The sequence below is a fragment of the Bradyrhizobium tropiciagri genome, from assembly GCF_018130505.1.
In the GTDB taxonomy this organism is placed as follows: Bacteria; Pseudomonadota; Alphaproteobacteria; order Rhizobiales; family Xanthobacteraceae; genus Bradyrhizobium; species Bradyrhizobium tropiciagri_B.
Window position 1 is genome coordinate 1 of record NZ_JAFCKH010000003.1, and the last position, 230110, is coordinate 230110.

The 230110-nt window shown below is 65.3% G+C and carries 209 protein-coding genes and 1 tRNA gene; 100 read left to right on the forward strand and 110 right to left on the reverse strand.

The window, feature by feature from the left end; all coding sequences use genetic code 11:
• Positions 1 to 168: 168 nt before the first annotated feature.
• The 4 genes from JQ633_RS07655 to carA form a co-directional block, all read right to left on the reverse strand.
• A complete protein-coding gene (locus JQ633_RS07655) occupies positions 169 to 708 on the reverse strand; it encodes a cupin domain-containing protein (RefSeq protein ID WP_211984211.1) in 540 nt (179 codons plus the stop codon).
• Positions 709 to 852: 144 nt separating this feature from the next.
• Positions 853 to 1956: a mandelate racemase/muconate lactonizing enzyme family protein gene (locus JQ633_RS07660; RefSeq protein WP_211984214.1), complete on the reverse strand. Its 1104-nt coding sequence runs from the start codon at positions 1954 to 1956 to the stop codon at positions 853 to 855.
• Positions 1957 to 2081: 125 nt separating this feature from the next.
• On the reverse strand, positions 2082 to 2576 hold the full coding sequence (locus tag JQ633_RS07665; RefSeq protein WP_211984216.1) for a PaaI family thioesterase: 495 nt from the start codon (positions 2574 to 2576) through the stop codon (positions 2082 to 2084).
• 12 nt (positions 2577 to 2588) lie between these two features.
• Positions 2589 to 3782: a glutamine-hydrolyzing carbamoyl-phosphate synthase small subunit gene (carA, locus tag JQ633_RS07670; RefSeq protein ID WP_211984218.1), complete on the reverse strand. Its 1194-nt coding sequence runs from the start codon at positions 3780 to 3782 to the stop codon at positions 2589 to 2591.
• Between the two features lie 160 nt (positions 3783 to 3942).
• Here carA and JQ633_RS07675 point away from each other — a divergent pair, with 160 nt between their 5' ends.
• The 4 genes from JQ633_RS07675 to JQ633_RS07690 all read left to right on the forward strand — a co-directional run bounded on the left by JQ633_RS07675 (position 3943) and on the right by JQ633_RS07690 (position 7523).
• The gene (locus JQ633_RS07675; protein WP_211984220.1) at positions 3943 to 4644 is read left to right on the forward strand and encodes an alpha/beta fold hydrolase; all 702 of its coding nucleotides are present in this window, start codon (positions 3943 to 3945) and stop codon (positions 4642 to 4644) included.
• A 58-nt stretch (positions 4645 to 4702) separates the two neighbouring features.
• Complete coding sequence (locus JQ633_RS07680; protein WP_211984222.1) at positions 4703 to 5158, forward strand: GatB/YqeY domain-containing protein; 456 nt, start codon at positions 4703 to 4705, stop codon at positions 5156 to 5158.
• Between the two features lie 108 nt (positions 5159 to 5266).
• Positions 5267 to 5734, forward strand: a complete 468-nt coding sequence (locus JQ633_RS07685) for a hypothetical protein (RefSeq protein WP_211984224.1) — start codon at positions 5267 to 5269, stop codon at positions 5732 to 5734.
• A gap of 178 nt (positions 5735 to 5912) precedes the next feature.
• The gene (locus tag JQ633_RS07690) at positions 5913 to 7523 is read left to right on the forward strand and encodes an acyl-CoA synthetase (protein WP_211984226.1); all 1611 of its coding nucleotides are present in this window, start codon (positions 5913 to 5915) and stop codon (positions 7521 to 7523) included.
• A gap of 173 nt (positions 7524 to 7696) precedes the next feature.
• On the opposite strand, the gene JQ633_RS07695 is transcribed toward JQ633_RS07690, so the two are convergent.
• From JQ633_RS07695 to JQ633_RS07710, 4 genes are read right to left on the reverse strand one after another with little or no spacing between them, the layout of a single operon-like run.
• A complete protein-coding gene (locus JQ633_RS07695) occupies positions 7697 to 8212 on the reverse strand; it encodes an SRPBCC family protein (RefSeq protein WP_211984228.1) in 516 nt (171 codons plus the stop codon).
• A 35-nt stretch (positions 8213 to 8247) separates the two neighbouring features.
• Positions 8248 to 8712, reverse strand: a complete 465-nt coding sequence (locus JQ633_RS07700; RefSeq protein WP_211984230.1) for an SRPBCC family protein — start codon at positions 8710 to 8712, stop codon at positions 8248 to 8250.
• 16 nt (positions 8713 to 8728) lie between these two features.
• Positions 8729 to 9169, reverse strand: a complete 441-nt coding sequence (locus JQ633_RS07705) for an SRPBCC family protein (RefSeq protein WP_211984232.1) — start codon at positions 9167 to 9169, stop codon at positions 8729 to 8731.
• Complete coding sequence (locus JQ633_RS07710; RefSeq protein WP_211984234.1) at positions 9162 to 9476, reverse strand: ArsR/SmtB family transcription factor; 315 nt, start codon at positions 9474 to 9476, stop codon at positions 9162 to 9164. The genes JQ633_RS07705 and JQ633_RS07710 overlap by 8 nt, the downstream gene beginning before the upstream one ends.
• Before the next feature lie 121 nt (positions 9477 to 9597).
• On the opposite strand from JQ633_RS07710, the gene JQ633_RS07715 reads away from it, so the two are divergent.
• The 3 genes from JQ633_RS07715 (at position 9598) to JQ633_RS07725 (ending at position 12422) form a co-directional block, all read left to right on the forward strand.
• Positions 9598 to 11040 carry an LVIVD repeat-containing protein gene (locus JQ633_RS07715; RefSeq protein WP_211984237.1) on the forward strand — a complete coding sequence of 481 codons (1443 nt, stop codon included), beginning with the start codon at positions 9598 to 9600 and terminating at the stop codon, positions 11038 to 11040.
• A 7-nt stretch (positions 11041 to 11047) separates the two neighbouring features.
• Positions 11048 to 11590, forward strand: coding sequence for a hypothetical protein (locus JQ633_RS07720; RefSeq protein WP_211984239.1), 543 nt, complete (start codon positions 11048 to 11050; stop codon positions 11588 to 11590).
• 214 nt (positions 11591 to 11804) lie between these two features.
• Entirely contained in the window at positions 11805 to 12422 is a 618-nt protein-coding gene (locus tag JQ633_RS07725; protein WP_211984241.1) for a LysE family translocator, read from the forward strand.
• A gap of 12 nt (positions 12423 to 12434) precedes the next feature.
• On the opposite strand, the gene JQ633_RS07730 is transcribed toward JQ633_RS07725, so the two are convergent.
• From JQ633_RS07730 to JQ633_RS07745, 4 genes are all read right to left on the reverse strand, one after another.
• Complete coding sequence (locus tag JQ633_RS07730; protein ID WP_211984244.1) at positions 12435 to 13358, reverse strand: FAD binding domain-containing protein; 924 nt, start codon at positions 13356 to 13358, stop codon at positions 12435 to 12437.
• Positions 13355 to 16036 carry a molybdopterin-dependent oxidoreductase gene (locus JQ633_RS07735; RefSeq protein ID WP_211984246.1) on the reverse strand — a complete coding sequence of 894 codons (2682 nt, stop codon included), beginning with the start codon at positions 16034 to 16036 and terminating at the stop codon, positions 13355 to 13357. Before JQ633_RS07735 ends, JQ633_RS07730 begins: the two co-directional genes overlap by 4 nt.
• Positions 16033 to 16692, reverse strand: coding sequence for a TetR/AcrR family transcriptional regulator (locus JQ633_RS07740; protein ID WP_211984248.1), 660 nt, complete (start codon positions 16690 to 16692; stop codon positions 16033 to 16035). Before JQ633_RS07740 ends, JQ633_RS07735 begins: the two co-directional genes overlap by 4 nt.
• A 218-nt stretch (positions 16693 to 16910) precedes the next feature.
• A complete protein-coding gene (locus JQ633_RS07745) occupies positions 16911 to 17828 on the reverse strand; it encodes a helix-turn-helix domain-containing protein (protein ID WP_211984250.1) in 918 nt (305 codons plus the stop codon).
• A 350-nt stretch (positions 17829 to 18178) separates the two neighbouring features.
• Between JQ633_RS07745 and JQ633_RS07750 the strand changes: the two genes are divergently transcribed.
• The 8 genes from JQ633_RS07750 (at position 18179) to JQ633_RS07785 (ending at position 25467) form a co-directional block, all read left to right on the forward strand.
• The gene (locus tag JQ633_RS07750; protein ID WP_211984931.1) at positions 18179 to 19117 is read left to right on the forward strand and encodes a helix-turn-helix transcriptional regulator; all 939 of its coding nucleotides are present in this window, start codon (positions 18179 to 18181) and stop codon (positions 19115 to 19117) included.
• Between the two features lie 99 nt (positions 19118 to 19216).
• Positions 19217 to 19537 (forward strand): hypothetical protein, encoded by a 321-nt coding sequence (locus tag JQ633_RS07755; protein ID WP_211984252.1) that lies wholly within the window; start codon positions 19217 to 19219, stop codon positions 19535 to 19537.
• Between the two features lie 114 nt (positions 19538 to 19651).
• Complete coding sequence (locus tag JQ633_RS07760) at positions 19652 to 20869, forward strand: NAD(P)/FAD-dependent oxidoreductase (protein WP_211984254.1); 1218 nt, start codon at positions 19652 to 19654, stop codon at positions 20867 to 20869.
• A 72-nt stretch (positions 20870 to 20941) separates the two neighbouring features.
• Complete coding sequence (locus tag JQ633_RS07765; RefSeq protein ID WP_211984256.1) at positions 20942 to 21742, forward strand: acetoacetate decarboxylase; 801 nt, start codon at positions 20942 to 20944, stop codon at positions 21740 to 21742.
• Between the two features lie 33 nt (positions 21743 to 21775).
• Positions 21776 to 22951 (forward strand): DUF3734 domain-containing protein, encoded by a 1176-nt coding sequence (locus JQ633_RS07770; protein ID WP_211984258.1) that lies wholly within the window; start codon positions 21776 to 21778, stop codon positions 22949 to 22951.
• Positions 22952 to 22991: 40 nt separating this feature from the next.
• On the forward strand, positions 22992 to 23774 hold the full coding sequence (locus JQ633_RS07775; RefSeq protein WP_211984260.1) for a 3-hydroxybutyrate dehydrogenase: 783 nt from the start codon (positions 22992 to 22994) through the stop codon (positions 23772 to 23774).
• Between the two features lie 338 nt (positions 23775 to 24112).
• A complete protein-coding gene (locus JQ633_RS07780) occupies positions 24113 to 25288 on the forward strand; it encodes a PepSY-associated TM helix domain-containing protein (RefSeq protein WP_211984932.1) in 1176 nt (391 codons plus the stop codon).
• Positions 25285 to 25467: a hypothetical protein gene (locus tag JQ633_RS07785; RefSeq protein ID WP_211984262.1), complete on the forward strand. Its 183-nt coding sequence runs from the start codon at positions 25285 to 25287 to the stop codon at positions 25465 to 25467. The genes JQ633_RS07780 and JQ633_RS07785 overlap by 4 nt, the downstream gene beginning before the upstream one ends.
• Positions 25468 to 25486: 19 nt before the next feature.
• Here JQ633_RS07785 and JQ633_RS07790 read toward each other — a convergent pair whose 3' ends face one another.
• Positions 25487 to 26206 (reverse strand): hypothetical protein, encoded by a 720-nt coding sequence (locus JQ633_RS07790; protein WP_211984264.1) that lies wholly within the window; start codon positions 26204 to 26206, stop codon positions 25487 to 25489.
• Between the two features lie 128 nt (positions 26207 to 26334).
• Between JQ633_RS07790 and JQ633_RS07795 the strand changes: the two genes are divergently transcribed.
• The 4 genes from JQ633_RS07795 to JQ633_RS07810 all read left to right on the forward strand — a co-directional run bounded on the left by JQ633_RS07795 (position 26335) and on the right by JQ633_RS07810 (position 29844).
• Positions 26335 to 27282, forward strand: a complete 948-nt coding sequence (locus JQ633_RS07795) for a LysR family transcriptional regulator (RefSeq protein ID WP_211984266.1) — start codon at positions 26335 to 26337, stop codon at positions 27280 to 27282.
• A gap of 136 nt (positions 27283 to 27418) precedes the next feature.
• Positions 27419 to 27652: a DUF6894 family protein gene (locus JQ633_RS07800; protein ID WP_211984268.1), complete on the forward strand. Its 234-nt coding sequence runs from the start codon at positions 27419 to 27421 to the stop codon at positions 27650 to 27652.
• A 132-nt stretch (positions 27653 to 27784) separates the two neighbouring features.
• Complete coding sequence (locus JQ633_RS07805; RefSeq protein WP_211984270.1) at positions 27785 to 28813, forward strand: putative zinc-binding metallopeptidase; 1029 nt, start codon at positions 27785 to 27787, stop codon at positions 28811 to 28813.
• Positions 28810 to 29844 carry a D-alanine--D-alanine ligase family protein gene (locus JQ633_RS07810; protein WP_211984272.1) on the forward strand — a complete coding sequence of 345 codons (1035 nt, stop codon included), beginning with the start codon at positions 28810 to 28812 and terminating at the stop codon, positions 29842 to 29844. The genes JQ633_RS07805 and JQ633_RS07810 overlap by 4 nt, the downstream gene beginning before the upstream one ends.
• Before the next feature lie 88 nt (positions 29845 to 29932).
• Here JQ633_RS07810 and JQ633_RS07815 read toward each other — a convergent pair whose 3' ends face one another.
• Entirely contained in the window at positions 29933 to 30670 is a 738-nt protein-coding gene (locus JQ633_RS07815; RefSeq protein WP_211984274.1) for an outer membrane protein, read from the reverse strand.
• 206 nt (positions 30671 to 30876) lie between these two features.
• Positions 30877 to 31107, reverse strand: coding sequence for a hypothetical protein (locus tag JQ633_RS07820; protein ID WP_211984276.1), 231 nt, complete (start codon positions 31105 to 31107; stop codon positions 30877 to 30879).
• A gap of 238 nt (positions 31108 to 31345) precedes the next feature.
• Here JQ633_RS07820 and JQ633_RS35165 point away from each other — a divergent pair, with 238 nt between their 5' ends.
• The 3 genes from JQ633_RS35165 (at position 31346) to JQ633_RS07830 (ending at position 33854) form a co-directional block, all read left to right on the forward strand.
• On the forward strand, positions 31346 to 31606 hold the full coding sequence (locus tag JQ633_RS35165; protein ID WP_249159017.1) for a hypothetical protein: 261 nt from the start codon (positions 31346 to 31348) through the stop codon (positions 31604 to 31606).
• Positions 31607 to 31954: 348 nt separating this feature from the next.
• Positions 31955 to 32956: an amino acid ABC transporter substrate-binding protein gene (locus JQ633_RS07825; protein WP_211984278.1), complete on the forward strand. Its 1002-nt coding sequence runs from the start codon at positions 31955 to 31957 to the stop codon at positions 32954 to 32956.
• Positions 32957 to 32969: 13 nt separating this feature from the next.
• Positions 32970 to 33854, forward strand: a complete 885-nt coding sequence (locus JQ633_RS07830) for a L,D-transpeptidase (RefSeq protein ID WP_211984281.1) — start codon at positions 32970 to 32972, stop codon at positions 33852 to 33854.
• Positions 33855 to 33901: 47 nt separating this feature from the next.
• Here the strand turns inward: JQ633_RS07830 and JQ633_RS07835 are convergent, their stop codons facing one another.
• Positions 33902 to 34348: a hypothetical protein gene (locus tag JQ633_RS07835; RefSeq protein ID WP_211984283.1), complete on the reverse strand. Its 447-nt coding sequence runs from the start codon at positions 34346 to 34348 to the stop codon at positions 33902 to 33904.
• Between the two features lie 30 nt (positions 34349 to 34378).
• Positions 34379 to 35176, reverse strand: coding sequence for an N-formylglutamate amidohydrolase (locus JQ633_RS07840; protein WP_211984285.1), 798 nt, complete (start codon positions 35174 to 35176; stop codon positions 34379 to 34381).
• A 104-nt stretch (positions 35177 to 35280) separates the two neighbouring features.
• Between JQ633_RS07840 and JQ633_RS07845 the strand changes: the two genes are divergently transcribed.
• The 3 genes from JQ633_RS07845 to JQ633_RS07855 are packed head-to-tail and all read left to right on the forward strand — an operon-like array spanning position 35281 to position 37419.
• The gene (locus JQ633_RS07845) at positions 35281 to 36174 is read left to right on the forward strand and encodes a transglutaminase family protein (RefSeq protein ID WP_211984287.1); all 894 of its coding nucleotides are present in this window, start codon (positions 35281 to 35283) and stop codon (positions 36172 to 36174) included.
• A 2-nt stretch (positions 36175 to 36176) separates the two neighbouring features.
• Positions 36177 to 36986: a transglutaminase-like domain-containing protein gene (locus JQ633_RS07850; protein ID WP_211984289.1), complete on the forward strand. Its 810-nt coding sequence runs from the start codon at positions 36177 to 36179 to the stop codon at positions 36984 to 36986.
• 34 nt (positions 36987 to 37020) lie between these two features.
• Positions 37021 to 37419 (forward strand): gamma-glutamylcyclotransferase family protein, encoded by a 399-nt coding sequence (locus JQ633_RS07855; protein ID WP_211984291.1) that lies wholly within the window; start codon positions 37021 to 37023, stop codon positions 37417 to 37419.
• Between the two features lie 117 nt (positions 37420 to 37536).
• Here the strand turns inward: JQ633_RS07855 and JQ633_RS07860 are convergent, their stop codons facing one another.
• Genes JQ633_RS07860 through JQ633_RS07880 form a run of 5 tightly spaced genes read right to left on the reverse strand, consistent with a single transcriptional unit; the run spans position 37537 to position 42277 of the window.
• Entirely contained in the window at positions 37537 to 38514 is a 978-nt protein-coding gene (locus JQ633_RS07860) for a Bug family tripartite tricarboxylate transporter substrate binding protein (RefSeq protein WP_211984293.1), read from the reverse strand.
• A complete protein-coding gene (locus JQ633_RS07865) occupies positions 38511 to 39536 on the reverse strand; it encodes a 2Fe-2S iron-sulfur cluster-binding protein (RefSeq protein ID WP_211984295.1) in 1026 nt (341 codons plus the stop codon). Before JQ633_RS07865 ends, JQ633_RS07860 begins: the two co-directional genes overlap by 4 nt.
• Positions 39533 to 40543, reverse strand: a complete 1011-nt coding sequence (locus tag JQ633_RS07870) for a PdxA family dehydrogenase (protein ID WP_211984297.1) — start codon at positions 40541 to 40543, stop codon at positions 39533 to 39535. The genes JQ633_RS07865 and JQ633_RS07870 overlap by 4 nt, the downstream gene beginning before the upstream one ends.
• Positions 40540 to 41013, reverse strand: coding sequence for an aromatic-ring-hydroxylating dioxygenase subunit beta (locus JQ633_RS07875; protein WP_211984300.1), 474 nt, complete (start codon positions 41011 to 41013; stop codon positions 40540 to 40542). The genes JQ633_RS07870 and JQ633_RS07875 overlap by 4 nt, the downstream gene beginning before the upstream one ends.
• Positions 41014 to 41020: 7 nt before the next feature.
• On the reverse strand, positions 41021 to 42277 hold the full coding sequence (locus JQ633_RS07880; RefSeq protein ID WP_211984302.1) for an aromatic ring-hydroxylating dioxygenase subunit alpha: 1257 nt from the start codon (positions 42275 to 42277) through the stop codon (positions 41021 to 41023).
• 161 nt (positions 42278 to 42438) lie between these two features.
• Between JQ633_RS07880 and JQ633_RS07885 the strand changes: the two genes are divergently transcribed.
• Positions 42439 to 43173, forward strand: coding sequence for an IclR family transcriptional regulator domain-containing protein (locus JQ633_RS07885; protein ID WP_211984304.1), 735 nt, complete (start codon positions 42439 to 42441; stop codon positions 43171 to 43173).
• Between the two features lie 2 nt (positions 43174 to 43175).
• Here the strand turns inward: JQ633_RS07885 and JQ633_RS07890 are convergent, their stop codons facing one another.
• A complete protein-coding gene (locus tag JQ633_RS07890; RefSeq protein ID WP_211984305.1) occupies positions 43176 to 43730 on the reverse strand; it encodes a chlorite dismutase family protein in 555 nt (184 codons plus the stop codon).
• Positions 43731 to 43949: 219 nt separating this feature from the next.
• Here JQ633_RS07890 and dnaG point away from each other — a divergent pair, with 219 nt between their 5' ends.
• Together dnaG and rpoD are read left to right on the forward strand one after the other, a co-directional pair.
• Positions 43950 to 45959: a DNA primase gene (gene dnaG, locus JQ633_RS07895; protein ID WP_211984307.1), complete on the forward strand. Its 2010-nt coding sequence runs from the start codon at positions 43950 to 43952 to the stop codon at positions 45957 to 45959.
• A gap of 249 nt (positions 45960 to 46208) precedes the next feature.
• On the forward strand, positions 46209 to 48338 hold the full coding sequence (gene rpoD / locus JQ633_RS07900; RefSeq protein ID WP_211984309.1) for an RNA polymerase sigma factor RpoD: 2130 nt from the start codon (positions 46209 to 46211) through the stop codon (positions 48336 to 48338).
• 145 nt (positions 48339 to 48483) lie between these two features.
• On the opposite strand, the gene JQ633_RS07905 is transcribed toward rpoD, so the two are convergent.
• Positions 48484 to 48720, reverse strand: coding sequence for a hypothetical protein (locus JQ633_RS07905; protein ID WP_211984311.1), 237 nt, complete (start codon positions 48718 to 48720; stop codon positions 48484 to 48486).
• A gap of 107 nt (positions 48721 to 48827) precedes the next feature.
• Positions 48828 to 51629, reverse strand: coding sequence for a CHAT domain-containing protein (locus JQ633_RS07910; protein WP_211984313.1), 2802 nt, complete (start codon positions 51627 to 51629; stop codon positions 48828 to 48830).
• A gap of 195 nt (positions 51630 to 51824) precedes the next feature.
• On the opposite strand from JQ633_RS07910, the gene JQ633_RS07915 reads away from it, so the two are divergent.
• The 4 genes from JQ633_RS07915 to JQ633_RS07930 all read left to right on the forward strand — a co-directional run bounded on the left by JQ633_RS07915 (position 51825) and on the right by JQ633_RS07930 (position 54795).
• On the forward strand, positions 51825 to 52205 hold the full coding sequence (locus tag JQ633_RS07915) for a thiol-disulfide oxidoreductase DCC family protein (protein ID WP_211984315.1): 381 nt from the start codon (positions 51825 to 51827) through the stop codon (positions 52203 to 52205).
• Between the two features lie 174 nt (positions 52206 to 52379).
• Positions 52380 to 52790: an ester cyclase gene (locus tag JQ633_RS07920; protein WP_211984317.1), complete on the forward strand. Its 411-nt coding sequence runs from the start codon at positions 52380 to 52382 to the stop codon at positions 52788 to 52790.
• 164 nt (positions 52791 to 52954) lie between these two features.
• The gene (locus JQ633_RS07925) at positions 52955 to 53761 is read left to right on the forward strand and encodes a lytic murein transglycosylase (protein WP_211984320.1); all 807 of its coding nucleotides are present in this window, start codon (positions 52955 to 52957) and stop codon (positions 53759 to 53761) included.
• 185 nt (positions 53762 to 53946) lie between these two features.
• Positions 53947 to 54795 carry an FRG domain-containing protein gene (locus tag JQ633_RS07930; protein WP_211984322.1) on the forward strand — a complete coding sequence of 283 codons (849 nt, stop codon included), beginning with the start codon at positions 53947 to 53949 and terminating at the stop codon, positions 54793 to 54795.
• Positions 54796 to 55177: 382 nt separating this feature from the next.
• Here JQ633_RS07930 and JQ633_RS07935 read toward each other — a convergent pair whose 3' ends face one another.
• Both JQ633_RS07935 and JQ633_RS07940 read right to left on the reverse strand, forming a co-directional pair.
• Positions 55178 to 57193 carry a hypothetical protein gene (locus JQ633_RS07935; RefSeq protein WP_211984324.1) on the reverse strand — a complete coding sequence of 672 codons (2016 nt, stop codon included), beginning with the start codon at positions 57191 to 57193 and terminating at the stop codon, positions 55178 to 55180.
• 592 nt (positions 57194 to 57785) lie between these two features.
• On the reverse strand, positions 57786 to 58649 hold the full coding sequence (locus tag JQ633_RS07940; RefSeq protein WP_211984326.1) for an SDR family NAD(P)-dependent oxidoreductase: 864 nt from the start codon (positions 58647 to 58649) through the stop codon (positions 57786 to 57788).
• A gap of 179 nt (positions 58650 to 58828) precedes the next feature.
• On the opposite strand from JQ633_RS07940, the gene JQ633_RS07945 reads away from it, so the two are divergent.
• The 6 genes from JQ633_RS07945 (at position 58829) to JQ633_RS07970 (ending at position 64633) form a co-directional block, all read left to right on the forward strand.
• Complete coding sequence (locus tag JQ633_RS07945) at positions 58829 to 59236, forward strand: response regulator (RefSeq protein WP_211984328.1); 408 nt, start codon at positions 58829 to 58831, stop codon at positions 59234 to 59236.
• 196 nt (positions 59237 to 59432) lie between these two features.
• Entirely contained in the window at positions 59433 to 60056 is a 624-nt protein-coding gene (locus JQ633_RS07950; protein ID WP_211984330.1) for a LysE family translocator, read from the forward strand.
• 642 nt (positions 60057 to 60698) lie between these two features.
• A complete protein-coding gene (locus tag JQ633_RS07955; RefSeq protein ID WP_211984332.1) occupies positions 60699 to 61919 on the forward strand; it encodes a GGDEF domain-containing protein in 1221 nt (406 codons plus the stop codon).
• Positions 61920 to 62495: 576 nt separating this feature from the next.
• On the forward strand, positions 62496 to 63128 hold the full coding sequence (locus tag JQ633_RS07960; RefSeq protein ID WP_211984933.1) for a peptidoglycan recognition protein family protein: 633 nt from the start codon (positions 62496 to 62498) through the stop codon (positions 63126 to 63128).
• A 218-nt stretch (positions 63129 to 63346) separates the two neighbouring features.
• The gene (locus tag JQ633_RS07965) at positions 63347 to 63850 is read left to right on the forward strand and encodes a hypothetical protein (protein ID WP_249159018.1); all 504 of its coding nucleotides are present in this window, start codon (positions 63347 to 63349) and stop codon (positions 63848 to 63850) included.
• Between the two features lie 285 nt (positions 63851 to 64135).
• Positions 64136 to 64633, forward strand: coding sequence for a septal ring lytic transglycosylase RlpA family protein (locus tag JQ633_RS07970; RefSeq protein WP_211984334.1), 498 nt, complete (start codon positions 64136 to 64138; stop codon positions 64631 to 64633).
• Positions 64634 to 64898: 265 nt separating this feature from the next.
• Here JQ633_RS07970 and rpoH read toward each other — a convergent pair whose 3' ends face one another.
• Positions 64899 to 65795: an RNA polymerase sigma factor RpoH gene (gene rpoH / locus JQ633_RS07975; RefSeq protein WP_211984336.1), complete on the reverse strand. Its 897-nt coding sequence runs from the start codon at positions 65793 to 65795 to the stop codon at positions 64899 to 64901.
• 216 nt (positions 65796 to 66011) lie between these two features.
• Positions 66012 to 66992: an RluA family pseudouridine synthase gene (locus tag JQ633_RS07980; RefSeq protein WP_211984935.1), complete on the reverse strand. Its 981-nt coding sequence runs from the start codon at positions 66990 to 66992 to the stop codon at positions 66012 to 66014.
• A 47-nt stretch (positions 66993 to 67039) separates the two neighbouring features.
• On the opposite strand from JQ633_RS07980, the gene JQ633_RS07985 reads away from it, so the two are divergent.
• From JQ633_RS07985 to JQ633_RS07995, 3 genes are all read left to right on the forward strand, one after another.
• Positions 67040 to 67375: a hypothetical protein gene (locus tag JQ633_RS07985; RefSeq protein WP_211984339.1), complete on the forward strand. Its 336-nt coding sequence runs from the start codon at positions 67040 to 67042 to the stop codon at positions 67373 to 67375.
• A gap of 125 nt (positions 67376 to 67500) precedes the next feature.
• On the forward strand, positions 67501 to 68145 hold the full coding sequence (locus JQ633_RS07990; protein ID WP_211984341.1) for a ubiquinol-cytochrome c reductase iron-sulfur subunit: 645 nt from the start codon (positions 67501 to 67503) through the stop codon (positions 68143 to 68145).
• A 74-nt stretch (positions 68146 to 68219) separates the two neighbouring features.
• Positions 68220 to 69950 carry a methanol/ethanol family PQQ-dependent dehydrogenase gene (locus tag JQ633_RS07995; protein WP_211984343.1) on the forward strand — a complete coding sequence of 577 codons (1731 nt, stop codon included), beginning with the start codon at positions 68220 to 68222 and terminating at the stop codon, positions 69948 to 69950.
• 307 nt (positions 69951 to 70257) lie between these two features.
• Here the strand turns inward: JQ633_RS07995 and JQ633_RS08000 are convergent, their stop codons facing one another.
• From JQ633_RS08000 to JQ633_RS08010, 3 genes are read right to left on the reverse strand one after another with little or no spacing between them, the layout of a single operon-like run.
• Entirely contained in the window at positions 70258 to 70530 is a 273-nt protein-coding gene (locus JQ633_RS08000) for a hypothetical protein (RefSeq protein ID WP_211984345.1), read from the reverse strand.
• Between the two features lie 55 nt (positions 70531 to 70585).
• Positions 70586 to 72901: a xanthine dehydrogenase family protein molybdopterin-binding subunit gene (locus JQ633_RS08005; RefSeq protein ID WP_211984347.1), complete on the reverse strand. Its 2316-nt coding sequence runs from the start codon at positions 72899 to 72901 to the stop codon at positions 70586 to 70588.
• Between the two features lies 1 nt (position 72902).
• Positions 72903 to 73355: a (2Fe-2S)-binding protein gene (locus JQ633_RS08010; RefSeq protein WP_211984349.1), complete on the reverse strand. Its 453-nt coding sequence runs from the start codon at positions 73353 to 73355 to the stop codon at positions 72903 to 72905.
• Positions 73356 to 74007: 652 nt separating this feature from the next.
• Here JQ633_RS08010 and JQ633_RS08015 point away from each other — a divergent pair.
• The 3 genes from JQ633_RS08015 (at position 74008) to JQ633_RS08025 (ending at position 77498) form a co-directional block, all read left to right on the forward strand.
• Positions 74008 to 74082, forward strand: a tRNA-Glu gene (locus JQ633_RS08015).
• 88 nt (positions 74083 to 74170) lie between these two features.
• Positions 74171 to 76012, forward strand: a complete 1842-nt coding sequence (locus JQ633_RS08020; RefSeq protein ID WP_211984351.1) for a site-specific integrase — start codon at positions 74171 to 74173, stop codon at positions 76010 to 76012.
• A gap of 82 nt (positions 76013 to 76094) precedes the next feature.
• Positions 76095 to 77498 (forward strand): hypothetical protein, encoded by a 1404-nt coding sequence (locus JQ633_RS08025; RefSeq protein WP_211984353.1) that lies wholly within the window; start codon positions 76095 to 76097, stop codon positions 77496 to 77498.
• A gap of 331 nt (positions 77499 to 77829) precedes the next feature.
• Here the strand turns inward: JQ633_RS08025 and JQ633_RS08030 are convergent, their stop codons facing one another.
• From JQ633_RS08030 to JQ633_RS08060, 8 genes are all read right to left on the reverse strand, one after another.
• Positions 77830 to 77967: a hypothetical protein gene (locus JQ633_RS08030; protein WP_211984355.1), complete on the reverse strand. Its 138-nt coding sequence runs from the start codon at positions 77965 to 77967 to the stop codon at positions 77830 to 77832.
• Positions 77968 to 78297: 330 nt separating this feature from the next.
• Positions 78298 to 78420, reverse strand: a complete 123-nt coding sequence (locus tag JQ633_RS35415) for a hypothetical protein (protein WP_283812758.1) — start codon at positions 78418 to 78420, stop codon at positions 78298 to 78300.
• A gap of 10 nt (positions 78421 to 78430) precedes the next feature.
• A complete protein-coding gene (locus JQ633_RS08035; RefSeq protein WP_349631535.1) occupies positions 78431 to 79105 on the reverse strand; it encodes a recombinase family protein in 675 nt (224 codons plus the stop codon).
• 120 nt (positions 79106 to 79225) lie between these two features.
• Complete coding sequence (locus JQ633_RS08040) at positions 79226 to 79834, reverse strand: response regulator (RefSeq protein ID WP_211984359.1); 609 nt, start codon at positions 79832 to 79834, stop codon at positions 79226 to 79228.
• Positions 79831 to 80601: a sensor histidine kinase gene (locus JQ633_RS08045; protein ID WP_211984361.1), complete on the reverse strand. Its 771-nt coding sequence runs from the start codon at positions 80599 to 80601 to the stop codon at positions 79831 to 79833. The genes JQ633_RS08040 and JQ633_RS08045 overlap by 4 nt, the downstream gene beginning before the upstream one ends.
• Positions 80567 to 81490, reverse strand: coding sequence for a restriction endonuclease (locus tag JQ633_RS08050; RefSeq protein ID WP_211984363.1), 924 nt, complete (start codon positions 81488 to 81490; stop codon positions 80567 to 80569). The genes JQ633_RS08045 and JQ633_RS08050 overlap by 35 nt, the downstream gene beginning before the upstream one ends.
• A 944-nt stretch (positions 81491 to 82434) precedes the next feature.
• Positions 82435 to 84171 (reverse strand): hypothetical protein, encoded by a 1737-nt coding sequence (locus JQ633_RS08055; RefSeq protein WP_211984365.1) that lies wholly within the window; start codon positions 84169 to 84171, stop codon positions 82435 to 82437.
• A gap of 14 nt (positions 84172 to 84185) precedes the next feature.
• On the reverse strand, positions 84186 to 84833 hold the full coding sequence (locus JQ633_RS08060; RefSeq protein ID WP_211984366.1) for a hypothetical protein: 648 nt from the start codon (positions 84831 to 84833) through the stop codon (positions 84186 to 84188).
• 552 nt (positions 84834 to 85385) lie between these two features.
• On the opposite strand from JQ633_RS08060, the gene JQ633_RS08065 reads away from it, so the two are divergent.
• Positions 85386 to 85745: a hypothetical protein gene (locus JQ633_RS08065; RefSeq protein ID WP_211984369.1), complete on the forward strand. Its 360-nt coding sequence runs from the start codon at positions 85386 to 85388 to the stop codon at positions 85743 to 85745.
• Positions 85746 to 85773: 28 nt separating this feature from the next.
• Here JQ633_RS08065 and JQ633_RS08070 read toward each other — a convergent pair whose 3' ends face one another.
• Positions 85774 to 86265, reverse strand: a complete 492-nt coding sequence (locus JQ633_RS08070) for a MarR family winged helix-turn-helix transcriptional regulator (RefSeq protein WP_211984371.1) — start codon at positions 86263 to 86265, stop codon at positions 85774 to 85776.
• Positions 86266 to 86580: 315 nt separating this feature from the next.
• On the opposite strand from JQ633_RS08070, the gene JQ633_RS08075 reads away from it, so the two are divergent.
• The 3 genes from JQ633_RS08075 (at position 86581) to serA (ending at position 91547) form a co-directional block, all read left to right on the forward strand.
• Positions 86581 to 88161 (forward strand): porin, encoded by a 1581-nt coding sequence (locus tag JQ633_RS08075; RefSeq protein ID WP_211984373.1) that lies wholly within the window; start codon positions 86581 to 86583, stop codon positions 88159 to 88161.
• A gap of 885 nt (positions 88162 to 89046) precedes the next feature.
• Entirely contained in the window at positions 89047 to 90189 is a 1143-nt protein-coding gene (locus tag JQ633_RS08080; RefSeq protein WP_211984375.1) for a dienelactone hydrolase, read from the forward strand.
• 101 nt (positions 90190 to 90290) lie between these two features.
• Positions 90291 to 91547: a phosphoglycerate dehydrogenase gene (gene serA / locus JQ633_RS08085; RefSeq protein ID WP_211984377.1), complete on the forward strand. Its 1257-nt coding sequence runs from the start codon at positions 90291 to 90293 to the stop codon at positions 91545 to 91547.
• Between the two features lie 253 nt (positions 91548 to 91800).
• Here the strand turns inward: serA and JQ633_RS08090 are convergent, their stop codons facing one another.
• Positions 91801 to 92157, reverse strand: coding sequence for a hypothetical protein (locus JQ633_RS08090; protein WP_211984379.1), 357 nt, complete (start codon positions 92155 to 92157; stop codon positions 91801 to 91803).
• Between the two features lie 214 nt (positions 92158 to 92371).
• Between JQ633_RS08090 and JQ633_RS08095 the strand changes: the two genes are divergently transcribed.
• Entirely contained in the window at positions 92372 to 92794 is a 423-nt protein-coding gene (locus JQ633_RS08095) for a VOC family protein (protein ID WP_211984381.1), read from the forward strand.
• 448 nt (positions 92795 to 93242) lie between these two features.
• On the opposite strand, the gene JQ633_RS08100 is transcribed toward JQ633_RS08095, so the two are convergent.
• The 5 genes from JQ633_RS08100 to JQ633_RS08120 form a co-directional block, all read right to left on the reverse strand.
• The gene (locus tag JQ633_RS08100) at positions 93243 to 93512 is read right to left on the reverse strand and encodes a hypothetical protein (protein ID WP_211984383.1); all 270 of its coding nucleotides are present in this window, start codon (positions 93510 to 93512) and stop codon (positions 93243 to 93245) included.
• 146 nt (positions 93513 to 93658) lie between these two features.
• Positions 93659 to 93889: a hypothetical protein gene (locus tag JQ633_RS08105; RefSeq protein ID WP_211984384.1), complete on the reverse strand. Its 231-nt coding sequence runs from the start codon at positions 93887 to 93889 to the stop codon at positions 93659 to 93661.
• A gap of 233 nt (positions 93890 to 94122) precedes the next feature.
• Complete coding sequence (locus JQ633_RS08110; RefSeq protein WP_211984385.1) at positions 94123 to 94863, reverse strand: Fic/DOC family protein; 741 nt, start codon at positions 94861 to 94863, stop codon at positions 94123 to 94125.
• Between the two features lie 1348 nt (positions 94864 to 96211).
• Entirely contained in the window at positions 96212 to 96478 is a 267-nt protein-coding gene (locus JQ633_RS08115) for an HGGxSTG domain-containing protein (RefSeq protein ID WP_349631536.1), read from the reverse strand.
• Complete coding sequence (locus JQ633_RS08120) at positions 96475 to 97134, reverse strand: hypothetical protein (RefSeq protein WP_211984386.1); 660 nt, start codon at positions 97132 to 97134, stop codon at positions 96475 to 96477. Before JQ633_RS08120 ends, JQ633_RS08115 begins: the two co-directional genes overlap by 4 nt.
• Before the next feature lie 400 nt (positions 97135 to 97534).
• On the opposite strand from JQ633_RS08120, the gene JQ633_RS08125 reads away from it, so the two are divergent.
• The 7 genes from JQ633_RS08125 (at position 97535) to JQ633_RS08155 (ending at position 106737) form a co-directional block, all read left to right on the forward strand.
• Positions 97535 to 99856 (forward strand): molybdopterin guanine dinucleotide-containing S/N-oxide reductase, encoded by a 2322-nt coding sequence (locus JQ633_RS08125; protein ID WP_211984387.1) that lies wholly within the window; start codon positions 97535 to 97537, stop codon positions 99854 to 99856.
• A 105-nt stretch (positions 99857 to 99961) separates the two neighbouring features.
• Positions 99962 to 101008, forward strand: a complete 1047-nt coding sequence (locus JQ633_RS08130; protein WP_211984388.1) for an alpha/beta fold hydrolase — start codon at positions 99962 to 99964, stop codon at positions 101006 to 101008.
• 100 nt (positions 101009 to 101108) lie between these two features.
• The gene (locus tag JQ633_RS08135; RefSeq protein WP_211984389.1) at positions 101109 to 102101 is read left to right on the forward strand and encodes a L,D-transpeptidase family protein; all 993 of its coding nucleotides are present in this window, start codon (positions 101109 to 101111) and stop codon (positions 102099 to 102101) included.
• A gap of 57 nt (positions 102102 to 102158) precedes the next feature.
• Complete coding sequence (locus JQ633_RS08140) at positions 102159 to 103031, forward strand: AraC family transcriptional regulator (RefSeq protein WP_211984390.1); 873 nt, start codon at positions 102159 to 102161, stop codon at positions 103029 to 103031.
• Between the two features lie 79 nt (positions 103032 to 103110).
• A complete protein-coding gene (locus tag JQ633_RS08145; RefSeq protein WP_211984391.1) occupies positions 103111 to 104748 on the forward strand; it encodes an ATP-binding cassette domain-containing protein in 1638 nt (545 codons plus the stop codon).
• 39 nt (positions 104749 to 104787) lie between these two features.
• The gene (locus JQ633_RS08150; protein WP_211984392.1) at positions 104788 to 105831 is read left to right on the forward strand and encodes an ABC transporter substrate-binding protein; all 1044 of its coding nucleotides are present in this window, start codon (positions 104788 to 104790) and stop codon (positions 105829 to 105831) included.
• Positions 105832 to 105861: 30 nt separating this feature from the next.
• Positions 105862 to 106737, forward strand: a complete 876-nt coding sequence (locus JQ633_RS08155; RefSeq protein WP_211984393.1) for a PhzF family phenazine biosynthesis protein — start codon at positions 105862 to 105864, stop codon at positions 106735 to 106737.
• A 50-nt stretch (positions 106738 to 106787) separates the two neighbouring features.
• On the opposite strand, the gene JQ633_RS08160 is transcribed toward JQ633_RS08155, so the two are convergent.
• Positions 106788 to 107300 (reverse strand): winged helix-turn-helix transcriptional regulator, encoded by a 513-nt coding sequence (locus tag JQ633_RS08160; RefSeq protein WP_211984394.1) that lies wholly within the window; start codon positions 107298 to 107300, stop codon positions 106788 to 106790.
• Positions 107301 to 107497: 197 nt separating this feature from the next.
• Between JQ633_RS08160 and JQ633_RS08165 the strand changes: the two genes are divergently transcribed.
• The 13 genes from JQ633_RS08165 to JQ633_RS08225 are packed head-to-tail and all read left to right on the forward strand — an operon-like array spanning position 107498 to position 120647.
• Complete coding sequence (locus tag JQ633_RS08165) at positions 107498 to 108136, forward strand: 2-hydroxychromene-2-carboxylate isomerase (protein ID WP_211984395.1); 639 nt, start codon at positions 107498 to 107500, stop codon at positions 108134 to 108136.
• Positions 108137 to 108195: 59 nt separating this feature from the next.
• Positions 108196 to 109746 carry a class I adenylate-forming enzyme family protein gene (locus JQ633_RS08170; protein ID WP_349631537.1) on the forward strand — a complete coding sequence of 517 codons (1551 nt, stop codon included), beginning with the start codon at positions 108196 to 108198 and terminating at the stop codon, positions 109744 to 109746.
• 47 nt (positions 109747 to 109793) lie between these two features.
• Positions 109794 to 110531, forward strand: a complete 738-nt coding sequence (locus JQ633_RS08175) for an SDR family oxidoreductase (RefSeq protein WP_211984398.1) — start codon at positions 109794 to 109796, stop codon at positions 110529 to 110531.
• A gap of 12 nt (positions 110532 to 110543) precedes the next feature.
• On the forward strand, positions 110544 to 111725 hold the full coding sequence (locus JQ633_RS08180) for an acyl-CoA dehydrogenase family protein (RefSeq protein ID WP_211984400.1): 1182 nt from the start codon (positions 110544 to 110546) through the stop codon (positions 111723 to 111725).
• A gap of 25 nt (positions 111726 to 111750) precedes the next feature.
• Positions 111751 to 112881: an acyl-CoA dehydrogenase family protein gene (locus JQ633_RS08185; RefSeq protein ID WP_211984402.1), complete on the forward strand. Its 1131-nt coding sequence runs from the start codon at positions 111751 to 111753 to the stop codon at positions 112879 to 112881.
• A gap of 16 nt (positions 112882 to 112897) precedes the next feature.
• On the forward strand, positions 112898 to 114088 hold the full coding sequence (locus JQ633_RS08190; RefSeq protein WP_211984404.1) for an acetyl-CoA C-acyltransferase: 1191 nt from the start codon (positions 112898 to 112900) through the stop codon (positions 114086 to 114088).
• Between the two features lie 21 nt (positions 114089 to 114109).
• Entirely contained in the window at positions 114110 to 115120 is a 1011-nt protein-coding gene (locus JQ633_RS08195; RefSeq protein WP_211984406.1) for an NAD(P)H-dependent flavin oxidoreductase, read from the forward strand.
• 11 nt (positions 115121 to 115131) lie between these two features.
• Entirely contained in the window at positions 115132 to 115899 is a 768-nt protein-coding gene (locus tag JQ633_RS08200) for an enoyl-CoA hydratase (protein ID WP_211984407.1), read from the forward strand.
• Between the two features lie 47 nt (positions 115900 to 115946).
• Complete coding sequence (locus tag JQ633_RS08205) at positions 115947 to 117107, forward strand: iron-containing alcohol dehydrogenase (protein ID WP_211984408.1); 1161 nt, start codon at positions 115947 to 115949, stop codon at positions 117105 to 117107.
• Between the two features lie 26 nt (positions 117108 to 117133).
• Positions 117134 to 117940, forward strand: a complete 807-nt coding sequence (locus tag JQ633_RS08210) for a glutathione S-transferase (protein ID WP_211984409.1) — start codon at positions 117134 to 117136, stop codon at positions 117938 to 117940.
• A 27-nt stretch (positions 117941 to 117967) separates the two neighbouring features.
• Positions 117968 to 118669, forward strand: a complete 702-nt coding sequence (locus JQ633_RS08215; protein ID WP_211984410.1) for an SDR family NAD(P)-dependent oxidoreductase — start codon at positions 117968 to 117970, stop codon at positions 118667 to 118669.
• Positions 118670 to 118720: 51 nt separating this feature from the next.
• Positions 118721 to 119920, forward strand: a complete 1200-nt coding sequence (locus tag JQ633_RS08220) for an ABC transporter substrate-binding protein (protein WP_433995636.1) — start codon at positions 118721 to 118723, stop codon at positions 119918 to 119920.
• Between the two features lie 7 nt (positions 119921 to 119927).
• On the forward strand, positions 119928 to 120647 hold the full coding sequence (locus JQ633_RS08225) for a hypothetical protein (RefSeq protein WP_211984412.1): 720 nt from the start codon (positions 119928 to 119930) through the stop codon (positions 120645 to 120647).
• A 36-nt stretch (positions 120648 to 120683) separates the two neighbouring features.
• On the opposite strand, the gene JQ633_RS08230 is transcribed toward JQ633_RS08225, so the two are convergent.
• Positions 120684 to 122234: a glucosamine inositolphosphorylceramide transferase family protein gene (locus JQ633_RS08230; protein ID WP_211984413.1), complete on the reverse strand. Its 1551-nt coding sequence runs from the start codon at positions 122232 to 122234 to the stop codon at positions 120684 to 120686.
• 15 nt (positions 122235 to 122249) lie between these two features.
• A complete protein-coding gene (locus JQ633_RS08235) occupies positions 122250 to 123437 on the reverse strand; it encodes a glycosyltransferase family 4 protein (protein ID WP_211984415.1) in 1188 nt (395 codons plus the stop codon).
• Positions 123438 to 123735: 298 nt separating this feature from the next.
• Here JQ633_RS08235 and JQ633_RS08240 point away from each other — a divergent pair, with 298 nt between their 5' ends.
• Positions 123736 to 125895, forward strand: coding sequence for a GumC family protein (locus tag JQ633_RS08240; protein ID WP_211984417.1), 2160 nt, complete (start codon positions 123736 to 123738; stop codon positions 125893 to 125895).
• Here the strand turns inward: JQ633_RS08240 and JQ633_RS08245 are convergent.
• Entirely contained in the window at positions 125862 to 127211 is a 1350-nt protein-coding gene (locus tag JQ633_RS08245) for a lipopolysaccharide biosynthesis protein (RefSeq protein ID WP_211984419.1), read from the reverse strand. The genes JQ633_RS08240 and JQ633_RS08245 overlap by 34 nt on opposite strands.
• Before the next feature lie 471 nt (positions 127212 to 127682).
• Between JQ633_RS08245 and JQ633_RS08250 the strand changes: the two genes are divergently transcribed.
• Positions 127683 to 128903, forward strand: a complete 1221-nt coding sequence (locus JQ633_RS08250; protein WP_211984421.1) for an FAD-dependent oxidoreductase — start codon at positions 127683 to 127685, stop codon at positions 128901 to 128903.
• A 110-nt stretch (positions 128904 to 129013) separates the two neighbouring features.
• Here the strand turns inward: JQ633_RS08250 and JQ633_RS08255 are convergent, their stop codons facing one another.
• A complete protein-coding gene (locus tag JQ633_RS08255; RefSeq protein WP_211984422.1) occupies positions 129014 to 130150 on the reverse strand; it encodes a GNAT family N-acetyltransferase in 1137 nt (378 codons plus the stop codon).
• 489 nt (positions 130151 to 130639) lie between these two features.
• Here JQ633_RS08255 and JQ633_RS08260 point away from each other — a divergent pair, with 489 nt between their 5' ends.
• Positions 130640 to 131455: a WecB/TagA/CpsF family glycosyltransferase gene (locus tag JQ633_RS08260; RefSeq protein ID WP_211984423.1), complete on the forward strand. Its 816-nt coding sequence runs from the start codon at positions 130640 to 130642 to the stop codon at positions 131453 to 131455.
• Between the two features lie 61 nt (positions 131456 to 131516).
• Here the strand turns inward: JQ633_RS08260 and JQ633_RS08265 are convergent, their stop codons facing one another.
• Positions 131517 to 132728, reverse strand: a complete 1212-nt coding sequence (locus JQ633_RS08265; protein WP_211984424.1) for an amidohydrolase family protein — start codon at positions 132726 to 132728, stop codon at positions 131517 to 131519.
• Positions 132729 to 132846: 118 nt separating this feature from the next.
• Here JQ633_RS08265 and JQ633_RS08270 point away from each other — a divergent pair, with 118 nt between their 5' ends.
• Positions 132847 to 134136, forward strand: coding sequence for an MFS transporter (locus tag JQ633_RS08270; protein ID WP_433995629.1), 1290 nt, complete (start codon positions 132847 to 132849; stop codon positions 134134 to 134136).
• Positions 134137 to 134177: 41 nt separating this feature from the next.
• Here the strand turns inward: JQ633_RS08270 and JQ633_RS08275 are convergent, their stop codons facing one another.
• The 4 genes from JQ633_RS08275 to clpB all read right to left on the reverse strand — a co-directional run bounded on the left by JQ633_RS08275 (position 134178) and on the right by clpB (position 139153).
• The gene (locus JQ633_RS08275; protein WP_211984425.1) at positions 134178 to 134372 is read right to left on the reverse strand and encodes a hypothetical protein; all 195 of its coding nucleotides are present in this window, start codon (positions 134370 to 134372) and stop codon (positions 134178 to 134180) included.
• Positions 134373 to 134450: 78 nt separating this feature from the next.
• Positions 134451 to 135266 carry a family 1 encapsulin nanocompartment shell protein gene (locus tag JQ633_RS08280; protein WP_211984426.1) on the reverse strand — a complete coding sequence of 272 codons (816 nt, stop codon included), beginning with the start codon at positions 135264 to 135266 and terminating at the stop codon, positions 134451 to 134453.
• Between the two features lies 1 nt (position 135267).
• Positions 135268 to 136314 carry a Dyp-type peroxidase gene (locus JQ633_RS08285; RefSeq protein ID WP_211984427.1) on the reverse strand — a complete coding sequence of 349 codons (1047 nt, stop codon included), beginning with the start codon at positions 136312 to 136314 and terminating at the stop codon, positions 135268 to 135270.
• A 226-nt stretch (positions 136315 to 136540) separates the two neighbouring features.
• On the reverse strand, positions 136541 to 139153 hold the full coding sequence (gene clpB, locus JQ633_RS08290; protein WP_211984429.1) for an ATP-dependent chaperone ClpB: 2613 nt from the start codon (positions 139151 to 139153) through the stop codon (positions 136541 to 136543).
• Between the two features lie 297 nt (positions 139154 to 139450).
• On the opposite strand from clpB, the gene JQ633_RS08295 reads away from it, so the two are divergent.
• Genes JQ633_RS08295 through JQ633_RS08305 form a run of 3 tightly spaced genes read left to right on the forward strand, consistent with a single transcriptional unit; the run spans position 139451 to position 140900 of the window.
• Positions 139451 to 140353: a DnaJ C-terminal domain-containing protein gene (locus JQ633_RS08295; RefSeq protein WP_211984431.1), complete on the forward strand. Its 903-nt coding sequence runs from the start codon at positions 139451 to 139453 to the stop codon at positions 140351 to 140353.
• Positions 140350 to 140625 carry a chaperone modulator CbpM gene (locus JQ633_RS08300; RefSeq protein WP_211984433.1) on the forward strand — a complete coding sequence of 92 codons (276 nt, stop codon included), beginning with the start codon at positions 140350 to 140352 and terminating at the stop codon, positions 140623 to 140625. The genes JQ633_RS08295 and JQ633_RS08300 overlap by 4 nt, the downstream gene beginning before the upstream one ends.
• 47 nt (positions 140626 to 140672) lie before the next feature.
• The gene (locus JQ633_RS08305) at positions 140673 to 140900 is read left to right on the forward strand and encodes a hypothetical protein (RefSeq protein ID WP_211984434.1); all 228 of its coding nucleotides are present in this window, start codon (positions 140673 to 140675) and stop codon (positions 140898 to 140900) included.
• Between the two features lie 97 nt (positions 140901 to 140997).
• Here JQ633_RS08305 and ybaL read toward each other — a convergent pair whose 3' ends face one another.
• Positions 140998 to 142719, reverse strand: coding sequence for a YbaL family putative K(+) efflux transporter (ybaL, locus tag JQ633_RS08310; RefSeq protein ID WP_211984435.1), 1722 nt, complete (start codon positions 142717 to 142719; stop codon positions 140998 to 141000).
• A 114-nt stretch (positions 142720 to 142833) separates the two neighbouring features.
• Here ybaL and JQ633_RS08315 point away from each other — a divergent pair, with 114 nt between their 5' ends.
• From JQ633_RS08315 to JQ633_RS08390, 16 genes are all read left to right on the forward strand, one after another.
• Positions 142834 to 143499, forward strand: coding sequence for an HAD family hydrolase (locus tag JQ633_RS08315; RefSeq protein WP_211984436.1), 666 nt, complete (start codon positions 142834 to 142836; stop codon positions 143497 to 143499).
• A gap of 9 nt (positions 143500 to 143508) precedes the next feature.
• Complete coding sequence (locus JQ633_RS08320; RefSeq protein WP_211984437.1) at positions 143509 to 144462, forward strand: sugar-binding transcriptional regulator; 954 nt, start codon at positions 143509 to 143511, stop codon at positions 144460 to 144462.
• A gap of 373 nt (positions 144463 to 144835) precedes the next feature.
• The gene (locus JQ633_RS08325) at positions 144836 to 146149 is read left to right on the forward strand and encodes an ABC transporter substrate-binding protein (protein WP_211984438.1); all 1314 of its coding nucleotides are present in this window, start codon (positions 144836 to 144838) and stop codon (positions 146147 to 146149) included.
• Between the two features lie 238 nt (positions 146150 to 146387).
• Complete coding sequence (locus JQ633_RS08330) at positions 146388 to 147260, forward strand: carbohydrate ABC transporter permease (RefSeq protein WP_211984440.1); 873 nt, start codon at positions 146388 to 146390, stop codon at positions 147258 to 147260.
• 4 nt (positions 147261 to 147264) lie between these two features.
• A complete protein-coding gene (locus JQ633_RS08335) occupies positions 147265 to 148095 on the forward strand; it encodes a carbohydrate ABC transporter permease (protein ID WP_211984442.1) in 831 nt (276 codons plus the stop codon).
• A 16-nt stretch (positions 148096 to 148111) separates the two neighbouring features.
• A complete protein-coding gene (locus JQ633_RS08340; RefSeq protein WP_211984444.1) occupies positions 148112 to 149119 on the forward strand; it encodes an ABC transporter ATP-binding protein in 1008 nt (335 codons plus the stop codon).
• Positions 149120 to 149194: 75 nt separating this feature from the next.
• The gene (locus tag JQ633_RS08345; RefSeq protein ID WP_211984446.1) at positions 149195 to 149968 is read left to right on the forward strand and encodes an SDR family NAD(P)-dependent oxidoreductase; all 774 of its coding nucleotides are present in this window, start codon (positions 149195 to 149197) and stop codon (positions 149966 to 149968) included.
• Positions 149969 to 150048: 80 nt separating this feature from the next.
• Positions 150049 to 151704, forward strand: a complete 1656-nt coding sequence (locus tag JQ633_RS08350; RefSeq protein WP_211984448.1) for an FGGY-family carbohydrate kinase — start codon at positions 150049 to 150051, stop codon at positions 151702 to 151704.
• Positions 151705 to 151717: 13 nt separating this feature from the next.
• Positions 151718 to 152656, forward strand: coding sequence for a carbohydrate kinase family protein (locus tag JQ633_RS08355; protein ID WP_211984450.1), 939 nt, complete (start codon positions 151718 to 151720; stop codon positions 152654 to 152656).
• An 85-nt stretch (positions 152657 to 152741) separates the two neighbouring features.
• On the forward strand, positions 152742 to 154163 hold the full coding sequence (locus JQ633_RS08360; protein WP_211984452.1) for an amidase: 1422 nt from the start codon (positions 152742 to 152744) through the stop codon (positions 154161 to 154163).
• Positions 154164 to 154247: 84 nt separating this feature from the next.
• Positions 154248 to 155198, forward strand: a complete 951-nt coding sequence (locus JQ633_RS08365) for an ABC transporter permease (protein ID WP_211984454.1) — start codon at positions 154248 to 154250, stop codon at positions 155196 to 155198.
• Positions 155195 to 156091 (forward strand): ABC transporter permease, encoded by an 897-nt coding sequence (locus tag JQ633_RS08370; protein ID WP_211984456.1) that lies wholly within the window; start codon positions 155195 to 155197, stop codon positions 156089 to 156091. Before JQ633_RS08365 ends, JQ633_RS08370 begins: the two co-directional genes overlap by 4 nt.
• 2 nt (positions 156092 to 156093) lie before the next feature.
• Positions 156094 to 157101: an ABC transporter ATP-binding protein gene (locus JQ633_RS08375; protein WP_211984458.1), complete on the forward strand. Its 1008-nt coding sequence runs from the start codon at positions 156094 to 156096 to the stop codon at positions 157099 to 157101.
• A gap of 14 nt (positions 157102 to 157115) precedes the next feature.
• The gene (locus tag JQ633_RS08380) at positions 157116 to 158123 is read left to right on the forward strand and encodes an ABC transporter ATP-binding protein (RefSeq protein WP_211984938.1); all 1008 of its coding nucleotides are present in this window, start codon (positions 157116 to 157118) and stop codon (positions 158121 to 158123) included.
• A gap of 57 nt (positions 158124 to 158180) precedes the next feature.
• Positions 158181 to 159677, forward strand: a complete 1497-nt coding sequence (locus tag JQ633_RS08385) for an ABC transporter substrate-binding protein (protein WP_211984460.1) — start codon at positions 158181 to 158183, stop codon at positions 159675 to 159677.
• Positions 159678 to 160152: 475 nt separating this feature from the next.
• A complete protein-coding gene (locus tag JQ633_RS08390; protein WP_349631538.1) occupies positions 160153 to 160764 on the forward strand; it encodes a hypothetical protein in 612 nt (203 codons plus the stop codon).
• A 294-nt stretch (positions 160765 to 161058) separates the two neighbouring features.
• Here JQ633_RS08390 and bla read toward each other — a convergent pair whose 3' ends face one another.
• Positions 161059 to 161958: a class A beta-lactamase gene (gene bla, locus JQ633_RS08395; RefSeq protein ID WP_211984462.1), complete on the reverse strand. Its 900-nt coding sequence runs from the start codon at positions 161956 to 161958 to the stop codon at positions 161059 to 161061.
• Between the two features lie 99 nt (positions 161959 to 162057).
• Here bla and JQ633_RS08400 point away from each other — a divergent pair, with 99 nt between their 5' ends.
• Positions 162058 to 163017 (forward strand): LysR substrate-binding domain-containing protein, encoded by a 960-nt coding sequence (locus JQ633_RS08400; protein ID WP_211984464.1) that lies wholly within the window; start codon positions 162058 to 162060, stop codon positions 163015 to 163017.
• Positions 163018 to 163558: 541 nt separating this feature from the next.
• On the opposite strand, the gene JQ633_RS08405 is transcribed toward JQ633_RS08400, so the two are convergent.
• The 34 genes from JQ633_RS08405 to JQ633_RS08570 all read right to left on the reverse strand — a co-directional run bounded on the left by JQ633_RS08405 (position 163559) and on the right by JQ633_RS08570 (position 202397).
• On the reverse strand, positions 163559 to 164527 hold the full coding sequence (locus JQ633_RS08405) for an ABC transporter ATP-binding protein (RefSeq protein ID WP_211984465.1): 969 nt from the start codon (positions 164525 to 164527) through the stop codon (positions 163559 to 163561).
• Positions 164524 to 165504 (reverse strand): ABC transporter ATP-binding protein, encoded by a 981-nt coding sequence (locus JQ633_RS08410; RefSeq protein WP_211984940.1) that lies wholly within the window; start codon positions 165502 to 165504, stop codon positions 164524 to 164526. Before JQ633_RS08410 ends, JQ633_RS08405 begins: the two co-directional genes overlap by 4 nt.
• Positions 165501 to 166421 (reverse strand): ABC transporter permease, encoded by a 921-nt coding sequence (locus JQ633_RS08415; protein WP_211984466.1) that lies wholly within the window; start codon positions 166419 to 166421, stop codon positions 165501 to 165503. The genes JQ633_RS08410 and JQ633_RS08415 overlap by 4 nt, the downstream gene beginning before the upstream one ends.
• The gene (locus JQ633_RS08420) at positions 166387 to 167346 is read right to left on the reverse strand and encodes an ABC transporter permease (protein ID WP_211984467.1); all 960 of its coding nucleotides are present in this window, start codon (positions 167344 to 167346) and stop codon (positions 166387 to 166389) included. The genes JQ633_RS08415 and JQ633_RS08420 overlap by 35 nt, the downstream gene beginning before the upstream one ends.
• 263 nt (positions 167347 to 167609) lie before the next feature.
• Positions 167610 to 169400 carry a peptide ABC transporter substrate-binding protein gene (locus JQ633_RS08425; protein WP_211984468.1) on the reverse strand — a complete coding sequence of 597 codons (1791 nt, stop codon included), beginning with the start codon at positions 169398 to 169400 and terminating at the stop codon, positions 167610 to 167612.
• A 262-nt stretch (positions 169401 to 169662) separates the two neighbouring features.
• On the reverse strand, positions 169663 to 171081 hold the full coding sequence (locus tag JQ633_RS08430; protein ID WP_211984469.1) for a M20 family metallopeptidase: 1419 nt from the start codon (positions 171079 to 171081) through the stop codon (positions 169663 to 169665).
• Positions 171082 to 171220: 139 nt separating this feature from the next.
• Positions 171221 to 172312 (reverse strand): mandelate racemase/muconate lactonizing enzyme family protein, encoded by a 1092-nt coding sequence (locus JQ633_RS08435; protein ID WP_211984470.1) that lies wholly within the window; start codon positions 172310 to 172312, stop codon positions 171221 to 171223.
• A gap of 130 nt (positions 172313 to 172442) precedes the next feature.
• Positions 172443 to 173081, reverse strand: a complete 639-nt coding sequence (locus JQ633_RS08440; protein ID WP_211984471.1) for an HD domain-containing protein — start codon at positions 173079 to 173081, stop codon at positions 172443 to 172445.
• Between the two features lie 183 nt (positions 173082 to 173264).
• Positions 173265 to 173489, reverse strand: a complete 225-nt coding sequence (locus JQ633_RS08445) for a hypothetical protein (RefSeq protein WP_211984473.1) — start codon at positions 173487 to 173489, stop codon at positions 173265 to 173267.
• 384 nt (positions 173490 to 173873) lie between these two features.
• Complete coding sequence (locus JQ633_RS08450; protein WP_211984475.1) at positions 173874 to 174500, reverse strand: FMN-dependent NADH-azoreductase; 627 nt, start codon at positions 174498 to 174500, stop codon at positions 173874 to 173876.
• 13 nt (positions 174501 to 174513) lie between these two features.
• Positions 174514 to 176085, reverse strand: coding sequence for an isochorismatase family protein (locus tag JQ633_RS08455; protein ID WP_211984477.1), 1572 nt, complete (start codon positions 176083 to 176085; stop codon positions 174514 to 174516).
• A gap of 18 nt (positions 176086 to 176103) precedes the next feature.
• Complete coding sequence (locus JQ633_RS08460; RefSeq protein WP_211984479.1) at positions 176104 to 176952, reverse strand: MBL fold metallo-hydrolase; 849 nt, start codon at positions 176950 to 176952, stop codon at positions 176104 to 176106.
• 45 nt (positions 176953 to 176997) lie between these two features.
• Positions 176998 to 177888 carry an amidohydrolase family protein gene (locus JQ633_RS08465; RefSeq protein ID WP_211984481.1) on the reverse strand — a complete coding sequence of 297 codons (891 nt, stop codon included), beginning with the start codon at positions 177886 to 177888 and terminating at the stop codon, positions 176998 to 177000.
• Entirely contained in the window at positions 177885 to 179003 is a 1119-nt protein-coding gene (locus tag JQ633_RS08470) for a VWA domain-containing protein (protein WP_211984484.1), read from the reverse strand. Before JQ633_RS08470 ends, JQ633_RS08465 begins: the two co-directional genes overlap by 4 nt.
• Positions 179000 to 179881: an AAA family ATPase gene (locus JQ633_RS08475; RefSeq protein ID WP_211984485.1), complete on the reverse strand. Its 882-nt coding sequence runs from the start codon at positions 179879 to 179881 to the stop codon at positions 179000 to 179002. The genes JQ633_RS08470 and JQ633_RS08475 overlap by 4 nt, the downstream gene beginning before the upstream one ends.
• 9 nt (positions 179882 to 179890) lie before the next feature.
• The gene (locus tag JQ633_RS08480; RefSeq protein ID WP_211984486.1) at positions 179891 to 180913 is read right to left on the reverse strand and encodes a xanthine dehydrogenase family protein molybdopterin-binding subunit; all 1023 of its coding nucleotides are present in this window, start codon (positions 180911 to 180913) and stop codon (positions 179891 to 179893) included.
• 2 nt (positions 180914 to 180915) lie between these two features.
• Positions 180916 to 182505: a xanthine dehydrogenase family protein molybdopterin-binding subunit gene (locus tag JQ633_RS08485; protein ID WP_211984487.1), complete on the reverse strand. Its 1590-nt coding sequence runs from the start codon at positions 182503 to 182505 to the stop codon at positions 180916 to 180918.
• 12 nt (positions 182506 to 182517) lie between these two features.
• Positions 182518 to 182997, reverse strand: coding sequence for a (2Fe-2S)-binding protein (locus tag JQ633_RS08490; protein WP_139486263.1), 480 nt, complete (start codon positions 182995 to 182997; stop codon positions 182518 to 182520).
• A gap of 6 nt (positions 182998 to 183003) precedes the next feature.
• A complete protein-coding gene (locus JQ633_RS08495) occupies positions 183004 to 183822 on the reverse strand; it encodes an FAD binding domain-containing protein (protein WP_211984488.1) in 819 nt (272 codons plus the stop codon).
• A gap of 12 nt (positions 183823 to 183834) precedes the next feature.
• A complete protein-coding gene (locus JQ633_RS08500; RefSeq protein ID WP_211984489.1) occupies positions 183835 to 184278 on the reverse strand; it encodes an SRPBCC family protein in 444 nt (147 codons plus the stop codon).
• Between the two features lie 4 nt (positions 184279 to 184282).
• Positions 184283 to 184720, reverse strand: a complete 438-nt coding sequence (locus tag JQ633_RS08505) for an SRPBCC family protein (RefSeq protein WP_028338488.1) — start codon at positions 184718 to 184720, stop codon at positions 184283 to 184285.
• A gap of 9 nt (positions 184721 to 184729) precedes the next feature.
• Positions 184730 to 187621 (reverse strand): flotillin family protein, encoded by a 2892-nt coding sequence (locus JQ633_RS08510; RefSeq protein WP_211984490.1) that lies wholly within the window; start codon positions 187619 to 187621, stop codon positions 184730 to 184732.
• 25 nt (positions 187622 to 187646) lie between these two features.
• Positions 187647 to 188480 carry a phosphoenolpyruvate hydrolase family protein gene (locus JQ633_RS08515; protein ID WP_211984492.1) on the reverse strand — a complete coding sequence of 278 codons (834 nt, stop codon included), beginning with the start codon at positions 188478 to 188480 and terminating at the stop codon, positions 187647 to 187649.
• Positions 188481 to 188483: 3 nt separating this feature from the next.
• Positions 188484 to 190694 (reverse strand): ABC transporter permease, encoded by a 2211-nt coding sequence (locus JQ633_RS08520; RefSeq protein WP_211984494.1) that lies wholly within the window; start codon positions 190692 to 190694, stop codon positions 188484 to 188486.
• Positions 190687 to 191469, reverse strand: coding sequence for an ABC transporter ATP-binding protein (locus JQ633_RS08525; protein ID WP_211984496.1), 783 nt, complete (start codon positions 191467 to 191469; stop codon positions 190687 to 190689). The genes JQ633_RS08520 and JQ633_RS08525 overlap by 8 nt, the downstream gene beginning before the upstream one ends.
• Positions 191462 to 192547 carry a branched-chain amino acid ABC transporter permease gene (locus tag JQ633_RS08530; RefSeq protein ID WP_211984499.1) on the reverse strand — a complete coding sequence of 362 codons (1086 nt, stop codon included), beginning with the start codon at positions 192545 to 192547 and terminating at the stop codon, positions 191462 to 191464. The genes JQ633_RS08525 and JQ633_RS08530 overlap by 8 nt, the downstream gene beginning before the upstream one ends.
• A 1-nt stretch (position 192548) precedes the next feature.
• Positions 192549 to 193559, reverse strand: coding sequence for a branched-chain amino acid ABC transporter permease (locus JQ633_RS08535; protein WP_211984501.1), 1011 nt, complete (start codon positions 193557 to 193559; stop codon positions 192549 to 192551).
• A gap of 118 nt (positions 193560 to 193677) precedes the next feature.
• A complete protein-coding gene (locus tag JQ633_RS08540; RefSeq protein ID WP_211984503.1) occupies positions 193678 to 194496 on the reverse strand; it encodes an AraC family transcriptional regulator in 819 nt (272 codons plus the stop codon).
• A gap of 138 nt (positions 194497 to 194634) precedes the next feature.
• Entirely contained in the window at positions 194635 to 195885 is a 1251-nt protein-coding gene (locus JQ633_RS08545) for an ABC transporter substrate-binding protein (RefSeq protein ID WP_211984505.1), read from the reverse strand.
• A gap of 528 nt (positions 195886 to 196413) precedes the next feature.
• Positions 196414 to 197196: a GntR family transcriptional regulator gene (locus JQ633_RS08550; RefSeq protein WP_249159145.1), complete on the reverse strand. Its 783-nt coding sequence runs from the start codon at positions 197194 to 197196 to the stop codon at positions 196414 to 196416.
• Between the two features lie 56 nt (positions 197197 to 197252).
• Positions 197253 to 198977 (reverse strand): FAD-binding protein, encoded by a 1725-nt coding sequence (locus JQ633_RS08555; protein ID WP_211984507.1) that lies wholly within the window; start codon positions 198975 to 198977, stop codon positions 197253 to 197255.
• Positions 198978 to 198998: 21 nt separating this feature from the next.
• Positions 198999 to 200891: a TRAP transporter large permease gene (locus JQ633_RS08560; RefSeq protein ID WP_211984942.1), complete on the reverse strand. Its 1893-nt coding sequence runs from the start codon at positions 200889 to 200891 to the stop codon at positions 198999 to 199001.
• A gap of 5 nt (positions 200892 to 200896) precedes the next feature.
• Positions 200897 to 201907, reverse strand: coding sequence for a TRAP transporter substrate-binding protein (locus JQ633_RS08565; RefSeq protein ID WP_211984509.1), 1011 nt, complete (start codon positions 201905 to 201907; stop codon positions 200897 to 200899).
• A gap of 40 nt (positions 201908 to 201947) precedes the next feature.
• Positions 201948 to 202397, reverse strand: coding sequence for a type II 3-dehydroquinate dehydratase (locus JQ633_RS08570; protein ID WP_211984511.1), 450 nt, complete (start codon positions 202395 to 202397; stop codon positions 201948 to 201950).
• 117 nt (positions 202398 to 202514) lie between these two features.
• On the opposite strand from JQ633_RS08570, the gene JQ633_RS08575 reads away from it, so the two are divergent.
• Together JQ633_RS08575 and JQ633_RS08580 are read left to right on the forward strand one after the other, a co-directional pair.
• On the forward strand, positions 202515 to 203330 hold the full coding sequence (locus JQ633_RS08575) for a sugar phosphate isomerase/epimerase family protein (RefSeq protein WP_211984513.1): 816 nt from the start codon (positions 202515 to 202517) through the stop codon (positions 203328 to 203330).
• A 14-nt stretch (positions 203331 to 203344) separates the two neighbouring features.
• The gene (locus JQ633_RS08580) at positions 203345 to 204031 is read left to right on the forward strand and encodes a hypothetical protein (protein WP_211984515.1); all 687 of its coding nucleotides are present in this window, start codon (positions 203345 to 203347) and stop codon (positions 204029 to 204031) included.
• An 87-nt stretch (positions 204032 to 204118) separates the two neighbouring features.
• Here the strand turns inward: JQ633_RS08580 and JQ633_RS08585 are convergent, their stop codons facing one another.
• The 8 genes from JQ633_RS08585 to JQ633_RS08620 form a co-directional block, all read right to left on the reverse strand.
• A complete protein-coding gene (locus JQ633_RS08585; RefSeq protein ID WP_211984516.1) occupies positions 204119 to 204838 on the reverse strand; it encodes an SDR family NAD(P)-dependent oxidoreductase in 720 nt (239 codons plus the stop codon).
• A 35-nt stretch (positions 204839 to 204873) separates the two neighbouring features.
• A complete protein-coding gene (locus JQ633_RS08590; protein WP_249159024.1) occupies positions 204874 to 206118 on the reverse strand; it encodes an acyl-CoA dehydrogenase family protein in 1245 nt (414 codons plus the stop codon).
• Positions 206119 to 206239: 121 nt separating this feature from the next.
• Entirely contained in the window at positions 206240 to 207175 is a 936-nt protein-coding gene (locus JQ633_RS08595; protein WP_211984517.1) for a helix-turn-helix domain-containing protein, read from the reverse strand.
• A gap of 149 nt (positions 207176 to 207324) precedes the next feature.
• Complete coding sequence (locus tag JQ633_RS08600; RefSeq protein WP_211984518.1) at positions 207325 to 208215, reverse strand: hypothetical protein; 891 nt, start codon at positions 208213 to 208215, stop codon at positions 207325 to 207327.
• Between the two features lie 167 nt (positions 208216 to 208382).
• A complete protein-coding gene (locus JQ633_RS08605) occupies positions 208383 to 208754 on the reverse strand; it encodes a DUF6572 domain-containing protein (RefSeq protein ID WP_211984519.1) in 372 nt (123 codons plus the stop codon).
• Between the two features lie 64 nt (positions 208755 to 208818).
• Positions 208819 to 211095: a TonB-dependent receptor gene (locus JQ633_RS08610; RefSeq protein ID WP_211984520.1), complete on the reverse strand. Its 2277-nt coding sequence runs from the start codon at positions 211093 to 211095 to the stop codon at positions 208819 to 208821.
• A gap of 148 nt (positions 211096 to 211243) precedes the next feature.
• Positions 211244 to 211711 carry a DUF2946 domain-containing protein gene (locus JQ633_RS08615; RefSeq protein WP_211984979.1) on the reverse strand — a complete coding sequence of 156 codons (468 nt, stop codon included), beginning with the start codon at positions 211709 to 211711 and terminating at the stop codon, positions 211244 to 211246.
• 181 nt (positions 211712 to 211892) lie between these two features.
• The gene (locus JQ633_RS08620; RefSeq protein WP_211984522.1) at positions 211893 to 213317 is read right to left on the reverse strand and encodes an aldehyde dehydrogenase family protein; all 1425 of its coding nucleotides are present in this window, start codon (positions 213315 to 213317) and stop codon (positions 211893 to 211895) included.
• A gap of 96 nt (positions 213318 to 213413) precedes the next feature.
• Between JQ633_RS08620 and JQ633_RS08625 the strand changes: the two genes are divergently transcribed.
• On the forward strand, positions 213414 to 214319 hold the full coding sequence (locus JQ633_RS08625) for a LysR family transcriptional regulator (protein WP_211984524.1): 906 nt from the start codon (positions 213414 to 213416) through the stop codon (positions 214317 to 214319).
• Between the two features lie 234 nt (positions 214320 to 214553).
• On the opposite strand, the gene JQ633_RS08630 is transcribed toward JQ633_RS08625, so the two are convergent.
• Together JQ633_RS08630 and tuf are read right to left on the reverse strand one after the other, a co-directional pair.
• On the reverse strand, positions 214554 to 217091 hold the full coding sequence (locus tag JQ633_RS08630) for a TonB-dependent receptor (RefSeq protein WP_283812760.1): 2538 nt from the start codon (positions 217089 to 217091) through the stop codon (positions 214554 to 214556).
• A gap of 217 nt (positions 217092 to 217308) precedes the next feature.
• On the reverse strand, positions 217309 to 218514 hold the full coding sequence (gene tuf / locus JQ633_RS08635; protein WP_211984526.1) for an elongation factor Tu: 1206 nt from the start codon (positions 218512 to 218514) through the stop codon (positions 217309 to 217311).
• Positions 218515 to 218880: 366 nt separating this feature from the next.
• Here tuf and JQ633_RS08640 point away from each other — a divergent pair, with 366 nt between their 5' ends.
• On the forward strand, positions 218881 to 219498 hold the full coding sequence (locus tag JQ633_RS08640; protein ID WP_249159025.1) for an outer membrane beta-barrel protein: 618 nt from the start codon (positions 218881 to 218883) through the stop codon (positions 219496 to 219498).
• Between the two features lie 187 nt (positions 219499 to 219685).
• Positions 219686 to 220459: an SDR family NAD(P)-dependent oxidoreductase gene (locus tag JQ633_RS08645; protein WP_211984528.1), complete on the forward strand. Its 774-nt coding sequence runs from the start codon at positions 219686 to 219688 to the stop codon at positions 220457 to 220459.
• Here JQ633_RS08645 and JQ633_RS08650 read toward each other — a convergent pair.
• The 3 genes from JQ633_RS08650 to JQ633_RS08660 all read right to left on the reverse strand — a co-directional run bounded on the left by JQ633_RS08650 (position 220456) and on the right by JQ633_RS08660 (position 224491).
• Complete coding sequence (locus JQ633_RS08650; protein ID WP_249159026.1) at positions 220456 to 221940, reverse strand: FAD-binding protein; 1485 nt, start codon at positions 221938 to 221940, stop codon at positions 220456 to 220458. The genes JQ633_RS08645 and JQ633_RS08650 overlap by 4 nt on opposite strands.
• A 145-nt stretch (positions 221941 to 222085) precedes the next feature.
• Positions 222086 to 222973, reverse strand: a complete 888-nt coding sequence (locus tag JQ633_RS08655; protein WP_211984530.1) for a LysR family transcriptional regulator — start codon at positions 222971 to 222973, stop codon at positions 222086 to 222088.
• Positions 222974 to 223399: 426 nt separating this feature from the next.
• The gene (locus JQ633_RS08660; RefSeq protein WP_211984532.1) at positions 223400 to 224491 is read right to left on the reverse strand and encodes a TRAP transporter substrate-binding protein; all 1092 of its coding nucleotides are present in this window, start codon (positions 224489 to 224491) and stop codon (positions 223400 to 223402) included.
• Positions 224492 to 224722: 231 nt separating this feature from the next.
• On the opposite strand from JQ633_RS08660, the gene JQ633_RS08665 reads away from it, so the two are divergent.
• Positions 224723 to 225064: a hypothetical protein gene (locus JQ633_RS08665; RefSeq protein ID WP_211984534.1), complete on the forward strand. Its 342-nt coding sequence runs from the start codon at positions 224723 to 224725 to the stop codon at positions 225062 to 225064.
• A 39-nt stretch (positions 225065 to 225103) separates the two neighbouring features.
• On the opposite strand, the gene JQ633_RS08670 is transcribed toward JQ633_RS08665, so the two are convergent.
• Genes JQ633_RS08670 through JQ633_RS08680 form a run of 3 tightly spaced genes read right to left on the reverse strand, consistent with a single transcriptional unit; the run spans position 225104 to position 228191 of the window.
• Positions 225104 to 225778 carry an RraA family protein gene (locus tag JQ633_RS08670; RefSeq protein ID WP_211984536.1) on the reverse strand — a complete coding sequence of 225 codons (675 nt, stop codon included), beginning with the start codon at positions 225776 to 225778 and terminating at the stop codon, positions 225104 to 225106.
• Positions 225779 to 225809: 31 nt separating this feature from the next.
• The gene (locus JQ633_RS08675) at positions 225810 to 226835 is read right to left on the reverse strand and encodes an amidohydrolase family protein (RefSeq protein ID WP_211984538.1); all 1026 of its coding nucleotides are present in this window, start codon (positions 226833 to 226835) and stop codon (positions 225810 to 225812) included.
• A 27-nt stretch (positions 226836 to 226862) separates the two neighbouring features.
• Positions 226863 to 228191, reverse strand: coding sequence for an MFS transporter (locus tag JQ633_RS08680; RefSeq protein ID WP_211984539.1), 1329 nt, complete (start codon positions 228189 to 228191; stop codon positions 226863 to 226865).
• A gap of 239 nt (positions 228192 to 228430) precedes the next feature.
• Between JQ633_RS08680 and JQ633_RS08685 the strand changes: the two genes are divergently transcribed.
• The gene (locus JQ633_RS08685) at positions 228431 to 229366 is read left to right on the forward strand and encodes a LysR substrate-binding domain-containing protein (protein ID WP_211984541.1); all 936 of its coding nucleotides are present in this window, start codon (positions 228431 to 228433) and stop codon (positions 229364 to 229366) included.
• On the opposite strand, the gene JQ633_RS08690 is transcribed toward JQ633_RS08685, so the two are convergent.
• Entirely contained in the window at positions 229363 to 230073 is a 711-nt protein-coding gene (locus JQ633_RS08690; protein ID WP_211984543.1) for a type 1 glutamine amidotransferase, read from the reverse strand. The genes JQ633_RS08685 and JQ633_RS08690 overlap by 4 nt on opposite strands.
• Positions 230074 to 230110 lie beyond the last annotated feature (37 nt).

The following is a 230110-nucleotide window of genomic DNA, read 5'->3' on the forward strand; positions in this document are numbered from 1 at the left end:
CGGCTAACCTGCAAATCACAAACGAAGGCGACAGATCACGAGCTACAAAAACACGACATCTTCACCCGCTACGGACAGCCGCGTCGGATCGCCGGCAGCCGGCGGCTACTTTGCATGGGGTTGTTTTCGGCATTTTGGTCATGGGGCCCCTGCTATCGCCCCGCGTGGTCATGACTCGGGACCATGGACCGGCTTCCACAGCCGCACCAGCGGTCCATCCTTGCCCATTACCGGATCGGTCGCCGGGATCGCGACCAGCGGGATCGTCGTCAGCGCCTTCGCATGGTTCTCCGGCGTCGGCCGCTGCAGATCCATCGGCGGGCCCGGCGGGTAGGCGCCGACCACGGAAAAATCATCGCTGGCCGACAGGCACTGGTGCCCGGTGCCTGCGGGCAGGATCGCGACATCGCCGGCCGCGATCTGAAGCGCACGCCCATGCTCGCCGCCGAACTGCACGCGGGCGCTGCCGCGGGCGACGCCGAGCACCTCATGCACGGTGGCGTGATAGTGCGCAAAGTCGTAGACGCCGTTGCGCCACATCGCGCCCCAGCCATTGCCGCCGAACAGCTGCTCGATGGTGGCTTCAGGGTTTTTGCAGACCGTGATCGCGCCCTTGTAGACCAGGAACGGCATCGGATTGTTCGGGATCAGGCCGTCGTCCTTGAAGACGATGGCCAGCGGCTCGGCTCCGGCCTTGACTGCGGACATCGTGATCCTCCCGCTGCGTAGGGTGGGCAAAGCGCAGCGTGCCCACTATCACGAGCACGTCGAGAATGGTGGGCACGTCGCTCGCGCTCCTTTGCCCACCCTACGATCTTCACAAAAACAACCCGGCTCTCCGAAGCCCGGTTCCTACCCGATCCTGAACTTCAGCACCTCGTCCTTGAATCTGAGCCCGTGACCCGGCCGCTCCGGCGCCGTGATCATGCCGCCCTTGATCGCGGGTGGATCGACCCAGATGTCGTCGAGCAGCGCCATGTTCTCGCACCAGCTGCCGTTCGGGATCGAGGCCAGCAGATGCACGTTCAGCTCGGGAAACAGATGCGGCGCGATCGTGACGCCCCAGGTGTCGGCAAGCGTTGCGATCTTGCGCAAGTCCGTCATGCCGCCGCGCATCGGGTCGGGCTGCAGGATCGGCAGGCAGGGATTGAGGAAGAACGGCCGCAGATCGTAGCGCGTGAAATGGGTCTCGCCGCCGACGACGCGCATGTCGAGCGCATTGGCGATGCGCTGGTAGCCGGCGAAATCGTCGGCCGGTACCGGCTCCTCGAGCCAGTAGATGTCGTACTTCTCGAACTTGCGCCCCATCTCGATCGCGAGATCGGCGCTCCATCCCATGTTGACGTCGATCATGATGTCGATGTCGGGGCCGAGCGCCTCGCGCATACGGCGCACATTGTCGAGGTCTTGCGCCGGCGTGTGGACATGCGCGACCTGCATCTTGATCGCCTTGTAGCCCTGTTTGACGAAATGCAGCGCCTTCTCGATCATGCCGTCGCCGCCGGCGCCGCGGAAGCAGCCGGAGCCGTAGATCGGGATTTCCGAGCGGTAGTGCCCCCACAGCCGGTGCAGCGGCAGGCCGGCGCGTTTTCCCACCGCGTCCCACAGCGCGATGTCGAGCGCCGACATCGCCATCGCGGCGATGCCGCCGCGGCCATAGGTCATCGTCGCTGTCCACAGGTCGCGCCAGATCGCCTCGATCGCGGTGGCGTCCTTGCCCTTGACGCGCGGGATGATGCATTCCTCGAGGCAGGCGGCGATCGACTTCATGCCCGGGCGGAACAGGAACAGGTAGCCCATGCCGGTGACGCCGCCGGCGGTCTCGACATCGCAGATCAGGATGTCGCGGGTATCGCCAAGTTGCGCACCCTTCAGCCAGGGATCGTCGGCCCAGGGCAGGCGCAGCATCGTCACGCGGATGTCGCGGATGGTCATGTCCGGATTTGCTGAAGTCATCGGGCGCTTCCTTGTCACTGCCGGATCATGTTGGCCTGATCTCGGACAGCGAAAGTCAATCACACAACGCCCGCGCTGATCCAGCGCGTGCCGTCATGCCTCCAATGCGCAGGGGCGCGATTGCTTCAGGTTTTCGGCAGCTCGAACACCAGGCAGGTCGTGGTCGCATGCGCGATCAGCTTGCCCTTGTCGTCGGTGATGCGCGCCTCGGCGGTTGCGACGCGGCGGCCGGCGTTCAACACCTTGCCTTCGGTACGGATCGTGCCGGTGTCCTTGCTCATGCCGCGGACGAAGGAGATCTTGAACTCCAGCGTGGTGTAGCCAAAACCCTGCGGCAGCGTGGTCTGCACCGCGAGCCCCATCGCGGAGTCCAGCAGGATCGCAGCGTAGCCGCCATGCACCGAGCCGATCGGGTTGTAGTGGCGCAGGCCGGGCACGCTGTGGATCACGACATGGCCGGTTTCGGCCGTGCAGTCGAACGGCGCGACATTCTCCATGATCGGCGGCTCCGGCAGCGTGCGGGCGAAGATGCCGCGCACGAAGTCGAGCCCCGGCATCGAGGCCATCACCTGCATCGAGGCGACGCCGTATTCGACCTTCGGGGCGGGGCTGTCAGTCATCGGACGAGGGGGCTACGCCGCGCTCTTCTTCCGCCGCATCAGGTCGGCGAAGCGCTGAAACAGATAATGCGAGTCGCGCGGGCCGGGCGAGGCCTCGGGGTGGTACTGCACCGAGAACACCGGCCTGCCGTCGAGGGCGATGCCGCAATTGGAGCCGTCGAACAGCGAGATATGGGTCTGCGTCGCGCCCTTCGGCAGCGTCGCCTGGTCGACCGCGAAACCGTGGTTCATCGAGGTTATCTCGACCTTGCCGGTGGTCTCGTCCTTGACCGGATGATTGGCGCCGTGATGGCCCTGATGCATCTTCATGGTCCTGGCGCCGACGGCGAGGCCCAGCATCTGGTGGCCGAGGCAGATGCCGAAGGTCGGCGTGCCCGAATCGATCACCTTCTGGATCACCGGCACCGCATACTTGCCGGTCGCGGCCGGGTCGCCCGGGCCGTTCGACAGGAATACGCCGTCCGGCTTCATCGCCAGGATGTCCTCGGCCGCCGTCGTCGCCGGCACCACGGTGACCTTGGCGCCGACGCCGGCGAGCAGGCGCAGGATGTTGCGCTTGATGCCGTAGTCGATCGCGACCACGTTGAATTCGGGCGCGGTCTGCTGGCCAAATCCCTTGCCCCAGACCCACGGCGCTTCGTCCCAGGTGAAGCGCTGGCCGGAGGTGACCATCGGCACCAGGTCCATGCCCTCGAGGCCGGGCCATTCGCGCGCCTCTTCCTTCAGCCCGTGCAGGTCGAACTCGCCGTTCCTGGCATGGGCGATCACCGCGTTCGGCATGCCCTTGGAGCGGATCAGTGCGGTCAGCGCGCGGGTGTCGATGCCGGACAGGCCGATGATGCCACGCGCCTTCAGCCACTGGTCGAGATGGCGGGTGGCGCGGTAGTTCGATGGATCCGTGATCGCCGAGCGCAGGATCACGCCGCGCGCCCCGGGCGTCGCCGCCATGTTCACCGTCTCGATGTCTTCCTCGTTGGTACCGACATTGCCGATATGCGGGAAGGTGAAGGTGATCAGCTGGCCGGCATAGGACGGATCGGTGAGGATCTCCTCATAGCCGGTCATCGCAGTGTTGAAGCAGACCTCGCCCACGGCATGGCCCTCCGCGCCGAGGCCGAAGCCTTCCAGCACGGTGCCATCGGCGAGCACAAGAAGCGCGGTCGGTTTGTGGTCCGGCCAGGCGGGAGCGTTTTCGGATGTTGTCATGAGCCCTTTAAATAGACGCCGCACCTTACGGCGTCAAAGCGAAAGGGCACGGATTCACACCGCAGGGCCGTCCGAATTGACAGGCCCAAACGGCCTTTTAATCTAAAGTTCCCTGAAGCGGCCGTTTGCTTGCCGAAAATGACCCGGTCCGGAGCCCCGCATGGACAACTCGATGCCGATCCTGCTCGTCCCGGGCCTCATCTGCTCGCCGCGGATTTTCGCCCCGGTGATCCCGGCGCTGTGGCGGTTCGGGCCGGTGACGGTCGCCAACCATGTCAGGGATGACAATATGGGCGCGATCGCCCGGCGGATCCTGGCCGAGGCGCCGCCGCGCTTTGCGCTCGCCGGTCATTCGATGGGCGGCTACATCGCCTTCGAGATCATGCGGCAGGCGCCCGAGCGGGTGGCCAAGCTGGCGCTGATGAGCACCCAGGCGCGACCCGATACGCCGGAAGCGACCGCACGCCGCCGCGGCATGATCGAGCGCGCCAAAAGCGGCCAGTATCGCGGCGTGGTCGACGAGCTGTTTCCAGGCTTCGTGCATCCGTCGCGGCAGGGTGATGCCAGCCTGCGCCGGATCGTCGACGAGATGAGCGAGGATGTCGGCGCCGAGGCCTTCATCCGGCAGCAGACCGCGGTGATGAGCCGGCCCGATTCGCGGCCAACCATGGCCTGGATCAAATGCCCGACGCTGGTGCTGACATCGGACACCGACAACACCGTGCCGAACGCGCTGTCGGACGAGATGGCCAACGGCATTCCGGGCGCGAAGCTTGTCGTGCTGCCTGATTGCGGTCACTTGCCCCAGCTCGAACTGCCGGGACCTTGCGCGGATGCGCTGGTCGAATGGCTGCGGAACTAGGTTGTTCTGTGCCGGCGAACTGCCTAGATGAAGGGTTTGGTAGCTTTAAGGACATCAAATGCTGCGTGACGACATCAACAATGCGGTCAAGGAGGCGATGAAGGCGAAGGACGAGCGCAAGCTCTCTACGCTGCGGATGGTCAATTCGACCATCAAGAACGCCGACATCGACGCGCGCGGGCAGGGCAAGCCGCCGCTGTCGGATGCCGACCTGCTCGGCTTGTTGCAGAAGATGATCAAGCAGCGCCAGGAATCCGTCGAGCTCTACGACAAGGGCGGCCGCGCCGAGCTCGCCGCCCAGGAGCGCGAGGAGATCGCGGTGATCACGGCCTATCTGCCCAAGCAGATGTCCGACGACGAGGTGAAGGCCGCGATCTCGGCCATCGTCACTGAGACCGGCGCCGCCGGCATCAAGGACATGGGCAAGGTGATCGGCGCGCTGAAGGCGAAATACGCCGGCCAGATGGATTTCGCCAAGGCCAGCGGCCTGGTGAAAGCGGCGCTGTCGGCGTGATGCCTTCGTAGCCCGGATGCAGCGAAGCGAAATCCGGGTAAGTGCGTCCGTCCGGCAAGGTCCCCGGATTACGCTTCGCTGCATCCGGGCTACCTAGGAGGCTTCGCGATGTTTCGCGTCACGGCGGACAGCCTGGAAGCCTACCTCGCCTTCGATCCGGACCGGACCGCGGATCTCGAACAGCTGCACGCGGTGATGCGCAAGGCCGCGCCTTCGTTGAATCGGCACTTTCACGCGGGAACGCCGGCCGGCGAGGCAGGCATGCGCATGAGCATGATCGGCTACGGTCAGTTTCGCTATGCGATCAAGTCCGGCAAGACGGCCGTCTGGCCCGTGATCGGCGTGGCGCTGCAGAAGAATTACATCAGTGTCTATGTCGCGGTGACGCGTGGCGGCAAGCCGCTCGCTCCCCACTATGCCGGCAAGCTCGGCGAATTGCGGATGGGTGGCAATAATTTCAGTTTCGCGGCGTTCGCCGACCTGAATGCGCCGGCCGTCGCAGCGCTGTTTGCCGAGGCCGCCGACATCTTCAAGGCGGACAAGGAAAACCCGGTCCGCTACATGCAATCTTCGTAGCCCGGATGCAGCGAAGCGAAATCCGGGTCTGTCCAGTCGCTCGACGCCCCGGATTTCGCTTCGCCCCATCCGGGCCACGGATTCCGAGCTTGTGCCGGGCATCAACCTCCTTAAAACTGGCGCCAAACCGAAAACGTCATGGCCGGGCGCCGTGACAACGCCAGGGACGATCCGCCGAATGCTCAAGGAAGCCGCCACCTACGACGAGCTGTATCGCAATTTCCGCTGGGACGTGCCGGCGCGATTCAACATGGCGACCGCCTGCTGCGATCGCTACGCCGACGGCGGCCGGCGGCTCGCGCTGGTCTATCTCGACGAGGACGGCCGCAAGTCGCACACATCGTTCGATGAGGTCGCGGACGCCTCGCGCCGCTTCGCCAATGTGCTTGCGGCCGGTGGGCTCGTCCGCGGCGATCGCGTCGCGGTGTTCCTGTCGCAATCGCTCGAACTGCCGGTCGCGCATCTCGCCGCGTTCCGCGCTGGCTTCATCTCGATCCCGCTGTTCGCGCTGTTCGGCGAGGACGCGCTCGAATTCCGCCTGTCGAACTCCGCCGCCAAGGCCATCGTCACCGACGAGGCCGGCTGGGAGAAGCTCGCGAAGATCCGCGATCGCCTTCCCGAGCTGAAGCGTGTCTACATCGTCGGCGCGCGCACGCCGCCGGGCACGGCATCGTTCTGGGGCGCGATCAAGTCGGCCTCGCCGGAATTCGCAACCGTCGACACTTCGGCGGACGATCCCGCGCTGATCATCTACACCTCCGGCACGACGGGAAATCCAAAGGGCGCGCTGCACGCGCATCGCGTCGTGCTCGGCCATCTGCCCAATGTCGAGATGTGCCACAACTTCCTCCCCAGGCCGGGCGATCTGATGTGGACGCCGGCCGACTGGGCCTGGATCGGCGGCCTGATCAACGGCCTGTTCGCGTTCTGGTATCACGGCATTCCGATGGTCGGTCACCGCGCGCGCAAGTTCGAGCCGCAGGCGGCGATGCAGATGATGGCCGAACTCGGCATCCGCAATGTATTCCTGCCGCCGACCGCGCTGAAGCTGATGCGGCAGGCCAATGTGAAGAATCCCGGCGTGCAGCTGCGCAGCATCTTCACCGGCGGCGAGTCGCTCGGCGGCGAATTGCTCGGCTGGGTGCGCAGCACCTTCGGCATCGATGCCCATGAGGTGTTCGGCCAGACCGAATGCAATCTCGTGATCGGCAGCAACTCCAACCTGTTTCCGATCCGCCCCGGCGCGATGGGCCGCGCCACGCCCGGCTTCGACGTCCGCATCGTCAACGACCAGGGCGAGGAGTTGCCGCGCGGACAACGCGGCATCATCGGCGTGCGTCAGCCCTGTCCGTGCACCATGATCGAATACTGGCGCAACCCGGAGGCGACGGCGAAGAAATATGCCGGCGAATTCCTGCTGACCGGCGATCTCGGCGTGCAGGATGAGGACGGTTACTTCTGGTACGTCAGCCGCGAGGATGACGTCATCACCACCGCCGGCTATCGCGTCGGCCCGTCCGAGATCGAGCATACGCTGATGAAGCATCCGGCGGTCGCGATGTCGGCGGTGGTCGGCATTCCCGATCCGATCCGGACGGAATCGATCAAGGCCTGGATCGTGCTGCGACCGGGCCATGCACCGAGCGATGCATTGGCGCGCGAGATCCAGGAGTTCGTCAAGGTGCAGCTCGCGGCCCACGAATATCCGCGCTTCGTGCAATTTGCGGAGAGCCTCCCGATGACGGCTACGGGAAAGGTGCTGCGGCGCGAGCTGCGGGCGTTGGGGTAGCTCTCTCCGCCGTCGTCCCGGGCAAGCGAAGCGCGACCCGGGACCCATAACCACAGGGTGGAGTTTTTTGATGGCTGGGGCCCCAGCCGAACGCTCCAACTGAAAACGGTGGTTATGGGTCCCTGCTTTCGCAGGGAGGACGGCGGTTGTATGGGGCGACTGCGCCGCACGCCTCACGACGGCATCGGGATTCCCAATTCCTTCAGCGCGGCCATCATGCGTGCCGGGGGCTGCATCGGGATCACCATGGCCTTGCCGTTCTCCACAAGGCTCTTCAGGCTGGACAGGATCGCGGGCCAGCCGGTACGACCGCCGGACAGGATGTCGTCGCTGATCTCCCGGTCATGCGACTGTAGCAGTGTCAGCTTGACGCCGTCGCCGGCCGGCTCGATCTCGTAGGTCACGAGCGTCGGGCCGAGCTTCTCGACGAGCTGCGGCCAGTTGACGTTGAAGGTGACGGTGAGCCGCTTCAATGGATCGCATTCGATCACCTCGCCCGAGATGTGCACCGCGCCATCAGGCGTGCGCATGATGAAGCCGCCGCCGACCTTGAGATCGACCTCGACCGCGTTGCCGGAGAAATATTGCCGGCTGTGCTCCGCGTCGGTCAGCGCCTGCCAAACCTTTTGCGGCGTGGCGGCGATGTAGATCGTGTAGACGATCGCTGGTTTGAATTTCTCGATGTTCATGTCCGCGCGTGTCCTTCGATAGATCTTCATGGCGTTCAGTGGCAGTCGACGCCGAGCGCCTCGACCGGAATCTTGAACACCTTTCCGGTTTCGAGCAGGCTCTTGAGTCCGGACAGGATTGCCGGCCAGCCTTGGGCGATTCCCTCAAAGAGCTTGCTGCCGACGCCGAAGCCGTCATGCGTGACCGTCAGCTTGACTACTTTGCCGACCGGCTCGAGTGTAAAGACGACTCTGGTCGGCGGCTCCTTGCCCATCTCGGTATCGAGTTCGTGCTTGAAGCTGTAGGCGAGGCGGCGCGGCCGGTCGATTTCGAGAATCTTGCCGGTGTCGGTGATCGTTCCGCCCATCACGAGCGCGACGGGTGAACTGACCGTCCAGTCCGACTTGAGCTCGGTGTCGAACCAGTATTGCCGCGTGAACTCGCTCTTGGTCAGCGCATCCCACAGCCGCTCCGGCGTGGTCTCGATAAAGGTCACGTAGACGAATTCGGGCTTGGACATTGCTGGCATCCTCAATTCAGCACGTGGGCAGGTCGGCCGGCATCGCGCGACCGGTTTCCAAAAAGCTCTTCAGGCTGGCGATCACCATCGGCCAGCCGCCGGAGACGTTGCGCAGCGTCCTGGGGCCGAGATTGTCGTGCGTCACGGTCAGCTTGACGACACGGCCGCGCGGTTCGATGTCGAAGGTCACGCGCGAGGTGTGTTCGCGCTCGGCGCCGTCCTTCACCACGTCCCAGCTGTAGGCAAGCTGTTTCGGGGGATCCACCGCCAGCACCTCGCCCTCGACGGCGTTGCTGCCGTCTCTGACGAGGCAAAACGCCGAGCCGACGGTCCAGTCGGAGGCGCAGCGATAGCCGAACCAGTAACGTTCGCTGAAGTCGCCTGAGGTCAGCACATCCCAGAGCTTTTCGGGCGTGGTCTCGATGTAGGTGACGTAGACGTAGTCCGGCTTACTCATCACGCTTCTCCAGTTGTCTTTTCAATTCGCTGAGCGCGACAAGTTTCCCGCGCTCGAATTTCCTGATCCACCGCTCACCGATCTGATGGATCGGAACCGGATTGAGATAGTGCAGCTTCTCGCGGCCGTGCTTGATCGTGGTGACGAGGTTGGCCTCCTCGAGAATCACAAGGTGCTTGGTGACGGCCTGACGCGTCATGTCGAGACCGTCGCAGAGCTCGCCGAGCGTCTGCCCGTTCTGGTCATGAAGCCGGTCGAGCAGCGTGCGCCGTGAGGCATCCGCGAGTGCTTTGAAGACTTCATCCATGGTCAGGATAATAGGCAACCGAATGGTTGCATGTCAAGAGCGTGTGTTTGGGCGGTCATTCCGGCGTGCTATGTCACCGGCAGCCAACGCAGATTGGTCAGGGAACACGGGGTGGATGCGCATGGGTGGTCGCGGTACGGCAGCTTGCTGCACGGTTTTTCTTGTTCTGTTCGCAGGTGTCGCGAGCGCCCAGCCGAAGATCGGCGATCCGCCTGAAGCCTCCAACATGAAGCTGGTCGGAACCAGCGACCTGCAGGCGCGCAGCGCCTATCAGCCGACCATTCATCATCAGGGCGACCGCTGGATCGCCTATATCGGCCACCACGGCGGCACCGACGCCATTCCCGATCCGGTCAATCCGATGACCGGCAAGGCCGAGCCGAACGGCACCTCGATCGTCGACGTCACCGATCCCGTGCATCCGAAATATCTGCGGCACATTCCGGGACAGGAAGGCAAATATGAATCCGGCGGCGCACAGATGGTGCGGATCTGCGACGGCAAGGATCTGCCGAAGGGCGATCGCAACGCGGTCTACATGCTGCGCGCCGTCGGCAGCCAGGGGCATGAGATCTGGAATGTCGCCGATCCGGCCAATCCGGTTCTCGTCACCAAAATCGGCGAAGGCCTGAAGGACACCCACAAGAGCTTTTGGGAATGCGACACCGGGGTCGCCTACCTGGTCTCGGGTGCGCCGGACTGGCGCACGCGGCGCATGACGCAGATCTACGATCTCGCTGATCCCGCCCATCCAGTGAAGATCAGGGATTTCGGCCTGCCCGGGCAGGAGCCCGGTGCGACCGGCGCAGTGCCGACCGAACTGCACGGCCCGATATCAACCGGGCCGAAGGGCAACCGCGTCTATTTCGGCTACGGCACCAACAAGGGCGGCTTCCTGCAGATCGTCGACCGCGACAAGCTCTTGAACGGGCCGAAGGAGCCGACGCCGGATAATCTGAAATTCCCGGAGATCGCGCGGATGCCGCTGTCGGCGATGAACGGCGCGCACACGGTGTTTCCGATGCCCGGCATGCCGATCGCGGAATTCGCCCACGACAAGGACGGCAAGACCCGCGACATCGTGATGATCGTCGACGAGGCGATCCAGAACGAGTGCGGCGAGGCGCGCCAGATGGTCTGGTTCGCCGACGTCACCACCGAGGCGCGGCCGATGCTGATCTCGAGCTACACGGTGCCGGAGGCCAGCGGGAACTTCTGCGAGCGTGGCGGCCGGTTCGGCTCGCATTCGTCGAGCGAGAGCATGGCGCCGGTCTACTACAAGAAGCTCGCCTTCATCGCGTTCTTCAATGCCGGCGTCCGCGCGCTCGACATCCGCGATCCCTATCATCCGAAGGAAGTCGGCTACTTCATTCCCTCGATCACGGCGGCGACCGACAAGCGCTGCGTCACCATCGACGGGAAGGAACGCTGCAAGGTCGCGATCCAGACCAACAATGTCGAGACCGACGATCGCGGCTATATCTACGCCGTCGACCGCGCCAACACCGGGCTGCACATTCTCGAACTGACCGGCGAAGCGCGCGCCATCGCCGGACTGCCGTGAGCGCCCGATGACACGCTCATGGCCGGTCATCGCGGCGATGTTCCTGGCGCTCGGCGGCGTCTCGGCGCTGGCGGGCTATGAGATGTCGCCTCCGCGAGCCGGCGCGTGGCACGAGATCGCCTGGCCGTTCCCGCGCGACGGCTGGCCCGCCGGCCGCGCCTTCCGCTGCGGCGAGGCGGATTGCGGTGCGGAGGTCGAGGTTTATCTCCGGCCGAAGCTCGGCTTTTGCAATTGCGATAGCGGCGTTGCCGATGACGACGAGGTCGATCGGGTCGCCGATGTCGACATGATCAGCCCGCGCTTCACGCCGCTGCGGGCGGGCGAGGTGGTCGATGTTGCCGACATGCGGGGGCGGATCAGGGCCTACGATCTCGAGATGCCGGAGGGGAAACGCACCGCGATCGGCATCGCCGTGTCGCATCGCTGCGATCTCATGGCGGTGGCCGCGCAGGGCCGGGGCGATGCGGCGCGGGTGCAGCATGAAGTACTGACGTTCCTGGAGTCGGATGCGTTGAAGCGATGGATGATCGCTGCATTGGAGAACGGCTGAGCGATGCGCTGCTCTTTCACCTCGCCCCGCCTGCGGGGAGAGGTCGCCGCGCACTTGCGCGGCGGGTGAGGGGGTGCAGGTCTACGGCTCGCGCCACCTGGCGGAGAGAGCCCCTCACCCCAACCCTCTCCCCGTGAAGGACGGGGAGAGGGAGCGAACCGCTTCCATGTTCGCCTCTCGCATGCATAATGTCAGGACCAACCGGAAGAGCCCCATGTCCCTGCAAGCCTATCTCGCCTTCGTCGCCGCCTGCATTGCGCTGGCGCTGCTGCCTGGTCCGATCGTCACCATGGTGATCGCCAACGGCCTGCGCTACGGCACGCGTGCGGCGATGATCAACGTGCTCGGCGCGCAGGCGGGGCTGGCGATCGTGATCGGCATCGTCGCGGTCGGCCTGACCTCGCTGATGGCGACCATGGGCTACTGGTTCGACTGGGTGCGCTTCGCCGGCGCCGCCTATCTGGTCTGGCTCGGCTACAAGCTGATCCGCGCCCCGGTCGAGGGCGTCAGCACCGACGAGCCGCTGGCGCCGCCGCGCGGCGGCTTCTTCCTGCAGGGTTTTCTGGTGCTGCTCTCGAACCCGAAGGTGCTGGTGTTCTTCGGCGCCTTCATCCCGCAATTCATGGACATGGACAAGCCGCACATCCCGCAGGTCGCGCTGCTCGGCATCACCTTCATGGCGACCGCGGTGCTGACCGACGGTGCCTACGCACTGGCGGCCGGCCGCGCCCGGAAGTTCTTCTCCAAGGAGCGGACGCGTCTGATGTCGCGCATCTCCGGCGGCTTCATGATCGGCGGCGGCATCTGGCTGGCGCTGACGCGGGCACGCTGAGTCCGCTGCAGTCTACGCCGTAATCCGCTCCACCACGTCGCGCACCAGGCCCTTCAGCAGGTCGAGCTTGTAGCCGGTCATCGGCAGCGGCCTTGCGCCCGACGTCGCGAGCTCGGCAGCCTGCGCGATGGTGGCCGCATCGGCCGGCTTGCCCCGCAGCGCTGCCTCGCATGCCGTCAGCCGCAGCGGCACCGGGGCGATGCCGCCGGCGCAGATATGAATCTGCTGGAAGCTGCCGCCCGACAGCACCGCCCGTACGCAGATCTCGACCAGCGGCCATTCCGCATGTGTCCGGCTGATGGCGCGCTTGTAGAGCGCGCGTTCGCCGGCGAGCGGGGCGGGGAGCTCGATCCGCTCGATCCGCTCACTGGTTCCAAGCAGATTGTCGGCGCTGCCGTTGCTGCCATCGCCGAGCAACTCGGGGATCGACAGCCCGCGGCGGTAGCCCGTGCTCACGCTCGCATCATAGGCCAACAGCGCCATCGCCATCGTCGACGGATGCGGCGCCACGCACGGGCCGAGATCGAACGCGACGTGATAGAGATGATTGCCTGATCGCGCCGGGCAATCGGAGCCGCCCTTCTTCAGGCAGGCGATCTGCGGATTGCGGAAGTACCAGCAGCGCGAGCGCTGGGCGAGATTGCCGCCGAGCGTCGCGAGTTGCCGGATCTGCGGCGTCGCGAGGCCCTGCGCGGCGGCGGCGAGGCCGGGATAGGCCTGCGCGATCCGCCGGTCGGAAGCGATCGCCGCGATCGCGGTCAGCGCGCCGATGCGGGCGGAGCCGTCCGCGGCCCAGTCGATCCCGAGCATGTCGGGACCGGCGTCGAGGTCTATGATCGGCCCGCACGACACGCCGCTGCGGCGGCGTTCGGACAGGTCGGTGCCGGCGGCACGGAATTCGGGCACGGTCGTCGTCACGGCGGTTGCGGCGCTCATGCGGCGGCCCTCCCTTTCAGCGCGGCGAGGATGCGGTCAGGCCGGATCGGAATCTCCGTGAGGCGGACTCCGATCGCGTTGTGGATCGCGTTCGCCACCGCGGGCGAGGTCGGCACCGTCGCCACCTCGCCGATGCCGACGCTGTTGCCGAGCACATGGTCGAAGCCCGCCTCGTCGAAATGCACGTCGATGGCGGGCGTGTCGGCGATCCCGGGGATGCGATAATCCTCCATCCCTCCGGTCAGCACATCGCCACTGCGCGGATCAAGCTCGCGCGCCTCATAGAGCGCGTAGCCGAGGCCCTGGATCACCGAACCGCAAGCCTGGCTGTGCGCCAGCACCGGGGCTGCGACCTTGCCGATGGCAAGGCCGGTGTGCACGTTGAGCACGCGCACATGGCCGAGCCAGGTGTCGACCTCGACCTCGATCACCTGCACCGAGCTCGGCACGCCGGCGCCGATCACGATGTTGGACATGCGGCGCATCATCCAGCCGAAGATGATGCCGATGAAGCCGACCTCGCGCAGCGGCGAGCGGATGCCGGGCGCGGTGTTCTTGCCGTCCTCGCCGCGGGTCTCCGTGATGGCCATGTCGGGGGCGCGCGCGATCAGCTCGCGCCATGGCGCATTGGAGCCGGGCGCGGGTTTTCGCGTCGCCTGTTCGAGGATCGCCGTCTTCAGCTTGCGCACGGCCAGCAGCGTCGGCGGCAGCACCGATGCGGTGACGCGGCTGCCGCCGGAGCCGGGTCCTTCCGGCAGCGATGAATCGCCGATCCGCACCTCGATGTCGCCGGGCTCCAGATCGAACTCGCGCGCGACAGTCTCGGCGATCACGCTACGGGTGCCGGTGCCGATATCCTGCGTCGCCGTGCTCGCGACGATGCGGCCGCCCCTGACCGCGACCTCGACCTTCACCTTGGGCTGCCAGAGATAGAGCCAATAGCCGCTCGCGATCCCGACGCCGCGGCGATAGCGGCCGCTCTGCGCGGCGGGCCGGTTGCGCCAGACGTCGAGCCCGGCGGCCCAGTCATAGAGCCGCTGGCGGTTGGGATCGGGATCCCAGCGCTTGCGCAGCGCGATCGGGTCGACGCCGAGCCGCAGCGCGGCCTCGTCGACCGCCTGCTCGACCGCAAACGCCATCGGCGGCCCGCCGGGGCCGCGGAACGGCGCGCCCGGCGGCAGATTGCTGATGACGTCGAAGTCGGAGAGATCCTTGGCCTCGGCGGGATAGATCAGCCGCGCCAGCCCTGCGATCGTCGAACTGGTCGCCGCGCCGGTGTCGGCATGTGCGATGACGGAGAGCGCCTTCAGCCCGCCTTGCTCGGACGGCAGCAGCGCGACCTTCATCTCGGCGGCCGGCCGATATCCGGCGACCGACAGCTCCTCGTGCCGGTCGTAGGCGACCCTGACTGGCACCTTCGCTGCGCGTGCGAGCTCGACCGCGGCGATCGTCTCCGCGCCCATGCCGCCCTTTGAGCCGAAGCCGCCGCCGACATGGTCGGCGATCACGCGGACCTTGTCGTGATCGAGCTTGAACCGCTTGGCGATCTGCTCCTTGAGATGAAACACCCACTGCGACGAGGCGTGCACGGTCAGCCGGTCGCCGTCGAAACGCGCCACCGCGGCATGCGGTTCGAGGCAGGCGTGCTGCTGCGTGCCGGTGCGAAACGTTGCTTCCACCAACAGCCGGTTGCCGGCCTGGCGCGCCTCGTTGACCCAGCTGCGCGCCTTGCCGGCGCGGTGGGCGAACACCGAGGTCGGTCCGCGAACGTTCTGTTTCCAGGGCGCGGGCCCGCCGGCGCCCTCCGAGATATTGCCCGCGCGCTTGCGGTTCGCCTTGTCGAACACGACAGGCGCATCATCCTTGCGTCCGGCGTCGAGCCCGATCACCGACGGCAGGCGTTCGTAGCTTACCTTGATCGCGGCAAGCGCCGCCAGCGCGGTTCTGCGGTCCTTCGCCGCGACCGCCGCGATCGGCTCGCCGACATAGCGCACGACATTGTCGTCGCTGAGCAACGACACTGCGGCAACGCCGGGCAGTGCGCGCGCCGGCGCCAGATCCAGCGCGCCGATCCGCGCATGCGCCTCGCGCGAGCGCAGGATCACGCCCTCGAGCTGGCCGTCATGGCTGATGTCGACGGTGTATTTCGCGGCGCCGGTCACCTTGTCGCGCGCCTCGAGGCGCGGCGCTGCGACATTGTCGCCGTCGAAGCGGCCGGCGCAGGCATCCGCTACGGCGCGAAAGATCCCGTCATAGGCGCCGCAGCGGCAGAGGTGGCCCGACAGCGCCGCGCCGATCTCCTCGCGGGACGGCACGGCCGTCCCCCGTGACGCGCGCCAGCCGTCGCAGAACGCGGCGGCCTCCACGATGAAGCCCGGCGTGCAGAAGCCGCACTGCAGCGCGTCATGCGCCATGAACGCCTTCTGCACCGGATGCAGGCCGGCAGCGCCGATGCCTTCGACCGTCGTCACCGATCTGCCGGCGGCAGCGCGGGCCGGCATCAGGCAGCTCGCGATCGGCACTCCGTCGACCAGCACCGTGCAGGCGCCGCAGACGCCGGCGCCGCAGACCAGCTTGGTTCCGGTCAGCTTGAGCTGGTCGCGCACCGCATCGATGAGCAATGCATCGGGGTCGTCCGGCAACGGCTCGACGCGGCCGTTGATGGTCATCGTGCTCATGGAGATCCTCCAGCTTTGCTCCGTGACGGCTTCTTCCTCGCCGCTGCCTTACGGGCGGGCGGCCTTCGTTTCGGCACGGCGCCGGCGCAGAGCGCCCGCACCATCAGTGCCATGTCCTTCAGGAACGCATCGGCCGGCTGCATCGCCGGATGCTGCGACTTCGATCCATGTACCGCCATCTCGACCAGCCGCGCGAATTCGGCCGGCGACATGCCCTCCGGCAGCGCAAGCTGCAGCCTGCGCGCGGTCCGCGCGACGGTCGCGACCAGGCCTTCGGCATAAACAGCCGAATATTTCTGGTAGAGGTCGCGCGCCTGCACGAGGTGCTCGGAATACAATTCCTCGATATGCGGCGAGCCGTCGAACGAGGCGATCACCGTTCGCATCCGCGCCGTCATGCCGGCGACGAGGATGTCGGCGAGCGTGCCGCCCTCCTGCTCCGCCTCGTTGATCGCGGACTTTTCGGCGGCGATCGCGCTCTCATGCACGCGCTCGATCACGGCGCGAAACAGCGCTTCCCGCGATTCGAAATGATGATAGAGCGCCTGCCGCGTCAGGCCGGCGGCTTCGGCCACCTGCTCGATCGAGGAGCGGCGAAAGCCGTGCCGGCGAAACACCAGCATCGTCGCGTCGAGAATGCGGGTTTTCGGTCCCATTTGTCGAATTTGACAAATTGGCACAAACTGTCAAATCTCGATTTGGTGAAGGTGCCCTGTCACCGGCGTGCGGCGACGGAGATCGAAACGCCGCCAGCCTGTCGCGCCCGCAAACCGGGCGGACGTCGCTGACGTTGCTCGTCTTTCGGCGGTTGATACGCGACGGTGCGATGCCGCTTGCGCCGATGCGGGCAGGGCGGAAGTTATGTCAGCGTGTCTTACGGAACGCGGTGGGTCTCGCGGCGCCATACCGCCGGGCTGACGCCGACCACGGCGGTAAACACCCGCGTGAAGTGGCTCTGATTGGCGAACCCCGCGGCGATTGCGATCTCGGACAGCGGCACGTCGCGAACCGTCATCAGCTCCTTGGCGACCTTCACGCGTTGGCGCAGCAGCCATTGATGCGGCGGCAGGCCGGTCGAGGCGCGGAAGGCGCGCGAGAAATGGCTGACCGAGAGGTCGAACTCGGCCGCGATCTGCTTGAGCTGCAGCTTGCCGCCGAGGTCGGCCTCGAGCCGCTCGCAGGCCTGCCTCGTCTGCCAATTGGCGAGGCCGCCACGCGGCTGCGCCCTCACGCTCCGCAGTCCGCCATAGCTCTGTGCGACGTGGGCGGTGAGGGCGAGCATCATATGGTCGACGAACAGCTGGTTGGTTTCCTCCGGCCGGCGCAGCGCTTCGCGCAAGGAGGCGCCGAGATGACGCATCACGCCGTCGTCATAGCCGATGCCCGCCTGGTATTCGAGTTCATCGATACGCCGCGCGCCGGCCTGTTTCGCAATGTCGTCGAGGGCCGAGCGCGGCAGGTAGAAGAAGAGCGAATGGATCGGCTTGTCGATCACGTAGCGCGGATCACGCTTCAGGTCGTACAGATAGGTCGCGCCGCTGCGGATATCCGACTTGATGACGCAGCGGCCGTCCTCCCAGCACTCGCAAGCGGCGTAGTCGCGAAACTTGAGGCTGACGAGATAGGCGTCGTCGGCGGGCAGCGAGCCGGAGAGATCGCGCACCGGCGCATCGTTGCGGATCTCGGTGACCGCGAGCTCGGCGCTGCGCAGCGAGCGCGTGATCAGGACCGGTGCATCGGTCAGCTGCAGCGGCTGCCCGAGCCTCCGTCCATAGACGCCCGTCTGTGCCATTTCGAGGATTTCCGTCCGTGAAGTCCAACCCGCCACACCGTTGGCCGGCCGCAGAGGTGATAGCTCATTGTCAGGAATCGGCAAGATGCCGTCGCGCGATGGCAAGACGTTCCGCGCCGCCGATCACGGCAACGCGATTTCGGAGCGATTTCAAGGTGCTTGGCGCGCTCCGAGGCGCAGAATGTCGCAGCCGCGAGCGATAGCAGAAATGGACAAAACGTGGGCGTTTCAGGAAAGACGCCCGCCATGCGCGGCGTCTACTGCTCACGCCGACAGTTCGCGCCTCATGGGTCGAGAGACCGGTCCGCAAGGGGAGTGAGCGCATGAGCCTTCAGACCCGAGCACCCGTCATGACCAAGCCGATCCTGCACGATCCTCTGCAGGATGCGACGACCGATCCGCAGCAGCCCGACGCCGGCCCACGCAGTCCCGCCGATCAGGAGATGGCCCGTGTGCTCAAGACACGGCCGATCCGCATGGCGTCGGATCCGTCGAGCGGCGCGATCGCCTATTGGACCCACGACGCCCTGCACGACGTCGTCAGGCCGATGCTCGATCACGTCGTGATGACCTATCCCGCCGGCTCGCAATTGCTGGAGCGGCGCAGCGGCAGGTCGGTTGCGATCGGAACGGCGCGGCAAGGTGTCGTGACGATCATTCCGGCCGGCTCGACATCGCGGTGGGACATTCACCAGCGCATGCATGTCGTTCAGCTCTACCTTCCGCATGCAACGCTCGAGCGTGTCGCCGGCGAGGCCGCAACTGCCAGGCCCGGCGATCTGCTGGAGCAGACGGCGCATCCCGATTCCGTCACGTCGCAATTGCTGCTGAGCGCGGCGGATGCGCTCGACGGCAGCGCGGCGCTCGATACGCTGTTCAGGCACCAACTGACCGAGCTGGTGACCACCCGCCTGCTGGCCGTTTATACCGGCGCACCTGGCAGGATCGAGCCGACCGTCGGCGGCCTTTCGCCGACGGTGTTGCGCCGGGCCATCGAACGCTTGCGGTCGGACAGCGACGCGGACGTATCCCTGGTCGCGCTGGCCGCGGATGCGCAGCTCTCGCGCTTCCATTTCTGCCGCGCCTTCAAGGAAAGCACCGGGCTTTCGCCGCATGCCTGGCTGCGCCAGCACCGGCTCGAGCAGGCCATGAACTTGCTGCGCGACACCGACGAAACGGTGGTCGCGATCGCGGCCATGCTCGGCTATTCCTCGCAGACCGCCTTCGCCGCGGCGTTCAAGAAGCTGACCGGCGATACCCCGAGCGATTGGCGCCGCCGCATGCGGTAGCCGCAATCGCGATGCAGGTCCGGCAATCGCTCTGGGGCAACCGCACCTGCGATCCGCTAGATCACCATGGCGCCTCACGCCAATCAATGGAGATCAGCGATGGCCTTGAAGGATCTCGGCAGCACTCTCGTGCTCACGCAACGTCGCAGGGTCGTTGCCACCGCAATCGTCTACGGGCTGTCATTGACGGTTCGCTTCACATCGTCCACCGGCGAGGAAACCGCCGCGCAGGCCGCCCAGGGCGGCGATCCCATGACATCGATCATGATCAACGATCGCGCCCAGCGGGATTGGCTGCCCGGCTTCGCGCGGCCGGTCGCCTTCCGGCGCAGCGCCGCGCCTTATTCCAGCGGCTGCAACGCGGCGTGTGAGACTCCCACGCGGATGCCGTTCGCATCGAGCTGCGTCTCGCAACACTAGAGGCAATTCGTTTCATCGCTTCGCGTCAGCGATCGCGACAAGGCCTTGCCGGCACCGGCAAGCGGCGATTGCGGCGCGCGGACGTCCGACTGTCAAACCCACAGGAGACATGACATGCGACTTGTTATCATTGGCGCCGGCTTCGCCGGCATGTACGCCGCCCTTTCCGCCGCCCGCCTCCGCGACATCAAGGGCGTATCGCCCGAAGACCTCGAGATCGCGCTGGTCTCGCCGGAGCCGACTCTTGTGGTCCGCCCGCGGCTCTACGAGCCGAAACCGGAAACCCTGACCGCGCCGCTGCTCGACGTGTTCAACGCGATCGATGTCGTCTATGTGCAGGGCAGCGCCGAGGCGGTCGACACCAAGGCGCGCACCGTGCAGATCGTGACCAACAAGGACGCGCGCAAGACGCTGCCATATGACCGGCTGGTCGTGGCCAGCGGCAGCCGGCTGTTCCGTCCGAACGTTCCTGGTCTGGCCGAGCATGGCTTCAGCGTCGACAGCCTCCAGGACGCGATTGCGCTCGACAAGCATCTGCACGGCCTCGCCAAGCAGCCGCAATCGGCGGCGCGCGACACCGTCGTGGTGGCCGGCGGCGGCTTCACCGGCATCGAGGCGGCGACCGAACTGCCGTCGCGGCTGCGCGAGATCCTCGGCAAGGACGCCAAGCCGCGCGTCATCATCGTCGACCGCAATGCTGCGATCGCGCCAGACATGGGCGAGGGCCCGCGCCCGGTCATCCAGGAGGCGATGCGCAAGCTCGGGGTCGAGGGCCGCTTCGGCGCCGGCGTTTCCGAGGTGAGCAAGTCCGGCGTCACGCTGTCGACCGGCGAGCACATCGAGGCCGCGACCGTGGTCTGGGCCGCCGGCATGCGTGCCGCGCCGCTGACCGCGCAGATCCCCGCCGAGCGCGACAATTTCGGACGCCTGCTGGTCGATCGCGACCTGCGTGTGCCCGGGGTCGCCGATGTGTTCGCGACCGGCGATGCCGCCAGGGCCGCATGCGACGATGCCGGCAACTACGCGCTGATGTCGTGCCAGCACGCGACCCGGATGGGCGCCTTCGCCGGAAACAACGCGGCCGCCGAGCTGCTCGGCGTTCCGACCAGGCCGTACCATCAGAAGGGTTACGTCACCTGCCTCGACCTCGGCGAAGCCGGCGCGCTGTTCACGCGCGGCTGGGAGCGCGAGGTGACGATGGTCGGCGACGTCGCCAAGAAGACCAAGAAGGAGATCAACACGGTCTGGATCTATCCGCCGCAGGCCGAACGCGCCGCCGCGCTGGCCTCGGCCGATCCGGAGCGTGTGACCGACGTGAGCGGCTTCTTCTAGACGCTTCACGTCAAACGGGCCGCGCTTTGCCCTGGGCGCGGCCCGCCCCCCACACAGCTGGAGCCCATCACCGTGAAACACGACGCCGTGCGCGCATCTTCCTTTGCGATGCCGCTGACCAGTCCGGCCTTTCCGCCCGGTCCCTACCGCTTCATCAACCGCGAATATTTCATCATCCAGTACCGCACCGATCCCGAGGCGCTGCGGCGCGTGGTGCCGGAGCCGCTGGAGCTGACCGATCCCGTGGTGAACTACGAGTTCATCCGCATGCCCGACTCCACCGGGTTCGGCGACTACACCGAAAGCGGCCAGGTGATTCCGGTCTCCTACAAGGGCCAGCTCGGCGGCTTCACCCACCAGATGTTCCTCAACGACCATCCGCCGATCGCCGGCGGCCGCGAGCTGTGGGGCTTCCCCAAGAAACTGGCGCAGCCGAAGCTCGCGGTCGAGACCGACACGCTGGTCGGCACGCTGGACTACGGCTCGGTGCGCATCGCCACCGGCACGATGGGCTACAAGCACCGCGCGCTCGACGCCGCGGCGGAGGCCAAAAAGCTCGCCGCGCCGAACTTCCTGCTCAAGATCATCCCGCATGTCGACGGCACGCCGCGCATCTGCGAGCTGGTGCGCTATCACCTCGAGGACATCGCGGTGAAGGGCGCATGGACCGGGCCGGTCGCGCTCGACCTGTTCTCGCATGCGCTGGCCCCGGTCGCCGAACTGCCGGTGCTGCAGATCCTGTCGGCCAAGCACATCGTCGCCGACCTGACGCTCGGGCTCGGCAGCGTGGTGCACGACTATCTCGCCACCGGCCAGGCCGCGCCGCGCCGCGGCGCCGCCTCCGGGACATTGATCGACGCGAATGCCGGCTGACCGGCATCAGCCTCACCATCGGGAGTACTCATCATGCTGAATGTGATGCGCGAGCAGACCGAGCCCGTGCCGCGGCGGGCGCGAGCCCTGCCATACGATGTCGTGGCGCTGGTGCTGCAGGGCGGTGGCGCGCTCGGCGCCTATCAGGCCGGCGTCTACCAGGGCCTGCACGAAGCCGGCATCCGGCCGAACTGGCTCGCCGGCATCTCGATCGGCGCGCTCAACGCCGCGATCATCGCCGGCTCGCCGGAGAACGAGCGCGTGCAGCGGCTGCGCGAGTTCTGGGAGACCATCTGTGCGTTCTCGATCGAGTGGCCGGCCGGCGAAGGGCTGGCCAATGCCATGCCGTTCGCGTTCGACATCAGCTCGATCCGCAATGCGCTGGCGGCGACGCGGGCGCTGATGCAGGGTCAGCCCGGCTTCTTCAAGCCGCGCTTTCCGTCGCCGATCTGGTCGCCGTTCTCGGGTGACGCGGCGACCAGCTTCTACGACACGGCACCGTTGCACCAGACCCTGGAGCGGCTGGTGGATTTCGACCGGCTCAACTCCGGCGACGTGCGCGTCAGCGTCGGCGCCGTCAACGTCCGCACCGGCAATCTGACCTATTTCGACACCGCCGAACGCCGCCTCGGACCGAAGCATTTCATGGCCTCGGGCGCGCTGCCGCCGGGATTCCCCGCCGTCGAGATCGAGGGCGAGCACTACTGGGATGGCGGCGTGGTTTCGAACACACCGCTGTCCCGCGTGCTGTCCGGGGAGCCGTGCGATACGCTGACATTCCAGATCGACCTCTGGTCGGCGAAGGGCCGCGTTCCCTACGACATGATGGAAGTGTCGAGCCGCCAGAAGGACATCCAGTATTCGAGCCGCACCCGCGCCATCACCGACCACGCCAAGCAGATGCAGAAGATGCGTCAGGCGCTGCAGCGGACGCTCGCATTGTTGCCCGACCGCGCGAAGCAGGATCCGGAGATCCGCGCCATCGCCGAGATGGCTCGCCATCGCGCCTGCAACATCATCCACCTGATCTATCAGACCAAGCTCCACGAGGGCCATTCGCGGGACTACGAGTTCGGGCTGAGCGGCATGCGCGCCCACTGGCAGAGCGGGCTGGAGGACATCCGCCGCACCCTGGCCGACCCGCGCCGCCTCGACCTGCCGGCGCCGGAGCTCGGCATGGTCACGCACGACATCCATCGCCGCGACTGAGATCGCGGCAATCACTCGCAAAACATCGAAAGGAATTCTCATGTTCAAGGGCAAGGTAGCGATCGTCACCGGATCGACCAGCGGCATCGGTCTTGGTATCGCCAAGGAGCTCGCAAGGCTGCGCGCCGATATCGTGCTGAATGGCTTTAGCGATGCGGGTGAGATCGAGGCGATCCGTAGCGGCATCGAGCGCGAGCACGGCGTGCGTGTCAGCTACGACGGCGCCGACATGTCGAAGGAAGATGCCGTGCGCGGATTGATCGCCACGACGGCGGCGAAATACGGCCGGCTCGACGTCCTCGTCAACAATGCCGGCATCCAGTTCACCGCGCCGGTCGAGGAATTCCCGGCCGCCAAGTGGAACGCGATCCTTGCGATCAACCTGTCGGCCGCATTCCACGGCATCGCGGCTGCGGTGCCGCTGATGAAGAAGCAGGGTTGGGGCCGCATCATCAACATCGCCTCGGCGCACGGCCTCGTCGCCTCGACCCACAAGGCCGCCTATGTCGCGGCCAAGCACGGGCTGATCGGCCTGACCAAGGTGGTAGGGCTGGAGACCGCCGGCAGCGGCGTGACCTGTAATGCAGTCTGTCCGGGCTGGGTGCGCACGCCTCTGGTCGACAAACAGATCGACGACAACGCCGCGCAGAAGGGCATCAGCAAGGACGACGCGACGCGCGAGCTGCTGGCCGAGAAGCAGCCGTCGCTGCAGTTCGTCTCGCCGGCGCAACTCGGCGGTACCGTCGCCTTCCTGTGCTCGGGCGCGGCGGATCAGATCACCGGAACGGCGATCTCGGTCGATGGCGGCTGGACCGCGCAGTAAGTGAGAGCGTGGGCGGCACGCGCCGCCCAATAAATGAGGGCGTGGGCGGTTTGCACCGCCCACGCGTTCGCGTCAGGTGATCGCGATGGCGAGGGTCGAGAGACTGGAGGCATGAGCCGGATCGGAGTGATCCTTAGAAGCATTCGAAATAACTGGAGCGGATTGTCGCAGCGGTGCGTGTTGTCGTTGCGGGCTCGCAACACCGCCGCGCGATAAACCTGCCCTTGGACGTGTTCTAAACTGCGAAACCGCTGCGTGCGGATTCCATCATGTTAGTGACGACGCTCCAAGCCGGCCACGACGCGGCCGACGACCAGACGATTCAGGCAATTCAGTTGATTGCAACGACGACATCCCTGCGGCGCTGGGGCGCGGTTCACAAATGGACCAGCCTGATCTGTACGCTGTTCATGCTACTGCTCTGCATCACCGGCCTGCCGCTGATCTTCCACGAGCAGATCGACGAGCTGCTGCACGACCAGGTCAAGCCGGCGGAGGTGCCGGCCGGCACGCCGCGCGCCAATCTGGATCAGGTGCTGGCCAATGCGATGGCGCAGCAGCCGGGCAAGGTCCCGCACTTCCTGATCTGGGATCGCGACGATCCCAACGCGATGTTCGTCAGCGTCGGCCCCACCATCGACGCCGATCCGACCAACAACCTCCTGGTCCGGATGGATACCCACACCGGCGCCTATCTCGACGCGCCCGATTTCACCCGCCGCTTCACCTTCATCATGCTGAAGCTGCATACCGACATGTTCGCCGGCCTGCCCGGAAAACTGTTTCTCGGCCTGATGGGGATCCTGTTCTGCGTCGCGATCATCTCGGGGATCGTCGTCTACGCGCCCTCGATGCGGAAGCTGCGCTTCGGCACCTATCGCGGCCACCGCACCCGCGTCGTGCGCTGGCTCGACGTGCACAATCTCGCCGGTATCCTGCTCGTGGCCTGGACGCTGGTGGTCGGCTTCACCGGGGTGATCAACACCTGGGCCGACCTGGTGCTGAAGATGTGGCAGTTCGGCCAGCTCGCCGAGATGACCGCGCAATACCGTGACCGGCTGGTGCCGGCGAAACTGGCCTCGCTCAACGCGGCGGTGGAGGTGGCCTCGCAGGCGATGCCCGGCATGACGCCGAGCTTCGTCGCATTCCCCGGCACCACTTTCAGCAGCAAGAGCCACTACGCCGTGTTCATGCATGGCGATACCCCGCTGACCTCGCGGCTGCTCAAGCCGGCGCTGATCGATGCGGAGACCGGCAAGCTGACCGACAGCCGCGACATGCCCTGGTACGTGCTGACGCTGTTCGTGTCGCAGCCGCTGCATTTCGGCGACTATGGCGGCATGCCGCTGAAGATCGTCTGGGCGCTGCTGGATGTCCTGACCATCTTCGTCCTGGTCACCGGGCTTTATCTGTGGTGGCGCCGGCGCAAGGCCGGTGTCAGCCAGGAACGCGCCATCGCGAATGCCGCGGCCATTGACAACCCGCTCTCCGATCGTCGCGACGCCGCAGAATGATCGCGCATCGCTCATTGGGCCAAATCTTCGCGGCCCCGCTCGTCATCGCGATCCTCAGCACCTTGGGACTGATCAGCGCGCTGGTCGGAGACGGCTGGTGGGACGCTGTCTCCTGGGCGGCGCTCGGCCTGCCCGTGTTGCTGTACATCGCGTTCGTCTGGCGGCGTCGGCCCAACTGACCGGCGCCCGGCCGCCGGATCAGACCGCGAGCGGGCGCGACGCGGTCTGCCGCTCGCGCCACAGCCGGCCGAAAACGAGGATGTGGAGGGCGATGAAGATCGGTACCCCGAACAGCTGCAGGCCGAACTGGCCGGGCATGCCGCGGTGCTCCGCCCACGGTCGCACCACGGTTGCGGCGCCCACCAGCACGTTGACCATATCGACGAAGCCGATCGTGTTCCAGAGCAGCACGGCTCCGCGCACCTCGCTGCCCGACGCGGTTCGTATCGCGAGAACCATCACCATCAGTATCGTCACGGCGATGTCGCCGAGACCGGCGGAGATGGCGAAGTCGGTCGGCAGCCGGCCCACCGCGCCGGCGACCAGCAGCAGTGCGCCGAACACCGCGCGCCAGTAGAAGAAGGTCAGCAAGGATTCGAACGGGATGCCGTCGAAGATACCGCGGTTGCCGGCGGACCAGACCGCGAGAACCGGAGCCGCGATCGCAGCGAGCAGCAGGACGGGCTGAAGTCCCGGCGTCAATCCGACGAACCGACCGACGGCAGGAACATGGGTCGCAAGCAGCGCCAGTCCCGCCCAGGCGGCGAGGATCGCGCCGAGTGTTATCGGCCGGCCGTGCCGGTCAACTCCGCGTGCCGCTTCGATCGCCCGGCGCCAGAGGTCGATGGCGAAGCAGAGGACACAGGCGCTGATCACAGCGGGGATCAGGTCGAAAAGGGAAGTGCTGGGCTCGAACACGATCGCTCTCCTCTTGCCGGCGAAGCCGGGATGCGCGGCCCATTCTCGGCGCGCGGGGCGGTGACGACTACGCCGGCCGTGCTATGATCAGTCCAAACCTCAAGTTTGTAATCGCGGAGTTGTCATCCATGCCGACCGACAGCATGCGCGGAGTGCTGAGCTTCGTGAAGACGGTGTCATCAGGCAGCTTCGTCGCCGCCGCGCGCGAGCTCGGCATCACGCCGGTCGCGGTGAGCAAGAACGTCGTCCGGCTCGAGCAGGAACTCGGTGTCCGGCTGCTGCAGCGGTCGACCCGCAAGCTCGGCGTCACTCAGGAAGGGCGGCTATTCTACGAGCGCTGCGCCGATCCGCTGCGCGAGCTGGAGGACGCGCGCAGCGCGGCGCGCGAACGGGCCAGCGCCATGACCGGCGTGGTGCGCGTCACCGGGGTCGCACCGTTCACCCAGGCCTATGTGCAGCCGCTGATCGCCGCCTTCGCCAGGGTGTATCCCAATGTCGAGGTCGAGCTCGATCTCGACGACAACATCACCGACATGATCGGGCAGGGATACGACGTCGGCTTCCGCGCCGGCCGCGTCGAGCACGCCAGCGTGGTGGCGCGGCGGATCGCCATGCTGCCGTTCGTGGTGTGCGGGTCGCCCGACTATCTGGCGCGGCAGCCGCCGCCTCACGCGCCGTCTGACCTTGAGGCGCATAACTGCCTGCGACTCCGCCGCCGCGCATCCAGCCGCCTGATCGACTGGACGCTGGTCCGCGGCGAGGAACGGATCACGCCGCAGGTGCGCGGCAATTTCGTCTCCAACGACCTCACGGCGCTGATCACCGCGGCCATCCACGGCCAGGGCCTCGTCTACGCACCGTTGCCGCGGGTGCTGCCGCTGCTGCGCAGCGGCGAGCTCAAGGTCGTACTGCCGGACTGGATCTGGCCGGGCTTCGAGGTCTCGCTGCACTATCCGAGCCGCAAGGGCCTGCCGGCGCGGGTCAGGGCCTTCGTCAAATTCATGCTGGAACATCTGCGCCGGCACCCCGACCTGCAAACCGATCCGCATGCTTTGCTGGCGCCGTTTCGCGGTTAGTTGCGGGGTTCCCAGACCGGCGGCTCCACGCGTGCTCACCTTTGTGAGCGGCATCACAGATGGCATCGCTCCATCCGCGTAGGCTTCGGGTTCGTAAAGGGCGAGCCGCTCGCCCGGACGCCGCGAGGACGCGAACATGGCCCAGGTCTATTTCCACTGCTCCAACACCCAAGGTGTGTTGATGGACCGCCGCGGCACCGCCGTCGCCAGCCTCACCGAGGCGTGCGAGGCGGCGACCTGCATGATGCGATCGCTCGTCGCAACGACCAGCCTGGAAGACTGGCGCGACTGGGCCATGCATGTCAGCGACGAGAGCGGCGACGAGATCGTCATCCTGTCCTTTGCGTCCGTCGTCGGCAAGCCGCACTGAGAGAGGCGACGTCGCCGGTGCGGCACAGCCGGCGCAGCCAGCGGCACGCCGCGAAAGCCCGGCGATGGTTGCCATCTGTGACCAACATATGACACCATCCGGAGGTCGCGTTGTCATGGTTCCTGGAGGCGCATGCCGCAGCGGAAATTTGCCTGGGAGAAGCTGTCGGATGCGCAGTTGCTTGAGCAGCGCCTCAGCAGTCTGAGGGTTGCGGTCGAAGGCACCTGGCTCGAGGATTGCCTCGCCACGCTGCATGAAGAGCTCGATGAGCGCGGCATCCGGCTGCGGCCGCACGCGTGGATATCGAGCGAGTGGTTCAGTCCGGCGAATGTGCCCGGCATCGCCATCCCGTTCTATCTCGCCCATCCCCGCCTGATGAAGCTCGAGAAGAAGATGATGCTCGACGTCGAGGGCGGTACCTGGTCGCAATGCATGGCCATTCTCCGTCATGAGGCGGGCCATGCCGTGCAGCACGGCTACCAGTTGCAACGCCGCCGGCGCTGGCAGCAGCTGTTCGGCCCGTCCTCGAAACATTATCCACGCTACTACCGGCCCAATCCGGCCAGCCGGAGCTATGTCCAGCATCTTCGGCTCTGGTACGCGCAGAGCCATCCGGACGAGGATTTCGCCGAGACCTTCGCGGTGTGGCTGCGGCCGCGCTCGAACTGGCGGACGCGCTATGCCGGCTGGCCGGCGCTGAAGAAGCTCGAATATGTCGACGAGCTGATGGGCGAGATCGCAGGCAAGCGGCCGCCGCTGATGAACCGCGACCGCGTCGATCCGCTGCACACCCTCAGCCAGACGATCGGCGAACACTACAAGAAGAAGCAGGCGTTCTACGCCTTCAATCCGCCGAAGACCTACGACCGCGACCTGTCGCGGCTGTTCTCCGCCGATCCCCGGCATCTGCGGTCGCCGTCGGCGGCGGCGTTCATCCGGCGCCACCGTGCACGAATCCGCGAACTGGTCGCGCAGTGGACCGGCGAGAACCAGCTGACGCTCGATGCGGTGCTCGACGACATGATCTCGCGCTGCCGCGAGCTCAATCTGCGCGCCGTCGGCCCCGAGCAGAAGCTCGTCACCAACTTCACCATCCTGCTGACCGCCAAGACCATGCACGCGCTGTTCGGTCCGTCGCGGCGGAAATGGATCGCGCTATGAGGCGGCTTCGCATTCTCGTGCTGATGCACCCCGACTTCGTACCGCCGGATTCGAGCGACGGCTACTCCGCGCAGGAGATCAACTCGTGGAAGACCGAATACGACGTCGTCAGCACCTTGCGCGCGGCCGGCCACGAGGTGCGTCCGCTCGGCGTCCAGGAGGAAATCAAGCCGGTGCGCGAGGCGATCGACGACTTCAAGCCGCACGTGGTGTTCACCCTGCTGGAGGAGTTCCACTACGAGGTGGTGTATGACCAGCACATCGCGAGCTTCCTCGAGCTGATGCGGATTCCCTACACCGGATGCAATCCGCGCGGCCTGATCCTGGCGCGCGGCAAGGATCTGTCCAAGGCGCTGGTGCACCATCGCCGGATCGCGGTGCCGGCCTTCGCGGTGTTTCCGATGCGCCGCAAGGTCAAGCGGCCGGCGCGGCTGGCGCTGCCGCTGATCGTCAAGAGCCTCCATCTCGACGGCTCGTTCGGCATCTCGCAGGCGTCGATCGTCGATAGCGACGAGAAGCTCGCCGAGCGCGTTGCCTTCATCCACGAGCGGATCGGCACCGCCGCGATCGCCGAGCAATATATCGAGGGACGCGAACTCTATGTCGGCGTCCTCGGCAACAACCGGCTGCGCGCGCTGCCGGTCTGGGAATTGCAGTTCGGCAGCATGGGCGGCCAGCGCGCGCGCCGCATCGCCACCGAAAAGGCCAAGCACGATCCGAGTTACCAGGAGCGCGTCGGCATCGTCGATGGGCCCGCGAAGGACCTCGCACCGGAACTCGCCGCGCGGATCCAGCACACCGCAAAGCGCATCTACCGGGCACTGGGTCTGGACGGCTACGCGCGCATCGACTTCCGCCTCACCGCCGACGGCACCGCGTATTTCATCGAGGCCAATCCCAATCCCGAGATCGCGAAGAGCCAGGAGTTCGCGACGGCGGCGCAGCATGACGGGTTCAAATACCCGGATCTGCTGCAGCGGATCGTGGCCCTCGGTATCAGCCGCGCAAAGGCCGGCGTGTCGCTGGGCTGAGACCGCACGAGCCGGGGTTCGCAGGATCGTCGCGCAAAAAAAAGGCCCGGCAAAGCTGCCGGGCCCACGTTACGTAAGTTCTGGAAGGTCAGTATCTCGCGACGACCGGTCCGCCGAAGCGATAGTTCAGGCGTACCGTCACCATATCCACGTCCTGGCTGATGCGGTTCGCCGCGCCGGCCACGATGGGATTGACGACCGAGAATGAGTTGTTTGCATCGCCCATGAAGAGGTGGTCGTACTCGAGCCCGATCGTCCAGTTCGGCGTGAACCCGTAGTCGAAGCCGACGCCCACGGCGCCACCCCAACGGGTCGATGACGCCGACGCCACGCCGACGCCGCCGATCGTGGTAAAGATGTCGTAGCGGTTGCTGGTGACGGCTGCACCGCCCTTGACGTAGAGCAGGAAGGCGTCCCACGCCCAGCCGAGCTGGCCGGTGATCAGGCCGATCCCGTCGGTCTTGGTCGTGGTCGAGAACCGCGGATCGATCAGGCTGAGGCGCGAGCTTTTCAGATCAGCCCAATCGCCCTGGCCTTCGACACCGAACACGAACTGGCCGGTCTGCCAGCGATAGCCGATCTGTCCGCCGGCGACGCCGCCGGAACGTGTGCTGCAGCCGTCGGCCACGACGGCACCGACAACGGGGATGAAGTCCCAGCAGGAGCGGCTCTGAGCCCAGCCGCCATTCGCACCGATATAGAAACCGGTCCAGTTGTAGACTGGCGGAGGAAGCGGTGCAGGTACGGCCTTGACGGCCATGTCGGCTGCCAGCGCAGGCGTCGCGATGCCCAGCATCACGGCAGCGGAAAGCAGAAATTTCTTCATGGAATAATCTCCCCAGTCTCTTCGCATCAGTGGTGAACAGCTACGCATTCCGTTCGCCCAATCGGGGCTACGATCGAAGACTAGATGCAGGTCGCGATAAGCCCCGTGCCAAAATGGCAACACTCAAGGGCAATCGTACGTTGGCCTGCTGCTTCTATGCACTTTGTGCCAGCCAAGGCTGGTGGCGCGTTCCGCCGGGGCCGGCCTCACTGTTCGACCAGCCAATCGGCCATGTGCTGCGACAGGATCAACTGCTTGGGGAGGTGCGGATTGATGGTGCCGGCAAACACCACCAGCCCTTCATCCAGTTTTGTCCGCGCGAATGCCTTGGCTTCCGCTTCGGTTGCAAACGTCCGTGTCTCGCGAGGGCTGCGCGCCCTTCGATTCAGCAGCCCGCGCGGGCGAAGTTCGAACGTGACATACCAGTTGGCCGACACCGCGACACCGGGGCTAACGGACAGCCCAAACGACACAGCATCGGGCCATGAGTCGCGCTTTGATCTCGATCAAGCGGTTTACGGCCGTAGAACTACGGGCCAAGGGCTCGGTGCGCTTGGCAACCGATTGACTCAGGTCAAGGCCGACCCGCCTTGCCGGAGGCTTGATCGACGAGCGGGAAGGCCGAGCCAACGGCTTGTCCGGCATTCCATGACAGTCTGATCCGAGGAGGGAGTCATGCAGAAGCTTCGATGGTCACTGACGTTCGCCGGTGTGGCGCTCAGCACGGCACTTGGATTCGTTGGGGCTACGGTCACCAGCAAGCCCGCCAGTGCCGTAATCTACTGCCAATACGTCGGTTACCCCGTGGGCTGCGTCGCGAGGGCCGGCGTGGTGCTGAGGCCGCGCCCGGTTGCACGTGCGGCCGCGCGCGAAGCGGTCCGGCCGGGAACGCCAATGAACCGCGGCGGGCCGGTCAACCGCGTCGGGCGCCGCTGACGTCATCTCGGATGTCCTGATGTTGCGAGCCTGCGCGCAAGCGGCGATGTCGCAAGCGACTGCGAACTTGATCGATGTTTCCGGATGCCGGGCTGCGACCTTCCGCATTTCCGGCGGGCTTGGCAATCACCGGCGGCCTGTGGTCAAATATCTCCGTGAGACTCAATGGGCGTCGCGGCGATGAACCGTCTTTCGCGTTGATCCGTATCACGGGCGCGTTTTTCGGCGTGGCGGTTTTTCGAGGTCGCAATGGCTCGACACAGTCACCCGCTCCCCCGCACATCATCGATGCGCCGCAACTGACTCCGGGACAACATGCCTCATCACATCAAACGCTCGTTCGCGCTCATGGCGGCATTGCTCGTGGCCGCGTTCGTTGCAGGCGGCCCGATGGCGCGCGCGCAAACGCTCGCTGCGGTCAAGGAACGCGGCGTGCTCAAATGCGGCATCGGCCAGGGCCTGCTGGGCTTTTCCAGTCGCGACGGGCAGAACAACTGGAGCGGATTTGACGTCGATATCTGCAGGGCGGTCGCTGCCGCGATCTTTGGCGATCCCGGCAAGGTGACGTTCATGTCGCTCGATGCCGGCAGCCGCTTCTCGGCGTTGCAATCCGGCGAGATCGATATGCTGTCGCGCAACTCGACCTGGACGATGTCGCGCGAGACCTCGCTCGGTCTGTTGTTCGCCGGCGTCGCCTACTACGACGGCCAGGGGTTCCTGCTGCGCCGCGAGGCCGGAATCGATACGGCACTGCAACTCGGCGGCAAGACGGTCTGCACGCAAAAGGGCACCACGACCGAACTCAATCTGTCGGATTACTTCCGCGCCAACGATATGCCGGTGACCGTCCTTGCGCTCGGCACCGCTGACGAAACCCGCGCGGCCTATGAGCAGCGCAAATGCGATGTGCTGACCAGCGACGTTTCGCAGCTTTATGCCGAGCGGCTCAAGCTTGCTGCGCCCGATGGCCACGTCATCCTGCCGGAGGTCATCTCCAAGGAACCGCTCGGGCCGGTGGTGCGGCAGGGCGACGACCAGTGGTTCAACCTCGTCAAGTGGACGCTCTATGCGCTGATCAACGCCGAAGAGCTCGGCGTCAAATCGACGACGATCGACGACGCGCTGAAATCGTCGAGCCCCGGCATCCGCCGCCTGGTCGGCAGCGAGGACGAGTTCGGCCGGCAACTCGGGCTCGGGCAGGATTGGGCCGCGCGCGCGGTTCGCGCGGTCGGCAATTACGGCGAGATCTTCGAGAGGAACGTTGGAACCCAGAGCCGCCTCAGCATCCCGCGCGGACTGAATGCGCTGTGGACGCGGGGTGGAATCCTGTACGCTCCTCCGGTCAGATAGTCCGAGGTGACCCATGGACGTCGATTATTATGGGCTGTTGACGAGGGCCGTCGCGGGCAAGGATGCCGCGGGGCGCGACAGGATCTACCACGAGGCCTTGGGCCTCATCACAAGATCGACGCACCTCACGCCTGAGGCCGCAGCGTCGCACACCGCCGCGCTCGAAGACGCGGTCCAGCGGATCGAGGATGAACTGGCTGCCGACGAAGCGAAACACGCGGCCGAGATCGACGCGGTGTTGTCGACGAAAGGAAGCCGCCGGCCGGCGATCATCGCCGCCTGCGCGGTCGTTGTCGCCATCGCGGTGTCGGCGGTGGTCTTTTATTGGCAGTTCGCAGGCAAAAGGCCTGTCGCCGGCGGCATGACGGCATCGGCGTCAAAGGCGACGCGGGGCCAGCAGGAAGTCGTCATGGGTGACCTGAAGGCAGGCGTCGATGGCGGCTCCTCCGGCGAAGGCCTGCCGTTCGCGCTGCAGCGGCAGGTGGTGTTCTATCGCACCACGGTCGCGGCAGGCTCCATCGTCGTCGATCGCGAAAGCCGCTTTCTCTATCTGATCGACTCGAACAATTCGGCGCGCCGCTACGGCATCGGCATTGCGGGAGAGTGCCTGAAGGGCGGCAACCTGTCGCGTGTCACGAACAAGCTTGAATGGCCCGACTGGAAGGCGCCCAGTGCAGACATCAAGGACGCTCTGCTGGCATCGGCCGGGCGCCCCGGCAGCCTGCTGGGCGCACGCGCGTTGCTGCTCGACAAGCCGGGCCTGCTGATCCACGGCACGAATTCGCCGAAGACCATCGGCCATCTCGTCGCTACCGGATGCATCCGGCTGGTCAATGACGACGTCGAGGACCTGTATCGGCGAGTGTCGGTGGAGACGCGGGTGGTATTCGTCAGCTAGGTCCAGGCTGACCAGGCTTGGTCGATCGCGCGGAAAATCGTCGGTACTCAGAATGTCGGCGGATAGACGATGACGCGCTCGAATTCGTCGTTCTCAAGGTTGATTCGTTTCCAGCCTCGCAACGGAAACTCATGATGAAAACCGTCGTGGTCGGAGCCGACCACGCTTAACTCGACTTGCTTTGGGCAGTCCCTCGGCGAGTCGACCTCCAGCTCGAACGGCGTCGGGAACGTCATATTGCTATTTTGAATCCTGAACGACTGGAACCTCGTCGTCACCTTGTGGCCGTTCTCCTCGATGATCTCATCGAGCGAGAAGAACAGCAGCTCTTGCGGAACGGCTTGAAAGAGCAGCTTGGGGCTGTCGTTCGGCACAAGCTCTCCCCGCAGCGTCGTCTTGCAAGCCGCAAGTGCGGTCGTCGACATTGACGTCAGGACACATGCTGTCACCAAAGCGAACAGCGTGGTCGAGGTTACGAGAGGCATGTCGTTCACAGCGGAATCCTGCAATCGATCAGCAAGCGGCTAGATCTTCGCCTCCTTGCGCAGCGTGACCTCGATCTCGCCGAGGATACGCGCCAGCCGCTCGGCCCATGCGGTCTCGCCGGCCTGGTCGGAGATCAGGTCCTGGCGGATCTCGATGCCGGAGTTCATCAGGCCGCGCCTCTCGCCGTGCACGGGGATCGTGTAGTCGGTCTCGTCGCTCACGGCATACGGCTCGTTGTCGCCGACCACGAGATCGCCCTCGCGGCGCAGCTGCTGCAGCAGCAGCGGCGGCAGCACCGTGTCGCGGTGATAGAGCGTGCCGATGTGCCAGGGCCGCGCGATGCCGGCGTAGACCGGCGTGAAGCTGTGCATCGACACCAGCACCGTCGGCATGCCTTCGCGCAGCCGTCGCTCGATGATCTCGTCGATGCGGCGGTGATAGGGATCGAAGATCTGCGCGCGGCGCAGCTCGGCGTCCTCGCGCGTCAGGCCTTCATTGCCGGGCACGGTGGTCGCCTCGCTGATCAGCGGGATCGAGCTTGCGACATGCGGCGGACGGTTGCAGTCGATCACCAGCCGCGAATAGCGCTGCGCGACCAGATGAGCATCGAGTCGGTCCGCGAGCATCGTCGCGACGCCGGCGATGCCGATGTCCCAGGCGATGTGGCGGGTGAGCTCGCTCTCGGGCAGGCCGAGGTCGCCGAGCGGCGAGGGGATCAGCCGGCCGTAATGATCGCAGGTGAACAGGAACGGCGAGCGGCCGCCGGAATTATGTTCGAGAACCGGTAACGTATCGGTGTTTGCGAGCAGGACGGATGGACCACCGGCGTAATTCAACGGCCTTTTTCCTCAACTTTGCCTATTCAGGCGGCACGCTGATCTGGAATCGAGCAGAGCCCTCTATAGATTATCTCATCCAGAATCACGATGATTGTTTGACGATGCCGCTGCTGACCATCCATCACAAGACCGTTTACCGCTACACCCACCCGGTGGCGTTTGGCGAGCACCGCGTCATGCTGCGCCCGCGCGACGGCCATGATCTGCGCGTGCTCGCGAGCGAGCTTTTGATCGATCCGCAGCCAATGTCGCTGCGCTGGATCCACGACGTGTTCGGGAACAGTGTGGCGATCGCGACCTTCGACGAGCGCGCCGACACGCTGTCGATCGTGTCGACGGCGACCGTGCAGCACAATCCGGTCGGAAGCTTCGCGCTGACGCCGGATGATCCGGCCTATTTCTATCCGTTCCTCTACGACGACGAGGAATTTCCTGATCTGCAGCAGTTCATCACGCCGCAATACGGCGATCCGAACGGCGAATTGTCGGCCTGGGCGCTGCGCTTCCTCGACGCCGATGCGCCGACGCCGACCTTCAACATCCTGAGCGGCATGACCCACCGTATCCGCGAGAGCTTCCGCTATCGCAAGCGGCACGAGCAGGGTACCCAGCATCCGCTCGAAACGCTGCAGACGAAGTCCGGCACCTGCCGCGACTACGCGCTGTTCATGATCGAGGCGCTGCGCCGGCTCGGCATCGCGGCACGCTTCGTCTCCGGTTATCTGGCGATGCCGTCGGACGGCGCGCAGGGCTATGTCGGCGGCGGCTCGACCCATGCGTGGGTGCAGGTCTATCTGCCGAGCGCGGGCTGGATCGAGTTCGATCCGACCAACGGCATCGTCGGCACGCGCGACCTGATCCGCGTCGCGGTCGCCCGCGATCCGCGCCAGGCGATCCCGCTGCATGGCACTTATCTCGGCCCGGCGGACGCCTTTGTCCGGATGGATGTCGACGTCGACGTGGTTTCGGCCGGCGCTGAACGGGAGACCGCCTGACGATGCAGATCAAGGTCGGCTTCGAGATCACCTACACGGCTGCGCAGCCGACGCCGATGGTGATCATGTTGTCGATCCACCCCTCGCGCTACGCCGACATCGTCGGCACTGAGGAGATCGCGACCGAGCCGAACGTCCCGATCGGCTTCTATCGCGACGGCTTCGGCAATGTGTGCGGCCGGCTGGTCGCGCCCGCCGGCGGCGTCACCTTCCGCGGCAGCGCGCTGGTGCGCGATTCCGGCTTGCCTGACGTCGTCAATCCGGCGGCGCAGCAGGTCGCGATCGAGCAATTGCCCGACGACATGATGCTCTATCTGATGCCGAGCCGCTATTGCGAGACCGACAAGCTGACCGACATTGCCTGGTCGCTGTTCGGCACCACGCCGCCCGGCTGGGCGCGCGTGCAGGCGATCACGGATTTCGTGCACCATCATGTCAGCTTCGGCTATCAGCACGCCCATCACATGAAGTCGGCGCATGACGTCTATGAGAGCCGCACCGGCGTGTGCCGGGATTTCGCGCATCTGGCGCTCACCTTCTGCCGCTGCATGGGCATTCCGGCGCGCTATTGCACAGGCTATCTCGGCGACATCGGCGTGCCGCCGGACCCCGCGCCGATGGATTTCTCCGGCTGGTTCGAAGTCTATCTGTCCGGCCAGTGGTACACGTTCGACGCCCGCCACAACGTTCCCAGGATCGGCCGCATCCTGATGGCGACCGGCCGCGACGCCGCCGACGTCGCCCTCTCCACGAGTTTCGGCCGGATGACGCTGGCGAAGTTCGTGGTGATGACGGATGAGGTGGAGGGCTAGCGCGTTCCGCAATTCTCTGTCATTCCGGGTAACAATGACCTCCGACCTTCTCTTCGTCTACGGCACGTTGATGCGCGGCTTCGACCACCCGATGGCCAAGCTGCTGTCGGCCAATGCCGACTTCGTTGGCGCGGCGCAATGCCGCGGCCGGCTCTTTCTCGTGAAGCACTATCCGGGCCTGGTGCTGTCGGACGATCCCGCCGACATCGTGCACGGCGAGTTGTTCCGGCTTCGCGCCCGCGATGCCATGCTCGGCGAATTCGACATGTATGAGGCCTGCGGCGAGGGCTTCCCGCCGCCGACTGAATATGTCCGCCAGATGATGCAGGTCACGCTTGCCGACGGCAGCGTGCGCGAGGCGTGGACTTATCTCTACAACTGGCCGGTGACCGATTTGCCGCTGATCGCGTCGGGACGGTTTCTCGAGCACTAGCGCCGCCAACGCAGATCGGCGTCGCCTGATCTCGCCGCGAGCTCAGGCAGTGATTGGAATTCGGCATCTCCCTACGCGTCGTCCCGGCGAAAGCCGGGACGACGCCGTGGGTGTTTCTTAGTCTACCGTCACGTGAGCCGAACTGATGATCTCGCCCCATCGCACGCGCTCCGCCGCGATGAACTTCGCGGTTGCCTCGACGTCCATCGGATCGACCTGCACGCCGAGCTTCTCGAACTGGCTGCGGATGTCGTCCTCGCGCAGCAGGTCGGTCACCGTCGCGTTCAGCTTGGCGATGATGTCATCCGGCGTGCCCTTCGGGGCCATCAGCGCGAACCACGTCACCGAGGTGAAGTCGGGCACGGTCTCGCTTACCGTCGGCACGTCGGGTAGCGAAGGCGCGCGCTTCGGGCCGGCAACGCCGAGGATGCGGACCGTGCCGCCCTGGTGAAGGCTCAGCGACGAGCCGAGATTGTCGAAGAACAGGTCGACGTTATTCCCCATGATGTCCTGCAGCGCCGGCGCCGTGCCGCGGTAAGGCACGTGCACCATGGTGGTGCCGGTCAGCTTCTGGAACAGGATGGTGGTGAGATGCGAGGTCGAACCGTTGCCCTGCGAGGCGAAGGTGACCTTGCCGGGATTGGCCTTGGCGTAGTCGATCAGCTCCTTGACGGTCTTGGCTGGAAAGCCGGGCCGCACGTCGAGCACGTTGGGCACCGTGCCGATCAGCGCCACCGGCTTCAGCTCGGACGGATCGTAGCCAAGCTTGGCGTAGAGCGACTGGTTGATCGCGATCGGGCCCGGCGGGCTTGCCAGCAGCGTGTAGCCGTCGGGCGCACTGCCGGCGACCGTTTCAGCGCCGATATTGCCGCCGGCGCCCGAGCGGTTGTCGATGATGACCGGCTGATTCCACTTCTGGCGCAGCTTCTCGGCGAGGATCCGCGGCAGCGAGTCGGCGGTGCCGCCGGCCGGAAACGGCACGATGACTCTGATCTGGCGCGACGGATAGCTTGCGGCGTCCTCCGCATGTGCGGCAAGCGGAGTGGAGACGGCGAGCATGCCCAGAGCAATGCGGGCGAGAGTGCGAAATATCATGATTGGGCCACGATCGGTTGGAGGTCCGCGGTCGTGCCGGACTCGACGAATGCATCCGCGAAAAATTGGGCGTCCGGCAGGTTATGTTGTTCAGTGAAGTCGCGCTGCGCGGCGCTCACCATCAGCGGATTGCCGCAGGCATAGACGTCGGCAGCGGACATATCGGCGTGGTCCTCGCGCACCACGTCGTGCACGAGGCCGGTGCGACCGGTCCATGACGGCGGCGGTTCGGACAGCACCGGCGTGAAGCTGAACCAGGCATACCGGCTTGCCCACCTGATCGGCAAATCCGCCAGATAGATATCCTCGCGGGTGCGGGCGCCCCAGTAGAGATGCATCGGCCGGTCGGCGCCGGCATGGATCGCGGATTCGACGATCGACTTGATCGGCGCAAAACCGGTTCCGCTCGCGAGCAGGATCGCCGGCCGGCCGGATTTGCGCAGGAAGAAATCGCCGAACGGCGCCTCGATCTGCAGCGTGTCTCCGACCGACAGACGCGGCAGGATCTGCGTCGAGAACTTGCCGCCGGAGACGTGCCTGATATGCAGCTCCGCCCCATCATTGTCGCGCGGCGCGTTGGCCAGCGAGAAGTTGCGGCGGTCGCCGTCGTCCATCATGACCTGCAGATACTGTCCCGCCTTGAACGGCGCGCGCAGCCCGATCGGAAAGCGCAGCGTCAGAATGGTGACGTCGGCGACCGGCCGCGCCAGCCGGTAGACGGTCGCCGATATGGTCTTGCGGCGGAAGATGTCGATCTGCTCGAAGCGCTTCGGCTTGATCACGAGATCCGAGCGCGGGCGCGCCCGGCACATCAGCGCGGTGCGGTCTGCGGCGGTCCGGCGTCCGCGGCCGCGCTGGTCGACCTCGCCGCCGAGCAGGCCGGCTTCGCAGGTGTTGCACGCGCCCTTGCGGCACGACGACGGCATCGCGTAGCCGGCGCGCTCGGCGGCATCGAGCACGAATTCCCGCGGCTCGCACGGGAAGGTCACCCCATGCTCTGCGATCGTAACGTTGAAGCTCATGCGATGCCCGCCTGAGTGGTGGTGGGCTTGTCGGCCGGCAGATTGCCGATCAGCCGCAGCGTCCGCAGCACGGCCGAGTGATCGGCCTTGCACTGGCCGGCGATGTCGAAGGCGCTGCCGTGACCGACGCTGGAAAACAGCACGCCGGCGCCGACCGACAACGCGGAAGCGTTGCGTCCCGCGAGCAGCTTCACCGGGATGTGGCCCTGGTCGTGATAGATCGCGACGAAGCCGTCGATGTCCTTGCGGCCGAGGATGATGTCGGCGCCGACCGGGCCTTCCGCGGCGATGCCGGCCTGGCGCAGCCGCGCGACGGCGGGAACGGTGATGTGATCGTCGTCGTCGCCGAACAGGCCGTTTTCGCCGGCATGCGGATTGATGCCGAACACGCCGATGCGCGGGCTCGGGATTCCCAGGCGTTGCAGGGTGGCAGCGCAAGCCAGCCCGGCTTCCTCGATCAGGTCAGGCGTCAGCCGGGCCAATGCATGATGGATGCGTTCGTGCAGCGTCGCATGCAGGATGCGCAGGCCGCCGCCGACCAGCATCATGAACACCTTTTCCTCGGGCGTGCCGGTGAGCCGCGCGATCAGTCCGGGGTAGCCGGAGAACGGAATGCCCGCGGCGTTGACGGCGGTTTCGTTGTGCGGGCAGCCGACGATCGCGTCGACCTTGCCGTCGCGGACGAGGCCGATCGCGGCGTCCACATAGGCGACGGTGGCACGCCCGGCGGCGGCGGCGAACTGGCCGGGGCGGAATTCGGTGGCAGGCAGTGCGTCGACCGCACAAAGGAGGATGGCGCCGTCGGACGGCTCGGCAGTGAACGGCTGCAGCCGGGCGTCGCCGCCGACGCGCTCGACATAGTGCCTGACGACGTGCTCGTCGCCGACCAGGACGATGCGGATATCCTCGCTCGCGCGCAGATCGGCCGCGGCGCGGACCGCGATCTCCGGGCCGATGCCATTGGGATCGCCAATGGTCAGCGCGATGGTCTTGATGGCTTCTTTCATAGCGGCAGCGCCAGCAATGTGTCGAACCGAGAGCTGTCGCAGACGACGATGCGCTCACGCAGCCGCGGTTCGCGGCCGTTCATCCTGTAGCTGTCGATGTAGCGGCCGGTCGCGTAGACGTCGGTGGTGCCGTCCCGCATGATCCGCGCCACGAAGAACGAGGTCTCGCTGCGGACTTGGTCCGCGCTCTCGGAGACGATCCACGCCTGGCCCAGGAAGTGCCTGTAGACGTGGCGCTCGTAGATGTTCGCCTCCCGCAGCGATGCGACGCGGTCACGCAGCATGCCCTTGGAGTTGGCGAAGATCACGCCGGCCTCGAGGCCCTGCGCAAAATTGTCGGCGGTGGTGATCTTGTAGACGCAGTCGTCCTCGAAGAAGTCGGGCCAGGCTTCGAGATTGCCGCTGTCGATGCAGCGGACATACGCATTCTGAACGTGGTTGATGAGCGCGGTGGTGTCGGTCACGTGCATCACTCTCTCAAATACCCATCCGCGCGCGGTAGGCCTTCCAGAAGCCGCGCACCGACGCTTCCGTGACCCGGCTCTCGCTGGATTCAGCTTCCGATCCGCCCATCTCGATGATCGCCTGCTCGTCGGGCGCACCCAGGATGCCGCGCTGCACGAAGCCGCCGACGCAGCCGTCCTCCATCGAGATGTAGCCGGCAGGGCCGACCAGATTGGCCTGCTTCAGCCGGGTCAGCCGCTGCTCCGGCGTGTCCTCGGCGAACCCCAGCAATGTCCAGTGCAGGTCGGTCTTGTCGGGACCTCGTGGCACGATCTGCCGGACCGCGATGGCGTTCTGGATCTGCTGCAGGACGAAGGTCGGGAACACCGACAGGATTTGCAGCGTCGTGTTGTCGGGAAATTCCTTGAAGCTCTGCAGCAGCGACGGGTCGGCGAGCTTGAACTCGGTGTCGGAGCGCAGATCCTGCGAGTCGTAATCCTCGCTTTTCGCCGCATTCGGATCGATCGCGGAGAAGCTCACATGATGGCCGCCGGTGGCATCGACGATGATGCCGCCGGTCTGCGAAAGGCGGTTGAGCTCGAAGGTCGTGAAGAACAGGTGCAGGATGCTCGCATGGTAGCTGTCCTTCACGTTCTCCATGTAGAGCTTCCAGTTGTTGGGCAGCGCCTGCGTATAGCGGCCGAGCACCACCGGCGTCCGGCCACTCATCACGCGTCCGATCCGGGAATAGATCTCCTCGCCGAGATGCTCTTCCAGCGGCGGCACCTCGTTGGAGAAGCTGCCGAACACGATGCCGAACGCTTCGGCGAGCCGCAGCTTGCGCGGATTGTGCTGCTCCATGCAGAACGAGGGCGGCATGCCGCCCTTGCCCTTGATGCCCTCCTTGAACGCGACCTCCTTGAGGTTGCCCTGCCGGTCGTAGCTCCAGGCATGGTAGACGCAGGTGAAGGCCTTGGTGTTGCCGCGGCTCTCCAGCGCGATCAGGGCGCCGCGATGCGCGCAGCGGTTCTCGAAGGCGTAGAGCTCGCCGTCTGAATCGCGGGAGACGATGACCGGCGTATCGCCGACGAACGTCGTGACGAAATCGCCGGTGTTCTTCACTTCGATGGCGAGGCACAGGAAGTTCCAGCTCGGCCCCTGGAAGATCCGCTGCTGCTCGGCGGCGTAGATCTCCTTGTCCTGGAATATCCAGAACGGAACCCGCGTCACGCCCTCGTTGGACCAGACGCGATCGATGGCGCGCGGTGTGCGGCTGACCTGATCCAGCATGAACGACCTCCCGGCTTGTTGGCGCGCGGTCATTGCCTGCGCCGTGATTTGTTCGTATATCGAACAGACGACCAACGTAGAATCATTCCGAACTCCCCTGTTGTCAACACGGCGTCCAGAGCATGCAGGATTGCAAAACTGAAGCACGGTTGCCGGAGGGAATGGCGGGCCTCGCCAAGGGACTGGCGATCCTGGAAGCCTTCTCGCCGCGACGGCGGCGCCTCACCATCACCGAGGCGGCGCAGCTGTCGGGAACATCGCGCGCGTCGGCGCGGCGATGCCTGCTGACGCTCGCGGAGCTCGGCTATCTCGAGTTCGATGGAAAATACTTTCGGCCGCAGGCGCGGCTGCTTGCGTTGAGCTCCGGCTATTCCGGCTCGCGCTCGCTGCCGGAGATCGCGCAGCCGTTCCTGGTGTCCGCGCGCAACAAGCTCAACGAGTCGATCTCGCTCGCGGTGCTCGACGGGCAGTCCGCACTGTTCGTGGCGCGGGCCGAGGCCGAGCGCCTGGTGACGACAGGCATCCAGCTCGGCACGCGCATCGACCTGTATTGCTCGGCAACGGGCCGGGTGCTGCTCACCGGCTGGCCGGACGAGCGCGTCGCCGGCTATCTGGAGGGCGCGGAGATCACCGCCCGCACCAAACATTCGCTGGTGAAGAAGGCGGCGCTGCGCGATGCCGTCAGGCAGGCCAGAGCGGCCGGCTACGCCACCACCGACCAGGAGCTCGAGATCGGACTGCGCTCCATCGCCGTCCCGGTGTTCGACGGCCGCGGCAACGTCGTGGCGGCGATCAGCGCGAGCGCCTCATCGGCGCGCGTCACGCTCTCTCAGATGGTGAACATCTTCGTGCCCGTCTTGCAGGCGAGCGCTGATGGCCTCGGACGCGTAGCCTAGCTTCAAACTTCCCGCTCGACGCGGACATCGACCTCGCGCTCGACATAGGTCCACTCTTCGCTGGCGCGCAACACGCCGACCAGCTCGTCGAACAGGCCGTCATGCTCGGGCGCGAATTCGAACCAGGTCAGGAAGTCGAAGGGCACGCCGAGGTCGCGCGAGTGATACAATTGGCGGGCGATCGCCGGCAGGAATTTCAGCGTGCCCGCGATGTGCTGCGACTTGTCCTCGAAGATCTTGCGCCGCTCCTCCTGCGTCAGTTCCCACCAGGCGGGGGTTTTCCTGATCGGGATCAGCGCGGCATGCGTCGCCTCCGGCCGCCCGAGCCCGGCCTGCACCGCGGTGAGCTTGTCCTTCTCCTCCCGCTCGGTGTAGCGCAGATTGCTGGCGACGCCGGCGAGCCGCCAGGCGGTCTGCGACGGCAGCAGCGGCAGCGCGATCGCGTCGCTCGCAATCACCGACAGCGCCGCCACCCGCGGCAGCGTCTCGCCCTTCACCCGCGCGATGGAAGTCACCTTCCAGCCGCCGCTCTGTCCGCCTCTGAACGTCGTGAACATGGTGCTATCCAACTCCGGAGCGAGGCGTGGGGCAAGCTTTGAAGCCAGCCGTCCCCAGGGTCATTACGGGGTACTACCCCGCCGAGGGGCAGGCCCGTAATAGCGTCGCGCTGGCCTGGAGGGGGAAGGGGTGTGGATAACGGGTGAAGGCGGATAAACATGGTGGGCCGAGGGCCCCCGCACTATATCGATGGTCCCTTCGTATCGAACCCGAGCCACATGCGTTTCACGCCCGAATTCCTCGATGAGTTGCGCGCCCGGCTTCCGGTCTCGGAAGTCGTGGGCAAGCGCGTCAAGCTCAAGAAGGCCGGGCGGGAATGGAAGGGGCTGTCGCCGTTCCAGCAGGAAAAGACGCCGTCGTTCTTCGTCAACGACCAGAAGCAGGCCTGGTTCGACTTCTCGTCCGGGCTGAACGGCAACATTTTCGACTTCCTGATGAAGACCGAGGGCGTGACCTTCCCCGAGGCGGTCGAACGCCTTGCGGCGATGGCGGGTGTGCCGCTGCCGGCCGTAACGCCCGATGCCGCGCGGCACGAGCAGCACCGCCGCACGTTGCATGACGTGATGGAACTCGCGACCAAATTCTTCGCCGACACGCTGGCCTCGCGCCACGGCGCCAAGGCGCGCGGCTATCTCGCCGACCGCGCCATCACGCCGGCGACCCAGCTCCAGTTCCGGATGGGCTATGCGCCGCCGGACCGTTTTGCGCTGAAGGAGCATCTCGGCGCGCAGGGCATCTCCACCGAGGACATGGTGGAGGCGGGGCTTCTGGTCGCCGGCGAGGACAAGCCGGTGCCGTTCGATCGCTTCCGCGATCGCGTGATGTTTCCGATCACGGACCCCCGCGGCCGCGTCATCGCGTTCGGCGGGCGCGCGCTGGAGAAGGACGTTCCGGCGAAGTACCTGAACTCGCCGGAAACCGCGCTGTTTCACAAGGGCGACAATCTCTACAACCTGTTCACGGCACGGCAGGCCGCGCATGACGGCGCGCAACTGATCGTCGTCGAGGGCTATGTCGACGTCATCGCGATGGTCACGTCGGGCTTTCCCGGCGCCGTTGCGCCGCTCGGCACCGCGCTGACCGAGAACCAGCTCGCGCTGCTCTGGAAGATGGTGGACGAGCCGATCCTCTGCTTCGACGGCGACCGCGCCGGACAGAAGGCGGCTTATCGCGCCGCAGATATCGCCTTGCCGAACCTCAAGCCGGGCAAGAGCCTGCGCTTTGCGCTGCTGCCGGAAGGGCAGGACCCCGACGACCTCGCGCGCACCGGCGGCCGCGGCGCGATCGAGGAGGTGATCTCGGTGGCGCGCCCGCTCGCCGACATGATCTGGTCGCGCGAGATCGAGGGCGGCAATTTCGCAACGCCCGAGCGCCGCGCCGCGCTGGAGGCGCGGATCGGCGAACTCACCAACGGCATCCGCGACGAGGTGGTGCGGCGCTATTATCGCCAGGATCTGCAGGAGCGCCTGCAGCGGACGTTCGCGCCGGAGGGCGGGCGCGGCGGCTACGGCAAGGGCGGCTACGGCAGGGGCAATTTCGGCGGCGGCCGCGGCGGCGAATCACCCCGGCCGTTTGCCCCCCGTGGCCCGGCCCAGGGCGGCCGGTTCGCCCCCAAGGGCGCGGTTGTCCCCGGGATTTCACGGGGGCCGTATCAGGCGGCGAGCCCGCAGCTCGCGAATAGCCCGATCATGCGGGGCCAGCGCAGCGCGATCTCCCGCCGCGAGGCCCTGATCCTGCAGTCCCTGATCAACCACCCGTGGCTGCTGCACGATCACCTGGAGGAGGTCGCGGCGCTGGAGCTTGCCCATCCCGAGGCGCACAAGCTGCGGGCCGCCATCATTGCCGCTTTCGCCAACGACCACCACCACTCACCTGACGAGGAGGAGCAGGCCGAGAAGATGCGGTCCGACCTTGAGGCGGGTGGATTTTCTCAAGTCCTTCAAAGGGTTGAGAATGCGGTCACGACCCAGGCGGTGTGGGGCGTCAGGGTCGGTGCGGCGCGCGAGGACGTTTTATCGACCTGGCGCCAACTCGTTGCCTTGCATCAGAAAACCCACGCCTTACTTAGGGAAAAGAAAGACGCGGAGGCGGCCTTGGCTGAGGACACCAGCGAGGCCAATCTGGCATGGTTGCAGGATATCCAGGCCCGGATGGCAGAAGCCGACGGGACCGAAGCCCTGATTGAAGGGTTCGGCGAATTATCGGGCCGGTTCCAGCGCAACGTCTGATACAAAATGCTGCGGACGACGCGGGCCAAACCCGCAAAAAGACTCGCCAAATCCATGGTTTGGCTGCAAAAACAGGGTTAAGCGAAACTTAATAGCCTCGCGGCTATTTCAGAATGGAAACCGTCGAGACGGATCAAAGGGGTGGCGATGATTGCGCCGCCCTTTGCGCGTCGAGAGTTGATCAGTGAAATTGTGCGGGATGCGCGCCTGGCGCCATTCCGCATGGACCGCGTTTCGGGAGCTTAGTGAATGGCCACCAAGGCAAAGACGCTGCAGGTTAAGGACAAGGAAAAGGACGACAAGGCGGCGGATGCTCCTGAGAAGGATGCCGCCGAGGCGCCGTCTCCGTTGCTCGACCTGTCGGATGCCGCGGTGAAGAAGATGATCAAGCAGGCCAAGAAGCGCGGCTTCGTGACCTTCGATCAGCTCAACGAAGTGCTGCCCTCCGACACCACCTCGCCCGAGCAGATCGAGGACATCATGTCGATGCTCTCGGACATGGGCATCAACGTCACCGAGGCCGACGAGAGCGACGACGAGGACGACGACAAGGACACCGAGGACGATACCGACAACGAGCTCGTCGAGGTCACGCAGAAGGCCGTCACCGAGGTCAAGAAGTCGGAGCCCGGCGAGCGCACCGACGATCCCGTGCGCATGTATCTGCGCGAGATGGGTACCGTCGAGCTGCTGTCGCGTGAAGGCGAAATCGCGATCGCCAAGCGCATCGAGGCCGGCCGCGAGGCGATGATCGCGGGCCTCTGCGAAAGCCCGCTGACCTTCCAGGCCATCATCATCTGGCGCGACGAGCTCAACGAAGGAAAGATCTTCCTTCGCGACATCATCGATCTCGAAGCGACCTATGCGGGCCCCGAGTCGAAGGGCGGCATCAATCCGAACCTGATCCAGGGCCCCGGCGCCGATGGCGCTGCCGAGGCCAATGGCAACGGCGCCGATGGCGCCGCCGCCACCCATGTCGCGCCGCCGGCGGCACCGCCGTCGCCGACCCCGTTCCGTGCCGCGCCCGCAGGCGGCGAGGCCGAGGGCGAGGAGAAGGATCCGGGCGAGGCCGCGGCCGAGTCCGACATGGACGAGGACGAGTTCGAGAACCAGATGTCGCTCGCCGCCATCGAGGCCGAGCTGAAGCCGAAGGTGGTCGAGACCTTCGACAAGATCGCATCCGAGTACAAGAAGCTGCGCCGCCTGCAGGAGCAGGACATCGCCAACCAGTTGCAGAGCGAGTCGCTGTCGCCCTCGCAGGAGCGCAAGTACAAGAAGCTGAAGGACGAGATCATCGTCGAGGTGAAGTCGCTGCGCCTCAACCAGGCCCGCATCGATTCGCTGGTCGAGCAGCTCTACGACATCAACAAGAAGCTGGTCTCGTTCGAGGGCCGCCTGCTGCGCCTTGGCGACAGCCATGGCGTCGCGCGCGACGACTTCCTGCGCAACTACCAGGGCTCGGAGCTCGATCCGCGCTGGCTCAACCGCGTCTCCAAGCTGTCGGCCAAGGGCTGGAAGAATTTCGTCCATCACGAGAAGGACCGCATCAAGGACCTGCGCCACGAGATTCAGTCGCTGGCCGCGCTGACCGGGCTCGAGATCGGCGAATTCCGCAAGATCGTGCACAGCGTGCAGAAGGGCGAGCGCGAGGCCCGTCAGGCCAAGAAGGAGATGGTGGAAGCCAACCTCCGTCTCGTGATCTCGATCGCCAAGAAGTACACCAACCGCGGCCTGCAGTTCCTCGACCTGATCCAGGAAGGCAACATCGGCCTGATGAAGGCGGTCGACAAGTTCGAGTACCGCCGCGGCTACAAGTTCTCGACTTACGCCACCTGGTGGATCCGGCAGGCGATCACCCGCAGCATTGCGGACCAGGCCCGCACCATCCGCATCCCCGTGCACATGATCGAGACGATCAACAAGATCGTCCGCACCTCGCGCCAGATGCTGAACGAGATCGGCCGCGAGCCGACCCCGGAAGAGCTCGCCGAGAAGCTCGGCATGCCGCTGGAGAAGGTGCGCAAGGTCCTCAAGATCGCCAAGGAGCCGCTGTCGCTCGAAACCCCGGTCGGTGACGAGGAAGACTCGCATCTCGGCGATTTCATCGAGGACAAGAACGCGATCCTGCCGATCGACGCCGCGATCCAGTCCAATCTGCGCGAGACCACGACGCGCGTGCTGGCCTCGCTCACCCCGCGCGAGGAGCGCGTGTTGCGCATGCGCTTCGGCATCGGCATGAACACCGACCACACGCTGGAAGAAGTCGGCCAGCAGTTCTCGGTCACCCGCGAACGCATCCGCCAGATCGAAGCCAAGGCACTGCGCAAGCTGAAGCACCCGTCGCGGTCGCGGAAGCTGCGGAGCTTCCTGGATAATTGATCGCGGACAGCATCCAAAACAAAACGGCGGGCTTGGGCCCGCCGTTTTTGCTTTGGTGATCGAAGAGCTCAAAAGCTACTTGCGAGATCGCTGGCGCGCTGCGCGCGTCGGCCTCCCCCGCAAGCGGGAGAGGCGAAGGGGCAGCCTACTTCTTCTTCGCCCCGACGCGTTCGAGCTTCTTGATCTCCAGCGCCGGGCGGCCGCTTTTCTCGGCGATCTCGCGGTCCTGCTCCATGATGAAGCCGCGCGCCGGTTCGTCGCCGTCGAGCCCGCCGAGCAGCTCCGCCGGCACGCGGCGGTTGGAGCGCTGCGAGCCGTCCTCGTAGAACACGTTGAAGAAGGCGAATTCGCCTTTGGGATTGGTCCCGGGTTTTTTCGGCATGCGCGGCTTGTCGTCGATGGCAGTCCCTAAGTCAAAGCAAATCGCATTCGGCGCCGCGCCGGGCTGCATTGCGCGATTGGGCGGCGGACGCCCCTTGCGCGGCGGCCTCAGCCCTCGAACAGCACGAACGCCGCCCACACCGCCGGATCGGCGGCCCCAGTGACCTTGCCGTCGCGCGCGTCGCGTTTCGTCTGGCGCAGCGCGTCCGCATAGGTGAGGCCTTCCGCCAGGTGCTGATAGAAGCGCACCGTGAAGTTGGCGGTGCCTTCGTCGGCGACCGGCCACAGCGTCAGCAGCGCCCGCCGCGCGCCGGCGATGCCGAGCGCGGTCGGCAGGCCGCGCAGGCCGGAGACAAAACTCTCGTCGCCGCGGCCGGTCTCGCAGGCCGACAGCACCAGGAGATCGAGCCCGGACAGATCCCAGTCCATCAGCTCGAAGGCATAGAGATAGCCGTCGCTGTCATCAGGCACCGGCAGCCGGCGCTCGCCGGCGCCCGATAGCACGATGCCGCTCAGCCAAAGCGTGTCGAGGCTCGTCGGCGTCGAGTCGTGATAGAAGCCGTGGGTCGCCAGATGCACGATGCGCGCCTTGCCGATCGCCCCGCGCAGCGCGGTTTCGCTGACGCCGTCGCCGCTCAGCATCGTCACATCAGCGCCGCGCTCGCGGGCGAGCCGCGCGATCGCCTCGATCTCGGTCTTGGTCGCCGGCAGCGGCATCGGGCCCGGATCGCCATAGGCGATGCCGCCGGCAAGCAGGATCGCGCCCGTCTGTTCGAGCGTCTCGCGCGTATGGATCGCGATCAGCGCATCGGGGCTGGTCAGCATCCGGATCGTGAAGCGATCCTCCATGAGGCCGCCGTCGCGGCCCGGCAGCAGCGAGAACGGCACGGCGAACAGGAATCCGTCCGGCACCACATAGAGCGTGGTCTTGTCCGCAAGCAGCGGCTCCAGCGGCGCGATCAGCCGCTCATGCAGATTGCGGAAGCGTTCTTTGGTGGCCACGCTTTGCGTCTCGACCGCCGGCGTGGCGGCCCGCGTCGAGCGCAGCCGCGCGATCTCGGTGCGCACCGCGATGTCGACCATCCGGCCGGGATCGCCGAGCCGGACCACGCGCGGCGCGGCCTGCGCGGTCTCGACGATGGCATAGAGCACGGAGGCGGCAAGCGGTTCCTGCGACTGGCGATCTGCCTTCCACTGCCGCGTGATGAAGTAGCTGACCACGGCCTCGTTGGCCGCCAGCAGCTGCGACGGGCGGACCGGATCCTGCGGCAGCTTGACGCCGATCGCATCGAGCCGCGCGTCGAGCGCCTTCTGCGCCTCATCCTGGCGCCGCCATACCGATCGCGCCCAGTCGTCGATGTTGCCGGACGAGAACAGCTCCTGCTTCTCGCCGTTGAGCCGCAGCGCCGTGCGCAGCAGCGTTGCGGTCGTCTCGTCCTTGCCGGCGAGCTGCGTTTCGAGCTGGCGCAGCGCGGTGGCGTCGGCGCCGCCGAGCGATTTCCAGCGCAGCACCGCGGCGGCAAAGGCCGGCTGTGCCACCGGTGTCCCCGCGCCGGTTGCGAAGCGGCCGAAGGCGAACAGCAGATGATCGGCATGGGCGCGGATCGCCTCGGCGACTGCGCGGTCGCCGGCGGTGCCGACCTCGCGCTTCATCCACTCGAACATCTCGCGGTCGAGCGCGGTGAAGCGCTGCACGGTGCTATCAGGATCGGTCGCGATCAGCGCCTCGGCGATGCCGAGCTTGATCTCGAAGCTGATCGGATGCTGCGCGGTGAAGGCGCGCGTTGCGATCGCCAGCGCCGTCTCGCGCAGCCTCATGCCCTTGTCGCGCTCGCCGCGCTGCTCGCGCTGGCCGGCGGCCAGCACTGCGGCCTTGATGCGCAGGAAGTCGGCGAAGTTCTCCTCATTGGCGGCGATCGCCTCCAGCCGCGCGAGGTCTGCCGGCGCCAGCGCGACGTCGCCGGCGGCCAGCATGTCGGTGTAGAACAGCCAGGCATCCGCCTGTCCGGCAAAGCTCGGGTCCCTCGGCGCCAGCACGGTTGCGATGATGCGATGCCGGCGGAAATAGCGCCGCGCCTCGTCGAAGCGGCCGAGGTTGAGATAATCCTGGCCGGCATTGTTGACCGTCACCAGCGTGTTGAGATGGTTCTCGCCGTAGTGCTTGGCGCGCTTCTCGATCGCGAACAGGTCGAGCTCGAGCGCCTTCGCCGGCGCGCCAATCTCGCGCAGCATGTCGGCATAGTTGTTGGCGAGCTTCCAGGTGGTGCGCTGGTCCGGCCCCAGCGATTTCTGCGCCAGCTCGAAATTGCGGCGGCCGAGATTGGTCGCCGACGCCGCCGAGCCGTTGGCCGAAAGCGCGACCGCGAGCTTGTCGTTGGCGATCAGCGATTCCTCCGAGCCTTCGCCCCAATAGGAGTCGAAGGCGGCGATCGCCCGCATGTAGAGCGGCACCGCGTCCCTGATATTGGCATGGTCCGACGTCAGGATGGCGTAGGCCAGCAGCACGTCGGCATTGGCGGGCGGCTTCTGCGCCGCCGCCTTGCTCTGCACCGCCCGGGCAAACAGCTTTTCGGCGAGATCGTCGCGCTTGACCGCGCGCAGCGTCGCGGTCGCTTCGTAATACTGCCCCATCACGAACTGGGCGTCGTCGAGTTTATCCGCCGCGTCGAGTGCCGCGGCGAACTGCCTGTAGCCGTCTTCGATCCGGCCGCCGCGTGTCAGCGCGATCGCGGCCTTCATCTGCGCGTCCACGGCCGGCGCGCTGCTCGCCGCCTGTGCCGGTCCGCGCCTGCTGCGCGCGTCCTGCGCCCAGGCGGGGCCGACCGATGCGGTCAGCGTCGATCCGAGCGCGAAGATGATTGCAATCGTGACTGCGATGCTGCGCGCTGGTCTGAGGCCGGCCAGGGTCATCGTGCGTGCAAGCTCCTTGTCCGGGGACGGTATCGCTTTAGCGGTGCCGCTTTGCACGAACAAGACAGCACAGGTATCGGGGCATGCGGCGGAACCGCGGCGTGTCCTGGTTGGTCGCAGAAGGCGCGCCAAGCGTTCACGCGGCGCGGCCCGATCTCGACGCGGCAACGGCCCGCGGCTACGCTTGTGCACGCCATGCCCAATTCGCATCTCACCGTCTGGTACAACACGCGCTGTCCGGTCTGCGACGCCGGCATCGACTGGCAGCGCAACAAGCTGGTCGCCGCGGCGCGCGCCGGGACCATCGCCTTCAGGGACATCAACGCGCAGCCCGACGCGCTCGCCGCCCATGGCGCGTCGCTCGACGACGTGCGCCGCCGCTTGCATGCCACCGACGCGAACGGCCGGCTGATCGTCGGCGTCGACGTTGCGATCGCGATCTGGAAGATCACGCCGGGCGAGGGCTGGCTCGCGACTTTGTTCGGCAATCGGGCGATGTTACCGCTGTCACGGTTTGCCTACGACCGCTTCGCCGACCTGCTGTTCGCCTGGAACAAGCGCCACGGCCGCTGGTGAAAGGCGCGAGGGACGTCGCGTTCTTGCGGCAAACAGCTTTCGTATCGCAGGCGAAACGCGCATCGGCCGAAAGCCGGCCGATTTCTGACCATCGTCACTTGCGCGGTAACCAATGATTCGCGTATGAGGCGTATCCTTCCGTTGCTGCAACCCGCCGTCCGAGAACGTTTCCCGATGTCCAACGCCACCCTCGACGCCAACAAGGCGCTCGTGCTCGCGCATTGCGATGCGGTGACCAACCGCCACGATCCCGATGCGATCCGCGCGCAGCTGGCGCCCGACTTCTTCGACCATGCCTCGGGCCGGAAGATGAGCGCCGACGCCGTGATCGCGCACTCGGCGCAGCTGCATCAGGCCTTCGCCGACCTGTCGGTCGTCGCCGAATGCCTGGTCGCCGAGCGCGATATCGTCGCCGGCCGCTTCGTCTGGCGCGGCCGCCACCGCGAGGAATGGCGCGGCATCGCCGCCACCGGCCGCCACGTCGAATTCCGCGGCATGACGTTCTGGCGGATCCACGACGGACGGATCACGGAGCGCTGGGCAGAGATCGATTTCGCGGGGCTGGAGAAGCAGCTGACGGAGTGAGGGAAATCTGCACAACTGCGTCGCGTTTCGACCGGGGCTAATCGCATCGCGCGATTTCCGCTTCGCAACGCATTTCGATTGGCAGACAAACGTAGTGAGCTGCTTTTGACGGGCACAATATTCCCATGGCATGATCGGCCATTCGAAGCAGGAGGGAATATTGCATGCTCAGGTGTCGTTTGGCGGTCATCATCGGCGCCTTGTTGCTTGCCTCTCCCTCCTACGCCGCCCGCTGTGGCGGCAATTTCAACACCTTCGTTCAGTCGTTCTCGCAGGAAGCCGCCGCGGCCGGAATTTCGCAGAACGTGATTTCCTCGGCGCTCGGCGGGGTGCAGCAGGATGGCGGGGTGCTCGCGTTTGACCGGCGGCAGCGCTACACGTTCAACAAGACGTTCGAGCAGTATGTCGCGACCCGCGTCGGGCCGGGGCGTATCAATGGCGGGCGGGCGATGCTGCAGCGGCATGCGGCGCTGCTGTCGAAGATCGAGCAGCAATACGGCGTGCCGCGCCAGATCCTGGTTGCGATCTGGGGGCTGGAGACCGATTTCGGCAAGGGCGACATGGGCAAGCTGCCGGTGTTCCGCGTGCTCGCGACGCTGGCGCATGACTGCCGCCGCACCGATCTGTTCCAGGGCGAACTGCTCGCGGCGCTCAAGATCGTGCAGCGCGGCGACCTCGGCCTGAGCGACATGATCGGCGCCTATGCCGGCGAGATCGGCCAGACGCAATTCCTGCCGTCGTCCTACATCAAGTATGGCGTCGACTTCGACGGCAACGGCCATGTCGATCTGCGCCATTCGGTCGCCGACGTGCTGGCCTCGACCGCGAACCTGCTGCACACCAACGGCTTCAAGATGGGCGCGCCCTATGGCGAGGGCACCGCGAATTTCGAGGCGATGCGCGAGTGGAACAGGGCGGTGATCTACCGCAAGACCATCGGGTATTTTGCCGATCAGCTGGTGGGACGGTGACGGCGCAGCCGTCATCCCGGGGCTCGCGAAGCGAGAACCCGGGATCTCGAGCCGCATACTCGCCGTCCTTCCGGGGCGCGCGTAAGCGCGAACCCGGAATCCATCGGGCCGCGTCACGCGTGGAGCAATGGATTCCGGGTTCTCGCTTCGCGAGCCCCGGAATGACGAGTTGAGAGTTTGGCGACATGGAAACCATCGGCAGCCAGAAGATCTGGTCGTTCTTCGATCGCCGCGGTTGCCAGATCGCGAAGAACACGGCGGTACGGCAGGGGCCCGGGCATCGCGTCGGCTCCTATCTGGAGCTCGCGACCAAGATCGCCGAGCTGCAATTCCTCAACCGCGACCATGTGCTGCTGTTCCGCGGCCAGGGCGCCGACCACAGGAACGTCAAGGACAACTCGTCGCTGAAGCCGTCGTTGTTCCGCGCCGGCCGCGGCAATCCGGACCGCGCCACGCTCTTGGCGCGATTCGAGACGCTCAAGCGCGCCGAGCAGATACTGATCGCGGATTATGCCAAGGCGAAGCTGCTCGGCGTGGAGCGGCTGAAGCGGCATCGCATCCTGCGCTGGTCGATCCTGCAGCATTACGAGGTCTGCACCACGCCGCTGCTCGACGTCACCCATTCGATCCGGATCGCCGCCTCCTTTGCCGCGCTGGCGGACACCTCGACCGCCTTCCTCTACGTGCTCGGCGTGCCGAACCTGAGCGGCGCGATCACCGCCAGCGCAGAGGCCGGCCTGCAGATCGTCCGGCTCTCCAGCGTCTGCCCGCCGTCGGCGGTGCGGCCGCACATCCAGGAGGGTTACCTGCTCGGCGAATATCCAGACATCGCCGGCACCGAGCAGAAGGAAAACTACTTTCCCTACGAGATGGATTTCGGCCGGCGGCTGGTGGCGAAGTTTGCGTTCGCGCCGGCCTCGTTCTGGAAGAACGATAATTTTCCGCAAGTCGCGCGCAGCGCGCTTTATCCCAGCGAGGCGAGCGATCCGATCTTTCGCCTCGCGCTCGGCGTCAAGAAGCAGCTCGGCGGCTGAACGAAGCGACTTTTTGTCACCCTTTGCGACGATCGTCGGCCGGCGCCGTGGAGATAAAAATAAGCAATTTCAATAGCTTGCGCCGCCTACGAAAGCATTGTTCCATTCATCTCGCGTTCAGGGTCAAAACCTATTATATTCACCGTTAGATTGTTGGCCTCGAGGAGGAGGCTGCCATGAACCGCTATCAGAAGATCTGGACTGTGCTGTTCACGCTGTCGGTGACCTGCGCAATGCTGTACTCGTCCGTCGCCTTCGCGATCAACGATCCGAAGTAAGCGCGGCCCGGCGCCGGATCGTGATGCGATCAGCGGATCGCATCACGGCTTCATCATCCACTCATGAAATCCGAGCAGCCTTTGCCGCATAACGTGACGGCGCGTCAATTGGCGACGTCGCGCTCCGAGTAGCTTTGCAGTTGCGCCTGGGTGGCCAGCAGGGTCTCGTAGACCTCGAGCACTTGCGGGGCGGCGATGTGGTTCTGGATCGGCCCGGACTCGATATCGCTCTTGGCCTCCTTGACCTGCTTGTCGATGATCTGGAACGCCAGCGTCAGCAGCTGCCTGGACTCCCGGATTTTCTTCGCGATCTCGTCCCTGGATTTCAGGCCGGATGTCGTCTCGAGCATGTTGAGCTCGCTGCGGACATAGCGCTCGATGTGCTCGGCGCGCATGCGCCGCTGGCCGGGAGCAGTGTACGAGATGCATTTGAGGCTGACCCGCATCAGCTTCGCGATCTCGTCCTCGATCAGCGCGCCCGATCGCACCTTCTCGATCGGATGCTTGAGCGAATGATCGACGTGATCCTTCTCGGATGACAGATAGGTGTTGTAGATCGACTTGAGGCGGTTTGTCGCCTCGTCCGGCTTCAAGTCGTCGGGCGTGATTGTCTGGCTGGCCCCGACCGTGCCGCTGCTGTTTGCGACCGGCTTCGGCAATGCGGGCACCTCGCAGGTGCCGTCGTCACCGGATTCCGAGGCCCCGAAAATGCCGAACGACCAGTCGTATTGACTGTTCTTCCGGCTGATCTCCGAAATCACCGAGAAATTACGCATGCCGTCGACGATGTCCCGGAGATTGTCGATGTGGTACTTGCGCAGCGGGCTGGATGCGGCGGCGCCGCGCTCCCTGATCCACTCGTCGAGGAAGATCGCCTGCGTGATCTGCGCCCTCAACCGATACCATTTCTCTTCCGCCGTCTTCGGCGGGTAGTAGTGCTCCCGGATCCACGCGTCCATGGTGATCGCCGCGGCCTCGTAACGGCGGCGCGCCGCCATCACGCTGGCATAGCTCATGGCAAAGTAGGGATATTTGGCGTTCGAGTTCCTGAAGCGCTCCAGCGACTCGTCGGTCAGCGCGGGCGCGGCGTCGTAGCCGCGGGCCGTCAGCCTGTCGCAGGAGGTGCGCTGGTCGAGCTCGGGCTTGAGCTGCGCCGCCATGGTCTTGAAGTCGTCGCTCCTGGCGTTGTCGTATTGCACCACCGACCGCACCGTGCCGGCCAGCAGCTGGCGAACATGGTCGCGCGGTTCGCCCGCCATCAGTTCGCGCAGCGCGTGGGTGACCTTGATGAGCTGCTCCTCGACGAACGCATCGTCGCCATAGAGGCGCGAGATGCGCGACAGGCAGGATGCCACCGGGCTGAGCACGTCGAATGAAACCCGGCTGATGTCGGGCGCGTGCGCCGGAGCCTGCTCCTGTTCATGGCGCGCGAGTACGACGATGAACTCCCAGTCGCGCTCGATGTTGGGCTGATCGCCCACCGATCCGATGTCGTAGAGCTTGCCGAGCCCCGCCGAGCCGCCGCCGGTGCCCTTGCCGCCCTGGGTCGTTTGCAGCGCACCGCCGGGCTGCTCGGCCGAGAGCCGCGAGGATTTCGGCGCCGTGTCGGCGAACGAGATCTCGGTCGTTGTGCCGACGGAGATCTTGTTGATGCGCTGCGCCGACGACCGCACGATCTCCTCGCCGCCGATCCCGAGCAGGAACAGCACGAAGATCAGCACGAATTCGAGGCGGTCGGTCGCGGTGAACTTGTAGTCGGCCTCGTTGGTCAGCACGCGGTTCAACAGGTTGCCGAGCAGGATGCCGACCAGGCCGCCGAACACGATCGACGCCATCCGCGGCCCGCTGAGCGCATCGACGAACCGGTACGGGAACCCGTTCGCCGGATGGACGAACTGCGCATTGAGAACGACCGCGAAAATGATGAAGCCGACGAGGGCGAGCGTTGCGATCGTCACTTTCAACGCCAGATAGGCGCCGCTCTCGATCTCGATGACGATCCTGCGTCCGAGCTTGACGATCCGCGCGCGGGAATCCAGTTCGATCCGGGTCGGCTGGAACAGCGAAACCAGCCGGTGCAGGCACAGGCCGGCCAGCAATGACAGCAGGAAAAAAGACATCGCGTCCTCGACATCGCATGCGTCGAGATAAGGCCGGGCGCCGGCCGTATCGTCGCTTAAAGAGAGTAGCCGTAATATATGCACGTCATAATAGGCGCGAAGATTACTCAATCTTTGGGTGCCGGAAAAGAAGTTTCTCCCCCGGCGGGCAGCCCACTGTGCCAAGCCGGGATTCCGGGCGCCGCGGCAAACGGTCCGACGGGCACTCGACAGGTCGCACGTACGTGCATACTGCGTCCTCACCTACCGCTGTCATCGCCCGGCTTGACCGGGCGATCCAGTACGCCGAGGCCTCTCGGTTCAAGCACTGCTGTCTCTGGAATACTGGATCACCCGGTCAAGCCGGGTGATGACGCCGCGTTGTGTGGCGAGCGATGCGAACCACACTCTGGTGGAAACCGACTACATCCCCATCGCAGCTGTCATCGCCCGGCTTGACCGGGCGATCCAGTACGCCGAGGCCTCCCGGTTCAAGCACTGCTGTCTCCGGAATACTGGATCACCCGGTCAAGCCGGGTGATGACACCGCGCTGTGTGGCGGGCGATGGGTTTCGCCTTTGGCAACTCGTCGCATGACGGAATGACGACATCCCTATTTAGCGGCGGCGGCGCGTGCGATCCGCCTTGCTGCCACCTTTTCCATCTGCCGCTGCATCACCTTCCAGTAGGTCGCGGGGCGGAAGCGTTGCAGCAGGTCCATGAACCAGGCGTCCTTTCCGATCAGGATGCGCGGTTCGTTCTTTTCGATGCCGGCGATGATGCGCTGCGCGGCCGCAGCCGGCGTGGTCTTCGCCAGCGCGTCGAAACGTTCGATCGACTCGGCGCGGCGGGCATTGTCGGTGACGCCGGTGCCGGTGCGCGAGTTGCGCGCGATGCTGGTGGCGACGCCGCCGGGATGCACGACCGAGAGCCTGACCGGGCTATCGGCCATGGCGAGCTCATGGCGCAGGCTCTCGGAGAAGCCGCGCACCGCGAATTTCGCCGCGCAATAGGCGCTCTGGCCGGGCGGCGCGAGGATGCCGAAGATCGAGGAGATGTTGACGATATGCGCCTCGCGCTGCTGCGAAAGCTGCGGCAGGAAGGCGCGCGTGCCGTGCACCACGCCCCAGAAATTGATGTTGAACAGCCACTCCATCTGCGCCTGCTCGATCTCGCCGAACTGGCCGAGCAGGGCGACGCCGGCATTGTTGACGACGATGTTGAGCGCGGGATGCGCCGTGACGGCGGCCTCCGCGAACGCCGCGATCTGGGCCGGCTCGCCGACATCGACCCGGTGCAGGCTGACCTTGCGCTGGCCTTCCTTCCTGATCTCGGCGGCCACTGCCTGCAGGCCGGCCTCGTCGCGATCGGCGAGCGCGAGGTCGCAGCCGCGCCGCGCCAGTTCGAGCGCAAGCGCGCGGCCGATGCCGCTGGCGGCTCCGGTCACGGCGGCGGCGGATCCTTGGATCGCGGTCATGTCGGGTTGCTCCTGTGAATGATTTGTTTTCGAAATACTACGGGCGGGGAACAAGCGGGTTCCTCACTTTTCTCAAATTGGAACCGAACCATCCAGTGATTTTAGGCATTTAATCTGGGCGACGCTTTTAAACCGAAGCACATTTTTTCAGAACCGAAGCACTCAAGGGAGGCACACCCATGGGACAATCAAGACCCTATCGTGCGAAGGCCCTGATCGTTGAGGATGACCCGATGCAGCGCGAGATGATCGGCCTGCTGCTGGAGGAAAGCGAGTTCGACGTGATCGCCTGCGAGAGCGCGGAAGCCGCCGAGCTCGTGCTCAAGGGCAGCGGCGATCGTGTCGTGCTGATGATGACAGATGTCGAGTTAGCCGGCCACATGACCGGCGTCGAGCTCGCGCACGCCGCCAAGAGATACAACCCGGACCTCGACGTCATCGTCACCTCGGGCAAGCCGCTGCGGCAGCGCCTGCCCGACGGCGCGACGTTCTGGGCAAAGCCCTGGGCGCCGCTGGACGTGATCCGCGTCGCCGAGACCAAGGCCGCGGCATTGCCCATGCACGCAGCTCCGCGCCGGCCGTCATGACGAGGTTGTCCGCGCGGGCGTGAGGCGGGACGCCGGCCCGCGCTTCCACCTGCGCGGGTGGCGTGATATTGGCGGCCGATGTCACGGTCAATTTCCCCTCGTTTCGGCGCGTGCTGCACTATCTCGGGCAACATCTAGACACAAACTAGCGCATGATGACGTTGCAGCCAGCCGTGAGCGAGTGGAGCATATCCGAATGACCTGGTCCTTCCTCCTGACCACCCTGATCGTGGTCGCGTCCCCCGGCACCGGCGTGCTCTACACGCTGGCGGTGGCGCTGACACGGGGCTCGCGGGCCAGCGTCGCCGCGGCGTTCGGCTGCACCCTCGGGATCGTGCCGCAGATGATCGCGGCGATGCTCGGGCTCGCCGCCATCCTGCACACCAGCGCGCTGGCCTTCGCGGCGCTGAAATGGGGCGGCGTGGTCTATTTGCTCTACATGGCCTGGCAGGCGCTGCGCGAGCGCGGCGCGCTGGCGGTCGATACCGAAGCCGACACCGAAGGCAAGCCGCGCTCGAGCCGGCGGGTGATCGTGACAGCCGTCCTGATCAACATCCTCAATCCGAAACTGTCGATCTTCTTCCTCGCCTTCCTGCCGCAGTTCATCGCGGTCGACGAGCCGCATCCGCTGATGCGGATGGCCGAGCTCAGCGGTGTGTTCATGGCGATGACGTTTGCGGTGTTCGCGCTCTACGGGCTGTTCGCCGCCGCGGTGCGCGAGCGCGTCATCACCCGGCCGAAGGTGATGGCCTGGCTGCGGCGCAGCTTTGCCGCGGGTTTTGCACTGCTCGGCGCCAGGCTGGCGCTGGCGGAGCGTTGACCGCGCGCCGGGTTCGGGCCGTTCGCGGGCAATAAAAAAGCAGGCCTTGCGCCTGCCGTGTCGATCTGCCCGGATCACGATCCCCGTGGGTGCCCGGGCAGGGCTGAGGCCGCTACCCGGGCGAGAAACGGGTTACTTCTTCTTGGCGGCCTTCTTCGTCTTCTTCGCCTTTTTCGCCTTCTTCGCTTTCTTAGCCATAGTATCCTCTCAAGGTTTCATGGATTGAACGCGACTTCCGAGGCATGCTTGGCGGAGGGCCGGCCTCGCAACAGCCTCGATGATAAACTCAACAGATTCGCGGCCGACTGCCGCGTGCTGTCACGGCGCTGTCATCACGTTATCCACAGCTGTTGTGAGTTTTCGGCAAGTTTTCGTCACGTTGTTCGCGACGTGCGCAACCGCGCCGCGGCGCGCCTCATGCTTAACGGTGTGCAAACGCGACCGCGCGCGTCTTCATCAAATCAAAACCACGGCGTCGACTGGCGGCCGGCAAGTGACGGTCCGTTAAGTCGCGCGGCTGCATCCTGTCCCGCAAGACAACGGGGCAAGACAACAGAGATTGTCGCCGGGGGAAGCCCTCAAGGGCGGGCGGTTCGATCACAGGGGAGACGGGGCCTTAAGGCGGTCTCGGACAGGAGCGATATGCTGAGCGTTCCGACGCTTTGGACGGTGTTCGTCGTCAACTTTCTGGCGCTGGGCCTGATCTGGGCCTATGTGGCGCGCAGCTATCCGACATTCGGCGCGGCGCGGTTCTGGACCGCATCGGCCTTCGCCGCGGCCGGCGGCGCCGCCTGCGCGATGTTCCGCGTGGTGATGACGGATTCGCTGCTGCCGCTCCTGGTTGCCGGCACGCTGATGGTGTTTGCCGCCTGCCTCGCCGCGATGGGCATCGAGCGGTTCTTCGGCAAGGCCGTGACCTGGCGCCGCACCGCGCTCACCACCGCCGCGGCGTTCGCCGGCCTCGCGGTCTTCATCTTCGCCTATGACAGCATGCAGATGCGCATCCTGGTCTACACGATCGCGCAGGTGATCCCGTTTGCGCTGACCTTGAAGCTGCTGCTGTCGCCTGAGAACGGCCGCGTCAGCCCCGGCGCCCGGCTCGCCGGCATCGTCGCCTGCGTGCTGATCGCGATCTACGCGCTGCGCCTGGTCGGCGCCGTGGTGCAGCCCGGCGAATACTCCTTCCTCCGCTTCAACGCCGGCCAGTCGTTCGTCATCCTGCTGATGGTGTTCCTGTCGATGGCGCTCAATTTCGGCTTCCTGCTGATGGCGATGGACCGGTTGCGCAACGAGGTCGCCGACCTCGCACTGCTCGACGACCTCACCGGCGTCGGCAACCGCCGCCAGCTGGTGCAGCGCCTGACCGAGGAATGCGCGCGCTCCGGCCGCAGCGGCGAGCCGTTCGCGCTGCTGGTGATCGACCTCGACGGCTTCAAGAGCATCAACGACACCCACGGCCACGCCGCCGGCGACGCCTGCCTGCAGCACTTCGCCCTGATGGCGCAGACCCGGCTGCGGCCAGGCGACATGCTGGCCCGCAGCGGCGGCGACGAGTTCTGCATCGTGCTGCCGTCCTCGACGCTGCGCGAGGGCGCCATGATCGCCCGCCGTGTCGTGGAAGTGTGCCGCGCCGACGCCGAGCAGTGCACCGGCAAGGACATCCCGATCGCCGTCTCGGTCGGCGTGGCGCAATGGACCCGCGAGATCGGCATGCATCCCGACCGGTTGATCGCCGCCGCCGACCACGCGCTCTACGATGCCAAGAAGAGTGGCAAGAACGGTTACGCGACCTACGAGCCGCCGCCTTCGCCGTCTGCCGAAGCGTTGGCGCTGCTGGAGCAGGCGCTGCGCAAGCGCGCCTGACGCGTGCCGTCGAGAGCGATGCCGGATGGTTGACCGTATGACGCCTCGCCTGTTGTTGTTCTCTATCTCGCCGGTGCGATCTTGCCGATCGTGAGTGAGGGACCGATAATGCTGCTAGGGCACTTCTCGCCTTAAGGGCATCTTGGCGTAAATATTCCAGCTTGGATTGCAATCCTTGCGGCCTCCAATTAAGCTCATGTTTAGCGGCAAGCTGCCGCACGTTGGCAGCAGGGGCGAATATGCAGGAAGATCGGGACAGGTTTTACGTTTCTGCGGACAACCCGTTTGACTTGGAAGCAATCAAAGCGGCAATCCCCATAGTTGCGGCGAGGATTGAGGCTCAAAAGACTGTTCGTTTAGGTCTCTATGTACTCGCTGCTGTTTTTGCGATTGTTGCAGGAATCATCATCGTAGTAGCCCCAAGTGGGCGAGAAGTAGCCACAGAAATTGTGACGGTTAGCCTATGCCTATTAGCGGCGGGTTGTGCAGGCTATGGAACGTTTGGTCTTAAGACTCCCATCGCAAGTTTGGAAGCAAGGGCCTCTGAGGTAATTTCCAAAACTTCGAGGTCAAAAAATTCAAGCTGAGACACTACGGCCGCTCGCCGCGCTGCTCTTCGCGCTGCTGCTCTCGTTTCCCGCATTCGCCGAAACGCCCGATCTTGCGGCCATCGCGCGCACGCAGGGCACGCCCGAGATCCCGGGCCTGAAGATGGTCTGGCTGTCGCCCTGGGGCGACGTCGCCAAATCGCATCCCTGGCGCAACATCATCGTGCATCAGACCGAGGGGCCGGCCGGCTCGGCTCGCTACGGCGCCCAGGAGCAGCACAAGAACCCGACCCGGCGCGGCGTCATGGTCTGGGTCGAGACCGACGGCACGGTGTATTGGGCGGTCGGCGACGATCTCGTCCCGACCCATGGCGATGGCGGCAACCGTAACGACAACAAGTACATCGACAACCGGCCGACCTACCGCCAGGTGGTCGGCAACAACTCGATCGGCGTTGAGTTCGCCGGCAATTATCCCGACGTCACGCGCGGCCCGACCGAGGCGCAGATCGCCGCGTGGCGCGTGCTGGTGAAGCTGCTGCGCGCGCGCTACGGCATCCCGCTGGAGCGGGTCTACGCGCACAACTGGATCGACTTCAAGGACGCCCGCTATTGCGAGGGCTGCGCGCTCGCGACCATGGCGCGGGAGTGGGGCGAGTAGGCGGTCTCGCGACGGATCCGTAGCCCGGATGAAGCGCAGCGCAATCCGGGGCGGTCGATCAACGAGCGAGAGCGGCCCCGGATTGCGCGGAGCCTGTCATCGGGCGCGCATTTTCGCGCGACCCGTTGGCTCCATCCGGGCTACGAAGCTACGTCAGGCTTGTATCGCGACGCAACCTGCGGTTTCTTCGAGCTGAGTGTTGAGAACGGGGAGGGGTGATGGAAATCGGTCTAACTGGTTGGCTACCGGCCTCGGGCTTCAAAGCCGTCTTGCGGCGCCACGCAAAAGCACTGGCGGTCGGTCTCGTCGGCCCGGTGCTGTGCGCCTCGCTGCTGCTCGCGCTGGAGCCGCCGAGCAAGCCGTTCCTCGACAAGAACAGTTTTCTGCTTTCCTCGGCCGGCTTTCGCGTCCAGGTCGCCAACGATGCCGCCGGCAGGAAGGCGCTCGACGCGCTGCCGCCGCATGTCTTCGTGATCCACCGCAACGGCGGCGACGTGCGCTATCTCTACGCCGAACCGAAGCACTGCGTCTGCATCTTCATCGGCACGCAGGCGAACTACCAGGACTACCGCGACATCGTCGTACGCTCGATCACTCAGCCCGACGACGTGGCGCCGGACTACAAGACCCAGGCCAGCGCGCTGCTCTACGGCGATCCCTACGACTGGGACAGTCTGCACCAGCCCGACAGCATGGCCGAATATCTGCGGACCTATTACTGAACGAGGGCGTGACAAGGCGCCGATGCGCCTCTGAGCCCTTGGCCGACGTCACACACGTCACACACACGCCGGGTTCCATCAGGCCATGCTGCTGACGCAATCTCTGTCTTAGACGACAGCAATCCAAAACACTGCGTGCGAACCAGTGGGGTTCGCACAGCGGTTCCCGAGCCGGGGGTTTGGCTCAAATCCGCAAATGTTTGGCGCAAGCTCACGAGCGCGTCCGCGTTCGCTTGGCCATGTTGCGGGATCGGGAACCGGACGATCGAGAAAATCACAGGAGTTATGATGCTGTTGCCCTCGCGCGCCGCGGTTTGCGGCGCCCTGGTTGTGCTTGCCGTTTCTGGTGCCGTTATTACTCGCAGTGAAGCGGGTGGAGTTCATTCAAGCGCTGTCGTCGCTGCCGCCGCCGGGCGTGCGATCGTCGGCGCGGCATCGATGTACAATCCGTTCAAGCCGGGCAGGGAGGAAGGCGGTCCGAGCACTGCTTCCGGCGAGCGTTATGATGCCGCCGGCTGGGCGGCTGCCATCAAGACGAGTTTGCGCGGGAAATTTGGTGGCGTTCAATTCGGCGCAAGGCCGAAATTCGCGCTGGTCGAGGCCGCGGGCAAGAAGGTTATCGTCAAGATCAATGACGTCGGGCCATTGCGGCCCGGCCGCATCATCGACCTCAACGAGCGGACGATGCGCTATTTCGATCCGAGCCTCGAGCTCGGTGTCATTGGCGACGTCAAGGTCAGCCCGCTTGCAGGCGACTATTGGAGTCCGGGACCGGTGGGCTGAACGTCCCACGCGAAGGCGGTCGTCAGGACGGCGAGGTGGTGCTTCACGCGACGACGATCGGTCCGAGCAGCGCCGTCAGGATTGAACAAGCGAAGAAGTAGGTCACTTCGTAGGATGGGTGGAGCGAAGCGATACCCATCAGCTTCGCGCCGCGCGTTGGGATGATGGGTATCGCTGCGCTCCACCCATCCTACCGACCACCAATGGCCAACAAAAAAGCCGGCGTTGCCGCCGGCTTTCGTGTCTCTCGATCTGGCCGCCGCGCTTAGTGAGAGGCTTCCAAAGCTGCTTCCTGACGGGCAATCGTGCCCTTGACGGCCGATTGCACCTTCTCGAAGGCGCGGACCTCGATCTGCCGCACGCGCTCGCGCGACACGCCGAATTCGGCGGCGAGGTCTTCCAGGGTCATCGGCTCGTCCGCCAGGCGCCGCGCCTCGAAGATGCGGCGTTCGCGCGGGTTGAGCACGCCGATCGCACCGGTCAGGGCCTGACGGCGATGATCGAACTCCTCGCTCTCGGCCATCAGGGCCTCGGCGTTGGGCGAGTTGTCGACCAGCCAGTCCTGCCATTCGCCGGCTTCGCCGTCGTCGCGGATCGGGGCGTTGAGCGAGGCGTCGCCACCGAGGCGGCGGTTCATCTCGATCACGTCCTGATCGGTCACGCCGAGGCGCTTGGCGATCAGCTTGACCTGGTCGGGGTGCATATCACCCTCTTCCAGGGCCGAAATCTTGCTCTTCGCCTTGCGCAGGTTGAAGAACAGCTTCTTCTGGTTCGCGGTGGTGCCCATCTTCACGAGCGACCAGGAACGCAGGATGTACTCTTGTATCGACGCCTTGATCCACCACATGGCGTAAGTGGCGAGACGGAAGCCCTTCTCGGGCTCGAATCGCTTCACCGCCTGCATCAGGCCGACATTGCCTTCCGAGACGACCTCGGATATGGGCAAGCCGTAGCCGCGATAGCCCATGGCGATCTTGGCCACGAGCCTGAGATGGCTGGTGACGAGCTTATGCGCCGCGTCGCGATCATCATGCTCACGCCAACGCTTGGCGAGCATGTACTCCTGCTGGGGCTCCAGCATGGGGAACTTGCGGATCTCGGCGAGATAACGGGAAAGACCGGATTCTCCGTTGAGGACCGGTAACGTAGCTGTACGGGCCATTCGTGCGCCCTCCAGTGGTTCAGGCCCCCGATAGCGGCGGGCCCGGCAGGCGGCCGCTGGGTTAAAGCCGGCCGTGCTGCGATGTTCCGCGTTGGATATTCAACGCAGGTGCAACATACACCAAACGCTCCGTGATAGGGAAGGATTGCTGACGTCACGTCCCCGTGTGCCAGCTATAACCTGCTGTCATGGCTAGGGTTTTCAGGGGAGGGTGCGTCATACCGCCGCTTCGAGCGCCTGTTGCAGGAGAAGCAAATCCTCCGGCAGGGGCGCCTCCCAGTGCAAAAGTTCCCCGGTCCGCGGGTGCTCAAGCGCCAGCAGATAGGCGTGCAGGGCCTGCCGGCCGAGCGCGGTGAGTGATTCTTTACCTACCGCGCCGAGCTGGCCCGCCTTGGTCTTGAAGTGCGCGCCGTACACGCTGTCCCCGAGCAGCGGGTGACCGATATGGGCGAGGTGGACGCGGATCTGATGGGTGCGCCCGGTCTCGAGCTGGCAGGCCAGCAGCGAGGCGATCGGCTTGCCGTCGCGGCCGGCAAAACTCTGCTGCACCTCGAAATGGGTGATGGCCTCGCGGCCGCCCTGGCGCACCGCCATCTTCTCGCGGGCGTGCGGATGGCGATCGATCGGCGCGTCGACCGTGCCGTGCGGCCGGTTCGGCACCCCCCAGACGAACGCCATGTAGCCGCGCTGCATCGGCCCGGTGCGGCCGTGGTCGGCGAATTGGGCGGTCAGCGACTGATGCGCCTGATCGTTCTTGGCGACCACCATCAGCCCGGTGGTGTCCTTGTCGAGCCGGTGCACGATGCCCGGCCGCTTGACGCCGCCGATGCCGGACAGGCTGGCCCCGCAATGGGCGATCAGCGCGTTGACCAGCGTTCCGGTGGCGTGGCCGGCCGCGGGATGCACGACGAGGCCCTTCGGCTTGTCGATGACGATGATGTCGTCGTCCTCGAACACGATGTCGAGCGCGATGTCTTCGCCTTGAGGTTCGGCGGGCGCGGCCTCCGGCACGTCGATTATGATCGTATCGCCCTTGGCGACATGATAAGCGGGGTCGCGGACGGCGGCGTCCTTGACGGTCACGGAACCGGCGAGGATCAGCGCTTTCAGCCGAGACCGCGACAGTTCGGGGGTGCGCTGCGCGAGCACGCGGTCAAGCCGCACCGAGCCCTCGTCGCCCGCGACGATGACCTCCAGCTTCCGACCGCCATTGGTAGAGACCTGTTGCAAAGAAGAGCCTTGTGATGACCGACACCGCCATGACCGAACCGACCCCCGAGCAGGCCGCGCTGATCGCACGGGTGCGGCGCATGATGCTGATCGCGGGCCTGACCTCGGCGCTGGCCGTGGCCGTGGTGTTGATTGCCGTGGGCTACCGCCTTTATCGCGGCGAGGGAAGCCCCGTCTCGGTGACCGACGTCACCGCTGCACTGCCGAAGGGCGCCCGCATCGTCTCGACCGGCGTCGCCGCCGAGCGGCTGGTGGTCACGCTCGATATCGGCGGTGCAACCGAAATCCGCACATTCGATGCAAAGACGCTGAAACCCGTCGGCAAGCTGACCTTCGTCACCGAGCCGTAACCGCGACATTCGCGAACGCGGACGCGCGAACAACCAAAAGCTGCAAAGTCTTTTCGCACCTGCGTTCATGCATCGGGAAGGCGCGCCGCCATCTTTTCGGCCGAGTTGCACGTTCAGCTTGTGCCATGCCCGAGCCCAACCCCAACGCTTCCATCGAACAGATCGATCAATCGAGCGCGGCGGGGGCGTGCAGCGATCCGACGCGCCGCGCCGTGTTGCTGACCGCGCTGGCGGGCTGCGCCTGTCTCGCCGCAATCGAACCCACCTTGGCCGAAGACGAGCAGCCCGGCGCCAGTGAGCGTCCGCAAAAGGCCGATGTGCTGGTGCGCGCCGAAGGCGACAAGGCCGGCGAAGTGATCAAGGCCGATGACCTGACGCTCGGCGGGCCGCCGGTGCGGGCGTGGCCGAAGGATCCGAAGACCTCCGTCGTCCGCAAGGGCTCGCGGCTGAACGAGGTCGCGCTGATCAAGCTCGATCCGAATGAGCTGGACGAGACCACGCGTGCCCGTTTCCCCGACGGCATCGTCTGCTACTCGATCATCTGCTCGCACGCCGGATGTCCGATCACCGCCTGGGTGAAGGAAGAGCAGGGCGACAAGAACGTCCTCAAATGCATGTGTCATAACTCCGAGTTCGATCCGCGGCAGAATGCGCAGGTGGTGTTCGGCCCGGCGCCGCGCCGCGTCGCGGCCTTGCCGCTGACGGTTGCCGACGGCGCGATCTCGGTCGCTGCGCCGTTCGTCGGAAAGGTGGGTGCCCAGCAGGGATGATGAGGACGCATCGGGATTTCTGCACGAGCTACAAATAAAACTGAAAACAAAACAGAGCAGGGAGGTAGCATCTCATGACCAGGAAGCACTTGTTGTTGTCGGGCTGTGTCGCGTTCACGTGCCTCGTCTCGACCTACGCCGTCGCCGGCCCGATCGAAAACTACAGCCCGGTGACGTCACAGCGTCTCGAAAACCCTGAACCCGGCAACTGGATGCTCTATCGCCGGACCTATGACGGACACGGCTTCAGTCCGCTCGACCAGATCAACACCTCCAACGTCAAGGACCTCAAGGCGGCCTGGACCTTCTCCACCGGCGTCACCGAAGGTCACGAGGCGCCGCCGATCGTCAACAACGGCGTGATGTTCGTCGCCACGCCGATGGGCCAGGTGATCGCGCTCAACGCCAAGACCGGCGAGGAGTACTGGCGCTACAAGCGGCAGCTTCCGGACGACCTGTTCCAGTTGCATCCGACCAGCCGCGGCGTCGGCCTCTGGCAGGACAAGGTCTATCTCGCCACCACCGACGACCACGTCGTCGCGCTCGATGCCAAGACCGGCAAGGTGGTCTGGGACACCAAGGTCCAGGACTACAAGAAGGGCCAGTACATGACGTTGATGCCGATGGTGGTCGACGGCAAGGTGATCGTCGGCGGCTCCGGCGGCGAGTTCGGCGTGCGCGGCTATGTCGTCGCCTACGACGCCAACAATGGCAAGGAGCTGTGGCGTACCCACACCATCCCGGCGCCGGGCGAGCCGGGCAGCGAGACCTGGCAGGGCGACGACTGGAAGACCGGTGGTGGCTCGGTCTGGATGACCGGCAACTACGACAAGGACACCAAGACGATGTATTGGGGCGTCGGCAACGCGGCGCCGTGGCCGGGGTCGGGGCATCCCGGCGACAACCTCTACACCTCTTCGGTGCTCGCGCTCGATCCCGACACCGGCAAGATCAAGACCCACTTCCAGTATCACCAGAACGATTCATGGGACTGGGACGAGGTCGACGCGCCGATGCTGATCGACATGCAGCGCGACGGACGCTCGCTCAAGAGCCTGGTGCATCCGGGGCGCGACGCGATCTTCTGGGTGCTCGAGCGCAAGCAGGACAAGATCAACTACGTCGCCGGCTGGCCGTTCGTGAAGACGAACGTGTGGAAAGGCATCGAGGCCGAGACCGGAAGGCCGATCGTCGATCCCGAGCACAAGCCGGTGCTTGGCAAGCGGGTCGAGTTCTGCCCGTCGCTGTGGGGCGGCAAGGACTGGCCCTCGGCGGCCTACAGCCCGAACACCAAGCTGGTCTACGTGCCCGCCAACGAGAACTTCTGCGGCGGCTTCACCGGCGAGAAGACGCCGCTGGTTCCTGGCCAGCTCTGGCTCGGCACCAAGCCGGAGGATATCGGACTGACGCCCGCGCCGGGCGCCGATCATTTCGGCGAACTGCAGGCGTGGGATCCGGCCACCGGCAAGAAGGTCTGGCAGCACGACTTCAAGACCTCGCAGCTGTTCGGCTCGGTGACCGCGACGGCCGGCGATCTCATTCTGGTCGGCGGCACCAACGACCGCGCCTTCCGCATCTTCCACGCCAAGACCGGCGAGCTGCTATGGGAGCAGAAGACCAACTCCGGCATCATGGCGATGCCGATGTCCTACGAGGTCGACGGCACGCAGTACATCGCGATCCAGTCGGGTTGGGGTGTCGACGCCCAGCGCATCCAGGACGCGCTGGCGGGCAAGGTCCCGGGTTTCGAGAACAACGTCCCGCAAGGCGGCGTGATCTGGGTCTTCGCGCTGAACAAGAAGTAGAAAGCTAACAAGCGCGAAGCAAAGTCAGGGGGCGATGCGATCGGGAAGCGGCGGAGGGGGAGTCCGCCGCTTCCTGGTCGCGCTTTCCGTCATTCCGCACGTATTCTGAATCTATCAATTTTTGGCATCATTTCACCACGCGTGGTCCCGGCGAAGGCCGGGACCCATAACCACAGGGTCAGGTTGTTGAAACGAGCTGTGGCCCCAGCGTCGTGCAACAATGATCTTCGCTGGTTATGGGTCCCGGCCTTCGCCGGGACGACGCCGTAGATTCATAAGCTCTCACGCGGCCGGATTGCGTTGACCGCTACTTCCCCTTGGTGTCCACCTTCCGCTTCTCGTCGTCGTTCATCTTCTGGATGGTGGGATCGCGGCTGGCCTCGCCGGTGCTTTGACCTGTGGTCGCCGGCGGGGCGCTACTCGGCGTCGAGGTCTGGTCAGGCAGCACCTTGGCCGGCCGCGTTGCGGTGGTGGGCGGCGGCGAATTGCCCTGCGCGAATGCGCCATGCGCTACAAAGAGAAAGACGCCCGCGAGCAGGGGTGCCGCGAGCGTCCGGGACTTGGTGGGAGGCGTTCTCATCGGTCTGCTCCTGTCAGATCGATGAGAACCGTTTGTCGCCTCTAACGTTCCAGCATCAGGCTTCCAGCTGCTTGCCGATCGGAAGCGCGCGGATGCGTTTTCCGGTGGCGGCGAAGATCGCGTTGATCAGCGCCGGGGCGAACGGCGGCACGCCGGGCTCACCGACGCCGCTCGGCGGCGTGCCCGCGGCAGGCGGCACAATGTAGACGTTGGTGATCGCAGGCGACTCGTCGATCCGGATCACCGGGAAGTCGTCGAAATTGCTCTGCTGCACCTTGCCGTCCTTGAAGGTGATCTCGCCATACTTGGCGAGGCTCAGCCCCATGATCGCGGCGCCTTCGATCTGCGAGTGGATGCGCTCCGGGTTGACATAGGTGCCGCAATCGATCGCGGTGTCGACCCGCGGCACGGTGAGCTTGCCCTTCTCGTCGACCCTAACCTCGACGACGGTCGCGATGTAGCTGACGAACGAGCGATGCACCGCGATGCCGAGGCCGTGGCCCTTCGGCACCTTGCGGCCCCACTCGCCCTTCTCGGCGACCAGCTCGACCACCTTGCGCAGGCGTCCGGTGTCGATCGGGTAGCTGTCATAGGGTTCGCCGTAGTTCCAGGGATCCTTCACCGAGGACAGGTCGACGATCCGCGGCTTGCCGATCAGCTCGAGCAGCATGTCCTTCGGGTCGCGACCCGTCGCAACCGCAATCTCCGCCACCATCGACTGCACCGCGAAGGCGCGCGGGATGTTCGACACCGAGCGGAACCAGCCGATCCGCGTGAACGCCGCCGCTTCCGGATTCTCGCACTGCAGATTGGCGATCTCGAACGGGTTGTCGATCAGGCCCATGCCGAGCTCGAACGGCGCCTCGTGGTTGGCCCCGGCCGCGAAGGTCGACGCGATGGTCGGCGCCACGCTGCGGTGCCGCCACGCGATCACCTTGCCGCTCTTGTCGAGACCGGCCTCGATCCGCTCCACCGAGACCGTGTGCAGGAAGTCGTGATGGACGTCGTCCTCACGCGTCCACTGCACCTTGACCGGCGTGCCGAGCTCCTTGGACAGCAGCGCCGCCTCGATCGCGAAATCGCATTTCGACTTGCGGCCGAAGCCGCCGCCGAGCAGCGTCACGTTGACGGTGACGTTGCCCTCGGGGATGCCGAGCGTCTTGGCGACGTCCTCGCGGGTGCCGCCGGGGCTCTGCACCGGCGCCCAGATCTCCGCCTTGTCGCCCGTGACATTGGCGACCGCGACCGGCGGCTCCATGCTGACATGGGCGAGATGCGGCAGATAGTATTCGCCGGTGATCACCTTGTCGGCGCCCTTCAGCGCCGCCTCGACATCGCCCTCCTTGCGCACCACGAGGCCGGGTTTTCGCGCGGCTTCTTCAAGGGACGCACGATAAGTGACCGAGTCGTACTTGGCGTTGGCGCCGTCGTCCCAGACGATCTTCAGCGCATCGCGGCCCTTGATCGCGGCGCCGGTGTTGCGCGCGATCACGGCCACGCCGCCGAGCGGCTGGAACTTGGACGGCCAAGGCCAGCCCTTGACCTCCATCACCTTCTCGACACCGGGCACCTTCTCGGCGGCGCTGCCGTCGAACGACTTCAGCTTGCCGCCGGTGACCGGCGGGCGCGCGATCACGGCATACTTCATGCCGGGCAGGCGAATGTCTGCGCCGTAATGCGCCTTGCCGGTGGTGATGTCGTGCAGGTCGACGATCGAGACCTCGCCCTTGCCGAGATAGCGGAAGTCCTTCGGGTCCTTCAGCTTGAGGCCTTCGATGCTGGGCACCGATTCCTTGGCGGCATCGGCGGCGAGTTCGCCGAAGCCGAGCTTGCGGCCGCTGGCGGAGTGCACCACCTCGTGGTTCTGCGCCTTCACCTCGCTGGCCGGCACGCCCCATTTCTTGGCGGCGGCGGCTTCCAGCATCGAGCGCGCCGAGGCGCCGATCTGGCGCATCGGGATCAGATAGTGCCGCGTCGAGCGCGAGCCGTCGGTGTCCTGGTTGCCGAACTTGACCTCGTCGCCATGCGCCTGCTGGACATGGACGCGGCTCCAGTCGGCCTCCATCTCCTCGGCGACGATCAAGGGTAGGCTGGTGCGGACCCCGGTTCCCATCTCGGAGCGGTGCGCCAGGATGGTGACGATGCCGTCGGGCGCGATCGCGACGAACACGCGCGGATCGACCACGACGCCATGCGGCATCTTGCCGGCGCCGGTCTCATAGGCAAACGCCTGCCGTGACATCACGGGCGCGGCGAGCACGAAGGAGCCGGCGATGCCGAGGCCCTTCAGGATGCTGCGGCGCGAAACGTTCTCGACCTTCACATGCTTCTCGAAGCCGCGAAGCTTTCCGGGATTGGTGCGGATATTCATGTCACACCCCCGTCGATGCGAGATGCACGGCATTCTCGATCCGCTGGTAGCAGCCGCAGCGGCAGATGTTGCCCGACATGGCTTCGCGGATCTGGTCGTGGTTCGGCTTGGGGTTCTCGTTCAAGAGCGCCGCGGCCTGCATGATCTGGCCGGCCTGGCAGTAGCCGCATTGCGGAACGTTGACCTGGCGCCACGCCTTCTGCACCGGATGATCGCCGGTCGGGTGCAGGCCCTCGATGGTGGTGACCTCGCGGCCGGCAGCATCCGATACCGAGGTGATGCAGGCGCGCACCGCCTGCTTGTCGATGATCACGGTACACGCGCCGCACAGCGCCTGGCCGCAGCCGAACTTGGTGCCGGTGAGGCCGGCCTCGTCGCGGAGAAACCAGAGCAGCGAAAGATCCGGGTCGCCGTCCCAATTCTGTTCCTGGCCGTTGATTTTTAGTTTGATCATGGTCTGTCCTCGCTCTTCTTAAGCTTTTTGACCTGTTGCGGTGCAGGCGAACGGAACGTCTTCCCAAGCCTGCGGGCCGCCTTGATGTTTTGTTTGCCAAGATGTCGGTGAGCCAAAATGCGTGCGCCAAAGGCTAGCGCTGTGTCCCAAGCACTCCTCTCGCTTCTCGGCGCCTTGCCGGGCGCAGCATGGTGAAGAGCTGCGATGCTAGCAGAGGTCGGCGCCGGGTGACTTCACAGAGAGGTGTTTTGCATTCGCGATTTGTCAAAAGCGGGGCCGTGTACGATGCGGCCGCGACATCTCAAGGTGGCCCGCCCGTAACCGGCGCGGGCAGCGCCGCCGCTGGCGCGGCAAGGCAAGCGGCATCTCGCCCGACAGCCGTCATTCCGGGGCATCGCGCAGCGATGAACCCGGAATCCAGAGGTAGTGGCGCGAGACCTCCGGGGGCGCGCCGAGCCTGCTATCGTGCCGCGCATCGCGCGGACCCGTTGGCGCGCCCCGAATGACAGGCAGGTACGGCGGCAGGCCGTTCCGAGCCGTTCCCACACGCCGAAACCGCCACCAGCCCGTAAAGCATCCCGACAAAATCCCCACCGCAACGCACAAGCCATCTTGCGGCAGGCCGATTTCAAGGCTATTGCCTTCCCTTCACGCTCCCTTCGTCTAGCGGTTAGGACGCGGCCCTCTCAAGGCTGAAACAGGGGTTCGATTCCCCTAGGGAGCGCCAGCGGTTCCAGAAGCGCTGATAACTCAAGAACATCCTGCAATCATTGGCTTTCGCTGCGCTCAGGTGGTAGCAACCGGACGTAGCTTTGATGCGCGCGCTGATGGGACTGATCAAGGACAGACACGGGACGTATTACGCTCAGAAGCGTGTGCCTGAACGGCTTCGAGAGGCCGTCGCGTTGGTGCTGAAGGCCGACAAGCGCCGGCAGGTCTTTTTGAAGCGGTCGCTCGGCACCAAGGTACTCAAGGACGCTAACACGCGGGCCAAGCCCGTGCTGATGGAGTTTGATCGTACGCTCAGCGCCGCCGAAGCGCTCTTGAAGCGTCCGTCGCAAGCAAAGCCGCTGCGAACCTCACTGAACGATGCGGAGATCAAGCGTATGGCGGAGTACGTGTACGCCAAGGCTCTCGCATGGGATGAGCGCACGCGCTACGGACGGGATGAACTCAAAAGGATTGAGGCTGAGCACGAGCGCCTAGAAGGGCGGCCCCTGAGCGGTCCTTGGGCGTTCCCATATGAGACCTTGCCAGCTGATGGGCTTTCTCCTGCCCAGCTCTCAGACCGGCGTCAGCAACTCGGCGAAGACCTTGAGGCCATGCGTGAGCGCCTCGCCCTTGGTGACATCTCAGCAGTTCAAGAACACATCGAAGACGCACTGGACGCATTCGATATCAAGCTGGACCGGCAAGGTACCGCGTTCCCGAGGCTAGGGATCGAGGTGCTCAGAGCGTACGTACATGCGCTGAAGGCAATCGGAGAGCGCAACGAGGGTGAGCCTGTGCCTACCCCTCGGCTCGCAGCGCTTCCGACCGCTGCCGCTTCTGGAACACTCAGGGAAGCCTTCAACGGTTGGCAAAAGAAGCGCGATAGACCCGAGGGTACCGTTCACGAATACGGCCGTGCCATCGAGATGTTTATTCAGCTTCACGGCAATCTACCCGTCTTGGAAATCAGGCGCTCGCACGCGCGTACGTTTCGTGAAGCGTTGCAGTTGGTACCGAAGTCTCGCAAAGGGCCACTTCTGAAGGCGTCACTCCCGGAACTGAGCGACTATGGCCGCGCGCATCCGACCCTCCAGATGGTCTCACCGGGCACGGTCAACAAGCAGTTGGGCGCAGTGCAGGCTATCGCTGGATGGGGACGGCATAACGGGCTCGTGCCTGAGGACGCTCCTTGGAGTGACCCCTTCGAGGAGATGCGGCTCGACGAGGAGCAGTCCCAACGCGAACCATTCGACGCTCGCGACCTGCAGACCATCTTCAACGCTCCGTTGTTCACCGAACACAAGTTGCCACTGGGCGCCAAGGGGGCAGCGGGGATATGGCTCCCGTTGCTCGCCCTGTTTGCCGGAGCGCGTCAGGCGGAATACGCGGGCCTCCGCGTCTCAGACATTCGCGAGGATGGCAATCCCAGCGTTCCGCTCATGTGGTTCACGCGCGACACCAAAGCGGGGCGCCGATTGAAGACAAAGTCGTCGGAGCGCGTTGTGCCAGTACATCCGCAACTCGTCGGGATTGGCTTCCTCAAATACGTGGCAGAGCGTCGAAGGGAAGGGGAGCAGGCTTGGTTGTTCCCTACTGTGGCGCCTGATCAGAAGGGAGCGCTGCGCGCTTGGGCGAAATGGTGGGGACGTCATTTGCGCAACCATGTAGGCGTAAAGAACACCAACAAGGTCTTCCACAGTTTCAGACACGGATTTCAAGATGCCCTTCGCCAAGCAACGCCTGATGAGGAGTTGCGCGACGCTTTGGCCGGGCGAAGCAGCGGCAAGTCGGTGAGCCGAAGGTACGGCGCCAAGGCCATGCTGGACCGCTGGGGCGTGACGGCGCTCAAGACCGCTATCGACAACATCGCTTACCCCGGTCTGAACCTATCGCGTGTTCGGACATCGGGGCTTGTGAGGCGTACCCGCGCCACCAAAGCAGCCTAAGCACTTCCAAGAAAGCCCTGCTCTCCATGATCACTCGCACCATCCTCCCCGCCTCGACGCGCCGCGGCAGGAACCAACCAAGATGACAGACAAAGAGCTTGAGGCGTCCGAGCGCACGGCGTGGCAGCCGAAGACTTCGCGTGAGGAAGCCAAGGTGCTCAATGCGGCTCCCTTGGCGACGTTGAGTGCATCGGAAGAGAGCGTGCAGGCCGCTGCGCTCGTGAGCCGGCTGGCCCAACGCCATCGGAGGCCGAGCACCGCCAAGGGCAAATCATACGGGCGCGAAAAAACTCTGATGAAGCACGTAGCGGCGGTGGCGGCGTTCGTTGCTGATCTACTGGACGCGGCCGGAAACGAGCGCAGCGAAGGTTGGCTTCGGTGTTCGCTCAGGAAGAGCGACTACTCCGGGCAAGTCGTTACATGGCGGATGTTCGACGCCGCGCGCCAAGCGTTCACTGAGGCGGGCCTTGTCGAGCACAAGCAGGGATACCCAGGTTTCTATCAAATCGACAATCCCGGCCCGATGCAGGGGAAGCTGACGCGCTACAGAGCAACACCAGCGCTCTTGTCTGAGTGCGAAGCTCACGGCGTTACACCAGTCACGGTTCGGGAGCACTTCCAGTTCGTGGATGTGATGCCCGCCGAGTTAGTGCAGCTCACTTCACCGGACCGCAAGACGCCGGACACCGATACGGTGCAGCGCCTTCGGGCACAGGTCGCCGAACTCAACTCGTTCTTCGCGCGGCACACACTCACGCACCCAACGATCAAGCATGTCGGTTGGGTGAGGAAGTTCCACGAAGCGACCAATCTCCAAACCTACAGGTGGGACAAGGGCGGCCGCCTGTATTCCTACCCGCAGAACGCCGCCTGCTATCAGCATCACGGTGAGACGGAGCGGCTTGAGATGCGGATCGATGGCGAAGGGGTGGTCGAGATTGACATCTCTTCATCGTATCTCACCATCTTCTACGCTTGGTGTGATCAGCAGCTTGACACCGACACTGATGCCTACGGCGGCATCCTTGGCCCTACCAAGGTCGACCGCGCGGTGGCGAAGTTATACATCAACGTGTCCTTCGGGAACGGTCGCCTGCTGCGGCGCTGGACCAAGGACCTCACGAAGACCCTCAAGGATCGCCTGAAGGCCAAAGGCGTCTCGCCGGAGGCTTTCGATGCGAAAGCGTACCCGATGGCCGTCATCAAGAAGCGCGTATTGGAGCGACACCCAATCCTTGAGCGCTTGGGCGGAAAGATAAGGGGGCGCGTCCGAGACTGGAGCGACCTGATGTTTGAGGAGAGCGAGATTGTTATCGGGGCAATGCGCGCGTTGATGGCCATGGGCGTACCGAGCATGCCGGTTCACGACAGTCTGATCGTCCCAGAGAGCAAGGAGGGTGTGGCAGTAGAGGCGATCGAACAGCAATTCAGAGCCATCACGGGTGTGGTGCCCAAGCTCGATGTAGGCAGGCCTGACCTGTTCTGATGACAGGAGGGCGTTGGGACTCCCAAGTCTGACTGACCATCTGATGATGGTGGCCCATCTACTGGCCACTCCCTACTCCATCCCCCAACTATACCGGCGCAGTACCCGTCCATATCGTGGAACGAATGTTGGGACTGTGGACGGTTCCGACTGTTGTAGAAAAGTAATAAAGCGCGGGTGAGGCGCCCACTGTTCTAGCCCCTCGCAGCTATAACGGCCCTAGGAGGCCCTAGGGAGTCCATGGATTCGGTTCGCTGCCGCGCCGCTACCCTTCCAGCCGGGAAGTCAATGGCCACTCACGCCCCTCCCTAGGAATCCCAAGAGGCCAGCGCTAGAACATCGAGAACACTGCGGACACCGCGAGGCCGAAAGCCATCGTGATGATGACTGCTTTCAGGAAATCCTTGCCACCAATCAGCCAGCAAGCGAAGCCGAGCAGAGCCAAGCCCCCTAGAACATGCTCAGACACCAAGTCCCCTTTCCCCTGCAGACGAAAGGATGCTACCCGGGCGAGCGGTGAGGCTCAACTAAACCTTAGACGGTTGCGGTCGCAAACCTGCTCGACTTTACCAGCTCATTTCGATTCCTTTGGGCGCCCGCATGGGACCCGTGGAAATCGCGGGCGTCGATATGGGACCCGAATGCGCACAGTGGTGCTGTAACCTCGGCGGCGGAAGCGGCTTTAGGCCCAAGGAACTCGAAATCGTGTCGTGAGCGTCGTCGGAAAGGGTCCCATGGGCGAGTATGGGACCCGTTCGATTCGACGGGTAGGCCGAAGAGGAACCTCCCCCTTCGTCCATCAAGCGAAGTGCAGGATCAGCCAGACCCCGACGACGCCAATCGTCAGCGAAGTCCAGACGGCATCCAGCGATACCAAGACGGTAGCGAGCGCGATCAAGAGGGCTCCGTCAGTCGCGAGCATGGCCGTCCTCCTAAGCGCGTTCGAGGATGTTTGAGACTGACTTCGCGTGCCATTGGCCACCACGGGCCGTCGCGACACCGCGGGCATTCAATGCCGACGCAATCCCCCTCAGCGTCGTTGCACCGGCCTTCTGTGCTTCCCGGATGATTGGCAGCACGTTCGCCGCGAACTGATCTGCCTCGGCCGTCACAGCCTCCACCGCGCGCCTGCGGGCCGCTTGGAGCCTTGGATTACCGAGGGCAACACCGCGAGCCTTGGCTGCCGCAAGGGCCTGCCGCGTCCGTGAGGAGATCAGCGCGCGCTCCTTCTCGGCGAGTGCGGCGAAGAGGTGAAGGACAAACGGGTCAACATCCGGCCCAAGCTCTGCGACCAGGAAGGGGACCTTGTGCGCCATCAGGCCGCTGATGAAGTGGACGTCACGGCTCAGTCGGTCCAGTTTCGCCACGGCAACATGACACTTGAGCTTCCTCGCTGCGCTCAGTGCGGCCTTGAGCTGTGGCCTGCGGTCCAAGGCGTCAGAGCCTTTGCCGGTCTCGACCTCCACGAACTCACGGGCGACCGTAAAGCCCTCGGTGAGAGCGAAATGTTGCAAGGTCTGCCGTTGGGCGTCGATGCCGAGGCCGGAGCGTCCCTGCTGGGATGTCGATACGCGGATGTAGGTGATCAACGGGCGGTCGGTCGTCACGTGGGCCTCCAAAGTTCGCCTGTAGCAAACCTTATCGACCATTTAGGATTTATACGACCTTAGTTTCGGAATCCCTGCGATTCCATTTTGCATGCCTCAAGGGAAATGCACGAAAATGCCCTAGCCTTTCGCACCTTTAGTCAAGGCCTTCATTTGAGCGGGCGTCACGCCGTAACGAGTGTAAAACGATTTTCGCTTTGCAGGGACGCGAGGCTTCTTTTTCTGATTGGGCTTTGACTTGGGCTTGACCTTTCGGCTGCGAGCCGGAGCACTGGCTTGTTTGTGCCATCCACTCGGCGAGCGATGGATCGTGCTTTCAATGTGATCCTTCAGGTCCCTTGCTCTGCCTTTCAGTATGTATCTGCAATCAATGAGGCCCGTGTATGAGTCGACGTCATGTGAATCGTGAACCGAATAGACCATCACCTGGAAAGAGTTATGTCCGGTAGATCGAGCCCTGCGCGCGGCCATCAGGCCCGGATACCGAAAAAACTCCGTGCCAAGTGAAGCAAGAGGCTGCGCAAGGGCAGGCGAGTGGGGAATGCTTAGATCGACCACTACGTATCGATACCGTGTATGCTCTAGCGCATCCAAGGCGGACTGAAGGTCTTCGGCGTGAATGATCTCGAATTTGCGTGCAACGAAGTAGTCAGCAAGCCACTCAGTGTTGAATGGCTCGTCATCGATGATCAGAACGGTGTCGAGCTTGTCGTCGAACACTTTTTTCATATCGACGCTCCCGGCAGACGAATAGTAAAAACGGACCCGGCGCCTGTCGCGGCATATGTGATTGATCCATTGTAGACACGAAGAATCAGCCGACAGATGTAAAGGCCCAATCCCGTGCCGCTGGCGACGAGCCTTTGCGCGTTTTCGCCCCGGAAGCCCAGTTCAAAAATCTTGTCCCACAATTCTTTTGGAAGACCCTCTGACTGATTGATCACTTCGATCAGGAGGTCGTTCGATTTCTTTTGTATGTGGCACCGAACGATGATGTCGGATGAATGATGTGCGTACTTAACGCCGTTATCAAAGAGATTGATGAAAACCTGTCTTAGCAGAGCCGGTTCAGCCATCACCTTGTATTGCGTCTCCCGATCAACCAGATGAATCTTCATATTCTTCTTGCGGGCCGTCTCCTGAAAGAATTGAGCAGCCTGAATCAAAATCTGGGGAATTACGGTGATCTTGCCGACATGGCGCTCACGGTAAAGAACCGGGTCACGGCTGTATTCCGCAAGGAAAGCGAGATTGCGGATCAATTCGATGCAGTATTCAATCTGGCTTCGCGACGCGTTGATACGTTGCTTGATGCTTCCCTGTGGCACATCGCCCTGAACGATATTGTCGAGCGTGCCACACACTCCGTTTAAGGGGTTTACCACCTGATGTACAAAATTCGACATCAGTGTGAGGCTGAATACCTGCTCTTCTTGATACGCTTTATCTTCTGCCATCACCTCACCGCGCTTTAAGAGTGATTTCTGTGCTTTCAAGGTGCCAATCGATCATCCCAAAGGTGCTCACGAGACTGAACAACGCGTTTGTGCGCAATGCGGCAGTTGTGGCAACCGTGATCACTAGATTCCCGTCGTCAGTTCTGCACTCGACGGCGTTGAGGCCCAAAACGTTCTTAATAGTCGCGAGCGCGGCTCGAAGACTGGTAGCGTCGAATCTATCGGCTGGCAGTGGGGCAGGTTTGCACCACTCAAATGTATCCCTGTCGGGCTTAAACCGATGGGTGATAAATCGACCGTGCTTTCGAACATCCTCAATACGTTTCGAAATAAGCTCTGTGAACACAGCGATGAGCGTCACTCTGTCTCTGGATTTCTGACCAAATTCCACGGCTGCGTCGGTAGCCTGTGCGAGCTTCATCAGTTCAGATATGATTCTCTCGAAATCGACATGGAGGGTTTGGGGATTTTTGACTAGCCCATATTTCACAGCTACTTGGCCGTGAACGGTCAGCAACTGTTCCAAATAGTAAAAGGGCCACACTCGAATCTGAACTCCGCGCCGTTCGTTGTGTCGCTGAATTTCATCACGGCACGGCACAGATACATTTGACGTCGTCACGAGCAGTAGGTAGTCCGCCTGATGATTTATCGCGACGGTGAGCTTACCGTAGACGGTCGACCAGTCGATGGATTGATTGTACCGCTTACATTCTATGTACCAGCGCTGTCGTACAGTCTCGCCTGAAAAGTCCACACTAACAACGTCACCTTCCAAGTCGCGTCCGCCGTCTGCGGCTGGAGTGCGCCATCTTAGATTCTGGACGCCCGATAACAGCAGAACGTCGTAGGTGAGGTTCTCAAACTGCTCGGGGGGCAGGCGCTTCAGCCCTGTGACGATACTTGAATTGACGCGTGTTGCCGCCATCGTCTCCCCGGCTTTGTGCGAATCGGAAAGACAACAGCGTGAATAGCCGCAAACTGAAAATCAACCAGAATGACGCACCCGTCCCAAATGCCCTACTGGGTTGGGTGGGTTGAAGGTGGTAGCAGGCCGTGGTAGCAATGCCTCCGCAGCCGAGCCGATTTGCTCATGTTTTTCAGTGGCTTCCTATGCCGCCCTTCGTCTCCCCTAGGGAGCGCCACAGTTTTTGATGAATGGCGCGGAGATCCGTCATTCATTTAGGGCGGTCGGCACGACCTTGAGCCTCCTACCGGAGGCAAAAACTTGAAATTACCAATTATTCCTCCCAATCCACGCGATGTGGGCGGTTCGCTTTACCCGAAAACTTCGGCGTGGAGCGCGAATGTAACTGCCCGAGCGGCCAACAAAACGTACAACATTTCGTCCAACATTGAGGTCCGGCGATACGCGCGATCTCTGGGCTTCGAATACCTAGATAATACTCAACTGGTTCAAGCGCCCGCCGAGAACCGACTTGAGGCCCTCTTAGGGGCAAGCTGGAAAATGACGCGACGGCGCGGACCGCACTACTAGGCACGCAGTCACAGCCCTCGATCCTGATCTCCAAACTCCTCGACGAATACGAAGAACTTGTAAGGGACGAGATCAAGGCACAGTCCCCAAACCAGTTGCGGGTCTGGCGCACAAGCGCGTCGTCAAGGAGTTGGTCAAAGCTGTCGGTGACAGGGCGGTCACCGAGCTAACCGATAACGATGGCCTCGATTACGTCGAGTGGTGGCGCGGGCGCGTTACGGCAGGTGAGGTGAGGGCGAGTTCCGCTAACAAGTCGATGGGCACGCTAAGCGCCCAATAGCGCTCCCTCATGCTGACGGGTCAGCGACGCTGCCGCGCAGCGTCAACGCCTACGGCTCTTCGTTGGCGCCATCGCGAAAGGCAGGGCGGTTGTTCTAAGAATCCCACCCCTCGATGCGGATGTGCCGGCGAACTTCAACGGCGCGTTGCGGCGGCTCCACATGCACCGCGAGCCCCTCGAACTCAAAGTCCCGCTGAAGGCTTTCAGGCGGCGGACGAAGAAGGTCGATGTCCAGCTTCCATATTCCGGGAGCGACCTGCCTAGGAATGACTTTGGACACGTGTCCCCCAGCATCGGTGATCTTGTCGATGACTTGGGGCGTTATTCGCTTTACGTCTTTGTCATTCATGAACGCCTTCATACCGTTGCGGCCGGCGTCGGCAGGTCCCTCAAGCGGTGCGCCCACGCGTTCCGACGTAGATGAACCCTGGGGCGTTCCACCATGGTCAGAAATTGCAGCCTTGAATATATCAACGTGAAGGAGTTTTGCAACGCGGTCGACTGGGACCGCAAATGATTGAGATTTATGGGATTTTGGGCTGGTACTGTCGCCGCCACCGATCACGAATCCGCACAAAAAGTATTTCCCGTCGACCCGCCTGAGGAGCGGCGCGCCACTGTCTCCCTTCTTGGTCAGGGGGAGCGGCAAGGGATCCTTCCCGTCAAACATCTGCTTGTTTTCAAGCACGATGACTTCCGTATACAGGATCTCCGTCGCGCTCTCGTCTTTCATCGTTACGCGCGTACCGGTCGTGGCAACGACTTCGCAGGGCACGAGCCGTCCGTCAGGACCTTTGTAGATGAAGTACTCCCCGTCGAACTCGCAGTGCGTGGTCCCGGCAAGCTCAATCCAATCTGTCCCGTGCTGGATTTGATTGCTGTGCGTGAACGACGGCTCCCATCTCAGGAAAGCAGCATCCATTTCGTTGACCGCGCCGTTTTTGAAGTCGTACGCAAAATCGGTGGCGAGGTCGGTACGGCTGAGCCGCGCGATCGTCATTGGCTCCCGGCCGCGACGCAGGAGTAGCTCGTGACGCAAGCGGTTCACACCGGGCGTGACAAGGGCATGGCCGGGAACAACAACTCCCGTCTCCCCACCGGGGCGGCTCGCAAAAACAGCGATCCGGCACGAACGCCGCGCGCTGGTGTCGACGGAATCCGCAATGCGGACGGGATCATTTTGATGGAAGACGGCGGCGTCGTTCCTAAGATGAACCTGAATATTGCCGAACGCTTGGGTCAAGTTGTTGAGATGCCCTTCGAAGCTTTTCTCGAGCTCCAGGAAATTGACCTTGCGCTTCGGGTTTCTCAGACAATTCAACTTCAGTGAAATGCGCCATTCGCTGTCTTTCAGCTTCCGGCTTGGATAGATCGTGTACGTGATAGGGTTTTTTGCGCGCGTGCCCGCAACCTGTTCGAGGCGCTTGCGTGCGTCCTGAAGCTGTTCGAGGAGCTCCTCCGGCAGGACGAATGCGTCAACGTGCCATTCAACGAATAACGGCGTGCCATTATAACTGGCGAGGTCACCGCGTGCGTACTCGGCGCGGGTCAGCGATGAATAGACCTGGAGCCGATGCGTCTTTGAAACACTCAGCGTCTGGCGCATGGCCCTGGAAGACGTCAGGCGTTGGATGCTCTTATCCTCGGCGAGAACCTTCTCCTTGATCAACTGACGTTTGCTGAATTCCTCGGCAACGAGCGGCGCCTCGCGAGGCTCAATAGTAAGAAACACAGAGTTTCGGTTCTCGGCAAATCCGGCGGCCACCAGGTTGGCTTCGATCCACAACATGGCGAGGCGAACGGTAAGATCAATGTCCCCGATATGATCCATGAACGGTCCCAGCCCTACTCATCCGATCCAGCGCCATCGCTTGGATCGGAGCCTCGAATAGCCATGTCGTTCCTGCGAAGCCGTGCTGCAGTGTCTTGCAATTGCGCGAGTAATCCTTGGACGGCCGGATTGGAAAGCGCCTTTGTGGCGAGCGTACCGACCCATTTGGAAAGCTGCGCGGTCGAGATCTTGACCTTGAGTTTTTCCGAGATTTCTTTTCCGCCCTCGGTGCGCTTTGCCACCCGCTCGTAATCGAGGTTCACCACGATTAAGCCGACCACGACGAGCGGCAGGAAGACCTCCAGCGGCACGCTCCCGAACGACTGAGGACTATCGGTGATCTTGGAGATGCCGACGGCCGCCTCGGCACGTTCCGAGACGTTCTTCTTGACATCACTGTCTTCAAATTGCGTTGCGTTCGATTGTAGCGCCTCGAACCTTTGAGCGAGGATGGATTGGAGCGCGTCGTAGTCGGACGTCGAAAAGTCACCTTTGTGCTCTTCAACGAGCGCCTCGGGCACAATGGCGGTGAATACGGACCAAGCGTCCTCGTGGTCGGAATGGCTCTCGTTAAGCGTGGACTGAATCACTTCCCGAGCAAACGAGATAGACGCCTCGACATAGTCCGCCGAAGCCGCGGACGCCGCAGCTGCCCCACCCATGTTGTCCCCCGCGAACCCGTCAAATAACTGCAATATCTATGTGCGCAGCTCTCTATCATTGCAACCTTAAGTGCGCAACACGACAGCTAAAATTTCATTAACGGAAAGGCCGCCCGCACAACGATTTTGGATGGAGCGGTGGAAAGCACGCGCCTGTCACAGAATTGTTATAAAGACCCGTGCGAAGAACGTCGCGCTCAATACCAACCGCCGTTGCCGTTGACCGGGCAAGAGCAGATGCCTCGCAGATATTAGGCCAATCACCGGCGAGCGCGAACAGGGAAAAAGCCGATCCGCCTCGCCAAGTGGGCCGAGAAATCCGGCGCATTGACAATGCACTTCGGAATCGCACGAAGCAGCCGGGGGACGTCGTACGCGCCATCCCGCACCTGAGCCGCATAGGATCAAGCCGGCTCGGACGGTTCTTTAGGGTGCCGCCACCCGCAGATATAAGAATTTCCGTGTCGTTTTCGAAAGACGCTCAGCTCGTTTAGCATCCGACGGCGCCGTCACGGCGTTCGCGGGCGCTTGCTATTCCCGCGGCGATCGTGATTGTCGCGCTGGTTCTGGCGGGCGCGTATTTTCGTTGATGCGGCGCTCGTAGTGTCCGGCCAGCTCCAAAAGCCGGCGCTTGATGAAGGGGTCCGCCTTCTCGGCCAATTCCTTGACCGTCCTCAGGCGTTCGCGGCAAAATTCTTCGTCCATTGGAAACTCGGTCTGAAAATCCGAGTTTATGTTCGCGCATTTGATCTGAGTATGAAGCATCCCACAAAAGTTGTGAGTTCCGTGCCGGGCTTCATCGGCCCACTCGCGACCCTGCCGCGCAAGGCTCCCGTCAGGGGACGTAATGCTCGCGAAATCAAATATGACGGCAAGCGCGTGCAGCTGCGCCGGGGCGATTTGGTTCACTGAGTTCGGCGAGGCCGACTCGTGATTCTCCTCACAGCTCGGCCGAGATCCTCAGCATCGCCTTTTCCAGCCGGCTCTTGATCGCGCTCATCTTGCTGGTCAACTGCAGCAGCTCCTTGAGGTCGAGCTCGGCGTAGACGGACTCGTTCAGCTCTTTGCGCTGCGAGGACAGGCTCGCCATCTGCTTGTGGGCGTGGTCGGTCAGCGACAGGTTGACGACGCGTGCATCCTCGCTCGAACTTTTACGGCGCAGCAGGTTCTTCTTCTCGAGCAGCTTCGATTGCGTCACCACGAACGACTGGTCGACGCGCAGCGCGCGCGAAACGGCGCCGACCGGCATGCCGATGGCGCGGTCGTCGGCATTGGCCAGCACCATCATGATCATCCATTGCGGACCGGTGATTCCGATCATCCTGGCCCAGATGCCGCGCAACTCGTCGAGGCGGACGCTGGTCGACACGATCTCCCAAGCCAATCGCTCAGCCGCATCCTGGAATTTATCAGTCGATCTGCGCTCGTTCATGGCCTTCCTTACGAATAAGTCATCTTCACAGATATCCGGCTCGTTTTGAAGGCGGCTCGGCGAAAATGTTCATCCGGGCGTTGCCTGAATGACACATGCAGGGCAAAACCAGAAAGTGATTAAGTAATATAAGTTGAGCATGTGAAGAACTAATGCATAGTCGCGGTATGGACGGAGGGGGGCACCCGCCGTCTGGCACCTGCGGTGGCAAAGTCGACCACTGGCATCTCGAAAATCGCTGCGGGGCAGCGGCTTTCGGGAGGGGACACTTTTGTCGCTTTGCCGGCAACGCAAGGCATCAGTTGGAGGATAAGCATGAAGATGATCAAGGGCCTTTTGTTCGGCTCGGCGGCGGTTCTCGTCGCGAGCAGCGGAGCTCAGGCGGCCGACCTTCCGGTCAAGGCCAAGGCGATCGAATACGTGAAGGTCTGCTCGCTGTACGGTCCCGGTTTCTACTACATCCCGGGCACCGACACCTGCATCAAGCTGGGCGGCTATCTGCGCGTTGAAGTTCTCGCCAACGGCAACTCCGTCTACACCGGCAACACCTCGGGCGCCGGCGCCGCCAACAACCGTTTCACCAACGGCTACACCTGGCGCTCGCGCGAAGACCTCAACGTCGATACGCGCACCGCGACCGAGTACGGCGTGGTCCGCACCTTCTTCGATGCGACCTTCACCTGGACCACCGACAATTACGGCGGAAACGGTGCGGCTCCCGGCGCGACGGTGTACGCACCGCTCGGCGGCGGCGGCACGGTTGCTCCGGGCTCGGCTCCGAACAACGGGGGCGCCGGCAACGGTTCCTACGGCACGGTCGGCGTCTACTACGCCTTCATCCAGTTCGCCGGCTTCACCATCGGTAAGGCGGTCTCCCAGTTCAGCACGCCCTGGGTCAACTATCCGGGCAACAGCTACGACGGTCTCGTCGGCGGCGGCGGCACCGTCACCGGCGTGAACCAGTTCACCTACACCGCGGACTTCGGCAACGGCGTGTCGCTGTCGCTGTCGGCGCAGGATCAGGCCGCCTACTACCAGGCCGGCGTGAACAACCTCGGCCTTGCCGGGACTGCCGGTCTCGGCCCGTACGGCGCCAGCGACTATGCCGGCACGATCTCGCCGGACTTCGTCGGCATGCTGCGTGTCGATCAGGCCTGGGGTCTGTTCCAGGCGTCGTTCGCCGCGCACGACAATCACGCGGCGTATTACGGTGCGACCGAGTTGACCGGTCATCCGGACGACAAGTGGGGCTGGGCTGGTCAGCTGGCCCTGTCGATCAAGAACCTCCCGACCGGACCCGGCGACACGATCAACTTGCAGGGCGTCTACACCGACGGTGCGACGCGCTACAACATCCAGGACCTCGCCGGTTCGGCCGGTGCCAACACCATCTTCAGCGGCACCAATCTGCTCGGCGCCTATCAGAGCATCGGCTTCGGCATCGCGCCGGACAGCGTGTTCGCGAGCGGCGGCCAGCAGCAGCTGGTACAGACCTGGGGCTTCCGTGGTGCGTACGTCCACAACTGGAATCCCTATTGGAACACCAGCATCTACGGCGCCTACGCCGGAATCATGTATAACGGCACCGCCAAGAGCCTGATCTGCGGTCCGACCGGCACCGGTGTCGGCGGTTCGTTCGGCGCCAATTTCGGCACCGCCGGCCTGACCTCCTGCAACCCCGACTACAGCATCGGGCAGATCGGTACGCAGACCCAGTGGACCCCGGTCAAGAACCTGACCTTCTCGGCAGACTTGATCTACACCCACCTCGACCAGAAGTACGCCGGCACGATCACCTTCCCCGGCAGCGGCGGCATCGGCAAGCCGGCGGCGATCTATCAGCTGAAGGACCAGGACACCGTCAGCCTCCTGCTGCGCGCTCAGCGCAACTGGTGATGCCGGTCGACCAGATCCGATCCTGAAAAACAGAGCCCCGCCGGGAAGCCGTCGGGGCTCTTTGTTGAACCGAGGCTCCTTGTTGAACTAAGTGTAAATTATATGATTTACTAACGTAATGAGATCATGTACAAACGGGTGTCAGCTTTTGCTGCCGACCATGAGGAGACCTCCAAGATCTTCATGAACTAACCTCCAGAAACCTCCGGCAATGCCCTGCCGGAGGTTTTCATTTTTCGGAGTGCGCTCCGTGCGAGAAGCGGTACTCGCGTCCTGAAGCAGGAACCGCGAGCGACAAACTCGGAAACAATTCGCAGGCAGGCATAAGCGCAGCGCAATCCTGCGCGGCCATATCAACGATTGCGATCGCAGAATCATTTCAACTAAATGACGAAGTGCCGCCGCGTTTTCTCCGGAGCGGGTGATGGGCGTTGGACGATCCAACATCTCGCATCGTTTTCGGATCGGCGGTCGAATTGGCGCACGCGAACGTACCGACCAGCAAACCAGGTGCGCGCAAATCAGGAGAGGAAGTTGATTGCCGCCGGATTCAATTCACGTCGCTCTCACGTCAACGTGACCAGATCGAGCGCATATCTCCCCAAATGCAGGTAATCTCGCTGACTGCACATTTCCATAGGCTGTGTCACAATGCCTCATACTGAGCCGCAAGCGTGCTGAACGACCGCGTTGAGCGTGTCCACTTTGCCGGTCGGGTCTGCTGCGCCGGAGACATCGCTCGACGATTCCGTGGCGACGACAACCGCAAGCGCCGGCTGTCGCGACCGACCGGCGCTCGAACATCCGGACGACGCGCAGCCGAAGCCGTGCCTGCCAAGAACACGATGAGGACTCTTTCCGAGCCGCGAACGAGTTGACCAGAAAATGCATGGGCACCGCCGGGCGCAAGGCGCCAATTCAAGCAGCGTCGAGTTCGATGACAAGGGCTGGCCCTGTTTTCCGGATCGCGAGGATCTGTCGGCGGAGTTCATCAGGCTGCTGGCTGCCGCGCAGGAGGGCGGTTCGACGGTTTCCGAATGCTGGCTGACGTTGAGCCGGATCAATCTCGCGTCGGAAATCTCTTGGGCGGAAGAGTGGATCAAGACCGCTGAAACGAACGAGGCGCGGGCCGAGCTGTCGTCCCTGAACGGCAACCTGATCACCGCCCGCCGCAACTGGCTCCGGGCCATCGGCTATTTCCACGCCGCCGCACGGCCGTTCGGATATTCCAACGATCTGCTGGAATGCGCCGTCGACGGCATGCGGCGATGCGCGAAGAATTATCTCGGCAGCCGGGTGCCGGCCGGCCGGATCCTGTCGATTCCCTGGACACCGGACCTGACGCTCGAGGCCTGTTATCTGCCGTCGGCCTTCCGCGAGGATGCCCCCGTCATCGTCTGCATCGGCGAGCCGGGCTCCTACAAGGAAGAGCTGATCGCCAAGTACGCCAGTCACGCGAACGAGCGCGGGCTCTCGCTGCTGACCGTGGATCTCTTGGGCACGCGGACGACGTTGTCGCCGGTATGTCTCGAGAGCAACCGGTTCGAAGCCGCCATGAGCCATGTGCTGGATTTTCTGTCCGAGCAGCCCGGCGTCGACAGCAGCCGGATCGCCATCGTGGCGGACGCGTGGAGCTCGTCGCTGGTGGCCCGCGCCGCCGCAAGCGATGCCCGGTTTGCGGCCGCGGTTTGCGACGCCGGCATCTGGGACCTGCACGAGAGAAGTTTCTTCTATCGGCACGCGAGCGGCCGCGGCCGGGCCGGCTGCCCCGATGAGCCCAACGCGATTTCGCGCAGCATCGATTGCCCGCTGCTGGTCACCGCGGGCGAGGGCGGCTGGCTGCTGCCGGACTCCCTGATCGAATTCGGCGACGGGCTCGGCAACGTCCATCAGGACGCCAGGCTGATCCTGTTCCGGCGCGCCGAGACCGCGGCCATGCAGGGCCACATCGATAATCCAACCCTTGCCAATGAAGTGATCTTCGACTGGCTGGAAGACCGGCTGCGGCTGCGCAAGGGCCTGTCCTGAGCCGGCGCGGGGCGGGTCTGGAGTAGCCGGGCGAGATTGGCTAGAACGCGGCGCATGCGCGACATGCGCGCCGACAAGCTCTCGCCGAAGGACCCGCCATCGTGGACAACACGCCCCAATTCTCGCTCGCCAAGGACAAGATCCGCGTCCTGCTGCTCGAAGGCGTCAACGACAGCGCCGTGCAGCTGATCGAGGGCGCCGGCTATTCCAGCACGACGCGGCTGGCGAAGGCGCTGGAGGGCGCGGCGCTGAAGGAGGCCATCAAGGGCGTCCACATCCTCGGCATCCGCTCGCGCACCCAGATCACATCAGACGTGCTGGAGGCCGCGGACCGCCTGATCGCGATCGGCTGCTTCAGCGTCGGCACCAACCAGGTCGACATCGACGCCGCGCGTCGCACCGGCATTCCCGTCTTCAACGCGCCGTTCTCCAACACCCGCAGCGTCGCGGAACTGGTGATCGGCGAGATCGTGTTCCTGTTCCGCCGCATCCTCGCGCGCTCGAATGCCGCCCATGACGGGCGCTGGGACAAGTCCGCCGACGACAGCCTCGAGGTGCGCGGCAAGACGCTCGGCATCGTCGGCTACGGCAATATCGGCTCGCAGCTGTCATATCTGGCGGAAGCGATGGGCATGCGGGTGATCTTCTACGACCACACCGACAAGCTGCGCCACGGCAACACCGAGCCGACCGCGACGCTGCACGAGCTGCTGGCGCAGAGCGACGTCGTCAGCCTGCACGTTCCGGAGACGCCGGCCACTGCCGGCATGATCGGCCGCGACGAGATCGCCGCGATCAAGCCGGGGGCGTTCTTCATCAACAACAGCCGCGGCACCGTGGTCGATCTCGACGCGCTGGCCGAGGCGCTGCGCGCCGGCCGGCTGCGCGGCGCCGCCGTCGACGTGTTCCCGGTCGAGCCGAAGTCGAACGCGGACCGCTTCGTGTCGCCGCTGCAGGGCCTGCCGAATGTGATCCTGACCCCGCATATCGGCGGCTCCACCGAGGAGGCGCAGGAGCGGATCGGCGCCGAGGTCGCGCGCAAGCTGGTCGACTACAGCGACACCGGCTCGACCATGGGCGCGGTCAACTTCCCCCAGGTGCAATTGCCGGCGCGCCCCTTAGGGACGCGCTTCATCCAGGTGCAGCGCAATTTGCCCGGCATGCTCGGCCGCCTCAACGAAGTGCTCGCCCGCCACGCCGTCAACATCGCGGCGCAATATTACGAGACCGCCAACGACGTCGGCTACGTGGTGCTCGATGCCGACGCCTCGGCCGCCGACAGCCAGCGCGTGCTCGCAGACATCCGCGCGCTGGAGGGAACCATCCGCGCGCGGTTGCTGTACGAGCACAAGATCTAACAGTTACGATTCACCTCGCCCCGCTTGCGGGGAGAGGTCGGAACGCATCGCAAGATGCGTTCCGGGTGAGGGGGAGCCTCCGCGAATCCAGCTGTCACCGTGTTTGCGGGAACAGCCCCTCACCCCAACCCTCTAAGAGCGAGCTTCGCTCGTCTCGACCCCGTAAGAACGGGGCGAGGGGGGCAGCGCCCCGTCGCCAGAGCGGGCGGCACAACATGCCGGGAGCGCCAAGCCTTCCCGATCGCCGGGGTGATCACCAGCCGGCGTAGTAGGGACGTCCCCATCCGCCATAGCGGGGGCCGTAGTAGCCGCCATAGGCGTAGGGACGGTAGTAGACGCGCGGCCGGTAATAGCGCGGGCCGTAATAGCCATAGCCCGGGCCGTACGCATAACCCGGGTAATAGCCGGGCCCGCCATAATAGTAGGGCGACGCCGCCGCGGCCGCGCCGAAGGCCAGTGCGCCGGCCGCGAGGCCGAACCCGATGCCCGGGCCCCAGCCGCCGCCGTGCCAGCCTCCGCCGCGCCAGCCGCCGCGCCATGCTTCGGCGGGAGCGACCGTGGCGGCCGAGATCGCGCCGACCGCCAGGACCGCGAGTGCAATTTTCCTCATCCTGACCTCCATAATGGTGTGCAGCGTCAATGCGTTGAGGCGCGGCTGGTTCCTGCGACCTTCGGCTGCGGCCGTGATGACCGGTTTTGCGGGTGGCTTCCCCGCGACCGCCCGGCTCGCGGAAGGCTGCAACGCAATAAAATTCAGGCGGCGATGTCGGCCCCGGTGAGGCCGGTTCGTCCTAGGGCCGCAACCAACAGGAAGGCCCCGCCAGATGCCGAAAATGATCTTCATCAACCTGCCCGTCCGCGACCTCGCGCGCGCCACCGCCTTCTATCAGGCGATCGGCGCCGTCAAGAACCCGCAATTCTCCGACGACACCGCATCATGCATGGTCTTTTCCGATACCATCCACTCGATGCTGATGACCCACGACAAGTACCGCCAGTTCACCAGCAGGACGATCGCCGACCCCAAGACCACCAGCCAGGTCCTGCTCTGCATCTCGGCCGACAGCCGCGCCGAGGTCGACGACGTCGTCGGCAAGGCCGGCGCCGCCGGCGGCGTGGTCGATCCGTCGCCGGTGGACGAGTACGACTTCATGTATGGCCGCAGCTTCGAGGATCCCGACGGCCATCTCTGGGGCGTGAACTGGATGGATATGGCGGCGTTCGAAAAGGCGATGGCGCCGGGTTGAGGTCCCGGCGATCCGGCGGCGCGCCTGCGCGCCGCCGCGCTCGATGCAGCCGCCTTGCCCGTGGCGTCGATCGTCAGTCTGCCGAGATGGATCGCCGGCCGCAGCAGCCCCGCCAGCTCGTGGGCGAGTACGGCAGGTCCGCGCTTTGCGAAGCAGGCTTCGGCGCTGTTGAACTGGCCGCAAACCGGTTCTTCGACGCAGAAGCCGATGCAGTCTGCTCCGCCAAGTCTCTGGACGATGCCGTGAACGCCGGCCGTGCTGCTGCCGATGTTGTCTTCAAACCGAAGTGCCTGTGCATCCGGGCCTCCATCAATGTCCACGCGGCTCGCGCCGTGCGCCGTCCCCTCTCCAACCGAGCACGTACTGACGATTCAATTAAGACGCCTTGACCGGTTTACCCACAGCGCAAAGGGAGAACCGTAGTCTTCCGGTAGCCGCGCGATGCGAACTACGCCGCGTCGAGCCGGGACGTCTCCATGACGCGCTTTTCGAGCGTGGCAATGGTCCCCTTGAGATTTGCGCAGCGCTCGTTCAGCGACCTCGCCAGGATCGGATACCTGGCGTCCGATCGGTTGGAGATCCCCGCGCGCTCTTCCTCGGCCGCGATGTCGGCTTCGATCTGCCGGCAGGCCAGGACGAGGTCGGACAGCATCCTGCCGATCTTCGACTCGAGCGTGGTGCCGGGGCGACCTGTTCCAAAACGACGATGCAAACTCATTTGCGTGCTCCGCGTGTCTGAGTTCAGCACACCGGACAACCCGGCGCCGAACTGTTCACGCCCACATCGCAAATCGCCTGCCAGGAGCGGGCCCGCAAGAAACCGGGGCGTCTGGCGGCCCCGGCTGCTTCAGAGCAACGAACGGCTCAGGTGACCTTGCCCTGCATGCACGCAATGATGAAATCTCGCGGCTTGATCGCCCCCTTCGTGAACCCGCCGCCCTGAAAGCCGCGCTCGCGCGCGAGCTGCTTGCACTTCTCGAGCTTCTGGGCATTCACCGGCCGCGCTCCGGGCTGTTGCTGCGCCGACGCAAACGGTGGGACTGCCAGTGCCATCAGACTGGCGGCGACGAGCGAGCACACAATCAATCGAAGCATGAACCCCTCCCACATGAATTGCTTTTGGAAATGTATTTCTGAAAGGTCGGAAGCGTACCGCAGCACCGGCAGGTGGGGAAGGGAGGTTGAGACTGGCAGCGCCCCGTGATTCTACGGCGTGGGGAATGACTGAAGCTGTGCGAAGGGCTGCAGCCGTCGCATGACGGTGACGGTGCCTCTACCTCCTCGTTGATTGAATAAATGCGCTGTCACCGCAATTCCGGATCGAAATTTCAGGAGGCGGTGTCGGGCTTGGTTTGCTCGTCGCGCTTGAGTTGCTGCTGTTCGTACTCGGCTTGTATTGCCGGATCGTCGTTGCTTCCGCGAACGGCGTCCGTCTCGCCCGTGCTTCCATCGAGCCCCCTGGTTGCAGCGATGTGTTCCGTGAGATCGCTCACCGCCGAGCGGATGTAGGGTTCGAGATATTTATCGAGGATGCCTTTGCCGGGCTCGTCGAGCTCTTTCGTGAGCGCTTGCAGGTAGGCGGTCTTGTCCGTGGAGGCCCAATCGATGCTGAAGCCGGCGCGCTGAGCCAATATTGCGTGAACAACCATGATCGTGCGGCCATTGCCATCCAGAAAGGGATGGCCGTGCGCCAGATAGCCCATGACCTCGCCGGGCTTCCGGCGCATGGTCTCGGCGTCATTGCCGAGCTTCAAGGCGTACTCGATTGCGCCTTGGATGGACTTAGGATGCGCAAACAGAACGCCGCCCCTGCCAACGGCGATGTTCGGCGCCGTCTGGAGTCGGTCCTGTCCCGCCCACGGATACATCGCCTCGAAGAGGGTCTCATGCGTGGCGAGTACGTCCGCGTAGGTCAGGGCCTTCCTTTTCCGGAGCGCCGCGAATGCATCGTCTATCCCGGTTGTGAAGGAGGCATGTTCGAGCCTCCTTACAATCGCGGCATCTTTCTCTTGGGCAAGATTGCGTAGATATCCGCGCGCTTCGAAGTCGCCGAACGGATCAAACGTCACGGCCTGGCTTCGCGCAAATAGCGGGCCTGGAGAAGGATCATTTCCGAGCGCGTAATCCGCGCCGCACGGACGAGGCCAATAAGCAACCGCTCAATCTCGTCCAACTCGACCGTATCCCCGGCCAGGCGTGAGATATGGTGGGCCAGGCGGTCATTAGGACCTTCGGAATAAGACACGTGGGACGTCCGGGCGAGGGTCCGGATGTATTCCGCGGTCGAGGGGGCCGTTACCTTATCCATACCGATAATATAGCGTTTTCCGGCTGAGATTCCATTAACGAAAAGGCATCTAAAATCAGTAAGTTGAATGAGCCTTTGGTCGCGCTCGTATGGCTTGAAACCGTCAGGCGATCCCTTAGCTACGTAAAGCCGAAGAAGAGGTTCAATTGACTAAACTTTTGATTGCGCCGGCAAACCCCTATCGCGGGGGATAACCACAGCTTCCCGGTCCCGGATGCGCGGCGGAAAGAAGCAAGTGATGTGGGAAAAGTCTCATCATGGATAGCGGACCATGTTCAGTATGTCTTGCGTAGGGTCTAGTTGGTAAGAAGACGCGCATTCTGACGACCGATGTAGAAAGAAGCCCTGGCGCCAAGCTGGGGCTTTGCCTTTTTTCGGCGTTCAGGTTTCGAGTTGTGCGCTTCTTGTCGGCCTATAGAAAAGCCAACCGCGTTGGCGCGCCGGGATCCCTCCGCGTCGTCGTGCACGCGGCAGCGCGTCCCCCCACTTGAGGCGGGACGTCAGCTCTCCTTTGCGGCCTCGCGCCGGTAGTCCTCGGCCGCCTTCTTCAATGCTCCAATTCGCACATACAAAAAAGAAAGGGCCCCGGAAGCGGGAAGCGCCGGGGCCAAGTCTATACAAGACAATTGTCAGGCGCTCGTGATGCACCCTAGCGGCAACCACGCGAATGGACCGCATATTCACCATACCGGGTATAGAGGTTCCAACAAGCCGGGCCACGCGCATAGGCCTATGCCTATGCCGGGAAAAAACGGCAATGCGTGGCGCCGATCGTCGGGGTCAGCCGATCAGCAGCCAGCTCGCACCGATGATGAGCGCAACAAGTGCCAGACCCGCGAGGCTGTACTCGACACTGTCCATGTCAAGCTTCTCTCTCCCTAGAGGCGGGCCGGCTCCAGCGCTGTCCTCCCGGGGCTGGCGAGGTAACGCGCCGGAGCCGATCTCCGCGCCCATTCGAGCGCGCTATTCACTATATCGGGAAGAAGTGGCAATTGCCATGGCCCGCTTGGGCTACTCCCGGGCAAGCGTGCTGGTTCCCTCTCGCTTGTGTCCCGGCCAGGCAGCACCCGCCGTCTCCTCTCGCGAGAGGACAGGCCAACAACAGCCGACTACTTCATTTCATTCAGCAGCTTCCGCGCTTCACCCAACAACATCCGGATCTCCCTCCGCTCGGCGATCGCGGCATTGCTGAACAGCCCGTGCTTGTGCGCGTTCCGGTTTGCCAGGGGCGCGCCGGACCCTTCGGCGCCGCCGTGCATGCGGCAGCGCCTCTTGCCGCGCACTGCCGGCGCGCGGCACGCACCACCGCTGCGGGTTTTTGCGCCGCAGCGCGGGCTCGCCAGCATCGCGCCGGTGTGTCTGGTGTGATCGCTCACGCCTCTGCTTGCGCCTCGGCATTAGCGGGCTCGCGCCGCCGCCGCGAGCCTGCGGCCTTCGCCTTCCGCGCCGCGCATGCCGGCTGCTGCTCCGCAACGATCACGCTCGCATGCTGGGTGACGTTGCCGACGATGGCGTTGCCGCCGTCCTCCACCTTGACGTTCTGCACGGTGATGGCGGGCTCGCTGTGGCTGCGGTGGCGGTTCAGCGCCTCGATCTGGGCGGGAAAGGTGCGGGCGAGCCGGCCGAGGGCGCGCGCGGCGCTGTCGTGCTGGGCGAGGTCCTTGGCGTGCGCGAGGTGATGGGCGCAGCGCATCGCCATCACATGCACCGACACCATCTGGGCCACCAGCATGGCCTCGATGGAATCCCGCGGGCGAATGCTGTTCACCATCGAGATCATGAAATTGAGGTTGACCTCGTCGGGGTTGCCGCCGCTCACGCTGGCCTTGACCAGTTGCCGGAGGATGCCGTCCATCGCCTCGCGGTCGGCGACGCCGAGCGCATTCGCCATCAGCTGCTCGCCGAGCGCAGGGTCGGGATGGTCGATGGCGTAGCCGTGCGGCGAGAATTTCAGCCGCGGGGTGGCGGCAGCCGGGGTCGGGCCGGCGGCGGCGATCGCCGTTGCCGTCGTGGGGGCGGGAATGGGGGTCATGTCGATGTGTCCTGGCGGGCGCGATCCGGCCACGCGCCGGCGATCGCTCGCCGCGGGCAGCAGGTCGCGCGTTTCGATTGAGATGAGGATGTTCGGGCGTTGAAGCGCAAGCCGGCGCGTCCGCCGGGGCGGGACGATGCGTTGGCTGCACGATTTCGGAATATTGGAAGAATGCCACTGAGTTGCCCGACGTGTCAAGCGATCAGTTGCGCGCCGGCGGCCGCCTTCTACTTTGCATGGGGTTGTTCTTCGGTAATTGGGCAGCGCGCATCACGGAGCGCGTGGCCGCCTGCGGTTCCGGCAACCCTCAACCCCGCGACATTGCCGATTGGATCATTATACTGGGCCGGTTGTTGCACCCGCAGCGGCCGGTCGCCGGCCTGCGGATGAAGGAGACACGATGAGCGATACACTCGGCTTCCCCGATCCCGGCCTCGACCTGTCCGACGGCTTCAAGCCGCACACCTCGCATTGGGGCGTGTTCTCGGCGCGTCTCGGCAAGGCCGGTCTCGAGGTCAGGCCCTACGCCGCCGATCCCGATCCGAACCGCATCATCGACAATTTTCCCGGTGCGCTGCGCCACCAGGCGCGCATCGCCCAGCCGGCGATCCGCCGCGGCTGGCTCGAGCGTGGCCCCGGGCCCGATGACCGCCGCGGCCGCGACGAGTTCGTCTCCGTCAGCTGGGAGCAGGCGCTCGACCTGCTCGGCGGCGAGCTTTCGCGCATCCGCGACACGGTCGGTCCCCAGGCCGTGTTCGGCGGCTCCTATGGCTGGTCCTCTGCGGGCCGCTTCCACCACGCGCAGAGCCAGGTGCATCGTTTTCTCAACATCGCGCTCGGCGGCTATGTGCGCTCGGTGAACACCTATTCGTCCGGCGCGTCCTCGGTGCTGCTGCCGCAGATCCTCGCCGGCTATGAGGAGATCACCAAGCGCAACGTTACCTGGGAGCAGATCGCCGCCGAGACCGACATCGTGCTGGCGTTCGGCGGCATGGCGCTGAAGAACTCGATGGTCGCCGGCGGCTCGATCAGCAAGCATGTCGAGCGCGGCGCCATGGACGCCGCACGCCGGCGCGGCTGCGAATTCGTGCTGGTCAGCCCGCTGCGCGACGATTTGCCCGTCGAGGCCGGCGCCGAATGGATGACCGCGCTGCCCGGCACCGACACCGCGCTGATGCTCGGCATCGTCCACACGCTGGTCACCGAGGGCCTGCACGATCAGGCCTTCCTCGATCGCTACACCGAAGGCTGGCCGGTGTTCCTGCGCTACCTGACCGGCGAGAGCGATGGACAGCCGAAGACCGCCGCATGGGCCGCCGCGATCTGCGGCATCGACACTGATGTGATCAGGACGCTCGCGCGCCGGCTCGCCGGGCGCCGCGCGCTGATCACCGTCTCGCATTCGCTGCAGCGCGCCGAGCATGGCGAGCAGCCGGTGTGGATGGGCATGGTGCTGGCGGCGGCGCTCGGCCAGATCGGCCTGCGTGGGGGCGGCTACGCCTATTCGCTCGGCGCCATCGGCTACTACGGCCGCCGCGTCAACGCGGTGGCGGGGCCGACGCTGTCGCAGGGCCGCAACGGCGTCGCCGACTTCATCCCGGTGGCGCGCATCGCCGACATGCTGCTCAATCCCGGTACCACCTATCGCTACAATGGCGAGACGCGCAGCTATCCGGACATCCGCCTGGTCTATTGGGCCGGCGGCAATCCGTTCCACCACCACCAGGACATCAACCGCCTGCGCAAGGCGTTCGCGCGGCTCGATACGTTCGTGGTGCATGAACTCGCCTGGACGGCGACCGCGCGGCACGCCGACATCGTGCTGCCCTCGACCATGACGCTGGAGCGCGAGGACATCGGCTATTCCACCAACGATCCGCTGATGGTCGCGATGCATCGGATCGCCGAGCCGTTCGGCCTTGCGCGCGACGACTACGAGATCTTCGCCGACCTCGCCGAGCGGCTCGGGGCCCGCGAGCCCTTCACCGAAGGCCGCACGTCGCGGCAATGGCTGGAGCATCTCTACGAGCCGACCCGCCGCTCGCTCGCCGCACAGGGGCTCGAAGCGCCGAGTTTTGCAGAGTTCTGGGAGCGCGGCAGCCTCGTCGTCCCGCAGCAGCCCGACGATGGCGGCCAGTTGCGCCGTTTCCGCGAAGACCCGATCGCGCGCCCGCTGCCGACGCCGAGCGGACGCATCGAGATCTACTCGGCCAAGATTGCTGCCCATGGCGATGCGGACTGCCCGGGCCATCCGGTCTGGCTCGACAAGACCGACATGCCGCGGCCGGATGCGCCGTGTTTCCTCGTCGCCAATCAGCCGGTGACACGGCTGCACAGCCAGCTCGATTTCGGCGGCCATTCGCTCGCCGCCAAGCACCGCGGCCGCGAGGTCGCGCGCATGAATCCGCGTGACGCCGAGGCGCGCGGCATCAAGGACGGCGACATCATCCGCCTGTTCAACGGCCGCGGCGCCTGCCTTGCCGCGGTGCATGTCACCGACGGCATCGCGCCCGGCGTGGTGCAGCTGCCGACCGGCGCCTGGTACGACCCGATGGACCCGGACGAGGAGGCGCCGCTCTGCGTCCACGGCAATCCGAACGTGCTGACGCGCGACATCGGTACCTCGTCCTTCGCGCAAGGCTGCACCGGCCAGCTCACCGTCGTCGAGGTCGAGCGCTTCAACGGCAATCTGCCGCCGATCCGCGCCTTCGATCCGGTGTAGCGGGGCGGCGCTGGATCACGAACAAATCATCGGCGCACCGCTGGATGGCACCGGCGTGATCGGCTACGGCATCGCCAGATCATTCTGACCTTCGGATCCCGCCAGATGCAGCTCAAAGCCCTGTTTCATGCCGCAATTGCCGCGACGCTCACGCTCGGCGCGTCCCACGCATTCGCGCAATCGGCGAGCGAAGAACCGGCCTACGGACCGGAGCTGCAGGGTTTCGAGTATCCCTATCCGGTGCAGCATTATCGCTTCAGCTCGCAGGGGCAGGAGCTCGACATGGCGTATCTCGACGTCAAGCCGGCGACGCCGAACGGTCAGACCGCGGTGCTGTTCCACGGCAAGAATTTCTGCGCCGCCACCTGGGACGGCACCATCAAGGCACTGAGCGGCGCCGGCTATCGCGTCATCGCGATGGACCAGATCGGTTTCTGCAAATCCAGCAAGCCCGAGCGCTATCAGTTCACCTTCCAGCAACTCGCCGGCAACAGCCGCGCGCTTCTCGCCTCGCTCGGCATCGAGCACTCGATCATGGTCGGCCACTCCACCGGCGGCATGCTGGCGATGCGCTACGCGCTGATGTATCCGCAGGCAACCGATCGTCTCGTGTTGGTCGATCCGATCGGCCTCGAGGACTGGAAGGCGAAGGGCGTGCCGTGGCTCAGCCTCGACGGCTGGATGCAGCGTGAGACCCGCGTCTCCGCCGACGCGATCCGCGCCTATGAGCGCGCCACCTACTACGCCGACACCTGGGATGCGTCCTACGAAACCTGGGTGCAGATGCTGGCCGGCATGTATCGCGGCCCCGGCCGCGCGGCGGTGGCATCGAGCTCGGCGCGACTCTACGACATGATCGCGACGCAGCCGGTGTTCTACGAATTCGAGCAGATCAAGCCGCCGACGCTGCTGTTCGTCGGCGACAAGGACACCACCGCGATCGGCAAGGACACCGCGCCGCCCGAGATCCGCAAGACGCTCGGCAACTACCCGGTGCTCGGCAAGGAAGCCGTGAAGCGGATTCCGCATGCGCAGCTGATCGAATTCCCCGATCTCGGCCATTCGCCGCAGATCCAGGCGCCGGCCCGCTTCCACGAGGCGCTGCTCGGCTGGCTGGCGCATCCGGAGACCGGCGGAACGCGGGTCAAGTAAGGGCCTCGCGGCACGACACAGGAACTGCGCATCCGCTCGGCCGTTCTCTTCATCGAAATGCAATCGTGTGGAGAGCATCGGCTAGGCGAGAGGCGCGGCAATGTCGTTCGGGAAATCAAGCAAGGTCGGCATGATCCTGGCTTTCGCCCTGGTGGCTGCGCCAGCGCTCGGCGCCGGGATGGACGCCGCCGCCATCGAAGCCGCCGAGCCGTCGAGCAAGACACTGTCGAACGAAAAGCCGACGCCGCCGGGCGTGCGGTTGCAGGTCCTGCTGGATCGCGCGCACTTCTCACCCGGCGAGATCGACGGCAAGTTCGGCGAGAACGCCAAGAAAGCGCTTCGGGCCTATGCGGAAGCCCGGCAACTACCGAGCTCCGACGCAATGACCGACGAGGTCTGGACGGCGCTCCGCGGGGACAATCGCCCCGTGATGACCAGCTACACCATCACCGAACAGGATCTCGCCGGCCCGTTCCTGCGCAGGCTTCCCGCCAAGATGGAGCAGATGAAGGACATCCCGAATCTCGGCTTCACCAGCCCGCGCGAGATGCTGGCCGAGCGCTTTCACATGAGCGAGCCGTTGCTGGCGAGCCTCAACCCGGGGCAACGCTTCGACCGCGCCGGCGCGACCATTGTCGTGGTTGATACCGCGAGTGCCGCGCCGCCGGCGAAGGCGGATCACGTCGAGGTCGACAAGAATCGGCAGGTCGTAAAACTGTTCGACAAGTCGAACGCGCTGGTCGGCTTCTATCCGGCGACGGTCGGCAGCAAGGAGAAGCCGTCTCCCACCGGCAACCTGAAGGTTACCGAGATCCATCGCAATCCGACCTATCGTTACAATCCGGACTACAAATTCAAGGAAGTCCGGTCACGCAAGCCGTTCACCATCAAGCCCGGTCCGAACAATCCGGTCGGCAATGTCTGGATCAATCTGTCGGCCGAGGGCTACGGCATTCACGGCACGGCTTCGCCGGGCAAGGTCTCCAAGGCCGAGTCGCACGGCTGTGTGCGCCTGACCAACTGGGACGCCGAGCGGGTTGCGAAGAGCATCGCGAAGGGCACCGTGGTTGCGTTCGTCGATGATCCGAGGTGACGGCAGGCTGATTCCGGCGATGGTATCCGGCGCCGAGAGGCCCTATAATCGGCGGCGATGCTGCGATCCTTCGACATGCTGTGCGCGACGGCGTCCGCGAATGCGGTCGTCGCGGCGGATTCGAGGCAAGCCCTGCTCGCCAGCCCATCCGGCGCTTACGCGATGCCATGGCACTGGCACGACTGCATGATGTTGCTGCTGCCGCGGGTCGGCGCGCTCGACCTGTGTCACCAGGATCGCCCCGAGGGCGCGTGGATCTCGGAGGACCGCTTCGCGGTCGTGCCGGCCAACCATGCGCATCAGACCAAGGCGCTGCGCGACACGCAGGCGCATCTCGCTTTCTACATCACCGATCGGGCACTGCACCGGATCGAGGCGCAGGCGGGCTCGCTGTCCCGGGTCAAGCATCGGGTCCGCGCCACCGCCGTGTTCGCCGCAACACCCGAGATCGCAACGCTGCGCGGTCTATGCCGGCAGCGGGATGCGGACCGGCCCGACATCGCGCTCCGTCACATCTCGGCCGCGCTGCTCGCGAGTTGCTTTCTCGAGATCGAAAAAGCCGATCCGTTGCCGGCGGCGACATCGCGCGGCCATGGCGCCGCCCTGGTGCGGGAAATCCAGGCCTTCCTCACCGAACGTGCGGCACAAGAGCTTTCACTCGATGCGCTCGCGGATCGTTTCGCGACATCACGCCGGCATCTGACCCGGCTGTTCCGTGATCTCACCGGGCAGTCGATCGCCGAGTATCATCACGACACGCGAATGGCGCTCGCGCGCCGGATGCTGGCCGGCACCGACCTGCCGGTAGGAGAGATCGCCTTCCGCGTCGGCTTCGAGAGCGGCTCGGCGCTCTCCCGCGCAATGCGGCGGACCGAAGGCCGCTCGCCCTCGGACGTTCGCCGGGCGATGGCCCGTTCGGTCAAGAATTAGGGCCCGGACGGACGCGCGCCGTCAAACGCGCTTCGTATAGCGTTGCTCCCGCGTATGAGAGGTACGTCGGGAGGCTGTCGTGATCGAGGTCGGTTCGGACGATCTGGTGATCTTCACCAACGTCACCAAGACGTTTCCGCTGGTCGGCGGACGGTACACTGCGATCCGGGACGTGACACTGCGGATCCGGCGCGGACAGATCGCCATTCTGCTCGGTCCGTCCGGCTGCGGAAAATCCACCCTGCTCAATCTCGCGGCCGGTCTCACGGCGCCGACCCAAGGGCAGGTCATCTATGGCGGACGGCCCGTCACCGCGCTCAATCCCAACGTCGCGTACATGACGCAGGCCGATCATCTGCTGCCCTGGCGGAGCGTTGCATCCAATATTGCCGTGCCGATGGAAATCGCCGGCATCCCGCGCGCGGAGCGGCGCGAGCGGATCGAACGCCTGCTTGCGCTGGTCGGACTTGCCGACTTTCCACAATCGTATCCCAGCCAGCTGTCGGGCGGCATGCGCAAGCGCGCAGCGCTCGCCAGATTGCTCGCTGCCGATCGCGAAACCCTGCTGCTCGACGAGCCGTTCGGCGCGCTGGATGCGCAGCTGCGCCTGACCTTGCAGGCGGAGCTCTTGAAGATCTGCCGTGAATTGAACAAGACCGTGCTGTTCGTGACGCATGACATCGAGGAAGCTGCGGCCCTCGCGGACGTCTGCGTCATGTTTCAGGGACGGCCGGGAACGATCGCCGGGGTGATCGACAATCCGCTGCCGAAGCAGCGCGATCTGAAATCCGCTGCCGAAGCAGCGCGATCTGATGCGCCTGCGCTTCGATCCGCGGCACCACGCCTTCACCAACGAGCTCTGGGGCATGTTGACCTCCGGGCTCGGCGCCGGCAGCACAGATGCGGCGGCGATGTCTGGGGAGCAACGGCCATGATCTCCACCAATCGCACCGTGCTCGTCGGTGCACGGCTACTGCTTCTCGCCGTGCTGTTGCTGCTCTGGCAATTCGGATCGACCCTCGGTCATTTCGACTTCTACGTCTCGACGCCCGGTGCGATCGGCGCGAGCTTCTGGTCGCTCCTGCGCTCCGGCGACTTTGCCTTCCATGCCGGGATCACGACGGCGGAAGCGCTGCTCGGATTCGTCATCGGCGGTAGCTGCGGCGTCGTGGTCGGGCTGGCGCTCGGACGATCGGCATTCCTTGCCGACGTCCTCGACCCGTTCCTCACCGCGTTCTACAGCCTGCCCAAGGTCGCGCTCGCGCCGCTGTTCGTGCTGTGGTTCGGGATCGGGATCGAGATGAAGATCATCCTGGCCGCGGTGACGGTGTTCTTCCTGGTGTTCCTCAACACCTACACCGGCGTGCGCAACGTCAGCCACGAACAGCTGCTGGTGATCCGTCTGATGGGAGCGAACGAACGTCATCTGCTGACCAAGGTGGTGGTGCCTTCGGCGATCACCTGGGTATTCGCGGGGCTGCGGCTATCGGTGCCCTACGCGCTGATCGGCGCGGTCGTCGGCGAGATCATCGCATCGAACCGCGGCCTCGGCTTCCTCGTATCCGACGCCGCGGCCAAGTTCGACACCGCCGGCGTCTTTGCGGCGCTGCTCGGCATCGTGGCGCTGGCGATGCTGCTGAATTTTGCAGTCAAGCAGGCCGAAACCCGCCTGATGCCGTGGAAGACGGCCGACGAGTTGCGCGAGGCGACGGTCTGAATCTCACTTGCCAATCGATCGGATCATCGGGGAAACATCATGATGCTCTCTCGCCGTGACATGCTGGCCGCCGCCGCGGCCGGTCTGACCAGTGTCGCCGGGCCAAAGCCGGCGGCCGCGCAGTCGGTGCGTCCGCGTGTTGTGCTCGGCCAGCCGTCGGAGGGATTCATCTACCTGCCGCTCTACGTGGCGCGGAAGCTCGGCTATTTCGCCGACGAGGGGCTCGACGCCGAGATTGTCGTGTTTCAGAAGGGCGGCGCCGAGGCGCTCGCCGCGGTGCTCGGCGGACAGGCCGACATCTATGTCGGCAATCCCGGCATTCAGCTCCGCGCCCAGGAGAAAGGGCAGGCCGTGAAGAGCTTCGCCGCCGTGCAGAGCCAGTTCGGCTCCGACCTCGTGATTGCCAAGGAAGCCGCCCAGCGAACCGGGATGGCCGGGCTGAAAGATCCGAAAGCGAAAGCCGCCGCGCTCAAGGGGCTGACCATCGCCGTCGCCGGGCCCGGCAGCCTGACCGACCTCATGGTGCGCCACATTGCGCGTTTCGGCGGTCTCGATCCGGACCGCGATCTCACCATCACACCGATCGGCGGTGGTGCCAACATGCTGGCGGCATACGCACAAAAGCGGATCGACGGCTATGCGCTCTCGGCACCGACCTCGACCGCAGGTGTGCTGCGCTTCGGCGGTCTCAGCGTCTTCGACTTCGCCAAGGGAGAATACAAGCCGCTGGCCGACATCGCGTTCTATACGCTGATCGCGCGCAACGACTGGATATCCGGTCAGAAGGACAAGGCGCAAAAGGTCGTCCGCGCGCTGTGGAAGGGACTGCGCTTGATGAAGACCAGCCCGGACGAGGCGAAGGCTGCGGTTCGATCGTTCTTCGAGAAGACGCCCCCGGATGAATTCACATCGGCTTGGACCCAGAACGTGGCGGCTTTCCCGGCAACGCCGCGGATCACCGCTGATGGCATGCAGCGCAACTACGATTTTCTTCGCGATGGTGAAGGGAAAGCCGTTACGGTGCCCCTTGCGGACAGCTTCACCAATGAAGTCGTGGACGCAGTCGCGCCGAGCATGGGCTAGCTGCAACAAGGATTTGTGCAAGGATACATCATGACGGCAGTTGAACTGGTCAGCGTGTTCACGGTGGACGGGGAGGGTGGCAACCCCTGTCCGATCGTGGTGGATGCGGGGAGCATGAGCGCTTCCGACATGCAGGGCGTCGCGCGCCGCCATGGCCACGAGTCCGGCTTCGTGCTGCCGGCGGAGAGCGATGATTTCGACCTGACGTTCCGCTTCTTCGTTCCGAACCATGAAATGGAAATGTGCGGCCACGCGACCATCGGCGCATTGTGGTTGCTCGCCCGACAGGGAAAACTGACCGGCGACACCATCAGGATCTCGACGCGCAGCGGTCCGGTCACCGGGTACATCAGCCGCGACCGCGGCGGCGGGATTCGTGCCGAGATCACCCAGCCGGCCGGAAAGAGCGTTCCGCTCACCGCACAACAGCGCGATGACGTGCTGCGGGCCCTGGCAGCCGGGCCCGATTCGATCGGCGAGGGAGTGCCGTGCAACGCGGTCACGTCGCGGGTCAAGACGCTGGTCCCGATGCGCTCGCCCGATGCGCTCCATGCGCTTGATCCCGCCGTCGCGGATGTCGAGGCGGTCTGCGGCCGGATCGGATCGAGCGGGCTTTATCCTTTTGCGGTGATCGACCGCGCCGCGCGGCTGTTCGAGGCGCGGCAATTCCCGCGCTCGTCGGGCTATCGCGAGGATGCCGCAACCGGGATTGCCGCTGCGGCGCTGGCATTCGGCCTGCTCGACTACGGTCTGGTCGCTCCCAGCGACGACGAGATTCGAATCCTGCAGGGACGTGCGATGGGACGGCTGTCGGAGATCCGGGTGCGGATCGGTTTCGCCGGCGGCCGTCCGGTCGGCTGCCTGCTCGGTGGCAACGTCGTCTTGATGGCTGCGCCGTTGCGCTGAAGGAACGCGAGCAATAGCCATCCGGCTGCTTGCGTTCGGCTAACGAATATCTAGCCCTGCTCAACGCCCCGCTTGCCTCGCTCCTGTGCCCTCGCATGCACGGGTGAGGATTTTCGCGCGCCGGGGCCCGGATGGACGTGCACCTCCTTCGCGCTCAGCGGCTCGCCGCATTCCGAGCAGACCATCACGGGGTCGAACATCTTCTGGCAGTTCTTGTGCTGGTGCAGCATCGGCCGGCCGCGCGAGTCGACCATGTGGATGTTGCCCCAGTGCACGATCGACATGATGATCGGATAGAGGTCGAGGCCCTTCTGCGTCAGGATGTATTCGTAGCGCTTCGGCGCATCCTGATAGGGAATCTTGCGCAGCACGCCGAACCGCACCAGCTTCTTCAGCCGGTCGGCGAGCAGGTGGCGGGTGATCCCGAGCGAGGCCTGGAAATCGTCGAAGCGGCGGATGCGCAGGAAGCATTCGCGCAGGATCAACAGGCTCCAGCGGTCGCCGATCACGGCCACGGTGCGGGCCAGCGAGCACGGCTCCTCTTCGAGGGCATCCCATTTCATCGGCGTCTCCAGCGGTCTGCGACGACATCGCAAATAAAATTCTAAAACAGAACTAATGTCATTTCAACAGGATGGCTTCGCATGAGCCATTGCATGACAAATATCATATTGACAGTTCTAAAATAGAACTTAATGTCCGGGGCACGATCAAACGCGGTGGCCGGCTGGCCCCGCCATACAAAGGGAAGGGCGTTTCCATGGCTGCTCCGCTCAAGGTCGAATTCCACTTCGATTTTGGCAGTCCCAACGCCTATCTCGCCGAGCTGGCGCTGCCGGAGATCGAGCGCCGCACCGGCGTCAAGTTCGCCTATGTCCCGGTGCTGCTCGGCGGCGTCTACAAGGCGACCGGCAACATGTCGCCGGGCGAGTCGCTGCGCGGGATCAAGAACAAGCCGGAATACAACGCGCTCGAGACCGAGCGCTTCCTGCGGCGCTACAACATCACCAAGTTCGAGCTGAACCCCTTCTTTCCGGTCAACACGTTGATGCTGATGCGCGGTGTGGTCGCCGCCGAGTTCGAGGGGCTGTTCGAGCCCTATTTCCGTGCCGCCTATCACCACATGTGGGTCGAGCCGAAGAAGATGGACGACCCGCAGGTGTTCCGCGAGGCGTTCCTGTCCTCCGGGCTCGATATCGACCGCATCATCGCCCGGGCGCAGCAGGACGAGGTCAAGAAGAAGCTGATCGAGAACACCTCGGATGCCGTGGCGCGCGGCTCGTTCGGCTCGCCGACCTTCTATGTCGGCGACGAGATCTTCTTCGGCAAGGACCGCGTCCGCGAGGTCGAGGAAGAGATCATAGCTCAGCTCGCCGCAGGGCAGCGCAAGACCGCCTGAGCAGGCGGGTCCCCGGAAAGCAAACAGGCCCCAAGGGCCGTCGCAGGGAGGTTTCGGTGGTGGCGTTGACGCAAACGGTGGTGGGAAGTGTAGAGGGCCTGCCGAACCGCATCCACGAGGTGATAGACCGCCATGTCGCGGCGACGCCGGATCATCCGGCGCTGATCGACGACACGATCCGGCTAACCTATCGCGAGCTTGATCGCACGGTCGGCGGCGTCGCCGAGGCGTTGCGCGGGCTCGGCATCCGCGCCGGCGACCGCATGATGATCGTCAGCGAAAATTCAATTCCGCTGGCCTGTCTGCTGCTGGCGGCGAGCCGGCTCGACGCCTGGGCGATCGTGGTCAACCCGCGGCTGTCGCCGCGGGAGATCGATCAGATCAGGGAGCACAGCGGCACCCGCCGCGTGTTCCTCACCGCCGAGGTCTCGCAGGAGGCGGCCGCACACGCCACGCGTTATCAGGCGAGTGTGCAGGATGTCGGCGCGCTCCGCGGCATCGCCGTCACCAATGTGAACGTCGCGACCGTGGCCGAGCCGGTCGAGGCCGATGGCGCCAAGCAGGTCGCGGTTCTCATCTACACGTCGGGCACCACGGGAACGCCGAAGGGCGTGATGCTGACCCACCGCAATCTGTTGTTCAGCGCCCGCGGCACCGCGGCGTTCCGCAACATGGCCGCCGATGACGTGCAGTATTGCGTGCTTCCGATCTCGCACATCGTCGGCATCTCGCTGCTGACGATGACCTTGATGGTCGGCGCCACCGTGCGCCTCGTCGCCAAATACGATCCGGCCGCGCTGGTGAAGGCGATGGCCGAGGAGGGCATCACGATCCTCAACGGCGTGCCCGCGACCTATCAGCGTCTGCTCGAATACCGCCGCAATGCCGGCCTGCCGAAGCTCGAGCGCGGCAAGCTGCGCGTGATCTCGGTCGCCGGCGCGCCGCTCGACCTCGAGCTCAAGTCCCGGGTCGAGCAGGAGCTCGGCCTGCCGCTGCTCAATGGCTATGGCATCACCGAATGCTCGCCCGGAATCTCCGGCGTGCGGCCCGATGCGCCGCGGACCGATCCTGCGGTCGGCACCATCCTGCCGGGTCTGGAGGCGAAGCTCGTCAGCCTTGACGGCAAGCCTGTCGCCAATGGCGAGGTCGGCGAGCTCCACGTGCGCGGCCCGAACGTGATGCGCGGCTACTATCGCGCGCCCGACCTGACCGCGAAGGCGATCGACCCCGACGGCTGGTTCAATACCGGCGACCTCGCCCGGTTCGACAACGACATCCTCTACATCGTCGGGCGAACCAAGGAGATGATCATCCGCTCCGGGTTCAACGTCTATCCGGCCGAGATCGAGGCGGTGCTGAGCACGCACAATGCGGTGGTGCAATGCGCCGTGGTCGGCCGGCAGGTCGAGGGCAATGAGGAGGTCGTGGCCTTCGTGCAGCTGATCAAGGGTGCGACGACCACGGCGGAAGATCTGATGGCCCATGTCGCGCCGCAACTGACCTCGTACAAGCGCCCGTCTGAGATTATCGTCATGGACGCGCTGCCCGCCACGTCGACGGGCAAGCTCCTGAAGCACAAGCTGGCGGAGTCGGTGCGCAGCCCGAGCTGACGCAGCGCCCGCAGGATCATTCACGCAAGACAAGGCCGGAGGCCACCATGCAGAAGAGAAACAGGACGGTTGCCGTGATCGGTGCCGGCGACTTCATCGGCGGCGAGATTGCCAAGAAGTTCGCCTCGGAACGCTTCACGATCTTCGCCGGCCGCCGCAACGGCGACAAGCTGGCGCCGCTGGTCAAGGAAGTCGAAGCTCTCGGTGGGGAGATCCACGCCCGCTCGCTCGACGCGCGCAAGGAGGAGGAGATCACAGCCTTCCTCAACGATGCCGACAAGCACGCGCCGCTGGAGGTCTGCATCTTCAACATCGGCGCCAACGTCAATTTCCCGATTCTGGAGACCACCGAGCGCGTGTTCCGCAAGGTGTGGGAGATGGCCTGCTATTCCGGCTTCCTGGCCGGGCGCGAGGCCGCGCGGCTGATGACGGCGCGCGGCGGCGGCAACATCTTCTTCACCGGCGCCACCGCCTCGCTGCGCGGCGGCAGCGGCTATGCGGCCTTTGCCAGCGCCAAGTTCGGCCTGCGCGCGGTGGCGCAGGCGATGGCGCGCGAGCTCGGTCCAAAGAACATCCATGTCGCTCATCTGATCATCGATGCCGGCGTCGACACCGAATGGGTGCGGCAGCGCCGCGTCGAGGCGCTCGGCCCCAACGCGCTCGACGATCCCGATCTGCTGATGCCGCCCGCCTCGGTTGCGGCGTCCTACTGGCAGCTCTACCAGCAGCCGAAGAGCGCCTGGACGTTCGAGCTGGAGATCCGGCCCTTCGGCGAGAAGTGGTAGGGAGCACGGCAAATGGAGCTCGCGCTATCTCCCGAAGATGCTGATTTCCGCGACGAGGTTCGCTCCTTCATCAAGGACAATTATCCGGCGGAGATGCGCGTTCCCAACCCGGAGACCGACCTCTCCAAGGAGCAGATGCTGCTGTGGCATCGCATCCTGCACAAGAAGGGCTGGATCGCGCCGTTGTGGCCGAAGGAACATGGTGGCCCCGGCTGGTCGATCACCCGCCGTTTCATCTTCGAGCAGGAGACGACGCGCGCCGGCACGATGCCGCCGCTGGCGTTCAGCGTTACCATGGTCGGGCCGGTGATCTACACTTTCGGCAACGAGGCGCAGAAGGCGAAGTTCTTGCCGCGCATCCTCTCGGGCGAGGACTGGTGGTGCCAGGGCTATTCGGAGCCGGGCTCCGGCTCCGACCTCGCCACCGTGCGCACCAAGGCGGTGCGCGACGGCGACCATTACATCGTCAACGGCCACAAGACCTGGACCACGCTGGCGCAGCATGCCGACTGGATCTTCTGCCTGGTCCGCACCGATCCCGCCGCCAAGCCGCAATCCGGCATCTCGTTCCTCCTGATCGACATGAAGTCGCCGGGCGTCACCGTGCGGCCGATCATCACCATCGACGGCTCGCACGAGGTCAACGACGTTTTCCTGGAAAACGTCCGGGTGCCCGCCGAGAACCTGATCGGCGAGGAGAACAAGGGCTGGACCTACGCCAAATTCCTGCTCGGCAATGAGCGCACCAGCATGGCCGGCATCGGCCGCTCGACGCGCTACATCGAGCGGCTCAAAAAGATCGTGAAGGCCGAGATTGCTGAGGATGATCCGGCGCATCTCGAATTCATCCGGGACATCGCCCGCGTCGAGCTCGACGTGCTGGCGCTGGAAGCGACCGAGCTGCGCGTCGTCGCCCAGATGGCGCGCGGCATCGATCCGGGGCCGGCGGCGTCGCTGTTCAAGATCCGCGGCACCGAGATCTTTCAGAACATCACCGAGCTGACCCACCGCGCCATCGGCAATTACGGCCTTGCAATCCGCGAGCATCCGGTCAGCGCCAACCGTTTCATGCCGGGCCCGGACTACGGCCACACGGCGTCCGAGAAATATCTCAACGCGCGAAAACTCTCGATCTACGGCGGATCGAACGAGATCCAGCGCAACATCATCGCGAAAGCGGTGCTTGGACTCTAGCCAACCGCGGCAAGAAGAGGATCGGATGGATATCCAGTTCACGGAAGAGCAGGAATTGTTGCGATCCAGCGTCCAGCGGCTGTTGCGCGACCAGTATGATTTCGACGCGCGCCGCAAGATCGTCGCCAGCGAGGAAGGATTTGGCCGCAAGCAATGGGCCGAGTTCGCCGAGCTCGGCCTGCTCGCGGCGCCGTTCGCCGAGGACGTCGGCGGCCTCGGCGGCGGACCGCTGTCGACCATGATCATCATGCAGGAGTTTGGCCGTCACCTCGTGGTCGAGCCGTTCGTGGAGACCGTCGTCGTTGCCGGCGGCCTGATCGAGCAGGCGGGATCCGAAGAGCAGAAGCAGGGCTTCATTGCCGACATCGTTGCGGGCACCAAACTCTGGGCGCTGGCGTGGACCGAGAAGGGCTCGCGCTTCGACCTCGCGACCGTCACCACGACGGCGAAGCGGGACGGCGAGGACTATCTCCTCAGCGGCGACAAGACGGCCGTGCTGGCCGCGCCCTGGGCGGATTATCTGATCGTCTCGGCGCGGACCTCGGGCCACCGGCACGATCGCGGCGGCGTCAGTCTGTTCGTGGTCGATCGCCGTGCGGCCAATCTCGATCTGCAAAGCTTCAAGACCATCGACGGCCGCAGGGCCGCCGAGATCGGCCTGCGCGGCGTTCGCGGGCAGTTGCTGGGCCGCGAAGGCGAGGGCGTTGCCGCGCTCGAAGCCTGCCGCGACCGCGCGATCGGCGCGCTCTGCGCCGAGACCGTCGGCGCCATTGGCGAGCTGAACGCGGCGACGCTGGACTACTCCAAGACGCGAAAGCAGTTCGGCACCACGATCGGCAGTTTTCAGGTGCTGCAGCACCGGATGGTCGACATGTTCATCGCGCATCAGGAGGCGCTGTCCCTGATGCAGCATCTGTCGCTCAGCCTCAGCAGCAACGATGCCGGCGTCTCGCGGCTGGCATCCGGGGCAAAGTCGAAGATCGGCTATTCCGGCAAATTCGTCGCCGACCAGGCGGTGCAGCTGCACGGCGGCATGGGCATGACCGACGAGCTCAATGTCGGCCATTACTTCAAGCGGATTTCCTCCATCAACATCCAGTTCGGCGATCCCGCCTATCACGTGCTGCGCTATGCGCAGCTCGACGCGGCCGCCTGAGACAGAGAGGCAAGCAATGTCATCACCCGAAGCAGTCATCGTCTCCACCGCGCGCACCGGCGTCGGCAAGGCCTATCGCGGCGCGCTCAACAACACCGAGGGTCCGACGCTGGCCGGCCATGTCATGGCCGAGGCGGTGAAGCGCGCCGGCATCGCGCCCGGCGAGGTCGAGGACGTGGTGATGGGCTGCGCGATGCAGCAGGGCACCATGGTGATGAACGTCGCGCGCAAGGGCGCGATCCGGGCCGGGCTGCCAGTGACGGTCGCCGGCACCACGATCGACCGGCAGTGCGCCTCCGGCCTGCAGGCGATCGCGGTCGCTGCGCGCTCGGTGATGCTTGACGGCGTCGAGATCGCGATCGGCGGCGGCATCGAGTCGATCAGCCTGGTGCAGAACGAGCACATGAACAAGTTCCACGCCGTCGACGACGAACTCATGGCGATGAAGCCGGACATGTACATGTCGATGCTGGAGACCGCGGAGGTCGTCGCGGCGCGCTACGGCATCGGCCGCGACCAGCAGGACGAGTACAGCCTGGAGTGCCAGCGCCGCGTCGGCGCCGCGTTGCAGGGCGGCCGCTTCAACGACGAGATCGTGCCGTTCACGACCAGGATGGCCGTGGTCAACAAGGACACCAGGGAAGTCAGCTATCAGCAGGTCACCTTGTCGAAGGATGAAGGACCGCGCCCCGATACGACCGCCGAGGGCCTCGCCAAGATCAAGCCGGTGTTCGAGGGCAAGACCATCAGCGCCGGCAATGCCAGCCAGCTCTCTGACGGTGCCTCGGCGTGCGTCGTCATGAGCGACCGGATCGCCGCGCAGAAGGGCCTCAAGCCGCTCGGCATCTTCCGCGGCTTCGTCGCGGCCGGCGTCGAGCCGGATGAGATGGGTGTTGGTCCGGTCGCCGCGATCCCGCGGCTGCTCAAGCGGCACAATCTGAAGGTTGACGATATCGACCTCTGGGAGCTGAATGAAGCCTATGCCGTGCAGGTGATCTATTGCCGCGACAAGCTCGGCATCGATCCGGACAAACTGAACGTCAACGGCGGCTCGATCGCGATCGGCCATCCCTATGGCATGACCGGCGCGCGGCTCACCGGTCACCTCCTGATCGAGGGCCGGCGGCGCAAGGCGAAATACGGCGTGGTGACCATGTGCATCGGTGGCGGCATGGGCGCCGCGGGCCTGTTCGAAATCGTCCACTGATCGACAATTTGGGAGCGACACGTGAAGACAGCGATCACTGAACTGTTCGGCATCCAGCATCCTATCATCCAGGGCGGCATGCACTATGTCGGCTTTGCCGAGATGGCGGCGGCGGTGTCCAGCGCCGGCGGCCTCGGCATCATCACCGGGCTCACCCAGAAGACGCCGGAGCTGCTGGCGAAGGAAATCGCGCGCTGCCGCGACATGACCGACAAGCCGTTCGGCGTGAACCTCACCTTCCTGCCGAGCTTCACCGCGCCGCCCTATCCGGAATACATCGCGGCCATTCGAGAGGGCGGCGTCAAGATCGTGGAGACGGCGGGCCGCAGCCCCGAGCAGTACATGCCGGCGCTGAAAGCGGCCGGCATCAAGGTGATCCACAAATGCACCTCGGTGCGGCATTCGCTGAAGGCCGAGAAGATCGGCTGCGACGCGGTCAGCGTCGACGGCTTCGAATGCGGCGGACATCCCGGCGAGGATGACGTTCCCAACATGATCCTGCTGCCGCGCGCCGACGAGGAATTGTCGATCCCGTTCGTCGCCTCCGGCGGCATGGCGGATGCGCGCAGCCTGGTCGCGGCGCTGTCGATGGGCGCGGCCGGCATGAACATGGGCACCCGCTTCATCGCCACCAAGGAAGCGCCGGTCCATCCCAACGTGAAGAAGGCGCTGGTCGAAGCCAACGAGCTCGACACTCGTCTCGTGATGCGAGCACTGCGCAACACCGAACGCGTGCTGAAGAACAAGGGCGTCGACGAGCTGCTCGAGATCGAGCGCGAGAAGGGCGGCAAATTGAGGATCGAGGACATCCACGAGCAGGTCGCCGGCGTCTACCCCAAGGTGATGATCGACGGCGAGATGGATGCCGGTGCCTGGAGCTGCGGCATGGTGGTCGGCCTGATCCATGACGTCCCGACGGTCAAGGAGCTGATCGACCGCATCATGAGCGAGGCCGAAGAAATCATCCGCCGGCGGCTGACCGGCTTCCTCGACGGCGTCGTTGAAACCAAGCCGACCCGCGCGGTCGCCTGACGGAGAGTGCCATGACCGAACACGTCAAGACCGAACTATCGGATGGCATCCTGACGCTGACACTGCAGCGTCCGGAGAAGAAGAACGCGTTGACCGGCGCGATGTACAACGCGATGTCCGACGCGCTCAAGCAGGCCGAGGCGGACGCTTCCGTCCGCGTCATCCTGTTCCAGGGCGATGGCGACAGCTTTACCGCCGGCAACGACCTCGCCGATTTCGCCAGCCAGGCGCGCGGTGAGGGTACGGTCGACAGCCCCGCGCATCGCTTCATCGACACCATCAGCAAGGTCGGCAAGCCGATCGTCGCTGCGGTGCAGGGCAATGCTGTCGGCGTCGGCACCACCATGCTGCTGCACTGCGACCTCGTTTATCTCGCCGAGAATGCGCGGCTGATCACTCCGTTCGTCAATCTCGCGCTGGTTCCGGAGGCCGCATCGAGCTGGCTGCTGCCGCTGCGGATCGGGCACGCGCGCGCCTATGCGATGTTCGCGCTCGGCGAGCCGATGGATGCGACGGGTGCGCTGGCAAGCGGCCTCGCCAACGCGGTGGTGCCGCAGGCCGATCTACGCAAGAAGGCACATGACGCGGCGGTGGCGCTGACCAAGCGTCCTGCCGGCTCGCTCAGCCTGACCAAGCGGCTCATGCGCGAGCATCAGCGGATCGCGGCGCAGATCGCCGAGGAGAGTGTGCTGTTCAAGGAGCGGCTGACGACGCCGGAGGCGCGCGAGGCGTTTGCGGCCTTCGCCGAGCGGCGTCCGCCGGACTTCTCCAAGCTGTAGGCGCGATTGGCTGCGTAGATCACTGAACCATCGAGGGAGCGAAGAGTATGGGCGTCGTCGGCAGTCATCAGTATCCCGCTATGGAATCCGTGATCTACGGCAGGCCGGCGGCCGAGGCGCTGCGCGAGGAGGCCGAACGGCTCGGCGCCAAGCGTGTCTATCTGATCGCCAGCCGGACCTTGAACACCACGACCGACGAGATCGAGAAGATCCGCAAGGCGCTCGGCGATCGTCATGCCGCGACCTTCGACGGCGTGCCGCAGCACACGACGCGGGACGTGGTGACGCTGATCGCGCGGCAGGCCAGTGAGGCGAAGGCCGATCTGGTCGTCGCGATCGGCGGCGGCTCGGTGGTCGATGCCGCGAAGATCGTGCTGATGTGCATGGAGAATGAAATCTTCGAACCCGCCGGGCTCGACGGCTACGAGACCACGCCGGACCGCCGCTTCGGGCCGTTTCGGACGCCTAAAGTGCGGATGATCGCGATCCCCAGCACGCTCTCGGGCGGCGAATACAATTCCGGCGCGCTGGTTACCGACACCAGCCGCAAGCTGAAGCAGATATTCAATCACCCGATGATGATGCCGCGGGCGATCATCCTCGATCCGGCGATGACGAAATACACACCGGAAAAGCTCTGGCTGGGCTCCGGCACGCGGGCGATGGATCACGGCATCGAGGCAATCTGCTCCAGCCGTCCCAACGTGCTGGTCGACGCGGTCTGCCAGCAGGGGCTGCGCTATCTGCATGACGGCCTGCTGCGTACCAAGGCTGATCCCGACGACGAAGCTGCGCGGCTAAGCTGCCAGCTTGGCTCCTGGCTGTCGGCCTTCGGGTTGCAGTCGCGGGTGCCGATGGGCGCGAGCCACGCGATCGGCCATGTGCTCGGCGGCACCTGCGACGTGCCGCACTACTTCTGCACGGCGGTGATGATGCCGAGCGTGCTGAAGTACAACCGCCCCGCCACCGAAGCCGCACAGAGATCGATCGCCGCCGCGCTCGGTGCGCCGGGACGCGACGCCAGCGAGGCCTTCGCCGGCCTCATCGCCGAGCTCGGCCTGCCGCGCCGGCTCGCCGATGTCGGCGTCGCCGAGGATCGGTTCGAGTTGATCGGCAAGAACGCGATGCTGTCGATCTTCACGCGGGCGAATCCGCAGCCGATCCGCGAGCCGGGCGACGTCGTCAAGATCCTCAAGCTTGCCGCCTGAACCGCCGCATCCGGGAGCGATCCACGATGGCCGACCTGCGCATCTTCTCGTACTTGCCGAACCCGCGCGTCTGGAAGGCGACCATCGCCGCCCGGTTCTGCGGCGTCGACGTCGAGGTCCGCGGCGCGTCCGGCAAGGAATTGCGGGACTGGCTGTGGGACTATGATGCCCGGCCGCTGGCCGAAGAGGAGCGCGCATCGCTATCCGCGCTCGCGCGCACCGGGCGGGTCGGGCTGACCGGCGCGCAACTGTTCAAGACCGATGCGTTCATGGCGGCGCAGCCGTTCGGCAACGTGCCCGCGGCGTTCGGGCCCGACGGCAAGGTCGGCATCTTCGAATCGAACAGCATCATGCGGACGGTGGCGCGGCTCGGCGCGGCCAAGCATCCCCTCTACGGCCGTGACGCGTATGAAGCCTCGAGGATCGACAGCTTCCTCGATGTCAGCCTGGTGTTCGCGCGGGACTCGCAGATCTATCTGCTTGCGCTCTCGGGCGGCACGGTCGATGCGGCCATCCACAAACGCGCCGCGGACGCATTCACGATCTATGCCTCAGGGATAGAGCAGGCGCTGTCGCCGCAACGCGATGCGCTGGTGGGCGAAACCATCACGCTCGCCGATATCTGTTTTGCCGCTGAGCTTGCATTGTTCATGAACGAGCATGCGCGGGCCGAGCAACTGCGCGAGCGGGGGCTGGAGAAGATCCTGCACCCCGGCGTGCAGCAGGACTATCCGCTGATGTTCGCCCATTTCGCCGGGCTGGTTGCGCACGAGCATTTCCGGCCGGAGCTCAAGCCCTATGTCGAGAAACTGCTGTCCAAGGCTGCCGCCTGACCACGCCGCAGCACGGAGATCGATCGCATGACCGCACCTGTCTGCCTGATATCCGGCGTCGGCCCCGGCACCGGTTCCGCGCTTGCAAGAAGGTTTGCCGAGGGCGGCTATCGCGTGGCGATGCTGGCGCGGAACGAGGAGCGGCTCGCCGCGCTCGAAAGCGAGCTGCCGGGCGCAAAGGCCTATCGTTGCGATGTCTCCGATGCCGCGCAGATCGAGGCGATGGCGTCCGCCGTGGAGCGCGATCTCGGCAACCCCGCCGTCATCATCCATAATGCCGTCGGCGGCGCGTTCGGTACTTTCCGCGACATCGATCCGCAAATCCTCAATCGCAATTTCCAGGTCAACACGATGGGGCTGCTGTATTTGGCACGGCGATTTACCCCGGCGATGATCGGCGCCGGGAAGGGCGCCATCGTTGCGACCGGCAACACCTCGGCGCTGCGCGGCAAGGCCGGCTTCGCCGGCTTTGCGCCGACCAAGGCGGCGCAGCGGATTCTTGCCGAAGCGATGGCGCGCGACCTGGGTCCGCAAGGCGTGCACGTCGCCTATGTGGTGATCGACGCCGTGATCGATCTGGAGTGGACCCGCAAACGCTGGCCGGAGCGGCCGGACGACTTCTTCATCAAGCCGAAGGCGATCGCGAACGAGGTCTGGCACACCGTGCATCAGGATCGCAGCGCGTGGTCGTTCAACGTCGAGATCAGGCCGTTTGGAGAGAATTGGTAGCCGCTGCACAGCAGCGGCATTTCGTAGAAGAAATCAGGGGAGGAATTCATGATGTTGAAGACGATTGCGCTATCCAGCGCGGTGCTGGCCACGCTGGCCGTAGGTTCTGCCGCGGCCCAAACGCCCGGCGTCTCGGAATCGGAGATCAAGGTCGGCGCGACGTTTCCGTTCAGCGGCCCGGCCTCGCCGCTCAGCAACACCGGCAAGGGCCTGATCGCCTACGTCAACTCGGTCAACGACCGCGGCGGCGTCAATGGCCGCAAGATCAACCTGATCACCTATGATGACGCCTATTCGCCACCAAAGGCCGTCGAGCAGACCAGGAAGCTGATCGAGAGCGACGAGGTGGCGTTCCTGTTCAGCCCGCTCGGCACACCCGGCATCGGTGCGACCATCAAATACGTCACCGCGAAGAAGGTGCCGCATCTCTTCGTCGTCAGCGGCGCGACCAAGTTCACGAACTTCGCCGAGTTCCCGATGACGACCACGGGGCTGCCGAGCTACAACACCGAAGGGAAAATCTACGCCAGGTACATCACGCAGACCGCGCCCGACGCGAAGATCGCGATCCTGTACCAGAACGACGACCTCGGCCGCGATTTCGTGACTGCGTTCAGGGAAACGCTGAAGGCCGATTTCGACAGGAAGGTCGTGACGTCCCCCTATGAGGTCACCGAGCCGACCATCGAATCCCGCGTGGTGCAGTTGAAGTCGTCCGGCGCCCAGGCGTTCCTGATCGCCGGCACGCCGAAATTCGCTGCGCAAGCGATCAAGAAGGCGAGCGAGATCGGCTGGTCGCCGCTCACCATCGTCAACTACGTGTCGAGTTCGGTCTCCGCGACCATTGTGCCGGCCGGCGCGGACAAGGCGGTGGGCGTCGTCGTGGCAACGGTGACCAAGGATCCGAACGACAAGAAGTGGGCCGACGATGCCGGCATGAAGTGGTACCGCGCGCATTTCGAAAAGTATCTGCCGGGCGCCGATATCGGCGACAACAACTATCTGTTCGGAACACAGCAGGGCCAGATCCTGGAGCAGGTGCTGAAGCAGTGCGGCGACGACCTCTCGCGAGAGAACATCGTCAGGCAGGCGCGCAGCATCAAGGGGCTGGTGCTGCCGACGCTGATGCCGGGCATCTCGATCAACACCGGGCCGGACAACAGCATGGCCTATACGCAGCTTCAACTGCAGCGCTGGACCGGAAGCTCCTGGGAGCAGTTCGGCGGCGTGCTGAGCGCCGACCTGAAGTGAGGCGGCCATGAACGCGCTCCTTCGTGAGGTGCTCGATGCCCATGGCGGGCTCGAGCGCTGGCACCGATATTCAAAGGTGGAAGCGACGATCGTCACTGGTGGCGGGTTCTTCGCGCTGAAGGGTCTGCTGCAGGACCGTAGTCCGCGACGGATGACGGTGTGGCTGCACGAGGAGCGCGCGTCGATCACGCCGTTCGGCGCGCCCGACCAGCGGACCATGTTTACGCAGGACCGCGTTGCCATCGAAAAGCTCGATGGCACGCTGGTCGCGGAACGACGCGCGCCGCGGGATTCGTTTGCCGGCCACCAGATGCATACGCCCTGGGATCCCCTGCACCGCGCCTATTTCAACGGCGAAGCCGTCTGGACCTACCTGACGACGCCCTTTGTGCTGGCGATGGACGGTGTCCGGGTCGAGGAGACCGACGCCTGGCGCGAAGGCGACGAGACCTGGCGCGTGCTGCGGGCCTATTTCCCGGGCTGGATCGAAACCCATTGCATGGTCCAGGATTTCTTTTTCGGCGCCGACATGATGCTGCGGCGTCACGACTACAGCGTCAGCATCGCCGGCGGTTTTCCAGCCGCGCAGCTGACGTCGGGCTATATCGAGGCGGACGGCATTCGGCTTCCGAGCGTCCGGCGCGCCTACACACGCGGCCCCGATCGCCGGCCGATCACGGACATGCTGATGGTTTCGATCGATTTCAGCGAGGTCGCGTTCTCATGACGCCGGCCGTCGCGCCGGCGCCACGCGCGCGTGGCGTCAGCGTCGCGCGGCGGGCTTTGCCATTGTGCTGGACCATGCCACATCCGGCGACTGGTGCCGGCTGCGAAATCCACTCAGCAGCGCCGCGGTCTTCGGCTGCACCCGCGATCCGTCGATCACCTCGAGCGCGCCGCAGCGGTTCAGCGTGTGCAGCTTCCGCCCGGTCCACAACGGTCCCGGCTTGATCAAATGGCGCACCGCCTGCCGGTAGGTGGTCGGCGACAGTTCGAGAATTTCCGCGAGCCCGAGCGCCGCGCCATATCCGGTCGAGCAATCCTGCACCGGTCGCCACAGCGAGCCGTTGATGGTGACGAAGTTTCCGGCCGGCCGCGTCGTTGCGCGGTCCATCAGGATCGGGTTGCTCGCATGCGGCAACCACGGGCCGAACAGCTGCTCGGCGTAATAGATCGCCAGCGTGTCGGAGTAGCCGCCGGTGCCGTCGCGCCAGGCGCCGAACATGTAGTGCAGACCGTTGTGCTGCGTGATGGTCACGTCGGCGAGTTCAAGCCCGGACAACAGCGTGGAGTGACGCTCCCATTTGTCTGGAAACCGCACGCATTTGTAGAGCGGAACGTCGCGATGTCCGGTGCTCTCCGGGATCATCCACAGTTCGCCATCGTGCTCGATCAGGAACGGGTAGGACAGGTGCCATGGCTCCTCCAGCACGGGCACCACGCCGCCCACCGGCCCGTTGCCGTCGAACTCGACCGCGGAGATGGTCCCCTTGCCGACCCGGTGGTCGAGGTCCTCGAAGAAGACGAAGGTGCGTCCCTGCCATTGGATCGGAACGGGATCGGCATAGAAGCGGTGTCCGGGATCACCCAGCACTTTCCAGGCCGGTCCGGACAGGTCGCCGGTGCGCCAGACATCCGCGGTCTCGCTGTAGCGCCAGCCGACGTGCCAGTGCGGCGCGTAGCAGCAGAGGCGGTAGATCTCCTTCGCGATCGATACCGCGAGGCCGCGCAGCACATAGGGCGCGGGCTTTTTCGCAGCGCCGGTCGGATAGGCGAGCTGCGGCACCAGCCGCGGAGCGCCCGACAGCAACACCGCCAGCATGGTCAGGGTGCGCGCCATCACGGTGTCGAGCCCGCCGCTCAGGCCGGCCGCGATTTCCGCGGACGGATGACCACGGTCCATGACGGTGCCGTCGGCCTCGTTGACGATCTCGATGACCGGCAGGTCGCCGGCGAGGATGGCCGCGAGCGCCGCGTTTTCACCCGCGACGCCATTGAACCGCGGGCGGAGATAGAGCCTCGCCGAGCACCTCGGATCGCGCGCGGCGCTGGTGAAATCGACCACCACGTCGGGTTGGCCGGCTTGCGTCGGCGACCGTTCCGGAAGCTTGTTCACGCCGTCGGCGCCGCTGTCTTTGCCCTTGCGCAGCACCAGGCGCTCCAGCGCGAACAGCGCCTCGAGGCCGGCCGGGCGCGCATCCGCCGTTGCGGTCCAGGCGATCTGGATCGGAACATCCTGATCGTTGACGCGCAGCGTCTCCCGGCACATCCAGCGCCGGGCATGCTCACGTTCGCAACGAAACTGGATGATCATGTCCGGCCCATCCGTCTAATGTGTGCCCCTTGCAAGGGCGGTGTTGAGAATTTGGACGTATTCCTCGATCATGCTGTCCAGCGAGTAGCGCGACCTCAGGCCCTCGGCGCTTTGCCGCAAGCCGTCGCGCAGAGTTTTGTCCGCCAAAATCCTTGCAACCGCGGCCGGGAATGCAGCCTGATCCGCGGCATCGACAAAGATGGCCGCGGGCTTGCCCTCGAAGGACAGCACCTCGCGCAGCACCGGAAGGTCGTTCACGACGCAGGGAATGCCGGCGCTCGCGGCTTCGACCGCGGCAAGGCCGAAGGTCTCGGCCTGCGAGGGGAACACGAACACGTCGAGACAGGCCAGGAAATCCGCCATGCGGCTCGGTGGGATTTCGCCGATGAAGTGCAGCCGGTCGGAAACGTTCAGCTCGTCCGCCAGCGCTCGCAACCGTGCTTCGTCGGCGCCCTGTCCCGCGAGCGCCAGGTGCCATGACGGCTCGCCGGCGAGCAGGCGGATCGCTGCATCGAGGCGCTTGTGCGGGTGCAGCCGCGCGGCGCAACCGAGCAGCACGCAGTCCGCCGGCAGCTTGAACTGCTGCCGCGTGACGTCCTTGGGCAGGCTGCGCGACTTGTCGTCGAAGCCGTGCGGGACATGCTTCATGCGCGCGCGATAGGAGACGGGATATCGCGCGTATTCGCGCTCCATGTCCTTGGAGTTCAGCGTGATGCATTGGAAGAAGCCGACGCTGCCCATGACGATGTCGGCGGTACGGACCGGCCAGCTCATCGACATCGCCGAAGATACCTGGTTGGCGATCACGGGGGCGCGGCTGACCACCCGCGACACTGCGCCGCCGATGACGTTGCCGAAATGCTGGAAGGTCAGGACAGCGTCGGGCCTCAGGGTGCGGATGTGACCGGCGAGCGTCCACAGCATGCGCAGCAGCGCCGCGGGATTTCCGGGCCGGCTCGCCGCGCAGTAGAACGTATTGGGCGGCTCGTCGAAGGACTCGGATTTGCGGAAGAAGAACAGGTTGGCGACGTCGTAGCCGCGCGCGGTGAGGCCGACGCCGAGCAGCCGCGAGATTTCCTGCGCACCGGCGTTTTCGGCCTGGGTCTGTACCAGGAGGATACGCCTGGGCCTGCTGTCGGCCGGCCGACCGCGTAACGCGGCCGGTGCCTCGCGCAATTCTGTGCCTGGCTTGTAGTGGAGCACGGCTTCCTCACCCGTTGAAGGAGTTGACTCGTCTCCTCCATTTTTGTTGCTGTCTGTATCACGCGAAGATCGCGCGTACACCGAATAGCGCGCGTTGAGGTTACTGCTCATTTAGTGCAATCAAACGTTGGTCGCAGATGACGGGTAATGATGTCGCGGACAACGTACAGATCGCGCGTTAACTAATTGGTTACGCCCATGCGAAATGAGGGTAACCACCGATTAACTATAGATATTTACCTTGGGTGGCAGGCACTGACGAACGTGCCGGCCAGTTTGAGTTCGAGTCAGAAACCCCATGAAGTTCGGCAGCCGCGCAGGCCCGAGACGCTCCGGTCCCACGGAACCCGCAACCTCGTGGGAGCTTCCCGGCGTGGCAGCCAGCGAACCGGCTTCCACTGAAATCATCAAGGGCGTGCTGACCCTGTCCGGCGCCCTGTCGTTCCTGCGCGACAAGGGCCAGCGAATCCTGATGCTGGCGGCGGTCATCTTCGCGCTCGGCATCATCGTGTTGTCGCTGATTCCGGCGCGCTACGCGGCGACCGCGCTCGTCGTCGTCGATCCGCGAGAGGCGCGGGTGACCACCGATCAGGACGTGCTGCCCGGCATCGGCCAGGATGCCGCCGCGCTGCAGAGCCTGGTCGAAATCGCCAAATCCGACGGATTCCTCGGACCGCTGGTCGAGCAGCTCAAGATCGCCGAGGACGACGATATCGCCGGCGGCAAGACCGATCCGACGCGGCTGCTCGACCGCTTTCGCAAGCGCCTCGATATCTCCCGGCGCGGGCTCACCTATGTCGTTGCCATCACATTCACCTCCAACAATCCGCAGCGGGCCGCCTATTATGCAAATGCGGTGGCCGAGGCGTTCGTCGCCGGTCAGCGCGGCACCCGCAGCGTGGCCACCGACGAGGCCGCCGACTGGCTGAAGAGCCGGCTCAAGACCTTGAACGACCGCCTGAGGGCCTCCGAGGACGCGGTCGCCAAGTTCAAGCTCGAGCACCGCATCGTCAATGCGGGCAAGGAATCGACGACCCAGCAATTGCGCGTCACCGACTTGACGCAGCAGGTCGCCGCTGCCCGGGCGCGGACCGAGGAAGCCAAGACCCGCTACGAGCAGGCCCAGCGTGACCTGAAGGCGAATGTCGACGGACCGGTCAAGCAGGACCTGCTCAGCGTGTTGCGCGCGCAGCGGTCGGCGCTCAACGACCAGATCGCGCAGAAGCGCGCCGTGTTCGGCGATCGCCATCCCGACCTCGTGATCGCGATGAGCCAGCTGAACGACCTCAATCGCCAGATCGAGGTCGAGCGGAAGAAGAACATCGAGACCGCGAAGTCGGAATACGAGACCCAGCGCGATCAGCAGAAGGCGCTGGAAGATCAGTTGAAGGGCGCTGAATCGCAGATCCTGGTCGACGGCCAGGCGCTCGTCGCGCTGCAGGGACTGCAGCGCGACGCCGACGCCAACAGGAACATCTACGAGCAGTTCCTGTCGCGCTACAAGACGACCGACGAGCAGCGCCTGCTGCAGAACTCCCAGACCAAGATCGCTTCGCCGGCGACGCCGCCGGTGCGCTCGACGATGCCTCCGCTTCCCCTGCTGATCGTCGCGCTCGCGATTGCGTCGCTGCTGACCTCGACGGCCATCGTCGCCATACCGGGCGTGCCGGGCCTGCCGAGCGTGAAACGCTTCCCGGCCATGCCGGCTCTCGCTGTCCGTCGCAAGAAGGACGCGCCGACGCCGCCTTCGCTGCAACCCGCGTTGCCGGCGGAGCTACCGGTGCTACCGATTTTGGCCCGGATTCCCAACCTTGCGTCATCGGCGCCGGTCAGAACCGTCTGGCACAACCCGGCATCGGCGACCGCCGAACCCGACCTCGGCCCGCATCTGCATCGCCTGATGGAGAACGTCCAGGGGCTTCCCGGACCTCACGGCAAGGTTACGCTGCTGATCTCGGTGGGGACCGGTGCAGGCGGCAGCACGATCGCGCGGTCACTCAACCGCTCGGCGGTGAAGAGCGGCATGCTCAGCGTTCTGATCGAGACCGAGCCGAACGAAGCCGCGGCCGCACCGCCGCAGGACCAGGGCATCGTCAGGGCGGACCTTGCGTCGGTCGTCGAGTTGCTGAGCGCGAGCAGCAAGGCGCCGCCGCTGCCGCCGGACGATATCCGCGCCGAGTTCGACCTGATCATCGTCGACGCCTCATCGCTCGGTACGCAGCCGGATGCGGCGGCGCTCGCCGCTTATGCCGACCTGATCGTCCTGGTGATACGCGACGGCGCGGCCGACGCCGACGCGTTACGCCAGGTGAGGACCGAGCTGTCCAAATTCGGCTCGGTGGCGACCGCGCTTGTGGTCAATCGCGTGCCGGTCGGTTCGGCCGTCAATGCTGCGCCAAGCGAGAAGCCGGGCCTTGCAAGCTCTCAGTCGTTGGTGTCGGCAACGCGAACCGCGTAGGCGCCGGTCTTCGAAGATCCGAAGTGAGAGAATAGCGCAAGGACCGACGTGTCGACGCCGGTCCGCTTGCGGCACAGCACGTTGAGCGCGACGGTGGCGACCGCCAGCGAGACGGTGGCCGAGATCGCGGCACCGAGCACGCCGAGCCACGGGATCAGGACCAGGAATCCGGCCAGCCGCAGTGCGACGTTTGCGACGAGGACCGGAACATATTCGCGTTCATGGCCGGTCAACTGCAGCAGCGGCCCCGATGGGCCGCCGGCCGCCTGAATCGCCGTTCCGAGCGCGAGCACGATCAGCACCCACTTCTGCTCGGCGAAATGCGGCCCGAACAGGCCGAGCAAATGCGGCGCGCCGACCCAGACGATCACGAGGCCGGTGACGACGCAGAGCGCGGTGACTTCCGCCATCAGCTTCAGCGTATGTTCGAGCTCGTCGACCTTCTTGCTGAAATACAGCGAGGGCAACCGGCGGGCGCCGAACGTATACAGCGCGGCCGAGAGCATCGCGAAGATGTTGGCGAGGCGGGAGGCCGCAAAATAGATGCCCGCGGTCGCAGCATCGAGCATCCAGTAGACCAGGATGACGTCGAAATACTGGTTTGCCGCCTCAAGGATCGAGGCCAGCCAGTACCGGAATCCGCTCGTCCGCCAGCGCGATGTCTCGAAGCGGGCGCGCACGTCGCGCAGGTTCGGCAGCACGCGCAGGATCGAGACGACCTGCACCAGCAGTCCGACGAACGTCGCCGCCGTCATCACCGTGAGCAGCTCGGCGGGGCTGAGCTGCCGGTGGCCGAACAGCACCGCGGTCAGAAACAGCACGACGGCGACCCGCCAGAAGAATTCGCGGTTGCCTTCTCCCATCAGGATGCTGACCAGCGATCGCGCGATCTGGCTGCCGAGCATCAGGCCGGCATTGACGGCGGTGAACGCCGCGATTGCCAGGATCATGAGCCACCATTCGCCGCGAAGCCACGCCACGGCCGTGATGGCGGCGATCGCGATCAGCATGCCGATCGCGGAGCTCTTCAGGCTGGACAGCAGCACGCCCTTGGTGAGATCGGCCTGGCCTTGCACCTGATACTCGTTGAGGAAGCGGACCAGCAGCAGCTCCTGGCCGACCAGACCCACGACCGAGGCCATCTGGGCGACGGACAGCCAGGTGGCGAAATCCCCGAACGCGTCGGGCGACATCGCGCGCGCCGCCAGCGAGAACAGCGCGAACGCGAGCCCGCCGCTGCCGACCTTGAGCAGGATGGTGCCGGCGATGCCGCGCGTCACATCGCGCCGCATCAGTTGAAGGAGAGAGGAAAACATGACGGCCAGGGAGTTTCTTTGAGTCCTGTCAGGCTGTTGAGCGTAGCATTCGGTGCAGTGTGGAGTGTTAATGAACCCTTGCTAAGATTTCGTTCGTTTCGATCGGCCCGGCGCACCGATTAGGGCCATGCTGCTCCATTCTGGAACGGCCGATTCTTCGCTGTCTCCAAACGGTGCAGGGCCGCGCGTTGCCGGACGGCCGGCGCGCCAGCGCGTCCGTTCCGGACGGGGCATGATGGACGCGCGACCGCAGCTCTTGCGGGCGGATTTGAGCCGCAGACCGATCATCCTGCTGGCAGAACCTCCAGAAAATACCGCTTCATGACGCGCATGAGACTGCAAGCCGTGTGCCGCTGTGATCGGCTCGCCGCCGTTAACCTCAATGTCCGAACCCGCGGCGGTCCGATCTGCCGTCTGGCATGACAGGCAAGGATATTGCAGTTCCGCCGGCAGTCATTGCGGAGCGAGTACATGATCGTCGACGAAAGCATCACCAGGCCGGTCGCAACACCCGAGGCCGACATCATCGAGGCGGACGTCGCCATCGTCGGCGCCGGGCTGGCGGGGTCGCTTGCGCGCGCCGTCCTCGTGCGGGCCGGATACCGGGTCGCGCTGATCGACAAGCGGACTGTTCCGCAGGATGAATTCCGTGTCGAGAAGATCGGCGGCCGGCAGCTCGATCTGCTCCGCCGGCTCGGTTTCATCGACGAGATGGACGCCGTCGGTTCCGCATACGGCCGGATCATCAACATCAAGCAAGGCAAGCTTGTCGATGTCAGCGTCGGTCAGGCCTACGGATTTTCCTACGCCAGCGTCGTTCATATGGCCCGTGGCCTGATGTCCGACCCATCCAGCGTCATCTTCGATCAGGTGACCAAGGTCAGCTGCAGCGACGACCGTCAGCATCTCGAACTGGCGTCGGGAAGGCGCGTCACCTCGCGCCTCGTCGTCATCGCGACCGGCATGGCGAACGCGCTGGGATACAGCCTCGGGATTCAACGCCGGGTCATTGCCGAGCGGCATTCGGTCTCGTTCGGCTTCACGATGGCGCGTCCGGACAATGCGCCGTTCGGCTTCGAGGCGCTGACCTGCTATGGCGAACGTATCGGCGACGGCGTCGACTATCTCAGCCTGTTTCCGGTGGCGACCGGCATGCGGGCGAACCTGTTCATGTTCCGCGATCCGACCGATCCGATCATGCGCGAGCTGCGCCGCGACACCAAGCGCACGCTGCTTCGCTTGATGCCGGGATTGCAGTCCTATCTTGGAGACTTCGACGTCGTCGGCCAGGTGCAGAGCTGGGTGATGGACCTGTCGGTGGTCGAAGGCCATCTGCAGCCGGGCGTTGTGCTGATCGGCGATGCGTTCCAGACCAACTGCCCCGCCGCCGGAACCGGCTTCGGCCGGCTGCTGGTCGATGTCGAGCGTCTCTGCACGCATTATGTGCCGCGCTGGCTGGAGAGCGACGGCATGGGCACGGAGAAGATCGCGCAGTACTATTCCGACGCAGACAAACTTGCGGCCGACCGCTACTCGCTGCAGATGGCGTATTTCCGGCAGGCCCTGACGTTGAGCAGGGACGTGAAGTGGAGCCTGCGGCGGCAACTGCACTTCCTGCGGCGCATGATCGCGTACCGGATCGACCGAATTCAGCCGGGCTGGATCACGCGCGTCCGCGGCGCGCTCCGCTAGACGGACAGGCGCCGCTCGCTGCGGCGCCGCTCAGGCATCTTTCGAAAAAAAACGCGAAGCCTCGCCACAAACGCGGAGCGTTTGAACAGGCTCGATCCGGCCGCGTGCGATTACTGCGTGCCGGTCGAGGCGCGGATCGGCTGCGGCCTCAGATCGGCCACGCGCTTGGCGGCCTGCTTGATCCACGGCGCCTGCTTCAGCGCAAGCAGCGCGATCGCGCCGGCGGCGCTGCCGGATTGCGTCACGCTTGACATCGGCGTCGGTTGCCCGCCGAACTGCTTCTTGTACGGCTCGTCGCCGATGGTGAAATCCAGCACCTGCTCGCCGCGCTCGATGCAATCCCTGGCAACGCTCTCGAATGTCAGCGCGCCGATCGACTGGCTCTTGTATCCGTCGATGTCGAATCCGGTCATGATGATGAGCAGGGTGTCGCGGTGTGACAGTCCCAGCGCGGTTGCGATCACGACGCCGTCCATCTTCATGGCGTAGAGGCGTGAAAACGAGCCGAGGCCACCAAGCGCCACGTTGGAATAGAAGTCGAAATATTCGGCACGCTGCAGCAGGTCGCCGTCACCCTGTTCGTGAAACCGCGGGCCGCGAAACTTCTTCATCGCCTCCATGGCCTCGTGGATGGAGCTGTCGTCGGTGCAGCAGGAGAACGCCAGATTGCCTTTCTTGTGGATCTGACGCCACTTCTTGGCGAGCTCTTTCTGATAGGACCGCCCGAGTGCGTTGATCTGCCACTGCTCGAACGGCGTGCTCAGCACCGTCGCGTAGGCGTTGGTGTCCATGGAGACCCGGCGCGGTGCCCCGAGCAGGGTCTCGATCGGCATCCTTGCGTCGAGCAGCTTGGGAATGCGCAGCAGGTCGAACGGCCGCAGCAGCTGTCGAAGCTTCCGGCACGCCGCTTGGTCGCGGAGCAGATCGGCGAATGTCTTCACCGTGCAGACCGGGGCCAGATAGTCGGAGACGCGCAGATCCGCAAATTCGATCGTCCGCATCGGGCCGCGCCGTACGCGCACCAGCGGCAGCACCGCGGCCAGTTTGCCGCCTGCGCGATGGCGCGCGACGACGACCAGCGGCTTCGCCGCCATGGCGGGGGCGAGCTTGCGGTAGACACTGTCCAGCCACAGCGGATGCTGAAAGGCAGTCGCATCCGAGCCGTTGAACAGCTCCGCATACTCTGCGGACAGAAAGTCGAATGTGTCGTCGATGCTGACATCGAACGCGTCATCATTCTGAATCATGTGAAACCAAACAACCGCCAGTTTGAACGCGCCCGTCACGCCGACGCTGCGGTGTTATAGCAGACAGCGACGGGTTGACGCATCGATGGAATACGATTTGTATTAACGTCCCACCTGATCGCTGCCCGATTTTTTCCGGCTTCTTGCCGCTTCGTGCGCTGACGAAAGCGCCCTTCATGCGTGCCGATCCGAAGACGTCGCCGGCGTTATCCTTAATGAAATCTTGCAGGTTGAATTGATCGTTCGCGGCACGCGCTGCGGTTGGCCTGGACCGGATGTTGCAGTAAGGGAGCCGGAAGTATTGGAGTCCCTGGTGAAATGTTGAGTCACGGTCAAAACATCCGCGTTTCCGACGCAATCTCGCCTGCGCGACAGGATCGCGATCGGGCTCGGCGTGCCAATTCCGACACGGCTGCTCCGCCTGTCCGGATTTGCGACACCTCGCGCGACACACAGTCGGCATCCGCCGCGGATATGCCGGCAGCCGGCATGTCGGAGCGTCGTATCAATCCCGTCGGCCGCGCTGCGACCGCCGACGTCATTCGCGCCAGCGTCGGCGGGCTGCGGCTCGCCGTGCTGGATTGCGAGCAGACCGCGAGCTTCATGGTTGACACGGTCTATCCGCAGCGGCGGGTCGACCGGCCGCTGTACCTGACCTCGGCCAATGGCGAGGTGCTGTCGCGCTGCTCGAGCGAGCCGATCACCGACCGGCTGTTTCGCGCCGCCGACCTGATCAATGCCGACGGGCAGCCGCTGGTCATTGTGTCGAGGCTCCGCTCGCCGAATCCGCTTCCCGAACGCGTCGCGACCACGGACCTGTTTCACGTCGTTGCGCGCAAGGCCGAAGAGCTCGGCCTGACCTTCTATATGTTCGGCGCCGACGAGGCGGAGAACGCGACGGCCGTCGCCAACGTCCGCAGGGCCTATCCGGACCTGAAGATCGTCGGCCAGTCGCACGGCTATCTGCGCGGCGACGCGCTGCGCGCCAAGGTCGACGAGATCAACGAGCTGGCGCCCGACTTCCTCTGGGTCGCGCTCGGCGTGCCCTATGAGCAGGCCTTCGTCGACAAATACATGCCGCGGCTCGGCAAGGTCGGCGTCATCAAGACCTCGGGCGGATTGTTCAACTTCCTGTCGGGCTCGCGCTCCCGCGCGCCGCAATGGATGCAGGCCGTCGGACTGGAATGGGCGTGGCGGCTCTGGCTCGAGCCGCGCCGGCTGTTCTGGCGCTATCTGACCACCAACCCGCACGCGCTCTATCTGCTGTTCAACAAGACCCGGCCTTCGCTCACCAAGCGGGACTGAGCCTGCGGCGTTCCACGATCGCAGTCCAGTCTCGCCGAGCGGAGCAGCAAGCAGGTTCGCGTCAGGAGCGCAGCGCGCCCTTGACGACCTGATTATCCCGCGCCGTCAGCATTCCGCCCTTGTACACCGAGCGGCCCGGGGGCCGCGCGACCACCGCCTCCTGGATATGCGCCGCGTTCAGCGTGACGAAGTCGGCCTTCGCGCCGACATGCAGGCCGTAGTCCTGCAGCCTGAGCGCCCTGGCGCCGGCCGCGGTGACGAGGTCGAACGCGACCGCGAGCTCCTCGTCGGTGTAGAAGCCTGAGCGGTATCCGATCATCATCGCGCGTCCCAGCATGTCGCCGTCGCCATAGGGCCACCAGGAGTCGCGGATGTTGTCGTTGCCGCTGAACACGGTGACGCCGGCATTGCGGAGCAGGGCGACCGGCGGAAACGGCCGGCTGCCCGGCGCGTTGGTCATGATCGCAACCCCCGAACGCGCCAGTATGTCGGCGGCCTTCTTCAGGGCATCGGCAGGAATGTCGCCAAGTCCGTAGGCGTGGCTGACCGCGACATGGCCCTCCATGCCGAGCGCGCGCGTGCGCGCCGCGATCTGCTCGATCTCGTACGCGCCGAGCATCCCGCCATCATGAAGATGAATGTCGACATCGACGCCGTGCTTCTGCGCCACGCCGAAGACGACGTTGAGATGCCCTTCGACGTCGCGGTCGAAGCTCGCGGGGTCGAGACCGCCGACGAGGTCGGCGCCGAGCCCGATCGCCGCGTCGAGCAGTTGGGGCGTGCCCGGGCTGAGGAGGATCCCGCTCTGCGGAAACGCCACCAGCTGGATGTCGATCAGGTGCCGGTACTCGTCGCGGACCTTCATGATGGTCTCGAGCGACTTCAGGCCGACCGAACCATCCACCATGACATGGCTGCGCATATGCGTCGTGCCATGGCCGATGCAGAGATCGAGCTGGTTCCGCGCGCGCACGTCCATCGGCGCGGCGGCGGTGAGATTCTCGGCCTGAAACGCAACGCGTTCGTGAACGTTGAAACCGTTGGTGCACGGTCTGTGCGGCCGCCAGGCGTCGCCGTAGAAGCTGGTGTCGAGGTGGATATGGCCCTCGACGAAGCCGGGAACCACTAGTGCGTTGCCGAGATCGACGATCTCGATTCCGGCCGGCCGATCGCCGTTGCCGTCGATCGCGACGATGCGGCCGTCGCGGACCAGCATGGTGTGGCTTGCGCCGTCGTCGAATCGTGCGTTGACGAAGAGCTTGTCGGACGCCATGACGTCTGTCCTTGTCGATTGCAACCCACATGCGATCGCGCGGGGGTTGCCATGCCTTGCCTGACATGGCCTCAGGAATAATACTCCGCCAGAGCAGGTGCACAAGGAAACGAGTTCGTTGCCGGACAGCCAGATCAAACCCGAGTTCGACGTCAAACGCGCAGCCTTTGCCGCGACGATCGGCAATATGCTGGAGTTCTACGACTTCATCACCTACAGCTTCTTCGCGACCGAGATCGGTCACACCTTCTTCCCGGCCACGAGCGAATACGGCAGCCTGATGCTGTCGCTGGCGACGTTCGGTGCCGGGTTCCTGACGCGGCCGATCGGCGGCATCGTGCTCGGCATCTTCTCCGATCGCGTCGGCCGCCGGCCGGCCATGCTGCTGAGCTTCGCGCTGATGGGCGCGGCGATCCTGACCATCGCGCTGACGCCGTCCTATGCGGCGATCGGCGTCGTGGCCCCGATCATCGTCATCGTGGCGCGGATGGTGCAAGGATTTGCATTGGGCGGCGAAGTCGGGCCGACCACCGCCTATCTGATCGAGATCGCTGCGCCGAGGGATCGCGGCCTCGTGGTGGCCTGGCAGCCCGCCAGCCAGGAGATCGCGGCGACCGCCGGCGCGCTGGTCGGCGTCATCCTGAGCAGCACCATGGCGCCGGACATGCTGCAGGCCTATGGCTGGCGCCTCGCGTTCCTGATCGGGGCGGTCTGCCTGCCGTTCGGCATCTGGATGCGCCGCACGCTGCCCGAGACCATTCCGCACGACGAGCGCGCGGCGGAGATCGCCGAGGGCTCGAACCACCTGATGCTGGCGCGGCGGCACCTGCGCGTGATCGTGCTGGCCATCATGATTCTGGCCAGCGGCACGATCTCGACCTACGTCACCCAGTATATGACGACCTATGCCAAGACTACGCTGCACGTGTCGTCGTCGCTGGCGTTCACGGTCTCGCTGGTGAGCAACGGCCTGCAGATCATCGGCGCGCTGCTCGGCGGCTGGCTCGCCGACCGGCTCGGGCGCAAGCCGATCATGATCTGGCCGCAGCTCGTGGTGCTGGTGCTGACCTATCCATCCTTCCTGTGGATCGTGCACGAGCCCGGCGCGTGGTCGCTGCTGTTCGGCTTCGGCATCGTGTCGTTCATCGGCTCGTTGCCGTTCACCGCGTTCTATGCGGCGTTCACCGAGGCGCTGCCGCAGAACATCCGCGGCGGCGTGTTCGCGACGATCTATGCGGTTGCGATCGCGACCTTCGGCGGCACCGCGCAGCTGGTGGTGACGTGGCTGCTGCACGTCACCGGCGATCCGCTGGCGCCGTCATGGTACCTGTTGCTCGCGGCCGTGGTCGGGCTCGTTGCCATGAGCCTGATGCCAGAGACTGCGCCGGCGAAAACCGGCGAGGCTTGAGCACCGAGACTTGAGCGCTGGGACTTGAGCGAGATCGGCGCTCAGTCCATGTCGCGGAAGGCGTGACCGTTGGCCTCGATCTCCTTCACGAGCTCGGGCGGCAGATTCGCCTGCGCGGAGGTGCCGTCGAATACCCACTCCTTGCGGTCGGCGAGGTCGGGAAGACCTGCGCCTTTTCGGACATAGAGCCCGACCGATGCCTTCTTCGGATTGATGTAGAGATCGTAGTCCTGCATGGCACAACTCCTCTCCATTCCGCGTGCGATGACATCCCCTGCAAGGCAGCCGAAGCTGCTTGATTTTGTCGCCCGTCGTCAGGCCGGCTTCTTCGCCTCCGGCGCCAGCACCACCGAGGCCTCGCTGGTCAGCATCAGGAAGGTGATGGTCTCCTGGAAGTAGAGCTGGACCGCGGTGGCGGTATGGCCGAGATAACCGATCGAGAGGTCCTGGCCGATCGAGAGCTGGAAGTCGCCGCCGCGCGTGGTCAGCACGACGCCGCCTTCGATCGCGGGCGCCCAGATGATCTTGCCGTCGACCAGCCGCTGGATGTGCTGCAACACCGGATAGCCGTCGTCGGTCGCGCCGCCGATCGCAGTGTAGGGATCGGTGCCGAGCAACAGCGTGTAGGGGCCGTTGACGCCGGCCAGCCGCAGCTGGCTCACCGCCTGCGCGACCACGGAGGGATAGTTCTTGACGCTCGACGGCAGCGTCAGCACCGGATTGCTGGTGCCCTGGCGGATGCCCTGAATGCCGGCGGCGGCATAGCCGTCGAACACCGCGCGGTCCTCGGCGAACGCGATCTTGCGCGCGGCTTCCTTGAGCGGCTCCCAGTCGGAATCGTTGGAGCCACGCTCGACATCGTCGATCGCCGCGCGTGTCAGCTCGAACGGAACGCGCAGCTCGACCAGCGCTTTGACGTCGCGCTGGGTCGCCTGGACGCCGTCGCCCGGCGTCGCGATCTGCATGAGATGGCCGGTGCCGACCGCGGAGAAATCGGTGCCCTTCGGACCATCGACGTCGACGACATGGCGCGCCGCCAGATGGCGCTTCAGCGTGCGGGAGGCTTCCTCTTCGATCTGCGCCCATGCCGCGTCCGAGATGGGAGCAAGTCCCCGATGGAGGTTGTTCATTTTATGCCTCTCCTTTCAGTGAGCCGATCCCGAGCGAACCGTCGGACGGCGGTATTCTTGGTGCAGGTGTCTCGGCGGCCTGATCGTCATCCGGCGCCGCCTCTGTGGACGCGGGCACGACGTTCGGCGCATCCTCCAGGAAGGTCGCCGACGGGACGAAGAACAGCGTGCCGGTCACGGCGCGGCTGAAGTCGAGTAGGCGGTCGTAATTGCCCGGCGGCTTGCCGACGAACATGTTCTGCAGCATCTGCTCGATCCGCTGCGGCGACTTGGCGTAGCCGATGAAATAGGTGCCGAACTCGCCCTTGCTGATGTTGCCGAACGGCATGTTGTCGCGGACGATGTCGAGCTCCTCGCCATTCTCCACGATCGAGGTCAGGGCGTTATGGGCGTAGCTCGGCTTCACCGCATCGTCGAGCTCGATATCGGACAGCTTGGTCCGGCCGATGATCTTCTCCTGCATCTCGACCGGCAGCTCGTTCCACTTGTTCATGTCATGGAGATATTTCTGCACGATCACATAGCTGCCGCCGGCAAAGCCTGCGTCCTCATCGCCGATGATGGTGGCGTCGGTCGCGGCCTGGTCCTCCGGATTCTCGGTGCCGTCGACGAAGCCGAGCAGGTCGCGCTCGTCGAAATATTTGAAGCCGTGCACCTCGTCGGCCGAGGCGACCGCATCGCCGAGCCGCGTCATGATCTGGGTCGCGAGCTCGAAGCACAGGTCCATCGGCACGGCGCGGATGTGGAACAGGAGGTCGCCGGGCGTTGCCACCGCATGGTGCACGCCGTGGATCTCGCGGAATGGATGCAGGTCCTTCGGCCGCGGCGCGCCGAACAGCCGGTCCCATGCGTCGGAGCCGATCCCCATCACGCAGGACAGCCGGCCCTCGAGGTCACGGAAACCCACGGCACGCACCAGCGCGGCGAGATCGCCGCACAGCGCGCGCACCACGGCGTCAGAGTCCGGATCGGGCTTGATCGTGACGGCAAGGAAGATGGCGGCGCGCGTCAGCTTCGCAGCGACCGGTTGCGGAACGGCTGGTGGCACGCATCACTCCTTAACTAGACGGCACTTGCGACAAGGGGGTAGGGCACGACGCCCGGCGGTTCACCGGGTACGGGGGACAGGAGCATGCCGATGGAACCTTTTCAAGGGCTCGAAATAGCCTGCTCCCGCAGGGGCATCTGCGTCATGCGACGGGCTGCCCTGCATATGATTCCGGCACGCGACACGGCGATGACATCGCGCGGCGCCGGCGCGGTCCGGGTCTGCCTCAGACAGGCTCGAACTCGTCGGCCGATGCGGTCTCCGGCCGCTTGCCGTTGAAGGTGAGGCCAGCCTTGCTCGCCGAAATATTCACCTGCGAGCCGTCGCGCACCTCGCCGGCGAGGATCATCTCGGCGAGCGGGTCCTGCACGCTGCGCTGGATCACCCGCTTCAAGGGGCGGGCGCCGTAGGCCGGGTCCCAGCCCTTCTCCGCCAGCCAGTCGCGCGCCTTGGGGTCGAGCTCCAGCTCGATCTTGCGGTCCTCCAGCAGCCTGCGCAGGCGCGCGAACTGGATCTCGACGATGCGGCCCATCTCGCTCTTCTGCAGCCGGTGGAACAGAATGATCTCGTCGACGCGGTTGAGGAATTCGGGCCGGAAGTGCGCCCGTACCATGTTCATCACCTGGTCGCGCACCGCGCTGGTATCCTGTCCCTCGGGCTGGTTGACCAGATATTCGGCGCCGATGTTCGAGGTCATGATGATCAGCGTGTTGCGGAAGTCGACCGTGCGGCCCTGGCCGTCGGTGAGGCGGCCGTCGTCCAGCACCTGCAGCAGCACGTTGAACACGTCGGGGTGCGCCTTCTCGATCTCGTCGAACAGCACCACCTGGTAGGGTCGCCGCCGCACCGCTTCGGTCAGCGCGCCGCCCTCGTCATAGCCGACATAGCCGGGCGGGGCGCCGATCAGCCGCGCCACCGAATGCTTCTCCATGTATTCGGACATGTCGAGGCGGATCATCGCGGTCTCGTCGTCGAACAGATATTCGGCGAGCGCTTTCGCCAGCTCGGTCTTGCCGACGCCGGTCGGGCCTAAGAACATGAACGAGCCGATCGGCCGGTTCGGATCCTGCAGGCCGGCGCGGGCGCGGCGCACCGCGGTCGACACCGCACGCACCGCAGGCGACTGTCCGACCACGCGCTTGCCGAGCATCTCCTCCATGCGCAGCAGCTTGTCCTTCTCGCCCTCCAACATCTTGTCGACCGGCACGCCGGTCCAGCGCGACACCACCTGCGCGATGTTGTCGGCGGTCACGGTCTCGCTCGCCGACGAGGTCTCGCTGGCCTCGACCGCGGCGAGCCGCTTCTCGAGCTCGGGAATCCGGCCATAGGCGAGCTCGCCGGCCTTCTGGAATTCACCCTTGCGCTGCGCATTGGCGAGCTCGGTGCGCAGCTGCTCCAGCTCGCCCTTGATCTTCTGCGCATCCGAGAGCTTGCTCTTCTCGTTGCGCCATTTCGTGGTCATGTCGGCGGACCTCCTCTCGAGGTCGACGAGGTCGTGCTCCAGCGTCTGCAGGCGGCTGCGCGAGCCGAGATCGGCCTCCTTCTTCAGCGCTTCCTGCTCGATCTTCAGCCGGATGATCTCGCGGTCGAGTGAATCCAGCTCTTCGGGCTTGGAATCGACCTGCATCTTCAGCCGCGCCGCCGCCTCGTCCATCAGGTCGATCGCCTTGTCAGGCAGGAAGCGGTCGGTGATGTAGCGGTTCGACAATGTGGCGGCGGCAACCAGCGCCGAATCCGCGATGCGCACGCCGTGATGCTGCTCGTACTTGTCCTTCAGGCCGCGCAGGATCGAGATGGTGTCCTCGACCGTCGGCTCGGAGACGAACACCGGCTGGAAGCGCCGTGCCAGCGCGGCATCCTTCTCGACATGCTTGCGGTACTCGTCGAGCGTCGTAGCGCCGATGCAGTGCAGCTCGCCGCGGGCAAGCGCAGGCTTGAGCAGGTTGGACGCGTCCATCGCGCCGTCGGCCTTGCCGGCGCCGATCAGCGTGTGCATCTCGTCGATGAACAGGATGATGCCGCCCTCGGCCGACGTCACCTCCTGCAGCACCGCCTTGAGCCGCTCCTCGAACTCGCCGCGATATTTCGCGCCGGCGATCAGCGCGCCGAGGTCGAGCGCGAGCAGCGCCTTGTCCTGCAGGCTTTCCGGCACGTCGCCATTGACGATGCGCAGCGCGAGGCCTTCGACGATCGCGGTCTTGCCGACGCCGGGCTCGCCGATCAATACCGGATTGTTCTTGGTTCGCCGCGACAGCACCTGGATGGTGCGACGGATCTCCTCGTCGCGGCCGATCACCGGATCGAGCTTGCCGTCGCGCGCGGCCTGGGTGAGGTCGCGGGCGTATTTCTTCAGCGCGTCATAGGCGTTCTCGGCCGAGGCGCTGTCGGCGGTGCGGCCCTTGCGCAGCGCGTTGATCGCGGCATTGAGGTTCTGCGCCGTGACGCCGCCCTTGGCGAGCAGCTTGCCGGCCTCGCTGTCCTTGTCGGCAGCCAGTGCCTGCAGCAGCCGCTCGACGCTGACGAAGCTGTCGCCGGCCTTGTCCGCGGCCTGCTCCGCCGCGGCGAAGGCGCGCGCGGTGTCCGGCGCCAGATAGATCTGGCCCGCGCCGCCGCCGCTCACCTTCGGCGTCTTCGCCAGTGCTTCCTCGGTCGCCTTGAGGATCGCGCGCGAGTTGCCGCCGGAGCGGTCGATCAGGCCTGCCGCCAGGCCCTCATTGTCGTCGAGCAGCACCTTCAGGATGTGCAGCGTCGAGAATTGCTGGTGTCCCTCGCGCACCGCGAGCGATTGTGCCGACTGGATGAAGCCGCGCAGGCGGTCGGTGTATTTTTCAATGTTCATCGTGGCACCTCAAGGCAGCAAATGCTTGTCGAGAGTCTCGTATGCCACGATTCACGCCGGGGACAGATGGCGGAACGATGACATCCATCATTTGATCATCATTCGATCTGCGCGAGCGGCGATGCCGGCCGGCAGGCAGCCACCCAGGGCATCATCGTGTGATCGTTTCGGTCGTTAGTCAATGACGGAAGCTCCGCGCGAAATCAGTGGCCGACGACGCGGAAATTCAAATATTGCAAATAGAGCGGTTTTGCGCCCTGATAGTCGAGGAGCGCTCATGATGTTGCGGAGCAGGTTGTGAGAAGTCCGTACGAGATTCTCGGCGTTGAAGCGACCGCGTCCGCGGCCGATCTCCAGAAGGCCTATCGGAAGCTGGCCAAGAAGCTGCATCCGGATCTCAACCCCGGCGACAAGGCGGCTGAAGAGAAGTTCAAGGAAGTCACGGCGGCGTACGATCTGCTCGGCGATGTCGACAAGCGCAAGCGCTTCGACGCCGGCGAGATCGACGCCAGCGGCGCCGAGCGGCCGCAGCATCGCTACTACCGGGATTTCGCCGGCGCGGACCAGGGCCATCCCTATGCCGACGCATCTGGTTACGCCGACTACATGGATTCGGACGATGCGTTCGCCGAGCTGCTCCGGCGCAGCGAGCAGGCGCGCGCCAACCGGCGCGGGCGCGACCTGCATTACAGTCTGTCGATCGATTTCGCCGAGTCGATCACCGGCGCGGCCAAGCGCCTGACCTTGCCCGACGGCGGCACGCTCGACGTGACGATCCCGCCGGGGCTGGTCGACGGGCAGATCCTCCGTTTGCGCGGCAAGGGCGCGCCGGGCACCGGCAAGGGCGGCCCCGGCGATGCGCTGATCGAGGTCGAGGTCCGGCCCGATCCGCGTTTTGCGCGCGAGGGCGACGACATCTCGCTGGAACTGCCGATCTCGCTGTCCGAAGCGGTGCTCGGCGGCAAGGTGCGGGTTCCGACGCCGACCGGCGATGTGACGATGACGGTGCCGAAGGGATCGAACACCGGAACCACCCTGCGGCTGCGCGGCAAGGGCGCGCCGCATGCCGGCGGCGGTCACGGCGACGAGTTCGTCAAGCTCAAGGTTGTCCTGCCCAAGGGACCCGATCCCGCGCTCGAGGCGTTCGTCGAGACATGGGATCGCAAGGCATTCAATCCGCGCGAGGATGGCGCATCATGAACAAGCAGCAGTTCCTGAATAATGCCGATGTCGAGGTGCATACCCTCGAGTTCTGGATCGAGCAGCAGTGGCTGATTCCGGATCGGACCACCGACGAGGACAGCTTCTCCGACACCGACGTCGCACGGGCGCATCTGATCCACGATTTGAAGGGCGATTTCGGCGTCAACGACGAGGGCATCGACGTCATCCTGCACCTGGTCGATCAGCTTCACGGCCTGCGCCGGGCGTTCGAGCAGTTGCAGAAGGACATGCAGGGCTCGCCGCGCTAGCGCTCACGCCTTTCCGTTGAACGACGGGCATCATCTCGGAGACGATCATGGTCGAACAGACGGCATCGCTCGCTCACGGGCAGATCGACGTTCTCATCCTGCAGGCGCTGGTCCGCAAGCTCATCGCAAAGGGCGTGCTGACGCCCGACGATGTCCGCGCGATGCTGCTCGAAGCCGCGATGAATCTCGATCTGGTCGGCAGCGCGCTGACGCCGGAGGCCGCCGGCATCATCGTGCAGGAGGATCTCGCGCCGGCATTCCTCGGCGCCACGTAAAGCGCGATGAGATTGGGTTGAATCGTCATCGCGCTTTAGCTTCTTGTTTGCGCATGGTCTTTTCGGAAAACCGCTTCGCACTTTTCCGGATCATGCTCTAGGCTGCCGAATGCTGCCTCGACTCCTGCGCATCCGGCGCGGGCTGCCTGTCGAGCTCCTCGATCATGCCGCGGGCGATCTCGCGCTCGCCCATGATCACGATGTCGGCGCCGAGCCCCTTGAGGTGATCGACCTCGGCGTCCGAATGGGCGCGTGCGATGATCTGGATGCCGGCATTCGCCGCGCGCGCCTGCTCGACGATCTGTCCGGCTTCGAACGCCTCCGGAATGGCGATCACCAGCGACCGCGCGGCGGCCGGGTTGGTCGCGCGCAGCACGCTGGCGCGCGCGGCGTTGCCCATCAGGGCTTCGATGCCGCGCTGCTTGAGCTTCGCGACCGTGTCGTCGGAGGCCTCGACCGCGAGGAACGGCGCGTTGCGTTGATGCAGGGCGTCGCCGACGATGCTGCCGACCCGGCCGTAGCCGACCAGGATGGTATGCCCGGTCAGCTCGGTGACCGGGATGGCCTCCGATGCCGCGGCGGCCGGCGAGGCGGCCTGCGGCTGCTCGAGACGCGCGGTCAGCCAGTCGACCACGGCGAACACCAGCGGGTTGAGCATGATCGAAACGATCGCGCCCGCCAGGATCAGGTCGCGGCCGGCCTTCGGCAGCAGATCGAGCGCAACGCCGAGCTCGGCCAGGATGAAGGAGAATTCGCCGATCTGGGCGAGGCTCGCCGAGATCATCAGGGCGGTCGTGATCGGGCGGCGGAACAGCAGCACGATGACGAGCGCAGCGATCGACTTGCCGACCACGATGACGAACAGCGTGGCGACGAACGGCCAGGGCTCGCGGACCAAGCTCATCGGATCGAACAGCATGCCGACCGAGACGAAGAACAGCACCGCGAACGCATCGCGCAGCGGCAGGGTCTCCTGCGCGGCGCGCTGGCTCAGCGGCGATTCCCGCAGCATCATGCCGGCGAAGAACGCGCCGAGCGCCAGCGAGACCCCGAACAGTTTGGTGGCGCCGAACGCGATGCAGAGCGCGATCGCCAGCACCGTGAGGCGGAACAGCTCGCGCGAGCCGGTATGCGCGATGTAGTGCAGCACCCACGGGATCAGCCGCCGTCCGACCACCAGCATCAGCGCGATGAACAGCGCGATCTTGATCAGCGTCAGCACCAGCACGCCGGTCAGCCCGAGGCCGAAACGGGTGGCGAGGGGATCGGCGACGAGCGCCGCGCCGTTGCCGCCGTGGAAACTCGCCACCGCCGGAAACAGCACCAGCGCCAGCACCATCGCGAGGTCTTCGACGATCAGCCAGCCGACCGCGATCTTGCCGCGCTCGGTGTCCATCAGCCGCCGCTCCTGCAGGGCCCGCAACAGCACGACCGTGCTGGCGACCGACAATGCGAGGCCGAACACCAGGCCCGCGCCGACGGTCCATCCCATCAGCATGGCGAGGCCAAGCCCCATCAGCGTGGCGACCGCGATCTGCGCCACCGCACCGGGCACCGCGATCTTGCGCACGGACAACAGATCGTTCAGCGAGAAATGCAGGCCGACGCCGAACATCAGCAGGATGATACCGAGTTCCGCCAGCTCGGTCGCCAGCGCCTGGTCGGCGACGAAGCCCGGCGTGAACGGCCCGACGGCGACGCCCGCGAGCAGGTAGCCGACCAGCGGCGGAATCCGGAAGCGCTGTGCGATGGTTCCGAAGACGAAAGCGAGCCCAAGGCCCGCGACGATGGTCGCGATCAGCGGTGTGTCATGCGGCATTTCGCCTTGTCGCACAGCATCCCCAGCGGTGCACCGCGACCATTTGAGGCGCGGCGCATGGGCGCGGGATCGTGATCTATTGCTCATGGCATGAGCATATGATCTCATGCCGGGATGGATCCGCGGCTTCCCGAGACCGATCTCGTCATCTTCGATTGCGACGGCGTGCTCGTCGACAGCGAGGAATTGAGCTGCCGCTGCCTCGCCGAGGCGATGGCCGACGCCGGCATCGAGATGAGCACCGGGCGGGCGCTCGAACTGTTCCTCGGCCGCAGCACCGCGGCCCTGGTCGACTATTGCCGCGACGTCGGAAAGCCGTTGCCTGCGACGTTCCTTCCCGACCTGGCGCTGCAGGTGCGCGAGACGTTCCGCTCCCAGCTCAGGCCGATCGCGGGTATCGCGGCGGTGCTCGCGGACTTGCGCCTGCCGTTCTGTGTCGCCTCGTCGAGCGACCTGGCGCGGGTAAAGTTCTCGCTCGAACTGACCGGTCTTGCGGCCAGCTTCGGGCCGCGACTCTACACCTCGCAGATGGTGAGATACGGCAAGCCGGCGCCCGATCTGTTTTTGCATGCGGCAGGCGCGATGGGCGCCGAGCCGCGCCGCACGCTGGTGATCGAGGACAGCGTCAGCGGCGTGACGGCGGCGAAAGCCGCGGGCATGAAAGTGTGGGGATTTGTCGGCGGCGCCCACTATCGGTTGGCGGATGGCAGTGCTCTGCTGCGGCAGGCTGGCGCGGATCGAATCTTCGCGGCGATGACGGATTTCTGGACGGAAGGCTGACGTACGACCATGGCTGCGCCCGACAACGAAAAGTCCCGTCTCGACGATGCGGCGCGCGCCGGCTGGCTCTATTTCATCGCCGGCCACACCCAGGACGAGATCGCGAAGATGCTGCAGGTGTCGCGCGCCTCGGCGCAGCGCCTGGTGTCGCTGTGCCTCGCCGAGCGGCTGATCACATTTCGTCTCGAACACCCCATTGCGGCCTGCATGGAGCTGGCGGCGCGCCTGAAGGCGCGGTTCGAACTGGCGCATTGCGAGGTGGTCCCGACCGATCCCGCAGCGCCGCTGTCGACCGCAGGAATTGCCGAGCGCTGCGCCAATTTGCTGGAGACGACGCTGCGCGCGGAGACGCCTGTGATCGTTGCGCTCGGCACCGGCCGCGCGGTGCGTGCCGCGGTCGAGCGCGTCTCGCCGATCGAGCGCCCCGATCACCAGATCGTCTCGCTGGTCGGCAACATCTCGGCCGACGGCTCGGCGAGTTTCTACGACACCGTGGGGCGGCTCGCCGACCGCACCGGCGCGCGGCATTACCCGATGCCGCTGCCGTTCCTGATGTCGAGCGAGGACGAGCGCAACCGCATGATTCGCATCGACCCGATCGCGCGGGTGCGGGCGGTCGCCGCCAAGGCCGACCTCAGGCTGATCGGCATCGGCCAGATGGACCAGAAGGCCCAGGTGCATGTCGACGGCTTCGTCACTCGCGAGGAATTGCTGGAGATGATGCGGCTTGGTGCGATCGGCGAGGTGACCGGCTGGGCCTATGACGCCAAGGGGCGCCTGATCAAGGGCGGCACCAACAAGCGCCTGACCAGCATCCCGCCGCAGATCCCCGCAGAGTCCACCACGATCGCCGCCGCCGTCGGCGCCGCAAAAGTGCCGGCGATCAAGGCCGCGCTGGCGGGGCGGGTGGTCAACGGGCTAATCACCGACGAGGCCACCGCGCGCGCAGTGCTGGAGCGGTAGCACTCGCCAGCTTCCTCGGATTGCGCTCTGCTTCACCTCTCCCCGCCCTTCTGCGGGGAGAGGTCGGATCGCATCGTCAGATGCGATCCGGGTGAGGGGCCAGGCACGCTGCTCATCACGTCAAAAGTGCTCGCCGGATAGAAGCCCCTCACCCCAACCCTCTCCCCGCAAGAGCGGGGCGAGGGAGCGCAGTGCCGTCGCGGATCGACTTTCTTTCGAGGCGAGGTCCGTTCTACCTCCTCCTCCCAGCGTCCGCTGGAACCCACCATCGCGCCCGCCGCCGCCCTCACGCCCGCTTGACAAAATTTGACGACAGGATGAACATACGCCCAACACGTGGGCATATGCTCAACGTGGCATATGGGAGGTCACCTTGAAAAACGTCCTTTGCGCCGTTGCGGGCGCGGCTGCGCTTTTGATCTCTGCCCCCTCGCTCGCCCAGACCACGCTGACGGTGGCGACCGTCAACAATGGCGACATGATCCGCATGCAGGGGCTCACCAGCGAATTCACTGCCAAGAACCCCGACATCACCGTGAAATGGGTGACGCTCGAGGAGAACGTGCTGCGCCAGCGCGTCACCACCGACATCGCCACCAAGGGCGGTCAGTTCGACGTGCTGACCATCGGCACCTACGAGGTGCCGATCTGGGCCAAGAAGAACTGGCTGGTGCCGCTCGACAAGCTCGGCGCCGATTATGACGTCGGCGACCTGCTGCCGAAGATCAAGGACGCCGTCTCGGTCGACGGCAAGCTCTACGCCGCGCCGTTCTACGGCGAGAGCTCGATGGTGATGTACCGCACCGACCTGTTCGACAAGGCCGGCCTGAAGATGCCGGACAGCCCGACCTGGGATTTCGTGATCGACGCCGCCAAGAAGCTGACCGACAAGTCGGGCGGCGTCTATGGCATCTGCCTGCGCGGCAAGGCCGGCTGGGGCGAGAACATGGCGTTCCTCACCGCGATGGCCAATTCGTTCGGCGCCCGCTGGTTCGACGAGAAGTGGGAGCCGCAGTTCAACTCGCCGGAATGGAAGAAGACGCTGTCGACCTATGTCGATCTGATGAAGCAGGCCGGACCTCCCGGCGCCTCTTCCAACGGCTTCAACGAGAACCTTGCGCTGTTCAACGCCGGCAAATGCGCGATGTGGATCGACGCCACCGTGGCGGCGTCGTTCGTGACCAATCCGAAGGACTCCAAGGTCGCCGACAAGGTCGGGTTCGCGCTGGCGCCGAACACCGGGCTCGGCAAGAACGCCAACTGGCTGTGGGCGTGGAACCTGGCGATCCCTGCCGGCTCGAAGAAGGTCGAGGCGGCCGAGAAGTTCATCGCCTGGGCCACCAGCAAGGATTACAGCAAGCTCGTCGCCGCAAAGGAAGGCTGGGCCAACGTCCCGCCGGGCACCCGCACCTCGCTGTACCAGAACCCCGAATATCAGAAAGCCGCGCCGTTCGCGAAGATGACGCTGGCCTCGATCGATGCTGCCGATCCGAACAAGCCGACGGTGAAGCCGGTGCCTTATGTCGGCGTGCAATATGCGGCGATCCCTGAATTCCAGGGCATCGGCACCTCGGTCGGCCAGCAATTCTCGGCGGCGCTCGCCGGCTCCTCCACCGTCGACGCCGCGCTCTCGGCCGCGCAGTCCTCGACAGAGCGCGAGATGAAGCGCGCGGGCTACATCAAGTAGCGCATAAGCGGAAAGCCGCGCGGCGGCCTTCCGGGTCATCCTCAAACAAGAAAGCCTGGGCGCCATCGATCAGCGCCCCGGCCTCAACCGGCCAGCTCATTCCTCCCGAGCCCGGCCACTTGCGGCCATCCTGTCCCGCAGCGGGGTGGCCGCCCCTTTCGGTTGGTTTGATTGACGCGTTTTCTTCACGCGAACCGGCGTCCGCATCGCTGGAAAGCGCACTGGAAAGGAGGCGGGGATGGCGACCCAGCAGACCCAACTGCTCGCACGCACGCTGCTCACGCCCGCGGTGGCGCTGCTGTTCATCTGGATGATCGTGCCGCTGGCGCTGACGATCTACTTTGCGACGCTGCACTACAATCTGCTCGATCCCGGCTCCGAATCCTTCGTGGGCCTGGAGAATTTCCGCTACTTCCTGACTGATCCGGCCTTCCTCGCCTCGCTGCAGAATACCCTTGTGCTGGTCGGCTCGGTGCTCGCGATCACCATCCTGCTCGGCGTGCCGCTGGCGCTGCTGCTCGACCAGCAGGTGGTCGGGCTCTCGATCGTCCGCCTGATGGTGATCGCGCCGTTCTTCGTGATGCCCACCGTCAGCGCGCTGGTCTGGAAGAACCTCCTGATGCATCCGGTGTCGGGCCTGTTCGCCTGGATCGCGCATCTGTTCGGACTGCCCGCGATCGACTGGTTCAACGATGCGCCGCTGTTCTCGGTGATCCTGATCATCTCCTGGCAGTGGCTGCCGTTCGCGACGCTCATCCTCTTGACCGCGCTGCAATCGCTCGACGAGGAGCAGAAGGAGGCCGCCGAGATGGACGGCGCCAGCGCGCTCTCGGCCTTCATCTACATCACGCTGCCGCACCTGGCGCGGCCGATCACGGTGGTGATCCTGATCGAGACCATCTTCCTGCTGACGGTGTTCGCCGAGATCTTCGTCACCACCGGCGGCGGTCCGGGCCTGCAGACCACCAACATCGCGTTCCTGATCTATTCGCAGGCACTGATTCAGTACGACGTCGGCAGCGCCTCGGCGGGCGGCCTGGTCGCGGTGGTGCTGGCCAACATCGTCGCGTTCTTCCTCGTTCGCATCGTCGGCCGGAATCTGGAGGCGTAACGTCATGGCGCGGATGGTCACGACACGGCACAAGGTGATCTCGACGGTGGCGGCCTGGCTGGTCGGCTTCCTGATCTTCTTCCCGATCCTCTGGATGGTGCTGGCAAGCTTCAAGACCGAGCTGGAGGCGTTCGCGATCCCGCCGTCGTTCCTGTTCTTCCACTGGACCACCGAGAACTACGTCACGGTGCAGGAGCGCAGCGACTACCTGCATCACGCGCTCAACTCGATCATCATCGCCGGCGGATCGACCTTGATCGCGATGCTGATCGCGATCCCGGCGGCGTGGTCGATGGCGTTCTCGCCGACCAAGCGGACCAAGGACGTCCTGCTCTGGATGCTCTCGACCAAGATGATGCCGCCGGTCGGCGTGCTGGTGCCGATCTATCTAATCTATCGCAATCTCGGCCTGCTCGACACCCGCACCGGGCTGGTCTTCATCCTCTGTCTCGGCAATCTGCCGATCGTGATCTGGATGCTGTTCACCTATTTCAAGGAGATCCCGAAGGACATCCTCGAAGCGGCGCGGATGGACGGTGCCACGATCGGCCGCGAGCTCATCTATGTGCTGACGCCGATGGCGGTGCCGGGGCTGGCCTCGACCTTGCTGCTCAATTTGATCCTGGCGTGGAACGAGGCGTTCTGGACGCTCAATTTGTCGACGCTCGAGGCCGCGCCGCTCACCGTGTTCATCGCATCCTATTCCAGCCCGGAAGGTCTGTTCTGGGCAAAATTGTCGGCGGCGTCGACGCTCGCGATCGCGCCCATTCTCGTGCTCGGCTGGTTCAGTCAGCGGCAGCTCGTCCGTGGCCTGACCTTCGGCGCGGTCAAGTAGCAGAAAGGCTTTTGCAATGGGTCAGATTACGCTGCAGGGTGTGCAGAAATCGTTCGGGCCGGTCCACATCATCAAGGGCGCCGACCTCGACATCGCTGACGGCTCGTTCGTCGTCTTCGTCGGCCCGTCCGGTTGCGGCAAGACCACGCTGCTGCGGCTGATCGCGGGGCTCGAGGACGTCACGGGAGGGGCCATCCTGATCGACGGCCGCAACGTGGTCGACGTGCCGCCGGCCAAGCGCGGCCTTTCGATGGTGTTCCAGTCCTATGCGCTGTATCCGCATATGAGCGTGCGCGGCAACATCGCGTTCGGCCTGAAGATGGCCGGCGTCGCCAGGGACGAGATCAGCCGCAAGGTCGAGGCGGCAGCTGCAACGCTCAACCTCACGCCCTATCTCGACCGCAAGCCGCGCGAGCTCTCCGGCGGCCAGCGCCAGCGCGTCGCGATCGGCCGGGCCATCGTGCGGGAGCCGAAGGCATTCTTGTTCGACGAGCCGCTGTCGAACCTCGACGCCGCGCTGCGGGTGCAGATGCGGCTCGAGGTGACGCGGCTGCAGAAGCAGCTCGGCACCACCGCGATCTACGTCACCCACGACCAGGTCGAGGCTATGACCATGGCCGACAAGATCGTCGTGCTCAACGCCGGCAAGATCGAGCAGTACGGCTCGCCGCTGGAGCTCTACGAGAAGCCCAACAATCTGTTCGTCGCCGGCTTCATCGGCTCGCCGAAGATGAATTTCATCACCGGCGAGCCGGCGCACCAGCACGGCGCCATGACCATCGGCGTGCGGCCCGAGCATCTCAAGGTCGAGCGCGACGGGCAGGGCGGCTGGCATGGGACGGTCTCCGTCGCCGAGCATCTCGGCAGCGACACCTTCCTCTATGTCGACGCCGGGCCGCAGGGAATGCTGACCGCGCGCTATGTCGGCGAACTGGGCCTCAGTCCGGGCGACAAGGTGTCGCTGATCCCCGAGTCGGCGCGCATCCATCGTTTCGACGACGGCGGAAAGGCGATCCGCGCGTAGGCGCTTCGCGGTCGATCCCGCTCCCGGGCGGGTGACGCGCCCGCTCACCGGGACACAGGCAAAAGGAAGAAGAAAATGTATCTCGAGAAATTCAGGCTCGGCGGCAAGACCGCCCTCATCACCGGCGGCGGACAGGGCATCGGGCTCGCCTGCGCCGAAGCGCTGGCAGAGGCTGGTGCAAAGGTGATCATCGGCGACCGCGACGCCAAGGTCGCCGGCGACGCCACGGCCGCGCTCAAGGCCAAGGGGTTTGATGCCGAGATCGCGCTGATGGACGTCACGGATTCGAAGCGCGTCTCCGAAGTCGCCGACGAGCTGGTCGGCAAATTCGGCAAGGTCGACATCCTCGTCAACAATGCCGGCATCGCGCGCAGCGAGACGCCGGCCGAGACCGTGACCGACGAGCACTGGCTCAACGTCATCGACGTCAACCTGAACGGCACCTTCTGGTGCTGCCGCGCCTTCGGCAACCACATGCTGAAGGCGAAGTCGGGAACCATCGTCAATGTGGGCTCGATGTCCGGCTTCATCGTCAACAAGCCGCAGGAACAGTGCTTCTACAACGCGTCCAAAGCCGCGGTGCACCATCTGACCAAATCACTCGCCGCCGAATGGGCCACGCGCGGTGTGCGCGTCAACGCGGTGGCGCCGACCTATATCGAGACGCCGCTGAATGCTTTCGTGAAGAACAGCCCGCGGATGTACGACGCCTGGATCGGCGGAACCCCGATGGCGCGGATGGGGCAGGTCGATGAGATCGCCTCCGTCGTGCTGTTCCTGGCTTCGGAAGCGGCAAGCCTGATGACCGGCAGCATCGTTTTGGTCGATGGCGGCTACACTTGCTGGTAGGCTTGGCGCCGTAAAGCATGATCCGGAAAAGTGGGGACCGGTTTTCCGAAGAGATCATGCTCAAACAAGACAGAGCGGCCATGCGGCAAGCGTTCATCGGGGTGGATGTCGGGAGCACCAGCGCGCGGGCGGGCGTGTTCGACGAAACTGGAAAGCTGCTGGGTTCGGCGAAGCACCCGATCCGCGTCTGGCACGAGCCCGGCGATATCGTCGAGCAGTCGTCCGATGACATCTGGGCGGCCTGCGTCGCCTCGGTCCGCAACGCAATGCGCGAGGCGGCGGTCGCGGCCGAGCACGTCAAGGGCATCGGCTTCGACGCGACCTGCTCGCTGGTCGTGCTCGACGCGGCCGGGCGGCCGCTCACCGTCAGTCCGTCCGGTGATCCCGCGCGCAATGTCGTGGTCTGGATGGATCACCGCGCGATGGACGAAGCCGGTTTCGTCAACGCGACCGGCGACCGCGTGCTGCGCTATGTCGGCGGCGCCATCTCACCGGAGATGGAGATCCCGAAGATCCTATGGCTGAAGCGGCATCTGCCGGCAACCTTCGCTGCCGCCGGGCACTTCTTCGATCTCGCCGACTACCTCTCGTTCCGCGCCACCGGCTCGCCGGCCCGCTCGACCTGCACGGTCACCTGCAAATGGACCTATGTCGCCGGTGAAGGCGGATGGAGCGAATCTTTCCTCGGCCGGGTTGGGCTGGAGGCGCTCGTCGCCGATCGCTTCGCCCGCATCGGCAGCGAGATCGTCCCACCCGGCTCGCCGCTCGGCCGCGGGCTGTCTGAAAACGCTGCGCGCGATCTCGGCCTGTTGCCGGGGACCGCGGTCGGCGCCTCGCTGATCGATGCGCATGCCGGCGGCGTCGGCGCGATCGGCGGCCGCGACGGCTCCGGCGCCGAGGTCGATGTTTGCCAGCGGCTCGCCTACATCATGGGAACCTCGGCCTGCATCATGGCAACCACCATCGAGCCTTGTTTCGTGCCGGGCGTCTGGGGGCCGTATTTCGAAGGCATGGTGCCGGGCTTCTGGCTGAACGAGGGCGGCCAGTCGGCGGCCGGCGCCGCAATCGATCACCTGCTGCGCTCGCATCCGGCGCATGCCGAAGTGCAGGTTGCGGCGAAGGCCGACGGCGTCGATGTCATCGAATATCTCGAGAAGCGCATCCTGGCGCGGGCGGGCAACGCCGGTGCTGCGGCACTGCTCGCGCGCAATGTGCACGTGCTGCCGGAATTTCTCGGCAACCGCTCGCCCTATGCCGACCCGGGCTCGCGCGCGGTGATCGCCGGGCTCGATCTCGACACCGACGCCTCGGCCATGGAGCGGCTGTTCGTCGCCGGCCTGTGCGGGCTCGCCTATGGCCTCGCCGACGTCATCGACGCGCTGCAGGCCCATGGCGCCAGTGGCAAGACCATCGTGATCGGCGGCGGCGCCAGCCGCAGCCCGCTGGTGCGCCAGATTATGGCCGACACGACAGGCTATACGGTGGCGCTGCCACAGACCCAGGAGCCGGTGCTGCTCGGCGCCGCGATGCTCGGCGCGGTCGCCAGCGGCGCGCACAATTCGATCAACGCGGCGATGGCCGGCATGTCCGCGCTCGGTCGGCTGAGCGAGCCGACCAGACCCGAGCTCGCCGAATTCCATCGCAGGAAACGCGGCGTGCACAGGATGCTGCGCGATCTCGACCGCGGTGCGCGCGAGGCCATGAAGCAGGCGGGCGGCGAGGCCCTATCGGCTTGAGGTGTTTGCAACCATGCTGCTGAGCTGCGGAGATGCGCTGATCGATTTCCTGCCGTCGCGGACGGCCGACGGCCGCGAGGCGCTGACGCCCGTGGTTGGCGGCTCCTGCCTCAACATCGCGGTCGGGATGGCGCGGCTCGATGTGCCCACCGGCTTCGTCGGCGGCATCTCGACCGATACGTTCGGCAAGATGATCGCCGATCATGCCGCTGCCTCGGCCGTCGATCTCAGCCGCGCGACGCGCAGCGATAATCAGGCGACGCTGGCCTTCGCCCGCGTCACCGGCACCGAGACCCAATACGCCTTCTATGACGCCGACACCGCATCGCGGACCTGGACCTATCGGCGCGATGAAGTTGCGCTGGAGGGTGTCGCATGCATCCACACCGGCTCGACCACGCTGGTCCACGACAAGGGCGCGGCCGAGACGCTGGCCCTGATCGAGGACGCAAGGCCGCGCGCGACGATCTCGCTCGATCCGAACTGCCGGCCGAACCTGGTCAAGGACAAGGACGCGTACCGTGCGCGCATGCTGGCGTTCTGCGGCAAGGCCGACATCGTGAAAATGTCCGACGTCGACTTCGCCTATCTGTTCGGCGATGAGCCGTACGCGGCAAGGGCGGAGGCGCTGCTGTCGAGCGGCGCATCGCTCGTCGTGATCACGCGCGGCAATAACGGCGCCTGTGGCTGGCATCGCCAGGCCGGGTCGATCGAGGTCGCGGCTCCCGTGGTGCAGGTGGTCGACACGATCGGCGCCGGCGACAGTTTTCAGGCGGCGCTGCTCGCGGCACTGCATCGGCTGGACCGGATCGCGCGGCCGCGGCTGCGCGACATCGCAGCGGCCGAGCTCACGCGGGCGCTGACCTTTGCCTGCCGATGCGCCGCCATCACCTGCACCCGCGCAGGCGCCGATTCGCCGCGCAGCCGCGAGCTGCCCGCGGGTACGTGGTAGGCCATGCGCCGGAGGTGATGGACTTGGTCCGTGACGCGCGGCACCATGCCGCCATCGATCACGTCAGATGCGAGCGCCGGCCAGAATGAGCGACGATCTCTGTTTCCTGCCCGCCACCGAGCTGCGCGCGCGCATCGCGCGCAAGGAGATCTCTCCGGTCGAGATCACGGCCGCGGTGCTCGCGCGCGCCGAACGGCTTCAGCCGGAACTGAACTGCTTCATCACGCTCTGTGGCGACGAGGCGATGGCGCAGGCCAAGGCCGCCGAGCGGCAGGTGATGGCCGGCGAGCCGCTCGGCCTGCTGCACGGCGTCCCCTTCACCGTGAAGGACATCGTCAGCACCAGGGGCGTGCGCACGACGTTCGGCGCGGTGCCGTACCGGGACAATGTGCCTGACCACGACGCCGTGGCGGTGGCGCGGCTGCGCGAGCAGGGCGGCATCCTGATCGGCAAGACCACGACGCCGGAGTTCGGCAGCAAGTGCCTGACCGACTCGCCGCTGTTCGGCCGCACCCGCAACGCCTGGAGCGCGGAGCGTTCCAGCGGCGGCTCGAGCGGCGGCGCGGCGGTGGCGGTCGCGAGCGGCATCGCGCCGCTGGCGATTGCGACCGACGGCGGCGGCTCGACCCGGATTCCCGCCGCCTGCAACGGCGTGGTCGGGATCAAGCAGAGCAACGGGGTGATCCCGCACAGCCAGGTGCAGGACGCCTTCGGCAACCAGACCTATGTCACGCCGACCACCCGCACCGTCGCCGACACCGCGCTGATGATGCAGGCGATGGCCGGCGAGCACGCCTCCGATCCCTGGTCGATCGGCGTGCCGGTGCCCGACTATCTCGACCTCGCCGCGCCACGCGGCGACCTCAAGGGCAGGAAGATCCTGTTCTGCCTGTCGCCGCGCGGCCGTCCGGTCACCGCGGACGTCGCCGCCGCGTTCAAGGCAAGCCTCGGCCGGCTCGCCGGTCTCGGCGCCGAGCTGGAGGAATTCTCCGGCGATGGCTTCGACATCGAGCCGATCTGGCGCGCCATCAACCACACGGTCTGGCGCACCCGCTTCGAGAAGCTGGCGGCCGATCATCCCGATGACCTCAGCGAGACATTCCTGAAGCAGCTCGCGCTCGCCGCCAAGGTCAGCGGTGTCGAGTACCAGCAGGCGATGTTCGATCGCACCGCGCTGTTCCGCCGTGTCCAGGCGATGCTTGCCGGCGCCGATTATCTGGCGATGCCGACGCTGACGCGCACCGCGCTGCCGATCGACCAAGATCTGTTCGGCACCATCGATATCGATGGGCAAAGCTTCGACAGCGTCCGGCCGCACTGGTTTCCCTGGACCATGCTGTTCAACATGACCGGGCACCCCGCGATCAGCATGCCGGCCGGCTTCGGCCGCGACGGCCTGCCGATCGGCCTGCATCTGGTCGGCCGCTTCCGGGCCGACGCGGAACTGCTGCGGGTCTCCGCGCTGTTCGAGCAGGCCACCGACCTGCTCGGCCGTCGGCCGGGCTGAGGGCGTGGAGCGGGATACTGGGGCTTGCATTCGCCGCTGAAGATGTTGAAACGTGCAGCTCCGTATCTCTGAAGTCCGGAGCGCATGAGCGTATTCCTCCTACGGCGGATTCTGACCCTGGTGGCGACGCTGTTCGCCGCCTCGCTGATCATTTTCCTGGTGCTGGATGCGCTGCCCGGCAATGCCGCGCAGATGCTGATGGGCGCCGACGCTTCGCCCGATGCGGTGCGGGCGCTCACCGTCAAGCTCGGGCTCGATCAGCCGCTGACGGTGCGCTATCTGCTCTGGATCAAGGGCATGGTGTCGGGCGACCTCGGCAACTCCTATGTCTACGGCACGCCGGTGGCCGGCCTGATCGCGGAGCGGCTGGTGCTGACGATCCCGCTCGCGATCATGGCGATGGCGATCACGGTGGTGCTGGCGCTCACCGCCGGCATCTACACCGCCGCCAATCACAACAAGGCCGGCGACGTCGGCGTGATGTCGCTGACCCAGGTCGGCATCGCGTTGCCGAACTTCTGGTTCGCGATCCTGCTGATCCTGCTGTTCTCGGTGAAGCTGCAATTGCTCTCCGCCGGCGGCTTTGCCGGCTGGGATGACGGCATCTGGCCGGGCATCAAGTCGCTGCTGCTGCCGGCGATCTCGCTCGCCGTGGTGCAGGCCGCGATCCTCGCCCGCGTCACGCGCTCGGCCGTGCTCGAGGTGCTGCGCGAGGACTTTGTCCGAACGGCGCGCGCAAAGGGGCTCGGCAAGCGCGAGGTGCTGTGGCGCCACGTGCTGCGCAACGCCATGATCCCTGTCATGACGGTGATGGGCCTGCAATTCGCCAATCTCCTGGCCGGCACCATCGTGATCGAGAACGTGTTCTATCTGCCCGGCCTCGGCCGGCTGATCTTCCAGTCGATCGCCAATCGCGACCTGATCGTGGTGCGCAATTGCGTGATGCTGCTCGCGGCCATGGTGGTCATCGTCAACTTCGTGGTCGATGTGCTCTATGCCTTCATCGACCCGCGCATCAAGGTGGCCAACCTGTGAGCGCGCCGCTGACCGCTTCAGCCGGTGCGCCGGCGCTGACACCGGGTGCTCGGCCCGCAACAGGCTTCTGGCGCCGCGCGCTGCGCCACCGCAGCTTCGTGCTCGGCGCCGTGCTCAGCCTATTGGTGCTCGGCGCCGCGCTGCTGTCGCTGGTCTGGACGCCATGGTCGGCCTACGACATCGACGTCGCTTCGAAGCTGCGGCCGCCGTCGGCGGCGCATTGGCTCGGCACCGACGTGCTCGGCCGCGACATCGTCTCGCTGCTGCTGGTCGGCGCACGCGCCACCATCATGGTCGGCGTTATCGCCGTTAGCATCGGTCTCTCCTTCGGCGTCTGCCTCGGCCTGATCGCGGCCGCGTGCAAGGGCTGGACCGAGGAGCTCATCATGCGCTTCAGCGATTTCACCTTCGCCTTTCCGGCGGTGCTGTCGGCGATCATGCTCGCTGCGGTGGCCGGCCCGGGCATGCTGACCTCGATCACCGCGATCGGCATCTTCCAGATCCCGACCTTCGTCCGCGTCACCCGCGGCTCCGCCAACGCGATCTGGGCGCGCGAATTCGTGCTGGCCGCGCGCGCCGCCGGCAAGGGCGGCTTCCGCATCACCATCGAGCACGTGCTGCCGAACATCCTGTCGATCCTGATCGTGCAGGCGACGATCCAGTTCGCTCTTGCGATCCTCGCCGAGGCCGCGCTGTCCTATCTCGGGCTCGGCACCCAGCCGCCGCAGCCGTCCTGGGGGCGGATGCTGAACGACGCGCAGACGCTGCTGTTCCAGTCGCCGATGCTCGCGGTCTATCCGGGAGCAGCGATCGCGATCGCCGTGCTCGGCCTCAATCTGCTCGGCGACGGCCTGCGCGATCTGCTCGATCCGCGGCTGGCGCGGGAGCGATGAGCATGAGCGAGGCAGGCGCACCGCTGATCGAGGTCAGGGATCTCGGTATCAGGCTCAACACCAGCCGCGGTCCGGCGCAGGCCGTCCGCGGCGTCAGTTTCTCGTTGAAGCGCGGGGAGACGCTCGGGCTGGTCGGCGAATCCGGCTGCGGAAAATCCGTCACCGCGCTCGCATTGATGGGCCTGTTGCCGGACAGCGCCGTCGTCAGCGGCAGCATCCGGCTCGAGGGCTCGGAGCTGCTCGGGCTATCGGATGCGAATTACTGCAAGCTGCGCGGCAATCGCATCAGCATGATCTTCCAGGAGCCGATGACCGCGCTCAATCCGATGCACACCATCGGCCGGCAGGTCGCCGAGCCGTTGCGCCGGCACACCGGCTGCTCGGCGGGCGAGGCGCGCAAGCAGGCGATTGACTTGCTCGACCGCGTCGGGCTTTCCGATGCGGCCAGGCGCGTCGATGCCTACCCGCACCAGTTCTCCGGCGGCCAGCGCCAGCGCATCACGATCGCGATGGCGCTGGCCTGCCAACCCGACGTGCTGATCGCCGACGAGCCGACCACCGCGCTCGACGTCACCATCCAGGGCCAGATCCTCGATCTGATCGCCGATCTGGTCGAGGAGCGCGGCATGTCGATGATCCTGATCTCGCACGATCTCGGCGTGATCGCCGAGAACGTGCAGCGCATGATGGTAATGTATGGCGGCACCGTGGTCGAAAGCGGCGCCACCGATGCGGTGTTCAACCGGATGGGCCATCCCTACTCGCAGGGCCTGTTCCGCGCCCGCCCACGGCTCGGCGCGCGCAAGGGCACGCGGCTGACGACCATCGCCGGCACCGTGCCCGAGCTGGCCGATCTGCCCGCGGGCTGCACCTTCGCCGATCGCTGCGTGCTCGTCGAGGATCGCTGTCGCACCGCGCTGCCAAGTGTGGTGGATGTCGGCGCCGGCCATGGCGTGCGCTGTGTCAGGACCGACGTCTCGATGGCCGCCGCCGTGGGAGCCCCCGCATGACCGGCGAGACTTCCGTGCGCGCAACGCCGCTGCTCGACGTGAAGGATCTCGTGCAGCGCTACACCCTGCCGCGTGAAAGCCTGTTCAAGCCGCCGGCGCAGGTGCATGCGCTCAACGGCGTCACCGCGCAGGTCATGGCGGGCAGGAGCCTGGGCGTGGTCGGCGAGTCCGGCTCCGGCAAATCCACCTTTGCGCGCGTCGTGATGGCGCTGGAGCGGCCGACGTCGGGCTCGGTCTCGCTGCTCGGCCGCGATCTCAATCAGCTGCCCGCCGATGAACTCCGCCGCGCGCGCCGCGACTTCCAGATGGTGTTCCAGGATCCCTACGGCTCGCTCGATCCACGGCAGACCATCGCGCGGATCGTCGCCGAGCCGCTGACCGCGCTGGGGCGGATCGATCGCGGCACCCTGCGCGAGCGGGTCGCGGCGGTGCTGCGTCAGGTCGGCCTGCGTGACGCCGACATGGACAAATTTCCGCATGAGTTCTCGGGCGGCCAGCGCCAGCGCATCGCGATCGCGCGCGCGCTGATCACCCAGCCCAAGCTGATCGTCGCCGACGAGCCGGTCAGCGCGCTCGACGTCTCCGTGCAGGCGCAGGTGCTCAATTTGATGCAGGACCTGCAGGACCAGTTCGGGCTCAGCTACATCCTGATCAGCCACGACCTCGCGGTGGTCGATCTGATCTGCGACGAGATCGCGGTGATGTATCTCGGCCGCATCGTCGAGCAGGGGCGGCCGGAGGATCTGTTCGCGCACAGCGCTCATCCTTATACGCGCGCGCTGCTGGATGCCGTGCCGCGCGCCCAGGCCGGCGGCGCCCGTCGGCGTCGCGGCGCCCAGGCGATCGCCTCGCAATCATCTGCCGGTACGGGGTGTCCCTACGCGCCGCGCTGTCCGCTGGCCGACCAGCATTGTCGCGAGATCGCGCCTGCGCTACGCGATGTGGGGCCGGCCCATCTCGCCGCGTGCCATCGCGCGGAGGCGGTGATGGCGCTGCCGCCGGCGGTGGCGGAGGCGGGTTAGCCTTTTCTGCTGAAGTGGCCTAGGCTTTCAAAAAATCATGTCCGGGGGATCGAACCAATGTTGAAGAGATTGTGCATCGCTGCGGTGGCTGCCGCGTTCGCCATGGCGCCGCTGCCGGGTCTGGCGCAGTCCAAGAAGGACAGCGTCGTGATGGGCATGACGCTGGAGCCGCCGGGGCTCGATCCCACCAACGCGGCGGCCGCGGCGATCGCCGAGGTCACGCTCTACAACATCTATGAGACGCTGACGAAGATCAACGAGGATGGCTCGGTGTCGCCGCTGCTCGCCGAGAGCTGGCAGGCCTCGCCGGATCTGACGACCTACACCTTCAAGCTCCGCAAGGGCGTCAAATTCCACAATGGCGAGCCGTTCGATTCCGCGGCGGTGAAATTCTCCTACGAGCGCAACGCGGCGCCGACCTCGACCAACAAGGACAAGAGCCTGTACCAGGCCTTCGAGTCCGTCACCGCGCCCGATGCTGAGACCGTCGTGGTGAAGCTGAAATATTCCGAGCCGAACCTGCCGTTCCTGATCGGTCAGGCGTCGGGCTCGATCGTCGAGCCGAAGAGCGCGCCGACTGACGTGACGCAGCCGGTCGGCACCGGCCCCTACACGCTCAGTGCCTGGGCCAAGGGCTCGTCCATCACGCTGGCGAAGTGGCCGGAGTATCGCAACGCGGCTGCGATCAAGCTGTCCAAGGTGACGATCCGCTTCATCGGCGATCCCGCCGCGCAGGTCGCGGCGCTGCTGTCGGGTGACGTCGATGCGTTCCCGCGCGTCGCCGCGGCCCGCAGTCTTGCGCAGTTCAAGGCCGATCCGCGCTTCACCGTGCTGGTCGGCGGCTCCAAGGCCAAGACCATCGTCGGCATCAACGAGCGCAAGAAACCGCTCGACGACGTCAGAGTTCGCCGCGCCATCCTCGCCGCGATCGACCGCAAGGCGATGATCGACGGCGCCGTCGACGGCTTCGGCACGCCGATCGGCAGCTTCTACGTGCCGGGCTCGCTCGGCTATGTCGATACCACCGGCATCAATCCCTACGATCCTGAAAAGGCCAAGAAGCTGCTGGCCGAAGCCGGCGTCAAGACACCGCTCGAGCTCTCCCTGAAACTGCCGCCGCCGCCCTACGCACGGCAGGGCGGCGAGATCCTCGCGGCGCAGCTCGCCAAGATCGGCATCACGGCCAAGATCGAGAACGTCGAATGGGCACAGTGGCTGTCGCAGGTGTTCGCCGGCAACGGCCCGCACAATTTCGATCTCACCATCGTCTCGCATGTCGAGCCGTTCGACCTCGTGAAGATTACCGAGCCCGACTATTATCTCGGCTACAACAACGAGGCGTTCAACGCGCTCTACAAGCAGATCATGTCGACACCGGACGAAGCCGGCCGCGCCAAGCTGCTCGGCGACGCCCAGCGCATGCTGGCGACCGACGCGGTCGCCGGCTTCCTGTTCCAGCCGCAATGGATCACGATCACGAGCAAGAAGCTGAAGGGCGTCTGGAAGGAAGTCCCGCAGTTCGAGAACGATTTCTCGGCGTGGTCGTGGGAGTAGGGCGGCAGCGCATGCGTCACCCCCTGTAAGACTCACAAGCAGCCGCCAGGCATTCAGTGTCGTCCCTGCGAAAGCAGGGACGATACAGGATATGCTGCACTGCTGTTCGACCCGTCATCCTGAGGTGCGAGCGGAGCGAGCCTCGAAGGGTGCACGGCCACCAGCCGGGCCGATTCATCCTTCGAGACGCGCTACGCGCTCCTCAGGATGACGGGATAGCGGACGGATGACGAGGCAAAACTAATTCGTCTGCCCCGTGCCCGCACCAACCACCGTCCGTGCCGCACGGGCAATCGCCGTGTTGCACTTTTCCGCGGGTGTCCCGGAATGACACGGAGAATCATCCGTCAGCATCGGAACAATCGCTCGAAGTTGCGCATCGCCCGGGAATGACTGTTGAGGGCGCTCGTACCTTGCCTTTGAACTTCCCCGACCGCTCGCGCCACTACTAGTCATAGCCGTGGCGGATGCTCCCGTGCTCCGCCTTGAGCAGGCCACGCCAGCAACGGGGAATATTGCCATGGGACGCGCGCCGCTGCCGCTGCCGCAATACACGCCGCCAGGCCCGGTGGAACCGATGCCGAATATGGCGGCGCCGCAACTGCAATGCGCGCCGCTTGCCAAGGTGTACAACGCCGCCGTCTTTCCCTACCTTGCCAATGAAGTCGCGACGTCCCGCACCGAGGTCGGCCATCTCGGTGCGGACGTCAGTCTGGTTCCGCCGGCTGCCGCCTGCCAATATCTCATCATCTGGGATTTCGGTGTCGACTGGCGGCATCTCAAGAACATCGCCAAGCGCGATCCGCTGCTGGCGGCGCAGCTCATGCGATTCGAGACCGACAAGTCCCTGCAGTTCCAGATCGTCGGATACAGCGACAGCACCGGCGGCGAACGGAACAACAACTTCCTGCGCACGGGCCGGGCCAAGAACGTCTTTCATCTGTTCGGGCCAAGCGCCCGCTCGCGCGTCTTCTCCGTCAAGCCCGCTCCACACTTCGAGTATCTGAAGGACAACACGACCGCGATGAACAGGGCTGCCAATCGCGCCGTGGTCGTCGAAATCTTCGCTGGTGGCGGGACGATCTAGCCACCATCCACGACGCGAATGGAGCGTCGGGTGGTTGTGGGAGTGGGGCGGGAGGACCCGTCATCCCCTGTATGACTCACCAGCGGCCGCCCAGCATTCAGTGTCGTCCCCGCTTTCGCAGGGGCGACACCGAGTGTGTTGCACCGCTATTCCACCCGTCACCCTGAGGAGCGCGCACTCGCGCGCGTCTCGAAGGGGCGACGGCCACCAGCCGGGCCGATTGATCCTTCGAGACGCGGCTAACGCCGCTCCTCAGGATGACGGGGGATGGGTGGAGGGATGACGAGGGCAAAGCTAATTCGTCTGCCCCGCACTCGCACCAACCACCGCGCGCGCCACGCTGGCAATCGCCTCGTTGCACTTGTCCGCAGGCGCGGTGGCACCGGTGAGATACACCGTGATCACGATCGGCTTGCGGCCGGGCGGCCAGAACACGCCGATGTCGTTGTAGGTAGCGCGCTCGCCGGTACCGGTCTTGTCGCCGACTCGCCAGTCCCTCGGCACACCGGCGCGCAGCCGCGCGTCGCCGGTCTTGTTGGCGACCATCCAGTCCGCCAACTGCTGGCGCGAGGACGCCGACAGGGCATCGCCGAGCAGCACGCGCTGCAAATTCTTCAGCATCGCGGTCGGGCTGGTGGTGTCGCGCGGATCGCCCGGCACGGCCTCGTTCAGCGCCAGCTCCCAGCGATCGAGCCGGCTGACGGTGTCGCCGATAGAGCGGAAGAAGCTGGTGAAGCCTTCAGGCCCGCCGATCTCGCGGAGAATCATGTTGCCGGCGGTGTTGTCGCTGCGGGTGATCGCGGCCTCGCAGATCTCGGCGAGCGTCATGCCGGATGTAACGTGTTCCTTGGTCACCGGCGAGTTGGCCAAGATATCCTTGGCCTCGAACCGCACCCGTTGATCGAGGCGGGATTCGCCGCGGTCGACCCGGCGCAGCACCGCGGCCGATGCCAGCGCCTTGAAGGTGCTGCACATCGGAAAGCGCTCGTCGGCGCGCAGGCCGGCGCGTAATCCGGTTTCGGTGTCGAGCGCGGCGATGCCGAGCCGGCCGCCGGTTCCTTGCTCGATGCGGGAAAACTCCTGCTGCAGCCGCTGCGTCACCTCGTCGCGTTCCGCCGCCGCGCTGTATCTCGGCAGCGCGAATGAAACCGCAAGGCCCAGCGTGCGCGCGCCGAATGTCCGTCTCGTCAGCATGTCGATTCTCCGTTGCTGCCGCGAACCTGCCGTCCGGCGTGACGATCGACAAACAATCATTTATACAGCGAGGCATGAGGAAAACTTGGTCATGACCGCGTGCGCCGGCATCTCCCGTTGAACGCGCTGCGCGCTTTCGAGGCCTCGGCGCGGCTGCTCAGCTTCACCCGTGCCGGGATGGAGCTGCGTGTGACGCAGACCGCGATCAGCCATCAGGTCAAGCAGCTCGAGGGCACGCTCGGCGCGTCGCTGTTCCGCCGCCTGCCGCGCGGGCTGGTGCTCACCGACGAGGGCCTCGCGCTGTTGCCCGTGCTCACCGATGCGCTGGACCGCATCGGCGCCGCGATCGACCGCATCGAGGCCAAGGGCACGCGCGAGGTCGTCACCGTCGGTTGCGTCACGACCTTCGCCACCGGCTGGCTGCTGCAGCGGATCGACCGCTTCAAGCGCGCGTATCCCTATATCGACCTGCGGCTGCTCACCAACAACAACCGCGTCGACATCGCTGGTGACGGGCTCGACCTCGCGCTGCGGTTCGGCGACGGCTCCTGGCACGGCACCGAGGCGATCCACCTGTTGTCCGCGCCGCTGTCGCCGGTGTGCCGGCCCGACATCGCCACGCGGCTGCGCAAGCCGTCCGACCTCACGCAGGAATTCCTGCTGCGCTCCTATCGCGCCGAGGAATGGCCGCTGTGGTTCGCGGTCGCCGGGGCGCCGTGCCCGAAGATCCAGGGGCCGATCTTCGACAGCTCGGTCGCGATGGCGGAAGCCGCTGCGCGTGGCGTCGGCATCGGTCTGGTGCCGGTCGCGATGTTCGGCAATGAGCTCGTCACCGGCCGGCTGGCCCGCCCGTTCGCGGCCGAGGTGCCGGCAGGCTCGTACTGGCTGACCTGGCTGAAGTCGAAGGACGTCACGCCGGGCATGCGCGCGTTTCGTGACTGGCTGCTGGAGACGTTGCGGACGGATGCGGGTGAGGTGGAGGCGGTGAGGGAGGCGCCTTCTGCGCGACCGAAGGTTAAGAGGAAGAGCAAGAGGAAGGCCGCGAAGAGACAACGTTAGCCAAGACGTTGGGTAGCGCCGTCTGACCCGTCATCCTGAGGTGCGAGCGGAGCGAGCATCGAAGGATGCACGGCCCCGATGCTTCAACGCGCTCTTGGACAAAGCCGGGCCGTCGACCCTTCGAGGCCCGCTGAAGAAGCGGGCACCTCAGGGTGACGGTGAGGGAGTGGTGGCGCGGTGAGTGAACGTAGGCTCCGTAGCCCGGATGGAGCGAAGCGAAATCCGGGGCAGTCTGTCCTGCGGCGCCGCCGTTCCCGGATTGCGCTGCGCTCGATCCGGGCTACGGGTAAGGAAGCGCCGGCGCTGGCGATTGAGTGTTCGGACGGTTTCGGAATATTGGAATAATACCCCTGAGTTGCCCGGCGTGTCAAGTTGCCTGGACGAGCGCCGCCTGCCGCCCGGCTACTTTGCATGGGGTTGTTTTCCACATTTTGGGTAGTGCCGTAGCCCGGATGGAGCGAAGCGAAATCCGGGGCAGTCCGTCCTGCGGTAGCGCTGGTCCCGGATTGCGCTGCGCTCCATCCGGGCTACGGGGTTCCGTTTAGGCCAGGTGGCACGCCACAAAATGCCCGTTGCTGCCTTCGCGCAGCTCTGGCGAGCTCTGCTTGCAGCGCTCCTCGGCGATCGGGCAGCGGGTGTGGAAATGACAGCCCTTCGGCGGGTTCATCGGGCTCGGCACGTCGCCCTTGAGGCGGATGCGATCGCGCTTCGCCTTCGGATCCGGCACCGGCACTGCCGAGAGCAGCGCCCGCGTATAGGGATGCTGCGGGTTGCGATAGAGGTCGCTCGCTTTGGCGAGCTCGACGATGCGGCCGAGATACATCACGGCGACGCGGTCCGAGATGTGCTCGACCACCGAGAGATCATGGGCGACGAACAGGTAGGTCAGGTTCAACTCGGCCTGCAGATCCTCAAGGAGGTTGATCACCTGGGCCTGGATCGAGACGTCGAGCGCCGACACCGGCTCGTCGCAGACGATCAGCTTCGGCTCCAGGGTCAGCGCGCGGGCGATCGCGATGCGCTGGCGCTGGCCGCCGGAGAATTCATGCGGGTAGCGCCGCATGTGCTCGGCCTTCAGCCCGACCTTGACCAAGAGGCTTGCGACGCGGTCGTCGCGCTCGCTGGCTGAGGTGACGGTGCCGTGGATGATAAAGGGCTCGGCGAGGATGGCGCCGACCGTCATGCGCGGATTGAGCGAGGCGAACGGGTCCTGGAACACCAGCTGCATGTTGCGCCGCATCGCGCGCAGATCGCCGCCGCCGAGGCCCGTCACGCTCCGGCCGTCGAACACCACCTCGCCGGAGGTCGGCTCGATCAGCCGCAGCACGCAGCGGCCGGTGGTCGACTTGCCGCAGCCGGATTCGCCGACCAGCCCCAGCGTCTCGCCGCGGTTGACCGTGAACGACACGCCGTCGACCGCATAGACCTGGCCGATCTCGCGCGAGAGCAGCCCGCCGAGCACCGGAAAGTGCTTCTTCAGATTGCTGACGCGCAGCAAGGGTTCGCTCATTGCGCGTCTCCGAGGTGACAGGCCATGCGATGGCCGGGTGCGATCTCGCGCTGCCGCGGCTCCGTCTGGGTGCAGATGCTCATGGCGTGCTTGCAGCGGGGCGCAAAACGGCAGCCGGGCGTCGGGTTGATCAGGATCGGCACCGAGCCGCCGATCGCTTCCAGCCGGGTCTTGTGCGCGGCGTCGAGATCGATGCGCGGGATCGATCTGATCAGCCCTTGCGTGTAGGGATGCCGCGGGTTGCCGAACAATTCGTCGACCGGTGCCTCTTCCACCACCTTGCCGGCATACATCACGACGACGCGCTGCGCGGTCTCGGCGACCACGCCCATCGCGTGCGTGATCAGCATCACCGCCATGCCGAAGCGTTCCTTCATGTCCTGCAACAGGTCGAGGATCTGCGCCTGGATGGTGACGTCGAGCGCGGTGGTCGGCTCATCCGCGATCACGAGCTTGGGCCGGCAGGCCAGCGCCATCGCGATCATCACGCGCTGGCGCATGCCGCCGGAGAACTGGTGCGGATAGTGATGCACGCGGCCCGCGGCATTGGGGATCTGCACCAGCTTGAGCATCTCGATGGTGCGCTCGAGCGCTTGCTTCCTGGTCACCGCCTCGTGGCGGCGCAGGCTCTCGGCGATCTGCTCGCCGATCGTCAGCACCGGATTGAGCGAGGTCATGGGCTCCTGGAAGATGAAGCCGATCTCCTTGGCTCTGATGTCGTCGAGTTCGCTGGAGCTCAGCGGCACCAGGTCGCGGCCCTCGAAGATGATCTCGCCGGCGACGATCTTGCCCGGCGGCATCGCGATCAGCTTCAGGATCGACATCGCGGTGACGGTCTTGCCGCAGCCGGATTCGCCGACCACGCATAGCGTCTCGCCGCGGTTGATCGAGATGTCGACGCCGTCGACCGCCTGCAGGATGCCGTCGTCGGTGGTGAAGTGGGTTTTCAGGCCCTTGATGTCGAGCAGCGCCATCAGATCACCTTGCGCGCGTCGAGCGCATCGCGCAGCCCGTCGCCGATGAAGTTGATGGCGACGACGGCGATGAAGATCGCGCCGCCGGGGAACAGCGCCCAGTGCGGGCCGATGTCGAGAAAATCCTTGGCGTCATAGAGGATGCGCCCCCAGGTCGGGGTATCGGGCGGGAAGCCGAGGCCGAGGAACGACAGCGTCGATTCCGCGATGATCGCTGCGGCGACGTCGATGGTGCCGGCGATGATGACGGGACCGAGCGCGTTGGGCAGGATGTGGCGCACCACCTGCCGGGTTGGGCTCGCGCCGAGCGCGCGCGCGGCCTCGACGAACTCCTTTTCGCGCAGAGAGAGGAACTGGGCACGCACCAGCCGCGCCACCGGCATCCAGCGCAGGCCGCCGATGACGAGCACGATCAGGATGAAGATGCCGCCCTCCGGGCCGAAGACCGCCTTCAGCCCGTCGCGGAACAGATAGATCAGCATCAGCAGCAGCGGCAGCTGCGGCAGCGACAGGAACAGGTCGGTCAACCACATCAGCGCGTAGCCGAGCGGCCCGCGCGACATGCCGGCGAGCGCGCCGATCAGCGTGCCGACGAACACCGAGACCAGCATCGCGGCGAGCCCGACCGCGAGCGAGATGCGGCCGCCATAGATCATGCGGGCGAGGATGTCCTGGCCGAGATCGTCGGTGCCGAACGGATGCGCCAGCGACGGCCCCTGCAGGCCGGCGACGACGTCCATGTCCGAGATCGAGACGCGCCAGACGAATGGTCCGAGCACGACGGCCAGGATCAACAGCAGCAGAAGCACGGCGCTGACCACGGCGGGCCGGTGCCGGCGGTAGCGCCGCCAGGTCTCGCGCCAGGGCGAATAGCCGCGCCGCGGTTCAGCGGAAGGAGATGCGAGGGTCAAGCCAGCCATAGAGGACATCTGCGATCAGGTTGAACAGCACCACGAGACACGCGAAGACGAAGGTCACGGCCATCACGACCGGCGTGTCATTGGCGAGGATGGAGGAAATCAAGAGTGAGCCGATGCCGGGAATCCGGAAGATCTGCTCGGTGACGATGGCGCCGCCGAACACGGCGGGCATCTGCAGCGCGATCAGCGTGACCACCGGGATCATCGCATTGCGCATCACGTGCTTGACGATCACCTTGGCCTGGCCGAGCCCCTTGGCGCGCGCGGTGGTGACATAGTCGAGGCGGATCACGTCGAGCATCGCCGAGCGGACGAAGCGGGTCATCGATGCCGCCTGGAACAGGCCGAGCACCATCACCGGCATGATGGCCTGCCGGACCATCTCGAGCGCCCAGGCGATGCCGGTCGCCTTGATGTCGGTCGAATAGACGAACGGCAGCCAGTCCAGCTTCACCGAGAAGATCAGGATGAACAGGATGCCGGTGAAGAAGGTCGGCAGCGAGAAACCGATGAAGGCGAAGGTGTTGGCGATCTGGTCGAAGATCGAATAGGGCCGGGTGGCGGCATAGACGCCGACGGGAATCGCGATCAGCAGCGCCAGCAGCTGCGCCGAGCCGATCACGTAGAGAGTGGTCGGCAGCCGCTGCAGGATCAGCGTGTCGACATCCATCCGGCTGACAAAGGAGAAGCCCCAGTCGCCCTGCGCCATCGCCGCGAGCCAGTGCAGGTAGCGGAGATAGATCGGGTCGTCGAGGCCGAACTTGGCGCGCAGCGCGGCCTGCACCTCGGGCGGCACGTTGGGATTGGTCGCAAGCTCGCCGAACGGGTCGCCCGGCGCCAGCGCGAGCACGACGAACAGCACCAGCGAGATCCCGAGCAGGCTCGGGATCGCGATCATCAGGCGACGCAGGATGTACTGACTCATGGGATTATCGGACTAACGCTCGTACGCAGCTTCGAATGCAAAGGCAAACCCGGACTTCACCTCGCCCCGCTCGCGGGGAGAGGTCGGAATTCAAGCACAGCTTGAATTCCGGGTGAGGGGGATTCTCCACGAATTCTGCCCCGAGCCGAATTCGTGGCCACAGCCCCTCACCCCGACCCTCCAAGAGCGAGCTTCGCTCGTCTCGACCCCGTAAGAACGGGGAGAGGAAGAAGGAGAGGCAAATCCCGAGCCAGTGTCACGGCTCAGCTTTCCCGATACCAGTCCTGCAGATTGTCGGTCTGGTTGGCCCAGCCCGAGAGCGCCGGCCGCAGCGAGTTGGAACAGGCTTCGACGGCAGCACGGTGCATCACCGGGATCACCACCGTGTCCTGCCACATCAGGTCGTTGGACTTGACGTAGAGGTCGGCGCGCTTGAGCGGATCGGTCTCGGTGTCGGCGGCATCGACCGCGGCGTCAAAATCCTTGTTGACCCAGCGCGGGAAGTTGCGGCCCTGCCACTTGTTCTCCTTGGTGGCCACCTCGCGCGAATGATAGCGGCGCATGTGCAGCGCCGGGTCGGGCTGCGTCATCGGGATCTGGAACATCTCGATGTCGGCATAGAACTTGGAGTAGGTGTCGGGATTGGCGACGTCGGAGGAGAAGAACACCGAGGCTACCACCGATTTCAGCTCGACATCGATGCCGGCCTTCTGGCAGGCCTGCTTGACGATCGCCTGGGTCTTCTGCCGCGGGCCGTTGATCGAGGTCTGGTACAGGAGCTTCAGCTTCTTGCCGTCCTTCTCGCGGACGCCGTCGCCGCCGACCTTCCAGCCGGCCTCGTCGAGCAGCGCGCTCGCCTTCTCGATCGAGAACTCCCATTTGGTGTTCTTGGAGACGAACTCCTCGGGGCCGTTGAGGTAGTTCGCGGTGGTGCGGCCGGCGCGGCCGTAGATCACCTTCTTGATGGACTCGCGGTCGACCAGCAGCGCCAGCGCCTTGCGCACGCGGGCATCAGACAGGATCGGATGCTTGGTCTTCATCGACGAGCGCTCGCCGTCGACCTCGACGTTCGGATCGGTGAAGTTGAGCGCGATGAACTCGATGTCGCCGCCGACGGCATAAAGCGTCTTGCCCTTGCCGCCTTTTTCCAACCGCAGCAGGACTTCGTCCTCGACCTGGATGTTCCAGGCGAAATCATATTCGCCGGTCTGGATCACCGCGCGCGCCGCCGAGACGGCGTCGCCGCCGCCCTTCATCTCGAGCGTGTCGAAATAGGGCCGGTTGGCCATGTGGTAGTCGGGATTGATTTCGCCGCGCACGAGGTCGCCCGGCTTGAACTCGACGAACTTGTAGGGGCCGGTGCCGACCGGCTTCAGATTGTTCGGCGCCTCGCGCGACTTGCTGCCCTTGTACTCCGCGAACAGATGCTTCGGGATGATGCAGCCATAGGCGCCGACGAAGGCGTTGGCCCAGAACGGCGTCGGCTGCTTGAAGGTGATGCGGATGGTGAGATCGTCGACCTTCTCGACCGTCATGTCGGCATAGGTGCCGCCCGAGACTGCCGCGGTCGCCGGATCGATGGCGTATTCCCAGTTGAACACGAGATCGTCGGCGGTGAGGGGCTTGCCGTCGTGCCATTTTACGCCGGGCTTGAGCTTCCAGACCACCGTCTTGGCGTCCTTGGAGAGCCCGCCGTTCTGGATCGAGGGAATCTCGGCGGCGAGGATCGGATTGAGATGGCCGTCGGCATCCCAGCTGGCGAGCGGTTCGTAGAACAGCCGCGAACCGTCCTGGTCCTTGGTGCCGGTGGCGAAATGCGGATTGAGCAGGGTCGGGCCCTGCCACCACAACAGCTTCAGCGGACCGCCGCCGCCGCGCTTGGTCGGCTTGTACGGATTCGGGCTCTGCGCCATCGCGACGCCGCCGATCGAGAGGATCTGGTTGGCCATCGGCGCGGTGAGGCCGACGGCGATCATCCGCTGCACGAAGGCGCGGCGGTTCATCCGTCCGTCCTTCACATCGTCGATCATGGTTCGCAGGTCTTTGTCGAACATTGTCCCCTCGTCCGGCTCACGTTTGATTGCGGCTGGCCGTGGAACCGGCCACCGTGTTGGCGGCAGATGGCACACCGAATGATGGCGCAGGTCAACGGCTGGCGCGCCACACCGCCTAGGTCTTTTGGCTATCGCTTGTGCACAAGCCTTCGCGAGCGCACATGGCTTCGGCATTTGCGTGCAAAAGCCTGCCATGCGCCGCTCGCAACTGCGAAAAATTTGTTCGCTAATCCTTTGTTCCTAGGCCGAGCCAGCTCCCCGGTCAGACCACGGACATGTTCAACGGCGGTGCAACATGTTCGGGCAGCGGGCTGACATAGGGCGTCCGTGCGGTGCGCCTGACGAGATCAGCCTTGGCGGCTTCGATCAGCTCCGGCGCCAGCAGCGCCCTGACGCCGAGGCCGGCCATCGCCTTGGCCGCCTGCACCATTGCCTTGTGGGCGGCCGGGGTCTTGCCCTGCGCCACCACCTGCCAGGTGTGGAACGGCGTGCCGATTGCAACCGTCGGTGCGTGCACCTGCACGGTCGGCACCACCCAGCTGACGTCGCCGACATCGGTTGAGCCGATCAGCGGATTGCGCTTGGCGTCCATCGGCACCAGGAAGTCGGCGAGCGGCCGGTCGGTCGGCTCCATGCCGATCGCGTAATAGACCGAGGCGATGTCCTTGTCGGTCAAGGTGGCGCGGATCTTGCCGGCGAAATCCTTGTCGGCATCGTCGAAATGCGGCGGGCCGAGCTCTTCCATGATGCGGTGCAGCTCCTGCTCGAGCGGCGTGTTGGGCAGGATGTTGGAGACTGCGGAGATGATCTTCATCTCGACCTTGGTCTCGGTCATCAACGCGGCGCCCTGCGCGATCTTGTGCACGCGCTCGACCAGCTCGTTCATGCCGGGCAGGTCGCGGGCGCGGATCGAATAGCGCACGCGGGCATGGGCCTGAACGACGTTGGGCGCGATGCCGCCGGTGTCGAGCAGCGCATAGTGCACGCGGGCATCGCTCGGCATGTGCTCGCGCATGTAGTTGACGCCGACATTCATCAGTTCGACCGCGTCGAGCGCGCTGCGGCCGAGATGCGGCGAGGCCGCAGCATGCGAGGTGCGCCCGGTGAAGATGAAGTCGGCGCGGGTGTTGGCGAGCGACGGCGTCACCGCCACTTCCCAGAAGCTATGCGGATGCCAGGTGATGGCGATGTCGGCGTCCTCGAATGCGCCGGAGCGCACCATGAAGGCTTTCGCGGCGCCGCCTTCCTCGGCGGGGCAACCGTAATAGCGAACGCGGCCCGGCACCTTGTTCGCGGCAAGCCAGTCCTTCACCGCGGTGGCGGCGAGCAGCGCCGAGGAGCCGAGCAGATTGTGGCCGCAGCCATGGCCATGGCCGCCGGCCTCGACCGGGCGATGCTCGGCGACACCGGCCTCCTGGCTGAGGCCGGGCAGGGCGTCGTATTCACCCATGAAGGCGATCACCGGCCCGCCTTCGCCCCATTCGCCGACCACCGCGGTCGGGATGCCGGCGACGTTCTCGGTGATGCGGAAGCCCTGATGGCGCAGTTCGGCGAGATGTTCGGCGGATGAGCGCGCCTCGGTGTAGCAGACCTCGGGCATCGCCCACACCCGGTCGCTCAATTCGATGAAACGCGGCTTGATCGTATCGACCCCGCGCCAAACATCACTACGGTTGTCCATCTGCTCCGGTCCTTTTGAAAAGGCAATCTGAAGCGCCGGAACCTAGCAGCTTGGCGCGAGCGCGACTAGCGCTCGCCGGCAGACCAGCCTTCTCGCTGTGTCACGTCTCCTTGCGGGGCCAGAAACATTTTCATTCCCCTCATCCGGCGTTGAGCCGCTCCAATCCCTTCCAGTCGAACGTGACGCCGTGCCCGGGCCGATCCGGCGCGATCGCCATGCCCTGTTCCAGCACGAGCGGATTTGCAATGTAGCGGTCGAGGCCGAAGCCGTGCGCCTCGAGATAGGAGCGGTTCGGACAGGCCGCGAGCAGATGCACGGTGATGTCGTGCGCGCCGTGGCTGGTGACGGGAATGTTGAAGGCCTCGGCCAGCCGCGCGATCTTTATGAAGCTGGTGACGCCGCCGCAATTGGTGACGTCGGGTTCGGCATAGGACAGCGCACCGCCGGCGATGTAGGGCTTGAACTCCCACAGGCTGCGCAGGTTTTCGCCGGCTGCGATCGGCACGCCGCCCGCCTGCAGGATGCGGGCGTGGCCGGGGACATCGTCGGGGATGGTCGGCTCCTCCAGCCAGGTCAGGTCGAACGGCTGCAAAGTGCGCGCGGCGCGGATCGCTTCCTCGACGGTCCATTTCATGTTGGCATCGGCCATCAACGGAAACTCCTCGCCGAGATGCCCGCGCATCGCCTTCACGCGCGCGACGTCGGCGGCGAGGCTGGCCCGGCCGACCTTCATCTTGATGGCGCGGAATCCCTTCGCGAGATTGTCGTCGGTCTGCTTGAGCAGGCCATCGAGCGGCAGATCGAGATCGATGCCGCCAGCATAGCAGGGCACGCGCCGGTCGAAGCCGCCGAGCAGCCGCCACAGCGGCAGCGACGCCCGCCGCGCCTTCAGGTCCCACAGCGCGATGTCGAGCGCGGACAGCGCCAGCACCGACGGCCCGCCGCGGCCGCCATAATGCAGCGCCCACCACACTTTGTGCCAGAGCTGCTCGGTGTCGTCGGCCTCCATCCCGCGTGCGATTTCACCGATCTCGCGGCTCAGAATATCCGCGATGGCGCCGCCATTGCGACCGACCGTGTAGGTGTAGCCGGTGCCTTCCGCGCCGTCGGCATCGCGGACGCGGATCGTGATCAGCTCGAACGCCTTGATCTCGCCATGCGTCGAGTCGCTCAGCACGACAGGAAGCGGGATCTTGTAGAATCCGACCGTGAGATCCTTGAGGGTGGCCATGTCCGCACCTCCTGCATCAGCCGCGCGCACGCGCGCGCAGCGTACGATCCCAAAAGCTGTGGCCGGCCGCAACCGTCGGCGGCTGAATGCCTGCCTTGAGCGGCCGGCTTGTCTTCCGACGAACGAGGGCCTAGCTGCGCCAGGGCGTATTGCGGATCCGGGTGCAGGCGTTCGGCTTGTGGAACGTGTGATCGTGCTCCTGAATGAAGTCGAAGTTGACTGTGCCGAACGTGGTCTGCGGCTTCTTCAACGCCGAGCAGGTCTGCTCACGGATGAATTCGTTCTTGAAGTCGCCGCGCGGAAAGGCGGTGACCACCTGCTCCCGTTGCTCCGGCGTGTAGTCGTCGTATCCGACCCCGACCACATCGACCAGCACACCCGCATTGGTGAGCGCGATCTCCGGCCGCATATATTGGGGAATGCCGGGCGTGGTATGCAGGGCGACCGCTTCCCACACCAGATCCGCCTTCGGCTCGGGAATGCCATGGCTCCGCAGAAATGCGCGCGCGGCGTCGGCGCCGTCGACCTCGAAACGCTTGGTCTCGCTATGGAAGGCGTCGGCAAGGCCGAGGTCGTGAAACAGCGCGGCGACATAGAGCAGCTCGGCGTCGAATTTCAGATTCTGCCTGATGCCCTTCAGCGCGCCGAACGCGAACACCCGTACCGAGTGATTGAACAGCATCTCGGATTCGTGCTGCCGCACCAGCTCGGCGGCCTCGCGGGCGATCTTGCTGTCGGGAATCCTGATGCCGGAAATCAAGTCGGTCATGGCAAGGCTCCTGGTCTTCTGAACGGCCAACAGCAAAGGCCATTGACGGGCCGCGGTGGATCGCTACGCGCTAGATAAAATCGCGCGTGCCGGACCGGAAGTGTGCGGGCTCATGAAGATCCTGCAGCAAGATATTGAAGCTGATGCAGTACGGCGGTCAGGCACGCAGCGCCTGCGCGCCGATCAGCCCGGACCCTGGCCCGGCTCGCGCGGCGGGGTGCGCTCCGCGCTCTTCAATTCCCGATCGATGAGCGTGCAGACCCTGCGCTGCGCGAGCAGATCGAGCCGCGCACGCGTCACGCCGCTTTTGGTCTTGCCGTTGATCTCGAATGACCAGCTCCAGAGATCCGGTTCGATGTTGGAGAGCGTATATTCGATGTCGCGATGGCGGTAGGTCAGCTTCTTCATGCCGTTTCTTTTTGTGAGCTGACGGTTCCATAACCAGATCGCTGGGGTGTCTGTATCCGTTCGACTACTTACGCATTTGGTCTAAGCGCCGCCCGCATGGCGGAATTTGTATCCCCGTCCCAGCTGGGCTCAAGCACTGGTGCCTCTGGAATACTGGATCACCCGGTCAAGCCGGGTGATGACATCGCGATATCTGTTTGACAGTTGAATCAAGACCAACCCCATCCCCGTCATCCTGAGGTGCGAGCGGATCGAGCCTCGAAGGATGAATCGGCCCGGCGCCGGCCGTCGATCCTTCGAGGCTCGATCCGCTCGCACCTCCAGCGGCAAAGGCAAAGCCTTTGCGCGGGGATGACGGGGCGCAAACCGGCGTTGGCGACGCGATCAAAATCTCCCCGCCATCTCCGCCAGCCGGCGATGCGCGGCCTCGCGCGCGGCGCGGATCGGCTCGGCGGGGCCGGTGGTCGGGCCGATCGGCACGAAGCGGACGTCGGCGATGCCGATGAAGCGTAGCACCTCGCGCAAATAGGGCGTCGCCATGTCGATGCGGCCGCGGTTCATGCCGGTGACGAAGTCGCTGCCGCTGGCGACGATCACGACGGTCGGCCGGTCCTTGAGCAGCGGCAGGTAGCCTGTTGCAGGATCGAAGCGGAAGGTCAGGCCGGGCTGGATGATGACGTCGAACCACTGCTTCAGCTTGTAGGGAATCGAAAAATTCCACATCGGCGTCGAGATCAGCACCCGATCGGCCAGGGATAGCCGCAGTGCGAGGCGTTCGGCGATCGCAAACGCATCACGCTGCGAGTTGGTGAAGGGCTTGCCGCCGATCCGGGAATATTTGGCCTCCAGCAGATAGCCTTCGAAATCCGGCAGCGGATCGCGCCACAGATTCATCGCGTCGATCTCCCAGTCCGGGCGCACCTTGCGAAAAGATTCCAGGAACACGCGCGCGCCTTCGGCCGATTCCGAATCGACGCGGGGAGAACAGGCAAGGTGAAGCAGCTTCGGCACCGCTTCACCCCTTTCAACCGAGCGCCTTGATCACAGTATCGGCGTTGGTCACGACCGAGACGTTCTGCAGCGCGAAATTGATCGCGGCATTGTGCCACTCGGCGTTCATGGTCGAGCAGCAATCCTCCGGCACGATCATGAAATAGCCTTTGTCGGCGCCGGTGCGCGCGGTGTGCTCGACCGACATGTTGGTCCAGGCACCGGTGTTGATGATCATGTCGCGGCCAGTGGCCTTCAGGATGGTCTCGAGCCGGGTGCCTTCCCACGCGCTCATCCGCATCTTCTCGACCACGAAGTCGCCCGGCCGGGGCTCGAGCCCGGAGACCGGCGCCGCGCCCCAGCTGCCGCGCACCATCGCCTTGCTGTCGACCAGCCCCTCGAACAGTGGCGCGTTCAAGGTGACGCCGGGTGCGCCCGGCTCGACCACGAACCAGACATGGATGATGGCGACGCCTGCGGCGCGGGCAGCTTCCGCGACGCGGCGGACGTTTTCGATCACATGCTGCTGCCGCGCATGCGCGGGCGCGCCGGAGTCAGCGAAGGCGCCGCCATCCATGATGACGTCGTTCTGCATGTCCTGGATGATCATCGCGCAGCGCTGCGGATCGATCCGCATCTCGCCGCTCGCAAGGTTCGGCGCCGGCGTGGACGAAGCCGCGCCCGTGCCGCCGCGCTTGCCGCTCATGTAGGGCTCGTGCCGCGGCCCGACCTTGGTCGGGATCGCATAGACCGAATGGGTCGCGGTGAGGTACAGCGTGCGAAACTCAGGTCCGCCCCAGGCGAGGTTGGCGACGAGCTCGGGCAGCCGCAGCTTGCCGAGCAGATTGCCGTCGGGCGAATAGACCCAGACGCCGCCGGGCGCGGTGACCCAGACATTGCCGCGCTGGTCGCACTTCATGCCATCGGGCAGGCCGGGTTCGAGCTCGGAGCGGATGCCGGAGGCGAACACGCGGGGATTGGCGAGCGAGCCGTCGGCGGCGACGTCGAAGGCGCGGACCACTGCCTGCACCGTGTCGTTGACATAGAGGATGCGCTCGTCCGGCGAGAAGCACAGTCCGTTGGGCTGTTCGAACAGATACCGATCGACCAGCAGCGTTGGCGCGCCGCCGCCGGGTGGCACGCGATAAACGCCCTGGAAGCCGAGCTGGCGCGGCCGCTCGACACCATAGACCGGCATTCGGCCGTACCACGGATCGGAGAAATAGATTGCGCCGGAGGAGTGCACGCAGACGTCGTTCGGGCTGTTGAGCTCCTGGTTGTTGAAATGCGAGGCCAGCACTTCGCGCCCGCCGTCCGGCCGCTCGCGGATCAGCGACGACGTCGCGTGCTCGCAGACGATCAAATTGAGGTCGGCATCGTAGGTCATGCCGTTGCATTTGTTCGACGGCCGGCGGACCTCGACCACGCCGCGCCGCGAATCCCATCGCCGCCGTACGTCGCCGGGCATGTCGGAGAACAACAGGAAGTGCTCGAGCGGATGCCAGATCGGCCCCTCGGTGAAATCAAAGCCCGTCCCCACCTGGCCGACCGGCGCGTAGGGATCGATCAGGTCCTCGAATTCGGCGCGCAGGGTGACGTGGGTCATCGGGCCAGGCCTCCGCGCTTATGCAGGGAACCAGCTGCGCTGCGGCAGGCTCTGCACCACAGGCCCCGGCACCTGGTCGTGCAGCCGTCCCACCACCATGCCGCCCTCGATCTTCGCCGGGCGATCGTGCACGGGAAGCAGATAGCGCGAGCTGGACAGCAGCTTCTTGATGGCGGCCTTTTCGGCGCGTTTGCTGGTGCCGTGGTTGCCGGTGGTGCGCGGCTCGGCGTCGTGGATTTCGTTGAAGGGATTCACGATCTGGTCGTTGAAATCATAGATCACGTCGCCGCAGATCGTCGCGATGCCGTCGGCGGTGTGGACGTGGATATTCATCGAACCTTCCGTGTGGGCGTTGGCGGCGTCGCAGTAGACGCCGGGCATCAGTTCCACGGGGCCGGTGATCTCGAGGTCGAGGAAGCGCAGCGCGCTCTTGGTGTGCAGGCGGTCGATCAGGTGCTTGATGTCGGGCGCCGGATATTGCGGATGCATCAGGCCGGAGACGGAATATTCCAGCTCCGTGCGGTTGACGACGACCGTGGTGTTCATCGGGAACAGATCGTCCTTGCCGGCATGGTCGATGTGCAGATGGGTGTGGCAGACGAAACGGACGTCGCCCATCCGCACGCCGTGGCGCGCGAGCTGGTTCTCGATCATGTTCTCGTGGAACTGGAGCCCGCGCATGCCCAGCGTCTCCATGATCTGGTTGGAGCGATAGCCGGTGTCGACCAGCACCGGGTAGGGGCCGCCGAGGATCAGGAAGCCGAGCGTCAACACGCGCTTGGTGCGGCCGCAATTGTGCCCGAGCACGAGGAAGCTCGATTCCAGTTCGATATCGCCATAGTCCAGGATCTTGATCTCCAACGGCATCGCGTCCCTCCCAATTCGTGTTCGTTGCTTGTGCTCGCGGCGCGCCTATGACCCAAGCCGATAGACCCGCGCCGCAGTCGTGTTGAAGATCGCCTCACGTTGTTCCGGGCTGAGCCTGGCGGTCGCGGCCTTGAACGCGTCGACGAGGTCGCGATAGCTGGTCCACAGCTTCTCGATCGGAAAGTTCGAGCCGAACAGGCAGCGCTCTGCGCCGAAGATCACGACGGTGTCGGTCACGACATCGGCGATGTGCGCCGGGTCGTTGCGATGGACGAAAGTGCCGAGCCCGGACAGCTTGGTCACCACGTTCGGGCATTGCGCCAGCCGTGCCATGCCGGTGCGCCAGGCGGCGCGGCCCTGCGGCGACAAATCCTCCAGCATGCCGGCGTGCTGCAGGATGAAGGTCACGCCGGGGCACGCCTCGGCGAGACCGGCGGCCTCGGCCATCTGCGGGGCGAACACCTGCAGGTCAAAGCTCCAGCCGTAGTCGGCGAGGCGGCCGACATTGCACCGGATCACGGGATCGGCGCAGAGATCAGGCCGCGCCGCGAAACGATAGAGCGGGTTCTCGTGCCAGTGCAGCTGCATGCGCACACCGCGCAGCAGCGGATAGCGCTTGAGGCGATCGAGCTGCGGGCGAACGTCGTCGACACTGAAATCGGCATAGCCGACGAGCGCGTGCGGCCAGCCGTGCCGGTCGGCGGTCTGCTGCACCCAGGCCGCCTCGTCCTCAAATTGGCCGTTCGGCCAATTGGTCTGGACGTAGACCGAGCGAGTGACGCCGGTGTCCTTTAGGTCGTCGAGATACTCCTCGATCGGGTAGTCACGGCGGATCGGCTCATAGGGTCCGAAGATGCGCGGCTGCATTGGGCCGGACAGCCAGGCGAGGTCGGCCTTGCGCCAGATGTGGTGATGTCCGTCGACAATGCCGGTCACGCAGCTCTCCTTCGTCCAAGCGACAGCAGATGCGCGACCACCGCCGTGCTCGATCCGCCGTCGACGAGATCGTCGACAAAGCGCTGGATCGCGACCAGCGCCTCGGTTTGCGGGGTGAAGCTGGGCGAGGTTGCGAGCGGCGTCAGCCAGCTCACCCGCCACGCCCGCCGCGACAGTTTTACCACCGCGTCGCGCAGCGCGGCCGGATCGCCGCGCTCGAGACCGTCGGAGACGATCACGACCGCCGCGCCGCGGGCATATCCGCCGAACCGCGGCACGGCGAGGAACGCCTGCAGCGCGTCGCCGATCCTCGTGCCGCCGTCCCAATCGCTGACCAGGAACGACGCTGCGCTCAGCGCCTGCTCGCGCCGTTTCAGCCGCAGTGGGCGAGTCACACGCGTCAGTCGTGTCCCGAACGTGAACACCTCGACATTGCCGGCCGACTGCACCAGCGCATGCGCCAGCTTCATGTTCTCCTCGGTGCGCGCTTTCATCGATCCGGAGACGTCGATCAGGAACAGGATCTTTCGCGGCCGTTGCCGCCGACGCAGTCGCCCAAGCCGCAGCACCTCGCCGTCATTGCGTACGCTGTCGCGCAAGGTTCGGCGCAAATCGGCGAACGGGCCGGAGCGGGCGCGCCGCCGCCGGTGGCCGCGCCGCCGCGGCAGCCGCCGGGCCGCCTGGCGCGACAATTGCCGTAGCGGATCGCTTATCAATGCTTGGGCAAAGCGGCGCTCGACCAGCGCTTCGGCACGCGCCGCGGCGAGGCCGGATTCATTGGCCTCGTCGGCGAGCGGCGGCTCGTCCTCGCCGCGGCCTTCCTCCTGCAGGCGCACAGTCTCCTCGTCCTCGCCTTCGGCCTGCTCGATCGCCTCGGTGCCGCGGAAGTGGATGTCGAACAGGCGGTCGTAGGTCGCGCGGCGCTCCGGCGGCGGCGCCAGCGTCGCGAGGCCGGCCCGGCGGATGTGCTCGAGGCTGCGCGGCCCGAGCAGGTCGATCGCGGCGAGGAAACTCGTGGTCTGCTCCGGCGCCACCGAAAAGCCGTTGGCGCGCAGCAGCGCGACAAAGGAGACGAAGATCCGCGCGGCGCGCGGCAGCTGGAGATCGTCGCTCACGCGGCCGCCTCCGCGATGATGGCGTCGAGCCGCGGCGAGATGAAATGCAGGTCCTCCTCATCCTTCAACGCGACGCCGATCGAGCGCTTGAACGCGTCGGGCCAGCGCGCGCCGCCCTTGTTGAGCAGGGTCGCGGCCTCCGCCCAGTCCACGGCCTCCGCGATGCCCGGGGCCTTGCTCAGTGGCTCGCGGCGGAGACGGCCGACCGCGGCGACGACGGCGCGGGCGGTGGCCTCGGCGACGCTGGAGGCGCGCATCATCACGATCCGTGCCTCGCGCTCGGCGTTCGGATAGTCGATCCAGTGATAGACACAACGGCGGCGGAGCGCCTCGTGCAAATCGCGGGTCCGGTTCGAGGTCAGCACCACGACCGGATGTTCGGCGGCGCGGATTGTGCCGCGCTCGGGGATCGAGATCTGGAAGTCGGAGAGGAATTCGAGCAGGAAGGCCTCGAACTCCTGGTCGGCGCGATCGATTTCGTCGATCAACAGCACCGTCGCATCGGGCGCGCGCAACGCCGCCAGCATCGGCCGCTCGATCAGGAACGACTCGCCATAGATGTCGATGCTCTCCTCGCCGGCCTGGCGGATCGCCAGCATCTGGCGCGGATAGTTCCACTCATAGAGCGCAGCCGATGCGTCGATGCCCTCATAGCATTGCAGGCGGATCAGCTTGCGGCCGAGCACGGCGGCAATCGCTTTCGCGGCCTCGGTCTTGCCGACCCCCGGCGCACCCTCGAGCAGCAGCGGTTTGCCGAGCGCGAGTGACAGATAAGAGGTGGTCGCGATGCCGTCGTCGGCGAGGTAATAGGCCGCGCGCAACGCTTTCTCTAGCGCCTCCGGGCTATCGATGCCAACGATGTTGCTGCGGACCGGCATGGCAGGACCTCAGCGCCGCGGCTGCGGCCGCGCGCCGCCCTGTGCCTTGATCGCGCGCAGCACCTTCTCCGGCGTGATCGGCAGATCGTCGATCCTCACGCCGACCGCATTGAAAATCGCATTGGCGACGGCAGGCAGCACCGGGTTGGCGCACATCTCGCCCGGTCCCTTGGCGCCGAAGGGCCCGTCCGGTGCCGGGCGCTCCAGCACCGCGATATCGTGCGGGCAGATGTCGCCGGGGCCCGGCATCAGATATTCGACGAAGTCGCGCGGCCCATGCACCGGCTCCGGATAATAAGGCTCCGGCGTCTCGTAGAGCGCATGGCTCACCCCCATCCACGCGCCGCCGACCAGCTGCTGCTCGACGAGGCGCGGGTTGAGCGCGCGGCCGAGCTCGTAGGCGGAGTCCATCCGGATCATGTCGACTTCGCCGGTCTCGTCGTCGACCTCGACCTCGGCGACCAGGCAGGCGTGCGCGTAGCACGTCGCCGGCGACATCTCGCCGGTCTCCGGATCGACGTCGGACAGCGGCACCAGGAAGATGCCGCGGCCGGAGATCGTCTTGCCCTGCTTGAACTGGGCGGCGATCGCGACGTCCTTGGTCGAGATCGAGCGGTGTGGCGCGCCCTTGACGTGGATATTGCCGCGGCCGTCGGTCTCGAGATCGGCAGCGTTGACCTCGAGCTCCTCTGCGGCTGCCTCCATCATCACGCCGCGGGCCTCGCGCGCCGCCGCCATCACCGCGTTGCCGACGCGGTGGGTGCCGCGCGAGGCGAACGAGCCCATGCAGTGCGGGCCGGTGTCGGAATCCGCGGTGTCGACATAGACGTCCTCAACCGGGACGCCGAGCGTCTCGGCGCAAATCTGCCGCGTCACCGACTTCATGCCCTGGCCGAGATCGATCGACGACAGCGCCACCGTGAACTTGCCGCTCGGATTGGAATGCACCAGCGCCTGGCTCGGGTCGCCGCCGAGATTCATGCCGATGGGATAGTTGACCGACGCGATGCCGCGCCCGCGATATCTCGTCATGATCAGCGCCTCCTGGTGCCGAAGACGGAGGAGAAACGAGTCGCGCCATGCGACGGTGACGACGGTCGTGGCGGCGGGGATGGCGGCGGCGAGGAGGGCGGCGGTGGCGGCGGCTCGCGAGTTGCGGCCGGCGCGCGGTCATACGTCGTGCGCTGCTGGGGCGGTGCGGCCAGCGGCGCATGCGTCTCGCGCGGGGTCGGCGTCACGGCGGCGCGGCTGCCGCCACCATCCTTGCGCGATGACATGCGCTTGAACTCGTCGCGGATCGGCCATTTGGCTTTCTCCGCGGCGACCTGCACGCATTCGATCAGCGCGGTGTTCTTGGCCTCGCGCCGGTGCGCCTTCATGTCGCCGTCGCGATACGCGTTGAGGATTCGGAACTCCATCGGGTCCATGCCGACAAGGTGAGCCAGCTTGTCCATCTGGCACTCGATCGCAAAATCCATCGCTGTGACGCCGAAGCCGCGCATCGCGGTCGCCGGCGTGCGGTTGGTGAAGACGCAGTAGACGTCACCATAGACATTCGGGATCGTGTAGGGGCCGGGCAGATGCGCCGCGCATTTCACCGCCGCATAGCTCGACAGCCGTGTATAGGCGCCGCTGTCGAAATAGGCGCGCACCTTGCGGGCGACGACGCGACCGTCGCGCATCACGCCGTCCTTGATATAGATGCGCTCGGCGCCGCGCGGCGGACCGTATTGCATCTCCTCCTCGCGCCCGAACACATAGCGCACCGGGCGCCCGGTCAGCATCGCGCCGAGGATGCAGAGCGGCTCGGTCAACGTGTCGACCTTGCCGCCGAAGCCGCCGCCCACCGTGCCGCCGATGAAATGGAAGGTGTTGGAGGGCACGTCGAGTATCTTGGCGCAGGTGTCGACCGAGAAGAACAGCGCCTGCGTCGAGGTGTAGACGATGTAGCGGCCATTGGTGTCGGGCGCCGCGATCGAGCCGTTGGTTTCGGTCGGCGCGTGCTCGATCGGTGACATCTGGTAGCGCTGCTCCAGCACGTGGTCGGCCGACGCCAGCGCGCGGTCGGCATCGCCGAAGCGCAGCTGCTGGTGGTCGTAGGTCTCGTGATAGGTGAAGGTGTTCTTCGGATAGACCTCGTTGACCACGGGCGCGCCCGGCTTCAGCGCGTCCTCGACGTCGAACACCGCGGGCAGCACCTCGTAGTCAATCTTCACCTTGGCGATGGCTTCGTAGGCCTCGCGGGGGCTGTCGGCGACGATGGCCACGATCGGCTCGCCCTTGTAGCGCACCTTGTCGACCGCCAGCGACGGCTCGTCGTCCTTGCCGAAATTGATCAGGCTGAGCAGCGTGTTCAGATTTCGCGGCACGTCGGAGGCGCGGATCACGCGGCGGACGCCCTGCGACCGCTCGGCCTCGCTGGTGTCGATCCGGCGCAGCCGCGCATGCGCATGCGCGCTGCGGACCACTTTCAGGTGCAGCATGCCCTGCAGCTTGTGATCGTCGAAATAGGGCGAGGTGCCGGTGACATGACCGAGCATGTCCTGGCGCTGCGTGCCCTTGCCGATTTCCTTGAGGTTATCGTCGCGCTCGTCGGCGAACAGGTCCTTGCGCAGTTCCAGCATGACGCGGTTCCTTTACGCACGCGCTCGGCCGCCGGATGCGGCGGCCAGCACGGCGTTGATGATCGGCTCATAGCCGGTGCAGCGGCAGATATTGCCGGAGATCGCCTCGACCACCTCGGCGCGGCTCGGCTGCGGATTGCGGTCGAGCAGCGCCTTCGCGGCCATCAGCATGCCCGGGGTGCAGTAGCCGCACTGCGCGGCGAAATTGTCGGCGAAGGCACGCTGTAGCGGGTGCAGATTGGGGCCGTCCTTGATGCCGTCGAGCGTCTCGACCGAGCGGCCGGCGACGGTCTCGGCCAGTGTCAGGCAGGACAGATGTATCTCGCCGTCGATCAGCACGCTGCAGGTGCCGCAGCCGCCCTGGCCGCAGCCGAATTTCGGCGTCATGTCGCCAATCAGCTCGCGCAACGCGACCAGGAGGTTGGTGCCGCCATCGACGAAGATCGCGACATCGCGGCCGTTATGCTGGAATTGTAGGGCGGTCTTGGCCATGACGAGCTATTCCTGACCGGACAACAGACGACGGAGATGCACGCCGACGATCTCGCGACGATACCAGGCGCTGGCGAGCGCGTTGTCGCCGGGTGAGGTGCCCTCGACGGCGGCCGCGGCGGCGGCGTTGATGGTCGACGCGTCAAGCGATCGTCCTTCCAGCGCACGCTCGGCAGCGCGGGCGCGGATCGGCGTCGGCGCCATCGAGCCCAGCGCGACGCGCGCGCCGACGATGCGGCTGCCATTGATAGGCAGATGCGCGGCCAGCGTGATGACAGCGCCACCCTTCGGCTTGATGCGGGCGATCTTGCGATAGCGGAACGCGTCGGCGCTGCCGGGCCTGGCGAAGGAGATCGCCAGCACCAGCGCGCCGGTCTGCCGGTCACGCGTTTGCAGGAACTCATCGAGCGGAATCTCGCGGCCGCCGAGCCCGCCCTGCACCGATACGACCGCATCGAGCGCGAGCATGGCCACCGTGAAGTCGCCATACGGCATCGGCGCGAATAGATTGCCGCCGACCGTGCCCATGTTGCGCACCGCCGGTCCGCCGATCGAGCGGGCAGGGGCGTGCAGGAAGCCGAGCTCGCGTTCGGCGAGGATGCGGGCGAAGGTGACGCCGGCGCCGAGCGTGATGCGCGAGCCGGTCGCGTCGATCCGCGTCATGGCATGGTCGCTGGCGCGCACGATGGTCGAGATCGAGATATCGCCTTCATTCAGCGCGCGCATCACCAGCGTGCCGCCGCCGAGATAGCGCGCGCTGCGGTCCGACGACAGCGCCGCCGCCGCGTCATGGCTGCTGGTGAAGGTCTTCACCGTAACTGGCATGTCGTTCCCCGCTTACGCGGCCTCCTTCAGGTGCCGGCGGATTGCCTCGAAGCCGGCCTGGTAGATGTCTTCCGAAACCATATGCGTGATGCGGGCGCTGTCCTCCGGCCGCGTCGTGAAACGCGACTCCCAGTGCCAGAAGGTGCGGTCACCGTCGGTGACCGGCAGCAGGCGGACATGCGCCACGTAGTTGAACATCGGCACCGGCGTATCGAGCAGGCAATAGCTGAAGGACTGTTCGAGGTCGGAGAGCGCCAGCAATTGCTCGCGCAGCTCGGCGCCGTCCTTCAGCTTGAAGCGCCTGACGCAGCCGATCTTGTCGGATGGTTGCGCGCGCTCGATCGAACTGGTGGCGACCGCCGGATGCCAGCGGTCGTGCCCATTGAAATCGCGCAGCACGGCCCACGCCGCATCGGTCGGTGCATCCAGGATCGTGCTCTTGACGATATGCGGCACGGCATTAACCTCCGAATGCCCGCTTCAGCGCGTCGAACCCGCCCTGGAAGACGCCACCGCCGATGTTGTTGACGAGCTCGGTCTCGCGCTCCGGCGCGCAGTCGAACTCGGCGGTCCATTCCAGGAACGTCTGGTCGCCATCGGTGACCGGCGTCAGCCGCAGGGTCGCGACGTAGTTCTCGACCCCCATCGGCGATTCCAGGATCGAGTAGGTGCAGAACATGTCGTAGTCCGACAGGCCCAGCAGTTTTTCGCGGATGCGGTCGCCGTTGCGCAGGCGAAAGTCACGCACGCAGCCGATCTTGTCCGAGGGCTCGCCGCCCTCGATCCGGCTTTCCGCGATTGCGGGGTGCCAGTTCGGCAACCCGTTGAAGTCGCGCACGCGAGCCCAGACCCGATCGTTGCGGGCATTGACGACGGTGGAGACGTAGACTCGTGCCATGGCGTCGACTTAGTCCTTCTTGCGCGGCGTGCGCTCGGACCGCGGCTCGCCGCCGCCCTCGGGCGCCGCAGGCTTGGCTTCGCCGCCGCTCTTGCGTGCGGAGTCCTTGATCCCTTGCATGTCGCGTGCCTCGCGGATCAGGCCAGGCATCTTTGCCAGGCTGCCGCCCTCGACGCCGATGTCGGAGAGGATCGAGTCGATCAGCGGTGCCTGCACGCGGTAGCGCAGCGCCGAGTCGATCACCTCGTCCGTGGCGCTGCGGCCCGAGCCGCCGCCATGGCCGTTGCCGTTGAGGCCGTCGACCTGGAGGATGCGGATGCCTTCGATCTTCTCCATCGGCTTGACGCTCTCGCGTACAATGCCTTCGATCCGATCCAGCAGCTTGCGGCGGAATAGCGAGTAGCGGGCCTGGTCGGTCAGCACGTTTTCGGCCTCGTTGAGCAGGCGCTGCGCCTCGGCTTCGACTGCGGAGCGCACCCGTTCGGCCTCGGCCGCGATCCGGGTCTCCTCGGCCTGCTTCTCGGCGAGCAGCACCTCGACCGTCTTGCGCCGCTTGGCGATCTCGCTTTCGCGCGCGGTGACGACGCGCTCGGCCGCTTCGGTGGCGCGCATCCGCGCCTCCTCCGCCGCGGCCCGCGCCGCAGACTCTTCCAGCGACTTCTGATGGATCGCGATCGCCTTCTCCATCAGCACGGTCTCGACATCTTTCTCGCGGTTCACTTCGAGCTTGCGCAGCTCGCGCTCGCGGCCGATCCGCGCCTCGTCGAGGCCGCGGTCGGAGGCGATGCGGGCGCGTTCGACCTCCTCCCGGGCAGCGATTTCCGCCTCCTGCAGCGACTGGTTGCGGGCGACTTCGAGCTGCTCGATCGAGCGGCGCCGCTCGATCCGTGCTGCTTCCAGCGCCTGCTCGCGCGAGACGTCGGTGGTGTCGACCTCCTTGCGGGCCACGATCTCGGCCTGCCGGACCTGCCGGTCGGCATCGATCCGCTCGGAGCGCTTGGCGGCGAGCGCGATGACGCGCTCCTCGTCGGCAAGCTCGATCACCTTCTTCTGGTCGATGTTGAGCACCTCGCGGGTCCGGGAGGAGGCGATCCGCTCGCTCTCCAGCGCCAGCTCGACATCGATGCGCTGCCGCTCGATCGCGTCGCGGCGCTTCAGCTCGGCGGCCTCGATCGCCTCGGTGCGCGCGATCTCGAGCCCGCGGGTCTCGCGCTCGGCCTGGATGCGCTGCGCGGCGACCGCCTTCTCCTGCGAGATGCGCGCGGCCTCGATCGCCTCGCGCGAGGCGATGTCGGCTTCCTCGATCGCGCGGGTGCGCGCGATTTCCAGCGCGCGAACATGTTCCTCCTGGGCGATGCGCGATGCCTCGGTGGCCTCGCGCGCGCCGATCCCGGCGATCTCGATCGCCTGGTTGCGCTCGATCTCGAGCTTGCGGGTGGTGTGGTCCGCGGCGATGCGCTCGGCGGCCAGGGTCTTCTCTCTGATGATGCGGGCGGCCTCGACCGACTTCTGGGCCTCGATCTCGGCCTCCTGGATGGTGCGCACCTGCTGGATCTCCAGCGCGCGGGTGCGCTCGTCGGAGGAGATGCGCTCGACATTGACCGTCATGGTCTGGGCGATGCGCGCTTTTTCGGTGGCCTCACGGGCGGCGATCTCGGCCTCTTCGACCGCGCGGGTGCGCTCGATCTCGCGCCGCCGGGTCTCTTCCTCGTTGGCGATGCGGGCGTCGGTGACGGCGCGATCCTGCTGGATGCGGGCCTTCTCGATCGCCTCGCGGGCGGCGATCTCGGCTTCCTCGACCGTGCGCATCCGCTCGATCTCGCGCTGGCGAACCTCGCGTTCGGAGGCGATGCGGGTGGTGTCGACCGCGCGCTGGTTGGCGATGCGCGCCTTCTCGATCTCCTCGCGGGCCAGCAGCTCCTTCTCCTCGACCGCACGGGTGCGTTCGATCTCCTTGTGCCGGGTCTCGCGCTCGGAGACGATCCGCGCCTCAGTGATCGCCTGCTCATTGGCGATGCGCGCCTTTTCGATGGCTTCCCGTGCGGCGATCTGGGCCTGCTCGGCCTCGGTCTCGCGCAGGGCGCGTTCACGCGTCACCTCGGTGCGCTGCAGGGCGCGACGCATCTCGATGTCGCGCTCCTGCTCGAGCCGGGCGGTCTCGCTCTCGCGCTCGATCTCCAGCGCCTGGCGCTCGGCTTCGAGGTTGCGGGAGCGGATCTTGATCATCGAGTCCTGCTCGATGTCGTTGCGCAGCTTGCGCTTCGCCTCGATGTCCTCCATAAGCCGGGTGAGGCCTTCGGCGTCGAAGCGGTTCGAGGGGTTGAAGAACTCCAGGTCGGTCTGGTCGAGATCGGTGATCGCGACCGACTCCAGTTCGAGGCCGTTCTGCGCCAGCGCCTCCGCGGCATTGGCCTTGACGCGGGCGACATAATCGCCGCGCTGCTCATGCATCTGCTCCATGGTCATTTCGGAAGCGACCGAGCGGATCGCGGAGATGAATTTGCCGGAGAGCAGGGTGTGGAGCTGCTCGGGCTCCATGGTGCGGCGGCCGAGCGTCGCGGCGGCGATCGAGACCGCCTCGCGGGTCTGCTGGACACGGACGTAGAAATCGGCCTCGATGTCGACGCGCATCCGGTCGCGGGTGATCACCGCGTCCTGCTTCGAGCGCACGATGCCCATCGGCAGCACGTTCATGTTGACCGGCGTGTAGTCGTGGATGAACGGCAGCACGAAGGCGCCGCCGTTGATCACCACCCGTTCGCCGAGGAAACCGGTGCGGACGAAGGAAACCTCCTTCGACGAGCGGTGATACAGCCAGTTCACGACGTAGACGATGATGACGATCGCAACGATCGCGACGATGAGCCAGAGGATCAATTCACCGACCAGCATCCCCGACATCTTGTCCTCCCTTGGTCACGGTGCGTCAGCGCGCGCCGATCGCCTTGAATTTACGAACCTGATCCGTCAGCGCCCGCTCTACCGGCAGGCGCTCCATCGAGGACGCGCCATAGAAGCCATGGCAATTGCGGGTCTTCTTCATGATGAAATCGGCATCCGCCGGGTCAGCGATCGGACCGCCATGCGCGAGCACGATGATGTTGGAATTGACGCTGAGCGCGGCGTCGGCCCAGGCCTCGATGCGGGCAGGGCAGTCGGCGAGCTTCGGCGCGGTCTGCGCGCCGATGGTGCCGCCGGTGGTCAGGCCCATATGGCAGACGATGATGTCGGCGCCCGCGATCGCCATCGCGGCGGCTTCCAGCTCGCTGAACACATAGGGCGTGGTCAGCATGTCCTTGTCATGCGCCTTCGCGATCATGTCGATCTCGAGCGCGTAGGACATGCCGGTTTCTTCCAGGTTGGCGCGGAAGATGCCGTCGATCAGGCCGACGGTCGGGAAGTTCTGCACGCCGGCGAAGCCCAGTGCCTTGAGCTGATCGAGGAACACATCCATGTCGCGGAACGGATCGGTGCCGTTGACGCCGGCGAGCACGGGCGTCTTGGTCACCACCGGCAGCACCTCGCCGGCCATCTCCACGACGATTGCGTTGGCGTCGCCATACGGCATCAGGCCGGCGAGCGAGCCGCGGCCGGCCATGCGGTAGCGGCCGGAATTGTAAATCACGATCAGGTCGACGCCGCCGGCCTCCTCGCATTTCGCCGAGAGGCCGGTGCCGGCGCCGCCGCCGACGATCGGCTCGCCGCGCGCGACCATGTCGCGAAACTTCTTCAACAGCGCCGCGCGTTCAAACCTCGCCATGGGTCACCTCGCCACTCTCCGCCGCCCACCGCCGCGTCCGAGCAGGGGACGGAACGCGCTGACGATGGCGGCGGTGAACTCGGGATCGTTGATGTTGCGCTTGACGCGGATGATCTGCCGGTTGCCGGTCTGGCGCACGGTGCGCTCCAGCGCGCGGAACAGCGCGGCGTCGGCCTCCGGATCCCAGAACGGCTGGCTGGGCGCGTCGAGCGCGGAGACGCCGCCTTCGGGCAGGAAGAAGCGCACGAGCCCGTCCATCTGGTTCAGCTTCTCGCCGATCCAGCGGCCCATCCGCTCATTCTCTTCCGGGGTCGTCCGCATCAAGGTGACCTGCGGATTGTGGACGTGGAACTTGCGCTGCCGGTAGCGCTCCGGGATGGTGTCGGGCGCGCCGAAATTCACCATATCAAGCGCGCCGACCGAGCCGACATAGGGCACGCGGCTGCGGATGATGGCGCCGAAGCGATCGTCAGTCGCCGGGAACACGCCGCCCATCAGGAGGTCGCAGACCTCGGTGGTGGTGAGGTCGATGACGCCGGCGAGTTGCCCCGACTCGACCAGCTTCTCCATCGAACGGCCGCCGACGCCGGTGGCGTGGAACACGAGGCATTCGAAATCCTCGCGCAGGTCCGCTGCGATCTTCTGCACCGCGGGCGTGGTTACGCCGAACATGGTGATGCCGATGGCGGGAAGCGTTGGGCTCGCTTCGCGCTGTTGGCTCGCCTGCGTGTCGAGCCGAGCCTTGACCATGCCGACCAGCGCGTTGGCGCCGTTGCCGAGCACCGTGCGCGAGATCGAATTCAGCCCCTGCACGTCGGTCACCGAATACATCATCGTGATATCGGCGGGACCGACATAGGGACCGACGTCGCCTGACGCGACCGAGGAGATGATGAGCTTCGGCACACCGACCGGCAGGGCGCGCATACCGGGCGCGACCAGCGACGCGCCGCCTGAGCCGCCGGCCGAGATGATGCCCGCGACATTGCCCTGGCGGCGCAGCCATCGCTCGAAGGCGTCGGCCATGGCCGTGACCGAGGCGCCGCGATCGGCGCCGAACACGCCGGAGCCGCCGCGGCCGTGGTTGAGTGCTATCTCCTGCGCGGTGACGTCGCAACTCGCCGCCTTGCCGCTGGTGGAGACGTCGACCAGCCGCGCGCGCAGGCCGCTGCCCACGATGATGTCGCGGATGTAGCGCAGCTCGGCACCCTTGGTGTCGAGCGTGCCGACCACCAGAACAACCGGCGGCCCCGATGTCCTCGACGCGATCGGCTCGCGCCGTTGCCGGGAGACTTCCTCGAGCCGCGTGACGCCGGCCGACTGTGTCCGCGCAGCGGCTTCGATGCGCGCGATCGGGACCGGCTGCGACCAGCGCGTCGGCAACACGGGATTGGAGACGTAGATACGCACCGGCCCCTTGCGTTCCGGCTGCGGCGCGCTGGCGGCCCCGGTCCTGGCCGGTGCGGCATCGACATCGGTCTCGTCGCCGCCATGGGTGCCGACGCCGAGCAGGCGCTGCTGCAGTTCGCGGTCGGCGGCGAGGCGCGCCGAGTCGATGATGCGGTTGATGCGGCCATTGACCATGATGGCGACGTTGCGCGACACCGCGGTCGCGACACCGATGTTCTGCTCGATCACCAGCACCGAGATGTCGCCCTCGTCGCCGAGCCGCACCAGCATATCCTCGACCTGGGCGACGATGACCGGCGCGAGGCCCTCGGTCGGCTCGTCCATGATGAGGAGATGCGGATTGGTCAGCAGCGCGCGGGCGATTGCGAGCATCTGCTGCTCTCCGCCGGAGAGCTGGCTGCCGCCATTCGCCTTGCGCTCGGCAAGCCGCGGGAAGGTGTCGTAGATCCGTTCGACGGTCCAGGGGCCTCTCCGCAGGCCGGCCGCGAGCTGCAGGTGTTCGTCGACGGTCAGCGAGCGCCAGAGACGCCGGCCCTGCGGTACGTAACCTGTGCCGAGCCGGGCGATGCGCGCCGGGCTCTGGCCCGCGACCTCCTCGCCCCGGATCCGGATCGAGCCGCCGCTGGCGCGGACCAGGCCCATGATCGCCTTGCACAGCGTGGTCTTGCCCATGCCGTTGCGGCCGACCACGGAAAATACGCCGGTGTCGAGCGTAAGGTCGACGCCCTGCAGCGCATGCGAGTGGCCATAATAGACGTCGAGGCCCTTCACCTCGAGCGCAGGCGCTGTGCGGCGGTCATTCATGGCCGCCTCCGAGATAGAGCTCCTGCACCTCGGGATCGGACTCGATCTCGCGCGGCGGGCCTTCCTTGAAGATGCGGCCGTTGTGCATCATCGTCACGCTCTCGACGACGCGCAGCGCGACATCCATGTCGTGCTCGATGATGATGTAGCCGATATGCGCCGGCAGCGAGGTCAGGATCTCGATCAGCTCGCGTCGCTCGGTCGGCGACAGCCCTGCGGCCGGCTCGTCGAACAGGATGAAGCGCGGCGCGCCGGCGAGCGCCAGCGCGATCTCGAGCTGGCGCTGCTGGCCGTGCGCGAGCTCGGCGACGCGCTGGTCTTTCACGGCGGCGAGGTGCACGGCCTGCACCAGATTTTCGGTGGCGTGCATCAGCGCATCATTCTGCCCCGGGCGCAGGAATGAGAAGCGCCCGCGCGAGACGCCGCGGCAGGCGAGATAGACGTTGTCCTGCACGGTGAGGCCGGGGAACAGCGCCGAGATCTGGTAGGTGCGGCGCAGACCGCGGCGGATGCGCTCGTACGGCGGGAACTGGGTGATGTCCTCGCCGAAGAAGCGGATCGTGCCGGAGGAGGGCGGGAAGTCGCCGGTGATGCAGTTGAACAGCGTGGTCTTGCCGGCGCCGTTGGAGCCGAGCACGGCACGGCGTTCGCCCGGCCGCACCGTGATGGTGACGTCGGTCAGCGCCGCGAGCGCGCCGAACAGCCGCGTCACGCCACGCAGCTCCAGCGCTGCGCCGGCGCCGACCGCAGACAGCCGATGCGCGACGCTATCCATGGCGGCCTCCGCCCGTACGCTTCGCGGAGGACACATGGTGGCGCCGCCAGCGCTCCCACAGGCCGATCACGCCGTCCGATGACCAGAACACGATGGCCAGGAAGCCGAGCCCGATCAACAAACGGAAGCGGTTGCCGTCGAGCCCGAACTTGATCAGCACGTCCAGCGCGAAGGTGCGCAGCAGGACGAAGATGAACGCGCCGATGAACGGGCCGATCGGCCGGGTGATGCCGCCGACCACGGCGATGATCAGGATGTCGATGCAGGCGCCGACGCTGACCGAGCCCGGCGAGATCTGCCGGTAGTTCCAGACCTGCAGCACGCCGCCGAGCCCGGCGATGAAAGCCGCGAAGGCGTAGGCCGCGATCCGGTGGGCATTGGGGTTGAAGCCGAGCGCTGCCATGCGGCGGGAATTGTCGCGCACGCCCTGCAGCGCGAGGCCGAACGGCGCGCGCGAGACATACTGGACGGCGAAATAGCAGATCGCGGCGATGCCGAGCGTCACGTAGTAGAAGGCGATATCGGCGCGCCAGTCGACGCCCCAGAAATGCGGCGTCGCCACCGTGTTGATGCCGGTGTGACCGTTGAAGATCGCCCAGTTCTGGTTGGTGAAGTAGTAGAACGCGGCACCGATCGCCAGCGTGATCATGATGGTGTAGATGCCCTCGGTGCGCACCGCCAGCGCGCCGCCGAGCGTGCCGAACAGCGTCGCGAGCGCCAGCGCCATCGGGGTCGCCAGCCACCATGGCCAGCCGAGGCTGATATTGGCGTTGCCGCTGACGCCGAACACCGCGACCATGTAGCCGGCGAAGCCCGCGATGGTGAGCTGCATCAGGCTGACCATGCCGCCATAGCCGGCGAGGAACATCAGGCTGAGCGCGATGATTCCGAGGATCAGCGTGGTGGCGAATATCTCGATCAGGAAGAAGCCGCTCGCGATCAGCGGCATGATGATCAGGATCAGCGCGACCAGCCAGGCGGCCGGGTTCTGGAAGTCCGGCCAGGCACGGATGAAGGCGCGGCGCGCCGTCGTGGCTGAGGGATCGGGGCGGAACTGGGTGCTCTGCAGCAGCGACATCTCATCGCCTCGCCAGCAGGCCCTGCGGCCGCAGCGCCAGCACCAGCACCATGATCAGGAAGGTGACGACGATGGCGTAGGTCGGGATGTAGACCGAGCCGAGTTGCTCGGCGAGGCCGATGATGACGGCGCCGAGCGCCGCGCCCGGGATCGAGCCCATGCCGCCCACGATCACCACGACCAGCGACGCCAGCAGGAAGCGGGTGTCTTCGCCCGGCGACAGCGACTGGAAGGTGCCGCCGACCACGCCGGCGATGCCGGCAAGGCCCGCGCCGAGCGCGAACACGAGCACGAACACGAGTTGGATGCGCACGCCGGTGGCGGCAAGGATGTCGCGGTCGTCGACGCCGGCGCGCACGATCATGCCGATCCGCGTGCGGTTCAGCGCCAGCCACATCGCAACGCCGATTACGACAGAAGCGGCGAAGATGACGAGCCGCACCAGCGGGTATTGTAGATAGACCGGCTCGCCTGAGGATTTGATCGCCGTAAGCAGTGGCAACTGGATCGGGCCGATCAGCCACGCCGGGGTCTGGATCTGGTAGAAGTCGCCGCCGAACACCCAGAGCATCAGATCGGCGAACACGATCGAGAGCCCGATCGTCACCATCGTCTGGCGCAGATCCTGGCCCTCCATCCGGCGGAACACGGCGAGCTGCAGGATCACGCCGACCAGCGCCACCACGATGAAGGCGACGATGAAGGACAGGATCCAGGAGCCGGTCCAGGTGCTGATGGCGTAGCCGATATAGCCACCGAACAGATACAGCGAGCCGTGTGCGAGGTTGACGTTGCGCATCAGGCCGAAGATCAGCGTGAAGCCGCTCGCCACCAGGAAATACAGCCCGCCGAGCGTGATGCCGTTAAGCACTGCGTTGAGGAAGACGCGCTTGCGGCCGATCGCGGCTTCCAGCCCCGGCGGCCAGATTGCGAACACGAGCCACAGCACGACCGCGATCGCGATGATCGCGATCAGCGCCCAGGCCGGATGGCGTTCGATGAACCTGGCCATCTCCGTCGCGTTCCCTCAAGCCGCGACCGTCTGCCGGCTCGCGTGCCGGACATCCTATCGAGGGCGAAAGCGTCGGATTTGATCGAGAGTATCTTTTATCGCCTCGGGGGAACCGCCATCACGGTCGCAACACCTTGGCGGCGCGGCGATAGTCGGTCGGGGCCATGCCGACATTGGCGGCGAAGAAGCGGGTGAAGCCGCTCTGCGAGGAGAAGCCGAGGTCGAAGCCGATATCGGCGATCGGCGTCTCGGTCGCCACCAGCGCATCCAGCGCCTGCTCCATGATCAGCGTGTTCATGTAGAGGTGCGGGGTGACGCCGGTCTGGGTGCGGAACAGCCGGTAGAAATGCGGCCGCGACAGGCCGGCCTCGCGCGCGATGGCATCGAGCTCGATCTCGGCGCCGGGGCTTTCCGACATCAGCCTGATCGACTTGCGGACCCGGAAGTCGGTCACGGCGGCGGCCGCCCGCGCCTCCTGCGCCGCGCGCCAGCTTTCCTCGTAGCAGGAGTCGATCAATTGCCGCAGCTCGCAGTCGAGGCTGCGCAGCGATGGCGCGCCGCACACCAGCGCCGCGGTTCGGCGGATCAGCTTGTCGAGCGCCTCGGTGCGCGGAAAGAAGGTGCGGCCGAAGCGCAGGTTCTGTGCATTCGCAGCCGACGGCGCGAACCATTCGGCGTTGACATAGAGCACGAAGAAGATCGCGCCGTGGTCGACGTCGCTCGGCAGGAAATTGTGCGGCTCCCACGGGTTGACCGCGACGACGGTGTCGTCCTTGAGCAGCCAGCGCTGCTCGGAGACGTCGATCTGCGCCGGCGTCCCGCCGACATGAAAGATCAGGTGCCCCTCGCGGTGCGCATGCACGTTGAAGGGACGGTTCAACTGATAGACCGTCGCCCGACCGAACCGGCCGTGGAACACGGCAAGCGCCCTGCTCATGCCTCCCCTCCCGCGGGATGTTCTTGTCTTTTCAACAAGCGTTCAACATCCGCCGGAGGAAAGCAAGGGCGAGCAGGCCGTTTGCTGCAACCGCGCTTCTCTGTCACGGCCGGCCTGCTCGCAGTTGCGAGAAACACGTCAGTATTTCTTGCACTCCGGAACCGTGCGGCTCGGCAACCCGATCTTGGCGAACACCGCCGGATCGTAGCCCAGCGTCTGGTTCACGTTCGGGATCACCTTGACGACCTTGGAGAACAGCGCGCCCTTGCCGTCATCGACCACCTCGGTGACGAAGTTGGTGCCGATCGCCTGGCGGTTGGAGTCGAGCTTGATCTTGCCGTTCGGCGCGTCGATCTCGATCTTGGCCAGTGCTTCCTTCAGCTTGGCCTGGTTGTTGGAGAGGTCGCCGTTGACCTGGCGCAGCGCCAGGATCAGCGCCATCGTCGAGCCGTAATAGTTGGTGGCGAGCAGCGACGGGCTCGGGAAGCGTTTTGCCGGCGGGAAGGCGTCCTGATAGGCCTTGACGAATTTCTGCCAGCCCGGGTCCTCCCAGGTATCGGCCTGGCCGCTCGCCGCGATGGTGCCAACCAGCGCGTTCTTGGCGCTGCCCTTCGACGACAGGATGGTCTGGTCGATCATGATCGAGCCGCCCATCAGATGCGCCTTGCCGCCGGCCTGCTGGTACTGGTTGAGGAAGTTGACGGCATCGGCGCCGCCGAGGCCGAGATAGATCGCGTCGACATCGTCGGGCAGCGCGGCGATCACCGAGGCGAAATCCTTGGTGCCGAGTGGCACCCATTGCCGGTTGGTGACCTGGCCGCCGGCGCCGCAGAATTCGAGCACGAGGCCGAACACCTGGGTGTAGATGAAGGAGTAGTCCTCGCCGACGGTGGCGATCTTGCGATAGCCCTTGGTCTCATAGGCGTATTTGCCGAGACCGACCTGCCACTGCGCGCCGTCCATGTTGTAGCGGAAGAAGTTCGGCGCCGGATCGACATAGGTCGTCTCCTGCGCGCCCGAAGCGGCGTTGATGAAGGTCAGCTCGGGCTTGGTCTTGGCGAAGTTCTTCACGGCGATGCCTTCGTCGCCGGACAGTGGCGACAGCAGGATCTGAACCTTGTCCTGCTCGATCAGCTTGCGCACCGCGCGCACCGCGGAGTCTGGCGTCGCGTCGGTCGAGGCGACGACGAATTCGAGCTCCTTGTCGCCGATCTTCTTGCCGAGCACGTTGAGCGCGGCCTGGAAGCCCCGCATGCCGTCCTCGCCGAGCACCGTGTAAGTGCCTTCGAGCGTCGCGGTGACGCCGACCTTGATCTTCTCCTGGGCGAACGCCGTGCCCGAAAGCAACAGGCTGCCCAGCGCAATCAGTCCCACACTGCCTTTCAACATCGCGCTCCTCCCTCGCTTATTGCCGGCGCGCCGCTTGCAATGCGACCGTCCGGTTGTTGTGCGTGAAGCTAGCCGAAGGCGACCTCGGCGCGGATGTCGTCGCTGCGCCCTGGCTTGACCGGCAGTCTCATTTTGATTGTTGCGCCGCAACGAGGCTCGCGGCGCAATGTCGCGGAGCGAGGGAGCGCAACTCTATCCTTCGTCGTCGCTGCGAAAGCAGGGACGACAGTGGTGTGTGGCACATCGCTCGCCACGCAATGCGGTGTCATCACCCGGCTCGACCGGGTGATCCAGTTTTCCAGAGGCAGTGGTGCTTGAACCGATGGGCCGCGGCGTACTGGATCGCCCGGTCAAGCCGGGCGATGACAGTGGTGGGTGGGGGTGCAGCATTCTCACGACACGACACCTGAGTTGTTATTCTGATAAAGCGAAATATCTTTGCCGCAGGGGCTTGACCTACCCTTGAGGGCAACTTGAGCACGGGAGACGATCACCATGCCCAAGCCCCATGACAGGCCGTCGCGAGGTTCAAGCCTTGGCTTTGCTGCCGGCCGCCTTGCCGGATCGCGGCTTGGACTTGCGGTCCGCATCCGGCTTGCTCCGCGCAGCCGCGGCTTTCAGCGACGATGCGGGCCCCGTGAAGATGCCGGCGTTGTCTTCCTTCAAGGCGTGTTCGACGCAGCCGCGGATATGCGACTCCATGATCGTCTGCGCTCGCCTGCAGTCGCGGACCAGCGCGGCCTCGAGCAGCGCCTGATGTTCGCGGGCGGCGATCTCGCCGCGGAACACCACGGCAATCATCTGATAGCGGAGATAGCGGTCATAGGCCGCCGCGTGCGCGGCAAGCAGCACGTCGGAGCCGCAGGCCGATATAAGGGAATGATGGAAGTCCCAATCGCACTGTTTCCAGAGCTCCTGGTTCTGACGGTGCCCTTCCAGCATGCGCCGTTCCATGACGCCCAGTTTGTGGTGTGCGGAGACGACGCGGCCTTCCCAATCCAGATCGCCCGCGAGGAATGACTGTTCGAGCGCATGATTTTCGAGCAGGAGCCGCAGCTCTGCGACCTGCCTGAAATCCTCGGCGGACACCGGCGCGACCTCGAAGCCGCGTTGCCCCTCGGCCACGATCAGTCCTTCGGCGCACATCCGGTTCAGCAGTTCGCGCAGCGTCGGGATCGAGGTGCCGTAGCTTTCGCTGATCCGCTCGAGACGAAGCTTTTGTCCGGGAGCGAGGGCGCCGAAAATGATGTCGGACCGTATCCTGCGGTACGCCGATTCCCCGATGGTCTCCGTCGTCTGGGTCTTGGTCAGCACCGTCAGCCTCTCATTCGGGACGAATCTAGCACGTTTGTCCGAGCTCGCACCGCTCAATCCATCGCAATCGGATAGTTGTCCAGAGCGCCCGCCGCATCCATTGCGGCCCGCCAGGCGAATACCATGGCCGGCCCGATCATCGTGCCCGGGCCGGGATACGTTCCCCTGAAAAGCGACGCGGCATCAGCACCGGCTGCATAGAGTCCTTTCAGCGGCGCTCCGCCGGATCCGAGGACGCGTCCGCGCGAGTCGGTCCGCAGACCGGCGCTGCTGGCGAGATCGGCGGGCCAGACCGCGACGGCATAGTAAGGGCCGGGCCCGATCGGGCGCAGGCAGGGATTGGGCTTGTTCTGGGCATCGCCGTTGAAGCGGTTGAGCGCGCTCGCGCCGCGGCCGAACTCCTCGTCGACGCCCGCTTCGGCATACCGGTTGTAGCGCTCGATCGTACGGCACAGGGCGTCACCGTCGGCGCCGATCGCAGCGGCAAGCCCGGCAATCGAGGTGGCCTCGAACAGGTACCCGGCTTCGATAAAGCGGCGCAGGTTTCTCGTCCCGGGATGCACCAGCCCGATGCCGTAATCCGCGATGAAGCGTCGATCGCAAACCAGATGGGATGGCACGCTGGCGGGCGAGCGGTTTGATCTGAGCATCCCTTGGACAAAGTCGTGGTATGAATTGGCCTCGTTGACGAACCGCCGGCCGCTGGCATCGACGGCCAGGAGTCCCGGTTTCGCGCGATCCAGCATGATGTGCGGGAAGACCGAGAGATGGCCGTCCGGCTGGGTCATCACGGAACTCGGCATCCACAGCGCCGCACTGTCCAGGTTGCGATCGATTTCACCCGATATACGCTCGCCGGCGAGGATACCGTCTCCGGTGTTGGTGTCGGGTGAAAGCGAGTAGCGGCGCGTGCCTTCGGGCAGAAGCCGCTCGCGCAGTTCGGTGCTCCAGCCGATTCCGCCGGTCGCCAGAACCACGCCCTTGCGGGCGCGCAGGGCGATTTCGCCGGTCGGCGTCGTCAGGACCGCACCGACGATCTGGTCGCCGGACTTGATCAACTCTTTCAGCGCGGTGTGGAATCGAATGTCGATGGCGAGCCGCCGCAGATCGTGCAGCAGCCGGGCGACGAGCGCGTTGCCCATGATCAGCCGCGTGCCGCGCTTGAAGCCGAGGCGATCCCGTGCGTGCCTCGCGATTAGTCCAATGACATGTCGAAAGTTGCTCCACGTCCGGAACGGTGCAACCAGCGGCGCGATATCGTTCTTGCCGACCATCATGCCGCCGAGCACCATGAACTCGCGGCGGGGCGGCCGCACGCGGGCGAAGTCGGTGCCGAGCAGCCGTCCGTCGAAGGACACGGCGCCAAGTGCGCGGCCGCCGACCGCAGCTCCAGGCAGATCGTGGTAATCGGGATGAACCGGTGGCGGCGAAAAGATCACGCTGCTGCGGCTCTCGAGATAATCCAGCACGACCGGTCCCGAGGCCAGATAGGCGGCGAGACGTTCATCGGACGCGTCGCCCAGCAGCCCGGCAAGATAGTTTTTTGCCGCGCCGGTCGAATCCGGCGTGCCGGCTGCCTCGCTTTGGCGGCTGCCCGGGATCCATACCGAGCCTGCGGATGTCGCCGTCGTTCCACCGACACAGTCGGACTTCTCGCAGAGCACCACTTGAAGGCCTTCAAGCGTTCCAACAAGCGCAGCGGTCATGCCGCCGGCACCGGCGCCAATCACGAGCAGGTCGGTCTCGCCGTCCCAACGGCGCTCGTCGCAAGTGGGCATTCAGGTTCGCTTCGTTTTCGCTTACAGGAATCCGATCGAAATCCAGGGTATGAACGCGACCAATAGCAGGCCGATCAGGAGCGCGACCAGGTAGCCGGCGATCGGCCGCAACCCTTCGTCGGGATGCACCTTGCTGATCGCGCAGGCGGCATAATAGCCGACGCCGAACGGCGGCGCGAACAGCCCGACGCCCATCGCCAGGATGATCACCATGGCATAGTGCACTTCGTGCACGCCGACCTGCCTTGCGATCGGGAACAGCAGCGGCCCGAACAGGACGATGGCCGGTATGCCCTCCAGTACGCTGCCGAGCACGACAAACGCCAGGATCGATACCAGTAGAAAGGTCGGTACGCCGCCGGGCAGCCCCGCCATCGCCTTGGCCAGATCGCGCGAGAACCCGGACTGTGTCAGCGACCACGCCATGCTGGTGGCGGCACCGATGATGAGCAGGATCGCTCCGGAGAGCGCGGCGGTCTCGACCAGCATCGGGTAGATGCGCTTCCAGTCGAACTGGCGGTAGATCAAGAGGCCGGCCACCGCCGTGTACGCGATGCCGATCGTCGACACCTCGGTTGCCGTCGCGACGCCTTCGATGACCGCGGCGCGGATCACGAAAGGGAGCGCGATCGCGGGTAGGGCGATGATGAAGGTGCGGCCGATCTCGCGGGCCGAAGCGCGCGAGACGTGCGAGAGGTCGTCGCGGCGGTTGCGGCGCCAGACCACCACGCAGAGGATCGCGCCGACGACGACGCCGGGGAGCAATCCGCCGGTGAAGAGCGAGGCGATCGAAACGCCGGTCACCGATCCGATCGTGATCAGGACAAGGCTCGGAGGTATCGTTTCGGTTTGTGCCCCGGTCGCGGCCAGCAGCGCGACGAGTTCTCCCGGCTTCGAGCCCCTGGCCTTCATCTCGGGAAAAAGCGCCGGCGCAATCGCGGCCATGTCGGCGGCTTTCGAACCGGAAATGCCGGAGACCAGATACATGGCGCCGATCAGCACATAGGACAGGCCGCCGCGCACATGTGCCAGCAGGCTGGCGAGAAAGTTGACCATGGCGCGGGCCATTCCCGTCATCTCGATCAGGAGCCCGAGAAAGACGAACAGCGGAACCGAGAGCAGGATGAGGTTGGATATCCCTTCCTCGATGCGGCCGACGACGACCACGATCGGGGTCTGGGTGGTCAACGCCTGATAGCCGAACGTCGCCAGCCCGAAGGCGAAGGCGATCGGCACGCCGGCGAAGACCAGGCAGGCCACGATACCGACGAAGAAGACCAGAAGATTGAGGTTACCGAGATTTTCCAGCGCCGGCTGTAGCAGATAGAGCGCGCCTGCCACGGCCATGCTGCCGAGCAGGGCGCTGGCGACATGGCGCCAATGGCCGACCGCAAGCAGCCTGACGACGGCGACAGCAATCATGATCGTGAAACCGCCCGGCAATGCAGCCGCGCGCCATCCGTCGGAAATCTGCATGGCCGGCGTCGTGACGGGAATCTCGTCGGCTGCGAATTCATAGGCTGATGGAAGGATCAGCAACAGGAACGTCAGCCCCGCGACCACCGCGACGACGTCGAGCGCGACACGCATCGGCGGCGAGAGCATGCCGACGAACGCGGTCATGCGCATGTGCTCGGCGCGGTGCAGCGCCATCGCGGAGCCGAGCATCGCCAGCCAGAGGAACAGGGTCGAGGCCAGCTCGTCCGACCAGATGATCGGATGATGGAAGACGTAGCGGGACACGACGCCGCCGAGCAGAACCAGCACCTCGATGACGACGAGCGCCGCGGTCGGTGCCGCGATGGCCAGGCCGAGCGCACGATCCAGCTTGCGCAGCGTGCCGGGGCCCGCCGAGGCCGAAGTCTCCGATTGCGCCGGAGCGGTCTGCGGCTCGGCCGCCTCGGCTGTCGTCACGGCGGTCAAGCGAGGCTGCCGGAATATTTCTCCAGCACTGCCCAGGCCTCAGTACCGTATTTCTGCTTCCACTCGGCGTAGAAGCCGGCTTTGGTCAGCGCCTGCCGGAACTGGTTCTTGTCCGGACGATTGAAGACGAGGCCTTTCGCCTTGAGGCTGTCCTCGAGCTCGACATTGAGCCGTTCAGTCTCGGCCCGCTGCTTCTCGGTCGCCGCCTCGAACGACCTGGTGATCAGCGCGAGATCCTCGGCGGGAAGCGACTTGATCCGCTTGCCGTTGGCGATGATCCACAGCCCGTCCCACATATGCTCGGTGATCGAGCAGTATTTCTGCACTTCGTAGTATTTGCCCGACTCGATGATGGTGAGCGGGTTCTCCTGACCGTCCACGATCTTCGTCTGCAGCGAAGAGTAGAGCTCGTTGATGGTGATCGAGGTCGGCGACGAGCCGAGCGCCGTGAATAGCGAGACCCACACCGGGCTCGGCGGCACACGCATCTTCATCCCCTTCAGGTCCCCAACGGTATTGATGGGACGGTTGCTCGTGGTGATGTTGCGGTAACCGCTGTCGAGGATTTTCGGGAAGGCGTAGATGCCGACCTTGTCGAGGCCGGCCCGGATGCCGGCACCGAGTTCGCCATCCATCGCCTGCCAAACATGCGCATAGTCGCTGAACGCGAACGCCATGCCGCTGATGCCGGCGATCGGCGAGACGACCTGCATAGAGATGCCCGAGGCCGTCATCATGTCGAGCGCGCCCGAGCGGACCTGGGTCAGCATCGCCGCGTCGGAACCGAGCTGCGCGTTCGGGAAGAACTGGATGTCGATGCGCCCGCTCGACTGCTGCCGGATCTCGGCGCAGGCCGCTTCCATCGCCTTCGATGACGGGTGACTGTCGGCGAACTGTCCGCCGACCTTCAGGCTGAGCTTGCCGTTCTGGGCGAGCGAGGGCGCGGCCCAGATCGTAGCCATCGAGCCGATGGCGGTTGCCCCGAACTGCCGTCTGTTGAGCACCATTGTGTGTCCTCCAGCCTTGTTGGTTGTTTGATGCCGCGGATCAGGCCTTGTCGGCCCTTGCGAACTCGGCGAGCGCGTCGATCGCGAGTACGTAGCCGGTGGCTCCGAGCCCGGCGATCACGCCGGTGACGCCGTGTGACATCAGCGACTTCTGATACATCGGCTCGCGCTTGTGGATGTTCGTGATGTGAACCTCGATCTTCGGTCCATCGAACATCTTGAGCGCGTCGAGCAGCGCGATCGAATGGAATGAGTATCCGGCAGGGTTGATCACCACCCCAAGCTTGGTGCCGCGCGCTTCATGCAGCCAATCGATCAGGCTCGCTTCCGAGTTCGACTGGCGGAAGTCGACATCGAGCCCGTGCTTGCGTCCCTGCGCGACGCAGCGCTGCCTGATGTCGTCGAGCGTGTCGCGTCCGTAGATGTCGGGCTCGCGTACGCCGAGCAGGTTCAGGTTTGGCCCGTTCAGGACCAGGATCGTTCCAGCCATCCAATTCCTCCCGATCCCGCCGCCGGGATCTCAATCTTCCTTAATCACCAGATAAAATAAAAATCAACAGATGTTTTCATTTTTACTAGGTGAGATAGATTGTGCTATAGACGGGCCATGGCGTCGTTTTCCCTTGCCGCATTGACCGCCCTCGGCCTTTCGCCCGTACCGCTGGTCGAGGTGGCGGCTGCCTGCGGCTTCGAGCAGGTAGGTTTCCGCTTGCTGGCGGCGACGCCGGGCGGCGTGGCTTATCCGCTGATGGATGATCCGCAGCAGCTGCGCGAGACGAGGTCGCGGCTGGCGGCGACCGGGGTTCGCGTCGCCGATCTGGAGGTCGTCGCTTTCAGGCCGGACACGTCGGTCACCTCGTTGGAGGCCTTTCTTGAAACTGGCTGTGAGCTCGGCGCTCGCCACACATTGGTCGCGGCTTACGATCCGGACCTCGTGCGGTTCACGGATCGGTTCGCCGAATATTGCGAGCTGGCCGGCCGGTTCGGGCTGACGGCCGATCTCGAATTCATGCCGTGGACCTACGTCCCGGACCTCGGCACGGCGCAGCGCATCGTGGCGGCGGTTGCGCACCGAGCGGCCGGCATCCTGGTTGACGCACTGCATTTCGACAGATCGGCCGGGCGTCTTGCGGACTTGCAGCGGATCCCGGTCGAGCGGCTGCATTACTGGCAGATGTGCGACGGTCCGGCTGAGCCGCCGTCGTCAACCGAAGGCCTCATTCATGCGGCCCGGGAAGAGCGCATGTTTCCTGGCGAAGGCGATATCGACCTCATCGGACTGACCAGGACCATGCCGGACGACATCACCGTCAGCGTCGAGGTCCCGACCGTCAGTTTGGCCAGGACGCTGGACGCCGAAGCACGGGCGCGTCGCGCCTTGCGCGGAGCGAAGGCCATCGTCGCCGCCGCGGCCATGAGTTGAACGGGTGAAATCGCATGTCGCTTCTGGGTAAGGCAGCCGTCGCCATGTGGTGGAGCGTCAGCCGCGAGCAGCGCTCGGAGTTCGGCGATTGGCATTCGCATGAGCATTTTCCGGAGCGGATGAGCATTCCCGGCTTCCGCCGCGGCTCGCGATGGACCAGCACGCTCGATCCGGACGGGTTCTTCGTGCTGTACGAGCTGGAGCAGTACGAGACCCTGACGTCGAAGGGATATCTCGATCGCCTCAATGCCCCGACGCCGTGGTCGACCAAGATGATGCCGCATCATCTCAACATGGTGCGCAGCCAATGCCGCATCGTCGCGAGCTTCGGCGGGGGCATCGCGACGTCGCTGGCGACGATCAGACTGTCTCCGCTGGCAAACCGGGCCGCGGAGCTCGAGCAGGCACTTGGCGAAACACTGCAGGACCTCGCCTTAAGACCGGGGTTGACCGGCGCCCACCTCCTGATCACCGACACGCCGAAAAGCAGCGCGACGACCGAACAGCGGATCCGCGGTTCCGATCGTGCGGCCGACTGGATTGTTCTTCTCTCGGGTTATGATCCCGACGTGGTGCACGGCGTGATCGCGAACCGGCTTTCTGTTGCGGCGCTGCACCTTCAGGGTGCCGAAGGGGAGTCCGCGACGGGACACTACCGGCTCGCCCTTACGATGACGCCGCAGGATGTTGCTCCGACGTAAGTCATCGCGTCCCCTGAGAGTGCAGGAAAACTCACCACTCTGCTCAAACGAACAATCTGGACGTCCTGACCGCGATACCTGTTTGTGCTACGCCATGTGGTGACCGGCGGCCTGACCTCCGTCGACATGGAGAATTTCTCCCGTCACGAATCCTGCGCCGTCGAGGTAGACCACCGCGTCGACGATGTCGGATATCTCGCCCATCCTGCCCAGCGGGTGAAGTGCTGCCAGCGCCTGGTGCGCCTCGACCGGATGCATCGGGGTCTTGATGATCCCCGCAGACACGGCGTTGACGCGGATTCCGGTCTTTGCATATTCGATGGCCAGCGCCCGGGTTGCCGCGTTCAGGCCTCCCTTGGTGAGAGAGGCGAGCGCGGACGGCACGCCGCTCATCGGCTGGTCGACGAGACTCGTCGTGATCGTGACGATATGACCGTGGTTCTGCTTGCTCATCAGCTCAAGCGCGCGCCGGGTCATGTGGAAAAAGCCGGTCACGTTGGTCGATATGTAGGCGGCATAATCATCCTGCGAGTAGGCCGTGAACGGCTTGGCCATGAATATTCCGGCGTTGTTGACCAGTGTGTCGATACGGCCGAAGCGTTCGAGCGCCGCTCTGAAGACGTTCTCCGCCGTCTCCGGGGCGGCGACGTCGCCCTGAATGGTGACGACATTCTCATCGGCGGCCGGCTTGATCGAGCGTGACGTTGCAACGACGCGGCAGTTTCGATCCCTGAAGGCCTGAACGATGCCGGCGCCGATGCCCTGCGATGCTCCGGTGACGACGGCCACTCTGTGCGCTGTGCTCATGATCTTGTCCTTTCAAAACCCTGCGGCCGGTCCGGCTACGCCGCGCCGCTTGCGGCCAGCGGGCTGTAGTCGTCGCGCTTGAACAGCATGTGCAGTTGTCGCCGCCGCACGCCGATGTTGCCGCCGTCGAAGATCGGCAGCGCCAGCGCGTCCTGGAGCAGGCTGCCGAACGGCGCTTCATGATCGTAGCTGTCGATGCCGACCACGCGCATCAGATCCGTGATGACACGCACCGCTGCTTCAGAGCCGTAGATCTTGGCCTGGACCGCGAGCTCCTCGGCCGCCGGAGACTGGGTGTCGAGCGCGTGGCAGGCGCGCCAGCTCAGCGTGCGGGCCGCTTCGATCGTGGTCTTTGCGTCGGCGAGGGCGTATCCGACCGCCTGGTGCTCGATGATGGGGTGAACGCCGCCGCGCTTCTCGGTGCGGGCAAAATGCAATGCGAATGCGAAGGCCGCACGCATCAAGGCGACGCCGAAGATTCCGACCAGCGCGGCGGTGCCCGTGAAGGCCGCTGCCGTCAGCGCGAGGCCGCCGCCCTGTTGTCCGAGCAGATTGTGGTGCGGCGCCGCGACATCGTTCAAGCCGAACTGCGGTACGAGGTGCGCCCGATGACCGAGCGTGTCGATCGCGCGTTCGAACACGAGGCCGGTCGCCGGCCGTTCCACCGCGATGATCGAGATCGCCGCTTCGGGCGGTGCCGCCGGATCGGTCCGGCACACGACGGTCAGCAGATCCGCGCCGTCGCGATTCCAGCCCGTGGCGGAGGATACCCATTTCTTGCGTCCGTTGATGATCCAGTTGTCGCCTTCGCGCCTCGCCGTCGTGCGGACGCCCTCGCCGGGCGGCGGCGAGGCGGCGTTGGCGCTGCCGCCCGGTTCGCTGGAGCAGAAGGCGGCGAGCGGCGCGCCGGCGGTCTTCAGGAACGGCGCGAGCAGCCGCTTGCATTGGTCGGGTGTCCCGCCGAGCAGCAGCGGCAGCAGGCCTAGCACGCTGCCGAGCATCGTCAGCGTGACACTGGGATTCACGCTGTAAAATTCCTCGGCCAGGATCGCCATGTCGGTCAGACCGGCGTTTTCGCCGCCCGCCGGCGCCGGGATGCATTTACGCAGATAGCCGGCCGCAACCATCGCCTCATAGGCGGGCCTGGTTGCGAGGAAGCGCTGCTCGGGCGTTGCCAGCACCTCCGCCGCCCTGGCCTCGGCCAGCACCTCGGCGGCGAATTTGCGGGACGTGAGCTGCAGCTCGCGCTGCTGCGGCGTGAGCGTGAAATCGATCGCCATGATGATGCCCTCCGGCCGAGGTGCCGGCCGTTCGGGCTATCGCTATCGCGGCGCGATCAGAAATTCTTGGACGGCAGCGCCAGATTTCTTGGCCGGGAGTGAACCGGATCCTTTCGGCGATTCAGCCGGCGGCGGTGCGGCGGAACTCGCGCGGGGCGAGGCCGTTGTGGCGCTTGAACAGGCGGTTGAAATGCGAGATGTCGCGGAATCCCGCGGCAAACGCGATCTCGGCAATGGTCTTGTGCGCAGAGTTGCGATCGAGCAGCTCGCGCGCGCACATCGTAATCCGCTTCTCGTTGACGTGCTCGCCGACGGAGCGGCCGGTGCCCGCAAACAGGCGGTGCACATAGCGCTCGGAGCAGCGGAATTTTCTGGCCAGCGCCGGCGCGCCGAGCTCGGGGGCGTGGCTGTGACGGTCGATATGGTCGAGCATCATCGAGAGCAGCACCGGCGTGTGGACGCGCTCGGCGGGCAGGTCGGTGAGCAGGTCCGGCGCATGCGCAATCAGCTCGGCGACGTGCGCGCCGACCATCGTCGATGTTCGCGCGAGTTGACGGCCACTCAGGCAGAGCTCGGCGTAGCTCGCCAGCGTCCGGGAGAGGGCGCGGCCGGCTTCGGTCGCCGACAGCGCGAGCCGCGGCCGATCGAACAGTCCATCCGGCAACAGCCGCCGCGGGACGGCAAAGCAAAATAACTTGAAGTCGTGGCGGTGGGCGATCTCGAACGGCTGTGTCGTATCCGCCAGCGCCAGATCGCCGGGCGCGCTCAGCTGCTCGTGGCCGCGCTGCGTGGTGCGTCCCAACCCTTCGAGCTGCAGGTTGACGAAGCAAAGATCCTCCGTGCTCGAAGCGATGTGCGAGGCCAGCCGAAGCACTGTGTGTCCGCTGGCCCTGACCAGCGATATCTGGAGTGGAGCGGCGTCGACCTTGCAGATCGTACCTGCAAAGGACTGCTCGGTAATTCTGCGCGGCTCCAGCCGTACGAAGGCGGCCGCGAGGTCGTCGGCCCAACTTCCAAAGGGCTGATCCGGACGGGCCGGCCTAGTCGACCATTCCATGAGCACCTCGAACAAGCTGCATCTGCGAAGGGCCCAGCATGCGAAAGGATATCGCCGGTGAAACGGGCGGTCAAACTCGGCCGCCGGCACGTCCGGTCACGGTGAGTTGTAACGCCGCCAATGGCTGGCGCTGGCAGCCGCGCCGACGGCTATCTTGCGGAGCGGAAGCTGCGGCAATCCCTGATCACGTCGGCGGATGACATGGTCTGAAGGCCACCGACATTCTCGATATTCGCGCGATTTGCGCTGAAGATGCCGTTGATCTTCTCGGATGCCGCCATGTCGGAGCTGAAGCGGTATTCCAGCCCGGTTTCGAACAGCGATACCCGCAGGTCCTTCTGCGAGACGAGCTCGACGATCCCCGGCAGCTCCTGATCGTTGAAGTTGATCCAGCCGGCGATGCCATCGGCATGACCGGTGGTCACGATCGACCGGTCACGGCTGCTGAGCGTCACCGACGTCGCGACCTCGCGGCCTTGCGCGAGGGCCTTGAGGCGTTCCAGCTCGGAGATCGGCGGAATGACCTCGAGCTCGAACTGCTGGTCCGTTTTGGAATCCGCCTTGGGACACGTGAGCACGAAGGTGTTGCGGGCGGTCTCGCCTTCCTGGGCGAAGCGGCGATAGATGCGCTTGTCGGTTCTCAATTTATCGACGCCGTTGATGTGCCAGAGGAAGTGAGCGCGCCACTGCGCCGGAACGGCGAACAGGCCGGGGAGGGTATGCTCGACGAGATTGACCGCCTCCAGGCAGGCTAGCGTCAGTCCGGTGGTCTTGATCGATTTCGCCATCCGTTCGGCGGCGGCGTCCATCAGCTTGATGTAGCGTCCGCCCGGCATGAAGTCGGCGGTCTTGTATCCGAATTTGGACAGCGTCGGATCGAGCGATCCGTTCGGATCGATCATGCTCTTGCTGCATTTGCCGCCGGCGATACTGAACGCAATCAGCGCATTTGCGGCTTGCTCGGGATCCAGCTTCGGTGAGCCGGCGGCCGCGGCCGATCCGGATACGAAAAAGACAATGATTACGGCGATCCAACGCATGCCCATCTGCCCCCAGCCCAATGCAACATTAAGTAGCAAGCGCGTCCAATATAGACTGTGATCTAGATCACGGCAGGATGATGCGCAAGCTCGCCTTCGCGCCGGCGCGCGGTGTCAGTGTCGCCGGCTGCGAAGGCGACTTCAGGAGATCGGATCCGCGACACGCCTTAAGCGTTGTGCGCGGTCTTCGGCGGCAAGATGCGGTGGGTGATTTGCACGTTGAGCTGAGCGGCGGCTTTCGCCGCGATCGCCAGCAAGCGCTGTGCCTTGTCCGGCAGGGGATGCCTCGTCAGAAGGTCGATCCGGATGGTCTTTCGCAGCGCCTCCGGCCGGACTTCATAGATCTGGCCGCTCTGAATGAAATCGAAATACGCATTGAGCTTGGCTTGCAACGCCAATAGATGCTGCGCTTCGTCCGACCAGTCCCAGCCATCGAGGATCGCCAGGGAAACTGCCGAGCCGTCCTTTTCGGTGCCGATCGCATCGATGACATCCGCCTTGTCCAACGACATCAGTCCGCTTCCGCCCTTGCTGCGCACCCGGCAGGGTGGATGGAAGCGTCGCGCCGGGTCAAGGACCGGCGCGCCTGGCTTCGCGCTCGCGCTAGAACTTCTGCGTGATGCCGGCGTAGAAGCCGCGGCGGGGTCCGAATTGCGGCGCGAACACGCCGATGCCGGAGCCGTCGCGGATCTGGTAGACGGAATCGAACAGGTTGACGATGTCGAAGCGCACGGTGGTGGGCTTGTTCGGGGCGACGATGTTGAAGTCGTGCGAGACGCCGACATTCACCTGGGTATAGGGCGGCACCGTACCGGTATTGGCAAAGCCGTCGCGCAGGCCACTGCCGTAGATCAGCGACGCGCTGAACTTGGTGTCGTGCCATTGATACCAGCCGCCCACCGAGGCCGTCAGCGCCTGGGCGTGATCGGTATTGACATAGTTGTTGGCGATAAAGGCGAGCTCGTCCGGATCGAACAGATACTGGTTCGAGACCACATTGGTGGCGACCTGCCGCGCGACGGCGACGTTGCCGTAGAGATGCAGGTTGTCGTGATCGTAGCGCGCGGTCAACTCGACGCCCTCGTTGGTGCCCTTGGCATAGTTGAATGCGGTCAGGACGTAGGCGGCGCCGAACTGGCCGTCGTCGAGCAGGTCGGTTGCGATCTTGTAATAGGCGTCCATGCCGACCTCGAGGCCGGGGATCGCATAGACCTTTTGCGTGACGCCGACGTCGAACACGTGCGAGCGCTCGGGCAGTACCGGGTCGTTGGCGGAGACCGCAGGCTGCGCCGTGGTGTTCTGCACCAACGCCAGGTTGGTCGGCGCGGCCAGCACCTGCTCGGGCGGCGTGAAGTTGCGCGCATAGCCGGCATGGAAGGTGGTGCCCTCATAGGGCTTCCAGGTCAGGCTGATCCGCGGGCTGAGCTGGTTGGCGTCGACAAACTGCCACATCTGGTCGAAGCGCAGGCCGGCGTTGAGCGTGAGCTGGTTAGTGATCTTCCACTCATCGGCGACGTAGCTGGAGAACATGTAACCGGTCTTGGTATTGGAATCGAACACGCTGAAAGGTGCGTCGACCGGGTTGCCGGCGTCGTCCAGCGGCAGCACGGTCGAGCCGTTGTTGACCAGCGAGCGCTCGGCGCTGACCGAGAAGCCGAACTTGAGCGTGTGCGCGAAACCCAGCCGGTAGGACGTGTCTTCCTGGATGCCGTTGATGTAGCTCTGCCGGTAGACGTCCGACGCGACGCCGTTGAAGACGAGGTCGCCGACCGGATCGGGCGTGAAGTGCAACTGGCTGTAGCGGTTGAAATAGGCGATCTGGTAGTCGAGCCCGTCGGCCGACTTCTGGTAGGCGACGACGTTGAACTGGTTGAACTCCTGCTGCCGCTCGTTGAGCAGCGCGGAATCGAAATTGGAGACGCCGAAAGCGGTGAACGCAGGCGGCTGGCCCGGATTGTTGGGGATCTGATAGTTGCCGTTGGAGACGCCGCCGATATAGGTCAGCCGGCTGGTCGGATCGATCGCGGTGGAGATATAGGCGAAACCTTTCTCCTGGTCGGTCCGGTCGTGAATTGCATTGTAGGCCGGCGTCGGATTCTCGATGCCGACATCGCTGCCGAAATAACGCCCCGAAACGTAATACTGCGTCTGTCCGATCGTGCCGCCATAGTCGACGCTGGTCGTGAACGTGCCGTGGCTGCCGCCATAGACGCTGACGCTGCCGGAATTGTTGAAGGCGTCGGCCTTGGTCTGGATATCGAGTACGCCCGCGGTGCGCAGGCCGTACTGGGCGGGCAGCGCGCCGGTGATCAGCGCCATGCTGCCGACGATCCCGGTGTCGATGATCTGGCCGAAGGCGCCGACGCCGTCCGGCAGCATCACGCCGTTGATGCGGTATTGCAGGTTGGCGTGCTCGTTGCGGACGTGCAGGTTGCCGCTGGCGGCGGAATCCTGTGAGACGCCCGGTGCCTGCAACAGCGCCTTGTCCAGCGTGGTGTTGGTGCCCTGCGGAAGCGACTCCAGCAACTGCCGGCTCATCCCATAGCTATTGGCGCCGCCCGGTGCCAGCAGATTGCCGCGGGCCTGGTCAAGCCGCGCGTTCTGGCCCGCGACGGCCGCGGCTTGTTGCTGCTCGGCGGAGCCGGGCGTTGCCGGCACTGCTGCGGTCCGCCGCGCGCGGCGTGCGCTTCCGGCCGCGGCGTGCCGCCGCGGCTTTTGCGGCGCGGATGGCGCATGATGGTGCTCCGGCGCTGCCACCGTGACGTCCGGAAGGGTGGTGGCCGGCGCGGGCGCGGTTTGCGCGACGGCAGCATGGTTCAGTCCACAGAAGAGAAGCGATGCCGCGCCGATGGCGGCGTGCCGTCTGGCATTGTCTGACATGTTGATTTCCGAGTTCCTGGGAGCTGCGATCCGGATCCTCGCGAGGACGCGGCCGAACTCCCGCCGTCGATCGCCGACGGCAGATTCCGCATGGATCAAACGGCAGCCGGCGAGCGGCTGCGTTCGTGGCTCAGTCGTGAACGGGATGTCAGAGGATCGGAGGTGCGCGCGGCTGGAACAGGACCCGGCCGATGTCGACCAGAGGCGCAGTGTGGCCGGTGGGCCGATAGATGAGACCGACGGCGTCCGGCAGCGGCAATGGCGGCAGCGCCGGTGCCGGCGTCGCCGTGTTGACCATGGCGACGACGGCGCAGATCGCGCACAGGTCCGCCGCTTGATCGGAATCATCGGGGCGAGGCTGGCCGCGCGATGCGTTCTCGAAATGTGCGGCGATGGAGGATTCGATCGACCCCGGCGCGTGTTGCAGCGATGCCGCCGCCTGTGCCGGCGCTATGGCATGAAAATGGCCGAACGACAGGACGAACTGGATCGACAGCGCCAGTAGCGCCAGCCGAGCCCCCTGCCTGATGTTCGAACGAAACCACTTCATGACGGCGCCATCGCGCGTCGGGAAGGCGCGAGGCGGATGGCCCCGGCATGCGACGCGATGCCGCACACTTTCGAAATCCCGTCAGCGTGTCAATCCGCATTGCCGGGGCAAGGCGATCAATTTCCGGCCGCCCGAGCGATCTTGCAGCGTTGCGAAGCGTCTGCCGCCGAACCCGGGCCAAACGAAGCCTGGGTTTGGTGACATTGAACGGGATCACGGCGTCATCGCCGTGACATAGGTACGGCGATCACGCTGCGTGCGCGCCGAGCAGGGTCTTCGGCTCGAGATAGCTCTCCAGCCCGAACGGACCGTTCTCGCGGCCGAGACCGGATTGCTTCATGCCGCCGAACGGCGCCAGTGGCTCGTGGGCGGCGCCGTTGATCACGACCCGGCCGCTGTCGAGGCGGGCGGCGATCCGCCCGGCATGAACAGGCTCGCCGAACACGTATGCCGAGAGGCCGTAGGTGGTGTCGTTGGCGATCGCGACGGCGTCGTCTTCGTTGCGATAGGAGAGGATCGACAGCACCGGCCCGAAGATTTCCTCACGCGCGATCTTCATGTCATTGCCGACATCGGTGAAGACGGTCGGGCGGACGAAGTAGCCGGTCAGTCCATCGGGCCGGCCTTCGCCGCCGGTCAACAGCCGCGCGCCTTCCTCCTGGCCGATGCGGATATAGCGCTGGACGCGCGCCCATTGGGTCTGGCTCACCATCGGGCCGACCGTCGTTGCGGGATCGCGGGGATCGCCGACCTTCACCTGGGTTTCAATCGCGGACTTCAGCCGCGCCTCGAACTCCGCACGGCGCGTCTCCGACACCAGCACCCGCGTTCCGGCGATGCAGGCCTGGCCGGAATTCATGAAGCCGGCCTCGATCACACCTGGGATCACCGCGTCGAGATCGGCATCGTCGAGGATGATGGTCGGCGACTTGCCGCCGAGTTCGAGCGTCACCCGCTTCAGACTATCAGCGCTTGCCCGCACGATCGACTTGCCGACGGCGGTCGATCCGGTGAAGGAAATCTTCGCGACATCAGGATGGGCTGCGATCGCCGCGCCGACGTCGGCACCGTGGCCATTCACCAGATTGTAGACGCCGGCGGGCAGGCCGGCCTCGTGCAGGGCGCGCAGCACCACGTCGGTCTGCAGCGCGCTCATCTCGCTCGGCTTGATGACGGCAGTGCAGCCCGCGGCGATGGCATAGGCGAGCTTGTTGCAGATAAAGCCGGCATTCGAATTCCAGGGCGTGATCAGTCCGACGATTCCGACCGGCGCCATCACGACACGCGCCGAGCCGATCTCGCGCTCGAGCGGATAGTCCTTGAGCGTGTGTGTGGCGACCTGGATTGCGGCGGCTGCGTAATCGGCCATCCAGCTCGAGCGCGAGACGGGGGCGCCGTATTCGTCCAGCACCGCCTCACGGAGTTCGTCGATATGCGAGTGCATTGCGGCCTGCATCGCCTCGAGCATCTGCAGCCGCTCGGCCTTGCCGGTGCGCGCCATCGCGGGCAGCGCGCGCTTCGCTGCCGCGACGGCGGCATCGACGTCGTCGGCGTCGCCGAGGCGGACGCGACCGATCACCTCGCCGGTTGCTGGATTGTGCAGGTCGAACAGCTCGCGGCCGTGAGGCGCGACGAACCTGCCGTCGATGTAGATGTGCTCGATGGTGCGCATTTGATGTCTCCGCTGGTTGGCTTGGCGGAGATAGCCCTCGCGATTGCATGGAATTAGTGGTATTAAGCCGGATGAATTGATCCGGAAATCGGGATAATGAGCCGGGGGCGACTGATCGAGCTGGAGGCCGCCGTGGCGGTGGCGCGCCGGCGGAGCTTTCGCGCCGCGGCCGCCGAGCTCGGGATGTCGAGCACGGCCCTGAGCCAGGCGATCGCCGAGCTTGAGGCGCGGCTCGGCGTCCGCCTGTTCAACCGGACGACGCGCAGCGTCGCGCCGACGCCGGCCGGCGAGCAATTCGTGGCCGAGGTCGCGCCGGCGCTGACCGCGATCCGCGACGCTGCCGACGCCGTCAACCGACATCGCTCCACGCCGGTCGGCGTGTTGCGGCTCAACACCTCGCTCGGCGCGGCGCAACGGATCATGCGGCCGATCATCTTCGAATATCTGAAGCGCTATCCCGAGATGGCGATCGACATCGTCACCGAGGGCAGGCTGATCGACATCGTGCGCGAAGGCTTCGACGCCGGCTTTCGCCTCGCCGAGCAGGTGCCGGCCGACATGATCTCGGTGCCGCTCGGGCGCGACGAGCGGCTGATCGTCGTCGGCTCACCCGGTTATCTCGCCGGGCGCGGACATCCCGTCTCGCCGGCCGATCTGGCTGCGCACGACTGCATCCGCATGCGGCTGCCCGCCGGCACGGTCTACCGGTGGGAGTTCGAGAAGGATGGCGAGCAGCTGCTGGTGGACGTGTCCGGCCGGCTGACGCTGGACGATTCCGGCTTGATCCGCGAGGCCGTGCTGGCGGGATGCGGGCTCGCCTACGTGTCGGAGTGGGACGTCGCAAATGATCTGCGCGAGCGCCGCCTGGTTCAACTGCTCGCCGACTGGACCCCGCCATATCCGGGGATCTGTCTCTACTACCCCGGCCGCCGCCACGTGCCGGCCGGCCTGCGCGCCCTCATCGACCTGATCCAGGCGCGCCGCCGCAAAGGCAGAGGCTGATCGATGCAAGTCCAGAGCATGATGAGTTTTGCATCGATCAACGGGTTCCGATTCACCTCGCCCCGCGTGCGGGGAGAGGTCGGAACGCATCGTCAGATGCGTTCCGGGTGAGGGGGAGTCTCCGCGAGTCCACCTGTAACCGTTTATGCGGAAGCGGCCCCTCACCCCACCCCTCTCCCCGTAAGAACGGGGCGAGGGAGCGCAGCGCCGTCGCGGTCGCGATCTGACCTAATCTCAGAACTTCGCCCTGATGCCGGCATAGGCGGCGAGCGGCATGCCGGGAACGAAGGTATAGGGATCGGTGAGTTGCGCCATCAGATTGGGCACGCCGCGCGTGGTGCTGGCGAAACCGCCGGTCTGCAGGAAGGTGCCGCCGAGATAGTACTTGTTGTTGAAGACGTTGTTGATCAGGCCGAACACCTCGATGTTCGGTGTGATCTTGTAGGAGGTGTGCAGGTTCACGACCGCATAGGCCGGTACCTTCGGGTTCTGGTTGGTGTCGTCGCCGATCAGCCACTGGCTGCCGACGACGTTGACGTCGGCGCCGACCTTCCACGCGTCGGTGGCGAGATACTCGACACCGGCCTTGAACCGATGCGCGGGAATGCCCGGGATCTGATCGCCCGGCTTGACGTTGATGAACTGGACGTCGCTGTTGCTCGGATCGGTCTGCGCATACGGATTGTCGGGAGACGGCAGGGTATTCGCGCTCTGGAAGGTCGCGTTGATGTAGGTGTAGTTGGCGTAGGCGTTCCAGCGATTGACGCGGTATTCGAGCTTGGCCTCGATGCCTTGCCGCAGCGTCTGTCCGGCATTCTGGAAATAGCCGAAATTGCCGGTGCCGAGCGGGCTCGTCACCCGGATGATGTCGTCGTCGGACATGGTACGGAACGCGCCGAGGCCCCAGCTCAGTATCCCGGTTTTGACGTCGCGGCCCCAGCCGCCGCGGAAGCCGGCCTCGACGGTGTGCGACACCACCTGCTTGAGCGGCGGATCGGCAACCAGGAAGCTGTCGATGACGCAGGGGCGCGCGGGATCGGAGCAGCCGAGCTCCAGCGGCGTCGGCGCGCGATTGGCTTCCGAGTAGCCGGCATAGAAGGTGAGGTCCGGGGTGATCTTGTAGGTGCCGCCGATCACCGGGTTGAAGCGCTGGAAGCGGTTGTTGCTGTTGAGCAGCGGGTTGGTCCCGGTCTGGTCCTCAAGATCGATCTGCGCGAGATTGAAGCGGCCGCCCGCGGTCACCGCGAGGCGGTTGGTCACATCGAACGTGTCGGTGAGGTAGACGCCGGTGTAGGTGTTGGTGGCGTGCAGGTCGACCGGGGCGAGGCCGGCGTCGGGCTGGTTGATGAAGATGCCGGTGCCGTTCACGAACAGATTGTTCTGGTCGATGGTGCCGAGCTCGCTGGTGGCGTTGAACTTGGTGTAGCCGTGGTCGACGGCGACGCCCATCACGACGTGGTTGTCGTGGCCGAAGATCTTGTCGGTGTTGGTGACCTGCGCGGTGCCGCCATAGGTGTTGCTCGCGGCCCAGTTGCGGTCGACCTCGCCGAGGAACGCGGTGCCGAGCGTGTTTGGCACCGGCGTGGTGCCGAAGATCGGCAGGTTGTCGCTCGCGCCGTCGATGCACAGATTGCGGCCGCGGTTGCAGGACTCGACGTCGGTGCCGTTGCCGTCGGCATGGTATTGCCAGAAGCCGCGGTAGTAGAGATTGCCCTGGAACGACCACGTGTCGGAAAAATTGTGGTTCAGCGTCGCGTTGAGGAACGCGAGCTGCAGTCCGGTGGACTGCGGCCAGGTGTAGACGCTGGACCAGCGCTGATTGAGCATCTGCACCGGCGTGGCCGCGACGTTGCCGAGCTTGTTGTCGGCGCCGGTGAAGTTGACGTGCAGCTCGGTCGTGTCGTTGCGCGCGCCGACGTCGACATACATGCGGTTGATGTGCGAGGAATTGGCGTAATCCCGCCAGCCGCGATCGTAGGCGGATTCGAACGCGGCATAGGCGGAGACGTTGTCCTTCTGGCCGCCGGCCTGCACGCTGCTCTGCACCCGCCCGTAGGAGCCGCCGAACAACTCGCCCTCGACGCCCTGATAGGTGAAGCCGTTCTTCATCTGGATGCTGAGCGCGCCGCCGATCGCGTTGAGGCCGAACACTGGATTGTTGGGAAACAGCGCGAGGCGGTCGATCGCTTTCTCCGGAATGAAATCCCAGTTGACGACGTCGCCCCAGGATTCGTTGATGCGCACGCCGTTCTGGTAGACCGCGATCCCCTGCGGCGTGCCCTGGACCGGCGAGGCGTTGAAGCCGCGGTAGTTGAGATCGCGCTGGAACGGATTGCCGGTCTGGTCGCCGAGCGATACGCCCGGCAGCGAGCGGTTCACGGAGTCGAGGAAGTTGGTCGAATAGTTGTGGCTGAAATCCTGCGACGTCATGACCGCGGTGTTGGACGGGACCTTGTCGCGGTCGATCAGGCTGGCGTCGCGATCGGACTCCCCCGGCGTGCCCGCGCCGCCGGCCGGCACGGCGCCCGGCTGAGCCGGCGCGTTGGCGGTGCGCGTGCTCCTTGCGGTGCGGACCGCAGGCCGCCGGGCCGGCCTCGGGCTGCGCGTGCCCGAAAGCGGCGACGGCGCGATCACGTTGACGGCCGGCAATTCGGTCGGCTCGGGCGAGGCGGTCTGGGCTGACACGCGCGACGGCGCCACCGACAGCGCGGTGACAAGCGCGGGGGCAATGACCGACAGATGCCGCCCCAGACGGATTCCACCCCTACGCATACGTCCCCCAGACACTCGTCGCCCTGTTCGGGCTGTCTCGCGCGGCCCCAAACGCCTTTCGGCGCCGGCCTCCCTGGATGTCAGAGTGTCAAATTGTGATCGGGGAGTCATGCAGTTAAGTTCCCGATCCGGTTCGGGAAAAATTCCCGGTGTCCGCCTCGGCCGTTCGCAGGCGCGAACGCAGATGGGGGCCCGGCTTTCACCGGGCCCCCATCCATCAGTCGACGATCTCAGTCACGACGCCCGCACCGACGGTGCGGTTGCCCTCGCGGATCGCAAACCGCGACCGTGCCTCCAGCGCGATCGGCTTGTTGAGCTCGATCGTGAACTCGGCGCTGTCGCCCGGCATCACCATCTCGGCGCCATCGCCCAGCTGGACGGTGCCGGTGACGTCGGCGGTCCGGAAGTAGAACTGCGGACGATAATTGGCGAAGAAGGGCGTGTGGCGCCCGCCTTCGTCCTTCGTCAACACGTACACTTCCGCCCGAAAGGTCCGGTGCGGCGCCGCACTGCCCGGATGCGACAGCACCTGGCCGCGCTGCACGAGATCCTTGTCGATCCCGCGCAAGAGGCAGCCGACATTGTCGCCGGCCTGCCCCTGGTCGAGGATCTTCCGGTAGCTCTCGATGCTGGTTACCACCGACTTCCGGGTCTCGCCGAGGCCGACGATCTCGACCTCGTCGCCGAGCCTGACGACGCCGCGCTCGACCAGCCCGGTCACGACCGTGCCGCGGCCGGAGATCGACTGTACGCCCTCGATCGGCATCAGGAACGGACGATCCTTCGGCCGCTCGGGCAGCTCGATATAGCTGTCGAGTGCTTCGAACAGTTTGAGGATCGCCTGATCCGCCAGCGGACCCTGCTCGCCGCGCAGTGCCTGCATCGCGGCGCCACGGATGACCGGGGCGTTCTCGCCGTCGTACTGGTACTTCGACAACAGATCGCGCACCTCGATCTCGACGAGATCGACCAGCTCCGGATCGTCAGCGACATCGCACTTGTTCAGGAACACGACGATGCGCGGCACGCCGACCTGGCGCGCCAGCAGGATGTGCTCGCGCGTCTGCGGCATCGGTCCGTCGACCGCGGAGACCACCAGAATCGCGCCGTCCATCTGCGCCGCGCCGGTGATCATGTTCTTCACATAATCGGCGTGGCCCGGGCAGTCGACATGCGAGTAGTGGCGCACCGCCGTCGAGAACTCGACGTGGCTGGTCGCAATCGTCAGGATCTTCGTATCGTCACGCGTACCTTGCGCGGCCGACGCCTTGGCAACGTCCTGGTAGGACACGAACGCGCCCCAGCCCTTATCGGCCGAGACCTTCGTCAGCGCTGCCGTCAGCGTCGTCTTGCCATGATCCACGTGGCCGATCGTGCCAACATTGCAGTTGGGCTTGAGGCGGATGAACTTCTCTTTGGCCATGGGACACCTGTGGTGTTCGAGCTCCCGTGCTGGTTTGCACGACTCGAGGCACCGCGAGAGCTCGTTCGGCGCCCGGAGCCGCTTCCGCTCCGGGCCGCTTACCAATGTCAGGTGTGACGTGGTGAGGTCAGGTCCAAAGCAGATTGGCGGCGGACGAGGGTGCTAGCCCTCCCGTCATCAGCATCGATGCTCGCTGTGACTGCCGCATTGTTGGAAACCTGGTTGCTCTCTTCAGAAAACGAGGCGTGTACATAAGGGCTGACCGCGCCATTGGCAAGAGGCGGGCGTGCCGCGCGACCGCGCCGCGCTGGCATTCCCGCTGTCCGCGGCGTATAGTTTCGCGGGGGCAAGTGGCGGTTTACAGGAATGTCCATCTTCACGCGTCGAGCCGGCTTCGTACTGCTATCGCTGGCGCTCGGCCTGAGCGCGCCGGCGGCATCCGCCCAGTCGGACCCGGTGCGCTACTGGGTGCCGGGCTCGTTGTTCGGTTTCGGCGGCAGCTTCGCCGACGCCCAGAAGGCCGACACCTACGGGAACTTTCCGAGCTTCGACGGCGCCAACGCCCAGGGCGGCGACGCCTATTTGAACGCCAATCGTCCGGATGGCTGGTTCATGGCCAGCGAGGGCGGCCGCTTCGGCCTGAGCGGGCTCGGCCAGGCCGGCGCGTTCGGCTCGTATCAATATCAGGGCGCGCAGGTCGGCTACAATTTCAAGAGCGGCGATGGCTCGTCGCCAGTGACCTTCTTCGCCGGCTTCGACTCGCTGAAATACAATCCGCCCGGCGCCGGCGGCCCGCTGGCGCCGTTCAGCTCCGGCACCAATGCCGGCTATGCCGTGCGTGGCGGCATCGAGTACCGTCCGACCTCGAATCTCAGCCTGTCGATCGGCGCCAGCTTCGCCCAGCCGCAGGCGGAGCGCATGGACAGCGACATCAATTCGCAGTTGCTACCCGGCCAGTCCCCGCTGCTGTTCGGCGGGCGCTAAAGCGCATCGCGCTTTAGCTCTTTAGTTTGCGCATGACCTCCGCGCAAACGCTTGGCGTTTGTCGCGAGGGAAAACCGCTTCACACTTTTCCGGGTCATGCGCTAGCGCGTCAGCACAAGACTGCTAAACCTCGATCCTGATTCAACCATCGAGCAGCTCGCGCTCAAGAACACAGGATCGAAAAATCATGGACATGCAGGGCAAGATCGCGCTGGTCACCGCCGCAGCGTCGGGAGCCGGCCGCGCCGGCGCGCGCATCCTGGCGCGCGAGGGCGCCGCGGTTGCGGTCGTCGACCAGAACGAGATCGGCGCGAAGGCGGTGGTGGACGAGATCCGCAGCGGCGGCGGCCGCGCGCTGGCGCTGGCCGGCGATCTCCGCGACGACGCTTTCTCGCGTGACATCGTCGCCGCCACGGTGAAGGAATTCGGCGCGCTCGACTGCGTGTGGAATCATCTCGGCATTCCCGGGCCGTCTGTCATCGACGATCTCGACGGCTGGGACCTCAGCATCGATCTCAATCTGCGCTCGCAGCTGATCACCACCAATGCCGCGCTCGCGCAGATGACAGCGCGGCGCAAGGGCAGCATCCTGTTCACGGCATCGACCTCGGGGCTGACCGGCTCGCCCTGGAGCCCGACCTATTCGGCGGCCAAGGCCGGCGTGATCGGGCTGTCGCGGGCGCTCGCCAAGCGCCACGCCAAGGACGGCATCCGCGTCAACGCGATCTGCCCCGGCGCGATCGACACGCCGATGCTGCGGGTGTTCGTCAACCGGCCCGACCAGGCGGGCCACAACGAGGCCGATCCGGAAGAGCTGATCAAGGCCGCGGTCACCCGAAACCCGATGGGCCGCGCCGCGCGCCCCGAGGAGATCGCCGAGGTCGCGGTGTTCCTGCTGTCGGACAAGGCCTCGTTCGTCACCGGCATCGCGATGCCGGTCGACGGCGGCACGCTGGCTTAGGAACCGAACAGGTTGTAGCCCGGGGTCAGCAGGCCGAGCGGATCGTAACGCCGCCTGGCCTCGCTCAGCATCGACCATGCGGGGCCGAAATGCTGCTCCCAATCCTGCGGTGTCATCGGCAGGGCGCTGACCGGATACTGCACGCCACCCGCGCGGCGGATGCGATCGTAGAGCAGCCGGTTCTTCGCCAGCGCCTGCTTGACGCTCGGCGCATCGGGGAAGGGCTGGATGTGGACGACGTTGACGCAGAACGCCACGCCGCCGTTCGGCCAGCGGACTAACGGCGTGCCGGAGACGTGACGCAGCGGATAGAAGGTCACGCGTCCGAGCGGGCCGATCTCCTCGGCAGAGAGATGGCCGAGAATTTCCTCGGTCACCTCTTCGGCATTGACGTTGGGCAAGAAGCTGAACAGCCAGGGATGCGGGCTGGACCACAGGCCTTTCGATCGCAGCAGCGCTTCAAGTTTGGCAAAGGCAAGCGCGTCGTCGTGAAAGCTCAGGTCGGTGGTGACTGACGTCTCGCGATTGGCCGACAGCGCGGCGAACACGGCGTTGTCGTCCGGCGGCGAAGCGGCGTCGTAGAACAGCGCGCCTTCGAGCTGGTACCGCCAGCCTGATTTGCCGTCGGGGAGAATCGCGCCCTGTAATTGATCGAAGCGATCGTCCTGCAGCGCGCGGCGCTGTACCGTCGCCAGCGAGGCGAGGTCGGGATAGAAGACCTGATACCGGCGCACGCGTTTCGGCGCGCTCACGAGCTTCAGGGTTGCGCGCGTGATGAGGCCGCATTGGCTGAGACCGGCCCTGACGGCATCGAACAGATCCGGGTTCGATTGCCGCGAGCAGGTCAGTTGCTCGCCGCTTCCGGTGACGACGTCGAGCGCGAGCACATTGTCGGTCTGCATGCCATGGCGCGACGTGCTGCCGCCGATGCCGCCGACCGCGATCGTGCCGCCCACGGAGAGGCCGAGATAGTTGGTGAGCACCGGCGGCGTGAGGCCTTTCGCCAGCGTGGCGTCAAGCACGCGCGCCCAGGTCGCGCCGGCGTCAACAACGATGCGATCGGCGCCGATCTCGTGGATCGTGTCGAGCGAGTTCATCTCGATGACGACGCCGTCTTCGGCGAGCGCGCGGCCGTAGGTCGAGTGGCCCTGTCCGCGTGCCGCGACTTTCTGTTCCGACTTGCCGGCGGCGCGGAGCACGGCGCTGATGTCGGCGGCTGACGCAGGCTTGACCACGGCGCGCGGCTGCTTCTGCACGATGTTGCCGAAATCGCGGGAGGCCGCGGCGCGATCTTCCACATTGCCGCCGAGCGCCGCGGCAGCCGGAATCCAGTCGCATGCATAGTGCCGCAGCTCGCCGCTTGCCGCCGGCCATTCGCAGCCTTGCGCCTGCGCCGGCATCGCGGCGAGCCCGGCGCGGGACGCGAACGCCGCGGTCATGCAAAGTCCTGCGCCGAGCAGGGTGCGCCTGTCCGTGGTCATGGAGCTCTCCTCAACTGTGCAATGGCGGCACGTCGCGTTGCCGTTCATCTGCACAATGGGTTCGGCTCTCTGGCTGGACAATCAGCGTGGGCCGGGAAGGACCTTCTCGCAAAGCGGGAGAATGGGCCGGCGGTGCATCGGCGTGTCAGAGCCGTTCGTGCTTCAGCCGCGCGGCCAGCATGTCGGCAAACAGGCGCGTCTTTGCCGGCGGCATGCCGCTCGGGGGAAACACCGCATAAATCGGCATGCGCGGTGCCTCGAACTCGTCGAGCACGATCTCGACTGCGCCCTCGTTGAAGAGGTCGCGGATCTGCCAGAACGGTCCGTAGCCGAGGCCGAGCCCGTCACGCGCCGCCGCGCAGAGCGCTGCCGTGTTGTCGCTCTCGAAGCAGCCGTTGACCCGCATCGTCTTCAGTTCGCCGTCGATCTGAAAGCGCCACGGCGCGGGCTCGCCTTCACCTGTCGTGCGCAGTACGCAGCGATGCTGCGCGAGCGCGTCGGGATGATCCGGGCGTCCGTAACGGGCGAAATAGCGCGGCGCGCCGTAGACGACGGTCCGGATTTCGCCGAGCCGCCGGGCCTTCAGCGACGAATCCGGCAATTCCCTGATCCGCACCGCAATGTCGAAGCCGTCGCCGACCACGTCGATGGCGCGGTCCGACGCCTTGAGCTCGGCCTTGATCAGGGGATAGCGCGCGATGAGATCCGCGATCACGGGCACCACGAAGCTCGATGCGAACTGCACCGGCGCTGCGATGCGCAACAGGCCGGACGGTTCGGCGCGCTGGCTCGCGGCTTCCAGCCGGGCCTCGCCGATCTCCGCAAGCGCCGGCTTGACGCGCCGGTAGAACGCCAGCCCCGCCTCGGTCGGGAATGATTGCCGTGTCGTCCGCCGCACCAGCTCGACGCCAACGCTGCGCTCCAGCGTCATCAGCGACCGGTTGACCGATTGCAGCGAGCGGCCGAGGCGGCGCGCCGCCGCCGTCTGGCTGCCCGCCTCGATGACAGCGAGAAAGGCCTCGATATCCTCCATCGAGCCACCTCATTCTACCTGATGGCGAGAGAATATGATGACGCGCTGGAATTGTAAGGGCGGAGCTCGGGGGGAACCCGAGGGCAGTCGATGGGCCTGAATCGAAAAGGACCGTCAGCATGTGACGGTCCTTTTCTGCCGGTTGAAATAGGTCCTTTAAAAACTCAGTCGTGAAAAAAAGCTTTGTAAGTTACGGTAATGCCGGCAGGAATTGTATTACGGCCGTCTTGGCTTGCCATAAATCCGGATCAGTACGGTGTTCCGCCCCGTGGAACCACGGGCGGTACGCAGGGCGCGTAGCCCGGAGCCAACGGGTCGCGAACGCGCGCCCGATGACTGGCTCCGCGCGATGCGGGATTCGATATCGCGGACGGGCCGTTCCCGGATTTCGCTGCGCTCCATCCGGGCTACGGGTCAGTGCCTGGCTCAGCCTGCCTTGCGCATCTTGGTGAGCAGGTAGTTGTCGTAATAGTTCTCCGCGATCTGCGTGTAGAACAACACTTCCTTCATGTAGGCGTCGTGGCTCTCGCGCGTCTTCTTGAACAGCGGGCTCTTCTCGGACAGCTCGTTGAGATGGTCCTGCGTGGCCTGGTAGCAGGCTTCCATCACCGGCTGCGGGAAGGCGCGCAGCTCGGCGCCGCCGGCGACCAGCCGCTTCAGCGCGGCCGGATTCACGCTGTCGTATTTTTCCAGCATCCAGGCGCCTGCCGCCGCACCGGCCTGGTTCAGCACCGCCTGGTACTGCTTGGGCAGCGCATTCCACTTCTCGTCGTTGACGATCATGTGCAGCATCGCGCCGCCTTCCCACCAGCCGGGGAAGTAATAGTACTTCGCCACCTTGTAGAAGCCGAGCTTCTCGTCGTCATAGGGGCCGACGAATTCGGCGGCGTCGATCGATCCCTTCTCGAGCGCGCCATACACGTCGCCACCAGCGATCTGCTGGGGCACGATGCCGAGCCGTGCGAGCACATGGCCGCCCATGCCGGCGATACGAAATTTGAGGCCCTTGAGGTCGTCGACGGTCTTGATCTCCTTGCGGAACCAGCCGCCCATCTGGGTGCCGGAATTGCCCGCCAGGATCGCATGCGCCTTGAACGGCTTCAGCGCCTCGTTGCAGAGGTCGGCGCCGCCGCCGAACGCCCACCAGGATTCCTGATGGCGATGGTTCATTCCAAACGGCACGCCGGTGGCATAGGCCAGCGCCGGCTCCTTGCCGATGTAGAAATAGAGCGGGGTCTGCGCCATCTCGACGGTTGCCGAGCTGACCGCGTCGAGCGCCTGCAGGCCGGGTACGAGTTCGCCGGCCGCGAAGGTCTGGATCTGAAACTTGTTGTCGGTGACATCGGCAACGTATTTCGCAAAGGTCTGCGCGGTGCCGAAGATGGTGTCGAGCGACTTCGGGAAGCTCGACGTCAAACGCCATTTGATCTCCGGCATGCCCTGCGCGATCGCGGGTGCGGCAACCAGCGTGGTTGCGCCGGCGAGGGCGCCGCCTTTGAGGAACGTACGGCGTTTCATGATGGGCTCACTCCTTTGGGATGGCGGGTCGGCCAGGGTTAGGCGCCTTCGGGGCGCGTTGGCTGGTATCATTACTGGCTTCAGGGCAGGCGTGGAAGGTGGCCCGGGCCAAGCCCCGGCGCCGTCTGTCGCACGGCTGACGGGCCGCCGGGGCTTGTCAAGCCGCTGCAGGACGCGCAGTTTGTAGCCACGCTCCCGAGCAGCGAAGCTCGCGATTGCGGGCATCAGGTCATGATCAGGAACGGGCTATATCTGGCCGAGACGAGATTTCTTGACGGCGTCGAGGCCTACAACCGGCATGTCATGGTGCTGCGTGACGGCACGATGCGCGGCGGCGGGGGCTTCTACTACACGGTCGGCAGCTACACCAGCTCCGGTGGCAAGTGGAAGGGCGAGATGACCAGCCGGGAGCATTCGCCGATTTCCGGCACTTATCCCTGGGCCCGCAAGACCATCAGCATCGGCTTCACCGGCACTTATACGGATGAGTCCGCCGAGTTCGAAGCCACCGCGCTGGCCGGCAAGCAGTCGTTCCGCTTCAGGTCCAACTACACGCTGCTGCACGCGGATTGAGCCATGGCGCCGATCGGCGCCATGGCGGCCGATCGCGCGTCAGTCCTTGTATTCGCAGCCGAGCCGGGCCAGCGTCTCGTCGACCCAGCGGCGATCCGGGTTACCGTCGAGGATCTGCTGAATCGCCTTGTCCTCGCTCGCCTTCTTGGCCTCTGTCAGTTTGCAGATATCGGCGGCCTCGGCATAGGGCACGCACAGCACGCCGTCATCATCGGCTACGATCAGATCACCCGGCTCGACGATCATGCCGTCGATCGAGATGGCGCAGTTGATCTCGCCCGGGCCGTCCTTGTAGGGGCCGCGATGCGCGACGCCGGCGGCGAACACCGGGAACGCGCCGGCGCGGATCGCGCCGGCATCGCGGATCGAGCCGTCGATCACGAAGCCCGCGACGCCCTTCTTCTCGGCGAGCGTCGACATGATCTCGCCGATGATGGCATTGACCAGTACGCCGCCGGCATCGACGACGATGACGTCGCCGGGCTGCGCCATGTCGATCGCCTTGTGCACCATCAGATTGTCGCCCGGCCGGGTCTTGACGGTCAGCGCCGGGCCGCCGAGCCAGCCGCCGGCATGCATCGGCCGCAGCCGGTTGGTGCCAGCGATCCGCGACATCACATCGCTGATGTTGGCGACGGGAAGCGGGCGGAAGCGCTCGACCAGGTCGTGCGAGATTTTTCGTTTCGCCTTGTGAATTGCAAATCCTATGGCCATCGGTTTTCTCCGGTTGTTCTGTTGGGCGCGATCAATGTGCGCGGCGGTCGAGATGGGCGTTGAGGCGAGGATAGACGCGGCGGGCGTTGCCTTCAAAGATCTTGGCCTTGTCCTCCGCGCTCAGCGGCAATGCGTCGATGTAGCGGCGGGTGTCGTCGAAGTGATGCCCGGTCTCGGGATCGATGCCGCGCACTGCGCCGACCATCTCCGAGGCGAACAGGATGTTCTCGACCGGGATCACCCGGGTCAGCAGCTCGATGCCGGGCAGGTGATAGACGCAGGTGTCGAAGTAGACGTTCTTGAGCAGATGCTCCGACAGCGGCGGCAGCTTCATGTCCTGCGCCAGGCCCCGGTAGCGGCCCCAGTGATAGGGCACCGCGCCGCCGCCATGCGGGATGATGAAGCGGAGCGTCGGGAAGCGCTTGAACAGGTCCGAGGTCAGGAACTGCATGAAGGCGGTGGTGTCGCCGTTGATGTAGTGCGCGCCGGTGCCGTGGAAGCAGGGATTGCAGGACGATGAGACGTGGACCATCGCCGGCACGTCGAGCTCGACCATCTTCTCATACAGCGGAAACCACCATTCGTCGGTCAGCGGCGGATCGCACCAGTAGCCGCCGGCCGGATCGGGATTGAGGTTGCAGCCGACAAAGCCGAGCTGTGTGACGCAGCGCTCCAGCTCCGCGATGCAGTTTTTCGGCTGCACGCCGGGGCTCTGCGGAAGCTGGCAGACCGGGACGAAATTGTTCGGAAACAGGGTGCAGACCCGGTGCACCATGTCGTTGCAGATCGTGGTCCATTCGACGCTGGTGGCTTCCTTGCCGACATGATGCGCCATGCCGGCGGCGCGCGGCGAGAAGATGGTGACGTCGGTGCCGCGCTCCTTCTGCAGCTTGAGCTGCGCGCCCTGGACGCTGTCGCGGATCTCGTCGTCGCTGATGCCGAGATTGGTGGTGAGCGGGCGGCGGCTCTTGTCGGCGAGCCCGGCGAGCTGCTTGTCGCGGAATGCGTGCAGTTTCGGCGGCTCGGTGGTGTAGTGGCCGTGGCAGTCGATGATCATGGTCGGGCTCTCTCGTTTCTCTCTAATTCAATGCGCGACGGGTGACGTGATTGCTCCCGTCATCTCCGCTTCGCGCGGCTTGACGCGCATGGTGGCGGCGATGGCGGCTGCGATGACCAGGAAGCCGGCGATGCCGACCAGCGCCCAGGAGAAGCTGCCGGTGGAGTCCTTGATCAGGCCGATGCACCACGGGCCGATCAGCCCGCCGAACTGCGCCAGCGTGTTGACGACCGCGATCGAGGCGGCGCCGGCGGCTCCGGTCAGGAGCGAGGCGTTGATGCTCCAGAACAGCGGATTGCCGGCGTTCAGGCTGAAGCCGACGATGCAGAGGCAAATGAAGGCCAGCACCGGGCTGTGCACATAGGCGCTGCCGAGCATCGCGATTGCGGCGAGTAGATAGACGCCGGCGAGATGAAACTTGCGGTCGCCGGTCTTGTCCGAGCTGCGGCTGACCACGATGGTGCCGATGACGCCGAGCAGCGGCGGGATCGCCGAGAGGAAGCCGACCTGGATGTTGCTGAGGTCGCCCATGCCCTTGATGATCTGCGGCAGCCACAGCAACAGGCCATAGATGCCGACCAGCGCGCAGCCGAACAGCAGCGCCAGCAGCCAGACCCGGATATCGAGGATACAGTCGATCAACCTGTGCTGCCCTTGTTGTTCGATCTCGGCCCGCTCGGCGGCGAGCTCGCCCTCCAGCCAGTCTGCCTGCTCCTTGGTGAGCCAGCTCGCCTTGGCCGGGCGGTCGGTCAGATAATAGAGCGTGAACAGGCCGAGCAGAATGGTCGGCACGCCCTCGGCGAGGAACATCCACTGCCAGCCATGCAGGCCGGCGGCGCCGTCGAACCAGGTCATGATGCTGGTCGAGATCGGCCCGCCGAGCACGGCCGAGAACGAGCCTGCGATGATGTAGCCGGCGACCGCGCGGGCGCGATAGCGCGAGGGAAACCAGTAGGTCAGATACAGCACGACACCCGGCATGAAGCCGGCTTCCGCGACGCCGAGCCCGAACCGCATCACATAGAGGCTGAGCGGATCCCAGACGAAGGCGGTGAGCGCCGCGACCAGGCCCCAGGTGATCAGGATACGGGCGAGCCAGATCCGCGCGCCGAGCAAGTGCAGCATCAGGTTGCTCGGGACCTCCAGCACCATGTAGCCGAGGAAGAAGATGCTGGCGGCAAAGCCGAAGATTGCCGGGCTGAGGCCGAGATCCTTGTTCATGGTGAGCCCGGCGTAGCCGAGGTTGATGCGGTCGAGGTAGTTGAAGAACATCATCACGAACAGGATCGGGATCAGCCGCCAGTAGACGCGGCGGATGGTCTGGCTCTCGAGGTCGCTGACGGAAGCTTGGGCCATGGTTTCCTCTCTTGTTGTTATTGATGGCCGATAGGGTTGACGGGGATGGGCCTCGTCACATTCCGCCGCGATTTCGCATGGCTGACCGGCTGCTTGCGCTGCGCTCCTGCGCCGGATCGTGATGCATATTGCGGCCGTCTCCCGTTGGAGCGTCGGCATTTTCACGCCAACATCGGGAAACGGTGCCGTGGGGTCAAATACCTGTTTGGCCGCTCACTTATAGGGAAACGGAATAAGCGATGGACTACAGGCAGCTTCGCTATTTCATTGCCGTCGCCGAGGAGCTCAGCTTCAGCCGCGCCGCCAAGCGGCTGCATGTCAGTCAGCCGCCGCTGAGCACACAGATCAAGGCGATGGAGGAGGAACTCGGCACCCAGCTGCTGTCGCGGACGCGGCGCGCCGTGGCGCTGACCCAGGCCGGCCAGTTGTTGCTGGAACATGCGCGGCGCGCCGTCGGCGAGCTCGATCTCGCGTCGGAGACCGTGCGCCGTGCCGCGCGCGGCGAGGCCGGTGTGGTCCGCGTCGGCTTCACCGACTCGGTGCCGATGCTCGACATGTTCGCCGAGCTGTTCCGCAGCTTTCGCGCCAGCTATCCGCGGGTCAAGATCGAGCTGCGGCACATGTCGACGGCGAAGCAGCTGCAGGCGATTGCGGATGCCGAGCTCGATGTCGCGATCATGCGGCCGCCGTTGGATTTCCGCCCCGCCGCCGATCTTCAGGTGCATGTGGTCTGGCGCGACCGGCTGATGGTGTTCCTGCCGGTCGACCATCCGTTCGCCGCCGCGCCGGGTAAATTGAAGATGGCGGATCTCGCCGATTACGAATTCGTCGGCATGGTCGAGAGCGGCTGCGGCGTCGGCGACCAGGCAGCGATGCTGTGCCGGCGCGCCGGCTTTGCGCCGCGCATCGCGCAGGAGGCGCACGAGCTGCGCACGGTCCTGAGTCTCGTCGCGGCGGGGATCGGGATATCGATCCTGCCGTCCTGCTACCAGCAGGCCGGCGTCATGAACGTCGTCGCCAGGACGCTGGATACGGTGGATGCCGAAAGCCGGATGCTGGTAGCGATGCGCTCCAGCGCCTCGCTGCTGCCGCGCCGCTTCGTCGAATGCGCGCTGCAGGCGGCGTCGCGGAGTGCGCCCGCGCTCGTGCCCGATGTCGCGGCGGCCGCTCGCTAGGACCGCCGGTTCACAAGGAAGCGCGTGATCACGCCGCCGAGCTTTTCGTGATCGAGCGGCGCGGCGAGCGAAGCCTTGGCTGATGCGACCACGGTTTCGGGCGCGCGGCCACGGTGCAGGTCGCACAGCGCGTCGGCATAGCTCGCGGTGAATTCCGGATGCGGCTGCACCGACAGCGTGGTGCCGCCCTCGTAGAGCAGCCCGGCATGCGGGGCGAAATCCGACGACATGATGGTGCGCGCCGAGGCCGGCGGCGCGATGACCTGGTCCTGGTGCGAGCAGGCGACTGCGATCTCCTCGCCCGCGAGCAGGCCGTTGTCCTGCGCCAGCCGATAGACGTGGCGTCCCATGCCCCAGCCCTTGTCGGACTTACGCACGGTGCCGCCGAGCGCCTGCGCGATCAGCTGGTGGCCGAAGCAGACGCCGACCGTTGGAATGCGTTTTTCATGGGCCGTGCGCACGAAGGCTTCGAGCGGCGCGATCCAGTCGAAGCCGTCATAGACGCCGGCCGGGGATCCCGTGATCAGGATCGCGTCGAGGCCCGCGGGATCCGGAAGCGGCTCGCCGCCGGGAATGCTGACGACGTCGCAGCCGATCTGCGGGTCGGCGGCGGCGATCATCCGCGCGAACATCTGCGGATAGGTGCCGTGGTCCGCGCGGAGTTGCGCGTTGACTAGGCCGGTTTCGATGATGGTGATGCGGGGCATGGCAGGGTTCGGCCAAAGGTAAGCTGACCAAGGGTAA

Bases quoted from the DNA above. Each gene is read 5' to 3' on its own strand.
- JQ633_RS08025 (WP_211984353.1), top strand. From the start codon at position 76,095: ATGACAGACAAAGAGCTTGAGGCGTCCGAGCGCACGGCGTGGCAGCCG.
- JQ633_RS07815 (WP_211984274.1), bottom strand. From the start codon at position 30,670: ATGAAGAAATTTCTGCTTTCCGCTGCCGTGATGCTGGGCATCGCGACG.
- JQ633_RS08485 (WP_211984487.1), bottom strand. From the start codon at position 182,505: ATGCTGGAACTGCGCAAGGACCTGTTCGCCGACGAGCGCGACGATAAC.
- JQ633_RS08425 (WP_211984468.1), bottom strand. From the start codon at position 169,400: ATGTTCGACAAAGACCTGCGAACCATGATCGACGATGTGAAGGACGGA.
- JQ633_RS08340 (WP_211984444.1), top strand. From the start codon at position 148,112: ATGGGTCAGATTACGCTGCAGGGTGTGCAGAAATCGTTCGGGCCGGTC.
- JQ633_RS07775 (WP_211984260.1), top strand. From the start codon at position 22,992: ATGTTCAAGGGCAAGGTAGCGATCGTCACCGGATCGACCAGCGGCATC.
- JQ633_RS08530 (WP_211984499.1), bottom strand. From the start codon at position 192,547: ATGTCGCTGCTGCAGAGCACCCAGTTCCGCCCCGATCCCTCAGCCACG.
- JQ633_RS08150 (WP_211984392.1), top strand. From the start codon at position 104,788: ATGATGCTCTCTCGCCGTGACATGCTGGCCGCCGCCGCGGCCGGTCTG.
- JQ633_RS08555 (WP_211984507.1), bottom strand. From the start codon at position 198,977: ATGCCCACTTGCGACGAGCGCCGTTGGGACGGCGAGACCGACCTGCTC.
- JQ633_RS07695 (WP_211984228.1), bottom strand. From the start codon at position 8,212: ATGAACATCGAGAAATTCAAACCAGCGATCGTCTACACGATCTACATC.
- JQ633_RS07710 (WP_211984234.1), bottom strand. From the start codon at position 9,476: ATGGATGAAGTCTTCAAAGCACTCGCGGATGCCTCACGGCGCACGCTG.
- JQ633_RS08600 (WP_211984518.1), bottom strand. From the start codon at position 208,215: ATGCGTTGGATCGCCGTAATCATTGTCTTTTTCGTATCCGGATCGGCC.
- JQ633_RS07940 (WP_211984326.1), bottom strand. From the start codon at position 58,649: ATGACCGCGATCCAAGGATCCGCCGCCGCCGTGACCGGAGCCGCCAGC.
- JQ633_RS07760 (WP_211984254.1), top strand. From the start codon at position 19,652: ATGCGACTTGTTATCATTGGCGCCGGCTTCGCCGGCATGTACGCCGCC.
- JQ633_RS07885 (WP_211984304.1), top strand. From the start codon at position 42,439: ATGGCGGGCCTCGCCAAGGGACTGGCGATCCTGGAAGCCTTCTCGCCG.
- JQ633_RS08190 (WP_211984404.1), top strand. From the start codon at position 112,898: ATGTCATCACCCGAAGCAGTCATCGTCTCCACCGCGCGCACCGGCGTC.
- JQ633_RS08050 (WP_211984363.1), bottom strand. From the start codon at position 81,490: ATGGCGGCAACACGCGTCAATTCAAGTATCGTCACAGGGCTGAAGCGC.
- JQ633_RS08275 (WP_211984425.1), bottom strand. From the start codon at position 134,372: ATGCAGGACTACGATCTCTACATCAATCCGAAGAAGGCATCGGTCGGG.
- JQ633_RS08070 (WP_211984371.1), bottom strand. From the start codon at position 86,265: ATGAACGAGCGCAGATCGACTGATAAATTCCAGGATGCGGCTGAGCGA.
- JQ633_RS08215 (WP_211984410.1), top strand. From the start codon at position 117,968: ATGACCGCACCTGTCTGCCTGATATCCGGCGTCGGCCCCGGCACCGGT.
- JQ633_RS08625 (WP_211984524.1), top strand. From the start codon at position 213,414: ATGAGCCGGGGGCGACTGATCGAGCTGGAGGCCGCCGTGGCGGTGGCG.
- JQ633_RS07880 (WP_211984302.1), bottom strand. From the start codon at position 42,277: ATGCTGGATCAGGTCAGCCGCACACCGCGCGCCATCGATCGCGTCTGG.
- JQ633_RS08365 (WP_211984454.1), top strand. From the start codon at position 154,248: ATGAGCGTATTCCTCCTACGGCGGATTCTGACCCTGGTGGCGACGCTG.
- JQ633_RS07785 (WP_211984262.1), top strand. From the start codon at position 25,285: ATGATCGCGCATCGCTCATTGGGCCAAATCTTCGCGGCCCCGCTCGTC.
- JQ633_RS08230 (WP_211984413.1), bottom strand. From the start codon at position 122,234: ATGATCATCCAGTTTCGTTGCGAACGTGAGCATGCCCGGCGCTGGATG.
- JQ633_RS08040 (WP_211984359.1), bottom strand. From the start codon at position 79,834: ATGAAAAAAGTGTTCGACGACAAGCTCGACACCGTTCTGATCATCGAT.
- JQ633_RS08010 (WP_211984349.1), bottom strand. From the start codon at position 73,355: ATGATCAAACTAAAAATCAACGGCCAGGAACAGAATTGGGACGGCGAC.
- JQ633_RS08140 (WP_211984390.1), top strand. From the start codon at position 102,159: ATGCTGCGATCCTTCGACATGCTGTGCGCGACGGCGTCCGCGAATGCG.
- JQ633_RS08610 (WP_211984520.1), bottom strand. From the start codon at position 211,095: ATGTCAGACAATGCCAGACGGCACGCCGCCATCGGCGCGGCATCGCTT.
- JQ633_RS08595 (WP_211984517.1), bottom strand. From the start codon at position 207,175: ATGGAATGGTCGACTAGGCCGGCCCGTCCGGATCAGCCCTTTGGAAGT.
- JQ633_RS07720 (WP_211984239.1), top strand. From the start codon at position 11,048: ATGACACGCTCATGGCCGGTCATCGCGGCGATGTTCCTGGCGCTCGGC.
- JQ633_RS08655 (WP_211984530.1), bottom strand. From the start codon at position 222,973: ATGGAGGATATCGAGGCCTTTCTCGCTGTCATCGAGGCGGGCAGCCAG.
- JQ633_RS08445 (WP_211984473.1), bottom strand. From the start codon at position 173,489: ATGAAGAAGCTGACCTACCGCCATCGCGACATCGAATATACGCTCTCC.
- JQ633_RS07750 (WP_211984931.1), top strand. From the start codon at position 18,179: ATGACCAAGCCGATCCTGCACGATCCTCTGCAGGATGCGACGACCGAT.
- JQ633_RS08355 (WP_211984450.1), top strand. From the start codon at position 151,718: ATGCTGCTGAGCTGCGGAGATGCGCTGATCGATTTCCTGCCGTCGCGG.
- JQ633_RS08440 (WP_211984471.1), bottom strand. From the start codon at position 173,081: ATGACCGACTTGATTTCCGGCATCAGGATTCCCGACAGCAAGATCGCC.
- JQ633_RS08570 (WP_211984511.1), bottom strand. From the start codon at position 202,397: ATGGCTGGAACGATCCTGGTCCTGAACGGGCCAAACCTGAACCTGCTC.
- JQ633_RS08630 (WP_283812760.1), bottom strand. From the start codon at position 217,091: ATGCGTAGGGGTGGAATCCGTCTGGGGCGGCATCTGTCGGTCATTGCC.
- JQ633_RS08690 (WP_211984543.1), bottom strand. From the start codon at position 230,073: ATGCCCCGCATCACCATCATCGAAACCGGCCTAGTCAACGCGCAACTC.
- JQ633_RS07770 (WP_211984258.1), top strand. From the start codon at position 21,776: ATGCTGAATGTGATGCGCGAGCAGACCGAGCCCGTGCCGCGGCGGGCG.
- JQ633_RS08130 (WP_211984388.1), top strand. From the start codon at position 99,962: ATGCAGCTCAAAGCCCTGTTTCATGCCGCAATTGCCGCGACGCTCACG.
- JQ633_RS08660 (WP_211984532.1), bottom strand. From the start codon at position 224,491: ATGAAACGCCGTACGTTCCTCAAAGGCGGCGCCCTCGCCGGCGCAACC.
- JQ633_RS08185 (WP_211984402.1), top strand. From the start codon at position 111,751: ATGGATATCCAGTTCACGGAAGAGCAGGAATTGTTGCGATCCAGCGTC.
- JQ633_RS08385 (WP_211984460.1), top strand. From the start codon at position 158,181: ATGTTGAAGAGATTGTGCATCGCTGCGGTGGCTGCCGCGTTCGCCATG.
- JQ633_RS08620 (WP_211984522.1), bottom strand. From the start codon at position 213,317: ATGCGCACCATCGAGCACATCTACATCGACGGCAGGTTCGTCGCGCCT.
- JQ633_RS07875 (WP_211984300.1), bottom strand. From the start codon at position 41,013: ATGCACGTGACCGACACCACCGCGCTCATCAACCACGTTCAGAATGCG.
- JQ633_RS08300 (WP_211984433.1), top strand. From the start codon at position 140,350: ATGAACAAGCAGCAGTTCCTGAATAATGCCGATGTCGAGGTGCATACC.
- JQ633_RS08675 (WP_211984538.1), bottom strand. From the start codon at position 226,835: ATGATCATCGACTGCCACGGCCACTACACCACCGAGCCGCCGAAACTG.
- JQ633_RS08090 (WP_211984379.1), bottom strand. From the start codon at position 92,157: ATGAGGAAAATTGCACTCGCGGTCCTGGCGGTCGGCGCGATCTCGGCC.
- JQ633_RS08120 (WP_211984386.1), bottom strand. From the start codon at position 97,134: ATGACCCCCATTCCCGCCCCCACGACGGCAACGGCGATCGCCGCCGCC.
- JQ633_RS07995 (WP_211984343.1), top strand. From the start codon at position 68,220: ATGACCAGGAAGCACTTGTTGTTGTCGGGCTGTGTCGCGTTCACGTGC.
- JQ633_RS07755 (WP_211984252.1), top strand. From the start codon at position 19,217: ATGGCCTTGAAGGATCTCGGCAGCACTCTCGTGCTCACGCAACGTCGC.
- JQ633_RS08200 (WP_211984407.1), top strand. From the start codon at position 115,132: ATGACCGAACACGTCAAGACCGAACTATCGGATGGCATCCTGACGCTG.
- JQ633_RS07850 (WP_211984289.1), top strand. From the start codon at position 36,177: ATGCAGATCAAGGTCGGCTTCGAGATCACCTACACGGCTGCGCAGCCG.
- JQ633_RS07740 (WP_211984248.1), bottom strand. From the start codon at position 16,692: ATGGGACCGAAAACCCGCATTCTCGACGCGACGATGCTGGTGTTTCGC.
- JQ633_RS08335 (WP_211984442.1), top strand. From the start codon at position 147,265: ATGGCGCGGATGGTCACGACACGGCACAAGGTGATCTCGACGGTGGCG.
- JQ633_RS07810 (WP_211984272.1), top strand. From the start codon at position 28,810: ATGAGGCGGCTTCGCATTCTCGTGCTGATGCACCCCGACTTCGTACCG.
- JQ633_RS07725 (WP_211984241.1), top strand. From the start codon at position 11,805: ATGTCCCTGCAAGCCTATCTCGCCTTCGTCGCCGCCTGCATTGCGCTG.
- JQ633_RS07915 (WP_211984315.1), top strand. From the start codon at position 51,825: ATGCCCAATTCGCATCTCACCGTCTGGTACAACACGCGCTGTCCGGTC.
- JQ633_RS08315 (WP_211984436.1), top strand. From the start codon at position 142,834: ATGGATCCGCGGCTTCCCGAGACCGATCTCGTCATCTTCGATTGCGAC.
- JQ633_RS08210 (WP_211984409.1), top strand. From the start codon at position 117,134: ATGGCCGACCTGCGCATCTTCTCGTACTTGCCGAACCCGCGCGTCTGG.
- JQ633_RS07825 (WP_211984278.1), top strand. From the start codon at position 31,955: ATGGCGGCATTGCTCGTGGCCGCGTTCGTTGCAGGCGGCCCGATGGCG.
- JQ633_RS07890 (WP_211984305.1), bottom strand. From the start codon at position 43,730: ATGTTCACGACGTTCAGAGGCGGACAGAGCGGCGGCTGGAAGGTGACT.
- JQ633_RS07830 (WP_211984281.1), top strand. From the start codon at position 32,970: ATGGACGTCGATTATTATGGGCTGTTGACGAGGGCCGTCGCGGGCAAG.
- JQ633_RS08265 (WP_211984424.1), bottom strand. From the start codon at position 132,728: ATGGCGTCCGACAAGCTCTTCGTCAACGCACGATTCGACGACGGCGCA.
- JQ633_RS08125 (WP_211984387.1), top strand. From the start codon at position 97,535: ATGAGCGATACACTCGGCTTCCCCGATCCCGGCCTCGACCTGTCCGAC.
- JQ633_RS08460 (WP_211984479.1), bottom strand. From the start codon at position 176,952: ATGCCGTTGGAGATCAAGATCCTGGACTATGGCGATATCGAACTGGAA.
- JQ633_RS08330 (WP_211984440.1), top strand. From the start codon at position 146,388: ATGGCGACCCAGCAGACCCAACTGCTCGCACGCACGCTGCTCACGCCC.
- JQ633_RS08350 (WP_211984448.1), top strand. From the start codon at position 150,049: ATGCGGCAAGCGTTCATCGGGGTGGATGTCGGGAGCACCAGCGCGCGG.
- JQ633_RS08480 (WP_211984486.1), bottom strand. From the start codon at position 180,913: ATGACGAGATATCGCGGGCGCGGCATCGCGTCGGTCAACTATCCCATC.
- JQ633_RS08455 (WP_211984477.1), bottom strand. From the start codon at position 176,085: ATGACCCACGTCACCCTGCGCGCCGAATTCGAGGACCTGATCGATCCC.
- JQ633_RS08415 (WP_211984466.1), bottom strand. From the start codon at position 166,421: ATGGCTGGCTTGACCCTCGCATCTCCTTCCGCTGAACCGCGGCGCGGC.
- tuf (WP_211984526.1), bottom strand. From the start codon at position 218,514: ATGGCCAAAGAGAAGTTCATCCGCCTCAAGCCCAACTGCAATGTTGGC.
- JQ633_RS08245 (WP_211984419.1), bottom strand. From the start codon at position 127,211: ATGTTTTCCTCTCTCCTTCAACTGATGCGGCGCGATGTGACGCGCGGC.
- JQ633_RS08585 (WP_211984516.1), bottom strand. From the start codon at position 204,838: ATGAGCACAGCGCACAGAGTGGCCGTCGTCACCGGAGCATCGCAGGGC.
- JQ633_RS08255 (WP_211984422.1), bottom strand. From the start codon at position 130,150: ATGATTCAGAATGATGACGCGTTCGATGTCAGCATCGACGACACATTC.
- JQ633_RS08020 (WP_211984351.1), top strand. From the start codon at position 74,171: ATGCGCGCGCTGATGGGACTGATCAAGGACAGACACGGGACGTATTAC.
- JQ633_RS08060 (WP_211984366.1), bottom strand. From the start codon at position 84,833: ATGGGTGGGGCAGCTGCGGCGTCCGCGGCTTCGGCGGACTATGTCGAG.
- JQ633_RS08515 (WP_211984492.1), bottom strand. From the start codon at position 188,480: ATGGCGAGGTTTGAACGCGCGGCGCTGTTGAAGAAGTTTCGCGACATG.
- JQ633_RS07930 (WP_211984322.1), top strand. From the start codon at position 53,947: ATGGAAACCATCGGCAGCCAGAAGATCTGGTCGTTCTTCGATCGCCGC.
- JQ633_RS08420 (WP_211984467.1), bottom strand. From the start codon at position 167,346: ATGAGTCAGTACATCCTGCGTCGCCTGATGATCGCGATCCCGAGCCTG.
- JQ633_RS08640 (WP_249159025.1), top strand. From the start codon at position 218,881: ATGTCCATCTTCACGCGTCGAGCCGGCTTCGTACTGCTATCGCTGGCG.
- JQ633_RS07865 (WP_211984295.1), bottom strand. From the start codon at position 39,536: ATGAGCTTCAACGTTACGATCGCAGAGCATGGGGTGACCTTCCCGTGC.
- JQ633_RS08320 (WP_211984437.1), top strand. From the start codon at position 143,509: ATGGCTGCGCCCGACAACGAAAAGTCCCGTCTCGACGATGCGGCGCGC.
- JQ633_RS08575 (WP_211984513.1), top strand. From the start codon at position 202,515: ATGGCGTCGTTTTCCCTTGCCGCATTGACCGCCCTCGGCCTTTCGCCC.
- bla (WP_211984462.1), bottom strand. From the start codon at position 161,958: ATGCTGACGAGACGGACATTCGGCGCGCGCACGCTGGGCCTTGCGGTT.
- JQ633_RS08540 (WP_211984503.1), bottom strand. From the start codon at position 194,496: ATGAGCAGGGCGCTTGCCGTGTTCCACGGCCGGTTCGGTCGGGCGACG.
- JQ633_RS08510 (WP_211984490.1), bottom strand. From the start codon at position 187,621: ATGTCGGGGATGCTGGTCGGTGAATTGATCCTCTGGCTCATCGTCGCG.
- JQ633_RS08100 (WP_211984383.1), bottom strand. From the start codon at position 93,512: ATGAGTTTGCATCGTCGTTTTGGAACAGGTCGCCCCGGCACCACGCTC.
- JQ633_RS07905 (WP_211984311.1), bottom strand. From the start codon at position 48,720: ATGCCGAAAAAACCCGGGACCAATCCCAAAGGCGAATTCGCCTTCTTC.
- JQ633_RS07945 (WP_211984328.1), top strand. From the start codon at position 58,829: ATGGGACAATCAAGACCCTATCGTGCGAAGGCCCTGATCGTTGAGGAT.
- JQ633_RS08240 (WP_211984417.1), top strand. From the start codon at position 123,736: ATGAAGTTCGGCAGCCGCGCAGGCCCGAGACGCTCCGGTCCCACGGAA.
- JQ633_RS07990 (WP_211984341.1), top strand. From the start codon at position 67,501: ATGCCCGAGCCCAACCCCAACGCTTCCATCGAACAGATCGATCAATCG.
- JQ633_RS08670 (WP_211984536.1), bottom strand. From the start codon at position 225,778: ATGGCCATAGGATTTGCAATTCACAAGGCGAAACGAAAAATCTCGCAC.
- JQ633_RS08095 (WP_211984381.1), top strand. From the start codon at position 92,372: ATGCCGAAAATGATCTTCATCAACCTGCCCGTCCGCGACCTCGCGCGC.
- ybaL (WP_211984435.1), bottom strand. From the start codon at position 142,719: ATGCCGCATGACACACCGCTGATCGCGACCATCGTCGCGGGCCTTGGG.
- JQ633_RS08080 (WP_211984375.1), top strand. From the start codon at position 89,047: ATGCATGGGCACCGCCGGGCGCAAGGCGCCAATTCAAGCAGCGTCGAG.
- JQ633_RS07800 (WP_211984268.1), top strand. From the start codon at position 27,419: ATGGCCCAGGTCTATTTCCACTGCTCCAACACCCAAGGTGTGTTGATG.
- clpB (WP_211984429.1), bottom strand. From the start codon at position 139,153: ATGAACATTGAAAAATACACCGACCGCCTGCGCGGCTTCATCCAGTCG.
- JQ633_RS08545 (WP_211984505.1), bottom strand. From the start codon at position 195,885: ATGTTGAAAGGCAGTGTGGGACTGATTGCGCTGGGCAGCCTGTTGCTT.
- JQ633_RS35165 (WP_249159017.1), top strand. From the start codon at position 31,346: ATGCAGAAGCTTCGATGGTCACTGACGTTCGCCGGTGTGGCGCTCAGC.
- JQ633_RS08535 (WP_211984501.1), bottom strand. From the start codon at position 193,559: ATGGCCAGGTTCATCGAACGCCATCCGGCCTGGGCGCTGATCGCGATC.
- JQ633_RS07690 (WP_211984226.1), top strand. From the start codon at position 5,913: ATGCTCAAGGAAGCCGCCACCTACGACGAGCTGTATCGCAATTTCCGC.
- JQ633_RS08520 (WP_211984494.1), bottom strand. From the start codon at position 190,694: ATGAATGACCGCCGCACAGCGCCTGCGCTCGAGGTGAAGGGCCTCGAC.
- JQ633_RS08175 (WP_211984398.1), top strand. From the start codon at position 109,794: ATGCAGAAGAGAAACAGGACGGTTGCCGTGATCGGTGCCGGCGACTTC.
- JQ633_RS08250 (WP_211984421.1), top strand. From the start codon at position 127,683: ATGATCGTCGACGAAAGCATCACCAGGCCGGTCGCAACACCCGAGGCC.
- JQ633_RS07735 (WP_211984246.1), bottom strand. From the start codon at position 16,036: ATGAGCACGATGACCATCAACGGCCGCGTCGAGCCGTTGCCGGACGAC.
- JQ633_RS08495 (WP_211984488.1), bottom strand. From the start codon at position 183,822: ATGCCAGTTACGGTGAAGACCTTCACCAGCAGCCATGACGCGGCGGCG.
- rpoH (WP_211984336.1), bottom strand. From the start codon at position 65,795: ATGGCCCGTACAGCTACGTTACCGGTCCTCAACGGAGAATCCGGTCTT.
- JQ633_RS08580 (WP_211984515.1), top strand. From the start codon at position 203,345: ATGTCGCTTCTGGGTAAGGCAGCCGTCGCCATGTGGTGGAGCGTCAGC.
- JQ633_RS08260 (WP_211984423.1), top strand. From the start codon at position 130,640: ATGTCGGAGCGTCGTATCAATCCCGTCGGCCGCGCTGCGACCGCCGAC.
- JQ633_RS08590 (WP_249159024.1), bottom strand. From the start codon at position 206,118: ATGGCGATCGATTTCACGCTCACGCCGCAGCAGCGCGAGCTGCAGCTC.
- JQ633_RS07950 (WP_211984330.1), top strand. From the start codon at position 59,433: ATGACCTGGTCCTTCCTCCTGACCACCCTGATCGTGGTCGCGTCCCCC.
- JQ633_RS08505 (WP_028338488.1), bottom strand. From the start codon at position 184,720: ATGGCACGAGTCTACGTCTCCACCGTCGTCAATGCCCGCAACGATCGG.
- JQ633_RS08280 (WP_211984426.1), bottom strand. From the start codon at position 135,266: ATGAACAACCTCCATCGGGGACTTGCTCCCATCTCGGACGCGGCATGG.
- JQ633_RS07955 (WP_211984332.1), top strand. From the start codon at position 60,699: ATGCTGAGCGTTCCGACGCTTTGGACGGTGTTCGTCGTCAACTTTCTG.
- JQ633_RS07920 (WP_211984317.1), top strand. From the start codon at position 52,380: ATGTCCAACGCCACCCTCGACGCCAACAAGGCGCTCGTGCTCGCGCAT.
- dnaG (WP_211984307.1), top strand. From the start codon at position 43,950: ATGCGTTTCACGCCCGAATTCCTCGATGAGTTGCGCGCCCGGCTTCCG.
- JQ633_RS08680 (WP_211984539.1), bottom strand. From the start codon at position 228,191: ATGGCCCAAGCTTCCGTCAGCGACCTCGAGAGCCAGACCATCCGCCGC.
- JQ633_RS07700 (WP_211984230.1), bottom strand. From the start codon at position 8,712: ATGTCCAAGCCCGAATTCGTCTACGTGACCTTTATCGAGACCACGCCG.
- JQ633_RS07845 (WP_211984287.1), top strand. From the start codon at position 35,281: ATGCCGCTGCTGACCATCCATCACAAGACCGTTTACCGCTACACCCAC.
- JQ633_RS08105 (WP_211984384.1), bottom strand. From the start codon at position 93,889: ATGCTTCGATTGATTGTGTGCTCGCTCGTCGCCGCCAGTCTGATGGCA.
- JQ633_RS07680 (WP_211984222.1), top strand. From the start codon at position 4,703: ATGCTGCGTGACGACATCAACAATGCGGTCAAGGAGGCGATGAAGGCG.
- JQ633_RS08360 (WP_211984452.1), top strand. From the start codon at position 152,742: ATGAGCGACGATCTCTGTTTCCTGCCCGCCACCGAGCTGCGCGCGCGC.
- JQ633_RS08055 (WP_211984365.1), bottom strand. From the start codon at position 84,171: ATGGATCATATCGGGGACATTGATCTTACCGTTCGCCTCGCCATGTTG.
- JQ633_RS08160 (WP_211984394.1), bottom strand. From the start codon at position 107,300: ATGAAATGGGATGCCCTCGAAGAGGAGCCGTGCTCGCTGGCCCGCACC.
- JQ633_RS08650 (WP_249159026.1), bottom strand. From the start codon at position 221,940: ATGACCACGGACAGGCGCACCCTGCTCGGCGCAGGACTTTGCATGACC.
- JQ633_RS08435 (WP_211984470.1), bottom strand. From the start codon at position 172,312: ATGGCCACCCTCAAGGATCTCACGGTCGGATTCTACAAGATCCCGCTT.
- JQ633_RS08665 (WP_211984534.1), top strand. From the start codon at position 224,723: ATGATCAGGAACGGGCTATATCTGGCCGAGACGAGATTTCTTGACGGC.
- carA (WP_211984218.1), bottom strand. From the start codon at position 3,782: ATGACAACATCCGAAAACGCTCCCGCCTGGCCGGACCACAAACCGACC.
- JQ633_RS08305 (WP_211984434.1), top strand. From the start codon at position 140,673: ATGGTCGAACAGACGGCATCGCTCGCTCACGGGCAGATCGACGTTCTC.
- JQ633_RS08475 (WP_211984485.1), bottom strand. From the start codon at position 179,881: ATGCCGGTCCGCAGCAACATCGTTGGCATCGATAGCCCGGAGGCGCTA.
- JQ633_RS07925 (WP_211984320.1), top strand. From the start codon at position 52,955: ATGCTCAGGTGTCGTTTGGCGGTCATCATCGGCGCCTTGTTGCTTGCC.
- JQ633_RS08225 (WP_211984412.1), top strand. From the start codon at position 119,928: ATGAACGCGCTCCTTCGTGAGGTGCTCGATGCCCATGGCGGGCTCGAG.
- JQ633_RS07855 (WP_211984291.1), top strand. From the start codon at position 37,021: ATGACCTCCGACCTTCTCTTCGTCTACGGCACGTTGATGCGCGGCTTC.
- JQ633_RS07655 (WP_211984211.1), bottom strand. From the start codon at position 708: ATGTCCGCAGTCAAGGCCGGAGCCGAGCCGCTGGCCATCGTCTTCAAG.
- JQ633_RS08405 (WP_211984465.1), bottom strand. From the start codon at position 164,527: ATGAGCGAACCCTTGCTGCGCGTCAGCAATCTGAAGAAGCACTTTCCG.
- JQ633_RS07660 (WP_211984214.1), bottom strand. From the start codon at position 1,956: ATGACTTCAGCAAATCCGGACATGACCATCCGCGACATCCGCGTGACG.
- JQ633_RS07685 (WP_211984224.1), top strand. From the start codon at position 5,267: ATGTTTCGCGTCACGGCGGACAGCCTGGAAGCCTACCTCGCCTTCGAT.
- JQ633_RS08220 (WP_433995636.1), top strand. From the start codon at position 118,721: ATGTTGAAGACGATTGCGCTATCCAGCGCGGTGCTGGCCACGCTGGCC.
- JQ633_RS08000 (WP_211984345.1), bottom strand. From the start codon at position 70,530: ATGAGAACGCCTCCCACCAAGTCCCGGACGCTCGCGGCACCCCTGCTC.
- JQ633_RS07935 (WP_211984324.1), bottom strand. From the start codon at position 57,193: ATGTCTTTTTTCCTGCTGTCATTGCTGGCCGGCCTGTGCCTGCACCGG.
- JQ633_RS35415 (WP_283812758.1), bottom strand. From the start codon at position 78,420: ATGCTCGCGACTGACGGAGCCCTCTTGATCGCGCTCGCTACCGTCTTG.
- JQ633_RS07675 (WP_211984220.1), top strand. From the start codon at position 3,943: ATGGACAACTCGATGCCGATCCTGCTCGTCCCGGGCCTCATCTGCTCG.
- JQ633_RS08005 (WP_211984347.1), bottom strand. From the start codon at position 72,901: ATGAATATCCGCACCAATCCCGGAAAGCTTCGCGGCTTCGAGAAGCAT.
- JQ633_RS07705 (WP_211984232.1), bottom strand. From the start codon at position 9,169: ATGAGTAAGCCGGACTACGTCTACGTCACCTACATCGAGACCACGCCC.
- JQ633_RS08135 (WP_211984389.1), top strand. From the start codon at position 101,109: ATGTCGTTCGGGAAATCAAGCAAGGTCGGCATGATCCTGGCTTTCGCC.
- JQ633_RS08155 (WP_211984393.1), top strand. From the start codon at position 105,862: ATGACGGCAGTTGAACTGGTCAGCGTGTTCACGGTGGACGGGGAGGGT.
- JQ633_RS08345 (WP_211984446.1), top strand. From the start codon at position 149,195: ATGTATCTCGAGAAATTCAGGCTCGGCGGCAAGACCGCCCTCATCACC.
- JQ633_RS08375 (WP_211984458.1), top strand. From the start codon at position 156,094: ATGAGCGAGGCAGGCGCACCGCTGATCGAGGTCAGGGATCTCGGTATC.
- JQ633_RS08490 (WP_139486263.1), bottom strand. From the start codon at position 182,997: ATGGCCAAGACCGCCCTACAATTCCAGCATAACGGCCGCGATGTCGCG.
- JQ633_RS07970 (WP_211984334.1), top strand. From the start codon at position 64,136: ATGATGCTGTTGCCCTCGCGCGCCGCGGTTTGCGGCGCCCTGGTTGTG.
- JQ633_RS07965 (WP_249159018.1), top strand. From the start codon at position 63,347: ATGGAAATCGGTCTAACTGGTTGGCTACCGGCCTCGGGCTTCAAAGCC.
- JQ633_RS07730 (WP_211984244.1), bottom strand. From the start codon at position 13,358: ATGAGCGCCGCAACCGCCGTGACGACGACCGTGCCCGAATTCCGTGCC.
- JQ633_RS08565 (WP_211984509.1), bottom strand. From the start codon at position 201,907: ATGGTGCTCAACAGACGGCAGTTCGGGGCAACCGCCATCGGCTCGATG.
- JQ633_RS08165 (WP_211984395.1), top strand. From the start codon at position 107,498: ATGGCTGCTCCGCTCAAGGTCGAATTCCACTTCGATTTTGGCAGTCCC.
- JQ633_RS07805 (WP_211984270.1), top strand. From the start codon at position 27,785: ATGCCGCAGCGGAAATTTGCCTGGGAGAAGCTGTCGGATGCGCAGTTG.
- JQ633_RS08685 (WP_211984541.1), top strand. From the start codon at position 228,431: ATGGACTACAGGCAGCTTCGCTATTTCATTGCCGTCGCCGAGGAGCTC.
- JQ633_RS07910 (WP_211984313.1), bottom strand. From the start codon at position 51,629: ATGACCCTGGCCGGCCTCAGACCAGCGCGCAGCATCGCAGTCACGATT.
- JQ633_RS08075 (WP_211984373.1), top strand. From the start codon at position 86,581: ATGAAGATGATCAAGGGCCTTTTGTTCGGCTCGGCGGCGGTTCTCGTC.
- JQ633_RS07795 (WP_211984266.1), top strand. From the start codon at position 26,335: ATGCCGACCGACAGCATGCGCGGAGTGCTGAGCTTCGTGAAGACGGTG.
- JQ633_RS07985 (WP_211984339.1), top strand. From the start codon at position 67,040: ATGACCGACACCGCCATGACCGAACCGACCCCCGAGCAGGCCGCGCTG.
- JQ633_RS08430 (WP_211984469.1), bottom strand. From the start codon at position 171,081: ATGGACAACCGTAGTGATGTTTGGCGCGGGGTCGATACGATCAAGCCG.
- JQ633_RS08645 (WP_211984528.1), top strand. From the start codon at position 219,686: ATGGACATGCAGGGCAAGATCGCGCTGGTCACCGCCGCAGCGTCGGGA.
- JQ633_RS08525 (WP_211984496.1), bottom strand. From the start codon at position 191,469: ATGGATAGCGTCGCGCATCGGCTGTCTGCGGTCGGCGCCGGCGCAGCG.
- rpoD (WP_211984309.1), top strand. From the start codon at position 46,209: ATGGCCACCAAGGCAAAGACGCTGCAGGTTAAGGACAAGGAAAAGGAC.
- JQ633_RS07860 (WP_211984293.1), bottom strand. From the start codon at position 38,514: ATGATATTTCGCACTCTCGCCCGCATTGCTCTGGGCATGCTCGCCGTC.
- JQ633_RS07715 (WP_211984237.1), top strand. From the start codon at position 9,598: ATGGGTGGTCGCGGTACGGCAGCTTGCTGCACGGTTTTTCTTGTTCTG.
- JQ633_RS07870 (WP_211984297.1), bottom strand. From the start codon at position 40,543: ATGAAAGAAGCCATCAAGACCATCGCGCTGACCATTGGCGATCCCAAT.
- JQ633_RS07665 (WP_211984216.1), bottom strand. From the start codon at position 2,576: ATGACTGACAGCCCCGCCCCGAAGGTCGAATACGGCGTCGCCTCGATG.
- JQ633_RS08205 (WP_211984408.1), top strand. From the start codon at position 115,947: ATGGGCGTCGTCGGCAGTCATCAGTATCCCGCTATGGAATCCGTGATC.
- JQ633_RS07745 (WP_211984250.1), bottom strand. From the start codon at position 17,828: ATGGCACAGACGGGCGTCTATGGACGGAGGCTCGGGCAGCCGCTGCAG.
- JQ633_RS08180 (WP_211984400.1), top strand. From the start codon at position 110,544: ATGGAGCTCGCGCTATCTCCCGAAGATGCTGATTTCCGCGACGAGGTT.